At 62.4% G+C, this 230686-nt stretch carries 190 protein-coding genes and 16 tRNA genes (2 of these 206 cut by a window edge); 131 read left to right on the top strand and 75 right to left on the bottom strand.

Annotated elements, in window-relative coordinates; translation table 11 throughout:
• A protein-coding gene (locus C8C89_RS22805) for a membrane-bound PQQ-dependent dehydrogenase, glucose/quinate/shikimate family (RefSeq protein ID WP_166674832.1) crosses the window boundary here: on the bottom strand, positions 1-530 show its start. It extends 1897 nt beyond the left edge of the window; the window shows 530 of its 2427 coding nt (coding positions 1-530); its start codon is at positions 528-530; its stop codon lies off the left edge, out of view.
• Positions 531-1200: 670 nt separating this feature from the next.
• Here C8C89_RS22805 and ppa point away from each other — a divergent pair.
• On the top strand, positions 1201-1743 hold the full coding sequence (gene ppa / locus C8C89_RS22800; protein ID WP_101480430.1) for an inorganic diphosphatase: 543 nt from the start codon (positions 1201-1203) through the stop codon (positions 1741-1743).
• Positions 1744-1794: 51 nt separating this feature from the next.
• Here ppa and C8C89_RS22795 read toward each other — a convergent pair whose 3' ends face one another.
• Positions 1795-2928 (bottom strand): GNAT family N-acetyltransferase, encoded by a 1134-nt coding sequence (locus C8C89_RS22795; protein ID WP_133993624.1) that lies wholly within the window; start codon positions 2926-2928, stop codon positions 1795-1797.
• Positions 2929-3030: 102 nt separating this feature from the next.
• On the opposite strand from C8C89_RS22795, the gene C8C89_RS22790 reads away from it, so the two are divergent.
• Together C8C89_RS22790 and C8C89_RS22785 are read left to right on the top strand one after the other, a co-directional pair.
• Positions 3031-4647: an NAD+ synthase gene (locus tag C8C89_RS22790; RefSeq protein WP_133992714.1), complete on the top strand. Its 1617-nt coding sequence runs from the start codon at positions 3031-3033 to the stop codon at positions 4645-4647.
• A 41-nt stretch (positions 4648-4688) separates the two neighbouring features.
• Positions 4689-5027: a P-II family nitrogen regulator gene (locus C8C89_RS22785; protein ID WP_034758685.1), complete on the top strand. Its 339-nt coding sequence runs from the start codon at positions 4689-4691 to the stop codon at positions 5025-5027.
• A gap of 166 nt (positions 5028-5193) precedes the next feature.
• Here C8C89_RS22785 and C8C89_RS22780 read toward each other — a convergent pair whose 3' ends face one another.
• The 3 genes from C8C89_RS22780 to trxB all read right to left on the bottom strand — a co-directional run bounded on the left by C8C89_RS22780 (position 5194) and on the right by trxB (position 7593).
• Positions 5194-5823 carry a trimeric intracellular cation channel family protein gene (locus C8C89_RS22780; protein WP_034786156.1) on the bottom strand — a complete coding sequence of 210 codons (630 nt, stop codon included), beginning with the start codon at positions 5821-5823 and terminating at the stop codon, positions 5194-5196.
• A gap of 134 nt (positions 5824-5957) precedes the next feature.
• Positions 5958-6632 (bottom strand): Smr/MutS family protein, encoded by a 675-nt coding sequence (locus C8C89_RS22775; protein WP_133992712.1) that lies wholly within the window; start codon positions 6630-6632, stop codon positions 5958-5960.
• 7 nt (positions 6633-6639) lie between these two features.
• The gene (gene trxB / locus C8C89_RS22770; RefSeq protein WP_133992711.1) at positions 6640-7593 is read right to left on the bottom strand and encodes a thioredoxin-disulfide reductase; all 954 of its coding nucleotides are present in this window, start codon (positions 7591-7593) and stop codon (positions 6640-6642) included.
• A 215-nt stretch (positions 7594-7808) separates the two neighbouring features.
• Between trxB and C8C89_RS22765 the strand changes: the two genes are divergently transcribed.
• The 5 genes from C8C89_RS22765 (at position 7809) to C8C89_RS22745 (ending at position 13947) form a co-directional block, all read left to right on the top strand.
• The gene (locus C8C89_RS22765) at positions 7809-10169 is read left to right on the top strand and encodes a DNA translocase FtsK (protein WP_101480434.1); all 2361 of its coding nucleotides are present in this window, start codon (positions 7809-7811) and stop codon (positions 10167-10169) included.
• A 5-nt stretch (positions 10170-10174) separates the two neighbouring features.
• Positions 10175-10831, top strand: a complete 657-nt coding sequence (gene lolA, locus C8C89_RS22760; RefSeq protein ID WP_133992709.1) for an outer membrane lipoprotein chaperone LolA — start codon at positions 10175-10177, stop codon at positions 10829-10831.
• A gap of 72 nt (positions 10832-10903) precedes the next feature.
• Positions 10904-12208 (top strand): replication-associated recombination protein A, encoded by a 1305-nt coding sequence (locus tag C8C89_RS22755; RefSeq protein ID WP_133992707.1) that lies wholly within the window; start codon positions 10904-10906, stop codon positions 12206-12208.
• Between the two features lie 212 nt (positions 12209-12420).
• On the top strand, positions 12421-13080 hold the full coding sequence (locus C8C89_RS22750) for a PIN domain-containing protein (RefSeq protein WP_101480436.1): 660 nt from the start codon (positions 12421-12423) through the stop codon (positions 13078-13080).
• A gap of 18 nt (positions 13081-13098) precedes the next feature.
• Complete coding sequence (locus C8C89_RS22745) at positions 13099-13947, top strand: abortive infection family protein (protein ID WP_133992705.1); 849 nt, start codon at positions 13099-13101, stop codon at positions 13945-13947.
• Positions 13948-14115: 168 nt separating this feature from the next.
• On the opposite strand, the gene C8C89_RS22740 is transcribed toward C8C89_RS22745, so the two are convergent.
• Positions 14116-14859, bottom strand: a complete 744-nt coding sequence (locus C8C89_RS22740; protein ID WP_133992703.1) for an NAD(P)-dependent oxidoreductase — start codon at positions 14857-14859, stop codon at positions 14116-14118.
• On the bottom strand, positions 14856-15146 hold the full coding sequence (locus C8C89_RS22735; protein ID WP_166674831.1) for a DUF2917 domain-containing protein: 291 nt from the start codon (positions 15144-15146) through the stop codon (positions 14856-14858). Before C8C89_RS22735 ends, C8C89_RS22740 begins: the two co-directional genes overlap by 4 nt.
• 180 nt (positions 15147-15326) lie before the next feature.
• Between C8C89_RS22735 and C8C89_RS22730 the strand changes: the two genes are divergently transcribed.
• From C8C89_RS22730 to C8C89_RS22665, 14 genes are all read left to right on the top strand, one after another.
• Complete coding sequence (locus tag C8C89_RS22730) at positions 15327-16748, top strand: PLP-dependent aminotransferase family protein (RefSeq protein WP_133992699.1); 1422 nt, start codon at positions 15327-15329, stop codon at positions 16746-16748.
• A gap of 149 nt (positions 16749-16897) precedes the next feature.
• Positions 16898-17101, top strand: a complete 204-nt coding sequence (locus tag C8C89_RS22725; RefSeq protein WP_133992697.1) for a hypothetical protein — start codon at positions 16898-16900, stop codon at positions 17099-17101.
• Between the two features lie 147 nt (positions 17102-17248).
• Positions 17249-18538: a serine--tRNA ligase gene (serS, locus tag C8C89_RS22720; protein ID WP_101480441.1), complete on the top strand. Its 1290-nt coding sequence runs from the start codon at positions 17249-17251 to the stop codon at positions 18536-18538.
• Between the two features lie 111 nt (positions 18539-18649).
• Positions 18650-18739: transfer RNA gene (locus tag C8C89_RS22715), tRNA-Ser, on the top strand.
• 347 nt (positions 18740-19086) lie between these two features.
• A tRNA-Ser gene (locus C8C89_RS22710) sits at positions 19087-19176 on the top strand.
• A 224-nt stretch (positions 19177-19400) separates the two neighbouring features.
• Positions 19401-20456, top strand: coding sequence for a histidinol-phosphate transaminase (hisC, locus tag C8C89_RS22705; protein WP_101480442.1), 1056 nt, complete (start codon positions 19401-19403; stop codon positions 20454-20456).
• Positions 20457-20512: 56 nt separating this feature from the next.
• Positions 20513-21382: an NAD(P)-dependent oxidoreductase gene (locus tag C8C89_RS22700; RefSeq protein WP_101480443.1), complete on the top strand. Its 870-nt coding sequence runs from the start codon at positions 20513-20515 to the stop codon at positions 21380-21382.
• 203 nt (positions 21383-21585) lie between these two features.
• Positions 21586-22650 (top strand): YeiH family protein, encoded by a 1065-nt coding sequence (locus C8C89_RS22695; RefSeq protein WP_101480444.1) that lies wholly within the window; start codon positions 21586-21588, stop codon positions 22648-22650.
• Between the two features lie 16 nt (positions 22651-22666).
• Positions 22667-23971: a D-amino acid dehydrogenase gene (locus C8C89_RS22690; protein WP_133992695.1), complete on the top strand. Its 1305-nt coding sequence runs from the start codon at positions 22667-22669 to the stop codon at positions 23969-23971.
• Positions 23968-24783, top strand: coding sequence for a thiazole synthase (locus tag C8C89_RS22685; protein ID WP_133992693.1), 816 nt, complete (start codon positions 23968-23970; stop codon positions 24781-24783). The genes C8C89_RS22690 and C8C89_RS22685 overlap by 4 nt, the downstream gene beginning before the upstream one ends.
• An 80-nt stretch (positions 24784-24863) precedes the next feature.
• Positions 24864-25874, top strand: a complete 1011-nt coding sequence (locus C8C89_RS22680; protein WP_133992691.1) for a porin — start codon at positions 24864-24866, stop codon at positions 25872-25874.
• A gap of 226 nt (positions 25875-26100) precedes the next feature.
• Complete coding sequence (xsc, locus tag C8C89_RS22675) at positions 26101-27927, top strand: sulfoacetaldehyde acetyltransferase (RefSeq protein WP_133992689.1); 1827 nt, start codon at positions 26101-26103, stop codon at positions 27925-27927.
• Positions 27928-28056: 129 nt separating this feature from the next.
• On the top strand, positions 28057-29058 hold the full coding sequence (gene pta, locus C8C89_RS22670) for a phosphate acetyltransferase (protein WP_133992687.1): 1002 nt from the start codon (positions 28057-28059) through the stop codon (positions 29056-29058).
• Position 29059: 1 nt separating this feature from the next.
• Positions 29060-29821, top strand: a complete 762-nt coding sequence (locus tag C8C89_RS22665) for a sulfite exporter TauE/SafE family protein (RefSeq protein WP_243858193.1) — start codon at positions 29060-29062, stop codon at positions 29819-29821.
• 9 nt (positions 29822-29830) lie between these two features.
• Here the strand turns inward: C8C89_RS22665 and C8C89_RS22660 are convergent, their stop codons facing one another.
• A complete protein-coding gene (locus C8C89_RS22660) occupies positions 29831-31237 on the bottom strand; it encodes an RtcB family protein (protein WP_243858192.1) in 1407 nt (468 codons plus the stop codon).
• A gap of 436 nt (positions 31238-31673) precedes the next feature.
• Here C8C89_RS22660 and C8C89_RS22655 point away from each other — a divergent pair, with 436 nt between their 5' ends.
• The 3 genes from C8C89_RS22655 (at position 31674) to C8C89_RS22645 (ending at position 34836) form a co-directional block, all read left to right on the top strand.
• Positions 31674-32561 (top strand): RNA ligase family protein, encoded by an 888-nt coding sequence (locus tag C8C89_RS22655; RefSeq protein ID WP_133992681.1) that lies wholly within the window; start codon positions 31674-31676, stop codon positions 32559-32561.
• Positions 32561-33700 carry an AAA family ATPase gene (locus C8C89_RS22650; protein ID WP_133993622.1) on the top strand — a complete coding sequence of 380 codons (1140 nt, stop codon included), beginning with the start codon at positions 32561-32563 and terminating at the stop codon, positions 33698-33700. The genes C8C89_RS22655 and C8C89_RS22650 overlap by 1 nt, the downstream gene beginning before the upstream one ends.
• A gap of 221 nt (positions 33701-33921) precedes the next feature.
• Entirely contained in the window at positions 33922-34836 is a 915-nt protein-coding gene (locus C8C89_RS22645) for an NAD(P)H-binding protein (RefSeq protein ID WP_166674830.1), read from the top strand.
• A 4-nt stretch (positions 34837-34840) separates the two neighbouring features.
• On the opposite strand, the gene C8C89_RS22640 is transcribed toward C8C89_RS22645, so the two are convergent.
• From C8C89_RS22640 to C8C89_RS22630, 3 genes are read right to left on the bottom strand one after another with little or no spacing between them, the layout of a single operon-like run.
• Entirely contained in the window at positions 34841-36571 is a 1731-nt protein-coding gene (locus C8C89_RS22640; RefSeq protein WP_133992677.1) for a cobalt chelatase, read from the bottom strand.
• The gene (locus tag C8C89_RS22635; RefSeq protein WP_243858190.1) at positions 36568-37542 is read right to left on the bottom strand and encodes an AAA family ATPase; all 975 of its coding nucleotides are present in this window, start codon (positions 37540-37542) and stop codon (positions 36568-36570) included. The genes C8C89_RS22640 and C8C89_RS22635 overlap by 4 nt, the downstream gene beginning before the upstream one ends.
• A 41-nt stretch (positions 37543-37583) precedes the next feature.
• Complete coding sequence (locus C8C89_RS22630) at positions 37584-38426, bottom strand: IclR family transcriptional regulator (protein ID WP_099664793.1); 843 nt, start codon at positions 38424-38426, stop codon at positions 37584-37586.
• Positions 38427-38611: 185 nt separating this feature from the next.
• Between C8C89_RS22630 and xsc (C8C89_RS22625) the strand changes: the two genes are divergently transcribed.
• The 11 genes from xsc (C8C89_RS22625) to C8C89_RS22575 all read left to right on the top strand — a co-directional run bounded on the left by xsc (C8C89_RS22625) (position 38612) and on the right by C8C89_RS22575 (position 53320).
• Positions 38612-40426: a sulfoacetaldehyde acetyltransferase gene (gene xsc / locus C8C89_RS22625; protein ID WP_243858188.1), complete on the top strand. Its 1815-nt coding sequence runs from the start codon at positions 38612-38614 to the stop codon at positions 40424-40426.
• A gap of 295 nt (positions 40427-40721) precedes the next feature.
• Positions 40722-41147: a nuclear transport factor 2 family protein gene (locus C8C89_RS22620; protein ID WP_133992673.1), complete on the top strand. Its 426-nt coding sequence runs from the start codon at positions 40722-40724 to the stop codon at positions 41145-41147.
• Between the two features lie 25 nt (positions 41148-41172).
• Positions 41173-42612 (top strand): FAD-dependent oxidoreductase, encoded by a 1440-nt coding sequence (locus tag C8C89_RS22615; RefSeq protein WP_101480457.1) that lies wholly within the window; start codon positions 41173-41175, stop codon positions 42610-42612.
• 162 nt (positions 42613-42774) lie between these two features.
• Positions 42775-43788 (top strand): taurine ABC transporter substrate-binding protein, encoded by a 1014-nt coding sequence (gene tauA / locus C8C89_RS22610; protein ID WP_101484444.1) that lies wholly within the window; start codon positions 42775-42777, stop codon positions 43786-43788.
• 80 nt (positions 43789-43868) lie between these two features.
• Positions 43869-44684, top strand: a complete 816-nt coding sequence (locus C8C89_RS22605) for a taurine ABC transporter ATP-binding protein (protein ID WP_070219220.1) — start codon at positions 43869-43871, stop codon at positions 44682-44684.
• Positions 44685-44763: 79 nt separating this feature from the next.
• Positions 44764-45558 (top strand): ABC transporter permease subunit, encoded by a 795-nt coding sequence (locus tag C8C89_RS22600; protein WP_243858333.1) that lies wholly within the window; start codon positions 44764-44766, stop codon positions 45556-45558.
• Positions 45559-45836: 278 nt separating this feature from the next.
• Entirely contained in the window at positions 45837-47270 is a 1434-nt protein-coding gene (locus C8C89_RS22595; RefSeq protein WP_101480459.1) for an amino acid permease, read from the top strand.
• On the top strand, positions 47263-48489 hold the full coding sequence (locus C8C89_RS22590; RefSeq protein WP_101480460.1) for a molybdopterin-dependent oxidoreductase: 1227 nt from the start codon (positions 47263-47265) through the stop codon (positions 48487-48489). The genes C8C89_RS22595 and C8C89_RS22590 overlap by 8 nt, the downstream gene beginning before the upstream one ends.
• 10 nt (positions 48490-48499) lie before the next feature.
• Entirely contained in the window at positions 48500-49120 is a 621-nt protein-coding gene (locus C8C89_RS22585) for a c-type cytochrome (RefSeq protein WP_133992671.1), read from the top strand.
• 302 nt (positions 49121-49422) lie between these two features.
• Positions 49423-50892: a glycoside hydrolase family 19 protein gene (locus tag C8C89_RS22580; RefSeq protein ID WP_243858185.1), complete on the top strand. Its 1470-nt coding sequence runs from the start codon at positions 49423-49425 to the stop codon at positions 50890-50892.
• Between the two features lie 103 nt (positions 50893-50995).
• The gene (locus C8C89_RS22575; RefSeq protein ID WP_133992669.1) at positions 50996-53320 is read left to right on the top strand and encodes a glycosyl hydrolase family 18 protein; all 2325 of its coding nucleotides are present in this window, start codon (positions 50996-50998) and stop codon (positions 53318-53320) included.
• A gap of 72 nt (positions 53321-53392) precedes the next feature.
• Here C8C89_RS22575 and C8C89_RS22570 read toward each other — a convergent pair whose 3' ends face one another.
• The gene (locus C8C89_RS22570) at positions 53393-54661 is read right to left on the bottom strand and encodes a carbohydrate porin (protein ID WP_133992667.1); all 1269 of its coding nucleotides are present in this window, start codon (positions 54659-54661) and stop codon (positions 53393-53395) included.
• Between the two features lie 310 nt (positions 54662-54971).
• Between C8C89_RS22570 and C8C89_RS22565 the strand changes: the two genes are divergently transcribed.
• The 8 genes from C8C89_RS22565 (at position 54972) to C8C89_RS22530 (ending at position 64707) form a co-directional block, all read left to right on the top strand.
• Positions 54972-56276 (top strand): sugar ABC transporter substrate-binding protein, encoded by a 1305-nt coding sequence (locus C8C89_RS22565; protein WP_133992665.1) that lies wholly within the window; start codon positions 54972-54974, stop codon positions 56274-56276.
• Between the two features lie 139 nt (positions 56277-56415).
• Positions 56416-57276: a sugar ABC transporter permease gene (locus tag C8C89_RS22560; protein ID WP_101480465.1), complete on the top strand. Its 861-nt coding sequence runs from the start codon at positions 56416-56418 to the stop codon at positions 57274-57276.
• Positions 57277-57286: 10 nt separating this feature from the next.
• On the top strand, positions 57287-58105 hold the full coding sequence (locus tag C8C89_RS22555; RefSeq protein WP_133992663.1) for a carbohydrate ABC transporter permease: 819 nt from the start codon (positions 57287-57289) through the stop codon (positions 58103-58105).
• Positions 58106-58136: 31 nt separating this feature from the next.
• Complete coding sequence (locus tag C8C89_RS22550; protein ID WP_101480467.1) at positions 58137-59186, top strand: ABC transporter ATP-binding protein; 1050 nt, start codon at positions 58137-58139, stop codon at positions 59184-59186.
• Positions 59186-60661, top strand: coding sequence for a mannitol dehydrogenase family protein (locus C8C89_RS22545; protein ID WP_180338402.1), 1476 nt, complete (start codon positions 59186-59188; stop codon positions 60659-60661). The genes C8C89_RS22550 and C8C89_RS22545 overlap by 1 nt, the downstream gene beginning before the upstream one ends.
• Before the next feature lie 14 nt (positions 60662-60675).
• The gene (locus C8C89_RS22540; RefSeq protein ID WP_101480468.1) at positions 60676-61593 is read left to right on the top strand and encodes an AraC family transcriptional regulator; all 918 of its coding nucleotides are present in this window, start codon (positions 60676-60678) and stop codon (positions 61591-61593) included.
• Positions 61594-61647: 54 nt separating this feature from the next.
• Entirely contained in the window at positions 61648-62574 is a 927-nt protein-coding gene (locus tag C8C89_RS22535; protein ID WP_101480469.1) for an AraC family transcriptional regulator, read from the top strand.
• A gap of 72 nt (positions 62575-62646) precedes the next feature.
• Positions 62647-64707, top strand: coding sequence for an esterase-like activity of phytase family protein (locus C8C89_RS22530; protein ID WP_133992661.1), 2061 nt, complete (start codon positions 62647-62649; stop codon positions 64705-64707).
• Between the two features lie 170 nt (positions 64708-64877).
• Here C8C89_RS22530 and C8C89_RS22525 read toward each other — a convergent pair whose 3' ends face one another.
• Positions 64878-66929 carry a S9 family peptidase gene (locus tag C8C89_RS22525; RefSeq protein WP_133993618.1) on the bottom strand — a complete coding sequence of 684 codons (2052 nt, stop codon included), beginning with the start codon at positions 66927-66929 and terminating at the stop codon, positions 64878-64880.
• Between the two features lie 280 nt (positions 66930-67209).
• On the opposite strand from C8C89_RS22525, the gene C8C89_RS22520 reads away from it, so the two are divergent.
• The 3 genes from C8C89_RS22520 to C8C89_RS22510 all read left to right on the top strand — a co-directional run bounded on the left by C8C89_RS22520 (position 67210) and on the right by C8C89_RS22510 (position 71199).
• Positions 67210-67806 (top strand): hypothetical protein, encoded by a 597-nt coding sequence (locus tag C8C89_RS22520; protein WP_133992659.1) that lies wholly within the window; start codon positions 67210-67212, stop codon positions 67804-67806.
• 359 nt (positions 67807-68165) lie between these two features.
• Complete coding sequence (locus C8C89_RS22515; protein WP_133992657.1) at positions 68166-69401, top strand: HD-GYP domain-containing protein; 1236 nt, start codon at positions 68166-68168, stop codon at positions 69399-69401.
• A gap of 145 nt (positions 69402-69546) precedes the next feature.
• The gene (locus C8C89_RS22510; protein ID WP_133992655.1) at positions 69547-71199 is read left to right on the top strand and encodes a PAS domain-containing methyl-accepting chemotaxis protein; all 1653 of its coding nucleotides are present in this window, start codon (positions 69547-69549) and stop codon (positions 71197-71199) included.
• Here the strand turns inward: C8C89_RS22510 and C8C89_RS22505 are convergent.
• The 3 genes from C8C89_RS22505 to C8C89_RS22495 form a co-directional block, all read right to left on the bottom strand.
• Positions 71171-72019, bottom strand: a complete 849-nt coding sequence (locus tag C8C89_RS22505; RefSeq protein ID WP_133992653.1) for a DUF2071 domain-containing protein — start codon at positions 72017-72019, stop codon at positions 71171-71173. The genes C8C89_RS22510 and C8C89_RS22505 overlap by 29 nt on opposite strands.
• Positions 72020-72082: 63 nt before the next feature.
• Complete coding sequence (locus C8C89_RS22500; RefSeq protein ID WP_101480476.1) at positions 72083-72865, bottom strand: 3-hydroxybutyrate dehydrogenase; 783 nt, start codon at positions 72863-72865, stop codon at positions 72083-72085.
• 91 nt (positions 72866-72956) lie between these two features.
• On the bottom strand, positions 72957-74033 hold the full coding sequence (locus C8C89_RS22495) for an AraC family transcriptional regulator (RefSeq protein WP_133992651.1): 1077 nt from the start codon (positions 74031-74033) through the stop codon (positions 72957-72959).
• 139 nt (positions 74034-74172) lie between these two features.
• On the opposite strand from C8C89_RS22495, the gene C8C89_RS22490 reads away from it, so the two are divergent.
• The 4 genes from C8C89_RS22490 (at position 74173) to C8C89_RS22475 (ending at position 79282) form a co-directional block, all read left to right on the top strand.
• Positions 74173-75783, top strand: coding sequence for an FAD-binding oxidoreductase (locus C8C89_RS22490; protein ID WP_133992649.1), 1611 nt, complete (start codon positions 74173-74175; stop codon positions 75781-75783).
• Positions 75780-77348: a glycerol-3-phosphate dehydrogenase/oxidase gene (locus C8C89_RS22485; protein ID WP_133992647.1), complete on the top strand. Its 1569-nt coding sequence runs from the start codon at positions 75780-75782 to the stop codon at positions 77346-77348. The genes C8C89_RS22490 and C8C89_RS22485 overlap by 4 nt, the downstream gene beginning before the upstream one ends.
• A gap of 123 nt (positions 77349-77471) precedes the next feature.
• Positions 77472-77699, top strand: a complete 228-nt coding sequence (locus C8C89_RS22480) for a hypothetical protein (protein WP_133992645.1) — start codon at positions 77472-77474, stop codon at positions 77697-77699.
• A gap of 2 nt (positions 77700-77701) precedes the next feature.
• Entirely contained in the window at positions 77702-79282 is a 1581-nt protein-coding gene (locus tag C8C89_RS22475) for an FGGY-family carbohydrate kinase (RefSeq protein WP_133992643.1), read from the top strand.
• Between the two features lie 30 nt (positions 79283-79312).
• Here the strand turns inward: C8C89_RS22475 and C8C89_RS22470 are convergent, their stop codons facing one another.
• The 3 genes from C8C89_RS22470 to C8C89_RS22460 all read right to left on the bottom strand — a co-directional run bounded on the left by C8C89_RS22470 (position 79313) and on the right by C8C89_RS22460 (position 83255).
• Positions 79313-80671, bottom strand: a complete 1359-nt coding sequence (locus tag C8C89_RS22470) for a diguanylate cyclase (RefSeq protein WP_133992641.1) — start codon at positions 80669-80671, stop codon at positions 79313-79315.
• A 302-nt stretch (positions 80672-80973) separates the two neighbouring features.
• On the bottom strand, positions 80974-82167 hold the full coding sequence (locus C8C89_RS22465; protein WP_101480482.1) for a PLP-dependent aminotransferase family protein: 1194 nt from the start codon (positions 82165-82167) through the stop codon (positions 80974-80976).
• A 176-nt stretch (positions 82168-82343) separates the two neighbouring features.
• Complete coding sequence (locus C8C89_RS22460; protein WP_133992639.1) at positions 82344-83255, bottom strand: DMT family transporter; 912 nt, start codon at positions 83253-83255, stop codon at positions 82344-82346.
• A 132-nt stretch (positions 83256-83387) separates the two neighbouring features.
• Between C8C89_RS22460 and C8C89_RS22455 the strand changes: the two genes are divergently transcribed.
• The 3 genes from C8C89_RS22455 (at position 83388) to C8C89_RS22445 (ending at position 87262) form a co-directional block, all read left to right on the top strand.
• Positions 83388-84806, top strand: coding sequence for a PLP-dependent aminotransferase family protein (locus C8C89_RS22455; protein WP_243858183.1), 1419 nt, complete (start codon positions 83388-83390; stop codon positions 84804-84806).
• A 98-nt stretch (positions 84807-84904) separates the two neighbouring features.
• The gene (htpG, locus tag C8C89_RS22450; RefSeq protein ID WP_101480485.1) at positions 84905-86824 is read left to right on the top strand and encodes a molecular chaperone HtpG; all 1920 of its coding nucleotides are present in this window, start codon (positions 84905-84907) and stop codon (positions 86822-86824) included.
• A gap of 72 nt (positions 86825-86896) precedes the next feature.
• A complete protein-coding gene (locus C8C89_RS22445) occupies positions 86897-87262 on the top strand; it encodes a hypothetical protein (RefSeq protein ID WP_133992637.1) in 366 nt (121 codons plus the stop codon).
• On the opposite strand, the gene C8C89_RS22440 is transcribed toward C8C89_RS22445, so the two are convergent.
• Complete coding sequence (locus C8C89_RS22440; protein ID WP_133992635.1) at positions 87233-87970, bottom strand: alpha/beta fold hydrolase; 738 nt, start codon at positions 87968-87970, stop codon at positions 87233-87235. The genes C8C89_RS22445 and C8C89_RS22440 overlap by 30 nt on opposite strands.
• Positions 87971-88104: 134 nt before the next feature.
• Here C8C89_RS22440 and C8C89_RS22435 point away from each other — a divergent pair, with 134 nt between their 5' ends.
• Complete coding sequence (locus C8C89_RS22435; RefSeq protein WP_101480488.1) at positions 88105-89142, top strand: hypothetical protein; 1038 nt, start codon at positions 88105-88107, stop codon at positions 89140-89142.
• Positions 89143-89144: 2 nt separating this feature from the next.
• Here C8C89_RS22435 and C8C89_RS22430 read toward each other — a convergent pair whose 3' ends face one another.
• From C8C89_RS22430 to kynU, 5 genes are all read right to left on the bottom strand, one after another.
• Entirely contained in the window at positions 89145-90170 is a 1026-nt protein-coding gene (locus C8C89_RS22430) for a hypothetical protein (protein ID WP_133992633.1), read from the bottom strand.
• A 2-nt stretch (positions 90171-90172) separates the two neighbouring features.
• Entirely contained in the window at positions 90173-92227 is a 2055-nt protein-coding gene (locus C8C89_RS22425; protein WP_133992631.1) for a hypothetical protein, read from the bottom strand.
• 96 nt (positions 92228-92323) lie between these two features.
• Entirely contained in the window at positions 92324-92869 is a 546-nt protein-coding gene (locus tag C8C89_RS22420) for an alpha/beta hydrolase (protein ID WP_133992629.1), read from the bottom strand.
• Positions 92870-92878: 9 nt separating this feature from the next.
• Positions 92879-93766 carry a tryptophan 2,3-dioxygenase gene (gene kynA / locus C8C89_RS22415; RefSeq protein WP_133992627.1) on the bottom strand — a complete coding sequence of 296 codons (888 nt, stop codon included), beginning with the start codon at positions 93764-93766 and terminating at the stop codon, positions 92879-92881.
• 8 nt (positions 93767-93774) lie between these two features.
• Positions 93775-95025, bottom strand: a complete 1251-nt coding sequence (gene kynU, locus C8C89_RS22410; RefSeq protein ID WP_133992625.1) for a kynureninase — start codon at positions 95023-95025, stop codon at positions 93775-93777.
• A 604-nt stretch (positions 95026-95629) separates the two neighbouring features.
• Between kynU and flhD the strand changes: the two genes are divergently transcribed.
• The 14 genes from flhD to cheY all read left to right on the top strand — a co-directional run bounded on the left by flhD (position 95630) and on the right by cheY (position 108609).
• Complete coding sequence (flhD, locus tag C8C89_RS22405) at positions 95630-95947, top strand: flagellar transcriptional regulator FlhD (protein WP_034758381.1); 318 nt, start codon at positions 95630-95632, stop codon at positions 95945-95947.
• Between the two features lie 39 nt (positions 95948-95986).
• Positions 95987-96541: a flagellar transcriptional regulator FlhC gene (gene flhC / locus C8C89_RS22400; protein WP_101480493.1), complete on the top strand. Its 555-nt coding sequence runs from the start codon at positions 95987-95989 to the stop codon at positions 96539-96541.
• A gap of 65 nt (positions 96542-96606) precedes the next feature.
• Positions 96607-97413 (top strand): class I SAM-dependent methyltransferase, encoded by an 807-nt coding sequence (locus tag C8C89_RS22395; RefSeq protein WP_243858180.1) that lies wholly within the window; start codon positions 96607-96609, stop codon positions 97411-97413.
• Positions 97414-97633: 220 nt separating this feature from the next.
• Positions 97634-98494: a flagellar motor stator protein MotA gene (gene motA, locus C8C89_RS22390; protein ID WP_077401985.1), complete on the top strand. Its 861-nt coding sequence runs from the start codon at positions 97634-97636 to the stop codon at positions 98492-98494.
• Positions 98495-98552: 58 nt separating this feature from the next.
• Complete coding sequence (motB, locus tag C8C89_RS22385; RefSeq protein WP_133992623.1) at positions 98553-99530, top strand: flagellar motor protein MotB; 978 nt, start codon at positions 98553-98555, stop codon at positions 99528-99530.
• A 46-nt stretch (positions 99531-99576) separates the two neighbouring features.
• Complete coding sequence (locus tag C8C89_RS22380) at positions 99577-100125, top strand: chemotaxis protein (protein ID WP_101480496.1); 549 nt, start codon at positions 99577-99579, stop codon at positions 100123-100125.
• An 83-nt stretch (positions 100126-100208) separates the two neighbouring features.
• Positions 100209-100574: a response regulator gene (locus tag C8C89_RS22375; protein ID WP_034758362.1), complete on the top strand. Its 366-nt coding sequence runs from the start codon at positions 100209-100211 to the stop codon at positions 100572-100574.
• A gap of 43 nt (positions 100575-100617) precedes the next feature.
• On the top strand, positions 100618-102819 hold the full coding sequence (gene cheA / locus C8C89_RS22370; protein WP_133992621.1) for a chemotaxis protein CheA: 2202 nt from the start codon (positions 100618-100620) through the stop codon (positions 102817-102819).
• 31 nt (positions 102820-102850) lie between these two features.
• Complete coding sequence (locus tag C8C89_RS22365; RefSeq protein WP_071078260.1) at positions 102851-103357, top strand: chemotaxis protein CheW; 507 nt, start codon at positions 102851-102853, stop codon at positions 103355-103357.
• A gap of 195 nt (positions 103358-103552) precedes the next feature.
• Positions 103553-105265, top strand: coding sequence for a methyl-accepting chemotaxis protein (locus C8C89_RS22360; protein ID WP_133992619.1), 1713 nt, complete (start codon positions 103553-103555; stop codon positions 105263-105265).
• A 70-nt stretch (positions 105266-105335) separates the two neighbouring features.
• Positions 105336-106208, top strand: a complete 873-nt coding sequence (locus tag C8C89_RS22355) for a CheR family methyltransferase (protein ID WP_070278818.1) — start codon at positions 105336-105338, stop codon at positions 106206-106208.
• 9 nt (positions 106209-106217) lie between these two features.
• Entirely contained in the window at positions 106218-106826 is a 609-nt protein-coding gene (cheD, locus tag C8C89_RS22350; RefSeq protein WP_071078257.1) for a chemoreceptor glutamine deamidase CheD, read from the top strand.
• A 166-nt stretch (positions 106827-106992) separates the two neighbouring features.
• Entirely contained in the window at positions 106993-108063 is a 1071-nt protein-coding gene (locus C8C89_RS22345) for a chemotaxis response regulator protein-glutamate methylesterase (RefSeq protein WP_101480500.1), read from the top strand.
• A 147-nt stretch (positions 108064-108210) separates the two neighbouring features.
• Positions 108211-108609: a chemotaxis response regulator CheY gene (gene cheY, locus C8C89_RS22340; protein WP_010396677.1), complete on the top strand. Its 399-nt coding sequence runs from the start codon at positions 108211-108213 to the stop codon at positions 108607-108609.
• Positions 108610-108686: 77 nt separating this feature from the next.
• On the opposite strand, the gene C8C89_RS22335 is transcribed toward cheY, so the two are convergent.
• Positions 108687-109439: an SDR family oxidoreductase gene (locus C8C89_RS22335; protein ID WP_133992617.1), complete on the bottom strand. Its 753-nt coding sequence runs from the start codon at positions 109437-109439 to the stop codon at positions 108687-108689.
• 293 nt (positions 109440-109732) lie between these two features.
• On the opposite strand from C8C89_RS22335, the gene C8C89_RS22330 reads away from it, so the two are divergent.
• Entirely contained in the window at positions 109733-110197 is a 465-nt protein-coding gene (locus tag C8C89_RS22330) for a hypothetical protein (RefSeq protein WP_133992616.1), read from the top strand.
• A gap of 40 nt (positions 110198-110237) precedes the next feature.
• Here C8C89_RS22330 and panC read toward each other — a convergent pair whose 3' ends face one another.
• From panC to metG, 5 genes are all read right to left on the bottom strand, one after another.
• Positions 110238-111077, bottom strand: coding sequence for a pantoate--beta-alanine ligase (panC, locus tag C8C89_RS22325; RefSeq protein WP_101480503.1), 840 nt, complete (start codon positions 111075-111077; stop codon positions 110238-110240).
• A gap of 54 nt (positions 111078-111131) precedes the next feature.
• The gene (locus C8C89_RS22320; RefSeq protein ID WP_166674828.1) at positions 111132-112064 is read right to left on the bottom strand and encodes a ScpA family protein; all 933 of its coding nucleotides are present in this window, start codon (positions 112062-112064) and stop codon (positions 111132-111134) included.
• 17 nt (positions 112065-112081) lie between these two features.
• Positions 112082-112291 carry a DUF3460 family protein gene (locus C8C89_RS22315; protein ID WP_034778041.1) on the bottom strand — a complete coding sequence of 70 codons (210 nt, stop codon included), beginning with the start codon at positions 112289-112291 and terminating at the stop codon, positions 112082-112084.
• 108 nt (positions 112292-112399) lie between these two features.
• Positions 112400-112879: a GNAT family N-acetyltransferase gene (locus tag C8C89_RS22310; RefSeq protein ID WP_101484448.1), complete on the bottom strand. Its 480-nt coding sequence runs from the start codon at positions 112877-112879 to the stop codon at positions 112400-112402.
• Positions 112880-112888: 9 nt separating this feature from the next.
• The gene (metG, locus tag C8C89_RS22305; RefSeq protein ID WP_101480505.1) at positions 112889-115051 is read right to left on the bottom strand and encodes a methionine--tRNA ligase; all 2163 of its coding nucleotides are present in this window, start codon (positions 115049-115051) and stop codon (positions 112889-112891) included.
• A 160-nt stretch (positions 115052-115211) separates the two neighbouring features.
• Here metG and apbC point away from each other — a divergent pair, with 160 nt between their 5' ends.
• The 3 genes from apbC to C8C89_RS22290 all read left to right on the top strand — a co-directional run bounded on the left by apbC (position 115212) and on the right by C8C89_RS22290 (position 118619).
• Positions 115212-116300 (top strand): iron-sulfur cluster carrier protein ApbC, encoded by a 1089-nt coding sequence (gene apbC / locus C8C89_RS22300; protein ID WP_101480506.1) that lies wholly within the window; start codon positions 115212-115214, stop codon positions 116298-116300.
• An 86-nt stretch (positions 116301-116386) separates the two neighbouring features.
• A complete protein-coding gene (locus C8C89_RS22295) occupies positions 116387-116794 on the top strand; it encodes a DUF4399 domain-containing protein (protein WP_101480507.1) in 408 nt (135 codons plus the stop codon).
• Between the two features lie 139 nt (positions 116795-116933).
• A complete protein-coding gene (locus C8C89_RS22290) occupies positions 116934-118619 on the top strand; it encodes an alkaline phosphatase family protein (RefSeq protein ID WP_243858178.1) in 1686 nt (561 codons plus the stop codon).
• 131 nt (positions 118620-118750) lie between these two features.
• Here the strand turns inward: C8C89_RS22290 and C8C89_RS22285 are convergent, their stop codons facing one another.
• Both C8C89_RS22285 and lysA read right to left on the bottom strand, forming a co-directional pair.
• Positions 118751-120316 (bottom strand): phospholipase D family protein, encoded by a 1566-nt coding sequence (locus tag C8C89_RS22285; RefSeq protein ID WP_133992614.1) that lies wholly within the window; start codon positions 120314-120316, stop codon positions 118751-118753.
• A 72-nt stretch (positions 120317-120388) separates the two neighbouring features.
• The gene (lysA, locus tag C8C89_RS22280; protein WP_133992612.1) at positions 120389-121633 is read right to left on the bottom strand and encodes a diaminopimelate decarboxylase; all 1245 of its coding nucleotides are present in this window, start codon (positions 121631-121633) and stop codon (positions 120389-120391) included.
• Positions 121634-121735: 102 nt separating this feature from the next.
• On the opposite strand from lysA, the gene C8C89_RS22275 reads away from it, so the two are divergent.
• From C8C89_RS22275 to aqpZ, 18 genes are all read left to right on the top strand, one after another.
• The gene (locus C8C89_RS22275; RefSeq protein WP_133992610.1) at positions 121736-122647 is read left to right on the top strand and encodes a LysR family transcriptional regulator; all 912 of its coding nucleotides are present in this window, start codon (positions 121736-121738) and stop codon (positions 122645-122647) included.
• A 68-nt stretch (positions 122648-122715) separates the two neighbouring features.
• The gene (gene gltX / locus C8C89_RS22270; RefSeq protein ID WP_133992608.1) at positions 122716-124122 is read left to right on the top strand and encodes a glutamate--tRNA ligase; all 1407 of its coding nucleotides are present in this window, start codon (positions 122716-122718) and stop codon (positions 124120-124122) included.
• Between the two features lie 124 nt (positions 124123-124246).
• Positions 124247-124322, top strand: a tRNA-Ala gene (locus C8C89_RS22265).
• Positions 124323-124389: 67 nt separating this feature from the next.
• Positions 124390-124465: transfer RNA gene (locus C8C89_RS22260), tRNA-Glu, on the top strand.
• 134 nt (positions 124466-124599) lie between these two features.
• Positions 124600-124675 (top strand) — tRNA-Ala (locus tag C8C89_RS22255).
• A 36-nt stretch (positions 124676-124711) separates the two neighbouring features.
• Positions 124712-124787, top strand: a tRNA-Glu gene (locus tag C8C89_RS22250).
• Between the two features lie 50 nt (positions 124788-124837).
• A tRNA-Ala gene (locus C8C89_RS22245) sits at positions 124838-124913 on the top strand.
• Between the two features lie 737 nt (positions 124914-125650).
• A complete protein-coding gene (locus C8C89_RS22240; protein ID WP_133992606.1) occupies positions 125651-126745 on the top strand; it encodes a DUF5694 domain-containing protein in 1095 nt (364 codons plus the stop codon).
• Positions 126746-126930: 185 nt separating this feature from the next.
• Positions 126931-127006: transfer RNA gene (locus C8C89_RS22235), tRNA-Glu, on the top strand.
• Between the two features lie 124 nt (positions 127007-127130).
• A tRNA-Glu gene (locus C8C89_RS22230) sits at positions 127131-127206 on the top strand.
• Positions 127207-127263: 57 nt separating this feature from the next.
• Positions 127264-127339: transfer RNA gene (locus C8C89_RS22225), tRNA-Glu, on the top strand.
• A 98-nt stretch (positions 127340-127437) separates the two neighbouring features.
• Complete coding sequence (gene earP / locus C8C89_RS22220; RefSeq protein WP_133992604.1) at positions 127438-128604, top strand: elongation factor P maturation arginine rhamnosyltransferase EarP; 1167 nt, start codon at positions 127438-127440, stop codon at positions 128602-128604.
• Between the two features lie 135 nt (positions 128605-128739).
• Entirely contained in the window at positions 128740-129315 is a 576-nt protein-coding gene (locus C8C89_RS22215) for an elongation factor P (RefSeq protein ID WP_100876390.1), read from the top strand.
• Positions 129316-129522: 207 nt separating this feature from the next.
• A complete protein-coding gene (locus C8C89_RS22210) occupies positions 129523-130698 on the top strand; it encodes an amidase family protein (protein WP_133992602.1) in 1176 nt (391 codons plus the stop codon).
• Between the two features lie 35 nt (positions 130699-130733).
• On the top strand, positions 130734-131144 hold the full coding sequence (locus C8C89_RS22205) for a hypothetical protein (RefSeq protein WP_101480517.1): 411 nt from the start codon (positions 130734-130736) through the stop codon (positions 131142-131144).
• A gap of 65 nt (positions 131145-131209) precedes the next feature.
• Positions 131210-131668: an Ivy family c-type lysozyme inhibitor gene (locus tag C8C89_RS22200; protein WP_166674827.1), complete on the top strand. Its 459-nt coding sequence runs from the start codon at positions 131210-131212 to the stop codon at positions 131666-131668.
• Positions 131668-132078 (top strand): GNAT family N-acetyltransferase, encoded by a 411-nt coding sequence (locus C8C89_RS22195; protein ID WP_133992597.1) that lies wholly within the window; start codon positions 131668-131670, stop codon positions 132076-132078. Before C8C89_RS22200 ends, C8C89_RS22195 begins: the two co-directional genes overlap by 1 nt.
• A gap of 220 nt (positions 132079-132298) precedes the next feature.
• Positions 132299-132988: an aquaporin Z gene (gene aqpZ, locus C8C89_RS22190; protein ID WP_101480520.1), complete on the top strand. Its 690-nt coding sequence runs from the start codon at positions 132299-132301 to the stop codon at positions 132986-132988.
• A gap of 30 nt (positions 132989-133018) precedes the next feature.
• Here aqpZ and C8C89_RS22185 read toward each other — a convergent pair whose 3' ends face one another.
• On the bottom strand, positions 133019-133846 hold the full coding sequence (locus C8C89_RS22185) for a helix-turn-helix transcriptional regulator (RefSeq protein WP_133992595.1): 828 nt from the start codon (positions 133844-133846) through the stop codon (positions 133019-133021).
• 228 nt (positions 133847-134074) lie between these two features.
• Between C8C89_RS22185 and C8C89_RS22180 the strand changes: the two genes are divergently transcribed.
• The 4 genes from C8C89_RS22180 (at position 134075) to C8C89_RS22165 (ending at position 138011) form a co-directional block, all read left to right on the top strand.
• Positions 134075-135226, top strand: a complete 1152-nt coding sequence (locus tag C8C89_RS22180; RefSeq protein WP_208327809.1) for an MFS transporter — start codon at positions 134075-134077, stop codon at positions 135224-135226.
• 238 nt (positions 135227-135464) lie between these two features.
• On the top strand, positions 135465-136841 hold the full coding sequence (gene cysS, locus C8C89_RS22175; RefSeq protein ID WP_133992593.1) for a cysteine--tRNA ligase: 1377 nt from the start codon (positions 135465-135467) through the stop codon (positions 136839-136841).
• Positions 136842-136897: 56 nt separating this feature from the next.
• Positions 136898-137467, top strand: a complete 570-nt coding sequence (locus C8C89_RS22170) for a hypothetical protein (RefSeq protein WP_133992591.1) — start codon at positions 136898-136900, stop codon at positions 137465-137467.
• Positions 137460-138011, top strand: a complete 552-nt coding sequence (locus C8C89_RS22165) for a hypothetical protein (protein ID WP_133992589.1) — start codon at positions 137460-137462, stop codon at positions 138009-138011. The genes C8C89_RS22170 and C8C89_RS22165 overlap by 8 nt, the downstream gene beginning before the upstream one ends.
• On the opposite strand, the gene dbpA is transcribed toward C8C89_RS22165, so the two are convergent.
• The 6 genes from dbpA to C8C89_RS22135 form a co-directional block, all read right to left on the bottom strand.
• Positions 137998-139425 (bottom strand): ATP-dependent RNA helicase DbpA, encoded by a 1428-nt coding sequence (gene dbpA / locus C8C89_RS22160; protein ID WP_133992586.1) that lies wholly within the window; start codon positions 139423-139425, stop codon positions 137998-138000. The genes C8C89_RS22165 and dbpA overlap by 14 nt on opposite strands.
• Positions 139426-139529: 104 nt before the next feature.
• Positions 139530-139766: a hypothetical protein gene (locus C8C89_RS22155; protein WP_101480526.1), complete on the bottom strand. Its 237-nt coding sequence runs from the start codon at positions 139764-139766 to the stop codon at positions 139530-139532.
• A 233-nt stretch (positions 139767-139999) separates the two neighbouring features.
• Positions 140000-141664 (bottom strand): acid phosphatase, encoded by a 1665-nt coding sequence (locus tag C8C89_RS22150; protein ID WP_133992584.1) that lies wholly within the window; start codon positions 141662-141664, stop codon positions 140000-140002.
• Positions 141665-141780: 116 nt separating this feature from the next.
• On the bottom strand, positions 141781-144237 hold the full coding sequence (locus C8C89_RS22145; protein ID WP_243858176.1) for a TonB-dependent receptor: 2457 nt from the start codon (positions 144235-144237) through the stop codon (positions 141781-141783).
• A gap of 141 nt (positions 144238-144378) precedes the next feature.
• On the bottom strand, positions 144379-145395 hold the full coding sequence (locus C8C89_RS22140) for a FecR family protein (RefSeq protein WP_133992580.1): 1017 nt from the start codon (positions 145393-145395) through the stop codon (positions 144379-144381).
• 1 nt (position 145396) lies between these two features.
• On the bottom strand, positions 145397-145915 hold the full coding sequence (locus C8C89_RS22135; protein WP_101480530.1) for a sigma-70 family RNA polymerase sigma factor: 519 nt from the start codon (positions 145913-145915) through the stop codon (positions 145397-145399).
• 319 nt (positions 145916-146234) lie between these two features.
• On the opposite strand from C8C89_RS22135, the gene C8C89_RS22130 reads away from it, so the two are divergent.
• Positions 146235-146795: a hypothetical protein gene (locus C8C89_RS22130; RefSeq protein ID WP_133992578.1), complete on the top strand. Its 561-nt coding sequence runs from the start codon at positions 146235-146237 to the stop codon at positions 146793-146795.
• Between the two features lie 66 nt (positions 146796-146861).
• On the opposite strand, the gene C8C89_RS22125 is transcribed toward C8C89_RS22130, so the two are convergent.
• Positions 146862-146938, bottom strand: a tRNA-Met gene (locus C8C89_RS22125).
• Between the two features lie 111 nt (positions 146939-147049).
• Positions 147050-147901, bottom strand: coding sequence for a LysR family transcriptional regulator (locus C8C89_RS22120; RefSeq protein WP_101480532.1), 852 nt, complete (start codon positions 147899-147901; stop codon positions 147050-147052).
• A 110-nt stretch (positions 147902-148011) separates the two neighbouring features.
• Between C8C89_RS22120 and C8C89_RS22115 the strand changes: the two genes are divergently transcribed.
• Positions 148012-148404, top strand: a complete 393-nt coding sequence (locus C8C89_RS22115; RefSeq protein ID WP_133992576.1) for a tautomerase family protein — start codon at positions 148012-148014, stop codon at positions 148402-148404.
• Positions 148405-148464: 60 nt separating this feature from the next.
• On the opposite strand, the gene C8C89_RS22110 is transcribed toward C8C89_RS22115, so the two are convergent.
• The 4 genes from C8C89_RS22110 to C8C89_RS22095 all read right to left on the bottom strand — a co-directional run bounded on the left by C8C89_RS22110 (position 148465) and on the right by C8C89_RS22095 (position 150959).
• Positions 148465-148541: transfer RNA gene (locus C8C89_RS22110), tRNA-Met, on the bottom strand.
• A gap of 56 nt (positions 148542-148597) precedes the next feature.
• Positions 148598-149776 (bottom strand): methyltransferase, encoded by a 1179-nt coding sequence (locus C8C89_RS22105; RefSeq protein WP_166674826.1) that lies wholly within the window; start codon positions 149774-149776, stop codon positions 148598-148600.
• 58 nt (positions 149777-149834) lie between these two features.
• Positions 149835-150689: a hypothetical protein gene (locus tag C8C89_RS22100; RefSeq protein WP_133992572.1), complete on the bottom strand. Its 855-nt coding sequence runs from the start codon at positions 150687-150689 to the stop codon at positions 149835-149837.
• Between the two features lie 60 nt (positions 150690-150749).
• The gene (locus tag C8C89_RS22095) at positions 150750-150959 is read right to left on the bottom strand and encodes a hypothetical protein (protein WP_034755039.1); all 210 of its coding nucleotides are present in this window, start codon (positions 150957-150959) and stop codon (positions 150750-150752) included.
• A gap of 178 nt (positions 150960-151137) precedes the next feature.
• Here C8C89_RS22095 and C8C89_RS27085 point away from each other — a divergent pair, with 178 nt between their 5' ends.
• Complete coding sequence (locus C8C89_RS27085) at positions 151138-151305, top strand: hypothetical protein (protein ID WP_166674825.1); 168 nt, start codon at positions 151138-151140, stop codon at positions 151303-151305.
• 16 nt (positions 151306-151321) lie between these two features.
• Here the strand turns inward: C8C89_RS27085 and C8C89_RS22090 are convergent, their stop codons facing one another.
• From C8C89_RS22090 to C8C89_RS22080, 3 genes are all read right to left on the bottom strand, one after another.
• Positions 151322-155089 (bottom strand): AAA family ATPase, encoded by a 3768-nt coding sequence (locus C8C89_RS22090; protein ID WP_133992570.1) that lies wholly within the window; start codon positions 155087-155089, stop codon positions 151322-151324.
• Between the two features lie 15 nt (positions 155090-155104).
• Positions 155105-156331 (bottom strand): exonuclease SbcCD subunit D C-terminal domain-containing protein, encoded by a 1227-nt coding sequence (locus C8C89_RS22085; RefSeq protein ID WP_101480537.1) that lies wholly within the window; start codon positions 156329-156331, stop codon positions 155105-155107.
• Between the two features lie 67 nt (positions 156332-156398).
• Entirely contained in the window at positions 156399-159419 is a 3021-nt protein-coding gene (locus C8C89_RS22080; RefSeq protein ID WP_243858174.1) for a PAS domain S-box protein, read from the bottom strand.
• Positions 159420-159700: 281 nt separating this feature from the next.
• On the opposite strand from C8C89_RS22080, the gene C8C89_RS22075 reads away from it, so the two are divergent.
• On the top strand, positions 159701-160072 hold the full coding sequence (locus C8C89_RS22075; protein WP_133992568.1) for a YajD family HNH nuclease: 372 nt from the start codon (positions 159701-159703) through the stop codon (positions 160070-160072).
• 23 nt (positions 160073-160095) lie between these two features.
• Entirely contained in the window at positions 160096-160764 is a 669-nt protein-coding gene (locus C8C89_RS22070; RefSeq protein ID WP_133992566.1) for a response regulator, read from the top strand.
• A gap of 35 nt (positions 160765-160799) precedes the next feature.
• On the opposite strand, the gene C8C89_RS22065 is transcribed toward C8C89_RS22070, so the two are convergent.
• Entirely contained in the window at positions 160800-162944 is a 2145-nt protein-coding gene (locus C8C89_RS22065) for a TonB-dependent receptor (protein ID WP_133992564.1), read from the bottom strand.
• 289 nt (positions 162945-163233) lie between these two features.
• On the opposite strand from C8C89_RS22065, the gene C8C89_RS22060 reads away from it, so the two are divergent.
• The 8 genes from C8C89_RS22060 to C8C89_RS22025 all read left to right on the top strand — a co-directional run bounded on the left by C8C89_RS22060 (position 163234) and on the right by C8C89_RS22025 (position 176368).
• On the top strand, positions 163234-164517 hold the full coding sequence (locus C8C89_RS22060) for a crosslink repair DNA glycosylase YcaQ family protein (RefSeq protein WP_133992562.1): 1284 nt from the start codon (positions 163234-163236) through the stop codon (positions 164515-164517).
• Positions 164514-165506 carry a DUF2804 domain-containing protein gene (locus C8C89_RS22055; RefSeq protein WP_133992560.1) on the top strand — a complete coding sequence of 331 codons (993 nt, stop codon included), beginning with the start codon at positions 164514-164516 and terminating at the stop codon, positions 165504-165506. The genes C8C89_RS22060 and C8C89_RS22055 overlap by 4 nt, the downstream gene beginning before the upstream one ends.
• Positions 165507-165610: 104 nt before the next feature.
• Complete coding sequence (locus C8C89_RS22050; RefSeq protein ID WP_166674824.1) at positions 165611-168307, top strand: bifunctional acetate--CoA ligase family protein/GNAT family N-acetyltransferase; 2697 nt, start codon at positions 165611-165613, stop codon at positions 168305-168307.
• Between the two features lie 105 nt (positions 168308-168412).
• Positions 168413-169087, top strand: a complete 675-nt coding sequence (locus tag C8C89_RS22045) for a hypothetical protein (protein ID WP_133992558.1) — start codon at positions 168413-168415, stop codon at positions 169085-169087.
• A gap of 178 nt (positions 169088-169265) precedes the next feature.
• Entirely contained in the window at positions 169266-171845 is a 2580-nt protein-coding gene (locus C8C89_RS22040) for a DUF349 domain-containing protein (RefSeq protein WP_133992556.1), read from the top strand.
• A complete protein-coding gene (gene moaE / locus C8C89_RS22035) occupies positions 171842-172315 on the top strand; it encodes a molybdopterin synthase catalytic subunit MoaE (protein ID WP_101480544.1) in 474 nt (157 codons plus the stop codon). Before C8C89_RS22040 ends, moaE begins: the two co-directional genes overlap by 4 nt.
• A gap of 121 nt (positions 172316-172436) precedes the next feature.
• Entirely contained in the window at positions 172437-175043 is a 2607-nt protein-coding gene (gene clpB / locus C8C89_RS22030) for an ATP-dependent chaperone ClpB (protein WP_101480545.1), read from the top strand.
• Between the two features lie 203 nt (positions 175044-175246).
• A complete protein-coding gene (locus C8C89_RS22025; protein WP_133992554.1) occupies positions 175247-176368 on the top strand; it encodes a polyamine ABC transporter substrate-binding protein in 1122 nt (373 codons plus the stop codon).
• Positions 176369-176438: 70 nt separating this feature from the next.
• Here C8C89_RS22025 and C8C89_RS27555 read toward each other — a convergent pair whose 3' ends face one another.
• The 3 genes from C8C89_RS27555 to ppk1 form a co-directional block, all read right to left on the bottom strand.
• Positions 176439-176564 carry a hypothetical protein gene (locus C8C89_RS27555; protein WP_254926692.1) on the bottom strand — a complete coding sequence of 42 codons (126 nt, stop codon included), beginning with the start codon at positions 176562-176564 and terminating at the stop codon, positions 176439-176441.
• A 187-nt stretch (positions 176565-176751) separates the two neighbouring features.
• Positions 176752-177210, bottom strand: a complete 459-nt coding sequence (gene sixA / locus C8C89_RS22020; RefSeq protein WP_101480547.1) for a phosphohistidine phosphatase SixA — start codon at positions 177208-177210, stop codon at positions 176752-176754.
• A 25-nt stretch (positions 177211-177235) separates the two neighbouring features.
• Positions 177236-179329, bottom strand: a complete 2094-nt coding sequence (gene ppk1 / locus C8C89_RS22015; protein WP_101480548.1) for a polyphosphate kinase 1 — start codon at positions 179327-179329, stop codon at positions 177236-177238.
• A 271-nt stretch (positions 179330-179600) separates the two neighbouring features.
• Here ppk1 and pstS point away from each other — a divergent pair, with 271 nt between their 5' ends.
• The 14 genes from pstS to C8C89_RS21945 all read left to right on the top strand — a co-directional run bounded on the left by pstS (position 179601) and on the right by C8C89_RS21945 (position 193987).
• On the top strand, positions 179601-180650 hold the full coding sequence (gene pstS, locus C8C89_RS22010; protein ID WP_101480549.1) for a phosphate ABC transporter substrate-binding protein PstS: 1050 nt from the start codon (positions 179601-179603) through the stop codon (positions 180648-180650).
• Between the two features lie 215 nt (positions 180651-180865).
• Positions 180866-181837 (top strand): phosphate ABC transporter permease subunit PstC, encoded by a 972-nt coding sequence (gene pstC, locus C8C89_RS22005; protein ID WP_243858172.1) that lies wholly within the window; start codon positions 180866-180868, stop codon positions 181835-181837.
• Positions 181834-182721, top strand: coding sequence for a phosphate ABC transporter permease PstA (pstA, locus tag C8C89_RS22000; protein ID WP_101480551.1), 888 nt, complete (start codon positions 181834-181836; stop codon positions 182719-182721). Before pstC ends, pstA begins: the two co-directional genes overlap by 4 nt.
• A gap of 26 nt (positions 182722-182747) precedes the next feature.
• Entirely contained in the window at positions 182748-183542 is a 795-nt protein-coding gene (pstB, locus tag C8C89_RS21995) for a phosphate ABC transporter ATP-binding protein PstB (protein ID WP_071078203.1), read from the top strand.
• Positions 183543-183590: 48 nt separating this feature from the next.
• Complete coding sequence (gene phoU / locus C8C89_RS21990) at positions 183591-184301, top strand: phosphate signaling complex protein PhoU (protein WP_071078202.1); 711 nt, start codon at positions 183591-183593, stop codon at positions 184299-184301.
• Between the two features lie 5 nt (positions 184302-184306).
• Positions 184307-184996 (top strand): response regulator, encoded by a 690-nt coding sequence (locus tag C8C89_RS21985; RefSeq protein ID WP_034755074.1) that lies wholly within the window; start codon positions 184307-184309, stop codon positions 184994-184996.
• 12 nt (positions 184997-185008) lie between these two features.
• Positions 185009-186325, top strand: coding sequence for a phosphate regulon sensor histidine kinase PhoR (phoR, locus tag C8C89_RS21980; protein WP_101480552.1), 1317 nt, complete (start codon positions 185009-185011; stop codon positions 186323-186325).
• 77 nt (positions 186326-186402) lie between these two features.
• Complete coding sequence (senA, locus tag C8C89_RS21975) at positions 186403-187599, top strand: selenoneine synthase SenA (RefSeq protein ID WP_243858170.1); 1197 nt, start codon at positions 186403-186405, stop codon at positions 187597-187599.
• A gap of 45 nt (positions 187600-187644) precedes the next feature.
• The gene (locus tag C8C89_RS21970; RefSeq protein ID WP_133992550.1) at positions 187645-189591 is read left to right on the top strand and encodes an ATP-dependent helicase; all 1947 of its coding nucleotides are present in this window, start codon (positions 187645-187647) and stop codon (positions 189589-189591) included.
• Positions 189592-189685: 94 nt separating this feature from the next.
• Positions 189686-190600, top strand: coding sequence for an NAD-dependent epimerase/dehydratase family protein (locus tag C8C89_RS21965; RefSeq protein WP_133993606.1), 915 nt, complete (start codon positions 189686-189688; stop codon positions 190598-190600).
• Positions 190601-190981: 381 nt separating this feature from the next.
• Positions 190982-191365, top strand: coding sequence for a DUF5668 domain-containing protein (locus tag C8C89_RS21960; RefSeq protein WP_243858168.1), 384 nt, complete (start codon positions 190982-190984; stop codon positions 191363-191365).
• A complete protein-coding gene (locus tag C8C89_RS21955) occupies positions 191355-192164 on the top strand; it encodes a DUF5668 domain-containing protein (protein WP_133992548.1) in 810 nt (269 codons plus the stop codon). Before C8C89_RS21960 ends, C8C89_RS21955 begins: the two co-directional genes overlap by 11 nt.
• Positions 192165-192170: 6 nt before the next feature.
• Positions 192171-193247: a histidine kinase gene (locus C8C89_RS21950; protein ID WP_133992546.1), complete on the top strand. Its 1077-nt coding sequence runs from the start codon at positions 192171-192173 to the stop codon at positions 193245-193247.
• A gap of 11 nt (positions 193248-193258) precedes the next feature.
• Positions 193259-193987 (top strand): LytTR family DNA-binding domain-containing protein, encoded by a 729-nt coding sequence (locus tag C8C89_RS21945; RefSeq protein WP_101480557.1) that lies wholly within the window; start codon positions 193259-193261, stop codon positions 193985-193987.
• Here C8C89_RS21945 and C8C89_RS21940 read toward each other — a convergent pair.
• The 3 genes from C8C89_RS21940 to C8C89_RS21930 form a co-directional block, all read right to left on the bottom strand.
• Positions 193973-196249 (bottom strand): ATP-dependent DNA helicase, encoded by a 2277-nt coding sequence (locus tag C8C89_RS21940; protein WP_133992544.1) that lies wholly within the window; start codon positions 196247-196249, stop codon positions 193973-193975. The two genes, C8C89_RS21945 and C8C89_RS21940, sit on opposite strands and share 15 nt — an antisense overlap.
• Positions 196246-197898, bottom strand: coding sequence for a VRR-NUC domain-containing protein (locus tag C8C89_RS21935; protein WP_133992541.1), 1653 nt, complete (start codon positions 197896-197898; stop codon positions 196246-196248). Before C8C89_RS21935 ends, C8C89_RS21940 begins: the two co-directional genes overlap by 4 nt.
• A 94-nt stretch (positions 197899-197992) precedes the next feature.
• Positions 197993-198697 (bottom strand): SMI1/KNR4 family protein, encoded by a 705-nt coding sequence (locus C8C89_RS21930; protein WP_133992539.1) that lies wholly within the window; start codon positions 198695-198697, stop codon positions 197993-197995.
• A 168-nt stretch (positions 198698-198865) separates the two neighbouring features.
• Between C8C89_RS21930 and C8C89_RS21925 the strand changes: the two genes are divergently transcribed.
• Together C8C89_RS21925 and C8C89_RS21920 are read left to right on the top strand one after the other, a co-directional pair.
• On the top strand, positions 198866-200083 hold the full coding sequence (locus tag C8C89_RS21925; RefSeq protein WP_133992537.1) for an MFS transporter: 1218 nt from the start codon (positions 198866-198868) through the stop codon (positions 200081-200083).
• Complete coding sequence (locus tag C8C89_RS21920) at positions 200080-200709, top strand: metalloregulator ArsR/SmtB family transcription factor (protein WP_133992535.1); 630 nt, start codon at positions 200080-200082, stop codon at positions 200707-200709. The genes C8C89_RS21925 and C8C89_RS21920 overlap by 4 nt, the downstream gene beginning before the upstream one ends.
• A 63-nt stretch (positions 200710-200772) precedes the next feature.
• On the opposite strand, the gene phaP is transcribed toward C8C89_RS21920, so the two are convergent.
• The 4 genes from phaP to C8C89_RS21900 all read right to left on the bottom strand — a co-directional run bounded on the left by phaP (position 200773) and on the right by C8C89_RS21900 (position 204515).
• Positions 200773-201384, bottom strand: a complete 612-nt coding sequence (gene phaP / locus C8C89_RS21915) for a TIGR01841 family phasin (RefSeq protein ID WP_101480563.1) — start codon at positions 201382-201384, stop codon at positions 200773-200775.
• A gap of 107 nt (positions 201385-201491) precedes the next feature.
• Positions 201492-201686: a hypothetical protein gene (locus tag C8C89_RS21910; RefSeq protein ID WP_071078190.1), complete on the bottom strand. Its 195-nt coding sequence runs from the start codon at positions 201684-201686 to the stop codon at positions 201492-201494.
• A gap of 47 nt (positions 201687-201733) precedes the next feature.
• Positions 201734-203986, bottom strand: a complete 2253-nt coding sequence (locus C8C89_RS21905; RefSeq protein WP_133992533.1) for an ATP-binding protein — start codon at positions 203984-203986, stop codon at positions 201734-201736.
• 103 nt (positions 203987-204089) lie between these two features.
• A complete protein-coding gene (locus tag C8C89_RS21900) occupies positions 204090-204515 on the bottom strand; it encodes a helix-turn-helix domain-containing protein (protein WP_101480565.1) in 426 nt (141 codons plus the stop codon).
• Between the two features lie 115 nt (positions 204516-204630).
• Between C8C89_RS21900 and C8C89_RS21895 the strand changes: the two genes are divergently transcribed.
• The gene (locus C8C89_RS21895) at positions 204631-205482 is read left to right on the top strand and encodes an SDR family oxidoreductase (protein WP_133992531.1); all 852 of its coding nucleotides are present in this window, start codon (positions 204631-204633) and stop codon (positions 205480-205482) included.
• Between the two features lie 97 nt (positions 205483-205579).
• Here C8C89_RS21895 and C8C89_RS21890 read toward each other — a convergent pair.
• From C8C89_RS21890 to C8C89_RS21875, 4 genes are all read right to left on the bottom strand, one after another.
• Positions 205580-205664, bottom strand: a tRNA-Leu gene (locus tag C8C89_RS21890).
• Between the two features lie 75 nt (positions 205665-205739).
• A tRNA-Leu gene (locus C8C89_RS21885) sits at positions 205740-205824 on the bottom strand.
• A gap of 68 nt (positions 205825-205892) precedes the next feature.
• A tRNA-Leu gene (locus C8C89_RS21880) sits at positions 205893-205977 on the bottom strand.
• A 316-nt stretch (positions 205978-206293) separates the two neighbouring features.
• Positions 206294-206378: transfer RNA gene (locus tag C8C89_RS21875), tRNA-Leu, on the bottom strand.
• Between the two features lie 410 nt (positions 206379-206788).
• On the opposite strand from C8C89_RS21875, the gene rnr reads away from it, so the two are divergent.
• From rnr to udk, 6 genes are all read left to right on the top strand, one after another.
• Entirely contained in the window at positions 206789-209341 is a 2553-nt protein-coding gene (rnr, locus tag C8C89_RS21870; protein ID WP_133992529.1) for a ribonuclease R, read from the top strand.
• 15 nt (positions 209342-209356) lie between these two features.
• Positions 209357-210100, top strand: coding sequence for a 23S rRNA (guanosine(2251)-2'-O)-methyltransferase RlmB (gene rlmB, locus C8C89_RS21865; RefSeq protein ID WP_133992527.1), 744 nt, complete (start codon positions 209357-209359; stop codon positions 210098-210100).
• Between the two features lie 143 nt (positions 210101-210243).
• Positions 210244-210993 (top strand): serine O-acetyltransferase, encoded by a 750-nt coding sequence (gene cysE, locus C8C89_RS21860; protein WP_101480568.1) that lies wholly within the window; start codon positions 210244-210246, stop codon positions 210991-210993.
• Between the two features lie 10 nt (positions 210994-211003).
• The gene (locus C8C89_RS21855; RefSeq protein WP_133992525.1) at positions 211004-211702 is read left to right on the top strand and encodes a YceH family protein; all 699 of its coding nucleotides are present in this window, start codon (positions 211004-211006) and stop codon (positions 211700-211702) included.
• A 13-nt stretch (positions 211703-211715) separates the two neighbouring features.
• Positions 211716-212219, top strand: coding sequence for a DUF2199 domain-containing protein (locus tag C8C89_RS21850; protein WP_133992523.1), 504 nt, complete (start codon positions 211716-211718; stop codon positions 212217-212219).
• Positions 212220-212278: 59 nt separating this feature from the next.
• On the top strand, positions 212279-212923 hold the full coding sequence (udk, locus tag C8C89_RS21845; protein ID WP_133992521.1) for a uridine kinase: 645 nt from the start codon (positions 212279-212281) through the stop codon (positions 212921-212923).
• Between the two features lie 12 nt (positions 212924-212935).
• On the opposite strand, the gene C8C89_RS21840 is transcribed toward udk, so the two are convergent.
• From C8C89_RS21840 to C8C89_RS21795, 11 genes are all read right to left on the bottom strand, one after another.
• Positions 212936-214105, bottom strand: coding sequence for an HlyD family type I secretion periplasmic adaptor subunit (locus C8C89_RS21840; RefSeq protein WP_133992519.1), 1170 nt, complete (start codon positions 214103-214105; stop codon positions 212936-212938).
• Positions 214102-216240 (bottom strand): ATP-binding cassette domain-containing protein, encoded by a 2139-nt coding sequence (locus tag C8C89_RS21835; protein WP_208327749.1) that lies wholly within the window; start codon positions 216238-216240, stop codon positions 214102-214104. The genes C8C89_RS21840 and C8C89_RS21835 overlap by 4 nt, the downstream gene beginning before the upstream one ends.
• A 39-nt stretch (positions 216241-216279) precedes the next feature.
• On the bottom strand, positions 216280-217539 hold the full coding sequence (locus C8C89_RS21830; protein WP_166674823.1) for a TolC family protein: 1260 nt from the start codon (positions 217537-217539) through the stop codon (positions 216280-216282).
• A gap of 143 nt (positions 217540-217682) precedes the next feature.
• Complete coding sequence (locus tag C8C89_RS27080) at positions 217683-224912, bottom strand: hypothetical protein (protein WP_166674822.1); 7230 nt, start codon at positions 224910-224912, stop codon at positions 217683-217685.
• Positions 224913-225663: 751 nt separating this feature from the next.
• On the bottom strand, positions 225664-226665 hold the full coding sequence (locus C8C89_RS21825) for a hypothetical protein (protein WP_133992515.1): 1002 nt from the start codon (positions 226663-226665) through the stop codon (positions 225664-225666).
• Positions 226662-227534 (bottom strand): ABC transporter ATP-binding protein, encoded by an 873-nt coding sequence (locus C8C89_RS21820; RefSeq protein ID WP_133992513.1) that lies wholly within the window; start codon positions 227532-227534, stop codon positions 226662-226664. Before C8C89_RS21820 ends, C8C89_RS21825 begins: the two co-directional genes overlap by 4 nt.
• A complete protein-coding gene (locus C8C89_RS21815) occupies positions 227531-227911 on the bottom strand; it encodes a GntR family transcriptional regulator (RefSeq protein ID WP_101480577.1) in 381 nt (126 codons plus the stop codon). Before C8C89_RS21815 ends, C8C89_RS21820 begins: the two co-directional genes overlap by 4 nt.
• A 132-nt stretch (positions 227912-228043) precedes the next feature.
• Positions 228044-228772, bottom strand: coding sequence for a DUF72 domain-containing protein (locus C8C89_RS21810; RefSeq protein ID WP_133992512.1), 729 nt, complete (start codon positions 228770-228772; stop codon positions 228044-228046).
• A 69-nt stretch (positions 228773-228841) separates the two neighbouring features.
• Positions 228842-229597, bottom strand: coding sequence for a UDP-2,3-diacylglucosamine diphosphatase (locus tag C8C89_RS21805; protein ID WP_133993599.1), 756 nt, complete (start codon positions 229595-229597; stop codon positions 228842-228844).
• A gap of 86 nt (positions 229598-229683) precedes the next feature.
• Positions 229684-230175, bottom strand: coding sequence for a peptidylprolyl isomerase (locus C8C89_RS21800; protein ID WP_071326571.1), 492 nt, complete (start codon positions 230173-230175; stop codon positions 229684-229686).
• Between the two features lie 71 nt (positions 230176-230246).
• On the bottom strand, positions 230247-230686 hold the 3' portion of the coding sequence (locus C8C89_RS21795; RefSeq protein WP_101480580.1) for a peptidylprolyl isomerase. 199 nt of this gene lie beyond the right edge of the window; 440 of the gene's 639 nt are visible here — the last part of the coding sequence; its start codon lies off the right edge, out of view; its stop codon occupies positions 230247-230249.

Here is a 230686-nt window from a genome sequence, read left to right as displayed (position 1 = left end):
GACCAGTCATTGTGCTCGACGCCGGGTGCCAGATCGCCAGTGGCGGTGGCCGCCATGTTGTCGGCAGGCACGTCGCCATGCAAGTCATGGTAGTCCTGGAACAGGGCGATGACGCCGGCGATGACGGTCAGGGCCACGGCGGCGCTGAGGGCCGTCCTTCCCACTTGCGGCTGTTTCGCTGCGGCGGGTGGCGCCAGGCGGCGGCTGACGAAGGGCAGCAGCAGCCAGACGGCGGCGGCAAACCAGATGTCGAGGCGCGGCAGTAATTGCCACCAGTCGAATTTCACTTCAATGACGGACCAGATGAGGGTGGCGATCAGCAGCAGCGCCATGAACGGTTGCGCACTGCGCTTGCCCTGGAACACCAGCACGCCAGCAACGAGCATGCCTATGCCTGCCAGCAAGTAGTACCAGGAGCCGCCGAGACTGGCCAGCCAGATGCCGCCGCCCAGCAGGGCGAGGCCAAACAGAATGAAAATAACACCGGTGACCTTTAATAAAGGACCGGGTCGGAAAGAGGGAATCATCATATTCCTTTTTGCAAGGATTTATCGGTGGCGCGTTGAGAACGCCATATTGAATTCAGGGAAGGCGTCGATTGCAGAATATACAAAGTTTGGAATCACCAGAATGTTATAGTTTATCAGAATTGATGATTGTCTTCTGGTTGCGCCATTTTTTGGCGGGGTCGCCATTTGAATCAATTGAACGCTTCAAATAAGAACAATTATTATGCTCGATGGTGGGTTTGCCGGGCTGGAAGGTTCCCTGCCGGGCGATGATCGACGGGCCTTGACATGGCGGCGCATTAACAAGGATTTATTGGGTATCGATTAATCGGCAAAACCGTTGCCATAAGTGGCTGTAAAAATTGCAATTCAAAATATAATAACCATATTATCGGTATGGTGATATTGAAGTGAAAATAGGCAGATGCTTCCTGTATTAATTCAGGGTTCCCGTAGTATTACTTAAGTGTTTTCACTTATTATGTTCGGCGGCCGCTTTATTCCCTCGTTGGCCGGCTGCGGCGGACAGTAAAGCCGGGCGGGCGGCAGGCTGCGCGGGCCAGGGGGCCGTGCATGCCACTGTTGTTGGCGTGATGCGCAATACGCCGGCGGGCCGCTGCTGCATCGCACAAGCCGCCTGTACTTCGCTATAATTGCGCGGTTAAAACACAATCCGCTAATGAGGAACCCCATGAGTTTGAATAACGTCTCTTCCGGCCGCGACCTGCCGAACGATTTCAACGTCGTCATCGAAATCCCGATGAATGCCGATCCGATCAAGTACGAAGTTGACAAGGAAAGCGGCGCGATCTTCGTCGATCGCTTCATGGGTACCGCCATGCATTACCCGTGCAACTATGGCTATGTGCCGAACACCCTGTCGCCGGATGGCGACCCGGTTGACGTGCTGGTCATCACCCCATTCCCGCTGATCCCGGGCGTGGTCGTGCGCTGCCGTCCTATTGGCGTGCTGAAAATGACCGACGAGTCGGGCGAAGATGCGAAAGTGCTGGCCGTGCCAGTCGACAAGGTCCTGTCGATCTACAGCCACTGGCAAAAGCCGGAAGACTTGAACGAACTGCGCCTGCGCCAGATCCAGCATTTCTTCGAGCACTACAAAGACCTGGAAAAAGGCAAATGGGTCAAGATCGACGGCTGGTATGGTCCAGACGTGGCCAAGGAAGAAATCCTGAACGGCGTCGCCGCCTTCAAGAAAGATGCTGAAAAGGCATAACATCAGCCAGTTAAAAAACGCTCCCCGCCAGTCATGGCCGGGAGCGTTTTTTTATGCGCGAAACGGGCTGTGGTCGTTCAATTCGTCGAGGTAGGCATCGATGCCACCCCGTTCGCGCTCGAGGAAGCGCTGCACTGCGTCGGCGAAGGCCGGATGCGCCAGCCAGTGGGCGGACCAGGTCTTTTGCGGCAGGAAGCCCCGCGCCATCTTGTGCTCCCCCTGGGCGCCTCCTTCGAAGGTGGTGATGCCGTTGGCGATGCAAAACTCCAGCGGCTGGTAATACGCCGTCTCGAAATGCAAGCAGGGCACGTGCTCGAGCGCGCCCCAGTAGCGGCCATACAGGGTGTCGGTTGTGTGGATCACCAGCGAGGCGGCAATGGCCCGGCCTTCGCGCTCGGCGATCACCAATAAAATGTTCTGCGGCATGCTGGCACCGATGCGCAGGAAGAAGTCCAACGACAAATACGGCGAGGAGCGGTGTTCCGCATAGGTATTGCTGTAGCAGCGATGGAACAGTGTCCAGTCGGCGTCAAGGGCGTCCACCCCGCGCACCTGGCGCATGGTCACACCCGCTTCCTGTACCTTGCGCCGCTCGGCGCGGATATTCTTGCGCTTCTTGTTTTCCAGAGTGGAGAGGAATTGCTCGAAATCCGAGTAGCCGGGATTGATCCAGTGAAATTGCACGCCACTACGCATCAGGTAGCCGGCTTGCGCCAGCTGGCGTGCTTCGCTTTCCGGCGGGAACAGGATGTGGCAGGACGAGACGGCGCTGGCTTGCTGCTGGGCCTGCAGGAAGGCCAGCAGGGCGGCGCGTGCCTGGCCATCGCGGGCCAGCAAGCGCGCGCCGCTGACGGGCGTGAAGGGTATCGCGGACAACAGTTTCGGGTAATATTCAAGGCCATGCTGCTGATACGCGTCGGCCCAGGCCCAGTCGAACACATATTCGCCATACGAGTGCATCTTCAGGTACAGGGGCAGGGCGGCAGCCAGGGTCTCGCCTTGCCATAACGCCAGGTAATTCGGCTGCCAGCCCGTCTCTGCGCTGGCGCAGCCGGACTCATGCAGCGCGTGCAGAAAGGCGTAGGAGAGGAAGGGAGTGGCGTCCGCCTGGCTGGCCAGCAGTTCAGTCCAGGCCGCTTCGCCAATTTCAGCCAGAGTGGAGACGATAGCCGTGCGATAATTCATTGTTGTAGTGTGCATTCTTCACTCTCGGGGCGCCACCATCGGCCTGCGCGCCCCTGTCTTGTTCTTGTTTAATAAAATTAATAAAACGAAATTTCCACCATCATGACAGTCAAAGTCGCAATTGCTCAAATGAATAGTACGGTCGGCGATCTGGCCGGCAACCGTGCCAAGATCTTCGACCTTTCCCGCCGCGCCTTTGAGGCGGGCGCCGATATCGTGCTCACGCCGGAACTGTCGCTGGTCGGCTATCCACCCGAGGACCTGTTGCTGCGCAATGCATTCTACGCAAAAACGCAGGAAGCGTTTGCGGGGCTGGCCTTGGAGCTGGCCCAGTTCAAGGATTTGCACGTGGTGGTGGGCTTGCCTCTGCAAGACGAGAAGGGCGTGCGCCACAATGCCGCCTCCGTGCTGCTGAACGGCGAAGTGCTGGGCACCTACCGCAAGCACGACTTGCCGAACACGACCGTTTTCGATGAAAAGCGTTACTTTACGTCGTCGGATCAGGCCTTCGTGTTTGGCGTGAAAGGCGTGCGTTTCGGCATCAATATCTGCGAAGACACGTGGTTCCAGCACGCGCCCATGCGTGCCCGCGCGGCTGGCGCGCAAGTGCTGCTGGTGCCGAACGGCTCGCCGTATCACATGAACAAGCAGCATCTGCGCTATGAAACCATGCGCAAGAACGTCAGCGCGCAAGGCATGGCCCTGGTCTACGCCAACCTGGTCGGTGGCCAGGATGAGCTGATTTTCGATGGCGACTCGTTTGTCATGGATGCGGCCGGCACGATTTGCGCCCAGCTGCGCCATTTTGAGGAAGATTTGCAGCTGGTCGAGTTCGACGGCGCCACGCCCGTGCCGCAGGCCCTGGCCGCCCCGTTGACGACCGAGGCGCAGGTGTACCAGGCGCTGGTGCTGGGCGTACGCGACTATATCGGCAAGAATGGCTTCCCTGGCGTGCTGATCGGCATGTCGGGCGGCGTCGATTCCGCCCTGACCCTGGCCATCGCCGTCGATGCACTGGGCGCCGACAAGGTGCGCGCCGTGATGATGCCATCGCAGTTTACGGCCGATATCTCGTGGATCGATTCGCGCGACATGGTAAATCGCCTCAATGTGCGCTACGATGAAATTCCGATCAAGCAAACCTTCGATGCCTTCCGCGCCACCCTGGCAGGGGAATTCGCGGGACTGGCGGAAGACGCGACGGAAGAGAACATCCAGGCGCGCATCCGCGGCACCTTGCTGATGGCCCTGTCGAACAAGCATGGCAGCATCGTGCTGACGACGGGCAACAAGAGCGAGATGGCGGTCGGTTATTGCACCCTGTACGGCGACATGGCGGGCGGCTTTGCCGTCATCAAGGATATCGCCAAGACGCTGGTGTACCGCCTGTGTGCGTGGCGTAACAGCGTGTCGGACGTGATACCCGAGCGTATCCTGACGCGCGGACCGTCGGCCGAGCTGCGCGCCGACCAGCTGGACCAGGATTCCTTGCCGCCGTATGAGGTACTCGACGGCATCATGCAGCTGTACATGGAAGAAAACCGTCCGATCGCCGAGATTATCGAGGCTGGCTACCCGCCGGCCGATGTGGCCCGGGTCACGCGCCTGATCAAGATCAACGAATACAAGCGGCGCCAGTCGCCGGTGGGCATCCGCGTCACGCACCGTGGCTTCGGCCGCGACTGGCGCTATCCGATTACCTCCAAGTTCTACGAGTAAGCAGCCATCTGTCCACAATCCAACAATATTAAGGAGTAGCCATGAAACAGATTACCGCCATCATCAAACCATTCAAGCTCGACGAAGTACGCGAGGCCCTGGCCGATGTGAACGTGACGGGCTTGACCGTGACGGAAGTGAAGGGCTTTGGCCGCCAGAAGGGGCATACCGAGCTGTACCGTGGCGCCGAGTACGTGGTCGACTTCTTGCCGAAAGTTAAAGTCGAAGTGGTGGTGGACGACAGCGTGTCCGAACTGGTGGTCGACGCCATCATCAAGGCTGCTCGCACGGGCAAGATCGGCGATGGCAAGATCTTCGTGCGCGACGTGGAGCAAGTGATCCGCATCCGCACGGGTGAAACGGGTCCGGACGCCGTCTAAGTTTTTGCTGGTGGCTGCGCCAGCGATGTTGTCGGATTGCGGCTCTTCGAGCCTCATCCGACCTACGTATAGCAATGTGTGTCATGCCGCAGGTCGGGTTAGCGCGCCAGCGCGTAAGCCGACGCTGCTGAGCCACCAAAGCTGCCCGATTGCGCAGCAGCGCGCTTCACCGCCCCAGCCGCATGTCGAATTTCCAGCATATCAGGCGCAAGATTGTGATGCCGCTGGCGCTGGTCCACAGCGCGAAGTCGTGCTCGGCGCCGAAGTGCATCTGCAGCAGGTAGGCCCAGCAGCCGAAAAACGCGCAAATGGCGTACGGTTTGCCGTCGCGAAATACCATCGGTACTTCATTGCAGACGATGTCGCGCATCACGCCGCCAAAAATCCCCGTAATTACCCCCATCATTGAGGCGATGAAGATCGGCATGCCGGCGCGCATGGCTTCGGCCACGCCCGCGATGGCGAACATGCCCAGGCCGATGGCGTCGGCAATGACGATCAGACGTTCCGAGACGATCTGGCGCAAATGCTGGATCAATGGCGCGGCCGTCAGGGCCAGCACGAAGATGAGAATGGCGTATTCCTGGTGCGAGACCCAGAACAAGGGCCGCTTGTCGAGCAGGATATCGCGCAAGGTGCCGCCGCCAAACGCCGTAATGAATGCCACGACGAACACGCCGACCAGGTCCATGCGCTTGCGGCGCGCTTCGATGAAGCCGGAAAACGCGCCCACCAGGATGGCGATGACCTCAATGATCTTGATCAGCGAGCCAGGCGGCAATTGGGGTGGCATCATGGGTGGAGCGCTTGAGCAGGAAATAATTGTCACAGGTTAACATGACACGGCCCCGAATGGTGACAAACGGGGCCGTGTGCATGGGACTTAATTGGGCTAACTTGTTACTGAATTGTGTTTTCTTGCTGGCAAGCTCAGCGAATGGGCTGAAGAGCGGAAGAAAGCAATACCACCAGCGCGCCATCGCCCCCTTCGGAGCGGCGTGCCTGGCAAAAGGCGATGACTTCATCCTTTTGCACGAGCCAGCTGTGCACCATCGATTTCAAGACCGGTTCCTGGCCTTTCGAGCCAAAACCCTTGCCGTGGATCACGCGCACGCAGCGCAGCTTGCGCCGCGTCGCCTGGTTCAAAAAGGCGCCGATGCCGTCGCGCGCTTCGTCGCGGCGCAAACCGTGCAAGTCCAGCTCATCCTGGATTGGCCAGTGGCCCTTGCGCATCTTCTTCACCACGTCCGGTCCCACGCCGGGGCGGGCGTAATTCAGGGCCGGATCGTTTTCCAGGTAATGGTCGACCTCGAACAAGTCCGACAGCGACTCGCGCAACACGGCCGCATGATCCTCTTCCGGCGTCAGCTTGCGCGCCGGCTGCTGGGCCGCCATGGCGCCCGCCTTGGGCAGGCTGGGCGCGTAGCGATCCGACTCGGGCAGGCGCTTGACGCCGCCGATGCTGGCCTTGAACAGATTGCTCTCCACGGCCTGCACCTTGACCTGCTGGGCGCGTTCAGCCGCGGCTTGCGCGCGCGCGTCTGCCTGCTCCTTGAGTTGCTTGCTGACCGCTTTCAGGTCGGCGAAGTCTTTCATCGACGCCATGCGACGCTTACTCCTGGCCTTCCAGGTAGCGCTGGGCGTCCAGTGCTGCCATGCAACCCGTGCCGGCACTGGTGATGGCCTGGCGGTAGATATGGTCTTGCACGTCGCCGGCGGCAAACACGCCCGGCGCGCTGGTGGCCGTGGCCATGCCTTCCAGGCCCGTCTTGGTCTTGATGTAGCCGTTGTGCATGTCCAGCTGGCCTTCGAAGATGCCCGTGTTTGGCTTGTGGCCGATGGCGATGAATACGCCGTGCACGCTCAACGCTTCGACCTTGCCATCGATGGTCGATTTGATGTTCAGGCCCGTTACGCCGCCTTCGTTGCCCGTCACTTCGTCCAGAGTGTGGTTATATTTCAACACGATTTTGCCTTCGGCAACCTTGGCGTTCAGGCGGTCGATCAAAATCGCTTCGGCGCGGAACTTGTCGCGGCGGTGGATCAAGGTGACTTTATTGGCGATGTTCGACAGGTACAGCGCTTCTTCGACGGCGGTATTGCCGCCGCCGACGACGGCCACTTCCTGGTTGCGGTAGAAGAAGCCATCGCAGGTGGCGCAGGCGGACACGCCCTTGCCCATGAATTGCGCTTCCGATGGCAGGCCCAGGTATTGCGCGGATGCGCCCGTGGCGATGATCAGGGTGTCGCACGTGTATTCGTGGCTGTCGCCCTTCAGGCGGATCGGCTTTTCGTTGAGGAAGGTGGTGTGGATGTGGTCAAACACGATTTCCGTATTGAAACGCTCGGCATGCTGCAGCAGGCGCTGCATCAGGTCCGGGCCTTGCACGCCCATCGGGTCGCCTGGCCAGTTTTCCACGTCCGTGGTGGTCATCAACTGGCCGCCCTGTTCCACACCGGTGACCAGCATTGGGTTCAGGTTGGCGCGGGCGGCGTAGACGGCGGCGCTGTAGCCGGCTGGGCCGGAGCCGAGGATCAAAACGCGGGCGTGTTTGGTAGTGGTCATGGGAAGCTTCTCTATGAGTGGGGTCTATCCGAATTGGGGGCATACGCGCGAAGAACAAGGGCGTATTGCGCTTGCGCAAGCAATCCACGATTATAGACCAAGCCGCCTGTAGCGACGAATCGTGGGGCCGTCCGGGGCATATATGGCTTAGAATACTTCCTTATTATGGGAAATTCCCTTTCAGAAACATTTATCACCTTGCAGCGCTTCCCAGAATGACTAAACCAGCCCAGGCCAATCAAAATAGCTACACCCGTAAACCGGTCGAACGCCGGCCTCTGCCGAACCGGCTGGTACGGCTGCTGTCCGAGGCGCGCTGGTTCGCGCTGGCCGCGTTTGCCCTGTACTTTGTGCTGATACTGGCCAGCTTCCACAAGCTTGACCCGGGCTGGTCGCATGCGACCTCCGTCGACAAGGTGGCCAACCTGGGCGGCAAGCTGGGTGCGACCTTCTCCGATCTGTTGCTGTATATCTTCGGCTTTTCCGCCTGGTGGTGGTGCGTGTGGCTGCTGCGCACGGTGTGGAATGGCTATCGCCGCCTGAGCAAGCGCTTCCTGCTGGAAGAGGAAGAGGTGGAGCGCGAGCACCATGTCGAGATGCTGATCCGCATCGTCGGCTTCTCCATCATGCTGATCGGCAGCATGGGCCTGGAATACCTGCGCATGGCGAAGAGCCTGCACGTGCAGCTGCCGCGCGAGCCGGGCGGCGTGCTGGGCCAGCTGGTGGGCCACTCGGCCCACGTGGCGTTTGGTTTCACGGGCGCCACCTTGTTGTTGCTGCTGCTGTTTGGCCTGGGGTTCAGCCTGTTCTTCCATGTGTCCTGGTTACAAGTAGCCGAGCGCATCGGCGGCACCATCGAAGACGCCTTCAACTGGTTCGTGCTGCGCTACCAGGACCGCGAAGACCGCCGCCAGGGCGAAGTGGCTGCCGTGCGCCGCGACGAAGTGGTGGTCATCGAGCGGGCCAAGCACGTGGAAAAGCACGTGGCCGCGCCGCCCGTGAAGATCGAGCCGCAAGTCGTTACCGTGGTGAAATCGGAGCGCGTGGAAAAAGAGCGCCAGGCGCATCTGTTTGAAACCCCCGGCGATGGCAAGCTGCCGCCGCTGTCCCTGCTTGACGAGGCGCCGCCCGTGGTGGAAACGGTATCCGTGGAAACGCTGGAATTCACGAGCCGCCTGATTGAAAAGAAATTGTCGGACTTTGGCGTGGACGCCAAGGTAGTGGCCGCTTACCCCGGCCCTGTGGTCACGCGCTATGAAATCGAGCCGGCCACGGGCGTGAAGGGTAGCCAGATCGTGGGCCTGGCGCGCGACCTCGCCCGTTCGCTGTCGCTGACCTCGATCCGCGTTGTGGAAACCATTCCCGGCAAGAATTACATGGCGTTGGAATTGCCGAACAGCAAGCGCCAGATCGTGCGCCTGACGGAAATCCTCGGCTCCAAGGTCTACAACGATGGCGTGTCCAGCCTGACGATTGCGCTGGGCAAGGATATCGCCGGCAAGCCCGTCGTGGCGGACCTGGCCAAGATGCCCCACTTGCTGGTGGCCGGCACGACCGGTTCCGGTAAATCCGTGGGCATCAATGCGACGATCCTGTCGCTGCTGTATAAATCCGACCCGCTCGACGTGCGCCTGATCCTGATCGATCCGAAGATGCTGGAAATGTCCGTCTACGAAGGCATCCCGCATTTGCTGGCGCCCGTGGTCACCGACATGCGCCAGGCCGGCCACGCGCTGAACTGGGCCGTGAACGAGATGGAACGCCGCTACAAGCTGATGAGCAAGATGGGCGTGCGTAACCTGGCCGGCTACAACGCGAAGATTGCCGATGCGAAAAAGCGCGAAGAACATATCCCCAATCCGTTCAGCCTGACGCCGGATTCGCCGGAACCGCTGGATAAACTGCCAACCATCGTCATCATCATCGACGAGCTGGCCGATTTGATGATGGTGGTGGGCAAAAAAGTCGAGGAATTGATCGCGCGTATCGCGCAAAAGGCGCGTGCCGCCGGCTTGCACTTGATTCTGGCCACGCAGCGCCCATCTGTAGACGTGATCACGGGCTTGATCAAGGCCAACATTCCTACGCGTATCGCCTTCCAGGTATCGTCGAAGATCGACTCGCGCACCATTCTCGACCAGATGGGCGCGGAAACCCTGCTGGGCATGGGCGACATGCTGTACATGCCGCCCGGCACCGGTTTGCCGATGCGCGTGCACGGTGCGTTTGTGTCTGATGAAGAAGTGCACAGGGTCGTCAGCCATTTGAAGCTGCAGGGCGAACCGAATTACATCGAGGGCATCCTCGAAGGCGGCACCCTGGAAGGCGATGGCGCCGAAGGCGGCGCGCCGGGCGAGGGCGGCGGCGAGGCCGATGCCCTGTACGACCAGGCGGTGGCGGTGGTGCTGAAAAACCGCCGCGCGTCGATTTCGCTGGTGCAGCGTCATTTGCGCATCGGCTACAACCGCGCCGCCCGTCTGCTCGAGCAGATGGAGCAGAGCGGGGTAGTATCAACCATGCAATCCAATGGCAACCGGGAAATCCTGGTGCCGGCGGCAAGTAGCGAACAAGGGTAAATAGAATGAAAAGCAATACTTTCGCAACAAAAATGATGATAGGTGCGGCCAGCGTTGCCTGCAGCCTGCTGTTCGCGGCCAGCGCCTCGGCCAGCGCGCTGGAACAATTCAAAAGCTTTGCCGCCGGCACCAAGTCGGCCAAGGGCGAGTTCGTGCAGCGCCAGGTCAAGAAGGCGGACGCCAGCGGCAAGGCGAAAGTGTCGACGCCGGCCAGCGGCACGTTCGAGTTTGCCCGTCCAGGCAAGTTCATCTGGACCTATCTGAAACCGTACGAGCAGCTGCTGCAAGCCGATGGCGACAAGTTGTATATCTACGACAAGGACTTGAGCCAGGTGACGGTCAAGAAACTGGGCGACGCGCTCGGTTCCTCGCCAGCCGCCATCCTGTTTGGCAGCAACGACCTGGAAAAGAATTTCACCCTGGCCGAAGCGGGTACGCGCGATGGCCTGGAATGGCTGAAAGCGACGCCGAAGGCCAAGGATACGACGTTTGATGAAATCACCATCGGCCTGCGCAATGGCGTGCCCGAAGCGATGGAATTGCGTGACTCGTTCGGCCAGACCTCGGTGCTGGCGTTCAAGAATTTCCAGAAAAACCCGGCCTTATCTGCCAATCACTTTAAATTTGTCATGCCCAAGGGCGCGGATGTGATAAATAATTAACGTCATTCGTGCTTCATTATCGACCGGCCTCGCAGCGATGCGGGGCTTTTGCTTTTCTTACTGGACATTGTCATGGCGGATCTGTTTTCGCAAAAGCCCGTGGCGCCGCTCGCTGAAGCGTTGCGCCCCAAGACCCTCGATGAGGTTGTTGGCCAGTCACATTTGCTGGGGGAAGGCAAGCCTTTAAGGCTGGCTTTCCAGTCGGGCCAGCCGCACTCCATGATTTTTTGGGGACCTCCGGGTGTTGGTAAAACCACTCTGGCGCGCCTGACTGCGTCGGCCTTCAAGTGCGAGTTCATTGCCCTCTCTGCCGTCTTCTCCGGCGTAAAGGATATTCGTGCCTCAATGGAGCAGGCTGAGCAGAATTTGGCTCTGGGTAAGCACACGATCTTGTTTGTGGACGAAATTCACAGGTTCAACAAGTCTCAACAGGATGCTCTTCTACCCTATGCGGAAAGCGGCTTGGTGACCTTCATTGGAGCTACAACCGAGAACCCTTCTTTTGAGGTGAATTCCGCCTTGTTGTCACGTGCTCAGGTCTATGTCCTGAAATCGCTGACAGAGGAAGAACTCAAGCTGTTATTGACACGTGTTCAAGAGGAAGGCGTTCTTGGCGCTCTCACGTTTGAAGACCAGGCTGTCGATACTATTATTGGCTATGCAGACGGTGACGCCCGGCGATTCTTGAATCTTCTGGAGCAGGCCAATACAGCGGCCAAGACCTCTGGCATCACGCTTATCACCGCTGACTTTCTTCAAAACGCGCTGACCTTGAATAGTCGGCGGTTTGACAAAGGCGGGGATAATTTCTATGACCAGATTTCGGCCCTGCACAAATCTGTTCGCGGCTCCAATCCTGATGCGGCCCTTTACTGGCTAACGAGAATGTTGGACGGTGGTGCTGATCCTCGTTATTTGTCCCGGCGCATTGTTCGCATGGCATGGGAAGATATTGGTCTTGCCGATCCAAGGGCCATGCAGATTGCCAACGATGCAGCGTTGACGTATGAGCGCCTTGGCAGTCCGGAGGGTGAATTGGCCTTAGGCCAAGCGGTAATCTATCTGGCTGTTGCTGCTAAAAGCAATGCGGGCTACAACGCATATAACCAGGCCAAGGCATTTGTGAAGAAAGACAAAAGCCGTGAAGTGCCCGTTCATTTGCGTAATGCTCCGACCAAGCTCATGAAAGAACTTGGCTATGGGCATGAATACCGATATGCTCATGATGAACCCAATGCTTATGCTGCTGGTGAAACCTATCTTCCTGACGGTATTGGTGATCCAGGGTGGTACCAACCCGTACCAAGGGGGTTAGAGATCAAAATTGGTGAAAAGCTTGCTGTGCTCAGGAAGTGGGATAAAGAAGCGAGCAAGTAGGGATTTTCCAAGCACGAAACTGGTCATTGTTACCATTACATGATAGCGTTTGATAACAATGAAGTAGATGGTGCATATACGAGGAGTGAGTTGCTGAGGCTAATCAAAAAACTTTAATTTCCATGCTGTTAATTAGATAATTGTAAAATTACATATCGGGGAAAAGTTACTTTTGGCAATATTATCATTAACTCCCTTTTAGCTAATTGAACATGAAAAAGCTCTTACTTGTTGATCTGGAAAACAAGCACAAGGTTGATTTGTCTACCCTCGATGAGAGCTTCCGAGCCATCATCTTCGTCGGCGCCAATCAGAACCCTCCAAAAGCTGCCAGGAAGCCAGCAACGGCTCACAGGTTCAGCCGTGTGGACTTCCTGAAAATATCAGGTAGCGGCAAGAATGCCTTGGACTTCCATATAGCTTTTGAATTAGGTAGGACGTTTGAAACAGCTCCTGATACCCAATGCTTCGTACTCAGTGGCGATAAGGGTTTTGATCCGCTTCTGAACCACTTGAACATCAACGGCATGAGTTGCAAACGGGTGGAGAGCATTGCAGAGCTCGTGAGCACCAACATGGCGCCGGCCACGGTGCATGACCAAGTTGTCTGTCCTCATTGCAAGAAGGCCAGTACGATTGAGCACCACGGTGGTCATTGGTGTAGCAACTGCGGCAGGTTTGCTACACCACCCGATCCGAAGCTGTTGCCGTCTCATCAGGCGGGCTACACAGAGCCGAAACGATTTAAGTATGAAGATACCCATGCTTCCCATGAGTGTGGCTGGTGCAACCAGCATACCGATATGACTGGAGGGATTTATGACGATGGCGAATGGATGTGTGGGAACTGTATAGCTCGTTATGCGACATAAATTACAGTTTGGTGATAAATGAAATTGTCGGATTTTTCAGCCCAAAGGATTGCTGAGTTCATTGCCGGTGATCTCAGCGGCTGGCCCTACAGAAGTGGGCCGAAGCTCGTTGCCTTTTTCAATAAAATGGGCTTCAGAGATGTCTATCAGCAAGGGTTTCCTAGTAGATCTGCTTTTTCCAAAGAAAAAGTAGCTGAACTTAATGGGAAACCTAAACTGAAGGACGTCATAAGAGAGATGCTTGATCCGAGACTGTGGATTGAGCTTGCTGCGAACGGACATGTTGTTGAAGCATGTGCGATCCAGCTAAACGAGATATTACGCTATGACGGCTATGAAGCTATCCGTGATGGAAATTTCTATAAGGTTCGTGAATTAGCTGGTGGGATCATTGAAGTAGAAAATCGCTTTGAAGAGTCGCAAGAACTCGGTGAGCTCCTAATTGAAGAGCAGATTCAAAAGTGTCGAGAAAAAATTGATGTGGGTGATTATTCAGGTGCAATCACCAATGCTAGAAGCTTGATAGAGGCAGTATGCGTCAAAATTGAGGCTGAGCTCGATCCCTCACAATCGGTAGGAAACGACGGTGATTTAGTGAAAATGTTCAACCGAACTCGTAAGCTACTTCAGTTAGATCCCAGTAGGCAAGACATTTCCGACTCACTCAAGCAGGTTTTAACTGGGCTAAGTAATATCATCAATGGTTTGGCGGCAATGCGAAATAAAATGTCCGATGCTCATGGCGTTACCTATAAGCCTAGTCGACATCATGCCAAACTTGCGGTTAATTCGGCCAAAACATTAGCTGATTTCCTCTTCGATTCTATGAGCTATCAAATCGGAAAAGGAAGCCTAACAAAGAAATAAAGAGCACCTTCGGGTGCTTTTTTGTACCCGGCACTTCAGCACCGCAAGTGCTTTTCCTATATGGATAAAAATTTTGAGGAAGTACATGAAGCTCAACATCGATCTTAGCACATGCCTTTATGAATCATAAAACATCAGCAATTGCTTTTGGCGGGGCAAGGGCTGAGGCTACAAACCCAGCAATATAAAACCGTCATCCTGCGGCGCGTAGCCCACCAGCTGGCGCGTCGCCGTAATCGACAACCGTTTATAGCGGTTCTCCGATACCCCATGCACGACGTGGTAGCCGGCCGGCACCTGTGCACTCACGCAGCGGGCCAGCAGCTGTACTACGTCGCGTTCGCTGATAAAGGCGGCGATGTCGCGCGCGCTGTGCTGTTGACCTGGCGCAAAGTGGGCCACGTTGGCGATGCGCACGGCTATCGTCGTCATGCCATGCTGTTGCGCGAACGCGCAAGCCACGCCTTCGCCGAAGGCCTTGCTGGCGCCATACATATTGGCTGGCCGGGCCGGCATGCTTTCCTGCACCTGCATATCCAGCGGATAGCCTTCCACGGCTTGCGCGCTGCTGGCAAACACCACTCTTCTCACTCCCTGCGCCTGTGCCGCGCGGAAGATGTTGTGCGTGCCGATGATGTTCGGCTGCAGCAATTGCGCATCGAAGTCGGCGCTGGCGTGCGGCACGCCGGCCAGGTGCAGTACCACGTCGACGTCCGCGCAAGCGGCCAGGCAGGCAGCGTAGTCGGCCACATCGAGCCGGGTGGAGGGGCAGGGCGCTTCAGCCAATCCCTCAGTGTGCAGGTCGGCCAGGCGTAGGGAGAATTCCCCGTGCCGGCGCTTCCAGAAAGCGGTGCCGATGATGCCGGCCGCGCCCGTGACGAGGACGCGTAATGGGGTGGCTGCTAGAGTCATGTATTCCTTGTATTCAGTGGGTGAGGCAGTGCCAGGTTCAGCCAGCGCAGCAGGGCGGGACGGGGTGCGGCTGTCCCATGCACGCGGATGTGGCCGCTACCCACGGCTTCGACCAGCACCAGGCCGTCATTCGGTATCGTGTAGCGTTCGCCGCTGCGCAGCACGCAATCCTCGAACTGGGCATAGGCCGTAATCCAGGCCGTGCCGGACAGGCATTCGATAACCTTGGTGCGCGCTTTTTCCAGGCGTAAAGGTCGTTCGCTGCGTAATTCGTGGTCGGTATGCATGGCATCGCTCCTGTTGTGCTGACAGGAACAGCTTAGGCGCTTGCCTTGAACCATGACAGATGCAGGAAAACGAAATTGTAATGATCACAGTGACCTTTGCCGTACACTGTGCTTGTCAAAAAATTGGGCAACTGTATCTGTGCGGGCCGCGCGCGGCAGCCGCATACTGAAGGGATGAACATGAGCGCGCATTTGAATCTGTACGAGCACCTGGCCAACGAGCTGGGCGCCCTGATCGACTCGCGCGTGTTCGCGCCCGGCGACCGGCTGCCGTCGATCCGCCACCTGGCGCAGCAAAAGCGCATCTCCGTGAGCACGGTGATGCAAGCCTTGCGCCTGATGGAAGACCGGGGGCAAGTCGATGCGCGGCCCCAGTCCGGCTATTTCGTGCGCCACCGCGCGCCGCGCCGGCCCTGCAGCGCGGACGCCCAGCACTTGAAGGAACCGGCCTTTGTCGGCATCAATAATCTCTTGATGCGCGTGCTGAAGGACAACGAAACGGCGAATATCGTGCAACTGGGCACGGCCTGGCCGCCCGACGAAATCCTGCCCGTCAAGCGCATGCAGCGCACCATCAGCGCGGTAGCTCGGCGCGAACCCGCTTTATTGAGCAAGGTCAGTTGCTACGACGTCAGCGAAGGCAATTTCTTGCGCCAGGTCACGCGCCGGGCGCTGGACTGGGGCAAGCTGGACCCGCACGAGATCGTCGTGACGAATTCCTGCACGGAAGCGATCAGCCTGTGCCTGCGCGCCGTGGCCAAACCGGGCGACACCATCGCCATCGAGTCTGCCACGTATTTCGTGCTGCTGCAGATGATAGAAAGCCTGGGCATGAAGGCGCTGGAAATTCCCACCGACCCGAAGACGGGACCGTCGCTCGACGCGCTGGAGCTGGCCTTGCGCGCCGGCCTCGTGCAAGCCTGCCTGTTCGTGCCGAATGCGAATAACCCCCTCGGTTGCGTCATGCCGGAAGCAAACAAGAAGCGCCTGGCCAGTCTGCTGTCGGAGTTCAATATTCCGCTGGTGGAAGACGATGTGTATGGCGACCTGTGCTTTGCGCCGCAGCGTCCGTGGCCCGTGAAAGCCTATGATACGAGCGGCAACGTCTTATTGTGCTCCTCGTTTTCCAAGGCCATCACGCCCGCCTCGCGCGTGGGCTACGTGCTGGCAGGGCGCTTCGCGCAGGAAGTGGCCCTGCTGAAAACCGTGTCGAGCGGCGCCACCAGCCATTTCTTCCAGGCCGTGCTGGCCGATTTCTTGGAGGGCAGCAGCTACGACCAGCAGCTGCGCAAGATGCGGCGCACCCTGGTGCAGCGCATCGCCTGCATGTCCGACGCCGTGGCGGCCCACTTTCCGGCGGACTGCATGCTGTCCGAGCCGCAGGGCGGTTTCGTGCTGTGGGTGCAGATGCCGCCGCAAGTCGATGCGCTGGCCCTGCACGGTCAGGCCATCGCGGACGGCGTGGCGTATATGCCGGGCCAGCTGTTCTCGGCTTCGGGCAAGTTCAGTAATTACCTGCGCCTCAATTGCGGCAATGCCTGGACGCCGCGCATCGAGCAGGCGATCAGCCGTTTGGGGCGCCTCGTCAAGGATTCCTTGTAACTATTCTTTGCGCTTCAATCCCCGTTTTTCACCGTTCGCTCCCTGTTTTTTGCTGCTGGTCGCAAGCCGGTGGCGTTGTTTGTCGCCGTTGGCTAAAGTACCACCATACCAGCAGCAGTCAACGACGCAAACCAACCAGGAGTCACATCATGCACGCACTGAAAAACATGGAAATCACCTTTGTCGCCGCCGCCATCATCGCCATCGGCGCCAGCTTCGCCACCGCCGGTGCGAATACCGTGGAAGTGAGCGCCAATAACACCGTGATCGCCCAGGCTGCCGACAGCACGATACCCGTCGTCACCGTCAGCGCCCGCCGCCTCACCGCTGCCGAAAAAGCCGCCTTTATTTGAGCCGCAACCTGAGCACCAGCCGTAAAGCGGGCGCGAGTGCCCAGCCATGCCGCCATGACGATGGTTGGCCATGTGCAAAACTCATAAAGAACTGATCGGGTCTTGGTACAATGAGTGCTTTCGATACATCGGCACCGCCATCCAACCATGATAGATATCCAACTTCTCCGTAAAGACATCGCCACCGTCGCAGAACGCCTGGCGACGCGCAAATTCCAGCTCGACGTGGCAGGTTTCAATGCCCTCGAAGCCGAACGCAAGGCGATCCAGACGCGTACCGAAGAGCTGCAGGGCAAGCGCAACGCGCTGTCCAAGCAAATCGGCATGTTGAAAGGCAAGGGGGAAGACACCTCGGCCGTGATGGCGCAAGTGGCCGGCCTGGGCGATGAGCTGAAAGCCGATGAAGCGGCCCTGACCCTGGTGCAAGCCAAGCTGAGCGATTTCATCATGGCCGTGCCGAATTTGCCGCACGAGTCGTCGCCCGTGGGTACGGACGAGTCGGGCAACGTGGAAGTGCGCAAGGTCGGCACGCCACGCGCCTTCGATTTTGAAGTCAAGGATCACGTCGACGTGGGTGCCCCACTGGGTCTGGATTTCGAAGTGGCGACCAAGCTGACCGGTTCGCGTTTCTCCGTCATGAAGGGCGGCATCGCCCGTTTGCACCGCGCGCTGGCGCAATTCATGCTCAACACGCACGTGGACGAGCATGGCTACACGGAATGCTATACGCCGTACATGGTCAACGCCGATTCGCTGCGCGGCACGGGCCAGCTGCCGAAATTCGAAGCCGATCTGTTCTCGGTGAAAAAAGGCGGCGCGGAAGGCGAGGGCGAGACCTTCTACCTGATCCCCACGTCGGAAGTGTCGCTGACCAACATCGCGCGCGATGAAATCCTGGCGCTCGATCAATTGCCCCTGAAAATGACGGCCCACACGCCATGCTTCCGTTCGGAAGCGGGCAGCTATGGCCGCGACACGCGCGGCATGATCCGCCAGCATCAGTTCGACAAGGTGGAAATGGTGCAAGTGGTGCACCCGGACACGTCGTACCAGGTGCTCGATGAAATGGTCGGCCATGCGGAAGCGATTTTGCAACGCCTGGGCCTGCCATACCGCGTGATGTCGCTATGCACGGGCGACATGGGCTTTGGCGCCACCAAGACCTTCGACCTGGAAGTGTGGCTGCCGGCGCAAAACACCTACCGCGAGATTTCGTCCCTGTCGAACTGCGAAGCCTTCCAGGCCCGCCGCATGCAGGCGCGTTTCCGCAACGCTGCCGGCAAGCCGGAACTGGCGCACACCCTGAACGGCTCCGGCCTGGCAGTGGGCCGCACCCTGGTCGCCGTGCTGGAAAATTACCAGCAGGCGGACGGCAGTGTCGAGATCCCAGCAGTGCTGCGCCCGTACATGGGCGGCCTGACGCATCTGAAGGCGTAAAAGGTTCGCGCAGACTGTGCAATGGAAGGCTGAAAATAGTCCTTCCATTTTTTCAAGCGGCTGCTATAATCTTGCCTTCCCGCAGCAATGCGGGAAAAGACCGCAGTAAATGGAGAGGTGGCAGAGTGGTCGAATGTACTTGACTCGAAATCAAGCGTACGTTAAATCGTACCGTGGGTTCGAATCCCACCCTCTCCGCCAGAACAAATAAAAAGAGCTCCCGCAAGGGAGCTTTTTTTATTTGTTCTGGCGGAGAGGAGTACGCCCCCTGCGGGGCGTACGCGTGGGATTCGAAGCTCCGCGCATATTTGCGCGGAGCTCTCCGAATCGTCCAATTGGTTTTGACGCGTGCGCCAAGGCGGCAGGTTCGAAGACGCGCGCGTGCTCGCGCGAGTCTCACCGAATCGCCCATATGGGTTTTGGTTTTAATTACCAGCCCTCAGTTGCAATTCACCAATAAAACCCCTACCCAAGCCAACAATGCCCATGCTAAAATAGCGCCTCGTTCAAACCGGCACGCCAGTTTGAATGAATAGACCGCAGTAAACGGAGAGGTGGCAGAGTGGTCGAATGTACTTGACTCGAAATCAAGCGTACGTTAAATCGTACCGTGGGTTCGAATCCCACCCTCTCCGCCAGAATACATAAGAGAAGCTCCCGCAAGGGAGCTTTTTTTATGCCCGCCACAGATGCCAACCGACCTGCGAGGTATCAATGCAGGTAGAAAAACCGCCCAAAGCGCGCAGCGCAAGGCGTTTTTTCCTCCATTCAAGCTCTAATGGCCAGCGCCCCGCCACCTTGATCTATCCCAGCCATGGTAATCTACCCGATCACCATCCTGCCCCCATACCAAAGCAAAGCAATGAGCCGATTCTGGAGCAACATCGTCAGCGAGCTGACCCCCTACATCCCCGGTGAGCAACCCAAACTGCCCGACCTGGTCAAACTCAACACCAACGAAAACCCCTATGGTCCGTCGCCGCAGGTGCTGGCCGCGCTGCGCGAAGCAGCCAACGACAGCCTGCGCCTGTACCCGGACCCGTCCGCCAGCGAATTGAAGCAAACCCTGGCCGCCTACCACGGCTTGACCAGCGCGCAAGTGTTCGTCGGCAACGGTTCCGACGAAGTGCTGGCACTGGCCTTCATGGCCTTGCTCAAGCACGATGCGCCGTTGTTGTTCCCCGACATCAGCTATAGCTTCTATCCCGTGTACTGCAAGCTGTATGGCATCGATTACCGCACCGTGCCCCTCGACGACGCCATGCGCATACGCCCGGAAGACTATCAGGGCCCATGCGGCGCCATCATCTTCCCCAATCCCAACGCGCCCACGGGCGTGGACTTGCCTTTGGCCGGCGTGGAAACCTTGCTGCGCGAGCATCCCGATGCCGTGGTGGTGGTCGATGAAGCGTATGTGGATTTCGGCGGCGAGAGCGCCGTGGCTTTGGTCGACCGTTATCCGAACTTGCTGGTGGTGCAGACGTTCTCGAAATCGCGCTCGCTGGCCGGCTTGCGCGTGGGCTGTGCCTTCGGGCATGCGGACCTGATCGAGGCGCTGGAACGGGTCAAGAACAGTTTCAACTCGTATCCGCTGGACCGGCTGGCGCTGGCCGGCGCCGTCGCTTCGCTGCACGACGAAGCGTATTTCCAGCAGACGCGCCAGGCCGTCATCGCCAGCCGCGAACAGCTGACGGCGGACTTGGCGGCGCTGGGCTTCGAGGTGCTGCCTTCGGTGGCCAATTTTGTCTTTGCCCGCCACCCGCAGCATGACGCGGCGCAGCTGGCGGCCGGCTTGCGCGCCCGCTCCGTCATCGTGCGCCATTTCAATGCACCGCGCATCAGCCAGTATTTGCGCATCAGCATCGGTAACCCGGCCGAGTGTGCAGCCTTGATGATCGCATTTCGCGAAGTGCTTTGATCTTGTGCAAGGTAATGCAACAATAATCGGATTCATTCATCGACAGGACGGACAATATGGCAAAAGTGGCATTCATCGGTTTGGGCGTCATGGGTTTCCCCATGGCAGGTCACCTGGCGGCGGGCGGACATGACGTCACCGTGTACAACCGCAACCCGGCCCGCGCGGCCGCCTGGCTGGAGCAGCACAAGGGCAGCAGCGCCGCCACGCCGGCCGCGGCCGCTGCGGGCGCCGAGTTTGTCTTCACCTGCATCGGCAACGATAACGATCTGTATCAAGTCATCCTGGAAGAGGGCGGCCTGCTGTCGGCCATGGCGCCGGGCAGCATACTGATCGACCACACGACGGCCTCGGCCGAAGCGGCGCGCACCATCCACGCGGCGGCGAAAGAGAAGGGCGTGTTCTTCCTTGACGCGCCCGTGTCCGGCGGCCAGGCGGGCGCGGAAAACGGCAAGCTGACGGTGATGGTGGGCGGCGACGCGCAAGCCTATGCGCGCGCCGAACCCGTCATCGCCTTGTTCTCGCGCGCGGTCACCTACATGGGCGCGTCCGGTTCCGGCCAGTTGACGAAGATGGTCAACCAGATCTGCATCGCCGGCCTGGTGCAGGCGCTGAGCGAAGGCATCGCCTTTGCGGAAAACGCGGGCTTGGACGCGGCGCTGGTGGTGGACGTCATTTCCAAGGGCGCGGCGCAGTCGTGGCAGCTGGAAAACCGGGGCAAGACCATGATCGAACGCAAGTTCGACTTCGGTTTTGCCGTCGACCTGATGCGCAAGGACCTGGGCATCTGCCTCGCCGAAGCCAGGCGCAACGGCAGCGACTTGCCCGTGACGACCTTGACGGACCAGTTCTATGGCGAAGTGCAGCAGGCGGGCGGCAACCGCTATGACACGTCCAGCCTGATCACCCGCCTCAGCAAGAAATAGATCGTCACAACGTCAATGAGCGGCGCGTCCCTGCAAAGGGCCGCGCCGCTTGTCGTTTACGCCAGTATCAACATCAAAACGTCAGTTTCCGGAACATCCGGTTTCGATTTTCATGGAAAAGCATGGACTTCGCTAGCTCATCGTGTATTATTAAAAAACGAGATGAAATGTCCCAATTTTTAAAACATTATGAGCGGACCCGCATGAAAACCAACTCCTCAGCGATAACACGCGTTGTCGACAAAAACATTCCCTACCTGTCTTCCGCCGTTGCCATCTGGCGCCCACGCGCTGTGCTGCGCAGCTGGCCCGGCGTCGCCATCGCGCTGGTGATCGCCCTGTCGGCCACCTTTATTTCCAGCAATTACGGCGGCCCCCAACTGCTGTATGCGCTGTTTTTCGGCCTGGCCTTCCACTTCCTCGCCTCCGATCCCACCTGCAAGCCCGGCATCGAGTTTTGCAGCAAGGTGCTGCTGCGCACGGGCGTGGCCCTGCTGGGCGCGCGCATCACCTTCAATCAGATCGCTTCTGTGGGCGTGACGCCCCTGCTGATCGTCGTCGGCGGCCTGATTGCCACCCTGGGTTTCGGTTATTTGCTGGCCAAGTGGCTGAAACGCCCCATCACGGAAGGTATTTTGTCGGGCGGTTCCGTGGCCATCTGCGGCGCCTCGGCCGCGCTGGCCATCTCGGCCGTGCTGCCGCAAACCAAGGAAAATGAAAAATTCACCCTGCTGACGGTGGTGGGCGTGACGTCGCTGTCGACCCTGGCCATGATCGTCTACCCGCTGCTGGTCAAACTGCTGGGCTTTGACCCCACGGAAGCGGGCGTGTTCATCGGCGGCACCATCCATGACGTGGCGCAAGTGGTGGGCGCCGGCTATCTGGTGAGCAACCATACGGGCGACGTGGCCACCTTCGTCAAATTGACGCGCGTGGCTTGCCTCGTGCCCGTCGTGCTGGGCCTGTCGATCATGTTCAAGCGCAAGGATGGCAAGAGCGAAGTCGATGCGCCGCCGCTGGTGCCTTTCTTCCTGATCGGCTTTGTCTGGCTGGTGATTACCAACAGCCTGGGCCTGATCCCGCAGGAAGTGAATGGCTGGATCAACAATGCCTCGCGCGCCTGCCTCGTCATCGCCATCGCCGCGCTGGGCGTGAAAACGTCGTTCCAGTCGCTGGCCTCGCTGGGCTGGCGTCCCGTGATCATGCTGGTAATGGAAACGGTGTGGATCGCCGCCTTCGTCGCCATCGCCGTGCTGCTGACGCGCTAAGCGAGTCGAGCCCGCCATGAAGATCCTTGTCCTCGGCGCCGGCGTGGTCGGCACGGCATCGGCCTGGTATTTGCGCCAGGCGGGCCACGATGTGCGCGTGCTTGAGCGCCAGGCGGGCGCCGCGCAGGAAACCAGTTTTGGCAATGGCGGGCAGATTTCCGTCTCGCACGCGGAACCGTGGGCCAACCCCGCCACCTTGCGCAAGGTGCTCACGTGGCTGGGCAAGGATGATGCGCCGCTGCTGTTTCGTCCACGCCTTGATGTGCTGCAATGGCAGTGGGTGCTGCATTACCTGCGCGAATGCCTGCCGTCGCGCGTGTCGCGCAATATGCGCCAGATCGTCGCCCTGGCCGAGTACAGCCGCCAGAGCCTGCAAGCGTTGCGCCGCGAGACGGGCATAGCCTATGACCACCTGGAGCGGGGCATCTTGCATTTCTATACGGACCAGCAGGAATTTGACAAATCGCAAGCAGGTGCCGCGCTCTTGCGCGCACTGGGCTGCCCGCGCAACACCGTCAGCGCCAATGAAGTGATACGGCTGGAACCTGCCCTGCGCCACGTGCGCAGCCGCATCGTCGGCGGCGACTTTACTGCCAGCGACGAGTCGGGCGACGTGCATTTGTTTACCACGGCCCTGGCCGCGCGCGCCGTTACGGCGGGCGTGGATTTCCGGTACGGCACGACGGTGACGCGCTTGCTGGCAGATGGCGAGCGCATCATTGGAGTGGAATGCATCGATGTGCAAGGGCGTCATCGCCTCGAGCATGCGGATGCCGTGGTGGTGGCCATGGGCAGCTTTTCCGCGCCCCTGCTGCAGCCGCTGGGCATCCGCTTGATGCTGTATCCGGGCAAGGGATACTCTGCCACCTATCCGATTGTCGACCCCGTCAGCGCACCTTCCGTCTCGCTGACGGACGACGGCCACAAACTGGTGTTTTCGCGCCTGGGCGAGCGCCTGCGCGTGGCGGGAACGTGCGAGTTGAACGGCTACACGCGCGAACTTAATTCCGTGCGCTGTGCCGCCATCACGCGCCGCGTGCAAGCGCTGTTTCCCCACGCCTGCGATTACAGCGACCCCGTCTACTGGGCCGGCCTGCGTCCCCTGACGCCCTCGAACGTGCCGTACATCGGCGCCACGCGCTACCGCCAGCTCTTCCTCAACACGGGCCACGGCACCCTGGGCTGGACCATGGGCTGCGGCGCGGGCAGGGCGATTGCCGATCTCGTGTCAGGACGGCGGCCCGAAGTCGATTTTGCGTTTTGCGGGGAGCCACCCCGGCAAGAGGCCGCTTTGGTTCAACTTAGGAGAGCACCACGATGAGAGACGACGCCACCCCCAGCCAAGCACCTACCGGCCTGACCCTGGCCGGCACCACCTACCAGTCGCGCCTGCTGGTGGGTACAGGAAAATACAAGGATTTCGAGGAAACGCGCCTCGCCATCGAAGAGAGCGGCGCCGAGATCGTCACCGTCACGATTCGCAGGGTCAACATTGGCCAGGAAAAGGGCGAGCCGAATTTGCTGGACTTCATTCCGCCGTCGAAATATACGATCTTGCCCAACACGGGCGGCTGCTACAACGCGCGCGACGCCGTCTACACGTTGCAACTGGCACGCGAACTGCTGGGCGGCCACCCGCTGTGCAAGCTGGAAGTGCTCGGTGATGAAAAGACCCTGTTTCCGAACATGCCGGAAACGTTAAAAGCGGCCGGGGAACTAGTGCGCGACGGCTTCCAGGTGATGGTGTATTGCAGCGACGATCCCATCCAGGCGCGCATGCTGGAAGACCTTGGCTGCATCGCCGTCATGCCGCTGGCGTCACTGATCGGCTCGGGCATGGGCATTTTGAATCCGTGGAATCTGTCGCTGATCATCGAGCAAGCCACGGTACCCGTGCTGGTCGATGCCGGCGTTGGCACGGCGTCGGACGCGGCCATCGCCATGGAGCTCGGTTGCGACGGCATCCTGATGAATACCGCCATCGCGGCGGCGCGCGAACCGATACGCATGGCGCGCGCCATGAAACTGGCAGTGCAGGGTGGACGCGAGGCTTATCTGGCCGGACGCATGCCTCGGAGAGCGGGCGCCATGAGCGCCTCGCCCTCGTCGCCGATGGCCGGGCTGATCGCCTGAGCCGTCGCATTACCGCATTTGCAGCACCGTTGTTGATTCCTGTTTGAAGCACGATAAAAACCACAATACCTGGAGATGACATGAAACACACACTCGTAGCGGCGGCCGTCATGGCCACACTCTTCGCCGGCAGCGCCAGCGCCCAATCGTCCGTCACCGTGTACGGCTTGCTCGACGCGGGCCTGACGTCCGAACACGGCGGCGCGGACGGTTCCGTCACCAAGCTGGCCACCGGCGTGCAGTCGGGTAGCCGCATCGGCTTCAAGGGTACGGAAGACCTGGGCAACAAGCTGAAAGCCAATTTCTTGCTGGAAAATGGCCTCGACCTCGATACGGGCGCTTACCGCCAGGGCGCCTTGTTCGGGCGCAAGGCTTACGTGGGCCTGTCGGGCGACTTCGGCGCCGTGAATATCGGCTTGCAGCACAATCCGCTGTTCACCGCGCTGGACAATATCGACCCCTTCGAGACGGGCCTGACGGGCGCCTCGATCAACCTGATGAGCGTGGCCAGCCTGCGCACGAAAAACTCCATCATGTACGAAACGCCGAAGGTGAACGGCTTGTCGGCCGCCATCATGCTTGGCCTCGGCGAAAAGCCGGACAGCAACACCCTGGGCCGCACTATCGACTTTTCCATCGATTACGCCAACGGCCCGCTGGTGCTGACCCTGGCGCACGACAACCGCAAGGACACGCCGCTGAACACGGCGAAAGTCACCTTGCTGGGCGGTACCTACGACTTCGGCCCCGCCAAGCTGCACGCCGCGTATGAAACGGACAAGGATGATGCGGGCACGGATTTCCGCGATGTCATGCTGGGCGTGTCGGCCCCCGTGGGCGTGGCTGGCAGCGTGATGGCGTCTTACATCAAGAAGGATGACCGCACGAATGCGCGTCGCGGCGGGCGCCAGCTGGCCATCGGCTATACCTATGCCTTGTCTAAGCGCACCAATCTGTACACCTCGTATGGACGTATCAGCAACGATGGCGCGGGCACCAACTTCGTTGGCGACGCATCGAGCGGCGGCAGCGTGCCCTTGCCGGGCCATAACTCGAGCGCCTTCACGGCCGGCATGCGCCTGAAGTTCTAGGACGCAGCGCACGAGGTATCGATGGCGGGCTGTCTTTTGCGGATAGCCCGCCATTGTTGTTTCAGGAGTGGGTCAAAGCCAGGGATTCCGGATTCAGGAATGAAACAGTCCGATTTTTCATGAATTTTCATTGACAGCGCATTTCGCAACCGTTAAATTGAACACGTATTTCAAATATCGGAACAAAATATACCGATTTTTTATAAAACCGTAAGGAGACTGTGCCATGACCGATTTGTCCGACCAAAAAGCCGCCGCCGCTGCCACTACCGCAGCAACCCCGGTGGGCCCGCAAAAGATGACGCCTTCCGAAGCGTTCGTGGAAACCCTGGCCGCCAATGGCGTGACCGACATGTTCGGCATCATGGGCTCGGCCTTCATGGACCCGATGGATATCTTTGCTCCCGCCGGCATCCGATTGATTCCCGTCGTGCACGAGCAGGGCGCCGGCCACATGGCCGACGGTTACGCCCGCGTCTCGGGCCGCCATGGCGTGGTCATCGGCCAGAACGGCCCCGGCATCAGCAATTGCGTGACCGCCATCGCCGCCGCCTACTGGGCGCACACCCCGGTCGTCATCATTACCCCTGAGACGGGCACCATGAGCATGGGCCTGGGCGGCTTCCAGGAAGCGAACCAGCTGCCGATGTTCGAGGAATTCACGAAATATCAAGGCCACGTGACCAATCCTGCCCGCATGGCCGAATTCACGGGCCGCTGCTTTGACCGCGCCATGTCGGAAATGGGCCCGACCCAGCTGAACATCCCGCGCGACTATTTCTATGGCGAAATCAAGGCCGAGATTCCAAAACCGAACCGCCTGGACCGTGGCGCCGGCGGCGAGCAAAGCCTCAACGATGCGGCCGAACTGCTGGCGAAAGCCAAGTTCCCCGTGATCATCTCGGGCGGCGGCGTCGTCATGGGCGAAGCGATCGAAGAATGCAAGGCATTGGCCGAACGCCTCGGTGCCCCCGTCGTCAACAGCTATCTGCACAACGACTCGTTTCCCGCCAGCCACCCGCTGTGGTGCGGCCCGCTCGGTTATCAAGGGTCCAAGGCGGCCATGAAACTGATCGCCAAGGCCGACGTCGTCGTCGCCCTCGGTTCGCGCCTGGGTCCGTTCGGCACCTTGCCGCAGCACGGCATGGATTACTGGCCGAAAAACGCCAAGATCATCCAGATCGACGCCGACAACAAGATGCTGGGCCTGGTCAAGAAAATCTCGGTGGGCATCTGCGGCGACGCCAAGGCGGCCGCGAAAGCCATCCTGTCCCGCCTGGATGGCAAGAGCCTCGATTGTGACGCGACGCGCGACGAGCGCTATGCCACCGTGCAAGCGGAAAAGGCCGCGTGGGAAGAGGAATTGACGAACTGGACGCATGAAAAAGATGCGTACAGCCTGGACATGATCGAAGAGCAAAAGAAGGAGCCGGGCAATTACCTGCACCCGCGCCAGGTCTTGCGCGAGCTGGAAAAAGCCATGCCGGAAGACGTGATGGTGTCGACCGACATCGGCAACATCAACTCGGTGGCGAACAGTTATTTGCGCTTCGAAAAGCCGCGCAGCTTCTTTGCAGCGATGAGCTTTGGCAACTGCGGCTATGCGTTTCCGACCATCATCGGCGCGAAAGTGGCCGCACCGCACCGTCCGGCCGTGTCGTATGCGGGCGACGGCGCCTGGGGCATGAGCTTGATGGAAACGATGACCTGCGTGCGCCACAACATTCCCGTGACGGCCGTGGTGTTCCACAACCGCCAGTGGGGCGCGGAAAAGAAAAATCAGGTCGATTTCTACAATCGCCGCTTCGTCGCCGGTGAGCTCGACAACCAGAGCTTCGCGGAAATCGCGCGCGCCATGGGCGCCGAAGGCATCACGGTCGACAAGCTGGAAGACGTGGGTCCGGCCTTGAAAAAGGCCATCGACATGCAGATGAATGAAGGCAAGACCACCATCATTGAAATCATGTGCACGCGCGAGCTGGGCGATCCGTTCCGCCGCGATGCGCTGAGCAGACCTGTGCGTCACCTGGACAAGTACAAAGACTACGTGTAATCAGTCAGCAGTCTGCCCGATCCTTGTATGACCCCGGCTTGCCGGGTTTTATGTGCCGGAACCATGGTTCATTCTTCATGCTTCATGCTTCCATGGTTCCGGCACTTTTTTTACCGAATTGGAGTACCCATGAAAGCCCTGCACCGCATCATCGCCCAAGCCCGCGCCGTGCCGAAAAACATCGTGTTGTGCGAGGGCGACGATGCGCGCGTGCTGCAGGCGGCCGCGCGCGCAGCAAGTGTAGGCCTGGCGCATATCACCATTGTGGGCAAGCCGGCCGCCATCCTGGCCCTGGCGCATGAACATGCGCTGAACCTGGACGCCGTGCGCCTGGTGGACCCTGCCACTTCCGAGGAGTCGGAACACTATGCCCAGCAATTGTTTGTGCTGCGCCAGGCCAAGGGCATGACGGTGGAGCAGGCCAGGCTCGCCGTGCAAGACCCGCTGTGCTACGCCAACCTGATGGTGCGCCTGGGCGACGCCGACGGCTGCGTGGCGGGGGCCGTGCATACGACGGCCGACGTGGTGCGCAGCGCTATCCAGATTATCGGCGTCGACCCAGCCTTCAAGCTGGTGTCCAGCTTTTTCCTGATGATGCTGTGCGAACCATTCCACAGCCTGAAGGGCGGTTTCATTTTTTCCGACTGCGCCCTGGTAGTCGACCCGAAGGCGGAAGAGCTGGCCGACATCGCCATGGCCGCCGCCGACAGCGCGCAAGCCTTGCTGATGGAAGAGCCACGGGTCGCCATGCTGTCGTTTTCCACCAGCGGCAGCGCCCATCACGCGGCCGTCGACAAGGTGCATGCGGCCACGGACCGGGTCAAGGCCCAGCGTCCGCTGCTGGCCATCGATGGCGACGTGCAGCTCGACGCGGCCATCGTGGCCGAGATTTCCCAGCGCAAGGTCAAGGATTCCGTCGTCAACGGACGCGCGAACGTGCTGGTATTCCCGAACCTCGATGCAGGCAATATCGGCTACAAGCTGGCCGAGCGCATGGGCGGCGCCGTCGCCATCGGCCCCTTGCTGCAAGGCTTGAACAAGCCGGCCAATGATTTGTCGCGCGGTTGCAGCGCCGACGATGTGTATAACGTCATTGCCGTGACGTCCGTGCAGGCCCAGGGTGGGCGCTGAGTTGTTCAGCCTGTCCGTGCTGGCGCTGCTGGGCGTGGTGGCGGTGGGCACATATTTCCAGACCGTCACGGGCTTTGGCCTGGGCATGATCGTCATGGGCATGGCCAGCGGACTGGGCCTGGCGCCCGTGCCCGCGCTGGCGGCCCTCGTCAGTTTGTTGTCGTTGGCTAACTGCCTGGTGGCATTGCCGGGTGCCTTGCACCACCTGGACTGGCGCGCCATCCGCGCGGCCAGCATCGGCTTGCTGCCGGCCATGGCGGCCGGCGTGTTGTTATTGGGATATCTGGACCAGGCATATGCGCCCTTGCTGAAGCTGCTGCTGGGCGCGGCCATCGTGTATGGCGGCGTCAGCATCCTGCTGCAGGCGCCGCCTGGACCGGGCGCGGCCGATAAACGCAGCTTTTTCATCAGCGGCGTGTGCGGCGGCCTGTTCTCGGGCCTGTTTTCGCTGGCCGGGCCACCGCTCGTGTACCAGTTTTACCGCCAGGAAATGAGCTTGACCACCATCCGCTACAGCCTGATCTTCCTGTTCGCCATCAGCGCGGGTGGACGCTCGCTGATGGCGGGCAGCCAGGGCCAGCTGGACGCGAAAGTCCTGCTGCTGTGCGCGCTGGCCTTGCCCGTGGGCGTGCTGGCCACGATGGCCGGCAAGCGCTACCCGCCACCGATCGCCCAACGTGGCATGCGCCGCATCGCGTTTGCCGTGCTGACCGCCATCGGTATCTCATTGATGGCGGCCGCCGTGCCGCAATTGCTGCATTAGACCTTGCCCCTAGGCCTTGAACGTCAATAAAGGTTTCAGTCGCGCGACCGATTGCAGCAAGCCCGCTTCCTCCTGCGCGGCGATGACGGGACCGATCTTCTTGTATGCCATCGGCGCTTCCTCGACGCGGCGTTCTTCGCGCAGGGTCACGCACTGGAAGGCCATTTCGTCGCTACCCACCGTGGGCCTGATCGCGCGCATGGCCTGGCGGCGGATGCTGCGCCCCGCGCCATGCGAACACGACCACAGCCAGTCTGGATTGCCCATCCCCGTTGCTACATAGGAATAGTCGCCCATGGAGCCGGGGATCAGCGCCAGGTCGCCTTCGCGCGCCGGCGTGGCGCCCTTGCGGTGGATGTTCATGCCGTGCTCGCGCAAGATGACGTTGTGCGGCACGTCCACCACCAGGCGCGAGCTATCGTGCGCATACACCTGCGACAGGCTGTCACGCACCAGCTCGGCCAGCACCATGCGGTTGAGCCAGGCGTAGCGCGACGCCACGCCCATGGCGTCCATGTAGTCGCCGGCCAGTTCGCCCGTCAAGCCGTACAGGCCCGATTGCGGGTGGCGCATGCCTGTCGGCCAGGCTTCTTTGGCGCGGTCCATCCAGCGGCTGCCGACGAAAAAGCCCACGTCGCGGCTGCCGCTGTGGATCATGACGACTACTTCGCCGGGCACCAGTCCGTGCCGGTACGCGGCGTGGCGGCCCATGACAGTATCGACCAGCTGGATTTCCACGAAATGGTTGCCCGATCCCGTGGTGCCCAGGCTGGGGTCGCGTATCACTTCGCGCGTGCCCACCAGCGCTTCGGGCGCATGGCGCAAGCCGCCGCCCAGTTCGCGCAGGGCAATGCAATCGTCGAGTTCGCGCAGCAGCCGCGCCTTGTCGACCCGGGGCCACAAGCCGCACATGCCATCCTTGTGCAAGCTGTCGATGAACGCTTCCGGCCCCACGTCGAACAGGGCGGCAAACGCTTTCGAACGCAGCGGCACGTTGCGGCCGTCTTCCAGCAGCACATGCTTGAGCTTGCTCAACAGCTGCGGCTTGCGCGCTTCGAACTGCGCCAGGGTCAAGCCTGTTGTGATCAGGCGCATGCCGCAGGCGATGTCCGTGCCGGGGATGGCGGGGATCACCATGTCGGCACTGGTGGCGACGATGCTGCCCACGGGCGCGATGCTGCCAGGGTGAAAGTCGGGCGTGGCGCAGGCCTTGCACACATGGCCATCCTGGCCGGGCACGGCGACGGCGGCAAACTCCATCAGTTGACGCACGGCTTTTTCCTCGAGGGGAAAGTTGTGGGGCAGCAGCACGGACGCCTGGGCGTGCGGATTGCTGAGTGTATAAATGCCGTCGGCATAGGCGACAGCGATGCCCTGGCGGCGCAGGGCTTTTTGTAATCTGGATAGGGGAAACACGATTCTGCTCCGGAAATAACGAATGCACGGCCTTTTTGCAAGGGCCATGTTTGTTTTCCACGCAGCAGCGACAGGAAGTGCCGCCAGCTTAGCAAATTTCGTGGTGATTGCAAAGCGAGGGTCAGCACTGGAGTGCGCACGATACGCGGAGCCACTTGCAAAATAATCAAACAGCCTTTATATTCCACGTTCTTTCTCGAACCTCTTCCTTATTGGAGCCAAAAGTGCCTCGCTACTTCGCCATCACCTGCTAACGCTGACGAAATGCTCTCTGCAGCATCGTTCGGCGCGTTGACGCCCCCGATTGCTGCGGCACTGTTTTTGCTCCATCCGCACACGTATCCGTGACGCTAGTCTCGATCGTCCACGCCCGAACACGTCGTCAGCACCCCTGACCCTGTATGGACACGCCCCGGTGAACGCGGCGTGGGACGCTATGTTTTTACAATCTTTACCCTTATTCAAATACCCGCGCACGCCGCACCTGGAAGGCTCGCGCCTGCAGGACGGCGACGACGGTTCCGACCAGATGCCCCTGAAAAAGCTGGCCGGCCAGTACGTCGTCATCGAGGAAAAAATCGATGGCGCCAACTCTGCCGTGTCGTTCAGCGATGCGGGCGAGGTGCTGCTGCAGTCGCGCGGTCACTACCTGGCAGGCGGCGGCAGCGAACGCCAGTTCAACCTGTTGAAACCGTGGGCGCATGCGCATGAACACGCCTTGCTGCATTTGCTGGAAGATCAATTTGTGCTGTTTGGCGAATGGTCTTACAGCAAGCATTCCGTGTTTTACGACCGCCTGCCCCATTATTTCAACGAGTTCGACGTGTATTGCCGGCGTACGCAAATGTTCCTGTCGACGGCGCGCCGCCACGCCATGCTGGCAGGCTCGCCCGTGCTATCGGTTCCCGTGCTGTATGCGGGCAAGATGCCTACGTCGCCCAGGCAGCTGTGGCAGCTGCTGCGCCATTCGCTGGCCAAGTCCCTGCTGTGGCGCGATGCTTTTGAACACGCGGTGGCGCGCGAGCGCCTGCCGCTGGACCTGTGCTGGAAACAGACGGACAAGTCGGACCACGCGGAAGGGCTGTACCTGAAAGTGGAAGACGACGAGCAAGTGCTGGCCCGCTACAAGCTGGTGCGGCATGACTTTACGCAAACCATCCTCGACAGCGGCTCGCACCACAGCACGCGGCCATTGATCCCCAACCAGCTGGCCGAGGGCGTGGACCTGTACGCGCCGCAGCCGCTGGTCACGTGGGAGAGCCTGGGCTTGCACACCTGCCAGTCGCTGGACGAACTGGCTGCCTTCTCAAGGAGTACAAAATGATGCACTGGAAAACCCTGCAACAACTGGTGCCGCCAGCGGGGCGCTCACCCGACTTTAGCGCCTGCCTGGCTGCCTTTCCGCAACTGGAACTGGCGAAGACGACGCCGCAAAATCCCGTCTACCACGCGGAAGGCGATGTGTGGACGCATACCATGATGGTGGTGGAATCCCTGCTGGCCATGCCCGACTACCAGGCTGCCACGCGCGCCGAACAGGAAATCGTGTTCCTGGCCGCCTTGCTGCATGACGTGGCCAAGTGCAGCACCACGGTGATCGACCCGGCGACGGGTGCCATCGGCCAGCCCGGCCATTCGCGCAAGGGCGCGCTCGATGCGCGCATCGCGCTGTGGGACTGCGACGTGCCATTTGCCGTGCGCGAGGATATCTGCCGCCTGATCAATGTGCACCAGGTGCCCTTCTTTGCGCTGGAAACCTCGCGGCGCGGCGTGACGCCGGAATTTACCGTGCGCGAACTGTCGTGGCAGGTCGATATCCGCTTGCTGGCCATGCTGGCCGAGGCGGATATTCGCGGACGCATCTGCCCCGATCCGCAGCGCATACTTGACGCCATCGAGCTGTTCAGAGAGCTGGCGCGCGAGGAGGGTTGCTATGGACAGCGGAGGGTTTTTGTTGACGACCACACGCGCGTGAAATACTTTCGCGGCGCCGAGGCGCATCCCGATTATCCCCTGTTCCAGGAGCCGGGTTCGCACGTGATCGTCATGTCGGGCTTGCCCGCGTCCGGCAAGAATACGTGGGTGGACAAACACCATCCGCGCCTGCCCGTCGTGTCCTTCGACGATGCGCGCACGGCCTTGGGCTTGAAGCACGGCAAGAACGAGGGGCAGGTGGGTGATTATGCGGAAGAACGGGCGCGCGAACTGTTGCGCAAGGGCGAACCGTTCGTGTGGAACGCCACGCATCTGTCGAAACTGATGCGCGAAAAGACGCTCAATCTGCTGTACAAATACCACGCGCAGGTGGAGCTCGTGTACCTGGAACAGCCACGCAAGGAATTACTGCGGCGCAACGGTCAGCGCGACACCTCGCTGAGCAACAAGAAGCTGCAATCGATGCTGTGGAACTGGGAAATCCCGCTGCCGATGGAAGCGCATGCCGTGCGCTATTGCGTCAGTTAGCCCAGCAGCGGTCAAGCGCAGTTGAAAGCGCTTGACCGGCCCCGCGCCACGCGCCATGATGGGCGCATGACCCTTGTTTTCCCTTCTTTCCTGTAAGCCTGCCGCAGATCCGCCCCGCAGGGGGCGGGCCGCTGCATGGCTGCCTTTGATTCCCTTACATCATCGTCGTGCGTTGCCGCCCCCGCATGGGGTACGCCTGCGCGCGCCACAAGGAAAAGAACATGAAAACAATGCATCTCGCCGTCGCCGGCGCCTCCGGCCAACTGGGCACCCTGGTCGTCAATGAACTCATCCGGCAGCGCGCCATCCATCCGGGCATGGCGCTCACGGCTATCACCCGCACACCCGGGCACCACGCGGCGTGGCAGGAGCAGGGCATTGATGTGCGCTTCGGCGACTACGACCAGCCGCAGGGCCTGGCCGCCGCCTTCCACGGCGTCGAGCGCCTGCTGTTGATCAGTACAAATGCCATCGATGGCACGGGGCGGCGCCTGGAGCAGCACCGCCATGCCATTGCGGCGGCGCGGCTGGCGGGCGTGGACCATATCGTCTACACCTCGTTCCTGCAGCCGGAAGAGGGAAAAACGTCGTTGCTGAACGACGACCACCTTGCCACGGAAGCGCTGCTGCAAGAGAGCGGTATCGGCCACACGATTTTGCGCAATGCGTTTTACCAGGACTTGCTGCTGGTGGTATTGGGCACTGCCGCCATGGATGGCCAGTTGCGCACGGCCATGGGGCAAGGCCATGTGTCCTGCGTGGCGCGCGAGGATTGCGCGCATGCGGCCGCCGCGGCCCTGGCGGCTGACTACCGTGGCAACCGCATCCTGGATATCACGGGTCCCGCCGCCCTCGATGCACGGGCGCTGGCCGCCATCGCCGCCCAGGTATTCGGCAAGTCCATCGAGGTCGTGGCCCTTGATGCGGATTCGCGCGCGCGCCATTTCATCGCTGCCGGCATGCCCGCGTCGATGGCAACGATGCTGGCCGGTATCGAGCGCTGGCTGGCCACCGATGCCATGCACCTGGTCAGCGATGACTTTACCCGCTTGACGGGCAGGCAGGCGTCGCCGGTGCAAGCGTTTTTGCAGGCGCATCGCCGGCAGTTGCTGGCGCCGACGCTGCCGCCGGCATAGGGCGCTATTTTTTTCGCCCGGCGAGCAGATGCGCGATTTCGCTGAACAGCTCATTGTTCAGCGAGGCGGGCAGGGTGGTGGCCAGGCTGCGGCTGTAGTAGGCGCCCAGGTCCAGGCCCAGTCCCAGGCCGCGGATTTCCACGGCGCCCTGCGCTTCGCGGCGCGCCACCACTTGTTTTAAATGCTGCGCCAGGTAAAACTCGTCGTTGGCCAGATTCGTGGCCGTGTCCATCGGGCAACCGTCGGAGACGACGAGCAGGATGCGCCGCCGCTCCGGGCGCGCCAGCATGCGCTTGCACGCCCAGTCCACGGCTTCGCCATCGACGCCTTCGCGGTACAGATCTGCCTTTAACAGGGCCGCGATGTCGGGACGCGCGCGGCGCCAGTTCGTGTCGCCATCCTTGAAGACCATGTGCACGCGTTCGTTCAAGCGGCCCGGGTTGACGGGTGAGCGGGCGCGCATCCAGTCGCGTTTGACCCGTCCCCCGTTCCATGCGCCCGTCGTAAAGCCCAGCAACTCTGTCTTGATGCCAGCCTGGTCCAGCGCGCGCAGCAGGATGTCCAGCAACACGGCCACGGATTCCGCATGCGTCTTCATGGAACCGGAGCAATCGACGAGGAAGGTGACCAGGCAATCGGCCTGGGGCAGGAATTGTTCTTTGCGAAACAGCCGGCGCTCGGACGGCGAGCTGATCAGCTGCGCCAGGCGGCGACCGTCGATAGTCCCTTCTTCCTCGCCGAACGACCAGCCGTCGCGTTGGGGCACGGCCAGCAGTTGCGTAAAACGCCGTGCCAGGCGCGCCGTGTTGATGCCCAGGCTGGCGATGCGACCATCCATGCGCTCGCGGTATTCGAGCAGCAGGGCGCGGCGCACCAGTTCGCCCGCTTTTTCTTCCCGGTCGTATGCCGTGGAGTAAGCCCTGTAGGCGCCATCGCCGTCGCCGAAGGCACGGCTGTCGCCCAGCGGGGCGCTATCGGGAAAATTGTCGTTATCGCTGTCGAAATCGAGCAGCAGCTTGAAGGCCGCCTGCGCTTTCGCGTCCTGGGCCGCGTTTTGCTGCTCATCCTGCGCCGCTTGCGCCTCTTTCAGCATGGCGTCGACGGCATGGGCAATGGCCAGCGCGTGGCGGGCAAAGGCAGCCTGGGCCAATCGGTGGCGGCGCAATCCCGCCAGGTCGCCACTTAGTTGCGAAGAAACGGACCAGCGCGTCGCCTCGATGAAATCTTCCGTCTTTTCCAGCACGGGCCGGGCCGTCAGGCGCGACCAGCACATCTGGAACACTGTATACAAGAGCAAGCCGGAAGCGCCTTCGGCCAGGCCGGAATCGTAAAACGCATGCGACCAGGCCGTGAAGCGGTGGCGCAGGTTGTTGATCACTCCGGCATGTTGATCTGGCGCAAGCGTTTCCACTCTTAACTGCTCCAGCAGTTCGAACACCAGACGCGCCACGGGTTCTGGCGGACACAGCGTTTTGTGCAGGGCAGCGTCCGTATGCAGCAAACGCAGGGCCACGCTGTCGGCCGCGCCGCGCAGCGAGGGCAAATCCTGCAGCGCCGCATCGGGCTGCAGATGGGCCGCATGGATGGGCAGGGGGCGGTGGCCGTCGTGCAGGCGCCGGCCCCGGTAGCGGATGGCGGCAACGCCGCTCAGCGCCCGGATCGCGCCCGCACACAGTTCATCCGTTTCCTGCTGTTCGCGCGTGTAGGGGGCAGGCGCGGTCGCTTCGGCGCTCATGGCGCCGTCGCCAGCAATTCCTCGTTAAAACAGCGCTGGTAATACTCGGCCACCATGGGCCGTTCGGCCTCGTCGCATTTGTTGAGGAAGGACAGGCGGAAGGCCAGCGCCGGATCGCGGAAGATTTGGCAATTCTCGGCCCAGGTAATCACCGTGCGCGGCGACATCAAACAGGCCAGGTCGCCCGCCGCATAGCCGTGGCGCGTGAGGCCGGCCACGGCCACCATGCTGCTTGCCAGCTGGCGGCCCGCCTCGTCATTCATGGCGGGGACACGCGCCAGCACGATCTCCGTTTCTTCCGCCTGCGACAGATAGTTCAAGGTGGCAACGATGTTCCAGCGGTCGATCTGCGCGTGATTGAGCACCTGCGTGCCGTGGTACATGCCGTTCAAGTTGCCGAGGCCCACGGTGTTCGAGGTGGCAAACAGGCGGAAATGGGGATGCGGTGTGATGACCCGGTTCTGGTCCAGCAGGGTGAATTTCCCGTCGCGCTCCAAAATGCGCTGGATGACGAACATTACGTCTGGGCGGCCCGCGTCGTACTCGTCGAAGATCAGGGCCACGGGGCGCTGCAATGACCAGGGCACGATGCCCTCCTGGAACTCCGTCACCTGCTGCTGCTCGCGCAGCACGATGGCGTCCTTGCCGACAAGATCGAGGCGGCTGATGTGGCCGTCGAGGTTGACGCGCACGCAGGGCCAGTTCAGGCGCGCCGCCACCTGCTCGATATGCGTGGACTTGCCCGTGCCATGCAAGCCTTGCACCATCACGCGGCGGTTGTGGCTGAAGCCGGCCAAAATCGCCAGGGTCACGTCCTTGTTGAAGCGGTAGGCGGGATCGATGTCTGGCACATGCGGGTCGCGCTCCGTAAAGACGGGCACGAGCAGGTCGCTGTCGATATTGAACAGGCTGCGCACGGACTGCAAGGTTTGCGCCGCTGCGGCGGGGGGATGTTGGCGTGAATCTGGCACCTTGTTCTCCTGGTCTAGCCGCAGCATGGGTGCCGCAGCGGTTATGAATTACCTGCCTGCAATGCGTCGTCGTCCCCGCCCGTCGTCGGCATGGTTTCCGATTCGATGGCGGCCAGGGCTTGCGCGGCGCGTTGCAATGCTGGTAAGAAATGTAAAGCCTTGTCGTGCGTCAAACGGATGATGGGTGCCTGGATCGCCACGGCCAGGTTCGAGCGGCCGTTCGGATTCGGCACCAGCACGGCCACGCACAGCAGGCCGGGCAGGAATTCCTCGTCGTCCAGCGCGTAGCCGTTGCGGCGCACCAGTTCCAGTTCGCGTTCCAGCTTGACGGGGTCCGTTTCCGTCTTGTCCGTAAAGCGCGTCAATTCCATATGGCCCAGCAGGCGGCGCCGTTGCACGGGCGTCATTTGCGCCAGGAACAGCTTGCCGCTCGACGAGCAGTGGGCCGGCACCCTCGAACCGGGATGCAGGTAGAAGCGCAGCGGGGCCGCCGTTTCCACCCTGTCCAGGTACACCACTTCGCTGCCGCTGAAGGCCGTCAGGTTGCAGCTTTCGCCCACTTCCTCGACCAGCTGGCGCAAGACCATGCGGCGGGCGCCATGGAAAGTGTTGTTAATCAGCAGGTTCGATGCCAGCCGGCGCAGGCGCACGCCCGTGCTGTAGTGGCGGCCATCGCTTTCGCGTTGCAGCACGCCCACGCTTTCCAGCTGTTGCAGCATGCGGTGCAAGGTGGGTTTTGGCAGCCCCGTTTCTTCCACCAGCGCTTGCAGCGACAGCAACTGGTCCTTCTCGGCAATCACTTCCAGCAAGGCAAACAAACGCATTGTGGGCGTGTCGCCTTCCAGCTTTTCTGGCTCAAGTTTTGGGGATGAAATCATGTCCATGGTGGCCTCGGTGTGTTATTTCATTTTCGAACTCAAATTGTACCGTTTCCTTGAAAATCTGTTTGACTTTTGATTCCCGAACGCTTAAATTGAATTGTATATCAAATTTCGGAACAAAATATACCGATTTTTAATAAATGAGTTGATCATTTCAACAGCCTCACACCACAGACCAGGAGACACCCATGAATGACATGACTGAGCAAAAAGCCGCCGCAGCCGCGATACCTGTAGGCCCGCAAAAGATGACGCCTTCCGAAGCGTTCGTGGAAACCCTGGCCGCCAATGGCGTGACCGACATGTTCGGCATCATGGGCTCGGCCTTCATGGACCCGATGGATATCTTTGCTCCCGCCGGCATCCGATTGATTCCCGTCGTGCACGAGCAGGGCGCCGGCCACATGGCCGACGGTTACGCCCGCGTCTCTGGCCGCCATGGCGTGGTCATCGGCCAGAACGGCCCCGGCATCAGCAATTGCGTCACCGCCATCGCCGCCGCCTACTGGGCGCACACCCCGGTCGTCATCATTACCCCTGAGACGGGCACCATGAGCATGGGCCTGGGCGGCTTCCAGGAAGCGAACCAGCTGCCGATGTTCGAGGAATTCACGAAATATCAAGGCCACGTGACCAATCCTGCCCGCATGGCCGAATTCACGGGCCGCTGCTTTGACCGCGCCATGTCGGAAATGGGCCCGACCCAGCTGAACATCCCGCGCGACTATTTCTATGGCGAAATCAAGGCCGAGATTCCAAAACCGAACCGCCTGGACCGTGGCGCCGGCGGCGAGCAAAGCCTCAACGATGCGGCCGAACTGCTGGCGAAAGCCAAGTTCCCCGTGATCATCTCGGGCGGCGGCGTCGTCATGGGCGAAGCGATCGAAGAATGCAAGGCATTGGCCGAACGCCTCGGTGCCCCCGTCGTCAACAGCTATCTGCACAACGACTCGTTTCCCGCCAGCCACCCGCTGTGGTGCGGCCCGCTCGGTTATCAAGGGTCCAAGGCGGCCATGAAACTGATCGCCAAGGCCGACGTCGTCGTCGCCCTCGGTTCGCGCCTGGGCCCGTTCGGCACCTTGCCGCAGCACGGCATGGATTACTGGCCGAAGAACGCCAAGATCATCCAGATCGATGCGGACAACAAGATGCTGGGCCTGGTGAAAAAGATTTCGGTGGGCATCTGCGGCGACGCCAAGGCGGCCGCGAAAGCCATCCTGGCCCGCCTGGACGGCAAGAGCCTCGATTGCGACGCGACGCGCGACGAGCGCTATGCCACCGTGCAAGCGGAAAAGGCCGCGTGGGAAGAGGAATTGACGAACTGGACGCATGAAAAAGATGCGTACAGCCTGGACATGATCGAAGAGCAAAAGAAGGAGCCGGGCAATTACCTGCACCCGCGCCAAGTCTTGCGCGAGCTGGAAAAAGCCATGCCGGAAGACGTGATGGTGTCGACCGACATCGGCAACATCAACTCGGTGGCGAACAGTTATTTGCGCTTCGAAAAGCCGCGCAGCTTCTTTGCAGCGATGAGCTTTGGCAACTGCGGCTATGCGTTTCCGACCATCATCGGCGCGAAAGTGGCCGCACCGCACCGTCCGGCCGTGTCGTATGCGGGCGACGGCGCCTGGGGCATGAGCTTGATGGAAACGATGACCTGCGTGCGCCACAACATTCCCGTGACGGCCGTGGTGTTCCACAACCGCCAGTGGGGCGCGGAAAAGAAAAATCAGGTCGATTTCTACAATCGCCGCTTCGTGGCTGGTGAGCTCGACAACCAGAGCTTCGCGGAAATCGCGCGCGCCATGGGCGCCGAAGGCATCACGGTCGACAAGCTGGAAGACGTGGGTCCGGCCTTGAAAAAGGCCATCGACATGCAGATGAATGAAGGCAAGACCACCATCATCGAAATCATGTGCACGCGCGAACTGGGCGACCCGTTCCGCCGCGATGCGCTGAGCAAACCTGTGCGTCACCTGGATAAATATAAAGACTACGTCTGATTTGCTGGTGTTGTTGGATTACGCCCTCTGGGCCTCGGCGGCCCCGCTAATCCGACCTACCCAACCTGCGCGACTGTGTAGGTCGGATTAGCCGGGCCTCTGCCCGGCGTAATCCGACACAGCGTTGTGACCAAATTCTCACAGATTGTCACTGAAGTATCATAATTTCATTAAAGAATACAAGGCGTCCCGTTTTTTGAATTATTTGATTTGACAAGGCCATACTTAAGGCTTAAATTCAATAAAAGACAAAAAACGGAACGTATCGTATCAAAAACGATTTACGGAGACAAAAATGAATACACGAGTACCTACCGACGCCGTCACCACCGCCGTGACTACTGATTTCCTTCAAGCGTTCGGCGATGCCTGGAACCGCCACGATATCGACGCCCTGATGGCCGCCATGGCCGATGACTGCGAATTTCACGCCGTGGCCGGTCCTGACTTGCTGGGCAAGAGCTTCATCGGCCGCGACGCCGTGCGCGCCGGCTTCGAGCTGGCCTGGCAAACCTTCCCCGATGCCGCCTGGCTCAACCCCGTGCACTTCGTCAGCGGCCAGCACGGCGTGACGGAGTCGACCTTTGCCGGCACCAAGGCGGACGGCACGCGCATCGAAGCGCGCATGGTCGACATCTTCACCTTCCGTGACGGCAAGATCGCCGTGAAGAATGCCTTCCGCAAGGATCGCCCACCGGTCGTCACGGCTGCCAAAGCCTGAGCCAGCACGTTCACCAGGAATGATCATGAACAAACCTGTCGACACCCCGCCTGGCGTACTGGGCAACAGCACCGCCGCCCGCACGCCCTACGATCCCGCCTTTGATCCGCTGGTGGCCCAGCGTCCCGGCCACGGCAATGCCTACGCGCCCACCTACTGGATCGGCACGGCCGGCGAGCCGCCTGCCGACGATGGCCCCATCACGCATGACATCGACGTCGACGTGGCCATCATCGGCTCGGGTTTTACCGGTCTCTCCTGCGCCATCTTCCTGGCCCAGGAACACGGCATCAAGGCGACGGTGCTGGAAGCGAACCGCGTCAGCTGGGGCTGCAGCACGCGCAATGGCGGCCAGGCCCAATGCACGACGGGCCGCCTGAAGCGCTCGCAGTGGATAGACCGCTACGGCATGGATACGGCCCTGAAACTGCACACGGAAGTGTGTGACGCGATGGAAACGTTCAAGAAGATCACGGCCGACATCGATTGCGACCCGCAACCGGGCGGCCACCTGTACATCGCCCACAAGGCGAAAGCCATGCCCGCGCTGGAAAAAGAAGCCAAGGTCATGCGCGAGATCTTCAAATACGACGCGCGCATACTCGACGCCGACACCGTCAAGCGCGAATTCGTCGACGACAAGGAAGCGGCCGGCGCGCTGCACGAGCCGGAAGGCATCGGCATCCACGCGGGCAAGCTGGCTTTCGGCTACCTGCGCAAGGCGCGCGCGCTGGGCGCCAAGGTGCATCCGTCCAGCCCCGTGATGGGCTGGGAAACGCGCAACGGCGTGCATTATCTGCAAACGCCGGGTGGCGTGGTGCGTGCACGCTCCGTGGCCGTGGCCACGGGCGGCTACACCTCGCCCCATCTGCATCCGCAAGTGAAAAACCGCTTGCTGCCGATTTTGTCGAACTCGCTCGTCACGCGTCCGCTGACCCCCGCGGAAATCGAGGCGTGCAACTTCCGCACCCACCAGGTGATCACGGATACGCGCATCCTGCGCCACTACTACCGCTTGATGCCGGACAATCGCGTGCAGATCGGCAGCCGTAGCGCCATCACGGGCGCCGACGCGCCGGACGACAAGTACAAACAGTTTTTGATCAACGATCTGCACCGCAAGTTCCCCGCGCTGACGGGCATCGCCATCGATTATTCGTGGTGGGGCTGGGTCGACGTCAGTCACGACATGATGCCGCGCATCGTGCAACCGGACCCCAGGCAATCGATTTTCTATTCGCTCGGTTACGGCGGCAACGGCGTCATGTACTCGGCGCAGGCTGGGCGGCGCATGGCCGAGCGCATCGCGGGCAAGGCCAGCGACACGGGCTTGCCGATCTTCAATTCGAAACTGCCGTATCCCAACATGATGGAACTGGTCGAGTCGCAAGCCTTCGCCCCGTTCCGCCGCCTGGGCCAGCGCTTCCTGTACCGCTGGTATCACTTGAAGGATGAAGTGTTTTAAATAGTAATAGCAGTAGCCGTACTAAGCCGCCGCATGCGTTGACATAGATCGACCAGCGGCGCCTCCCGCGAGGGATGAGATTGCCCGCACGTTCACACATAACAATAAATCTTGGAGTGAGACATGAACACAAATACGAGCAAAAACACGGTTTTTTCAACGATGCGCCGCGCCGTCCTCGGCACCCTGGTGCTGGGCGTTACCCTTGCCTCCAGCGGTACGGCCTTTGCGCAAAGCAAGGAAGTGACGATTGCCTATCAGGAAATCAACGGTCCCTTCCTGGTGGCCATCGCCAGCGGTGAAGTGGAAAAAACCACCGGCTATAAAATCAACTGGCGCAAGTTTGATTCGGGTGCCAAGGTGGCCACCGGCATGGCTTCCGGCGACGTGCAGATCGGCGTCATCGGTTCCAGCCCCCTGACGGCGGCTGTCAGCCGCGGCGTCGATCTGCAACTGTTCTGGATCATCGACGACATCAATGAAGCCGAAGCGATGGTGGCCCGCAATGGGGCCGGCATCAGCAAGCCCACCGATTTGCGCGGCAAGAAGATTGCCGTGCCATTCGTTTCCACCACGCACTTCCACACCATGTTCGCGCTGGAAACCTGGGGCATCAAGCCCACGGAAGTGAAGTTGCTCAACATGCAGCCGAATCAGATCGCCGCCGCCTGGGAACGGGGCGACATCGATGCCGCCTTCGTGTGGGATCCGGCCTTGAGCAAACTCAAGCAAAACGGCAAGGTGCTGGTGACCTCCGGTGAACTGAGCAAGAAGGGCAAGGCCACGTTTGACGGCATGGCCGTCGAGCGCGCCTGGGGCGAAGCGAATGCGGATTTCATGGCCAAGTTCGTCAAGGTGATGGCCGCGGCCGACGCCGACTACCGCGCCAATCCGAAGGCGTGGACCATCGATTCGCCGCAAGTGAAAGCCAACGTCAAGCATTCGGGCGCTGCCGCCAAGGACGTGGCCGCTTCCGTGGCCCTCTACGCCTACCCATCGCTGCAGGAGCAGGCTTCACCGGCCTGGCTCGGTGGCGGCGCGAAGGGCGGCGTGGCGCAAGCCTTGCTGGCCACGGCGCAATTCCTCAAGGGCGAAGGCAAGATCGACACCCTGGCAACAGATTACGCCAAATATGTGACACCCAAGTATGCACAGGCCGCCGGCCTGCTGAAGTAAACGTTGTGCGATGGCGCGCCTGCGGGCGCGCTGACTGAACAGAATGCGTTGAACTGAAGTACTACCTATGCGGGGACATCATGGAAAATCTGTACGTCAAGGATGTCAGCGTGATTTATCCGGGCAAGACGGCCGGTGAACGCGTACATGCCTTAAATAACATCAATCTGACCATCAATAGCGGCGACTTCGTCGTTGCGCTGGGTGCATCAGGTTGCGGCAAGACAACCTTGCTGAGCCTGATGGCGGGCTTTATCGCCCCGTCCAAGGGCGAAATCATGCTGGGCGACAATAAAGTGGAAGGGCCGGGCGCCGACCGTGGCGTGGTGTTCCAGAAACATGCTTTGCTGCCATGGCTGAACGTGATGGAAAACGTGGAATTCGGCTTGAAGCTGCAAGGCGTGCCGAAAGCCGTGCGGCGCGAACAGGCGGCCAAGAACCTGGCGTTGGTGGGCTTGAAGGACTTTCACGACAATATGATTTATCAATTGTCGGGCGGCATGCAGCAAAGGGTAGGCATCGCCCGCGCCCTGACCAGCAATCCCGCCATGCTGCTGATGGATGAACCGATGGCGGCGCTCGATGCGCTGACGCGCGAAACCATCCAGGAATTGCTGCTCGATATCTGGGCCAAGTCCAGCACCATGTTCTTCTTCATTACCCACAGCGTCGACGAGGCGCTGTTCCTGGCGAACCGGCTGATCGTCATGTCGCCCCGTCCGGGCCGCATCACGCACACGTATGAACTCGATTTCAACAAGCGCTTCCTCGAATGCCGCGATGCGCGCGCCGTGAAATCGAGCCCGGACTTCATCAAGATGCGCGAAACGGTGCTCAACATCATTTATGGCGACGAGCGCGCAGTCAACAAAGAGCTGGAGGTGTCCCATGCATAGCCCATCCGTCGTGGGATTTCCTCCCACCACCGCCAAGCGCGCCGGCTTTTTTGCGCGCCTGTTCGCTCCCCGCTGCGCCATGCCGGGCGAAGCGTTCGGCGCGCCGGGGCAGGGCAATTCCAGCCGCATCGCCACCGTTACCGTCATCGCCGTGCTGCTGCTGTGGTTAGCCGTGACGGCCAGCGGCATGGTCAAGCCGCTGTTCCTGCCGTCGCCGCAAGCCGTGTACGAGAAATTCATCATGGCGGCCACGACCGGTTTCGGCGGCGCCACTTTGTGGGAACACACGGTGGCCAGCCTGGTCCGGGTGTTCGGCGCCTTCGGTCTGGCTTGCCTGTTTGCCATCCCCGTCGGCGTGATGATGGGCGTCAATCGCGTGGCACGCGGCATCTTCGATCCCTTGATCGAGTTCTACCGTCCGCTGCCGCCGCTTGCTTACTTGCCACTGGTCATCATCTGGTTCGGTATCGGCGAATTCTCGAAGGTCTACCTGATCTTCCTGGCCATCTTCGCCCCGATGGCGATTGCGGCCCGGGCCGGCGTCAGCTCCGTATCGCTGGAGCAAATCCACGCGGCCTACTCGATGGGTGCTACCCGCTTCCAGGTCATCGTGCATGTGATTCTGCGTGCCGCCATCCCGGAAATTCTCACCGGCATGCGCATCGGCATCGGCGTGGGCTGGACCACCCTGGTGGCGGGCGAGATGGTGGCGGCCACGCGCGGCCTAGGCTACATGGTGCTCAGCGCCTCCGAGTTCCTGGCCAGCGATGTGGTGATCATGGGCATTATCGTGATCGGCTTCTTTGCTTTCCTGTTTGATTTGATGATGCGTTACCTCGAACGTACCCTCGTGCCATGGAAGGGCAAGGTGTAAGACGTTCCCTGGAGTGGCGCGCACGCCACAAGTGTTGCCGCCGCTCCCTTTTTTCAACCGCCATACCCCGTAGGTATCCTCCTGTGCGCTTGTCCCTTGGGCGCCGCGCCGGGCCGCTGCATTTCCAGATTGACTTCTGGCATGCAGCCAACCAGACTGATTTGATGATGTATCGATGCTGCTTGACGGTGTTGCCCAAATAAAACAAAGCCGCGCGGCACTTCCCCGCCGCAGCAGGCCAGGGTGCACCGAGCTTCAGATATTACTAGGAGACAAAAATGATTAGCGACAACCACAACAACACGGGCTTGCAGCACTCGCTGAAGCAACGCCACATGAGCATGATCGCCATCGGCGGCGTGATCGGCGCCGGCCTCTTTGTCGGCAGCGGCGTCATCGCCAAGGCCGCCGGACCGGCAGCCATCCTTTCTTTCTTGCTCACGGGCGGCCTGGTCGTCCTGATCATGCGCATGCTGGGCGAGCTGGCCTCGTCCCTGCCCGTGGTCGGCTCCTTTTACGAATATGCGCGCCTGGCCTTCGATGACAAGCCGAAAGTGTCGAAATTCCTCGGCTTCATGAGCGGCTGGATGTACTGGTATTTCTGGGTCGTCGTCGTGGCGCTGGAAGCCATTGCCGGCGCCAAGCTGGTCAACTTCTGGCTGCCCGACGTGCCATCGTGGTCCATCAGCCTGGTGCTACTCGTGTCGATGACCATCCTGAACCTGTTTTCCGTGAAGGCCTTCGGTGAATTCGAGTTCTGGTTCGCCTCGATCAAGGTGGTTGCCATCGTCGTCTTCCTCTTTGTCGGTGCTCTGTTCATTACAGGCAGCTTGCCCAACAGCATCCCTAGCCTGGGTTTCCTGACCAGCAACGGCGGCTTCATGCCTCATGGCTGGGGGCCTGTATTGAGTGGCGCCGTCGCCGCCACGGCCTTTTACTCTGGCGCCGAGATCGTCACCATTGCCGCCGCCGAAACGTCGGACCCGGCCAAGGCCATCGCCCGCGCCACCAATTCCGTCATCACGCGCGTGCTGATGTTTTATGTGGGGTCCATGTTTGTCGTCGTCTGCATCGTGCCCTGGGATTCGCCGGCCATCGCCACGCCCTTCGTCAGCGCCCTGACCGTCATGAACATTCCGTACGCGGCCCACATCATGAACGCCATCATTTTGACGGCCGTGCTGTCGGCCTTGAATTCCAGCCTGTACGCTTCGTCGCGCATGATCTTTGCGCTGACGCGCCGCGGCGACGCGCCCACGGGCCTGGTCAAACTGAGCAAGAACGGCGTGCCCATTCGCGCCATACTGTTCAGCACCCTGTTTGCCTATTTCGCCATTGCCGTCTCGTATGTGTCAGCCGACCTGGTGTTTCCCTTCATCGTCAATTCCTACGGCATCCTGATCCTGTTTGTCTACCTGCTCATTGCGATATCTCAATTGCGTCTGCGCCGTCGCCTGGAGCGTGAATGCCCGGAACGCATCAAGGTGCGCATGTGGCTGTTCCCCTACCTGACGTATTTCACCATCATCGCCATGCTGGTGATCCTGGGCGCCATGAGCGTGTCCTCCGATACGGAGCAGCGCGTGTCGTTCTGGTTCGGCCTGTTGAGCGTGGTCATCATGAGTGTCATGTATTACATCAAGAAGCTGGTCAACGACGACCGCAACGGCGGTGAAGCGGCCGACACCAAAGTGGAGCTCAAACATGTCTGATGCGACCTTGTTGCCTGCAAGCAGGCGCCGCTTTCTGCGCACCACGACCGCTCTGGGCGCCGCTGCAGTGGCGGGGCCTGGGTCAGCCTTGGCTGCTTCCGTCACCTTGCCGTTTGAAAATGGCGAGCGCGAACTGGTGGCCTTCCCGCAAAAGCGCCCGCTGATCCTGCTGACCAGCCGTCCGCCCCAGCTGGAAACGCCGTTCAGCGTCTTCAATGAAGGCGCGATTACTCCCAACGACGCGTTTTTCGTGCGCTATCACTGGAGCGGCTTGCCTACCAGCATCGATGGCGGCAGCTACCGCCTGCGCATTGCCGGCCTGGTCAAGACACCTTTGGAGCTGTCGCTGGCGGAACTGAAACAGCTGGCCGAACCCGTCGACGTGGTGGCCGTGACGCAATGCTCGGGCAATAGCCGCGGCTTCTTTGCCCCGCGCGCCAACGGCGGGCAGCTGGGCAATGGCGCCATGGGGAATGCCCGCTGGACGGGCATTCCCCTGAAAACCGTGCTGGAAAAGGCCGGCATCGGGGCCGGCGCCGTGCAGGTGGCCTTCAATGGACTGGAAACGCCGCCCGTGGGCGACGGCCCCGATTTTCAGAAAGCCTTGTCCGTCGAGCACATCATGGCCGGTGACGTACTGCTGGCCTGGGCCATGAATGGCGAAGACATTCCCTTCCTTAACGGCTATCCGCTGCGCCTGATCGTGCCCGGCTATTACGGCACTTACTGGGTCAAGCACCTGAGCGACATCACCGTGCTCGACAAACCCTTCGACGGCTTCTGGATGAGCACGGGCTACCGCATCCCCGACAATGGCTCCGGTTTCATCGAGCCGGGTGCGCCCGTAGGCAAGACGACGCCCATCAGCCGCCTCAACGTGCGCTCCTTCATTACCAGCGTGCAAGATGGCGCGCAAGTCAAGGCCGGGCGCGACCTGGCCTTGCGCGGCATCGCTTTTGATGGCGGGCAGGGCATCAGCGAAGTGGCGATTTCAGCCGATGGCGGCCAGAGCTGGCAGGAAGCAAAGCTGGGCAAGGACCTGGGGCGCTTTTCGTTCCGCGAATGGACGCTGGTCCTGAAGGCGCCGCGCAAGGGAAAACACGTGCTGATGGTGCGCGCCGTCAACCGCGTTGGCCAGAGCCAACCGATGAAAGCCCTGTGGAATCCCATGGGTTATATGCGCAATGTGGTGGAAACCACGCGCATCCAGGCAGTGTGAGGAGAGTGCCATGCTGATAAGAACACTTGCCACCGCCGTGGCCCTGATGCTAACGGGCAGCGCGGGCGCGCTGGAAATCCATTTGCCGCCGGAAACGGCAACTTACAAACCCAGCGAATTACCCGGCTACCAGTTGGTGCAGCGTAATTGCATGACGTGCCATGCGGCCCAGTATGCATCGAGCCAGCCGCCTGCCTCGCCGCGCGCCTACTGGGAAGCGACTGTCAAGAAGATGAAAAAGCCGTTTAGCGCCCAGTTTGACGACGCGGACATGCCGGCCATGGTCGATTACCTGGTGAAAACCTATGGAGCGGAGCGGGGCGCCGCCGTCCCTGCAGCGGAAGTGGGCAGGCCAGCCGCAGCGGCTGTCCAGGCCGCCAGCGGCAAGGATGTCAAAACCTTGCTGGCTGCGAATGGCTGCATGGCATGCCACGCCCTGGACCAGAAAGTGGTCGGTCCCGGCTTTGCCGAGGTGGCAGCCAGATACAAGGGCAAGGACAGTACCGCTGTCGTGGCGGCGAACATCCGCAGTGGCGGCGCCGGCAAATGGGGCCCCGTGCCCATGCCGCCATTCAGCCAGCTTAGCGTAGCCGATGCGGCGACCCTGGCGAAATACGTGCTGAACAGATAAGTTCGTCCTTGTTGCGCGGCAACCCTTAATACCACTTGCCGCCACGCCTCCTGCGCGGTATTGCCCGCTGCCATCATGCAGCGGGCTTTTTATTACTTTCGCCATTCACCGACGCATCGCATGCCAGCGCAGTGATTGCTACCACTGGTATTGTAAAAAACACCGTTATATAAAACCACTTGACTACCAATTTTCGGCGTCGCATTCTCTGTGCAGAAAGCCGATGCTTCGCTGCGCTTTCTTTACGTACAACATAAAAAGCTACTTCGATAGTTTTCTTATAACGTTCAGGAGACAATGTGATGACACGGCAATCAAGCCGGCTGGCTACGCCATTCATGGCTGGCCTGCTGGGCAGCGCGCTGCTCGCTTGCGGCGGCAATTCCACCACCGAACCCCCGGCGACCCTGCTGGCCGCCACCACCACCGCCAGCGACAGTTGCGCGGCCTGGAGCGCCAGCGCTGTCTACACGACGGGGCAGTGCGCCGTGTACGACGGCAAGGTGTATCGGGCCAAATGGTGGGTGCAGGGCACGGCACCGAGCAACGACCAATGGGGACCGTGGAGCCTCGACATCACCACCCCGACACCGACGCCTACCCCGACACCCACCCCGACACCGACACCCACTCCGACACCGACTCCGACACCCACCCCGACACCGACACCCACGCCAGGCGTGCCCACCAAAGCCCAGGCCGAGGCGAACGAGGCGGCGCTGACGAACAACGATTTCTTCCGCAAGGTAAAAGCGTCGATCCGCACCCTGGGCAATATGGCCGTCGAAGCCGTGCAGCCTGGCCTGGCCAGCAATCCGCTCAACGTCAAGCGCGTCGAACGCCTGCTGCCGGCGGCTAAGTGGGAATACTATTTTGCTGCGCGCGACGCCAGCTATACCTACCAGCGCTTCCTGCAAGCCGTCGCCAAGTTCCCCTCCGTGTGCGACGACTACAGCGACGGGCGCAATGCGGATGCCATTTGCCGCCATAGCCTGGCCACCATGTTTGCCCACTTCGGGCAAGAAACGGGTGACCATAATGCCAGCAGCCCCTTGCCGCAATGGCGCCAGGGATTGAAGTATCTGCGCGAGCTGGGCTGCGATGAAACGGGCGCGGGCTGCGGCTACAACATCGAATGCGCGGACCCCGTCTTCAACAAGGTGTGGACCTGTGGCAAGAATGCCGATGGCAGCTTCAAGAAATACTTTGGCCGCGGCGCCAAGCAGCTGTCCTACAACTACAACTATGGGCCGTTTTCGCAAGCGATGCATGACGGCGATCAATCCGTCCTGCTGAAAAATCCGGACCTGGTGGCATCGACCTGGCTGAACCTGGCATCGGCCACGTTCTTCTTTGTCTATCCGCAACCACCAAAACCATCGATGCTGCATGTGCTCGACGGCACGTGGGTGCCGAACGCGGCCGATACGACGGCCGGCGCGGGCAATAATTTCGCCACCACCATCATGATCATCAATGCGGAATGCGGGCAGGGCACGGAAAAACAGGCCGCGCAAAACCGCATCGATTACTACAAGCAGTTTGCCGCCGACATGGGCTGGGATTATTCCGGCGAACAATTGTCTTGCGTCAACATGCAACGCTTCACTCCGGCCAGTTCCGCTTCCTACAACATTTACTGGGAAAAGAACTGGAGCGCCGGTGGCGACAACCAATGCCAGCTGGTCAGCTATCAAACCCCGTACAGCGCCTTGCTGGCCGGGAACTACGTGAAATGTGTGGAAGCCAACTGGAATGTGAAGTTGCAGTAGCAGCAAAGGCAGGACCAGCCGGCCAGGGATAACAGTTGACAAGAGCCCCTCGAGGGGCCTGCAACAGCTCTCGATGTAAAACCATAACGGAGACCAATACAACATGAAATCGAATGCATTATTGATGGCCCTGCTCAGCGGCGTGCTCGTCGCTTGCGGCGGGGGCCAGGAAGGCGCGACAGCCACGCCAAACACCTTGCTTGCCACCGTGGAAGCGTGCGCCGTCTGGGATGCCGCCACCGTCTATACGGGCGGCCAGTGCGTGCTTTACCAGGGCGTCACTTACAAGGCCAAGTGGTGGACGCAGGGCAATGTCCCCAGCGCCACCGACCAGTGGGGACCGTGGGCCGTGACGGATACCCCAACACCAACACCAACACCAACACCAACACCAACACCAACACCAACACCAACACCGACACCAACACCAACACCAACACCAACACCGACACCCACGGCTTGCCGTCCGGACGGCTTGATCTCGGCCGTGCCGAACGTGCCGTATTGCAAGGTATATGACGCGAATGGCCGCGAAGTGCTGGGCAATGGCTTGAACCGGCGCATCGTCGGCTATTTCGCCAGCTGGCGCACGGGCGTCGATGGCAGCCCGGCGTATCTGGTGAATAACTTGCCGTGGGACAAGATCACCCACCTGAACTATGCGTTCGCCTCCGTTGACCCGGCGACGTCAAAGATCGCCATCGGCAGCGGCGCGGTCAATCCCGATACGGGCTTGACATGGCCCAACGTGCCGGCGGCAGCCATGGACCCATCCTTGCCGTACAAGGGCCACTTCAACTTGCTGGCGCAATACAAGAAGAAATATCCGGGCGTCAAATTGATGATTTCCGTGGGCGGCTGGGCCGGCAGCGGCGGCTTTTACACGGCCACGACGAACGCGGACGGCAGCATCAACACGGCAGGCATCAATACCCTGGCCGATTCCATGGTGGCCTTCGTGCGCCAGTACAACTTCTTCGATGGCGTCGATGTCGATTACGAACACCCGACCACCAACAATGAGGCGGGCAATCCGAACGACTTCGCCGCATCGAAACCGCGCCTGGCGGGGTTGATGACGAGCTACAACGTGCTGCTGAAAGTGCTGCGCCAGAAGCTTGACGAAGCGGCCGTGCAGGACAACAAGTATTACCTGCTCACCATCGCCGGTTCCGCTTCGGGCTGGGTGTTACGGGGCGAGGAAAACATGTCGGGATTGAAATATCTCGATTACGCCAGCCTGATGACCTATGACTTGCACGGCGCGTGGAACCAGTACGTGGGACCGAACGCGGCGCTGTTTGACGATGGCAACGATGGCGAGTTGCGCGCCGGCAATGCCTACCAGTATCAGAACATCGGCTACCTGAATACGGACTGGGCTTACCGCTACTACCGTGGCGCCATGCAGGCGGGACGCATCAATATCGGCGTGCCGTTCTACACGCGGGGCTGGAAGGATGTGACGGGCGGCACCAACGGCTTGTGGGGCACGACGGCGCTGACCAATTCCACCGTCACGTGCGCCGGGGTGAAAACATGCGGCACGGGCGCCACCGGCATCGATAACGTGTGGTACGACCTCGATTCGCAGGGCAGGCCGACACCGGGCGGCGGCAACCCCATCTGGCATGCGCTGAACTTGCAAAACGGCATCGTTCCAAGCTACCTCGACGCCTATAAAGTCACGGACAAGGCGCTGGTGGGCACCTATGTGCCGTACTACAGCAGTACCATGGTGGCGCCGTGGCTGTGGAATGCGAGCAAAAAAGTGTTCCTTTCCACGGAAACAACACAGTCGATCGCGGCCAAGGCCCAGTACATCGTCAACAACAATATCGGCGGCGTGATGATCTGGGAAATGGCGGGCGACTATGCCTGGGATGCCACGCGCAATGGCGGCAAGGGTGAGTATTTCATGGGCACCACCCTGACGGACGTGCTGTATCAGGCCTTCCGCACGGCTGGCGTGTATGGCAACAAGCGCGCCGAAATCGCCATGCCGGGCACGGCGGCCAACGTCAGCATCACTTTGGGCGGCTGGAAGCTGGGCGATAACAACTTTCCCATCAATCCGGTAATGACGGTGAAGAACAACACGACGTCGACCTTGCCTGGTGGTACCGTGGTGGAGTTCGACTACCCCGTCTCGGCGCCATCGGACATGAGCGACCAGTCGGGCTTCGGCTTGACAGTGATCAATGCCGGTTACACGGGGCCGAACAATATCGGCGGCTTCACGAAGAACTACAACCGGGCCCGCTTTGCGATTCCCGCCTGGCAATCGCTGGCGCCGGGCGGCTCCGTGGCGCTGACCCTGAACTATCGCCTGCCGATTTCGGGACCGGCCAACTATACGGTCACCGTGGGCGGCACCAAGTATGCGCTGACGCAGGAGTATCCGGAATTGCCGGTGGCCTTGCCGTAAGTTGGTGATGCCGTAAAGTAAAAGGGCGGAACCGAGGTTCCGCCCTTTTTTAATTGCGACCGTTAAGCTGGCTTAAAACCACGTTTCTACCTGGAAGCCATACGACGTGCCGCTGGTATTGTTGTTATAGATCGGGCCGCCGTTGTTCGACGCATTGACCGACGCGGTGGCCGCATCGTTCCATTTGCCATAGGTGACGAAAGCGCGCAGTTCAGGACGCGACCACAGGCCAGGGCCGGCGGAGATCGTCGGTGCGATGGTCAGCTTGGTCAAACGCTTGGCTGGCAGGCCGCCCGCTTGCGTTACGCGGTCCGTGCCCAGTTCGCCCACCAGCTTGAAGTTGTCGGTGAACGCGTACACGGGACGCACGCCAACCGAGGTCCAGGTCGAGGAACCGGTGGCATTCGACTCGTCTTTTTGCCACAGGGCGACGAATTCCATGCCGAAGTTGGCCATCGGCTGGATCGCCATGTCATTGAAGATGCGCGTGCGTTTCACGTCCGAACCAAAATTGGTGTCGCCCGAAGCGCCGAACTGCGCGCCCTTGCCGGTGCCAGGACCGACGCCGTATTGCACGCCGAAGGTATTGCCGCCGCCAAATACTTTACCTTGACGGTGGAATGCCGACAACTGCCAGCCATTGTGTTTCTGGCCAAAAGCGTCGTTGTCCTTGCCTTCACCGATGATGTAGGTCGCAGCCAGGTCCAGCGTGCCGTTTTCATTGACGGGAATTTCGCCGTAAATGAAGTTCTGGCGCACGGCAGACTTGGTGCTTACGACGCCGGTCGGCGACACGGTATTGATATCGTTGTCCTTGAAGAAGGCATACGAGAATTTACCCGGGCCTGCAGGAATGCGGTCCAGGCCGGCGCCCGTGCCGTTCATGTTGATGTATTGCAAGTCGAGCATGTGGATATCAGGACGGTAGTAGAAGCGCTTACCGATCCAGGCCGTGCCGCCGTTCAGGAAATCGAGTCCCTGCGCTTCGACATAGGCCTTGACGATGCCCAGCTTGTTGTCGCCGAAATCGGAATTTGGCGCGTAGGCATTGACCCAGATGGTGGCCAGGTAGTTCACGCCGCCGGACTTGGCGACGGACTTGGTGTAGCCGAATTCCGTGTAGGCGTCGCACTCATTGCCCAGACGGTATTTCATGGTATTGCCAGCCAGGCCGAAGCAGCCTTGCGAACCGCCGTCGCCCGATGTATTGCTGCCGGCGCCAGCGCGCAGGTAGCCATGGAAGCCTTCGGAATCACTTGGGTACATGGGGTCGGCCAGGGCGGAAGCGCTGGCGATGGCCAGGAGCAAGGCAGGTAAGGTTTTCAATGCAGTGCGATTCATGCAGTCTCCAGAATAATGTAGGTGGTAGCGCTGGCGCCCCCGAGGACGGCCACCGCATACGGTCTAATGCCGAAAACCAAGTCTAGCAGCGCTTTTTTAACCACCCTGATACAAAACGAACAAGTGACGATACTTTCTTTCAGAGTGTTGTTTTTGCTGCATATCGATACTCTCGCGCATAGTGGGCTTGCAAAAGAGTATCGAATTGCGGTTTTGGAGTATCAGAAAGTATCAAAGGCCGGTGCTACATTGTGGTCGTGGTGCTAAGTATCTGAGCATTGCCAACGACAAAAAACACTGGAGACACACAATGAAACGTTCCGCCATCGCCGCGCTATGCGCCGCCTGCCTCAGCTCGTCCGCCTTTGCCGCCACCGACCTGGTCATCGCCACCGTCAACAACGGCCACATGATCGAAATGCAAAAGCTCGGCAAGTTCTTCGAGCAAGCCAATCCCGACATCAAGCTCAAATGGGTGACCCTGGAAGAGGGCGTCTTGCGCCAGCGCATGACCACCGATATCGCCACCAAGGGCGGCCAGTTCGACGTGATGACCATCGGCTTGTATGAAACGCCCATCTGGGGCAAGAAAAACTGGCTGATCCCCATCAAGCCTGACGCCAAATACGATATCGACGACTTGCTGCCGGCCATACGCGAAGGACTCTCCGGCGACGGCAAGCTGTACGCGTCGCCGTTCTATGGCGAAAGCTCGATGATCATGTACCGTAGCGACCTGGTCAAAAAAGCGGGCATGACGATCGAAGACCGCCCCACCTGGAACCAGTTGCGCGACGTTGCTGCCAAGCTGCACGATCCGGCCAACGGCGTGTACGGCATCTGCCTGCGCGGCAAGCCGGGCTGGGGCGACAACATGGCCCTGATCACCACCATGGCCAATTCCTACGGCGGCCAGCTGTTCGATATGCAATGGAAGCCGCAATTTACCAGCAAGCCGTGGAAGGATGCGGTCACCATGTATGTCGACCTGATGAAGAAATACGGCCCGCCGGGCGCAGCCGCCAACAGTTTCAATGAAAACCTGGCGCTGTTTAACCAGGGCAAGTGCGGCATCTGGATCGACGCGACGATCGCCGCCTCCTTCATTACCGACCCCAAACAAAGCAAGGTAGCCGACAAGGTGGCGTTCGCCCAGTCGCCCGTGGGCGTGACGGAGCGGGGCGCCAACTGGCTGTGGATCTGGTCGCTGGCCATCCCGTCGAGCTCCAAGCACCCGAATGAAGCGCAACGCTTCATCAACTGGGCAACTTCGCCCGACTACGTGAAACTGGTGGCCAAGGAAACGAGCTGGGCCAACGTGCCGACGGGTACGCGCAAATCGACGTATGCCAGCCCCGAGTTCCAGAAAGTGGCGAAATTTGCCGCCGCCGAAGGCAAGGCTCTGGCCACCACGCGCGCCGTGCAAAGCACCATGCTGCCATCGCCTTACGTGGGCGTGCAATTTGCGTCCATCCCCGAATTCCAGGTGATCGGCGTGGCTGCCGGCCAGCAGATGGCGGCAGCGCTGCTGGGCAAGGTAACGGTGGACCAGGCGCTGGAATTGTCGCAGCAGACGGCGGAGCGCGAGATGCGTAAAGGTGGCTACTACAAATAAGGCAGTGTCTTTGTCGAGTAGCTTGCTTACCCCAATGGCGTAAAGCAGGGGTCAGTCCTTCGGATCGGAATGCGTCCCATTGGGCCGCATTCCCCCGCCGGGTCTGACCCCAGACTTCCCCTTGTCCCAAGAGAACATTATGAAACGCATTATCCCCCGGACTTTGCTGACGCCGGCCGTGGTCGCCGTCTCCGTCATTTCCGTCATTCCGCTGCTGATTACCCTGTTTTACTCGTTCGTGCGCTATTCCATGCTCGATCCGAGCGGCCATCCTTTCCATGGCCTGGCCAATTTCCACTTTTTCTTTACCGATGCCTCGTTCCTGCCGGCATTGCAGAACACCTTTACCCTGCTGTTTTCCGTCATGCTGATCACGGTGGTGCTGGGTACGGCGCTGGGGCTGCTGATCAATGAAGCCTTCCCCGGGCGCGCCATCGTGCGCGTGCTGTTGATCTCGCCGTTTCTTGTCATGCCGGCCGTGAATGCCCTGATGTGGAAAAACATGCTGCTCAACCCGATCTACGGCCTGTTTGCGCAAATCAGCATCTTCTTTGGCGCCACGCCCGTCGACTGGCTGTCGGCCCACCCCCTGTTTTCCATCATCATGATGGTGTCTTGGCAATGGCTGCCGTTTGCCTGCCTGATCTTCATGACTGCCCTGCAATCGATGGACCGCGAGCAGCTGGAAGCGGCGCGCATGGATGGCGCCACCTACCTGCAGCAGTTGCGCTACCTCTACATTCCCCACCTGGGCCGCGCCGTTTCGGTGGTGCTGATGATCGAGATGATCTTCCTGTTGTCGATATTTGCGGAAATATTCACCACCACGGGCGGCGGTCCCGGCTTCGATACGACCACCATCACCTTCATGATTTATCAGCAGGCATTGCTGTCGTATGACGTGGGAGCGGCCTCGGCCGGTGCCCTGTTCGCCGTGCTCATCGCCAACATCGCCGCCTTCTTCCTGATGCGCGTCATCGGCAAGAATTTGTCGAAATAAGGAGACCTTGATGCCTAGCAAATTCAATCTGGTTGGCCGCACGGCCGCCGCCTGGCTGTGCGCGCTGCTGCTGTTCTTTCCCATTTTCTGGCTGGGCCTGATGGCTTTCAAGACGGAAGGGCAAGCCATTTCCACGCCGCCCCTGCTGGTTTTCACGCCGACCCTCGACAGCTTCCGCGAAGTGCTGGCGCGCGACAATTACTTCGGCTACGCGTGGAACTCGCTATTTACCAGCGTGGTGTCGACCGCCATCGGCCTGTTGATCGCCATTCCCGCCGCGTATTCGATGGCCTTCTTCCCTACGGGCGGCACCATCGGTTTGCTGAAATTCATGCTCAGCTCGCGCTACATGCCCGGCGTGGGCGCCCTGATGCCCATCTATATCTGCTACCAGTACTTCGGCCTGCTCGACACGCGCATTGGCCTGACCATCATGTTCATGCTGATGAATTTGCCCATCATGATCTGGCTGTTGTACACGAGCATGAAGGAGTTGCCGCGCGAAATCCTGGAAGCGTCGCGCATGGATGGCGCCACCGTGTGGGATGAATTCCGCCACGTCGTACTGCCACTGTCCGTGGGCGGCATCGCTTCCACGGCCCTCGTGTGCATGGTCTGGTCGTGGAATGAATCGTTCTGGTCGCTGAACCTGGGCGCGTCCAATGCGGGCACCCTGGCCTGGCTCATCGCCTCGTATTCCAGCCCGGAAGGCTTGTTCTGGGCCAAATTGTCGGCCGCTTCCCTGATGGCGATCGCCCCCATCATGGCGCTGGGCTGGTTCTGCCAAAAACAATTGGTCCAGGGTATGACCTTTGGCGCAGTCAAGTAGCATCGAAAAACAAATCAGAATTGAGACAATCATGGCTTACCTTCAACTGAGCAATATCGAAAAATTCTTTGGCGAGCACCGCGCCATCAAGGGCATCGACCTGGACATCCAACAGGGCGAGTTCGTCGTCTTCGTGGGACCGTCAGGTTGCGGAAAATCAACCCTGCTGCGCCTGATCGCGGGGCTGGAGCCGATCGACGGCGGCAAGCTGTCGCTCGACGGGCGCGACATCACGAACGTGCCGTCGTCCAAGCGCGACCTGGCGATGGTGTTCCAGTCGTATGCGCTGTACCCGCACATGACGGTGTTCCAGAACATGTCGTTCGCCTTGAAACTGGCCGGCGTCGATCCGGCCATCATCCGCGAGAAAGTCGACAAGGCGGCCGCCATCCTTGACCTGGGGAAGTACCTGGAACGCACGCCGAAGGAGCTGTCGGGCGGCCAGCGGCAGAGGGTGGCCATCGGCCGCGCCATCGTGCGCGACCCGAAAGTGTTTTTGTTCGATGAACCGCTGTCGAACCTCGATGCGGCCCTGCGCGTGCAGACGCGCATCGAGATCGCCAAGCTGCACCGCGAGCTGGGCGCCACCACCATCTATGTCACGCACGACCAGGTCGAGGCGATGACCCTGGCCGACAGGGTGGTGGTGCTGCGCGACGGCCAGATCGAGCAGCATGGCGCGCCACTGGAACTGTATGACCATCCCGCCAACCGTTTTGTCGCGCAATTCATCGGCACGCCCAGCATGAACGTGGTACCCGCCGACGCTGCACCGCAGCTGCTGGCGCAGGCGGGCAGCGCGGCGCAGGCCGATGGTTTTGTCGGCATCCGCCCCGAACACGTGCACCTGGGCGCGGCGCAGCCGGGCAGCGTGCCCGTCACCGTCGACCTGGTAGAGTCCCTGGGCGTGGAAACGCTCACTTATGTGCGCTTGCCGAACAATGTGCAGCTGGTCTCGCGCGGAGCCGAACGCAGCAGCCTGCAGCCGGGCCAGCAGACGCATTTGACGTTCGAACCGGGCTTCGTGCATTATTTTGACCGCGCCGGCAAGACTTACGCGGCGGCGAAAGGAGCGCTGTAATGGACGCGATCGCATTGAAGCAGGCGAACCTGGAGCGACTGCCCGCCAACGTTGCCGTGCCCGCGTATGTGCGCGGCGCGCTCGTGGACAGCATCGTGCATATCGGCGTGGGCGGCTTTTTCCGCGCCCACCAGGCCGTGTACCTTGACGATTTGCTGGCCTTGCCCGGAAATGAGCAATGGGGCTATTGCGGCGTGGGCTTGCTGCCGCATGACGCGGCCATGCGCGACGCCATGCGGATGCAGGACGGCTTGTACACGGTGGTCGAGCGCAGTGCAGCCGGCGATACCGCGCGCATCATCGGCTGCATAGGCGAATACCTGTATGCGCCCGACGAGCCGCAGGCCGTGCTGGAAAAACTGGCCGATCCTGGCACGCGCATCGTCGCGCTGACCATCACCGAGGGCGGCTACTATGTGAACCAGGGCACGGGCGAATTCGACGCGCAACACCCCGACATCGTGCATGAACTGGCGCACCCGCAGGCGCCGCGCTGCTCGTTCGGCTACCTGGCCGCCGCCCTGGCCTTGCGCCACCGGCGCGGCCTGGCGCCCTTTACCATCATGTCCTGCGACAACCTGCAAAACAATGGCGATGTGACGCGCAAGATGCTGCTGGCCTTTGTCGCCCTGCGCGACGGGGAACTGGCGCGCTGGCTGGCCACGCATGGCAGCTTCCCCAACAGCATGGTCGACCGCATCACGCCGGCCACCACGGATGAACACCGGGCGCTGGTGCGTGACAGCTTCGGCATCGTCGATGCCTGGCCCGTTGTGTGCGAGCCGTTCCGCCAGTGGGTTATCGAAGACGAATTCCCGCAGGGCCGGCCGGCCTGGGAAAAGGTGGGCGCGCAGATGACGCACGACGTGCTGCCATATGAAAAAATGAAGCTACGCTTGCTCAATGCCAGCCACCAGGCCCTGTGCTACATCGGCATGCAGCTCGGCTACACGTTTGCGCATGAAGCGATGCTTGACCCTGGCATCCGCGCGCTCGTGCGGCGCATGATGGATGACGAGGTCACGCCCCTGCTCGGCGCAGTGGAAGGCATCAACCTGGCCAGCTACAAGGATACCTTGATCGAGCGCTTTTCGAATCCGGCGGTGCGCGACCAGTTGGCGCGCATCGGTACGGAAGGCTCCGCGCGCATCCCGAAATTCGTGCTGCCCTCCGTGCGCGAAGCGCTGGCGCAAGATGGCGCCATCAAGCTGCTGGCTTTCACGGTGGCGTGCTGGTTCCGCTACCTGGAAGGCCACGACGAGCAGGGGCGCGAGATGCCCCTGAACGACCCGTATGCGGTGCGCCTGCGCGCGCTGGCGCTGCAGGGCGGGGCGGATACCTCGCCGTTGCTGTCCTTGCGCGAGCTGTTTGGCGACCTTTCCGACACGCCCGCGTTTACGCAGGCGGTGGGGCAGGCGCTGGCCAGCCTGTACGGGCTGGGCGCGCGCGCGGCGCTGGAACGGGTACTGGCCTGACGGGGAGGCGCGCCATGCCACGCAAAGCCGATGCCGCATTGCCGCAGATGGAGCTGGAACAGCAGCGCGACGCCACGCCCGGCTTCGAGCCGAAAGGCAGTTTCGGCTTCATCCGCTACCTGGAGCACGGCTTTCCGAATGCGCTGGTGCGCTGGCATTACCACGACGAGTACGAGCTGCACCTGATCGTCAAGACGAGCGGCAAGGTCTTCGTGGGGGACTACATCGGCCAGTTTGCACCCGGCCACCTGGTGCTGACGGGGCCGCGCGTGCCGCACAACTGGGTCTCGCTCGACACGCCTCCCGAAGGCGTGGCCCTGCGCGACATGGTGATCCAGTTTTCGCATGCGCCGCTCGCTTCGATGGCGGCCGCCATCCCGGAACTGAAAGGAATTTTTCCGCTGCTGCAGCGCGCCCTGCACGGCGTGGAGTTTTTCGGGGCCAGCGAGCAGTCGCTGCGGCGCTTCCGGCGCATCCGCGACAGCAGCGGTTTGCCGCGCTTCATCGAGTTTCTGACCTTGCTGGGCGAACTGGCGCAGACGAGCGACTACCAGCTGCTGTCGACGGTGCCCATGCAGTCGAGCGACGACGACGTGGCTTTGGCGCGCATCAGTTCAGCCATCAACTTCATCGTGCACAATTACAGCAGCCAGTTTTCGCTGAAACAGCTGGCTGAGCAGGTGGACATGCCAGAGCGGACGTTTTCGCGCTTCTTTCGCAGCGCCACGGGCAACAGCTTCACGGACTTCGTCAACCGCCTGCGCATCAACAAGGCGTGCCAGCTGCTGATGGAGACGGAGCGCTATGTCAGCAACATCTGCTACGAAGCGGGATTCAATAATGTGGCCAACTTCAACCGGCGCTTCCTGGAATTGAAGGGCATGACGCCGAAGGAGTTTCGCCAGCAGGCGCTGGGCCGCTTTGGGGAATGACGGTAATTGGAGTACATTGGATGGCACAGGCGGGACAGCCTGGGAGGGACAAGCATGGAACACCTGTGGCAAAAGGACAGCGATCGCAAGGCGCCCGAACTGGAGCGCGAAAGCTACGACGGCATCATCAATTACCTGGAACATGGCTATCCCAGTTCGCGCGTGCGCTGGCACTGCCATGAAGAGTATGAACTGCACCTGATCGTCGCCACCAGCGGACGATTGTTCGTGGGCGACTATATCGGCGAGTTCTCGCCCGGCCACCTGGTGCTGACGGGGCCGCGCCTGCCGCACAACTGGATTTCCAACGTGGTGCCGGAAGGGGGCGTGGCCTTGCGCGACATGATCGTGCAATTCGCCCACGCGCCGCTGGCCGGCGCCGCGCGTGTCATCCCCGAATTGCGCGAACTGCTGCCGCTGCTGGAGCGCTCCAGCTATGGCGTGGAGTTTTTTGACATGGGCCACGAGGCCGAGCAGCACCTGGCGCGCATCCGCGTCACGCATGGCGCCGAGCGCTTCGCCGAATTCGTGCAATTAATGAGCAAGCTGGCGCGCACCGCCAATTACCGTTTGCTGTCGAGCGCCTCCCTGCGTTCGTACGACGATGACGCCACCCTGGCCAAGGTCAATGCCGTCCTCAACTACATCACGGACAATTACCGCGAGCCGATTTCGGCGGAAATGCTGGCCGAGCAGGTCGGCATGTCCCTGAGCAAATTCTCGCGCTTCTTCCGCAAGGCGACAGGCAACAGCTTCACGGATTTCATCAGCCGCCTGCGCATCAACAAGGCCTGCCAGCTGCTGATGGATACCGATCATTATGTGTCGAACGTCTGCTACGACGTGGGTTTTCAGAACGTGGCCAACTTCAACCGCCGCTTCCTGCAGGTGAAGGGCGTCACGCCCAAGGAATTCCGGCGCCAGGCCGACGGCCGCTTTGGCGGCATCGGCGGGCCTGTTGCGGATACGCCACTGGCCTAGCCGCTGTCATTACCTTGTCATTATGCCCAGCTAATCTCCTCGGTTTCACTCTCAACCTGAACCGAGGAATGCATGAACGTCGCAGCGACCCTGATACCGACCCCGAAACTGACCCTGCTGGCCATCGCCGCCGGCTTGTGCCTGTCCGCTTGCGGCGGCAGCGATAATACGCCGGCGGAACCGGCCAAGCCCGTGGCGCAGACGGGCGTCTTCCTCGACGGCGCGGTGGAGGGCCTCGATTACGTGGCCGGTAGTGCGGCCAAGGCCAGCACCAATGCCAAGGGCGAATTCATTTGCAACCCTGGCGAGACGGTGGCTTTCAGTGTGGGCGGCCTGGCCCTGGGTTCGGCGCCATGCGGCGCCGTCGTCACGCCGCTGGCGCTGGCCGGCAGCACGAATGTGGCGGACGACAAGGTCGTCAACCGCCTGCTGGCGCTGCAACTGCTCGATGACGACAGCGATCCGTCGAACGGCATCAAGCTCACGGCCGAAGTGAAGACGGCGCTGGCCGGCAAGACACTGGACTTTGCCAGCGCCCCCGCCGTATTCAATACGGCCCTGGCCGCACACTTGAGCAGCGCGGGCGGAAAATTCGCCAGCCGCACGGTCGACGGGGAGCGCCGCGCCCTCGTGCGCGAGCATTTCGAAGACACCCTCGCTTCCAAGGTGGGTGCGCCCTTCAATGAAGCGCTGACGCAGGCTAATTCGGTCGGCGAAGTGAAAGTCACGGTGACGCGCTACCAGATCCAGGCGGCGGACAAATACTATGTACCGTACGAAGGCGCGAATGCCAAGATCAAGGGCGAGTTCCCGAACGGCTTTTTGCCGTCGTACGGCTCCGGCCTGGCCTACAAGGGCAAGAATGCGGCGGGCGACCTGGAGTTCTATGGCTTGACGGACCGCGGCCCGAACGGCGACGGTCCGCTGGTGCCCGATCCATCGGGCAAGGGCACCATCGGCAGCAAGATCTTCCCGTCGCCCAGCTTTACTCCCTCTTTTGGCGTGCTCACGGTGGGCAAGAACGGCGCCATCTTGACTTCGTCGACGCCGATCAAGGTGTCCGCCACGGTGAACACCTCGGGCTTGCCCGTGCCGGTGGGCGCGGTGGGCAATTCGGCCGAGATTCCCGTCATGGATGTGATGAAGTTCGACCCGGCCGGCAAGGCCGTCTTCAACGCGGGCGGCCTCGATTCGGAAGCCATCGTCGTCGATGCGAAGCGCAACGCGCTGTGGGTGTCCGACGAATACGGCCCCTTCATCATCAGGATCGATGCGGCCACGGGTATCATCCAGGCCAAGTACGAGCCGGGCAAGGGCTTGCCGGCGCTGTTCGCCAAGCGCCGCGCGAACCGGGGCATGGAAGGCATGACCCTCGACACGAGCAACGACAAGCTGTACGCCTTCCTGCAAAGCCCCCTGTCCGATGGCACGGCACCGTACTCGGTGACGAAGAAAAATGAACAGGTGGAGCGTTTCGCCCGCTTTACGCGCTGGATCGAATTCGATCCGACGACGGGCACCAGCGGCAAGATGTATGCGTATCCCCTGAATGCGGCCGATTACCAGGATGGCCGCACGGGCAATGCCAAGCTGGGCGACATGGTGGCGCTGGGCGGCGGCAAGTTCCTCGTCATCGAGCAGGGTGCCGCGCCATCGGGCAAGGTCTTCAATAAACTGATGCTGGTCGAATTGAAGGGCGCCACCGATATCGCGGCCGCCGCCTTCAACGCGACGACCTCCGACCTGGAAAAGAGCAGCATGGGCGGCGCGGCCGTCAATGGCGCCGACTGGGCCGCTGTCATGCCGCTCAAGAAAACCCTGCTGCTGGACTTGAACGCCATCGGCTGGGCGGCGGAAAAGGCGGAAGGACTGACCCTGATCGACGACTCCACCATCGCGCTGGCCAACGACAATGACTTCGGCCTGAAAACCAAGATCTTTGACGCGAATGGCGTGGAAGTGGCGGACGCCGACGTGACCAAGTGCACGGTCGACGCGAACGGCGCCATCGTCACCAGCGCTGCCGTCGGCTGCACTGCGGGCAATACCATCCGCGTGGCGCGCGGCGACGACCGTGAACGTCCAAGCCGTTTGTGGATCGTGAAGTTCGCCAAGGCGCTCAATACGTATTGATATGATGTGCAGTGTCGGATTACGCGGCGCGCGCGCCGCTAATCCGACCTACAAAACAAAAAGCCGCGCGGTGCTGGATGCACCGCGCGGCTTTTTATTGTGGAAATCGAGGGTAGTTCGGATTAGGCGGGGCCGCCGAGGCCAAAGGCCGTAATCCGACATTCACCCGCTTACTTCTTGGTGTAGGTATTCAACCAATCCAAAACCGTGTGATGCCACAGCAGCGAGTTGGCCGGTTTCAGCACCCAGTGGTTTTCGTCAGGGAAGACCAGCAGCTTGCTCGGGATACCCTGGCGCTGCAGCGCCGTGAAGGTGCCCAGGCCTTGCGCGGTGGGGATGCGGAAGTCCAGGTCGCCCTGGACCACCAGCATCGGCGTCTTCCAGTTTTTCACGAAGTTCACGGGATTGAACTGTTCGTGCTTGGCTGGCGCATCGTAGTACGGGCCGCCGTTTTCCCATTCGGTGAACCAGAGTTCTTCCGTCGCGTAAGCCATGCCGCGATTGTCGAACACGCCATCGTGGTTGACCAGGCATTTGAAGCCGTCCGGCCAGTTCCCGGCGATCCAGTTCATCATGTAGCCGCCGTACGACGCGCCCAGCGCGCAGCTGCGCTCGCGGTCCAGCCATGGAAACTTCTTGGTGGCCGCTTCCAGGCCCTTTTGCAGGTCGACCAGCGGCTTGCCGCCCCAGTCGCCGCTGATGGAGTCCGTGAACTTCTGGCCATAGCCGGTGGAGCCGTGGAAGTCGATGAAGACGGTGGCGTAGCCGGCGCCTGCATACACTTGCGGATTCCAGCGGTAGCTCCAGCTATTGCCGAAGCTGCCTTGCGGGCCGCCGTGCACGAGGAATGCGACAGGATACTTTTCACCCGCCTTGGCGTTCCATGGCTTCATCACGTGGCCGTAGACGGTTTCGCCATTCGCGCCCGCGAACGAGAATTGTTCATATTCGCCGAAACGCACATCGGCCAGCGCTTGCGCATTCTGTTTCGTCAGCTGGACCATCGGCGCGTTTTCCGACTTCGCGTCGAGCTTGCGCGTGTACAGCTGCGCGCCCGAGGCCAGGTTGGCTTGCGCCAGCACGATGGTGTTGCCGCGCACGTCGAAGTCGCCCACGGCGCCCTTGCCAGTCAGCGCATTGACCTTGCCGCTGGCCGCGTCGATGTGGAACAGACGGTGCTGGCCTACGTCATCGGCGGCGACGAGGAAGGCCTTGCCATCCGGCGTCCAGCGGAAGTCGGCCACGGAACGGTCCCAGTCGTCGGCCACGGTGCGCTTCTTGCCTGTGGCGACATCCATCAAGACCAGGTGGAAGCGGTCCGCCTCGAAGCCCGGCTTGGTCATGGCCACATAGGCCAGGGTGCGGCCATCGGGCGAGTAGGTGGCCTTGGCATCCCAGGCGGGATTGTCGGCGGTGAGGTTGCGCGGCGCCTGGCCACCAGTTGCTGGAATAGTGTAGACGTCGAAGTTGGTCGACCACGATTCCGTGCGACCGGCCACCCGCACGGAGAAGGCTACCGTCTTGCCGTCCGGGCTGAAGTGGTATTCGCCATTGTCGCCGAAGGGCTTCGATGGCGCGTCGCCATCGAGGGTGCCGCTCAGGCTAACGGGCGTGGCGCTGACCTTGCCGGTGGCGTCGATGGGCGCCGAGTACAGCGCGTTGCGTCGGCCGTCGGCCCAAGTATCCCAGTGGCGCACGAACATCTGGTCGTAGACCATGCCGCTCGCCTTGTTCTTGGCTTTTTCATCCAGGCGCTTCTTGGTGCAGGCGATATCCGCGCAATCGAGGAAGACGCCCATGCTGAAGGCCAGGCGATCGCCCTGCGGCGACAGCCGGTAGGTGTCGACTTCCAGCGCCAGGTCGGTGACCTTGGCCGCTTCGCCGCCGTTGAGGGGAAGCTGCCACACTTGTGAGGAGCCGGAACGGCCCGAGAGGAAGTAGATGGCGTCGCCGTTTGGCGACCATTGCGGGTCGCTGGCGCTGGCATCGCCGCGCGTGAGCTGGCGTGGCGCCGCGTTCGGCGCGCGCAGGTCGATCATCCACAGCTGCGTGTTGCCGCGGTTTTTGTCCAGGTTGGTGGTACGCACCGTGTAGACGACGCGCGTGGCGTCCGGCGACAGCACGGGGCTACCCACGCGTTCCATGGCGACCATGTCTTCGACGGTGAAACCACGTGGCGCGGCCAGCGCCGGTTCTGCAGCAACGGCGGCGGTGGTGGCCATGGCGGCACTGAATGCTCCCAAGAGCAGCAGACGTAAACTCATTCAAACTCCCGATTCTTATGACGACGTTATTGATATGGTATTGACGTGGCCGGCTGTACCGCCGGCAGCCCGACATCATAGCAATAAAGACGTGCTTGTTGCGGGAGTTGACAGTCGGTTAGCCGGTCGGCGGTGTCAGTTGGTCGAGTGGTCGGGCGCGCAGATGTTTTCTTACAGAAACAGCTGTTTTTATGCAAAGTGCTAGACTGCCGGCCTTTGACGACTACTCTCGATACCCATGCGCCTGACTACTCTCACCCTGACCGCCGCCGCCCTGTTCGCCGCCTTGCCGGTCCATGCCGCCACCATGCCCACGCTGGAGCAAATCCAGGCTGCCGTGCAGGAGGGCGTGGCCAAGACCCAAGCCAAGATGCAATCGGCTATGCCGGTACCGATCGCCGTCAAGGTCAAGAGCCTGCAGGGTTGCCAGGATTCGCTGGAAGTGCCGGGCGAAGTGGTGTGCCTGGTTGGCATGAGCGCCGGCATGCGCGACGGTTTTAATGTATTGCCGCTGCGCAATGAAGGCGACACCTGGGTCGGCGTCGAGCGCAAGAACGCCAAGTTCGCGGGACCCTCGCCGGCCGAGGCGCAAGCGATGATACGCGCCTGGGCCAAGGAAGAAGTGGCGCGCAATCCGGAAGCGGCCAAGGATGTGCAGATGCAGGAAGCGCAGAGCACCATGCAGGTCAAGGTCGTCAACGAGTGCGATGTCCAGCGCAAGACTGGCTACCTGGTATGCGATACGGAATTGAGCCTGCCGAGCCGCCCGCAAGGCTTCAATACGGAACTGACCGTCATGCTGGAACGCGGCAACTGGCGCTACGTGCCGCGTTAAGCTGCCGGACGTCACACCGCTCACGTATCAAAGTGCGGCGCGCCAGCGGCCGCATTCCCACACCTCATCCCCACACTCCTGCCCGGGCATTGCTGCGCGTCCATCAGACATGCGCCCGGCGGCAGGCAGACATTCCTTCCCCTATAGCGCCAGCATCTCTTTCAATTAATATGGATTAATTGATAAATTTATCAATTAATTACTTGTTTTCAATGAAAGTGATAGAATTGGTGATTATTGCTGAATTTGTTGTGATTTCACCATATAAACTAATTTATTTGTTTTAATCATTATTTTTTGGCGTATGATATTGATAATGCGAAAGTAAATGCCGCAATGTGCATGTCTGGAGAGTCGCCTTGCTGAAAAAAATAACGAGTAATGAACTGGTACTGGGAATGTATGTCGAGCGCCTCGGCCGCTCCTGGCTCGATACCCCTTTCTGGACGCGTTCCTTCCTGCTCGAGTCGCCGGCTGACCTGGAGCGTATCCGCGCGGCACGCCTCTGCGAGGTGTGGATCGACACGGCGCGCGGGCTGGCGCTGGCGGAACCGGCATCGGCATGCGCATCGTTCGCTGCTGTGGAACCGCCAGTCGCAAATGCAGCGCCCGCGCCCGCAGCCCATGCTGGCCCGGCCCGCTCGCGCGAAGAGGAAATGGCGCACGCCCGGCGCCTGCTGGAGCGCTCGCGCCAGGCCGTGCAGACGATGTTCGACGAGGCGCGCATGGGCAAGGCCCTGTCGGCGGCGCAGGCCTACGAGCTGGTCGATGATATCGCCGCCTCGGTGCTGCGCGGTGGCGACGTGCTGCTGGGGTTGGCACGCCTGAAGACCGCCGACAATTACACGTATATGCATTCGGTGGCCGTGTGCGCGCTGATGACGGCGCTGGCCAGGGAACTGGGTCTGGCGCCCGAGCAGGTGCGCTCGGCCGGCCTGGCGGGTTTGCTGCACGATATCGGCAAGATGGCCGTACCGTCCGCCATCCTCAACAAGCCGGGCAGCCTGAGCGAAGTGGAATTTTCCTCCGTGCGCGCCCATGCGGCGGCCGGCCATCGCATGCTGATCGAGGTGGGCGATATCGATCCGGTGGCGCTGGACGTGTGTCTGCACCACCATGAAAAACTCGATGGCAGCGGTTATCCCAAGGGTTTGTGTGGCGAGGAAATCAGCCTGTATGCGCGCATGGGCGCCATCTGCGACGTGTACGACGCGATCACCTCGAACCGGCCGTACAAGAAGGGCTGGTGCCCGGCCGAGTCGCTGCGCCGCATGGCGGCCTGGCGCGGCGGGCATCTGGACGCGAGACTGTTTGCCGCCTTCGTCAAATGCCTGGGCATTTATCCGCTGGGCACCCTGGTGCGCCTGCAATCGGAGCGCCTGGCCGTGGTGGTGGGGCAGGCGGCGGGCAAGACGCTGACTTCGCCCACGGTACGCGTGTTTTTTTCCATCCGCGCCGGCACCTGTATCGCACCCTGCGTCATTGACTTGGCGGCGCCAGGTTGCCAAGAGCGCGTTGTTTCCACGGAAAGCGCGGAGCGGTGGGGCTTGCTGGACGTCGACCGTTACTGGGCCGGCGAACCAGCCGTGGCATAGCGCAAGCCACGGCTGGAATTAAGTATATTTTGTTAATAACAAAATATTAAAATAAGGGTGCCAGTGCCGCGTCCGTTTTCCTTTCTGGCGACTGTGCCTTGTCCGCTTACCCGTCACCGTACGGGCTACCTCTGAGGATGTGACCATGCGACTCAATCTTCCCGTCAGCGATACCGAGATCAATCTGAGCGATACCGAGACCATCGTCTCGACTACCGACTTGCAAGGCAATATCACGTATGCGAACCCGTACTTCATCGCCGTCAGCGGTTACAGTGGGGAAGAGTTGATAGGCGCGCCGCAAAACATTCTGCGCCATCCGGACATGCCGGTCGAAGCGTTTGCCGATTTCTGGGCCACCATCCGCTCAGGGCGTTCGTGGAGCGGCATGGTCAAGAATCGCTGCAAGAATGGCGATTACTACTGGGTGCTGGCGAACGTGACGCCGGTGGTCGAGGATGGCGTGGCTGTCGGCTACATGTCCGTGCGCACCAAACCGACGCGCCAGCAGGTGGCGCAGGCATCCGCCCTGTACGCGCGCATCAAGGCGGGGCAGGCCGATGGCATCGTCATCAGCCAGGGCGCGGCGGTGCGCACGGGCTGGCTGGCCAAGGTGCTCAGCTTGCGCGACCTGGCGCTGGGCAAGCGCATTGGCTGGAACCTGGGTTTGCTGAGTTTGGTATTGCTGCTGCAGCTGGCGTGGACTGCGGGCGTGCTGCCGGCAAGCGCGGGCGGCTGGCTGACGGGCCTGTCCGCGGTGGCCCTGTGCGCGACCCTGTATTTCTGGCATAGCTTGTACCGCGCCGTGCTGCAGCCCTTGCAGCAGGCGCGCCAGGCCTGCGACGTGATGGCAGGCGGCGACCTGACAGGCGAGTTCGACACCACGCGGCGCGACGAGATGGGGCAGCTGCTGCGCTCCTTGCGCCAGTTGCGCGTGAACTTGCACTCCATCGTCGGCGATGTGCGTGGCAATTTCCTGCGCATCAGCATGGCCAGCCAGGAAATTGCCGCCGGCAATATGGACTTGTCGGGCCGCACCGAAGCGCAGGCATCGGCCCTGGAGCAGACGGCATCGAGCATGGAGCAGCTGGCGGCCACGGTGCAGCAAAACAGCGGCAACGCCGTGCAAGCCAGCGACATGGCGGGCAAGGTGCATGGCCTGGCGGGGCGCGGCGGCGAGATCGTCGGCCAGGTGGTGAGCATGATGGCGGAAATTAACGCATCGTCGAAGAAAATCGGCGACATTACGGGCATTATCGAAGGCATTGCCTTCCAGACCAATATCCTCGCCCTGAACGCGGCCGTGGAAGCGGCGCGCGCGGGCGACCAGGGACGTGGTTTTGCCGTCGTGGCGGGGGAGGTGCGCAGCCTGGCCCAGCGCAGTGCGTCGGCGGCCACGGAAATCAAGCAATTGATCACGGCATCGCTGGCCCAGGTGCAGGCGGGCGCGAAGCTGGCGCAACAGGCGGGCGCCAGCAGCGCCGAGATGCTGGGCGCCGTGCAGGGCGTGCATGGCATCATGGAGGAGATCGCCTCGGCCTCGCGAGAGCAGAGCCATGGCATCGGCCAGGTCAACATGGCCGTCACGCAGATGGACGAGGTGACGCAGCAGAACGCGGCGCTGGTGGAGGAATCGGCGGCCGCCTCTGCGTCGCTGCAAGACCAGGCCTTGCAACTGGAGCAAGCCATGGCCTTGTTCAAGCTGGAACGGCGGAGCCGGGGGCAGGCGGGCCCTGCCAAGCCCCTGCGCGCACCGGAGCGCCGCCGCGCTACAGCAGGCGCTCTGACAGCGCCTTGAAGTCCACTTGCGGTACGAGAAAGGCAAACGGCTTCGATAGGGGCGGCAGTTGCCCCAGCATGCCGCAGTCGGCGCGCAAGGCCGTCAGCGCTTGCACTTGATCCACATCAACGGGCAGGTCGATTTCGCCGAAAACCAGCTTGCCGTTGCGCGGCACGTGCGCGATGGCCGCATCCTGGCAAGCCAGGAAGGCGACGGCATCGTGCCAGTTACCGAACAGCGCTTGCCAGTCGGCATCAAGATCATGCTTCGCGGTGATGTCTGCCTGCACATCCAGCGCAGGGGCGCTGCCGGTGCCGCCTGCAATGCTGCAGTGCGCCTGCGTGGCGCTGACTTCCAGTGTCATGTTGTCGGCCAGGTGCGTCGGTAATATATCGCTGAACAGCCGCGTGCCCAGCGCATGTGGCAAGCCATCCATGATGTTTTTCAAAAAAAACACGCAGGGCACGTCGGGCGCTCCCCGTGGCGTATGGTCCAGATATAAACGCCAGTTGCTTTGCAGGGGCGATGGCAGCAGCCGGCGCAAGGGGCCTGGCAGGGCAGGGCCGAAATGTCCGTGGCGGTAGCTCAGCACGGTAAACGGCGTCTTGCCGTCGCGCTGCCACAAGGTCACGCCGGCGGGCAACAGCCGCTGCGCTGCCCGGGCGTCCACCAGCCAGCTCACGTAGACGACGTCGCGCACGTCGCTGTGCAGGGTAAGGAAAGGCAGGCGGGACATGACAGCCTGGCGCACGTTGGCAAAGTGCGTGCAGTTGGCGAGCGCGGCAAACAGGCGTCCTGGCCAGCCCGCGCGCGGGTGACGGTAAGTATTGTCTTGCAATGGGGAAGTCCTTCGGTTGCGGTGATGCAGGCGGACGGCGCCGCCTGCCGTAAACGCCAGGTGTTACTGCATGTGCCAGCCGTGGCTCACTACGATAGACTGGCCGCTCAGCGCCGTCGACGGGAAGGCTGCCAGGAAGACGGCCGTTTGCGCCACGTCCTGCGTGGTGGTGAATTCGCCGTCAATCGTGTCTTTCAGCATCACTTTCTTGATCACATCTTCTTCGCTGATGTTCAGCTGGGCCGCCTGTTCGGGGATTTGCTTGTCGACCAGCGGCGTGCGCACGAAGCCGGGGCAGATGACGTTGGCGCGGATGTGATCTTTTGCGCCTTCCTTGGCCACGACCTTGGCGAGGCCAAGCAAGCCGTGCTTGGCGGCAACGTAGGCGCTCTTGAAGGGAGACCCTTCGTGCGAATGCACGGAACCCATGTAGATGATGGCGCCGCCGCGGCCCGCCTTGATCATTTCGCGCATGCAGGCGCGCGTGGTAAGGAAAGCGCCGTCCAGGTGGATGGCCAGCATCTTTTTCCACTGATCGAACGGGTAGTCGACGACGGGGCTGATGATCTGGATGCCTGCGTTGCTGATCAGGACATCGATGCCGCCAAAGTGGGCCACGGCATCCGCCACGCCCTTGTCGACCTGCGCTTCGCTGGAGACATCCATGGCGACGGCAAACGCCTGGCCGCCCGACTGCCTGATTTCTTCGGCCGTCTTGCTGGCCGCTTCCAGGGCAAGGTCGGCGATGACCACCTTGGCGCCTTGTTTCGCGTATTCAATGGCCATTTCCTTGCCGATACCACTGGCGGCGCCGGTAATCAGTGCGACTTTGTCTTTGAGTTGCATATTAATCCTTTGCATTGCGGGTTGGAGTGATCGTGGAATTCAGACTATGCCAGTATAGCCAGAAAACGCGCCAGGCATGGCCCGTGCACGCCTACAAACCGACTTGCCTTGCCTGCATTTCTTGCAAGCGCCAGGCGCCGGGATTGGTGCCCGACCAGGTGCGAAACGCGTGATTGAAGGCGCTTTGTTCCTGGTAGCCCAGCAGGAAGGCGATGTCGACCAGCGACAAATCCGGTGCGCGCAAATAATCGCGCGCCAGGCCGTAGCGGGCCTGGTCCAGCAGGGCCTGGAAGCTGGTGCCCGCGTCGGCCAGCTTACGCTGCAGGGTGCGCGGCGTGACGGCCAGCGTGGCGGCAACGCTGGCCAGCCGCGCCGAACCCTGGCGCAAGCCGGCCACGATGGCCGCGTGTACCTGCGCCTCGATGGCGCCGCCGTTCTCTGCTGCGGCATGGCGCTGCGCCAGCAGTTGTTCCGCATGCTGGCACAGTACGGGGTACAGGCTGACGTCGGCGTTCGGCACGGGCCAGTCCAGCAATTGCGCGTCAAAGGTGGCCGTGTTGGCGCTGGCGCCAAAGGCGGGCAGGCTGCCCAGCACGCGCACGTATTCGTCGCGGTGCGCGGCGTGGCGCAGCAAGTCGCCGCCGCCATCATGGGTAAACGCCAGTTGCGCCGGCGGCAACGGCATGCCCGCCAGCCAGTCGCCGCACACGCGGATGCCGGCAAAGACGCTGTCGACCAGGTGCCGGCTGGCGCCCGGATAGTGGCTGGTCCAGCGGTAATGCGCGAGAGCTCCATCGCGCTGCAGGGTCGAGCGGCCCAGGTCGTGCGCCAGCCGTTCATAGCGCGCCGTCTGTTCCAGCGCCTGGCCCACGTTGCTGCAACTGAGTAAAATCAGGCCATACGCGCTGTAAGTGCCCATGCGCACCCGCTGGCCCACGTGCAGGCCGAAATGCGCGTCGCCCGCCAACTGCGCGCCCGCATCGAGCAGGCGCACGTAGTCGTGCGCGGCCAGACTGGCCGCTGTCGCTTCCAGGCTGTGCGGCGCCACGCCGGCCGCGCTTGCCAATATGGTGGCAGTGATGCCGTGCGCGCCGGCCGCTTCGAGCAGCGGCTGCAGATAGGCGCCGGCGACCCGGCCTTCCGCGTCGCGGCTGTCAATGCCTGGCATGATGGAACAATGCAATTGTCATGAAAAACCAATACCCTTCGTCTTAGGCGGCATATGCTATTGATCTAGCAAGAAAATCAGGCAAGGACAGTATAGCAAGCCGCCGTGGCGCGCAACTGGCCAAACACAGGGGATGTCGATGCAACGCTGGAATGGGTGGGGGGACGAGAGCGTCACGTATGCGCTGAGCGCGGAGGCACTGGCTTTTTTGGGCGAGCGCCTTGGGCCGGGCAGCGGCATGCAGGACGCCACATTGGACGACGTTTGCGCGCAAGTGCCCGCGTCGCGCCTGGCGCCGCATCCGCTGATCGATACCACGCCCGCCACGCGCGTGCGTCATGCGCTGGGCCAAAGCCTGCCCGACTGGTTTAAATTGCGCCACGGTCGCATCGGCGCCGTGCCCGATGGCGTGGCCTTTCCCGACAGCGCGCTGCAAGTGCGCCAGCTGCTCGAGTATGCGCGCCAGGCGTGCGTGGCCGTGATACCCCACGGTGGCGGCACCAGCGTGGCAGGGCACCTGACGGTGGCGGCGGGGCCGCGCCCCGTGCTGGCGCTGAGCCTCCGGCGTTTGTCTGCGCTGGGCCACCTGGACCGCGAAGCGCAGCTGGCCACGTTTGGCGCGGGCGTGTATGGCCCCGACCTGGAAGCGCAGCTGCGCGCGCACGGCTATACCCTGGGCCACTATCCGCAGTCGTTCGAATACTCCACCCTGGGCGGTTGGATCGCCACGCGCTCGTCGGGCCAGCAATCGCTGCGCTATGGCCGCATCGAGCAGCTGTTCGCGGGCGGTGAGGTGGAAACGCCGTCCGGCACCATGAACATCCCCACGTTTCCCGCCTCGGCGGCCGGCATCGACCTGCGCGAAATGGTGCTTGGTTCCGAGGGGCGGCTGGGCATCCTGACGCAGGCCACCGTGCGCGTCTCGCCGCTGCCGCCCTACGAAGCATTCCATGCCGTGTTTTTCGCCGACTGGGGCAAGGCTCAGGCGGCCGTGCGGGCGCTGGCCCAGTCGCGCCTGCCCCTGTGCATGCTGCGCCTGTCGAACGCGCTCGAGACGAAAACCATGCTGACCCTGGCCGGGCATGAAAGACTGGTGGGACTGCTGGAGCGCTACCTGTCCCTGCGCGGCTGTGCGGAAGAAAAATGCATGCTGATGGTGGGCGTCAGCGGAGACGCGAAACCGGCGCGCGCGGCCCTGCGCGGCGCCCTGGCGCTGGCGCGGCGGCACAAGGGCGTGCACGTGGGACGCCACATGGGCGACAAGTGGAAGCAGGGGAGATTTCGCAACGTCTACCTGCGCAATGGCGCCTGGGAACACGGCTATGTCATCGATACGGTGGAAACGGCCGTTGACTGGCCCCGTGTTACGGCGATGATGGCGGCGCTGGAGCAGGCAGGTGCCAATGCGCTGGCGGCGCATGGCGAGCAGGTGCACGCATACACGCATCTGTCGCACGTGTACGCGCAGGGCGCCAGCGTCTACACCACGTATGTGTACCGGCTGGCGCATACGTATGAAGAAAACATGGCGCGCTGGCGTACCTTGAAAGACGCCGCCTGCGCCGCCATCGTGGCCAATGGCGGCACTATCAGCCACCAGCATGGCGTGGGCACGGACCACGCGCCGTGGCTGGCCGCCGAAAAGGGAGAATTGGGCATCGCGGCCATGCGCGCGCTGTTCCGTCAGGTCGACCCGCAGGGCATGATGAACCCCGGCAAACTGCTGCCTGACGTCGGAGGCCCATTGTGAGCAGGGCGGATCTGCCTGGCCTCCTGGCGCGCGACTGGGATGTGCTGATCGTCGGCGGCGGCATCACGGGCGCCGGCATCCTGCTGGAAGCATCGCGGCGCGGCCTGAAGGCGCTGCTGGTGGAGCAGCGCGATTTCGCCTGGGGTACGTCGAGTCGCTCCTCGAAGCTGGTGCACGGCGGCTTGCGTTATCTGAAGCAGGGACAGTTCGCGCTGACGCGCGAATCGGTGCATGAGCGGCAAGCCTTGCTGACGGATGCGGCGGGCCTGGTCGAGCCGCAGGGCTTTGCCTTTGGCGACTACGCCGGCAGAAAACCGGGGCGGCGCCAATTCATGCTGGGCCTGGCCATTTATGACGTGATGGCGGGCCGGCGCGCGCGCCGCTATGTTAATGCCGTCGATTTTTCCATGCTGGCGCCGCACGTCCAGCGCGAAGGGCTGAGGGGCGGCATGCTGTATCAGGATGCCAAGACAGACGACGCGCGCCTGGTGCTGCGCGTGCTGCAGGAAGCGCGGCGCCATGGCGGCGTGGCCTTCAATTACCTGGGCGTGGAATCACTGCTGCGCGAGGGCGACAAGGTCGTCGGCGCCAGTTTGCACGATGCGCTCGACGGCGCGGTAGACAGCGTGCGCGCGCGCCTGGTGATCAGCGCCACGGGTGCCTGGGCCGACGGCCTGCGCGGCCAGGTGGGAGAAAAGCCGAAGCTGCGGCCCCTGCGCGGCAGCCATCTGCTGCTGCCTGCCTGGCGCCTGCCGCTGGCGCAAGCCGTCAGCCTGATGCACCCGCAGGATGGCCGTCCCGTGTTTGCGTATCCATGGGAGGGCGTGACCCTGGTGGGCACCACCGATGTCGATCACGGCGCCAGCCTGGACCTGGAGCCTGCCATCACGCGCGGCGAACTCGATTATCTGATGACAGCGCTGCGCTGGCAGTTCCCGCAGCTGGCGCTGGGCGAAGACGATGTGCTGGCCACGTTTGCCGGTGTGCGGCCCGTCATCGACAGCGGCCAGCTTGACCCGTCGAAGGAAGCGCGCGAACATGCGCTATGGCTGGAAAACGGCTTGCTGACGGTGGCCGGCGGCAAGCTGACGACGTTTCGCGTGATCGCCCTTGACGCGCTGCGCTGCGCCGCGCCGCTGCTGCCGGGCTGGCAGGCGGATTTGACGCCCTTGCCTATTTTTGACGCCACGCCGCCCCTGTCGGGCAAGGCCTTGCTGCTCGATGTCGAACAGCGCGCGCGCCTGCTGGGCCGTCATGGCGCGGCCGCGCAAGCCCTGTGCGATGCGGCGCACGACGGCGAACTGGAGCAGATTCCCGGCACGCAAACCCTGTGGGCGCAGCTGCGCTGGGGCGCGCGCAACGAGGATGTGCAGCACCTGGACGACCTGTTGTTGCGGCGCACGCGCCTCGGTTTGCAGCTGGCAGGCGGCGCGCTTGCTATCATGCCGCGCCTGCGTGCCATCTGCCAGCGTGAACTGGGCTGGGACGATGCGTGCTGGGAGGCGGAACAGGCGCGCTACCTGGCCCTGTGGCGCAGTCATTACAGCGTGCCGCAAGGCAACTGAAGCAAAGATAAAAATATAAAAGAGGAGAGCATCATCGAGACCATCCTGTTTGGCCAGCCCCTGGCGCTGGGCGAGGCCCGCATCACCTATGACAGCCTGTCGCCGCTGGACCTGCGCCAGCCCGTGGATGTCCTCGTCGACGATCTGGGGGAAGACCTGCTGCAAATCACGTGCGCGAATGGCGACATCGTCGACGTCGGCTGGTATCCGGCCTGGAGCGAACAGGGACGCTTGCGCGTGGTGGCCGTGCGCGGGCAGGACTGGGAAGCGCCCGTGTTCAGCGCGCAGCCGGAAAAAGATCCGCAGGCGCTGCTGCAGGCGCTGCGCTCCGCACTGGCCAGCGTGGCATAACCATGGACTCCGTAGCGGGCAATGGCCCATATATACTCTCCATCGACAATGGCACGCAAAGCGTGCGCGCGCTGCTGTTCGACAGGGATGGCAAGCTGGCGTCCAAGGCGCAAGTGTTCCTCGATCCGTATTTCTCCGAGCATCCCGGCTGGGCCGAGCATGATGCCGACGGTTACTGGCAAGCTGTGTGCGAAGCGTGCCAGCAGCTGTGGCGCAGCACTGTCATTGAAAAATCGTCGGTCGTAGGCGTGGCCGTGACCACGCAGCGCGGCACGGTGGTCAACGTGGATGAACATGGCGTACCCCTGCGTCCCGCCATCACCTGGCTGGACCAGCGCAGCACGCGCCAGATTCCCCGGCTGGCGCCTTGGTGGCGCGCCGCTTTCCGCGTCACGCGCCTCGAGGGCACGATCGCGTACTTCCGCCGCGAGGCCGAGATCAACTGGATCGCGGCACACCAGCCCGATATCTGGCGCCGCACGCACAAATTCCTGCTGCTGTCGGGTTTTCTGAATCACCGCCTCTGCGGAAAGTATATCGATTCGACGGGTTCGCAGGTGGCCTACATCCCGTTCGACTACAAGCGCCACGCCTGGGCCGGGCGCTTCGACTGGAAGTGGCAGGCACTGGCGATTCAACGTTCCATGCTGCCGGAGCTGGTGACGCCGGGCACGCGCATGGGTGCCATCACCAGGGCTGCCGCCGCGGTGACGGGCATCCCCGAGGGTACGCCCTTGCTGGCGGCCGCCGCCGACAAGGCGTGTGAAGTGCTGGGCGCCGGCTGCGTCGAACCGCATGTGGCGTGCCTCAGTTACGGCACCACGGCCACCATCAACACGACCAACCGCAACTACGTGGAAGTGACGCGCTTTATTCCGCCGTATCCAGCCGCCATGCCGGGCGCCTACAGTACGGAAGTGCAGATTTTTCGCGGCTATTGGATGGTCAACTGGTTCAAGGAGCAGTTCGGCGACCGCGAACGGGCGGCGGCCGCCGAAGATGGCACGGGCTTGTCCGCCGAGGCGCTGTTCGACCGTCTGGTCGAGGCCGTGCCGCCCGGGTCCATGGGATTGATGCTGCAGCCGTACTGGAGCCCTGGCATCAAGGTGCCTGGCCCGGAAGCGAAAGGCGCCATGATCGGCTTTGGCGACGTGCACACGCGCGCGCACATCTACCGCGCCATTCTCGAAGGCCTCGCGTATGCGCTGCGCGAAGGCAAGGAGCGCATCGAGCGGCGCAGCGGTATTGCCATTACGGAGCTGCGCATCGCGGGCGGTGGCTCGCAAAGCGACGCGGCCATGCAGCTGACGGCCGACATCTTCGGCTTGCCCGCCGCGCGCGCCCACGTGTATGAAAGTTCGGGCCTGGGCGCGGCCATCGCCGCTGCCGTGGGGCTGGGCTGGCATGCGGATTTTCCCGCCGCCGTGCAAGCCATGACGCGCAAGGGCAAGGTATTCCAGCCGAACTCCGGACACAGCAAGGTCTATGAGCAACTGTATCGGCGCGTGTACCAGAAGATGTACGCGCGGCTGCAGCCCCTGTACCGCGAGATAGCCGACATTACCGGCTATCCTGAAAAGTGAAGGTGAAGGTGAAGGTGAAGGTGAAGGTGGCTAGGGCTGGACGAGCGCCTTGACCATTTCCCGGGCCATGCTGCCCGAATGCGTGGCGCGCACCTGGTTGCGCCCCCCTTCCTTGGCCACGTACAGGGCGCGGTCGGCGGCGACGAACAGCGCTTCGCGGTCGTCCAGCTGGTGCGGGAAGATGGTTGCCACGCCGATGCTGACGGTGATCCACGGCGAGGTGGCGGAGCGGGGGTGCGGCAGTTGCAGTGCTTCGATGTGCATGCGGATGGCTTCTGCCAGATGCAGGGCGCCGTCGGCGTCGGTGTCGGCGAACAGCATGACGAATTCCTCGCCGCCGTAGCGGGCTGCCAGGTCGCCCGGGCGGGCGGCATGCGAGGCGATGGCTTGCGCCACCTGCTGCAGGCAGCTGTCGCCGGCCGGATGGCCCAGGCTGTCGTTGTATAGCTTGAAGTGGTCGACGTCGAGCACCACCAGCGACAGGGCGGTGGCGCCGCGCACGGCGCGCTGCCACTCTTTTTCCAGGAAACTGTCGAAATGCCGGCGGTTGGCGATCTTTGTCAGTGGGTCGAGGTAGGCGGCGCGCTGCAAGGCGTTCTCGGACTGCTTGTGGTGCGTGATGTCATGCAGCAGGCCGATGTACAGGGGCTGGCGCAGATACATGGGCGTGAGCGTCAGGTCCATGCTCAGCGTCGCGCCGTTGCGGTGGCGGATCGCCACTTCGCGCGTGCCGTGGTTGTGCGCCGTCTCCGGATTGGCAGCGTACATGGTGAAGTAATCGAGGTATTCCTGCGTCACCAAGGGGCTGAGCAGTTCAGCGATCGAGCGTCCGGCCAGTTCGTTTTCGCGGTAGCCCAGGTACTGGTCGCAGGCGGGGTTGGTGTACTGGATGCGCCCGTCCGCCTCGATGATCAGCAGGCCCTCGGCCATGTTGTTGACGATGGTGCGCAGGCGCTCGGCCTGTTCCTGCTGGGTTTCATTGCTGCTGCGGATGTGCAGCTGGGCGCGCACGCGCGCACACACTTCGGCCATGCGCAGCGGTTTGCTGATGTAGTCGACGGCGCCGCAGTCGAAACCGGCCACCACATCTTCCGTTTCTGTCCTGGCGCTCATGAAGATGACGGGAATGCCCTGCGTCAGCGGATGCTGCTTGAGGCGGCGGCACGTTTCGATGCCATCCATGTCCGGCATCAGCACGTCGAGCAGGATCAGGTCGGGATGGGCGCGCTGGGCGATCTCCAGCGCCCGTTCGCCGGACGTGGCGACATAGGTTTGATAACCCTGTTCGCTCATCAGCTTGCGCAGCAGCTCAAGGTTGGCCGGCGCATCATCGACAATCAAAATGGCGGCGTCGTGCCGCTGGGAATGCCCCACACTGCCTGGACTCATTGCTTCCGGCCTTCTCGGATGTACTCTGCGATGCCAGCGTTTGCTGCACCTTCGGTGATGCTGACTGGGTTCAAATCGGATACAGCGGTTAAATCATACCGCCTTGCCAATTTCTTGGGTGGAAAAATCGATGCTGAAAGAGGCGGTAAAATATTATTTTTATATTGTTTTTATGATATTTTTAAGAATATATACACGCAGTAGTTATCGTGATGGCGGTTTTTAGGCGGAAAAGACGCGTGCCCCTTGGTGCTGGGGCAGCAGTGACACGCCCCGCGTCAGGCGGGGCGTGAGGAGTGGAATTACATTTTTGCGGCGATCAGTTTGCCCAGAATGGCGATACCCTCGCGGATGCGTTCCGGCGGCACCGTAACGAAGGACAGGCGCAGGGTGTGCGTTTCCGGCGTGTTTGCATAGAACGGCGCGCCTGGTACGAAGGCGACCTTGTTGGCGATGGCTTCATCGAGCAGTTTCATGGCGTCGATGTGTTTCGGCAGGGTGACCCAGATGAACATGCCGCCTTCAGGCTTCGTCCAGGTGACGCCGGCCGGGAAGTGCTCGTCCAGCGCCGACAGCATGGCCTGGCACTGGTTGCCGTACAAGCTGCGAATGCTGGGGATATGCCGGTCCAGGAAGCCATCCTTGATGACTTCATGCACGACCATCTGCGTCAGCTGGGACGTGTGCAGGTCGGCCGCCTGCTTGGCCAGTTCCAGGCGGCGCACCAGCGGCATCGGCGCCACGACGTAGCCGAGGCGGATGCCGGGCGTGAGCACCTTGGAGAACGAGCCCATGTAGATGACGCCGTCCGGATTCATGTTGATCATCTTCGGATACGGCTCGCCGCTGTAGCTCAGGGCGCCGTATGGATCATCCTCGATCAGCGGCAGGCCGTGGCGGGCGCAGGTTTCCACCAGTTCCACGCGGCGCGCCACGGACAGGCTGCGGCCCGTCGGGTTCTGGAAGTTCGGCAGCGCGTACAGCAGGCGCGCGCCATCGGCGACGGGGTCGATCGACGACGGCACCAGGCCCTCGTCATCGGTGTCGACGGAAACGAATTCGGGGCGATAGACGGAAAACGCCTGCAGCGCGCCCAGGTAGCTGGGAGTTTCCACCAGTACGCGGCTGCCTTCATCGATCAGCACCTTGCCCAGCAAGTCCAGCGCCTGCTGCGAGCCGGACGTCATCAGCACTTGTTCCGGAAGGATGGTGCTGCCATTGCTGGACAAGGAGTCGGCGATCCACTGGCGCAGCGGCAGGTAGCCGTCGGTGGGGCCGTATTGCAGGGCCACCTTGCCATTATTGGACAGGACCTTGTCGAAGGCGGTCTTCATTTCTTCCACGGGGAAGGTGGCGGGCGAGGGCAGGCCGCCGGCAAACGAGATGATCTCTGGGCGCTGCGTGATCTTCAGGATTTCGCGGATGAACGAGCTTTGCAGCTGTTCCGCGCGTTCGGCAAAGCGCCATTGGATCGGATTCGGATTTTCAATTTTCATACGAGTCTCACAGAAGATGCCGAGCTGCGCCGGCTGGATTTGTTGGCCCGCTTGTGGCGGTGCGTGCGCAAGCGGCGCCGGATAGGCGTCGCCATGGTGCTGCAGTATTGTACGGCTTGCACGCCGCTCTGCCCATCTGCACGCGCAAGGGCGTTGCAAACGGGCGTCAGGCCAGCCTATTTCAGCTTGCGTCCGATGGCCACCACGGCGATCACGGCACCGGCAAACAGCAGGCTTTCGCCCGTCAATGGCTCGTTCAGCAGCACGGCCGCGCCCACCAGCGTGAGGAAGGGCTGTAGCAGCTGCGTCTGTCCCACGCGGGCCACGCCGCCCAGCGCCATGCCCCGGTACCAGAAAAAGAAGCCGATAAACATGGAAAATACGGAGATATAGGCAAAGCCCAGCCAGGCCGCGCCGCTGGCCTGCGCCATCAGCGCGCGCTGCGGCCAGGCGTTCCACAGCACCACGGGCAAGACAAAAGGCACGGCCAGCAGCAGCGCCCAGGAAATTACATGCTGGCCCGGCATGGCTTGCGCCAGGCGCCCCCCTTCGGCATAGCCGAGTGCAGCCAGCAGCACGGCGGCAAAGATCAGGCAGTCGGCCAGGTGGAAGCTGCCGCCACCCTGGCGCAGTGCGAACGCCACCACCAGCGCCGTGCCGAGCAGGGCCATTAGCCAGAAGCCCGGGGAAGGGCGTTCCTTGCCGCGCAGCACGGCAAACACGGCGGTGGCCAGCGGCAAAATGCCCACCAGCACGGCACCGTGCGAGGCGGGCAGGCTGCGCATGGCGATCGACGTCAGCCAGGGGAAGCCCAGCACGCAGCCCAGCGACACGAGCGCCAGCGGCATCCATTGTTCGCGGCGGGGCAAGGGTGCGCGTTGCTGCCATAGCCACAGGCCGGCCAGGCAGGCAGCCACCAGGGCGCGCCCCAGGGCGACAAAGGTGGGGTCGAGTTCGGCCACCGCCATGCGCGTAAAGGGCAGGGTCAGGCTGAAGAGGATGACGGCGATGAGGCCCAGCAACAGGCCTTTGCGGTCGGCGTCGAGGCGCAGGGGGTGGCTTGGGGAGGTGGTGGCGTGCGATGGCATGGCTGTCCTGGTACGGTGGCATGGGTCTATGGGCAGGGTGGATAAATCCGCCCCGTACTGTTATCCTAGGGCTCAATTGCAATACAGTGCAAATACACTTCCACGCATAATTTCACATACTGTAATGGTCAAATGAGTCATACACTTCCTTTGCTGTCGCGCGCCTCGGGCGAAACGCTGATCGACCAGATCGTGCGTTCACTGGCGGCACGCATCGACGACAAGCTGCTGCGCGGCGGCGCGCGCATGCCATCGATCCGCCAGTGCGCCGCCAAGCTGAACGTGTCGTGCGCCACGGTGGTGGCCAGCTACGACAAGCTGGTGGCGCGCGGCTACCTCGAATCACGGCGCGGCGCCGGCTTTTTCGTGCGCGAGCGCTCGCCATTGAACGCGCCGGCGCCACAGGCTGGCGCGCAGGATGCGGCCGCGCAGACTATGGACGTGGTCTGGCTGATCCGAAACATGTTCCGCCAGACGCCGGTCATCCCCGCGCCCGGCTCCGGCATGCTGCCCGCCGAGTGGCTGGACGGCGACCTGGTGGCGCGCGCCTTGCGCGACGTTAGCCGCCAGCCCGGCAACTTGCTGCTGGGGTATGGCGCGCCGCAGGGTTTTCTGCCGCTGCGCCAGCAGTTGCAACTGAAACTGGCGGGGCTGGAAATCGCCTGTCCGCCCGAGCAGATCGTCACCACGGTGGGCGTGATGCAGGCGCTGGACCTGGTGGCGCGCGAGTTTGTCCGTCCTGGCGAAACCATTTTCGTCGACGATCCTGCGTATTGGCTGATGTTCGGCGCCTTTGCCGCCATGGGCATGAACGTCATCGGTATTCCTCGCCTGAGTGACGGGCCCGATATCGCCGTGCTGGCCGAACTGGCGGCCTTGCATCGCCCCAAGCTGTATGTGATCAATTCGGTGCTGCACAACCCCAGCTCGACGTCGCTGTCGGCAGCCAAGGCTTTCCAGGTGCTGCGCCTGGCCGAACAGCACGATTTCCTGCTCGTCGAGGATGATATCTATTGCGACATGCACCCGGGCGGCGCGGTACAGCCGGCCACGCGCCTGGCTGCACTGGACCAGCTGCGCCGCGTGATCTATCTGGGCGGCTTCTCCAAGAGCCTGGCGGCGAACCTGCGGGTAGGCTTCATCGCCACGTCGCCGGAGCGGGCGCAGCGCCTGGCCGACCGCAAGATGCTGGCTACCCTGACCACCAGCGACATCGGCGAACGCGTGGTGTATAAAATCCTCTCGCAGGGCCTGTACCGCAAGCATGCGGAGCGTCTGCGCGCGCGGCTCGACAATGTGCGCGAGAGAACTTACCGCAAGGTCGAGCAGGCGGGCTTGCGTTTCGAGCCGGCGCCGGCTGGCATGTTCGTGTGGGCGGACGCGGGCTGCGACACGAATGTGCTGGCTGAAAAGGCGCTGGCCGAGGGGCTGGTACTGGCGCCGGGCAGCCTGTTTTCGCCGCGCCAGCTGCCGTCCACCCGCATGCGCCTGAACCTGGCCACGGTGCAGGACGAGCGCATATGGGCATTTTTCGCCCGCGCACTGGGATAAACAGGACATTGCAGGACATTCGGCCGGGGCTCTTGAAATCGCTTGTACCATCCCCAACTCCGTAGAATCCGTCCCATCCACAAGACTATGAGGTAAAAATGGCTGTCTCCGAAAAGCAAACCCTGGGTTTTCAGACCGAAGTGAAGCAAATGCTGCACCTGATGATCCATTCCCTGTACTCGAACAAGGAAATCTTCCTGCGCGAATTGATTTCGAACGCTTCCGACGCGGCCGACAAATTGCGCTTCGAAGCGATCGATAACGATGCCCTGTATGGCAACGATCACGAATTGAAGATCAAGGTCAGCTTCGACAAGGATGCGCGCACCATCACCATTTCCGATAATGGCATTGGCATGACCCGTGACGAGGCGATCTCGCACCTGGGCACCATCGCCAAGTCGGGCACCAAGGAATTCTTCGGCAAGTTGTCGGGCGACCAGCAGCAGGACGCGGCCCTGATCGGCCAGTTCGGTGTGGGCTTCTATTCGGGCTTCATCGTGGCCGACAAGATCACCGTCGAAACGCGCCGCGCCGGCGCACAAGCTGCTGAAGGCGTGCGCTGGGAGTCGGCTGGCGAAGGCGACTACAGCATCGAGAACATCGACAAGCCGTCGCGCGGCACGGACATCATCCTGCACCTGCGCGAAGGCGAGGACGAATTGCTGTCGAGCTGGAAGATCAAGTCCATCATCCGCAAATACTCGGACCATATCTCGCTGCCGATCGTGATGCAGAAGGAAGAGTGGGACGAGGAGAAAAAAGAAACCGTCCTGAAGGACGAATTCGAAACCGTCAACCAGGCCAGCGCCCTGTGGGCCCGCAACAAGGCCGACATCACGCCGGAACAGTACGACGAATTTTACAAGCACGTGTCGCACGACTTCCAGTCGCCGCTGACGCACACGCATAACCGCGTGGAAGGCCGTAGCGAATACACGCAGCTGCTGTACATCCCGGCCAAGGCGCCGTTCGACATGTGGGACCGCAACAAGCGCGGCGGCATCAAGCTGTACGTCAAGCGCGTCTTCATCATGGACGATGCCGAGCAGCTGATGCCGACCTATTTGCGCTTCGTGCGCGGGGTGATCGATTCGGCCGACCTGCCGCTGAACGTGTCGCGTGAAATCTTGCAGGAATCGCGCGATGTGAAAGTCATCCGCGAAGGCTCGACCAAGCGCGTGCTGGGCATGCTGGAAGAATTGGCGAACGCGGACGAGCAGGACAAGAAGGACAAGTACGCCGCTTTCTGGAAGGAATTCGGCCAGGTGCTGAAAGAAGGCATCGGCGAAGACGCGGCCAATAAGGAACGCCTGGCCAAGCTGCTGCGCTTTGCCTCGACCGCCAATGACAGCGACGCGCAAATCACCGCGTTTGCCGACTACGTGGCGCGCATGAAGGAAGGCCAGGACAAGATTTATTACGTCACGGCTGACAATTACGCCGCCGCCAAGAACAGCCCGCACCTGGAAATCTTCCGCAAGAAAGGCGTCGAAGTGCTGCTGCTGACGGATCGCGTCGATGAATGGATGCTGTCCTTCCTGCAGGATTTCGAAGGCAAGGAACTGGTCTCCGTCGCAAAAGGTGGCCTGGACCTGGGCGCGCTGGAAGACGAAGCGGAAAAGAAAGAGCACGAAGAAACGGAAACCTCGTACGCCGACCTGGTGGGCAAAATGAAGACCGTGCTGGCCGACAAGGCCAAGGACGTGCGCGTGACGTTCCGCCTGACCGATTCGCCAGCCTGCCTGGTGGCCGATGAAAACGAATTGTCGGGCAACCTGCTGCGCATGCTGAAGGCGGCGGGCCAGAGCGCGCCGGAATCGAAGCCGATTCTGGAGATCAACCCGAACCACCCGCTGGTAACGCGTCTGAAGTACGAAGACGCGCAAGGCGGCAAATTCGGCGACTGGGCCAACATCCTGTTCGACCAGGCCATGCTGGCAGAAGGCGGCTCGCTGGCCGATCCTGCCAGTTTCGTCAAGCGCCTGAACGAATTGCTGCTCAATACGGCGAAGTAATCGCTTTGCTGTCGACGTAATCAAGCCGGCCCTTTCTTCGTGAAAGGGCCGGCTTTTTCTTTTGGGAGCCTCATGAAAATCCGCTTGATGGCGGGCCTGGGCGCGCACGCGCTGGGCTGCCTGCTGTTTATTGTATTGAGCTGGCTGGGATTTTACCTGTACACGCAGCTGTTCGGCAGCCTCGGTTCGCGCGGCGTGTCCGGTGGCCTGGCCTTGCTGCTGGTGTTCTATGTGTATGCGGCGACGAATCTGCTGCTGGCGCTGCTGCCGCCCGGCAGGGTGAAACCGCTGCTGTGCGGCTTGCTGGGTGCGGCGGTGTTCGGGTATCTGCTGCCCCAGCATCCGTTGCGCGCCATCTATTTCAGCGTGCTGTCGGGCGCCTTGAGCTGGCTGGCCGTGCTGGCCAGTTCACGTTTGGTTGGGCGCCTGCGGGGCTGACAGACCCGTGAGAAAGGCGGCGACCGCGCCGGCGGCCGCTTCCGGCGCCGCTTGCAGCAGCATGTGCGGCGCGGCGATATCGACCAGCTGCGCGCCCGCTGCCTGCCGCAGTATCTGCAGGGCGTTTGCCGGCGGCACCAGGCGGTCATGGCGGGCGCGCAGATACAGCACGGGCAGGCTGCCGCGCGCGAAGCTGGGAGAGGCATCTGTTTCCAGCACGGCGCGCAGGCGCTGGCGCAGCACGCTGGGCGGCACCTGCGCCAGCGCCGCTGCCAGTTCCTCCTGCAGTGGCGGCGTGGCGTAGGGCGCCAGCAGCGCCTGGCGCAGGGCGAAGCCGGGCAGGGCGCCAAAGGGGACGAGGTCCAGCAGGTGGCGCAGTGGCGCCAGCATCGGGCGCGGATTGCGCACGAAGGAACAGCACAGGATCAGGGCGCGCATGCCGGGCGGCGGATCGGCGCGCAAAGCTGCCCCCAGCGGTCCCGAAAACGATTCGGCCAGCAGTACGAAAGGGCGGTCGCACGGCAAGCGTTCGCGCACGAACGCTTCCAGTGCCGCATAGTCCAGCGGTGCTGCCGGATAAGCGATGGCCAGGGTGTCGATGGCGGCGAGCGCGCGCAAGGCAGCATCAAAATGGTGAAAAAGTCGGGCCGTACCATCCATGCCGGGCAGGAGGACAAGCAGTGTCGAGGCGGGGGGAGAGATCGTCATTGCGGCCATCATAACAGCCGCACCGGCACACCCGCCGTCCGCCAGCCGCACCGCATGGGGGCTGGCGCCATGCTAGAATCAGCGGCGCGTCATGCGTGGCCGTCACAGCGGCCAAATTCCCGACAGACAGAATCATGCATATCATCTTTTCGAATTACCGCACCCTGGGCTGCGCCTTGCTGGCAGCGGCCTGCGTCCTTTCCCAGCCCGCCCGCGCCACGGCGGCACCCTCGGCGCCTGCCGGGAAAAGCCTGTCTTCCCTGGCGGCCGGCGGTCCCTTGCCGCGCCTGAGCGACGATGCGCAGGTGCGTGCGGCCCTGTTCGATTTCTTCGGCTATGCGCGCGGCAGCTACACGGAAGACGATGAACTGCTGCTGGCGCAGGCGCTTGAAGCGATCAGCGAAAAGCGCGACGCCACGCGCACCGTGCTGGCCGATGGCCGCCAGTTGCTGGCGTCGATGAATGACCGCAAGCAGGGCCGCGAACGGGGCGCCATGCTGCTCGACAAGCGTGGCGCCATCATCGCCTTTGGCCTGGTCAACGGGCATTGCCGCCTTGAGGGCCAGCCGCTGGCGAAAGTCTGCAATCCCGACCCGAATGCAGTGCTGACGGTGTTCCACCGCAAGGGCATGCTGGTCGGCGAAGCGGCGCCCTTGCTGGCCTGGTCCCGGCAATTGCCGCCCATGCTGGCGCTGATCGCGGGCGACAAGGAAGCGGGCGCCGATGGGCAGAAGATCTCCAGCGTCGAATATGTGCTGGCGCAGCCGGCCTTGCCGGGCTGGAACCGCGCCCAGCTGCCGCCCGCGTATCCGCCGGCGCTCTTGCCGCTGCTGCTTGATAAATCCACAGTGCTGACCTCGGCCGGCGCGGGCATATTTGCCTATCCGCTCACGCTCAAGGGCAAGAAACAGGACAATGTGCTGGATCATGCCGAAGGCCGCCCGCCGCGCGACCTGGAAGTGGCGCTGCGCAGCTACGCCAGTTTCGATGCGGTGGTGGAACGCTACCGCCAGCTGGCCAAGGGCGCCCGGCTCCAGCGCAACGAACGCACTGCTTACCTCGATGGCGACATGGGGCAGGGCAGCTACCGCGTCTACATTCGCAACACGGGTGCGGACGGCGTGATGATCGACGTGGCGCTGTGGCAGCGCAAGCTGGCGGCCAGCCGCTAGCATCAATAGAAGCGCGCCTTGTCGTAGCCCAGTTGTGCCAGTTGCGCGGCGATGGCGTCATCGCGTGTTTTCCTGCCGGTGCGCAGATGCGCATGCGTCAGGGACGCGGGCAAGCCATGCGCCAGCAGCGCGTCGATGTCGAGCATGGTCTCGGATGCCGACAGCTGGCGCAAGGTGGGCAGGGTGGCGAGGCCGGGCAGGCTGTCGAGCGTCTTGCAGGTGTGCAGGTCCAGGCGTTCGAGCATGGGATTGGGGCCCAGTACGATCTGCCGCAGCTTGATCTGGTCTTCTACCCATAGCGCCTGCAGCAGGGGAAAACGGCCGATATCGCCCAGCGTTTCCAGGCCGCGCACACGTATCACTTCCAGTGTCTTCAACAGCGGCGCATCGATGTGCGCGAGCGATTCGCGGCCACCCAGCTGCAACAGCAGCCTGTCCAGGCGGGCCATCTCCGAGATGAAATCCAGCGGCACCTTGTTCTTGATGCGGTACAGCGACAGCTCATGCAGCGCCGGCAGGCCGGCGAGGGTGTCGATATGCTGGTGGTGGCCCTCGATGACCAGGCTGGCCAGATGCGCATAGTGGCGCAGGGGGGCCAGATCGATATTGTTCCTGGCCGCCTCGCCCAGGTTCAGGTATTCGAGGCCGCGTAAATTTTCCAGCTGCAGTATGTCGGCTTGCGCCAGCTCGTACACGCCCAGGCTCAGGCGCTTCAGGTGGCGCAGCTCGCCCAACGCTTCCAGATGGATGGCTTGCCGGTGGCAATCGATGGACAGGCTGGCCACATGCGGCAGCGCGCGCAGGATGCGGGCATCGAACACCCTCGGGTCGTAACCGTAGATACGGATGGTCAGCGCCGTGCCGCAAGTAGCGGCCAGGGCGTCGAGGTCGGCCAGCAGCGGCTCCGGCTCGCCCAGGGCATTGAACTGCACCAGCACGTTCTGGTCGTTCGCGATGGCGGCGCGGATCGCCCCGGCGTCGATGCGCTCGGGGTTCTGGATGCACTGCGGCTGTCTTGCTTGCGTCATTGTCACAGTCCGATGGGGTAGTCCACCTGCCTGGCGGGCGGGCAGCCTTCCGGCCCCGGGAACGTCTGCTTGCCCGTGTCATCGAAGCGCTTGCCGCAATCGACGAGCACGCGTTTGCGGAAAGTGAAAATACTGGCCACCTTGCCGTTCGGGTGGTAGCAGATATTGTCGCCATCGCGGTCGGCCGAGCCGTAGCTGATCATGCTCTGGCCATTCACCGTGCGTGTGCTGTGGCCGCTGCGCGGTTCCGTGCATTTGAGCTGGCCGCTTTCGTAATACGCGTTGACGACGGAAGTGTCGGCGGCGCGGTCGACCAGCAGTTCGTCCTTGCGCTTGCCGTTCGGGTAGTTCGAATAGCCTTCCTGGCGCTGGCCGTACTGGAAGGCGTAGTAATACTGCGGCTTGCCGTCCGGGTAGTACATGTGATGGTATTCGCATACGTCGTCGCGCGTGCTGCCGTACTCTTTGAAAGTGCAGCGGTGGATGTCGTTGAGCAGCTGGCCGTCTTCGTAGTATTCGCGCAGGTGCGTGAGGAGTCTGCCCTGGTCGATGACGGCCAGGCGCTCCGGCTTGCCGTTCGGGTAGTAGCGCGCGTCCAGGCCCTGCTTCTTGCCGTTGTCCCACAGCGTATCGAGGCGCAGGATCTTGCCGCTGTCGTCGAACGCCTGTTCGCGGCCATCGAGCTGGCCATTGCGGTAGGTGGCCGTGTAGATCACGTATTCCTTGCCGGCAGGACCCAGATAGCGCGTGCGCGCGCCTTCCAGCACCCCCGCCTGGTAATGGTCGCGCTGACGCAGCGCGCCTTGCGCATCCGTGTCGACTGCCTCGCCCTGTTTTTTGCCTTTCACGAAAGTGACGCTTTGCGTGACCTTGTCCTTGAGCTTGAGTTTCCACGGCCCGTCGCGCAAGCCTTCGATAAAGCTGCCGTCGCCGTCTTCCGTGATCCACGCTCCATGGCGCGTGCCGTTGACGTAGTTGCCGCGCGTTTGCAGCTTGCCTCCCATGCTGCGCTCGTGCGGCCCATTCAGCTGGCCGCCCGCGTAGGTGTCGAAGCCCGTCACTTCCTCTTCAGCGGCATAGTTGACGATCGTCCAGCGGCCTTCGCGCTTGCCGGCCCGGTACATGCCGCTCTCGCTCTGTTTGGGATAATTGAAGTGCCACAGGCCTTCCTGCAGGCCGTTGACGAAATGTCCCTTTTCGCTTCCTTCGTGCATGCCTTCGCGTACCCACAGGCCCTGGCGCTTGCCTTTCACGTATTGACCCCGTTCGACCACCGAGCCATCGTCCCAGGCCAGGCTGTAAATGACGGACGGGCCGTCTGCGCTGCCAGTGAATTGCTTTGGCATCGTCTCCCACGTCACTTGCCACAGGCGGTAGTTGGGCAGGATGCCCGCGCCCGCGTCGCTGTACAGGGTGTAGCTGGCGGTGAGATAGCGGTCGCCTTTTTTCTGGAAGGTTTTCTTGTAGGTGATGGCGTCCTTGCCACCGCTCGCCACGGGCTTGCCGTCATCGCTGTAGTAGCCGACGATAGTGCCTTGCGTATGGTCGATGGCGTCGAAGTCCGCATTGCCGCTCTTGCCGCGCGGGACGCTGTAGTCCATCGGCGCCAGTTTCGCCAGTGCGGCCTTGACCTGTCCCGCGTTGGGAGCGCTGCTTTGCGCCACGATACGGTTCAGTGCCGGCTGCAAGCCGTCCAGGCGCCGGTATTTGCCGGAGCTGCGATGGTAGCGGTAGGCGCGTAAGCCATTTTTGTCGCCCTGGCGGAACAGCACCAGCATGGTTTGCACGCTGTCGTCCGTTTCCTTGTCCAGTGAGGCGTAGAAGACGGAACGGATGACGGCATTGCCGAACTGGTCGAGCAAAATGGGTTTCGCGCTGCTGCTCTTGCACTCGCAGTAATAGCCGTTGACGCTTTCTTTTTCCTTGAGAAAGGCGACATCCAGGCCGCTGTCTTGCGAAGCGCTGATGGCGGGATGGGCGAGGCTCTTGCCTTCGTAGAAGGGCGCGCCGTGGGCGAGGGCGGAGCAAAGCAGCAAGGGCAGAAGCAGACGTTTCATCGTGAGGCTGGCGCCAGAGCGCCGCAATGGAAAGGCCACGATTCTGCCTGTGTTCTTACTTGCGGGCAAATACTGGTCTATCGTGCGCGCCCCGATTCAGGGCTGGTGCGCGGCGCAAAAATCCAGCAGCATATGCTCGCCTTCCGGCCACGGGCCGTAGCCTGCATCGCCATTGACATGGCCGGCGTCGCCGATCATGGTGAGATCGCTGCCCCAGGCGGCGGCAAACGCGCGTGCCCGCGCAAAGCTGACATAGGGATCATCACCGCTGGCCACCACCAGGCTGGGAAACGGCAAGGCTTGCAGCGGCATGGGCGCAAAGCCCGTCGTGCCGGCGGGATAGGATGGCGCCTCTACATCGCTGGGGGCGACGAGGAAGGCGCCGGCGATCCTGTGCGGCGAGCCGCTGGCCGCCCAATGGGCCACCAGCGCGCAGGCCAGGCTGTGCGCGGCCAGCACGGGCGGGCGCTCGCAGGCGGCGATGGCGCTGTCGAGCTCCGCCACCCATTCGTCCTTGTCCGGCGTCTGCCATTCCCGGTGCGGCACGCGCGACCATTGCGGGTGGCGCGCTTCCCAATGGGTTTGCCAGTGCTGCGGCCCGGAATTCCACAGGCCGGCCAGGGTCAGGACGAGAGGCGACATCGATGCTCCTTAAAGTTCGGTGCGTAGGGCGAAAAGCTCCGGGAACAATACCACGTCGAGCATCTTGCGCAAATAGCTCACGCCCGCCGTGCCGCCGGTACCTGTCTTGAAGCCGATGATGCGTTCCACCGTCGTCACATGGCGGAAGCGCCAGAAGCGGAAGGCCGTTTCCAGATCCACCAGCTTTTCTGCTAGCTCGTACAGGGCCCAGTGTTTCGACGGGTCGCGGTAGACTTCCAGCCAGGCCGCTTTTACCGAGGCGTCGGTGGTGGTTGGCAGGGTCCAGTCGGCGTTCAGGCGCTCGGGCGCGATGGGCAGGCCGCTGCGCGCCAGCAGCTTGATGGCTTCATCGTAGACGGATGGCGAGCGCAGGGCGGCATCGAGCACTTTGTAGGTGTCGGGTGCCGTCGTATGTACATTCAGCAGGGCGGCGTTCTTGTTCCCCAGGATGAATTCGATTTCGCGGTACTGGAAGGACTGGAAGCCGGACGAGGCGCCCAGGTAGGGACGGATGGCTGTGTATTCGGGTGGCGTCATGGTGGCCAGTACGTCCCAGGCATGCACCAGCTGGTCCATGATGCGCGCCACGCGGGCCAGCATTTTAAAAGCGGGCGCCAGGTCGCCGCTTTGCAGGTTGGCGCGCACGGCGTGCATTTCGTGCAGCATCAGCTTCATCCACAGTTCGCTCGTCTGGTGCTGCACGATGAACAGCATTTCGTTGTGGTTCGGCGACAGCGGATGCTGGGCCGTCAGGATGCGGTCCAGTGCCAGGTAGTTACCGTAGCTCATCGATTCGCTGAAATCCATCTGCGCGCCATGCCACTGCGCATCCTGGGCGCCCGCATGCATGGGGCAGCCGCTGGTGTTTTCCTTGTTCATATTCTTGTCGTCGCTCATGGGATGCTTCAGGTGACGGCATCGCGCTTGGCGGCGATGTCATAGGCTTGGGTGTCGAGGATGTCGCGCAGGATTTCCACGGCATCCCACACGTCGGCAAAGCTCGTGTACAGGGGTGTGAAACCGAAGCGCATGATGGCCGGCTCGCGGTAGTCGCCGATCACGCCGCGCGCGATCAGCGCCTGCATCACGGCATAGCCGTGCGGATGCGTGAAGCTGACCTGGCTGCCGCGCCGCGCATGCTCGCGCGGCGTGACGAGGCCCAGCGGATGGCTGGCGCAGCGCTGTTCCACCAGGGCGATGAACAGGTCCGTCAGAGCCAGCGACTTGCGCCGGATGGCTTCCATGCTCGTCTGCGCAAAGATCTCCAGGCCGCATTCGACCAGGGCCAGCGAGACGATGGGCTGCGTGCCGCACAGGGCGCGGGCGATGCCGTCGGCGGGCGCAAAGCCCGGATCCATGGCGAACGGCGTAGCGTGGCCCCACCAGCCGGACAGCGGCTGGCGGAAGCGCGCCTGGTGTTTTTCGGGTACCCAGATGAAGGCGGGCGAGCCTGGGCCGCCGTTCAGGTATTTATAGGTGCAGCCAACGGCCAGGTCGGCGCCGGCGCCGTTCAGGTCCAGCGGCACGGCGCCGGCCGAATGGGCCAGGTCCCACAGCGCCAGCGCGCCTTGCGCGTGGCAATGGCTGCTGATGGCTGCCATGTCGTGCTGGTAGCCGGTACGGTAGTTGACGTGCGTGAGCATGGCGACGGCACAATCGGCGGCTATGGCCTGCGCCAGCTCCTCGGGGCTGTCGACCAGGCGCAGCTGGTAGCCGCGATCGAGCCAGTCGGCAAGACCTTGCGCCATGTACAGGTCGGTGGGGAAGTTGCTGCGTTCGCTGACGATGATTCTGCGCGCGGCATGCGCGGGATCGCTGGCCTGCATCTGCAGGGCGGCGGCCAGGGCCTTGAACAGGTTGACGGAGGTGGTGTCGGTGATCGCCACTTCACCCGTGCCGGCGCCCAGCAGGGGGGCCAGGCGGTCGCCCAGGCGCTTGGGCAAATCGAACCAACCGGCGGTATTCCAGCTGCGGATCAGGTCGGTGCCCCATTCGGCCGTGATGACGTGCTGGGCGCGGGCAAGGGCCGCTTTCGGCCGCGCACCCAGGGAATTGCCATCGAGGTAAATCACGCCTTGCGGCAAGTCGAATTGCTGGCGCAGGGGCGCCAGGGGATCGTCGAGATCGCGCGCGCTGCAGTCGTGTCGAGAAATCATGGTGGCTTTCATGTTGATACTTGTCTCAATGACATGATATTGCTTGAGGCTTAAAGTATTGTGCGGAAGCAGGCAGTGTAGCAAATCCCCGCCAAAATGCGGAATTTTCGCCCCGGATGGGGTGCGGAAATTATCTCTTTGCCGGGCGTCAACGAAATAAATCACCTTTTTTTTAAAATATTTTCAAATCACCCTAAAGTTTAGCCAGACGCCGCCGTCAACGATTACATGAACGGCGTCAAGCCGCCAAAAAGAATGCGGGTTTTTAAATATTTTTCAAAAAAACCCTAAAGTTCCTGTCAAGGCAGCCGTTATCTAGGTAAGCAGACTTGACTTTGGTCAAGTTGTTGTAAAAAAGTGATATTTTTTACAGGCCTGAAACTGGGTAAATCCCACACAGCGGCCACCTCCCACATCCGCGCCGTTACGGGCGTGCGACCATGATCGAGTAGTGTTTGTCAGACAAACACCTACGGTCCTGCCCGTCATTTCCCGACCAAAAATACAGTGCTTCGCCTCTGTTGCATTTGATGTTGCTCCTGCAGAATGTATCTCACTGGCAACATACAACGCCAGCTGAATTCAACGGATTGAGGAGATGGAAATGACTGCTAACGACATGATGGCTGAGATTCGCGACGCTAACCTGAGCTACCTGATGCTGGCCCAGCAAATGATTCGTGCGGACAAGGTAACGGCCATCTTCCGTTTGGGCATCGCCGCTGAAATCGCCGAATTGATCGAAGGCATGAGCAACGCGCAGATCCTGAAGCTCGCTGGCGGCAACATGATGCTGGCCCGCTTCCGCTTCGACGACAGCGCCATCCTGGGTATGTTGACGAACTACAATAAAGACCGCTCGCTGGCCCAGTCGCATGCCGCTATCCTGATGGCCGGCCAGGGCGTCGAAGAAATCGCCTAAGTTTTTAAATTAGTACTCGTCAGTCCCGGAGCAGTCAGCATGGCCAAGAAAAGTGTCGTATCGGAAGCGCAAGAAATCCAGCTGGCCATCGAGTTAATACAGCTGGGCGCACGCCTGCAACTGCTGGAGACGGAAGTCTCGCTGTCGCGCGAACGCCTGCTGAACCTGTACAAGGAATTGAAAGGCGTCTCGCCGCCCAAGGGTATGCTGCCCTTTTCCACCGACTGGTTCCTCACCTGGCAGCCGAATATCCATTCCTCGCTGTTCATTAATATCCATAAATTCCTTGTCGACCACGCTGGCGCCACCGGTATCGAAGCCGTGATGAAGGCGTATAAACTGTATCTGGAGCAGATGCCGCCCGAAGCCGGTGAAGAGCCGCTGCTCTCGCTGACGCGGGCCTGGACACTGGTGCGCTTTTTCAGCAGCAAAATGCTGGACATGGCACCCTGCGGCAAGTGTGGCGGCAAGTTTGTCGTCAACTGCCTCGACCTGAATTCCGATTATGTCTGCGGCCTGTGCCACATGCCTTCGCGTGCCGGCAAGACCAAGAAGGCGCGCGATGAAGCGGCCGCTGTTGCCCACCGAGCATAAGCACCTGAGATTGCTCCGCATCGTACCAGCCGGAGCCGGTCGCCAGACCGGACTCCGGCTTTTTCATGCTGCTTTCGCTTACACTGGCGTTTTCCTCCGACGACTGTCCCATGCTGCAACAAATCCTGCGTGCGCCCGCGCTCAAGGCCATCCTGATCCAGGTGCTGGCTTTTCCTTTGATGTTGCTATTGGTCTATTGCTTGGCGCGCGCAGGGGTGGTCATGTCATTGCCAGTCGTGGCCTTGCTGCAAGGTGTGCTGGCGGCCCTCATTACCTGGCGCGCTGGCCTGGCGCGCTGGTGGTGTGCCATCGGCCTGCTGTTTGCGCCCGCGCTGCTGGCGGCCAGCCTGCTTCACTGGCCCCCGGCCGTGTTCCTGGCGGCCTTTGTTTTCCTGTTGAGCCTGTATTGGTCCACGTTTCGTACCCAAGTGCCGTTCTATCCGTCAGGGCCGCGCGTGTGGCATGCGGTCGCCGAGTTGATCGCGGACCGTCCCGGCGTGCGTCTGGTTGATATAGGTAGCGGCCTGGGCGGCCTGGTGCTGGACCTCGCGCGACGCCGTCCCGATGGGCAGTTTTCCGGCATCGAGCTGGCGCCGCTGCCGTGGCTGGCAAGCCGCCTGCGCGCGCGGCTGTCGGGGAGTCGCGCGCGCTTCCTGCGCGGCGACTACGAAGCGCTCGATTTCAGCCGCTACGATGCGGTCTTTGCCTACTTGTCGCCGGCGGCGATGGCGGCCCTGTGGGGCAAGGCGGAAAGGGAAATGTTGCCCGGTAGCATGCTTCTTAGTTACGAATTTCAGATTGCGGCACGCGAACCCGATAAGACCATCGCCGCCACAGAGGGTGGCCCTTTGCTTTACATATGGTGCTTTTAAGCAATTGTCTGCGTTATTTGCTTGCCCGGAGGGCAATCTCACGTTATTGTAGTTCCACACGGCATTTTCTCGGAATTGCGTTGAAAAGCAGGGCATTTCAATTAACTTCCGGTTACTTTTTTTTGCCGCTGTCTTCGTCGGCGGCGCAGCCGCCAGAGGGCAGGAACAGGTTTGAACATGCCGGGCACACAGCCCCGGCCATTATTGGGAGTCAGGGCACTTGTTAGTCATAATCGGATACATCATCGTCTGCGCCTCGGTCTTTGGCGGCTTTGCGCTGGCTGGCGGCCATCTGGCGGCGCTGTTCCAGCCGCTGGAGTTGCTGATGATCGGCGGCGCCGCCCTGGGCGCCTTCCTTGTTGGTAACAATAACAAGGCGATCAAGGCGACGATCGCCGCCTTGCCCAGCCTGTTCAAAGGCTCGCGCTATACCAAAGAGCTGTACATGGAACTGATGTCGCTGCTGTTCGAAGTGCTCAGCAAGGTGCGCAAGGAAGGCTTGATGTCGATCGAAGGCGATATCGACAAGCCCGAAGAAAGTCCTTTGTTTTCCAAGTATCCGGCCGTGCTGGCCGATCACCACATCGTCGAATTCATGACCGATTACCTGCGCCTGATGGTATCGGGCAATATGGATGCCTTCCAGATCGAAAACTTGATGGACAACGAAATCGAGACGCACCATCACGAAGGCGCTGTGCCAGCCCACGTGATTGCCAAGGTGGGCGATGGCTTGCCCGCTTTCGGTATCGTCGCCGCCGTCATGGGCGTGGTGCACACGATGGAATCGGTGGGCATACCCCCAGCCGAGCTTGGCATGCTGATCGCGCACGCGCTGGTCGGCACCTTCCTCGGCATCTTGCTGGCCTATGGTTTCGTGGGCCCACTGGCCAGCCTGCTGGAGCAGAAGCTGGAAGAGTCGAGCAAGATGTTTCAGTGCGTGAAAGTAACCCTGCTGGCCAGCCTGAACGGTTATGCGCCGGCGCTGGCCGTGGAGTTCGGCCGCAAGGTCCTGTTCTCGACCGAGCGCCCGACGTTCAACGAGCTGGAAGACCACATCAAGAAATCGAAAACGAAGTAAGCAGTGAACATACGCCTGAACACCATGAGTCATTTGCAGCACACGGAAGGGGGACGCCATGGCCGATGAAGGCATGCGCCCGATTATTGTCAAGCGCATCAAGAAAACGGCCGGTGGGCACCATGGCGGGGCGTGGAAAATCGCCTACGCCGACTTCGTCACGGCCATGATGGCCTTCTTCCTGCTGATGTGGCTGTTGGGCTCCACGTCGAAGGGCGACTTGAACGGCATATCGGAATTTTTCAAGACACCCCTGAAAGTGGCGATGGCGGGCGGCTCCGGCAGCGGCGAGAGCAATTCCGTGATCCAGGGCGGCGGCCAGGACCTGTCGCGCCAGGATGGTGAAGTGCGCAAGGCACAGGAAACTCAGCAGCGCAAGTCGTTTGACCTCAATTCCGCCAAGGCCGCGCTTGAGCGTGAGGAAGGCAAGCGCCTGCAGGCGCTCAAGGCGCGCATTGAGGCGACCATCGATGCCAATCCACTGCTGAAAAAATACAAGAACCAGTTGCTGCTCGATATCACCAGCGAAGGCTTGCGCATCCAGATCGTCGACGAGCAGAATCGTCCGATGTTTGCGCTCGCCAATGCGAATCTGCAACCATATACCAAGGAAATCCTGCATGCCATCGGTTCGGTGCTCAATGAAGTGCCGAACCGCATCGGCCTGTCCGGGCACACGGACTCGACGCCCTACATGAGCGATGCCGGCTACAGCAACTGGGAATTGTCGGCTGACCGCGCGAATGCGTCGCGGCGCGAACTGGTGATCGGCGGCATGAAGGAAGAAAAAGTATTGCGCGTGGTGGGACTGGGCTCGGCCGCTCACCTGGACAAGCTCGACCCCTTCAATCCGATCAACCGGCGCATCAGCATCATCGTCATGAACAAACGCACGGAAGAAAATGTCCTGCGCGATGGATCGGCGATAGAGCTGCCGGTGACCGATGCCGCTTCCGCTGCTGTCGCTTCGGGGCTGGCGGCCGGTGCGCCGCCTGCGGCGGCACCCGCTCCGGGCCCGGCAGCGGCGAAAAAATAACACGCATGGATGTCAACGCGTGGTGTATTGAAACAATGAGACCTTTATGACAAGAAAGAAAATACTTGGCTCGCATGTAAAGCGCCTGCTGTCTGGCGTATCGGACCATGGCCGCAAGCACTTGACGGAGGTGGAAACCGACCTGGTGCAGACCGGCATCTTGCTGGAAGAGGCGATCGAGAAGCTGTCCTTCAATTTCATGGCGATACACGCAGCCGTCGCTGCGCAGCAAGATACCATCGCCATGCTGCTCGAAGGCGGTATTCCGGCCGAGCAGCAGCGGGAAAAACTGCTGGCATTGCAGGACGAAGTTGGGGGGTACGTGAATGCCGCCATCACCAGCCTGCAGTTCCAGGACATGACCAGTCAGCTGATCGAGCGCACCTTGAAGCGCGTGACGGGCTTGCGCGAGTTCCTCGGTACCTTGGGCTCGCATGGCGCGGAGATGTTGCCGGAAAGCGACAATGAAGAAATTGTCGCTTTGCTGGGGCGGGTCAGCATGGCGCTGGCGATTCAAAGCCTGGAGTTGCGCAGCGTGCTGCGCAAGGCTGTCAGTCAGCAGCATTTGGAAAGTGGCGACATCGAGCTGTTCTAGCATGCCAGTGCGGAACACTTGCGGTTGCATGGATTGATTAATCAAATACTCGGGCAGGATGTCCGGAATAAGTGGGAGCAAAGATGGCCAAAACGATACTTGCAGTGGACGATTCCAGCTCATTGCGCCAGATGGTGGCGTTCAGTCTGAAAGCCGCCGGTTACCAGGTGGTGGAGGCCGTCGACGGCCAGGACGGACTGGAAAAAGCCAAGCTGCAAACCGTGGACCTGGTATTGACGGACCAGAACATGCCGCGCATGGATGGCCTGGAGCTGATCAAGTTGCTGCGCGAACTGCCGACGTACCAGAAGGTGCCCATTCTGATGCTGACGACGGAGTCGTCGGACGAAATGAAGTCGAAAGGACGTGCTGCCGGCGCCAATGGCTGGCTGGTCAAGCCCTTCGATCCGCAACGCCTGATCGAAGTGGTCAAGAAGGTAATCGGCTGATGCCAGCCGCGCAGCGCAACGATGCAAATGACGGAGTCACCCTATGACCATCGATATTAGCCAGTTTTTTCAGGTCTTTTTCGATGAGGCCGAAGAACTGCTGGCTGAAAAAGAACGGCTGTTGCTGGCCGTCGATATTGCGGCGCCCGACGCCGAAGACCTGAATGCCATTTTCCGCACCGCCCATTCGATCAAGGGCGGCGCATCGACGTTCGGCCTGAGCGACATGAGCGAGGTGACGCACATCCTCGAGTCGCTGCTCGACCGCATCCGCCAGGGCCAGATGGCCCTGACGGCGGAACACGTCGACGCCTTTCTGGCCGCCAAGGACATCCTCAAGATGCAGCTCGACGGCCATCGTCTTGGCAGCGCCGTCGACCAGGATGCCGTGGCCAATGTGCGCATGATGCTGCAGTCGTTCTCGCAGGACGTGCCCGTGGCCGCGCTCACGCCCGTCGCGCCAGCCTTCCATACGGCGGAAAAAGCAGCCGTCAGCCACGCCGGTGGCCAGCGCTACCGCCTGGAGCTGCCGAAGATGGAGGAGCGCGAAGTCGAGGCACTGGCGGCCGAGCTGGGCTTGCTGGGCGACGTCGCCATGTCCACCCTGGCCGACGCACGCAAGGTGCTGGAAGTGACGACGCATGAAAGCCTGGACGATATCCTGGCCATCTGCTCGTTCGTGCTCAATCCCGACGACATGGTGATCACGCAGGCACCGCCATTGGCGCCAGGCGAAGCCGAAGCGGCCCGCGCGGCGCAGGAAAAGGCCCAGGGTTATGGTTTCTTCGACCCGCTGCCAGGGGCGCCTGCCGCTCAGGGCGCGGCGGATCCCGGCTATGGCTTCTTCCAGCCGCTCGAGGATATCCGCGCCGCCGCCGGTGTGCAGAGCGAGGCCGAACAGGGCTACGGTTTTTTCCAGCCTTTGGCCCAGATCCGTGCCGATGCCGCCAAGGCGGGCAATGGCGGCGCTGCCGCCGTACCGGCCGTGGCGAGCGCCGCGACCGAGGTAGAGCAGGAAAAGAAACCGGCCAAGAAAGAGGGCGACAAGGCTGGTGCCGAATCGTCGTCGATCCGCGTCTCGATCGAAAAAGTCGACCAGCTGATCAACCTGGTGGGCGAACTGGTGATCACGCAGGCGATGATCGAGCAGCGCGCCAGCGCGCTCGACCCGATGCTGCATGAAAAACTGCTCGACAGCGTCAGCCACCTGACGCGCAATACGCGCGACTTGCAGGAAGCGGTGATGTCTATCCGCATGATGCCGATGGATTTCGTCTTTTCGCGCTTCCCGCGCATGGTGCGCGACCTGGCGACCAAGTTGGGCAAGAAGGTCGACTTCATCACCAATGGCGCCGCCACGGAACTGGACAAGGGTCTCATCGAACGCATCGTCGATCCGCTGACGCACCTGGTGCGCAACAGCATCGACCACGGTGTGGAAATGCCTGCCGCCCGCGTGGCCGCCGGCAAGACCGAGGCCGGCCGTTTGTTCCTCTCGGCCAGCCACCAGGGCGGCAACATCATCATCGAAGTATCCGATGATGGCGCGGGACTGAACCGCGAGCGCATCCTGGCCAAGGCGCAGCAGCAGGGACTGGACGTGTCCGAGACGATGAGCGACGCCGACGTGTGGCAGCTGATATTCGCGCCCGGCTTTTCCACTGCCGAAGCGGTCACCGACGTGTCGGGCCGCGGCGTGGGCATGGATGTCGTCAAGCGCAATATCAGCGCCATGGGCGGCGTGGTCGACATCCGTTCGGCGAAGGGTTTTGGCACGACGATTTCCATCTCGCTGCCGCTGACCCTTGCCATCCTGGACGGCATGTCGATCCGTGTCGGCGATGAAGTGTATATTTTACCGTTGGGCTTTGTCATCGAATCACTGCAGCCAGCCGTTGAGGATATCAAGGACATCAGTGGCAAGGGGCAAGTGGTGAAAGTGCGCGGCGAATACCTGCCGTTGATCCCCCTGTACCAGATGTTCGACATCGCACCGCGCTTTACCAGTCCATCGGAAGGCATCTGCGTGATTCTCGAGACGGAAGGGCGCAAGGCAGCCCTGTTTGTCGACGACCTGGTGGGACAGCAGCAGGTCGTGGTGAAAAACCTCGAATCGAATTACCGCAAGGTGGTCGGCATTTCCGGCGCCACCATCCTGGGCGATGGCGGCGTGTCGCTGATTCTTGATGTCGCCGCCCTGATCCGCTCCTCTCGCCAGCTAGCCGACGAGTCCATTTTTTCGTAATACCGATAGATAAAAGATAGGAAAACGCACCATGTCAGATACTCAACAAACATCCGGAAGCAATACGGGCGACGGCAAGGACATCGCCGGACGTGAATTCCTGGCCTTCACCCTGGGCTCCGAAGAGTACGGCATCGATATCCTGAAGGTCCAGGAAATCCGTGGTTACGAAGCGGTCACCCGCATCGCCAACGCGCCTGAATTCATCAAGGGCGTGATCAACCTGCGCGGCATCATCATTCCCGTGGTCGACATGCGCATCAAGTTCAACCTGGGCACGCCCGTATACGACCAGTTCACGGTGGTGATCATCCTGAACATCGGCGGACGCATCGTCGGCATGGTGGTCGACAGCGTTTCCGACGTGACCACCCTGACGCCGGAGCAAGTGAAACCGGCGCCGGAAATGGGCACCGCCTTCTCGACCGACTACATGATTGGCCTCGGTACCATCGACGAGCGCATGCTGATCCTGGTCGACATCGACAAGCTGATGTCGAGCAGCGAGATGGGCCTGATCGACAAGCTGGCGGCGTAAGCAGCCGCATGGCAGCAAGGCGGCGCCAGGTGCGCCGCCGTTTTGGCACGCAAAGAATCACTACAGATATGCATGTACCGGCGCGAGCAGCATCTAGAGGCGCGCCGGCAGGCTGCAAGGTCCGACAGAGACCAGGCCACAACACGGCGCCGTCCGGTTGAACGGGCGCCGTTCACATAAATATTGGAGACTGTAATGAGTTTGCGCGATTTCAAGATAGGCACCCGGCTGGGGATAGGTTTTGGCAGCATCCTCGCCATCCTGGTGGTGGTGATCGTTTCGGCGAATGCACTGAATTATCGTAACAAGGCCCAGTTGCTCACGGGCCTGGAGCTGGCAAGCGAAAAAAATACGCAGGCGTCGTTGATGAAAAGCGCGATGCTGGAAACCGGTATCGCCATGCGCAATATCGGCCTGCAGGGCGATGTTGGCCTGATGCAGGTGGAGGAGGGCAAGGTGCGCGAGCAGCGCAAGCTGTACGACGGCGCGCGCGGCAAGCTGTCCAGCCTGGGCCTGTCCGATGGTGAGAAGACGCTGCTGGCCAATATCGCCAAGGTCGACGGCGAAGTCGATGCCGCCTTCAAGGAGGCGATGGGGCAGGTGCTGGCGTTTAACAGCGAGGGCGCGGCCAAGGTGATTGCCACCCGCATCGACCCTTTGAACAAGACGACCCTGGCCGATATCAACAAGCTGCTCGCCTTGCAGCATGTGGCCCAGCAAAGCTTCATGGACGACTCGCTGGCGGCTGACGCGCGCCTGATGACGGTACTGTTCATCCTGGGTGGGGCGGCGGTGGCGATCGGCGCCTGGTGCGCCATCTTCATCACGCGCTCGATCACGGTGCCCTTGTCCGGTGCCCTGGCGGTGGCGCAGAAGGTGGCAGCGGGCGAGCTGACATCGCACGTGGTGGTCGAGGGCAAGGATGAAACGAGCGCGCTGCAGCAGGCGCTCAAGGACATGAACGAAAGCCTGGTACAGACGGTCAGCGACGTGCGCAATGGGACGGACACCATCACCGTGGCGTCGCGCGAGATCGCCAGCGGCAATGCGGACCTGTCGGCGCGCACGGAAACGCAGGCCAGTTCGCTCGAAGAAACGGCGTCGTCGATGGAAGAGCTGACGTCGACCGTGAAGCAGAACGCGGACAACGCGCGTCAGGCCAACCAGCTGGCCGTGTCGGCATCGTCGGTGGCGGAGCAGGGCGGCAAGGTGGTGGCGCAAGTGGTCGATACCATGGGTTCCATCAAGGACAGTTCGCGCAAGATTGTCGATATTATCGGCGTCATTGACGGCATTGCGTTCCAGACGAATATCCTGGCGCTGAATGCGGCCGTCGAGGCGGCGCGTGCAGGCGAGCAGGGACGTGGCTTTGCGGTGGTGGCGTCCGAAGTGCGCAATCTTGCCCAAAGATCCGCTGGCGCAGCCAAAGAGATCAAGGGACTGATCGGCGACTCGGTCGACAAGGTCGATGCCGGCAGCCGCCTGGTGGACGAGGCGGGGCAGACCATGGGTCTGATCGTCACGTCGATCCGGCAGGTGGCCGACATCATGGGCGAGATTACGGCGGCAACGCAGGAACAGAGCCATGGCATCGAGGAAGTGAACCAGGCCATCGCGCAGATGGACCAGATGACGCAGCAGAATGCGGCGCTGGTCGAGGAAGCGGCGGCCGCCGCCGAAAGCATGCAGGACCAGGCGCAGAAACTGGCCGACGCCGTCAGCATCTTCAAGCTGGGCGGCGAGAGCGCGGCGCAGGCGTCCATGCCGGCGCCCGTGAAGGCGGTGGCACGGACGGCACCGAGTGTGGCGGCAAATACACGGCGGGTGGCAAAGGCGGCGCAGGCCGGCACGCCACCGCCTGCGAAAAAGCTGGCGGCGGCCGGCGGCGACGATTGGGAAGAGTTCTGACGCCAACCCGGTCCCGCTAGTTATACTTGCAAAGGCATTGGTCAGAGTAGTCATAGAGAGGTAAAAACAAATGCCGCAAACTAAAACGGATTCGGTCAAGGAATTTGATTTCACTGGCAAGGACTTCGAGCGGGTCCGCGCCATGATTTACAAGCGGGCCGGCATCGCGCTGGCCGACAGCAAGCAGGAGATGGTCTACAGCCGTCTGGCCAGGCGCCTGCGGGCGACCGGCATCTCCTCGTTCGTCCGCTACCTGGACGACCTGGAAGCGGGCCGCATGGGCGACGAGTGGGAAGCGTTCACGAATGCGCTGACGACCAACCTGACGTCGTTTTTCCGCGAGGCGCATCACTTCCCGTTGCTGGCCGAGCATGTGAAAAAACTGAGCGGGCCGATCACCATCTGGTGTTCGGCCAGTTCCACCGGCGAGGAGCCATACTCGATCGCCATGACGGTGTGCGAGGCGTTCAATACGCTCACGCCGCCGGTCACCATCATCGCCACGGATATCGACACGAATGTGCTGGCTACGGCCGCCAATGGCGTCTACAACCTGGACCGGCTCGACAAGATGCCGGCCGACCGTGCGCGGCGCTTTTTCTTGCGCGGCAAGGGCGATCGCGAGGGGCAGGTGCGGGTGCGCCCGGAACTGCGCCAGATGATCACCTTCAAACCGCTCAACCTGCTGGCCGACAGCTGGCCCCTGACGGGACAGTTCGACGTCATCTTCTGCCGTAACGTGATGATTTATTTTGACAAGGCGACGCAGCGCAAGATTCTGTCGCGCTTTGTGCCGTTGATGAAGTCCGATGCCCTGCTGTTTGCGGGCCACTCGGAGAATTTTCTGTACGTGTCGGATTCATTGAAGCTGCGCGGTAAAACAGTCTATGAGCTCGACCAGCCGCGGGGCGCCGCACCCAAGGCATCGTCGCATCGTACATGAGAGTGAAATATGAGCCTGGAATCCAAAGAGCAATTTGCCACTAACGTCTATTACGACAGGACGTTCAATTGTGACGCCGCCAAGATCTTGCCTGGTGAGTATTACTTTACCAACAAGGACATGCTGATCGTCACCGTGCTCGGCTCCTGCGTCTCGGCCTGCATCCGTGATCGTGTCACCGGTCTGGGCGGCATGAACCATTTCATGCTGCCCGACGGCGGCAGCGATCCGAATAGCCCGATTTCAGCGTCGATGCGCTATGGCACCTACGCCATGGAGATATTGATCAACGATCTGCTGAAGGCCGGTGCGCGGCGCGAGAACATGGAAGCGAAAGTATTTGGCGGCGGCGCCGTGCTGCGCGGCTTCACGGCGATTAACGTCGGCGAACGCAATGCGGCCTTCGTCATCAATTACCTGAAGGCGGAAAAGATGCGCGTGGTGGCCGAGGACTTGAATGATATCCACCCGCGCAAGGTGTATTTTTTCCCTCGCAGCGGCAAGGTGCTGGTGAAAAAACTGATGCAGACGCATAACGATACCTTGGTGCGCCGCGAACTCGATTACGCAAGCCGTCTCAAGGTTGCGCCCGTGGGTGGCGAGATCGAGCTGTTCTAGTAACACCAGGCCCGACCTGCTGCGCGTCGTGCTTTGCGGCCTGCGATGCTCACCGTGCTTCAGCACGGTTGCGCTTCTTGGCCACAAATCACTGCCGCTTGCTACGGTTTTGTCTGGCGTTTTTACCGATTAAGAATAAGGGCCGCAAGGTCTGGAAGGGTATTGTATGAAGATCAAAGTATTGATCGTGGATGATTCGGCGCTGATCCGCAGCGTCATGACGGAAATCGTGAATAGCCAGCCCGACATGGAAGTGGTGGGGGCGGCGCCCGATCCGCTGGTGGCGCGCGAGATGATCAAGCAGACCAACCCCGATGTGCTGACCCTGGACGTCGAGATGCCGAAGATGGATGGCCTCGATTTCCTGGAAAAACTCATGCGTTTGCGTCCGATGCCGGTGCTGATGGTGTCATCGCTGACCGAGCGCGGTTCGGAAATCACCATGCGCGCGCTGGAGCTGGGCGCTGTCGATTTTGTCACCAAGCCAAAGATTTCCATCCAGAGCGGCATGCGCGAGTACACCGACATGATTGCCGACAAGATCCGTGCCGCCGCGAAGGCGCGCATCCGCGCGCGCACTCTGCCGTCGGCCGGCGACAGGGTCGCCGCACCGTTGCCTGCGCTGCGCAGCCCCTTGACGTCGAGCGAAAAGCTGATCATCGTGGGTGCCTCCACGGGCGGCACGGAAGCGATCCGCGAATTCCTCATGCAGATGCCGTCCGATTGCCCCGGCATCCTGATCACGCAGCACATGCCGGAAGGCTTTACGCGTTCGTTTGCGCGCCGCCTCGATTCGCTGTGCAAGATCTCGGTGCAGGAAGCTGCAGGCGGCGAACGCGTGCTACCCGGCCACGCCTACATCGCGCCCGGTCATTCGCACCTGACCTTGACGCGTAGTGGCGCCAATTACATGACCAAGATCGACCAGGGTGAACCGGTCAACCGTCACCGCCCCTCGGTCGATGTGCTGTTCCGTTCGGCCGCGCAATCGGCCGGCAAAAATGCCGTCGGCGTGATCCTGACCGGCATGGGCAAGGATGGCGCACAAGGCATGTTGGAGATGAAGGCCGCAGGAGCGTATAATTTTGCGCAGGATGAAGCCAGTTGCGTGGTGTTCGGCATGCCGCGCGAGGCGATCGCCATCGGTGCTACGCATGAGGTCGGCGCTCTGACGGCGCTGCCCGGCATGGTGCTGGGACACCTGGCTGCGCATGGCATGCGTGCTTTGCGCGTGTAAGCCACGTTTTATATGATCTGGGGCAAGTTTGTTCGCCTAAAAGCAACGAAAATGCTATCCTACAGCTTGCTGCCGTAGTGTCGACCATAATGTCGGCATTCATGTCGATATTATTAACAAACCGCTACAGAAACAACGGAGTTATTCATGGCTGATCCAAAGATGAAATTTTTAGTCGTTGACGATTTTTCGACGATGCGCCGCATTGTCCGGAATCTGTTGAAGGAACTGGGTTATGCCAACGTCGATGAGGCGGAAGACGGCGTGATGGGCCTGGCCAAGCTGCGCGCGGAATCCTACGATTTCGTCGTCTCGGACTGGAACATGCCTAACATGGACGGCCTGACGATGCTGCAGCATATCCGCGCCGATCCCGCACTGGCCAAGTTGCCCGTGCTGATGGTGACCGCCGAGGCGAAAAAAGAGAACATCATCGCCGCCGCGCAAGCTGGCGCCAGCGGTTATGTTGTCAAGCCGTTCACGGCCGCAACCCTCGATGAAAAGCTGAACAAGATTTTCGAGAAGCTGGAAAAAGCCGGCGCCTGATCACGGTTTGAACCGCTTCAAAAAAAACGCTGCCAGTGCGAACTGGCAGCGTTTTTTTTCGTGGGCCTGCACCTTGCTTACACCAGGCCGCCGTTGGCGCGCAGGGTCTGGCCATTGACCCAGCGGCCGTCGGGGCCAGCCAGGAAGGCGACGGCGGCGGCGATGTCGTCCGGCGTGCCCAGGCGTTCCAGGGGGGCCATCTTGCTCATGCGCTGTATCGCTTCTGTCGTCTTGCCGTTCAAGAACAGGGCCGTGGCCGTGGGGCCGGGGGCGATGGCATTGACGGTGATGTTCTTGCCGCGCAATTCCTTGGCGAAGATGGCCGTCATCGTCTCGATGGCGGCCTTGCTGGCGCCGTAGATAGCATAGCCGGGCAGGGCCAGGCCAATCACGCTGCTCGAGAAGTTGATGACGCTGCCGCCCTGGCGCAAGTACGTCGCCGCCCGGCGCATGGTGTTGAAGCTGCCCTTGACGTTGATGGCGAACAGGGTGTCGAAGGTGGCGTCATCCGTGTCTGCCAGGGCAGGCAGCGCGGGTGGCATGATGCCGGCGTTGTTGACCAGCACGTCGACACCGTCGAAGGCCGCTTCAGCCGCAGCGAACAGCGCCTGCACCTCGTCCGCATTGGCCACGTTGGCCTTGACCGCGATGGCGCTGCCGCCGTCGGCGAGAATGGTTGCCACCAGCTCGTCTGCCGCCTCCTTGCCGCTCGCGTAATTGACGACGACCTGCATGCCGTCGCGCGCCAGGCGGCGGGCGATGGCCGCGCCGATGCCGCGCGAGGCGCCCGTGATGATGGCGACCTTGGCCGGGGTGGATGCTGTATTCATGGTGTTTCTCCTGTCGTGGTGGCAAGCCTGTGGAATGTCGTTGCGAGCCCGTATGGCGATTGTGATCTTTATTGTTGTGTGGATAAAGATGACTGGAATAGTTTAAGTGTGCAATCCAGATTAACAATCCTGTTCAATCCGCTGCGCTGCCGGTCTGGCAAATGCGGTCACGCAGCCAGTTGCGGTATGGAATGAAATATTTCCGAAAGTTAACTTTACACGTCAACTAAAGTGGCTCATGATCGCAGCACTATTCCACCTTTGTCCCCGCCCCCGACAAGAAGGAGCGCAACATGCGCCGAGCACCCGTATTATTCTTTGCCCTGAGCACGGCCTTGCTGGCTGCTTGCGGCGTGAGCCTTGAACAAACCAGCGTCGCACCGGCCATCGTCGAGGCGCAGCCTGGCGATGTCCGGGAGCCGGCCACGCACTTGCCTGCCGAAGGCGATGGCCGGCATGCCTATCTGCACCGCCTGGGCGGCCACGATTACGTCAGCCTGAGCCAGTATGGCCCGCAGGGCGGCTTGCCGATCCTCACGGGGGCGCAGCGCGGTGCGCACGCCATCCGCCTGCTGGCGGCCGATCCGGCCCAGGCCAGGGCCATCCTGCGCAGCCTGAGGTTGCCTGCGAACCAGCGCAAGCTATGGTCGGGAGAGGAAATCGTGCTCGATGCGGCCAGTTATGACATGCTGCAGGCGGCACGCGGCCACAACAAGCCGCTGTTTGCCGAGCTCAAGCTGGTAGGGATGGAGAAGTAAGAAAAAGAAACGGGGCCGAACGGCCCCGCTGTGACTGCGCTTAAATTTCCAGGTTGTCGATCAGGCGCGTCTGCCCAAGCTTGGCGGCAGCCAGCACCACCAGCGGTTCACCGGCGGCCAGTTCGGCGGCGCTCGGCGCCTGCAGGTTGGCGCGCTTGCGCACGGCGATATAGTCCGACTTCCAGCCACGGCTGTTCAGTAGCTGCATGCTGGCCTGTTCCAGTTCAGCGACAGCCAGATTGCCCTTGCGCACTTCCTCGGCCACAAAATTGAGTCCCTTGAACAGTTCCGGGGCCTCGGCGCGTTCGCTTTCCGACAGATACATATTGCGCGACGACAAAGCCAGGCCATCGTCGGCCCGGTACGTTTCGGCGGCAATGATTTCCGTCGGCAGCGCGAACTGGCGCGCCATGTTGCGGATGATCATCAACTGCTGGTAATCCTTCTTGCCGAACACGGCCACTCTCGGACCCACGCAGGAAAACAGCTTGGTGACGACCGTGCACACGCCTTCGAAGAAGCCGGGGCGGAATTCCCCTTCCAGGGTATTGCCCAGGTCATCAGGCGGGCGCACGCGGTATTCCTGCGGTTCTGGGTACAGTTCCTTTTCCGTCGGGGCGAACAGCACGTACACGCCTTCCTTTTCCAGCTTGGCGATATCGGCCGCCATGGTGCGCGGGTATTTTTCGAAGTCTTCGTTCGGGCCGAATTGCAGGCGGTTCACGAAGATCGAGGCGACGACGGGGTCGCCATGCTTGCGCGCCAGGCGCATCAGCGACAGATGGCCCTCATGCAGGTTGCCCATGGTGGGGACGAACGCCGTGCGCAGCTGTCCGCTGAGCTGGTCGCGCAATTCTTCGATGTCGGAAATAATTTTCATGGATTGCTTTCGCTAAAACCCCGTTGTACGGTGGTCAGTGACAAAGGGAAGGGATCAGGCGGGCGAATACGCCAGCCGGACGTAGATGGGGGCAAACGGTTCTGCCTGCGTGATTTCGATCAGGGTTTCCTTGGCCAGTTCCAGCAGGGCCACGAAGTTGACCACCACCACGGGCACGCCGCCGGCAATGTCGAACAGCTCGCTGAACTCGACGAAGCGCGACGATTGCAAATGGCGCAGGATGCTCGACATGTGCTCGCGCACGGACAGTTCCTGGCGGCTGATGCGGTGGTGCTGGGTCAGCTTGGCGCGTTTCAGCACATCGAGCCACGCCTGCTGCAAGTCCACCGGTTCCACGTCGGGCCAGGTGGGCGTCAGGCTTTGCTCGATGAAAATCTGCGTGCGCACGAAATCGCGCTCGAACTGGGGAATGGCGTTCAGGTCGTAGGCGGCCAGCTTGATCTGCTCGTACTCGAGCAGGCGGCGCACCAGTTCAGCCCGTGGGTCGCCGCCATCTTCCTCGACGTCGCTCTTGCGCGATGGCAAGAGCATGCGCGACTTGATCTCGATCAACATGGCGGCCATCAGCAGGTATTCGGCGGCCAGTTCCAGGTTGCGCACGCGGATCTGGTCCACATATTTCAGATATTGCAGGGTCACCTGCGCCATCGGAATATCGAGAATGTTGAAGTTTTGCTTGCGGATCAGGTAGAGCAGCAAGTCGAGCGGGCCTTCGAAGGCTTCGAGGAAGATTTCCAGCGCGTCCGGCGGAATGTACAAATCCGTCGGCATGCGCAGCATGGGCTCGCCATACAGGCGGGCGATGCCCAGGGGATCGGCGGCGGGCGCCGCATCCGTCACCGCTGTTGCAGAAGTTGCAGGGTCACCGCCGCCATCGCCGCCAGCGACGGTTTCGGGCAACTCGATGACTGCGCCGGCACCGGAGGCGTCGGCTTCCGGCGTGACTGCAGACTCTTCAGGCAACATCGTGCCGGATCCAGGTCTTAGTTCTTGTTCTGGTAAACGTAAGCCTGTTGCTTGACGGCCGATGCCAGCTGGCGTTCCTGCTCATCGATGCTGACGGCCGGCTTGTCCCACAGCAGGGCGCGGCCCGCTTGCTGGCCCGCTTCCATGCCAGGATTCTTGGCCTTCAGTTCGGCGATGAACAAGGTGTGGTCGGATACGTAGTTGTTGTGTTTTGCAGGCAGTTTCATATTCTCTTCTGAGTGTCTTATAAGTAAGGTCAGCCGGCCGTATTTTACCGCGCCATGTCGCTTGGCGGGTTGTTGTATCGGCAAGTCCGGGGGCGAAATTGCTAAAAATCAATAACGCAACAAACGCCGCATCACCATCGGCGCCGGTTCGGCGGGGTTGGCGTGCGAATATTCCAGTTCTTCGGCCAGTTCGAATTCAAAGGCCGCATAAAAATCGATCAGTTTGCGCTGGTCGCGCCGCACGGCGAGGCGCAATTCCTCGGCCTGGCACGACAGGCCGTGATGAATGATGGCTTCCAGCAAGTGCTGCGAGACATGGCTGCCCCGGTAAGCGGGCAGCACGCCCATGCGTGAAATCTTCCAGATGGCGGGGTCGCTGTCGAGCGGCATCCAGCGCAGCGAGCCGGCTGGAATGTCGTCGATCAGCAACACAAAGCCGCCGCCGTGGCGCAGTTGCTCTTCCACCTGCCGTGCCGTCTCGTGGTGTCCACTGGACGAGGCCGCCACCTTGCCGGCCCACGCAGCGCGGGTCAGCTCGGCCATCAGTTGTGCATCGGCATTTGTTGCTTCGCGCACCACGATATTCATCATTGGTCCTTAGCGGATGCGCATGCCAGGTTCGGCGCCCGGCCACGGGTTCAGGATGTAGATGCCCGGATTCGCCTTTTCATCGGCGGCGGACGCTGCCATGACCATGCCTTCGGAAATGCCGAACTTCATCTTGCGCGGCGCCAGATTGGCTACCAGCACCGTCAGCTTGCCGATCAGTTCTTCCGGCTGGTAAGCCGAGCGGATGCCGGAGAACACATTGCGCAAACGGCCTTCGCCCGCGTCCAGGGTCAGGCGCAGCAGCTTGTCCGAGCCGTCCACCAGTTCGCAGTTGACGATTTTGGCGATGCGCAGGTCGACCTTGAGGAAGTCGTCGATCTTGATCTCGGGCGCCAGTTCCTCGATGGCGGCTGCTGCTGTGGTAGCGGCTGGCGCGGCGGCGTCATTGGCGGCGTCGCCGGCGGGCGCTGCAATAGCGGCGGCCGCTTGCGGCGCGTCGAACAGCGCTTCGATCATCTTTGCATCCATGCGCGTCATCAAGTGGCTGTAGGCGCCGATGGTGCGGCCCAGCATGCTGTTCGACACGGCGTCGCCAAACACTTGCGTGTCGGCCCAGGTAAATTGTTCGTCGTTGAGGAAGGACGCCACGTTCTTCGCCACGCCCGGCAGGACCGGCGACAGCAAGATCGTCAGCTGGCGGAACAGGATCAGGGCCGTGGTGCACACGTCGTGCAGCTCGGCCGTTTTTTCGACGTCCTTGGCCAGGATCCACGGTTTGTTTTCATCGACATACTGGTTGGTGATGTCGGCGATTTCCATGATTTCGCGCAAGGCCTTGCCGAATTCGCGGTTCTCGAAGTGCGCGGCGATGCTGGCCTGGCGCTCGACGATGACGCCGTTTACGTCCACCGTCAGTGCGCGGTTGATCCAGCTTTGCGCGCCTTCCGACAGCATTGATGCCAGCTTGCCGTCGAAACGCTTGGCGATGAAGCCGGCGCAGCGGCTGGCGATGTTCACGTACTTGCCGATCAGGTCGCTGTTCACGCGGGCCACAAAGTCTTCACCGTTGAAGTCCAGGTCTTCCACTTTGGAGTTCAGCTTGAAGGCGATGTAGTAGCGCAGCCATTCCGGGTTCATGCCCAGGTCCAGGTAGCGCAGCGGCGAAATACCCGTGCCACGCGACTTCGACATTTTTTCGTTGTTGACCGTCAGGAAGCCGTGGACGTTGACTTTCAGTTTGTCGATCACCGGGTGATTGGCAAATTTCAGCATGGCAGGCCAGAACAGCAGGTGGAAGGAAACGATGTCCTTGCCAATGAAGTGGATCTGTTCGGTTGTCGGGTCATTCAAAAAGGCGTCGAAATCGATGCCTTTCTTGTCGCAATAGTTTTTCAGGCTGGCCAGGTAGCCGACGGGCGCGTCCATCCATACGTAGAAGAACTTGCCCGGCGCATCGGGAATCGGGATGCCGAAGTAGGGCGCATCGCGCGAGATATCCCAGTCGGCCAGCTTTTCGCCCGCTTCGCCCAGCCATTCGCTGACCTTGTTGACCATTTCCGGCTGCAAGCGGCCTGGCGTATTGAGCCATTCCTTGAGGAATTCGAAGCAGCGCGGGTCGGACAGTTTGAAGAAATACTGTTCCGACGGCTTCATCACGGGCGTCGCGTTGGTAAACACGGAGAACGGGTTGACCAGGTCGGTCGGCTGGTAGGCGGCGCCGCACACTTCGCAATTGTCGCCGTACTGGTTCTTGGCGCCGCATTTCGGGCATTCGCCCTTGATGTTGCGGTCGGCCAGGAACATGCCTTTTACCGGGTCGAAGAAGCGGTCGACGGTTTTCGTGACGATCAGGCCCGTATCGCGCAGCTTGCGGTAGATCGATTGCGACAGGTCGACGTTTTCCGGCGAATCGGTCGAATACCAGTTATCGAAGGCGATATGGAAGCCATCGAGGTACTGGGCGCGACCGGCGGCGATGTTGGCGACGAATTGCTGCGGCGTGATGCCTTCCTTTTCGGCGGCGATCATGATGGGCGTGCCATGCGTATCGTCGGCGCCCACAAAGTGCACTTCACGGCCGGCTGCGCCATCGCGTTGCATTCGCTGGAACCGGACCCAGATATCAGCCTGGATGTATTCCATGATGTGGCCAATGTGAAAAGCGGCGTTTGCGTAAGGCAGGGCAGTGGTGACGAACAGCTTGCGAGTCATGATTGATGCACTTTTGGGATGGATAATAGGTCATTTTAACAGCGGAAAGGCAATAAGAGCAGATGCAGCGCCGGCAAGTGATGCTTTTGCCGCCATCGCGCCATGCAAATTTGCGCTAGACTGCGCGTATTGCACATATGTAGTACACACGGAGATTTACATGAGCATCACAGTAGAAGACGTCAAGGCCGCGCTGGCCCAGGTTATTGATCCAAATACACATAAAGATTTCGTTTCCAGCAAAACCGTCAAGAATCTGAAAGTCGATGGCAATGATATTTCGCTCGACATCGAACTGGGCTACCCCGCCAAAAGCCAGATCGATCTGATCCGCAAATCCGTGCTGGCCGCCCTGCGCGTGCTGCCGGGCGTGGGCAACGTCAGCGTGGGCGTGTCGTCGAAAATCATTTCGCACACGGTGCAGCGCGGCTTGAAGCCGATGAGCAACGTGAAAAACATCATTGCGGTGGCTTCCGGCAAGGGCGGCGTTGGTAAATCGACCACGGCCGTCAACCTGGCCCTGGCCCTGGCCGCCGAAGGCGCCACCGTCGGCATGCTGGACGCCGATATCTATGGCCCGTCGCAGCCGATGATGCTGGGCATCAGTGGCCAGCCGAAGACCCTCGATGGCAAGAGCATGGAGCCAATGGAAAACCATGGCCTGCAAGTGTCGTCGATCGGCTTCATGATCGATCCGGACGAGCCCATGGTGTGGCGCGGCCCCATGGTCACGCAAGCCTTGCAGCAACTGCTGGATCAGACGAACTGGCGCGATCTCGACTACCTGATCGTCGACATGCCGCCAGGCACGGGCGACATTCAATTGACGCTGTCGCAGAAAGTGCCGGTCACGGGTGCCGTCATCGTCACGACGCCGCAGGACATCGCGCTGCTGGACGCGCGCAAAGGCTTGAAAATGTTCGAGAAAGTCGGCATCCCGATCCTCGGCGTGGTGGAAAACATGAGCACGCATATCTGCTCGAACTGCGGCCATGCGGAAGAAATCTTTGGCGCCGGCGGCGGTGCGAAGATGTGCGCTGACTTTGGTGTGGAATTCCTCGGCGCCTTGCCACTGACCATGGCGATCCGCCAGCAGACGGATTCGGGCACGCCCACCGTCGTGGCTGAGCCGGATGGCCCCGTCGCCGTGATCTACAAGCAGATCGCCCGCACCATCGCCATCAAGGTGGCGGAAAAGGCGAAGGATATGACGAGCAAGTTCCCTAGCATCGTGATCAAGAACGATTAAACGTTGGGCTTGGCGCTCCCATGCGCCAGTGTCAGCGGGGGATGGTTTCATGCAGTCCGTGTTGTTATTAAACAAGAGGAGACATCATGCAATTGACCACCGTATTCCTGCGCCAGGCTGCAGTCCTGATTGCTGGCAGCCTGTTGGCCGCCAGCGCGTTTGCCCAGTCCGTTTCATTTGTCGAGCCGGTTGATGGTGCGACAGTGACCAGTCCGTTCAAGGTCAAGTTTGCCGTCAGCGGCATGGACGTCAAGCCGGCCGGCGACATGACGGCCAAGACGGGCCATCATCATTTGCTCATCAATGTGGGGTCGATGAAGGCGGGCGAGATGATACCCATGGATGACAAACATTTGCATTTCGGCAAAGGGCAAACGGAAACGGACGTCACCTTGCCGCCGGGCCAGTACACCTTGACGATGCAGTTCGCCAATGGCGCGCACCAGTCGTATGGGCCGGAGTTGAGCAAAAGCATCAAGGTGACGGTCAAGTAAGTCAGACCTATTCATCTGTTTCGGCAAAGGCCGGGTTCCAGCGATGGAGCCTGGCCTTTTTTATATTGTTGCCCCTTGTCATTATTGTGTCATATAGTCGGCGTATGCTGGCCGGTGGCCTAACTTTGGATGAGTGCATATGAGCAAGAATTTCTCCCTTTCCCGACAACTGGCGCAGGCCTTGCTGCTGGTGGCCAGCGTGGCGGAGTGCCAGGCGCATGCGGCCAAGGCCGTTCCTGCTGCTGCCACGGCGGCGCAGCCGAAGCTGGTGGTGGTGCTGGTGGTGGACGGCTTGCCGCAGGAGCAGGTGACGCGCTACCGCGACCAGTTCGGCCAGGGTGGCTTCCGCCGCCTGCTGGAGCAGGGCGCGTGGTTCAGCGATGCGCACCAGGCGCATGGCATCACGGTGACCGCCATCGGCCACTCGGCCGTGCTGTCGGGCGCCTACCCGTACCAGCATGGCGTGATCGGCAATAACTGGATCGATCCCGTCACGAAAAAATCCGTATATTGCACCGAGGATGGCAATTTCCATTACATCGGCGAAGAGACGAAGCCCGACGATGGAACGGCGCCGACCAAGCTGCGCGTGAGCACCCTGGGCGACGAGCTGCGCTATTCCACGGGCGACAAGGCCAAGGTCGTCACCGTCTCGGGCAAGGACCGTGGCGCCATCCTGCTGGCGGGGAAAACGGGCACGGCCTACATGTACATGGAAAAGACGGGTAACTTCGCCAGCAGCACCTATTACATGCAGCAGCATCCGCAATGGGTGCAGCGCTACCAGGCGGCCAGGCCGCAGGACCGTTATTACGGCAAGAGCTGGACACCGCTGCTGGCCGATTCGGCCTATGCGCGGGACGCCCGTGATGATCTGGTGCCGGCCAAGCCGGGCACGCGCAACACCTTCCCGTTCGCCTACTACAGCGACAGCGGCAAGCTCGATGGCGAGTACTACAGCCGGCTGAAGTCCGGTCCCTTCCTCGACGAGCTGACCCTGGAATTTGCCCGCGCCGCCGTCGATGGCGAGAACCTGGGCCGCAACCCGGCCGGCGTGCCCGATATCCTGGGCGTGAGCCTGTCCGCGCACGATTATGTGAACCACGCCTACGGTCCGGAAAGCAAGATGTCGCATGACCACCTGCAGCGCCTGGACCGCATGCTGGCCGGTTTCTTTGCCGACCTCGATAAAAAAGTCGGCATGGACAACGTGCTGGTGGTGCTGACGGCCGACCATGGTTTTGCCAACGTGCCTGAATTTACGGAAGCGCGCGGTGGCTTTTCCGCCAAGCGCATCGACGGCGACAAGCTGGTGGCGGCATTAAACCAGCACCTGGCCACGACCTTGGGCACGGACAAGCTGGTGACGTCGTCGTCGCTGCCGAATATCTACCTCGATTACGCGCTGGCGGAAAAGAGCGGCGTCAATCGCGCTGCCCTGGAAGACGCGGCAGCCCGCTTCCTGCTGCAGCAGGACGGCCTGGCGCAAGTCTACACGCGCACGCAGATGGAATCGGGGGCGGTGGCCACGCGCATGGATACTCTGATGCGCCGTGCCTGGAACCGCCAGCTGTCGGGCGACCTGATGCTGGTGACGAAACCGGCCTGGTACTTCGGCAAGGGCGTTAGAGGCACCTCGCACGGCACGCCGTACACATATGACACCAATGTGCCGCTGATGGTATTCGGTCCCCGCTGGATCAAGCCGGGCGCCTATGGCAAGTACGCGGAAGTGGTCGACATCGCCCCGACCCTGGCCCATTTGCTGCGCATACGCCAGCCGTCCGCGTCGGAAGGGCGGGTGTTGACGGAAGCGGTGCGGTAAAAGAGGGGGCTACGTGCTTGTCGGGTTACGCGCTTTGCGCTAACCCGACCTACGATGACCTTGCGAAGAGCGTAGGTCGGATTAGCGGGGCAAAGCCCCGCGTAATCCGACAACAGTGTTGGCAAAACAGCTTACAGCAGCCAATCGATCGGTAGCACCGACAGAATCGCCACCCCCATGCGCTTCCACACGCTGGTGCCCGGCTCCGTGTCGTAGCGCGTGACACCGCCGTTGGCGTCGCGGGCGAGCCAGTACAGCGCGCCATCGTCGCCAAGCAGCACCTGGTAGGCGCGCTGCGGGATGGTGGTGCGCATGGCTTTCCCCAACTGGCTGGCCAGCGCGGGACTGTCGATGACGAGGCCCATTTCCGTGTTCAATGCGATCGAGCGCGGATCGAAGTTGAACGAGCCCACGAAGATGCGCTGGTCGTCGACGGCAAAGGTTTTTGCGTGCAGGCTCGATGCGGAGCTGCCCAGGTGACCCGGCTGCGCGCGCGCATCGCCTGCTTCCCACGAACGGCGCGATTCATATAGCAGCACGCCCGCTTCCAGCAGCGGTTTCCTCCACTTCGCATAGCCCGCATGCACGGCCGCCACGTCGGTTGCTTCCAGCGCATTCGTCAGGATGCGCACGCCCACGCCCTGTTTTGCCAGATCGGCAAAGGCCTGGGTGCCGGATTTGCCGGGAACGAAATACGGCGACACCAGGTCCACTTCCTTTTCCGGCACGCCCAGCAGGGTTCGCAGGTTTTCCGCCACGCCCGTGCCTGGCCGGGCCTTGTCCAGCACTTTCGCCGGGTCGTCGCTGACCATGCGCGTGCGCGCCCATTCGAAGGGCAGGGTGCGTTCCATCATCTGCTTGACGAAGGGCGAGGTGCGCAGCGCCTGCACGTATTCCCCGGCTGCCCTGGTGTCGTCGATGTGGTCCGCTTCGGCGGCGATGGTGGCAGCGTCGCCATCGACGGGGCTGGTCAGCAGCAGACTGGCCGGGTAGGCCGAGGCGCTGTTCCAGTAGCGGTCGAATTCCTGCGAGACCTCGTTGACGACGGGGCCGACGGCCAGTACGTCAAGGTCGGCAAACAGGACATCGCCGGCCGCGCCAAAATATTCATCGCCCACATTGCGCCCGCCCACGATGGTGGCCTGGTTATCGGCCGTGAACGATTTATTGTGCATGCGCCGGTTGAGGCGTGAAAAATCGGCGACAAAGGCCAGCGCGCGCGGCGCACGGGGCACGAAGGGATTGAACAGGCGAATTTCCAGATTCTGCTGCTTGCCCAGCATGGTCAGGGTCTGGTCCAGGCCCGCCGTGTTGTTATCGTCGAGCAGCAGGCGCACGCGCACGCCCCGTTCGGCCGCCTGGCGCAGGGCGTCGAACAGCAGGGTGCCGGTGATGTCCTTGTGCCAGATGTAGTACTGCACGTCCAGGCTGCGCTGGGCGGCGGCGGCCAGCAGGGCGCGCGCGGCAAAGGCGTCGCGGCCATCGACCAGCGGGTAAATGCCGGACACGCCGGGATGCTGCGCCACCATGGGCGCTATGGCCGTGGCCAGCTGGGTGTGCGCCGTATCGGTGATGACGGTGGAGGCGCTGCGTCCGTCCAGCGAGGGCAGCGCGGCGCAGCCGGCAAGGACGGCGGACAGCAGCAGGGGCAGCAGCAGCCGGGTGATGCTGCGGAAGGGAAGTGCAAGGGCGGGCATGGCGGGCTTTCATCGAGTTGCCCCGATGTTAGCAGATGCGCATGCCCGCACGGGGCGGGTATCGGAAACCGCTTAGAACTGTTCCAGCGCGATCAGTTCTGCCACTGTCTGGCGGCGGCGGATCAGCCGCGAAGCCTCGCCATCGACCAGGTATTCGGCCGCATGCGGGCGGCTGTTGTAGTTCGACGACATCGACGCGCCATACGCGCCTGCGCCTTCGAAGACGACGTAGTCGCCCACCTGCGCTGCGGGCAACAAGCGGGTTTCCACCACGCCGCCATCGCGCTGGGTAAAGACGTCGCCCGATTCGCACAGGGGGCCGCCGACCACGGTGGGGCATGCCGGGTTGGCATCGAGAGCGCGGCCGTCATGCGCAATCACCGACATTTCATGGTAGCTGCCGTACATGGCGGGGCGCATCAGTTCATTGAAGCCCGTATCCAGCAAGGTGAAGTGGTTGCCGCCCATTTGCTTGGTGGCGCGCACTTCGGCCACCAGCAGGCCCGCGTCGGCCACCAGGAAGCGGCCCGGTTCGATTTCCAGGTGCACGGCGTGGCCCAGGTGCGCCTCGATCTGCTTGCGCGCCGCATCCCACAGCTGAAAGTAGTGGTTAGTGTCGACGGGCTGTTCGCCTTCCCGGTAGGGCACGGACAGGCCGCCGCCCGTGGAAATGGCTTCCAGGTCATGACCCATGTTTTTGACCAGGTCGACCATGGTGCCGCAGACGGTTTCCAGGTGGCTGTAGTCAACGCCGGAGCCGATGTGCATGTGCAGGCCCACCAGGTGCAGTCCATGTGCGCGGATGACGGCCAGCGCCTCTGGCAGCTCTTCATGCCAGATGCCGTGCTTGCTGTTTTCGCCGCCGGTATTGGTCTTGTTGCTGTGGCCATGGCCATAGCCGGGATTGATGCGCAGCCAGACGCGGTGGCCGGGAGACACTGGGCCCAGCTGGCGTAGCATGTCGACGGAGCCGCAATTGACTTCGATCTTCGCCGCCGCCACGCGCGCCAGTGTGGCGCGGTCGAACAGGTCGCAGGTAAATACCACGCCGGCGGCGCCGTTGGTCTGCGCCGGAGTAAAGCCTGCCTGCAGCGCGCGTTCGATTTCGCCCAGCGACACGGCGTCCACGTGCACGCCCGCTTCGCGCATCAGGGTGAGCAGATGGATGTTCGAATTGGCCTTTTGCGCGAAGCGCACGGTATCGAACTGCGCCAGCTGCGCCACGCGGGCGCGGATGGTGGCCGCGTCATACACCCATAGTGGCGTGCCGTGTTCCTGGGCGAGTTGGGCGAGGGTCTGGTCGTTGACGGGCTTCATCGGGTGCTTTCGGGGGAATGGGGAGATGACTGCATGATGGCCGATTGCGCTTCGACTATAAAATATCCATTTGGGCCTACCTTATTCATTTATGATATGACCATGACTATCTCCTTGCGCCATATCGAGGTCTTCCGCGCCATCATGACGACGGGCAGCGTGACGGCCGCCGCCGCCATGCTGCACACCTCGCAGCCCACCGTCAGCCGCGAGCTGGCGCGCCTCGAACACTTGACGGGCCTGACCCTGTTCGAGCGCGAGCGGGGGCGGCTGCGCCCCACGGCCCAGGCGCTGCAGTTGTTCGAGGAAGTGCAGCGCGCGTATTTCGGCCTGGAGCGCATCGTCAGCACGGCGGCGGCCTTGCGCCAGTTCGACCAGGGGCAGTTGTCGATCGCCTGCCTGCCCGTGTTTTCCCAGTCGCTGCTGCCGCAGGCGTGCAAGCGCTTCGTGGCTGATTTTTCGAAGGTGAGCATCAGCATCACGCCGCAGGAGTCGCCGCTGCTGGAAGAGTGGCTGTCGGCGCAGCGCCACGATATCGGCCTGACGGAAGTGGGCAATGCGCCTCCGGGTACCGTACTCGATACCCTGATGTCCGTCGATGAAGTGTGCGTGCTGCCCGACGGCCATCCTTTGGCCGGCAAGATGACCTTGGCTCCGGAAGACTTTGCTGGCCAGCCTTTCATTAGCCTGGCCGCCGTCGACCCTTACCGCCAGCAGATCGACGCCATTTTCGCGCAGGCTGGCGTGGAGCGGCGCATGGCGCTTGATACGCATAGCGCCGCCTCCGTCTGCGCCATGGTGCGCGAGGGCGTGGGGCTGGCCATCGTCAATCCGCTCACGGCCCTCGATTACGCGGGGCAGGGCTTGCAAGTCCGCCGCTTCGCCGTGTCCTTGCCGTTCACCGTGAATCTGGTCAAGCCCTTGCATCGGCCCTTGTCGCAATTGGTCGCCTTGTTCGAGCTGGCGCTGCATGCCCAGGCGAACGAGGTGAAAAGTCGGCTGATGCAGCTGTGATGTCGCTTATGGAGCGGCGGCGGTCAACAGAGTAAAATGGTGTTTTTCTTCAAAGCCTGATTACTTCGATGACCACAACCGCTACTCCCGTTCGTACCCGTTTCGCTCCCAGCCCGACCGGCTATCTGCACCTGGGCGGCGCCCGCACCGCCTTGTACAGTTGGGCGTATGCCCGTCACTTCGGCGGCACTTTCGTGCTGCGCATCGAAGACACGGACGTGGAGCGCTCCACGCCGGAAGCCGTGCAAGCCATCATCGAAGGCATGAAGTGGCTGGGCCTGGACCACGACGAAGGCCCGTTCTACCAGATGCAGCGCATGGACCGCTACCGCGAAGTGGTGGCGCAGATGCTGGCCGAAGGCACTGCATATCACTGCTATTCGTCGCCGGAAGAAGTCGAAGCGATGCGCGAGCGCATGCGCGCCGCTGGCGAAAAGCCACGCTACGACGGCACCTGGCGCCCGGAGCCGGGCAAGACCCTGCCGGCCGTCCCCTTTGATCGCAAGCCCGTCGTGCGCTTCAAGAACCCGCTCGATGGCGACGTGACGTGGGACGACGTGGTCAAGGGCACGATCACGATTTCCAACCGCGAGCTGGACGACCTGGTGATCGCGCGCCCGGACGGCACGCCGACATATAATTTCTGCGTGGCAGTCGATGACTGGGACATGCAGATCACCCACGTGATCCGCGGCGACGACCATGTCAACAACACCCCGCGCCAGATCAATATCCTGCGCGCCATCGGTGCACCGCTGCCCCTGTATGGTCACCTGCCGATGATTTTGGGTGCGGACGGCGAAAAGCTGTCGAAGCGTCACGGCGCCGTCAGCGTGATGGATTACCCGGCGCAAGGCTTCCTGCCGGAAGCGATGTTGAACTACCTGGCGCGCCTGGGCTGGAGCCATGGCGATGATGAGGTGTTCTCGACCGAGCAGTTCTGCGAGTGGTTCAACCTGAATCACCTGTCGAAATCGGCGGCCCAGTTCAACAATGAAAAACTGGCCTGGCTGAACAACCACTATATCAAGCAGGCCGACAACATCCGTCTGGCCGACCTGGCCCGCCCGCAAATGCTGGCCGCCGGCGCCGTCTTCGAAGGCGCGCCTGATCTGGCGCAAGTGCTGGGCATGATGAAAGAGCGCGCCAATACGGTCAATGAACTGGCTGCCGCCTCGATGCTGTTCTTCCGCGAGCCGCAGCCGGAAGCGGAACTGGTGGCGCAGCACATCACGGATGCCATCAAGCCCGTGCTGGTGCAGTTTGCCGAGCGCATCGCCGCGGTGGAGTGGAGCAAGGAAGCCGTGGCCGCCATGATCAAGGAAGTGCTGGCTGCCAACACCATCAAGATGCCGCTGCTGGCCATGCCCTTGCGCCTGATTTTGACGGGCCAGCTGCAGACGCCGGCCATCGATCAGGTGGTGGTGATATTCGGTCGCGAGACCGTGCTGGCGCGCCTGGCAAAGTGGCTGTAAGCATCGCGACGAAAGAACCGTAAAAACAGGGCGCGGAAACCTCCCCTATGAAAAGTTGCTCATAGGCGTAAAAGGGTATTTGCAGAGTGAAACTTCTTTGCTATACTCTTGTTTCTGCACCAACGGGGGTATAGCTCAGCTGGGAGAGCGCTTGCATGGCATGCAAGAGGTCAGCGGTTCGATCCCGCTTACCTCCACCAGCAGCAAAATCGCAGTCAGGTTTTGTTAGTCGTTGAAGTGGTGCAGATGTTGTTTGGAAGTTCCGCGGTCCCCATCGTCTAGAGGCCTAGGACATCACCCTTTCACGGTGAGTACAGGGGTTCGAATCCCCTTGGGGACGCCAAGTAGTTGTGGTATAGTAGTGGCAGTTGTTTGTACTGATTGTTGTAAGTTCAGGCCGGTAAAAAACGGGTTCTGGATGGAAAGCAAGTAGTGGAACAAAGTCGCCAAGTGCGGCTTTTATTATTTCTGCGCCCGGGGGGTATAGCTCAGCTGGGAGAGCGCTTGCATGGCATGCAAGAGGTCAGCGGTTCGATCCCGCTTACCTCCACCAACAGCGCAGAAGTAAGGTAGCAAACGTCGTTCCGTGGTCCCCATCGTCTAGAGGCCTAGGACATCACCCTTTCACGGTGAGTACAGGGGTTCGAATCCCCTTGGGGACGCCAGTTCAGTCTGGTGTTTTGGTAGTGAAGAAGTAATAGTGTTTCTGCGCCCGGGGGGTATAGCTCAGCTGGGAGAGCGCTTGCATGGCATGCAAGAGGTCAGCGGTTCGATCCCGCTTACCTCCACCAACAGCGCAGAAGTCACATGATAATCAAAGTCGCCTTGAGCGGCTTTTTTTATTTGCGCGACACTTTCCGCCACACCCCTCCGGGGAATGTGGCTAAGCTGTCAGCGCACTTGCATGGCATGCAAGAGGTCAGTGCTTAGCTCCCGCTTACCTCCACCAACAGCGCAGAAACAGCTAGTGAATAAATCAAAGTCGCCTCGAGCGGCTTTTTTTATTTGCGCCAGTGATTTCTTCGCTCGAGGGGAATATGGCTAAGCTGTTAGCGCGCTTGCATGGCATGCAAGAGGTCAGTGCTTAGCTCCCGCTTACCTCCACCAACAGCGCAGAAGTCATCGATAATCAAAGTCGCCTTGAGCGGCTTTTTTTATTTGCGTCAGCGATTTCTTCGCTCGGGGGAATATGGCTAAGCTGTTAGCGCACTTGCATGGCATGCAAGCGGTCAGTGCTTAGCTCCCGCTTACCTCCACCAACAGCGCAGAAACAGCTAGTGAATAAATCAAAGTCGCCTTGAGCGGCTTTTTTCGCCTTTACTTTCTGCTTTCCTTGTTGCTCGCGCGCGGCATATCCGCATCATTTGCGTTTCGGAATGCCATTTTTACCATTCATCGCTTTGGGGTGGAGATTGTAGTGTCGGGTGTTTAAGATTTCTGGCGTTGAAGCTGCCGATAGTCAGGTTTGCGCATGCGGCGGTTTTTGCGCCTGTCAGTATTCATGGAATTACTTAACTCCGGAGGTGGAATGTCCCGTTTGCTTGTCAGCATTTTGTTTGCCGCTTTCTTTTCCGCTCCGGCTTTCGTTGCCGCGGCACCTGCTGCTCCCTTCGATCCCGCTGCCTACAAGTTGCAATCGGGGCGTATCAATGAGGTGATGGTGCTGGGCACGCCGCACCTGTCGCAGTTGCCGAAGTCGTTTGATCCCGCGCATCTGAGCACCTTGAACGCGCGCTTGCTGGGCTGGAAGCCGCAAGCCATTGCCATCGAGGCCTTGTCCGGTCTGCAGTGTGCGTACCTGCGCAGCTACCCGCAACGCTATGCGGACACGATCAAGTCCTATTGTTGGGATCCTGCCGCCGCGCATGCGGCGACCGGCCTGGATGTGGTGGCGGCCACCGTGCAGGCGCAGCGGTTGCTGGCCGCATGGCCGGCGGCACCATCCGCCGCGCAGCGGCGCACCCTGGCGTCGCTGTTCCTGGCTGGCGGCGAGCGGGCATCCGCGCTGGTGCAATGGTTGCGTCTGCCGGAGGCGGAGCGACGGGCGGGCGACGGGCTTGATGCCAGGCTGGTGAGCATGCTCAATGACCGGCTGCAGCGGGGCGGCGAGGATGTGCTGATCGCAGCCGTGGTGGCGGCGAAGAGCGGTCATGAACAGGTGTATGCCATGGACGACCATACGTCGGACGCGCCCGCCGACAATGCGCGGGAGGAAAAGGCTTCCGGCGAGGCGATCATGAAGGCGTGGGACAATCCGCATACGGCGCAGCGCAAGCGTAGCAGTGCAGCGCTGGAAGCGGCATTGGCGACGCCGGCAGGCGTGCTGGCCATGTACCGTGCCTATAACGAGCCTGGCCAGGCCGAGCTGATCTTCCGCAGCGATTTCGGTGCGGCGCTGGAAGAGCCGTCGCCACAGCATTTCGGCCGCAATTACGTGGCCTACTGGGAGACGCGCAATTTGCGCATGGCATCGAATATCCGCGAAGTCATGATGGCGCGGCCTGGCATGCGCGTCCTGGTGGTGGTGGGGGCGTCGCACAAGGCTTACCTGGAAGCCTATTTGAGCCAGATGCATGACGTGCGCATCGCTGGCACGGATGCTGTCCTGCGCCAGGCAGACTGATCGCCCGTTTGCTTGCCTTCCTGCCATCATCGCGTTTCCATGGGGGCGGGAAGTGCAATAAGATGGAAAATAAGAGGCCAGCAGTTGATTTCGTGAATCGCTTCGTGTTAAACTTCGCGCACGCTTTTTTGAGGGGCTAAGCAAAGCCTTCAACGAAGAGTCCGCTGAGAGTAAAGCCAGCACAGGTCCCCATCGTCTAGAGGCCTAGGACATCACCCTTTCACGGTGAGTACAGGGGTTCGAATCCCCTTGGGGACGCCAGGATTTAGTTGTAAGGTAATAGCGCAGTGCTGAACGGGCCTGACAAGTCAGGCTTTTTTTGTTTCTGCAACATTGCTGCAGTACCGGGTCAGGATGCGGAGTACTGCATTCAGGACAGATTTCTGTCCCCATCGTCTAGAGGCCTAGGACATCACCCTTTCACGGTGAGTACAGGGGTTCGAATCCCCTTGGGGACGCCAGATTCGCAAGTAGCAAGAGGCCGGGATGCAGGGTAGCGCATCCAGGACAGATTTTCTGTCCCCATCGTCTAGAGGCCTAGGACATCACCCTTTCACGGTGAGTACAGGGGTTCGAATCCCCTTGGGGACGCCAGACCGGCTGAATCAGCCAACAAAAAAGCCGCCTGGTAACAGCGCGGCTTTTTTGTTGTTTGCCGGCATGCCAACGTTTTCCCATCATTTTGCCTGCTCATGTCACTACCTAGCGATCGCGCACCATCCTTGGCCATCTTCTGCAAAGTCGTCGACAACTACGGCGATATTGGCATTTGCTGGCGCCTGGCGCGGCAGTTGAGCGGGGAGCATGGCGTTGCCGTCACCTTGTGGGTTGACGATCTTGTAAGCTTCCAGCGCATCTGCCCCGGCATCGACGTGGCGGCGGAAATACAGCAGGCCAGCGGCGTGACGGTGCGCCACTGGCGCGATCAGGATGGCGTGTTTGCGCCTGCCGATGTTGCCGACATCGTCATCGAGTTTTTTGCCTGCGACATTCCGCCCGGCTACATCGCGGCCATGGCGCAATGCGCGCCGCAGCCGGTGTGGCTGAACCTGGAAGGCTTGACAGCGGAAGAGTGGGTCGAGGGCTGCCATGCGCTGACGTCGCCGCGCCATGGCATGATCAAGCATTTCTTCTTTCCCGGTTTTACGAATAAAACGGGCGGCCTGCTGCGCGAAGCGGCGCTCGACGAAAAAAGGCTGGCATTCCAGGCTGATGCCGGCGCAATGGCGGCATTCCTGGGGCAATTCGGTGTGAGCCAGGCGGAAATGTCTGCTTTGAAAGTGTCGCTGTTTTGCTATCCGTCCGCCCCGGTCGCCGAGCTGTTTGGCGTTTGGCAGGCGGGCAGCGAACCCGTGACGTGCCTGGTGCCGGAAGGCGTCGCATTCGATGCTGTTCAAGCGTTTATCGGCGACGATGCCACCGCCGGTGCGGCCCGCACGCGCGGTGCGCTCACCGTGCGCGTGCTGCCGTTCGTGTCGCAAGACGATTACGACCGCCTGCTGTGGACTTGCGACGTCAATCTCGTGCGCGGCGAGGATTCCTTTGTGCGCGCCCAGTGGGCCGGCCAGCCTTTTCTCTGGCATATCTACCTGCAGGATGAAAACTTGCACCACGTGAAATTGCGCGCCTTCCTGCAGCGCCATGCGGTGGATGCGGAGGGTGCCATCGACAGCCTGGTGCAGGCGGCGCTGGCCTGGAATGGCGCCAGCGCGGATGCCTTGCCGTGGACGCTGCTGTGGCCTGCCTTGCAGGCCGACCTGGCGCGCATCCGGGCGCGCGCGCAGGCCTGGCAGCTGCAGATGCAGTCCAATGGCGATCTGGCAAGTAACTTGCTGGCGTTCGCCGGCGCGACGAGATAGGCGCTTGCCAAAAATTAAGGTAAAATGCCCGGTTATTTCTAACGTATTTTTAACCGATCAAACGCAAGCTTGCGGCGCTGATGGCGCACAGGCGGCAGATGATCTTCATGCAACCCACTTTTTACGTACATTCCTATGAAACCCGCAAAAGAAATTCGTGTTGGCAATATCATCATGGTCGACAGCAAGCCAATGATCGTGTTGCGTTCTGATGTCAACGGTTCGAGCCGCACGGGCTTCACCTACAAATGGAAGATGAAAAATCTTCTGACGAACACCCCGATGGAAAACGTGTTCCGCGGCGACGACAAGTTTGACGTTGTTGTTCTGGATAAAAAACCAGTGACGTATTCGTACTTCGCCGACCCGCTGTTCGTCTTCATGGACACCGAGTACAACCAGTACGAAATCGAAGAAGAAAACCTGGGCGATGCACTGCATTACCTGAAGGACGGCATGGAATGCGAAGCCATTTTCTACGACGGCAAGGCTATCTCCGTTGAACTGCCTACGACCATCGCCCGTCAAGTGGTGTACTCGGAGCCTGCAGTCAAGGGCAACACTTCGGGCAACGTCCTGAAAGAAGCCAAGATCGAAAACGCCATCGACGCACATCGCCACATCGTGCAAGTACCGCTGTTCGTGGCACAGGACGACGTCATCGAAATCGACACCCGTACCAACGAATACAAGCGTGTCGTACGCAACTGATAGCTCGTCACGCTGCGCTGCTCGCAGGGCCGGGCAAACGCCAGCCTGGCTTGCTCCAGTGTTCGACCATCAAGAAACGCTGCCTTCGGGCGGCGTTTTTTTTTGCTTAAAAATTAATGCCCGTCGACAACAATTGAGTTGCAAGGGCTGCTATGCTATGGATAGTGCATTATTGCGTTAGAAACACTTAAGTTTCCTGGAGATACCATGCAGCGTAGTCATATGGTGCGCAACGGCGCATATCGGGACGCGAAGCCTGTCGCGGCGGCCGTGCCAGCGCGCGTGTCGCGCCCCGTGCTGCCCCGTGCCACAGCGCCCGCCAGCCCCATGGCCCATCTGCTCGATGCGGGCGTGTTGCCGCAACAGCAGATGATGCAGGCAGGCAAGCTCAGTTCCCATGCGCTGACGTCGCAGTACCTGGCCCGTATCCGCTCCCTGTGCAGCATCGGCGCGCGTGCCTATCCCGGCATTGAAATCAATCCCGATGCGCTGAAAATTGCCCTGGAAATGGACCGTGAGCGGCAGGGGCACAAGGTGCGCGGCCCCTTGCATGGCATCCCCATCGTTTTGCGCGACAATATCGCCACGGGCGACCGCATGAAGACGCGTACGCAGGCGCCGCTGGCCACGCATGCCAGCTGTGACTCCTTTGTCGCGGCGCGCTTGCGCGCGGCCGGTGCCGTCATCATCGGCAAAAGCAATTTGCGCCAGTGGGCCGCCGTCAGCGTGCCGCATGCCAGTGCCAGCTGGGCCGGCCTGACCATCCTGGCCGTGGACAGCGCGGCGGACGGTTCCATCGTCGCGCCCGCATCGACGTGCGGCCTGGTTGCCATCAAGCCCACGGGCAGGCCTGCCAGCGGGCAGGGCGGTGAGCCAGCCACGGCGGGGCCGATGGCACCCAGCGTGCGCGAGGCGGCCTGGCTGCTCGCTGCTCTGAATGGCGAGCGCCTGGCCGATGGCATGGTGCTCGATGTCGCCGGCTTGCATGGGCGCCGAATCGGCGTGGCGCGCCACCTGTTCGGCAAGTGTGCCGGGACCGATGCCGTGATCGAGCAGGCACTGCTGGTGCTGCGCGAACAGGGTGCGGAGCTGATCGAGCCGCCGCCCGCGTCCGAGCCCGGCGGCATCGCAGCGTTGCTGTGCTCGCATGGGCTCGATGCGCTGGTGGGACCCACGTGTCATGGGGTATCGCAGGCGCAGTCTGCCTTGCCGCACATTACGGTGCCTGCCGGCCTGGCAGGGGGCTTGCCCATCGGTTTGTCCTTCATCGGCCCTGCCCATGGCGAAATGCCGCTCATTGCGATGGCATATGCCTACGAGCAGGCGACCTTGCACCGGCGCACACCCGCATTGCCGTCCAGCATCATGCAGGCGCTGCGTTGACCATGATGATACTTTTCGCTTTCTATCGCTAAACTATGCTTGCAACCTTGCTGCTGAGTGTGGCCGTGGCCGCCACCCCGACTCCTTTTGATGCCGCGCAACTGTCTGGTAGCTGGTCCGACAGCGTGAATACCAATAGTGTTTGCGAAGAAGCGCGACACTTTACGCGCATGCAGCTGTCTGACGACCATCAGCGGCTGGCGATCTTCAACGACCGCACCTGGAAGAGCAAGCTCGGTGAAACCAATCGCTTTGCCGCGACCGTGGTGGCAGAAACGGAGCGCAGCCTGACTTTGCGCTATGACAATGAAACCCGCCTCAATGCCGCTGGCAAGCTGGTGGAATGGCAGTTGATCATCGTCGCACCCGGCGTGTACCGCTGGCGCGAGACGGGCTGGCCCGAAGGCAAGGTTAACGGGGTCGTCGGCATCCGCTGCTCTCCTTGATGCCGTTGTGCAAGCATGGCATTCTGCTATGCTGCCCGCATTACACTATGCTTTTAGGAGATGTCATGTCCGCACGTATGCTGTTCCCCTTGTTTCTGGGCGCCGCCGTAGCGCTGGCCGCCATGCCGGCACAAGCGCGAACGCCCAAGCTGTCGCTCGTTGAGCAAGCGCAAAGCTGCGACGGTGGCCACACCTGTCCGTATTTCCCCGACGTCTACAAGGCGGACTACGCCTTTCGCAAGGCCTTCAATGTGGGCTTGAAAAAAGCCGGCCTGAAGCGACAGCGCTGGGTGCCGGACGGCGTGGCTAGTCCGCTCAAGCCTGTCGAGATTGATGGCAAGGCACGCCTGCTGAGCAGTGTTTGCGAACCGCACAATTGCGGCCACCACTACACCATCCTGTACGATCCCGTCGAGCGCAGCATGACTGGCGTGTATATGGGCAGCGATGCCAAGGGCGGCTTGCGCACCGTGTACTTCGGCGAGCCCAGCATCGCCGAAGCTGACTTGTTGTTCAAGAACTGATGCACGCGCCACTGCGCATTTCCAGCGAGCGCGACGAACTTGACATCCCCATGATCCACCGCTACCTGAGCGAACAGTCGTATTGGAAGCGCGGCGTGGCGATTGAAACGGTGGGCAAGGGGATCGCCAACGCCCTGTGTTTTGGCGGCTATGTCGATGGCCAGCAAGTGGCTTTCGCCAGGGTAATCACCGATTACACGGATTTTGCCTACCTGCGCGATGTGTTTGTGCTGCCCGCTTTTCAGGGGCGCGGATATGGGAAGCAGGTGGTGGCTGCCGTGCTCGGCGATGCACGCTTGCGCGATGTCGCCTGGATGCTGGGGACCGATGATGCGCATGCTCTGTATGCGGGCTTTGGTTTTGCGCCACTGGAGGCACCGCAACAATACATGCGCCGCCCCGCGCCGTAGGAATTATCAAAAAAACCTTTGATTGGCAAGAAAACTATTGGCATTATTGTACTGAATAATGTTGCATTGATAATGACGTCATGTCATTATTCGCGCTCTGCAGCGTGCAGTGCGTTGCTGGTGCTGTGCTTTGTCGTCGCCTTCGGGCGCGGGCAATGTTGGTGAGCGGTCCGATTGGTCGTCCCTGGCACGTTTTCTCGTTACTTTAAAGGAATACATCATGAAACAATATGGAGCCGAGTTCCTCGGCACGTTCTGGCTGGTGCTGGGCGGTTGCGGCAGCGCCGTACTTGCCGCTGGCTTTCCCGGTCTGGGCATCGGTTTTGCCGGCGTGGCGCTGGCGTTTGGTCTGACGGTGCTGACCATGGCCTACGCCATCGGCCACATCTCGGGTTGCCATTTGAATCCAGCCGTGTCGATCGGCCTGTGGGCCGGTGGCCGCTTTCCCGCCAATCAATTATTGCCATACATTATCGCCCAAGTGCTGGGCGCCATCGTGGCCGGCGGCGTGCTGTACGTGATCGCCAGCGGGCAGGCCGGCTTCGATGTCAGCAAGGGCTTTGCCTCGAATGGTTATGGGGCCCATTCGCCGGGCGGCTATTCGATGCTGTCGGCGCTGGTGATTGAAATCGTGCTGACGATGTTCTTCCTGATCGTCATCCTGGGTGCCACCGACAAGCGGGCGCCGGCCGGCTTTGCCCCACTGCCGATCGGCTTGGCGCTGACCCTGATTCACCTGATCAGCATCCCCGTGACGAATACCTCCGTCAACCCGGCCCGCAGCACGGGCGTGGCCTTGTACGTGGGCGACTGGGCCACCAGCCAGCTGTGGCTGTTCTGGCTCGCTCCCATCATCGGTGCCTTGCTGGGCGCGCTGGCTTACCGCTTGATCGCCGGCGAGAAGAAGTAGCCGACAATGCCGACAGCGTAGCTTGTCGACTTACGCGGCGCGCCACTCGCTGAGGTAGTGCTGCGGAGTGCGGCCCAGGATGCGGCGGAACATGGCGCTGAAGGCGCTGGGGCTGGCATAGCCCAGCGCATAGGCGATGGCCGCCACGCCTTCGCCCCGGTCCAGGCGGCAAAATGCCTCGGCCAGATGGACTTGCTGCAGCCATTGGCGGTAGTGCAAGCCCGTTTCCTTGGGGAATAGACGGATCAGGGTGCGCGCACTGGCGCCCGCATCCTGCGCCCAGTCTTCGATGCTGCGCCGGCTGCCCGGCGCGCTCATGATGGCCGAGCAGACGGCCACCAGGCGGCGGTCGCGGGGCCACGGTATGGCGATGGGCACGGTATCGGCCGCCGTCAGTTCCGACAGGATCAGGTGCGCGAGCCAGTCGCCGCGCCCCGCCAGCGCATATTCTATCGGTTCGGCCAGCAAGGCCAGGATCAGCTCGCGCAGCAGCCGGCTTACTTCCAGCACCTTGCAATCGGCGCCGTACGGGGCCGCCACCTGCGCATCGATGTACACGGTGCGCATGCTCAGTTCACTCAAGATATGGACTTCATGCACGACGCCCACGGGAATCAGCAGGGCGCGCCGGGGCGGCAGGATCCATACGCCGTGCTCGGTAGAGACGCGCATCACGCCTTCCGTTGCATACAGCAGTTGCGCCCGCACATGGCTGTGCGGCGCCGTATAGTCGCCCACTGCATATTGCCTGGACATGGCCGTCACGGGCCGCGGTACGTGCTGGTAATCGTGCGAGCTGGTGCTGCGGCTGAAGGGCACGCCGTCGGGGTGGGTCTGGGCGGGTTGCTGGCTGTACATGTGGGCCGTTGGATTCTCACTTAATTGTCACTCACTTGTCACTTAAGCGACGATTATTGGAAGTTATCAGTTCGATGACCATACTATACTGGCTTCTTTGCCGGGCCGCCCGTCGTGCCCGATCATTGCGGAAGACACATGCACACAACACCACCTGCCCCAGCATTGGCCAAGTCCATGCCGGCGGCCCCCTCGCTTCATCGTTCCGAACAACAATCCGGTCTGGCCATGCACATCCTGGGCGCCGTTGCCTTCGTGCATTTGCTCAATGACTTGATCCAGGCCTTGTTGCCGTCGATTTACCCGATGCTGAAAGCCGAGTTTTCACTCAGTTTTACCCAGGTCGGCCTTATAACCCTGACGTTCCAGTGCACGGCATCGTTGCTGCAGCCCTGGATCGGCTTGTACACGGACCGCCGTCCGCTGCCATTCCTGTTGCCCATCGGCATGTGCTTTACCTTGGCCGGCGTGCTGATGCTGTCCATTGTCTCGACTTTCCCGACCCTGTTGCTCGCCTCGGGCCTGATCGGTGTCGGCTCGTCGACCTTCCACCCGGAAGCGTCGCGCGTGGCGCGCATGGCCTCGGGCGGGCGCTACGGCTTTGCGCAATCGCTGTTCCAGGTAGGCGGCAATGTGGGCTCCGCCCTGGGGCCGCTGCTGGCGGCGGCCGTCATCGTGAACCGTGGCCACGGCAATATCGCCTGGTTCGGCCTGCTGGCCGTGCTGGCCATCGGCGTGCTGTACAAGGTCAGCCATTGGTATAGCGGCCACCTGGCCAGCTTTAAGCCGAAGGCGGGCGGGCATGGGCCGAACTTGTCGCGCAACAAGGTGATGGGCGCGCTGGGCGTGCTGGCCCTGCTGGTGTTCTCGAAGTACATCTATATGGCCAGCCTGTCGAGCTATTACACCTTCTACCTGATCGACAAATTCCACCTGTCGCTCGGCGATGCCCAGCTATACCTGTTCCTCTTCCTCGCGGCCGTGGCGGCCGGCACCTTCATGGGCGGTCCCATCGGCGACCGGATCGGCCGCAAGCGCGTGATCTGGATTTCCATCCTGGGCGCGGCGCCGTTTACCCTGCTGCTGCCGTATGTCGACCTGTTCTGGACGGCCGTATTGACGGTCATCATCGGTTTCGTGATTTCGTCCGCGTTTTCCGCCATCGTTGTTTTCGCACAAGAATTGGTGCCGGGCAAGGTGGGCATGATCGCGGGGATTTTCTTTGGCCTGATGTTCGGCGTCTCCGGCATCGCCGCCGCCGCCATGGGCCACCTGGCAGACGTGTCGGGCATCGCCTATGTGTATAAAATCTGTTCCTACCTGCCGCTGCTGGGCATATTGACGGTGCTGCTGCCGCATATCGAGCAGGCGAAAAAATAGGCCAATGTCGGGGGCGGGCTTGACGGCCCGCCCGCGCGCATGCGATATTTGTTCTATGATCACATTCATCCTCCCTCCAGTTCTTGCATACCGCGCCGCTGCTGCGCTGTGTCCGTGTACCTGGCTTCGTGAGGATGCGGCCCGGCGCCGTTAAACTTTTTACTCCTCATTCCGATGGCCACAGTGTTGAAAAACCTGTGGCCATTTTCTTTTTCCGCAGCGCTAATGAAAGTCCCGCATGACACTCCATTTGTACGATACGTATAGCCGCAGCCTGCGCCCGTTTGAACCCATCGCTCCGGGCCAGGCGGGCCTGTACGCCTGCGGCCCCACCGTCTACGATTACGCGCACATCGGCAACCTGCGCACTTATCTGTTCGTCGACGGCTTGCGCCGCGCGCTCGCGTTCAACGGCTTGCAGGTGCGCCACGTGATGAATATCACGGACGTGGGCCATTTGACGTCGGATGCGGATAGTGGAGACGACAAGGTCGAGGCACGCAGCGCCCGCAGCGGCAAGTCCGCCTGGGACATCGCCTCTGAATTTACCCGCGCATTCGAGGGCGATCTGCGCCAGTTGAATATCCTGCCGCCTACCGTCTGGTGCCGCGCCACGGACCACATCGCGGAACAGATCGCGTTCATCGCCGACCTGGAAGCGAAGGGCTATACCTACCGCACCGCCGACGGCATTTACTTCGACACGACGCGCCAGGACGATTATGGCAAGCTGGCGCGCCTGAAGCGCGATGGCTTGCAAGCGGGCAAGCGGGTGGAGCTGGGAGAGAAGCGCGATATCTGCGACTTCGCGCTGTGGAAGTTCAGTGGCGTGCCGGGACAGCGCCAGATGGAGTGGGACAGCCCCTGGGGCCTGGGTTTCCCGGGCTGGCACATCGAATGCTCGGCCATGGCCGAAAAGCACCTGGGCGCGTATTTCGACATCCATTGCGGCGGCGAAGACCATGTGGCCGTCCACCACAGCAACGAAATCGCGCAGACGCAGGCGCGCCACGGCACGCGCCTGGCCAACTACTGGCTGCACGGCGCTTTCCTCAAGACGCAGGAGGCGAAGATGTCGAAATCGTCGGGTGACTTCCTGCGCCTGCAAAGCCTGGTGGAGCAGGGAGTCGATCCGCTCGCCTACCGCTACCTGTGCCTGGGCGCCCATTACCGCAGCAGCCTCAATTTCACGGACGACGCCCTGCGTGCTGCCGCCAGCGGCCTGGCGCGCCTGCGCGTGGCCGTGCATGGCCTGGGTGATGCGGGCGGTGAAGCCGACCCCGCGTGGCTGGCGCGTTTTACGATCTGCATCAACGATGACTTGAATTATCCGCGCGCGCTGGCCGTGGCCTGGGAACTGCTGAAAAGTGATGTACCCGATAGCGCCAAAAAAGCGACCTTGCTGCGCTTCGACGAGGCGTTGGGTCTGGACTTGCTGCGCTGGCAGCCGGCGCAGGTGGACGTGCCGCAGCAGGTGCAGGCGTGGATGGCAGAAAGGGCGCTCGCCCGCGCGCAGCGCCTGTGGGCCGAGGCTGACCGCTTGCGCGCACTGGCGCGTGCGGCTGGCTACGACATCGAAGATACGCCGCAGGGCCAGCAGGCGCGCGCCTTGTGAGTGCCTTATGCGTGCCGGCGGGGCATAATGTCCGCCTGATGAACGCGGGAGATGCCGTGAAGCGTAGTGTGCTGCTATTGAGTTCTTGTCTTGCCTTCTCGTCCGCCCAGGCGGCCAGTGAATGTCCCGGCTTTCCCGCCCTGGCTACGTCGGGCGAGGCGCTGCTGGCGCAAGTGCGCGCGCTGCCGCCCGTCGGCATTGACCGTGAGCTGCAGGCGTGCGCGCCGGCGACCGTCATCGATTTCGCCTACAGCGGGGGCACCTTGTGCCGCTTTGGCGGCGAGGTCGATGCCGCGACAGCCGCCGTCACGCGCCTGGCGGAGGGCGATGAACTGGTCGAGTACTTGTATCTGTTCCCGTATGCGCCCGCCTCGCACGCGCGCTTGCTGGCGCTGCTGGCCGCGCATTTCAGCCAGGTCGACAAGGCGGCTTATCCACCCTTCCTGCAGGCCGCCAGGGCGGGCAAGGAAACCACGGCCCTGTTTGCGCATGGCGGCTACTATATCTCGCTGGCCAAGCCCACCGATGGCGATTCCGCCGCATGGTATTCGAATGTGATCTTTGAAAAAATGGACAAGCCCGCGCTGGGCGTGCGCAAAGTCTGCCAGGATGCTGCCGATGACTGAAGCCGACGCCTTTCCGGCGGCATTGTCCGGCACCTTGGCGCGGCTGTTGCCCGCGCTGTCCACAGGCCAGCTTCACGCGCCGTCGGCACCGTTTGACGTGCATCAGGATGGCAGACTGCTGCGCATTCCCGTGCGCACCTATTACCAGCGCGAGCAGCTGCTGGCCTGTACGCAGCTGGCAGGCGACGCGGGCGTGCTCGCCCTGTGCCTGGGCACGCGCCACCATGACGGCCATTTGCGGGAAGCCTGTTTACGACGGTTGCTGCTGCAGGAGCGGGCGTGGACGGCGCCGTTCGTCGTGCACCTGTGCGGCGAATATGTGCTGGAGATTGTCGAGGCAATTGAGGTGGCGCTGCCAGCCTGGAATGCGGAAGCGCTGGCGCGCTATCTGCGGGAGAATCCCGCGTATGTGGCGACGCTGGAGAGGCGCGCCGTCAGCTACTGGAACTGCTACTATCGTTGGCAATATCCCGTGTGGAAAGCGTATCCGGGAAGCAGGGCCATGGCGGCCCTGCGTGCCTTGCAGGCGCTTACGCCTCGATAAAGCGCATCTTGAAGCTGCGGCCCTTGATGTTGCCAAAGTCGCGGCCCAGCGTATTGCCCGCGTTCAGGCGCTTGAAGGCCGCTTCGGCCACTTTGCGGTCCAGCGCCACGTAGGTCATGAACTCGAATACGTTGATCTTGCCCACTTGCTCCTTGGTCAGGCCAGCGTCGCCCGTCAGTGCGCCCAGCAAGTCGCCCGGGCGCAGCTTGTCCTTCTTGCCGCCCATGATGCACAGGGTGACCATGGGCGCCGGCAGCGCCTCGATCCCGTCATCTTCAGCCAGTTCCTTCAGGTCGTGCCATTCGGCGGCGCTGTTCTGGTACTGCTCGATCAGCTTGACCCATTTTTTCTCGTTTGGCGCGCACAGTGACAGGGCCAGGCCCTTCTTGCTGCCGCGGCCCGTGCGGCCGATGCGGTGGATGTGCACTTCCGTGTCTTTCGATACGTCGACGTTGATCACGGCGCCCAGGTCGGATATATCGAGGCCGCGCGCGGCAACGTCGGTGGCCACCAGCACGGAGCAACTGCGGTTGGCGAACAGCACCAGGATTTCATCGCGCTCGCGCTGTTCCAGCTCGCCGTACAGGGCCAGCGCGGAAAAGCCTTGCTGGCGCAGTTCTTCGGCCAGTTCGCGGCAATGCACCTTGGTGTTGCAGAAGGCCAGGGTCGATTCCGGCTTGAAGTGTTTCAACAGCTTGCCGACGGCGCTATTGCGTTCGTCGAAGCCGATTTCATAGAAGCGCTGCTCGATCTTGTCGTTGTCATGCTGCGCCTCGACCGTCACTTCCAGCGGATTGACGAGGAACGATGCCGTGGCGCGGCGAATGTCTTCCGGATACGTGGCCGAGAACAGCAGGGTCTGGCGGCGTGCCGGGCAGGCGCTGACGATGCCGGCGATTTCCTCGTAAAAGCCCATGTCCGTCATGCGGTCCGCTTCATCGAGCACCAGGGTCTGTACGTGGTTCAGGTTGATGGTGCCGCGGCCCAGGTGGTCGCGCATGCGGCCCGGCGTGCCGACGACGATGTGGGCGCCATGTTCCAGCGAGGCGATTTGCGGGCGCATCGGTGCGCCGCCCGTCAGGGTCAGGATCTTGATGTTGCCGGCCGCGCGGGCCAGGCGGCGCAGCTCATTGGCCACCTGGTCTGCCAGTTCGCGCGTGGGGCACAGCACCAGGCCCTGCACGGCAAACCAGGCCGGATTGAGTTTGTGCAGGATGCCGATACCGAAGGCAGCGGTCTTGCCGCTGCCCGTTTTCGCCTGGGCGATCAAGTCGCGGCCATCGAGCACCGCCGGCAGGCTTTGCGCCTGGATGGTGGTCATCTCGTGGTAGCCGAGCGAGTCCAGATTGGCCAAAAAGGCGGGCGTCAGCGGCAGGCTGGAAAAAGAATTGGTGTTGGCGGTGGTCGTGTTCATAGGGGCGGAGCCGGTAAAAAGCGGGTGGATGGGCACAGTCTACAGGCTTACGCCCTTGTGCGGTGGTGTGGAAGCCGGCGGCAAACGGCCGCCCGCATGGGGTGTTAATTATCGGGTGCCCAGATGGGCAAACCGGTCAGATCGAGTCCGGCGTCGCGTGTCCACACGGGCAAGCCAGTGGCGTCCGTCGGCTCCAGCAATTCGAGCTGTACCTGCTTCAGCGCCACCTTGCGCACGCGCGTGCGGCGCTGCGGTTCCGGCGCCGGCTCTGGCGCCTCGTGCGCTGGCAGCGGGCCGAAGCCGGGCAGGTCGATGGTGGCGTTGTCTTTTTTATCTCTCATTTCTGAACCTCTGGTCCCTGGCCGCGAAAAATGGCGCCGGGGAGCGGGCAAAAAGCTGTCCGCTGTGTGAATACTCTGTGCGTCTCGTCCACAAAACAAAAGCCCGGCTACTGGAGTCGGGCTCATTGTTGGAACAACCGTCAGGAATACCTGCCCTGCGGATTTAAGTGCGGCACGCAGTGTATCACAGGCGTGCCGCACTGTGGGAGGCGCCGCGATGTACCGATGCTTTATCAGCGGAAGCTCAGGGCGCCCGTCAAGTCACCCGGCGGCAGCGCGCCACGGGCCGCGAAGGCATCGTTGCGCACTTTCAGGCCTTCGAGCAGCGGCAAATCATGCAGGCGCGTGATCAGTCGCAGGATCGAGGTCGTGTCATAGAAACTGTGGTCGACGGCGCCTTTCTTCGCGTAGGGCGAGACGACGATGGCGGGAATGCGCGTGCCCGGACCCCAGCGGTCGCCCTTCGGCGGCGCCACGTGATCCCACCAGCCGCCGTTTTCATCGAACGTGATCACCACGATCATGTCTTTCCACTGCGGCGATTCCTTCAGATGCTGGATGACGTTGGCCACGTGCTGGTCGCCCGATTCGATATCTGAATAACCGGCGTGCAGGTTCAGATTGCCCTGCGGCTTGTAGAAGGTCACGGCGGGCAGCTTGCCTGCCACGGCGGCGGCCAGGAATTTGTTCGAGATCGGGCTGTCGCCAGTGCCGCCGTCGCGCAGGTGCTCGGCGCGCGCCGCCGTGCCAGGCGCGAACTGCTTGAAGTAGTTCAGCGGCTGGTGGTGGAACTGGAAATTCGGCTTGCTGCCGCCGCCCTTCTGGTCGAGCGCTGCTTGCCAGCCGCCGCCATACCATGCCCAGCTGACGCCCTTGCGCGACAGCAGGTCGCCGATGGTGTCATAGGTTTGCGGCGGCAAGGTGTTCGCGTCAGCCGGGTCGGCATGCAGCGGATCGCCGTCAAAGGCGGGGCGGACGTAACTCGGTTGATATGGCGGCGCCATGGTGTTGACGGCATAGCCGTCCGGCGTGAGGGCGCCGTCGTTCACGTACTTCGGCTTGCCATCGAGCGCCGAGGCGGGGCACTCGGGGGAGATCGCCAGGCGCACGCCTTGCGGGCCGTCGGACAGCACGGCGATTTTTTTCTTCGCTGCCGTCTCGGCAGCATTGAAATATTCGTTGGCGCGGCCCGTCACCAGGAACTGGTGGTTCATGTAAGAGCCGCCGAAGGCCGCCATGAAGAAGTTGTCGCACAGCGTGTACTGCTCGGCGATCTGCCACAGGTTCAGGTTTTTCGACGTTTCGCCGTAATGGCCCATCACCAGGCCGCCGCTGTCGGCCCACGCGGCAAAGCCGTCGTTCTTGCCGCCGTTGATCTGCATCTGGTTGTTATAGAAGCGGTGCACCAGGTCGCGCGTGATGATGCTCTCGGGCAGGGGCTTGCCGGCCGCGTCGCTCAATTTGTAGGGAGCGTTGGGCAGGCCGGAAATCTGGTCTTCCTTGATCAGGTAATCGATGCCGCCGATATTTTGCTGGTTCGGCACCAGGCCGCCCCAGATTTTCGGCAGGGTGGCCAGCGGCTTGCCGTCGCGGTCCAGCTGCCGCGCCTGTTCGGCCGTGACGGCGGACAAGGGCGCGCTGGTGCCGGGGAAGTTGGCGAACAGGTTGTTGAAACTGCGGTTTTCCAGGTAGATCACGACCACGTTCTTGACGTGGGCCTTGAGTTTCGCGTCGAGCGAACCCTTGGCGATGGTCTTTTTGGCTGGCGCGGCGTCGGCCAGCGCCGGCAGGCTGGCGGCCAGGCCGACTGCGGAAGCGGCCTGAAAAATGCGCCGGCGCGAGGGATTGGCGGGTTGGTCGGCCGGATCGGCTGGCAGGGCGGGGGCGAGGTCCTTCACACATTCTCCTTGGGTGTCTCTGTGGGCACGAGTACCGGTGGCGCGGGCCATCGACACTCGTGAAGCGGGAAAATTGTATCACCGGCCCTGCGCCGGCGTGAACTATTCAGCCAGCCCTAGAACTGATAACGCACCTTCAGTGCCACCTTGCGCGCCGGACCATACATGCCCGAGTACCACCAGTCCGACACGGAAGCCGTGTACTGCTTGTCGAACAGGTTGGCCACGTTGACGGTGGCCGACAGCTTGTCGTTGACGTCGTAGCGCGCCATCAGGCTGGCCACCGAATACGCCTTTTGCTCCCAGTGCAGGGTGCGGTCGATCTGCCAAGCGTCGACCTCCGAATACACGCGGCTTTGCCAGTTCATGCCGCCGCCAAGCGTCAGGCGATTCAGCTCGCCAGGCAGCCGATAAGTGGTCCACAGCTTCACCAGGTGGCGCGGGAAGGTGGTCAGGATCGCTTTGCCGGCATTGTTTTCCGTCTGGCTGTAAGACCACGAGGCCGAGATGTTCCAGCTTGGGGTGAGGGCGCCCGTCGCTTCCAGGTCCACGCCCTGGGTCTTGGCGCCCTTGATGGTGCGGTTGGCGGGATTGTTTGTACCAGGCACGGTGTAGCCCGGGTCCGATTCGGCCAGATTGCTCTGGCGGATCTGGTACAGCGCGGCAGCCGTGTTCAGGCGGCCATCGAGCCAGCCGCTCTTGACGCCCGCTTCAAAGGTCTTGCCTTCGCGTGGGGCCAGCAGCTTGCCGTAGCGGTCTTGCTGGGCTTGCGGCTGGTAGATGGTGGAATAACTGGCGTAGGCGCTGTGCGTGCCGTCGATGTCGAATACCAGGCCGCCATACGGCGTGACGACGCGGCTCTCCGAGGCTGGGGACGCACTGTAGAAGGGCACGGAAGGCGCATCCGAGATGTAATTCTCGCTGTAGCGCAGCACCTTGGCGCCGGCGATCAGTTTCAGGCGCTCGGAGAGATTGAGGCGCGTGGCGGCATACGCGCTGGCCTGGCGGCGCGTGCTGTCGTAGGTGACAAAGGTGTCGCCAAACACGGGCGTTGCCGTGCGATTCCAGCGGTACAGGTTGGCGGGCGTGGTCTGGATACGCTTGTCGAAGCGGCCATCCGTCGTGCTTTGAAATTCGCTGTAGTCCATGCCCAGCACCAGTTCGTGCTGGCGACCGAACGCGCTGAAGGGGCCGCGCACATTGATGTCCACGCTGTTGACCTGGAGCTGGTAATCGCGGTAATCGGCGCTCAAGCGCAGGCCATCGCCCGTGGCCTGATCTGGGAAGCCATCGCTCACGTTCAGGTAGACGGCGCGCTCTTCCTGCGACGACTGCACGCGGTTGGCCGAGATTTTCAGCTTCCAGTCGCTGGCCAGTGCGTGTTCCACTGTGGCGAAGAGGTCGGTCGAATTGGTGCCGAAGCGATTCGACGTGGCCGCCGGACTGAAGGAGCGGGGCAGGTCCGTCATGGCGCCATTGCTGTAGAACAGGGGAAAGCCCAGGTAGGACAGGGATCCATTCGAGCGCTTGCGCTGGTGCGTGACGCCGGCTGTCAGTTTCGTGTCGGCTGACAGGTCCGCCTCGACCACGCCGTAGACCACTTTCTTGTCGCGGCTGTAGCCGTCGATGATGCTGTCGCCTTCCTCGTACACCGTCACCAGGCGGCCGCGCACCGTGCGCGCTTCGTTGAGCGGGCCGGCAATGTCGGCCAGGACGCGCCGCTCATTGTAGGAAGCCAGCTCGCCCTCGACGGAGGCCTGAAACTGTGGCGTCGGCTTTTTGCGCACCATGTTGATGGCACCCGAGGCATCGCCCGCGCCCGTCATCAGGCCCGAGGCGCCGCGCAGCACTTCGATGCGGTCATATAGCGCCATGTCGGCCAGGCTTTGCGACGGTATCGCGTTGAGGCCCAGGTTTTCCGAATGCGTGCTGACGCCATCGAGCTGGTAATTGGTGATCGAATAGCCGCGCGAAGTAAAGCCCGTGCGCTCGCTGCCCAGCGAGAAGAGGGTGATGCCCGGCGTTTGCGCCATTACTTGCGCGATGGTGCTCAAGCCCTGGTCCTGCATGCGCTGCTGCGTGATGACGCTGACCGACTGCGGCGTTTCCCGGATCGACAGGCCCAGCGGCGTGGCCGTGGCGATGGGCAGGGTGGAAACATACGCGCCCGACCCTTCCGTCGCATCCTGCTGCGCTTTCACCGACACTTCCGGCATCATGGACAGCGCCTCGCCGCCCGCCGCGATATCGGCCGGGCGCAGTACATAGCTGCCGTTGGCGCTGCGCTCGGCCTTCAGGCCCGTGCCGCGCAGCACGCCGTTCAGGGCGGCCAGCACCTCGTGGCGGCCCGTGAGGCCAGAAGACGTCTTGCCGCGCGTCTGTTCCGGCGTGAAGCTGAGGATGACCCTGGACTGGCTGGCAACCTGGCGCAGCGCCGCTGCGAGGTCGCCGGCAGGCACCTGGAAGTCCTGGCTGGCCGCTGGCGCTGCCGCGCTTTCCTGCGCCAGGGCTGGCGCCAGGGCGTTCAGCAGCAGGGCCGAACCGATGAAGACGAGTTGGATGGCATGCGCCATGCGTTTGATGTGCGGCCGTGACCGGGACCTGGAAGACATAACTGGAGACATGGTTACCTTGTGGTGTAGTCGTCAAAAAGAACGTTGCCTACACAGGTCACGCGAGAATCGCAAACGGGTAAGGTTTTTTTTGCGGTGGACTCAAAATAAATGCTTGGCTTGCCGGCGCGCTTCCACCTGCACCCAGTAGCGCGTACGCAGGCGCACGTCGACGGGCAGGGACTCGGGCAGCGACAGCAGCACGGCGTCCAGGTCGGCCAGCGGGAAGACCCCGGAAATGCGCAGCGCGGCGACGTCATCGTCACAGCCCAGCAAGCCGTGGCGGTAGCGGCTCAGTTCATTGAGGAAGTCGCGCAGCGGCATGGCGTCGGCCAGCAGCAAGCCCTGGCGCCAGGCCCAAATGTCGGGCGAGACGGCATGCGTGGGCAAGATCTGTTGCGCCGTCATGCCGCCGCCCTGGCCCGCCTGGATCACCAGCTTGGCGTCGCCATGGCGCGGCGTCAGCCGCACGGCGCCTTCCTCGACGGCGACCAGGGTGTTGCCGTCCGCCTGGCGTACCGAGTAGCGCGTGCCCAGCGCCTGCGCCTGGCCTTGCGCGGTGTCGACGATGAAGGGGCGGTAGGGCAGGCCCGTGTCGCGGGCGGTGGCGATGAACACCTCGCCCCGCACCAGTTGCAGCAGCCGTTGCGTGCCGCTGAAGCGGATGTTCACGGCACTGCCGCCATTCAGGTGCAAACGGCTGCCGTCGGGCAGGGTCAGCTCGCGGCGCTCGTTGATGCCCGTGGCAATGTCGGCCAGTGCGGCACGGGCCATGTCGGGTGCATAGGGCGAGCGCGCGCCGAACCAGCCCGTGATGCCGATGGTCGATATCCACGCCAGCAGTTGCAGGCTGTTGCGGCGCGAGACGGGTGCCGGAGGACGCCGTGCCAGGGCCGTGCGGCACGCTTGCGCATCGAGTTCCCGCAAGCCGCCGCTGGCGCTTTCGATGTGTTTCCACGCCCGCTCATGGTCGGGGTGCGCCTGGCGCCACTGGTGCCAGGCCGTTTTTTCCGCCGGCGTGGTGGCGCCACTCATCAGGGTGGCCAGCCATTCGGCTGCCTGCATGGCGATGGCCAGGTCGATGGGTTGGCCCTGTGCGTAGACGGTGGCGCCGCGCATGTCAGTGGCTGGCAAAATCGGGTACGGCAAAAAAGCACAGCAAATTGGCCTTGCTCAGGTATTTTTTGACGGAGTGCGTGGTGGTGCCCAGTTCGGCGGCGATCTCGGCGTAGCTCATGCCGTCCAGGTGGGCCAGCAGGAAGGCAGCCTTGGCCTTGGCGGAGAGCTGATCCAGCGCGCGGTCGATCAGTTGCAGTGATTCGAGCAGGAGGGACATCGCTTCCGGTGAGGGTGCGCAGGCTTGCGGCTGCTGCTGCAGCGCGTCGAGGTAGGCCCGTTCGAGTTCTTCGCGCCGGCAGTGATTGGCCAGCAGGCGCTTGGCGATGGTGGCTAGGAAAGGCCGCGGCTGCACGATGCCGGCACTGCTGCGCGCAACGAAGATTTTGACGAAGGTATCTTGCGCCAGATCGCCGGCCAGCCCCGCATCGTGCAGGCGGCGCTTCAGCCAGTGCAGCAGCCAGGAGTGGTGCTCGGCATACAGGGCCTGGAAATCGGGCGGAGGTGAAGGGGTGGACAGCATGCGTACAGGACGCCTTAATCTAAATGAGAATTGTTCTCATAATAACCTGGCAGTGCGCGCCAGGCAATCAGGAAAACGCGGCGTTGCTGAAATGCGACTGCGCCCCGGGCCGCGCACGGTGGTGGATTTGCGCTGCTGCACGGTAGATGTAAAAGTTTCCTTGACGCAAGCTTTCATGTGAGAAAATGCGGGCTGTCGATGTGGTACGGAGCGAAAAATGATGTGGATGGTTGGCGGTGCCCTGATTCTTTTGGTCGCCAGATTTTTATGGTTGGCCTTTTTTCATCGGGTCAACGCGATGTCACGCCAGGCGGAGCTGATGAACTGGCTCGACATCGGCCGGGTGTCGAATGCTGATGGCGGCAAGGATATTTTGTTGGCGAGAAATGAGCGCGGCGCCAGGATCGACTGGCGCACGGGCGAGGTCTGGTTGATGAATCCCAAGGTGGAGGAGCCGTTTGCCGATTTTCTCGCCGTCGAGCGCTGGCTTACCATGCGCGACATGCCGAAGGCGGACAGGCCTGCGCCAGCAGCCCCAGCGGAGCCGGAACCGGAGCCGGCGCCTGAACCCGGACCCGCGCGCGATACCTTGCCGGTCTTCCAGCAAAAGGTCGACGAATGCCTGGCTAAGGCGGAAGGCGGCCAGGAATTGCTGGAAACGAAGCAGGCGTTCGAGGCGGGCAGCGAGCCTTATCTCGAGGCGTCGACGGAATTGAGCAAGACCGCGCTTGAGCTCGACGTGTCGCCAGCGATGGTGGCCACGTTTCATATCAGCGCCTTTGCCGCGCTGGCTGAAACGGCGGGCGCCGACAAGCTGGAACGGGTGGCGGCCAGCCTGCATGCTGCAGCCAGGCAGATCAGGGCCAGCGTCGCAGCCTGAGCACGGGCCAGGCCTGGAATGAAAAAGCCGCTGATACCCTTGCGGGTATCAGCGGCTTTCATGTATTGGTTGCGGGGACAGGATTTGAACCTGTGACCTTCGGGTTATGAGCCCGACGAGCTGCCAGACTGCTCCACCCCGCAGGCGAATTATAGCGGGGTTTGCTGCAATGCGCAATGGCCAGGGTAATTGCGCAGGATAGGGCGCAAGGCGGCGGCACGGCAACGCCATTGTGGCGCAGGCATCATCGTGATTTATGCCGCCGTCGAGCGGATGGCGGCGGCCAGGCGGCGCAGTGAGTCCCGCGTCTGTGGATCGGCGGCATTGGAATACAGCAGCACGTCCAGCGTGGGCAGGGCCGGTAGTCCGAACGTTGGCCCCGCGTCCATCGTTCCTGCGGGCGCCACCCGGCACCCCAGCGCCGCAATGGCGAAACCTGCCGTAATGGCGGCGCCGATGGTGGTGATGCCGCCGCCGACGAAAACCTCGGTCCAAGCGATGCCGTGCTCCTTGAGCGCGGCGAGTGCAATGCTTCTTACCCGGCAAGACTCGGATTGCGCCGCGAGACGCAAGGGCTCGTCCGGGTGGTATGCGAAGCCGGGGGCGGCCATCCAGCCGAAGCGTTCTTCGAGTATCACGTCGCCACCTTTGCGCAGATGGTCATGCCCCAGCACGATGGCGGCATCAAGCGTGCCGCGATCAAAGCAGCCGAGCACTTCGTGCGATGAGGCGATGCGTACTTCCAGCACCAGATCCGGCTCGGCGTCGTGCATGTGTTTCAGCAAGAGTGGCAGTTCCGCGCCGACGATGTGGTGGCTGATGCCGATCACCAGTCGCCGCTTGCTGGCGCTGAACGCGGCAAGTGCGCCTTGATGGGCCGCTACCAGCTTGCGCGCTGCGACCATGAACTGGTGTCCATCCGCAGACAGGCCCACCAGGCGCGGCGTACGGTCCAGCAAATGCCGGCCGAGCATCTTTTCCAGTCGCTTGATCTTCAGGCTGACGGCCGACTGGGTGGTGTCGAGCGCCTCGGCCGCGCGCGTGAAGCTTTTCAGTTCCGCTGCCAGAACGAAGGCTTGCACGGCCTCGATATCGAGCGTCTTCATGGGCAATCATTTAAAAAGCGAATCATTGAAATATGGTGCCATGTGTTTTCATTATGGTCAATAGCGCCTATCGTTAGCTATCTCAATCAACCATCAGGAAGGAGTCACTCATGCCGATGACACGCGTATCTCTGCGGCGGGGCAAGCCCGCCACCTATCGCCAGGCCATACTGGATGGCTTGTATCTGGCCATGCGCGAAACGTTTGACGTGCCGGACGATGACCGCTTCATGACGATCAGCGAACACGACGAAGACGATTTCAACTACGGCAAGTCGTATCTTGGCATCGCGCGCAGCGACGATCTCGTCATGATCCAGATCACGATCAGCAAGACCCGGACGATAGCGCAGAAAAAGGCGCTCTATGGCCGGATCGCCGAGCGCCTGTCCAGCAGTCCCGGTCTGCGTCCCGAAGACATTTTTATCAACCTCGTCGAAGTAGCGCCCGAAAACTGGTCGTTCGGCCATGGCGTCGCTCATTACGCGCCGCGCGACGCCTAAGCATTACAGGCATGAAAAAGCCGCTGATCCCTTTGCAAGAATCAGCGGCTTTCATGTATCTGGTTGCGGGGACAGGATTTGAACCTGTGACCTTCGGGTTATGAGCCCGACGAGCTGCCAGACTGCTCCACCCCGCAGGCGAATTATAGCGGGGTTTGCTGCAATGCGCAATGGCCTTGCAGCAGATCTGTTATCAGGCAGCTGCCAGGCGCCACAGCGACGTGATTTCCTTCGAGCGGGCCGCGTGCAGGCTGTCCGTGGCGTCCTGCGCGCGCGGGTGCGTGGGTTTCACGTCCAGGCGGTCGAGCACTTTCAAACCCGCTTGCGCTATCCACTCGAGCAATTGTGCGCGGGGGCGCAGGCCCAGGTGCTCGGCCAGGTCCGATAAGATCAGCCAGCCTTCGCCAGCCGGCTCCAGATGATCGGCCAGGCCGGCGAGGAAACCGCGCAGCATGCGGCTGTCCGGATCGTAGACGGCGTATTCGATGGGCGAGCTTGGACGGGCCGGCAGCCATGGCGGATTGCACACGACCAGCGGCGCGCGTCCAGCAGGGAACAGGTCGGCCTGTACCACGTCGACCTTGCCTTGCAAATCGAGGCGGGCCAGGTTTTCGCGCGCGCAGGACAGGGCGCGCGGGTCCTGGTCGGTGGCGACGATGTGGTCGATGCCGCGCTGCGCCAGCACGGCGGCCAGCACGCCCGTGCCCGTGCCGATGTCGAAGGCCAGTCTGGCGCGCGGGGGCAGGGGCGCGTCGGCCACCAGACCCACGTATTCGCCGCGGATGGGCGCGAACACGCCGTAATGGGGGTGGATGCGCTGGCCCAGGGCCGGCAGTTCCACGCCCGTGCGGCGCCATTCGTGCGCGCCGATCAGGCCCAGCAGCTCGCGCAGCGAGGCGACGAAGGTCTCGTCGCCGCGGCCATATGCCTCATTGCATGCCAGTTTCACGTCCGGCGCGCGGCGCAGCGGAATCGTGTAGTCGGCGTCAAAAGGCAGCAGCAGCATGGCCAGGGTGCGGGCGCGTTGCGATTGGGCCTGGCGGTGCAGATGGAAGGCTTCCGTGGCGGACGGTTCCGGTTTTGCCAGCTTGGCGGCCTTGGCCTTCTTGCTGGGTTTGTCGTTTTTGTGGTCGGCGCGCCGCGCCAGCGCCTGCAGCAGCTGGCGCGCGTTCTGGAAGTCGCCGCGCCACAGCATGGCCGTGCCTTCGCAGGCCAGACGGTAGGCCTGGTCGGCCGTCGTGCGGTCATCCGCGATGACGACGCGCTTGGGTGGCGGCATGCCGCTTTCCGAGCGCCAGCGGGCCGAATGCTCGGCGCCGTTTTCGCTCCAGTGGATCTGCGGATGAACGGTAGGTGAAGAGGTGTCGGACATGGGATTCAATCGATAGAAGGGGGCGCGCGGCATGGTCGCCTGCGCAGGCCGTCTTCCATTATACGTCGCTGGACGTACTGTCAGCGGTGTCCGTGCCATAGGCGAGTGCCAGCGCACGGGCGCGCGCCTGGTCTTCGGGCGCCGTTGCCACGGCTTTTTTTGCGGTCTCGGCGGCATTGTCTGGCTGCACCAGCTTGAGCAAGCGCAAGCTCAGGCTGCCCGCCAGGTCGCCATCCTTGCCGCTGGCGCTGGCGCCGTCGGACGCGCTCTGATGGAGATTGCTTTGCAATTGTTGGCCCAGCAGCTTGAACAGATCGTGCAGATTGCCGGCGAAGGTCGTTGCGGGCAAATCTTTGGCGGGCAGGGCGGCGTCATCGGATGGCGGAACTTCCTGTGCATCATCTTGCGTTTGCGCAAATGCACCTGCGCTGATGTTCGATTGATACTGCACTTCCAGTTCGAAGTCGAACGTCTGGCCATCGGCCGTGGTGATCTTGCCCTTGCCGATAAAATGGGCATTTTCATCGAGGCTGAAGGCGGCGGCGCGACTGCTGCTGCCGGCGCCCGAGACGCTGGCATTGCCGCTGCTGAAGCTGGAACCGGCTTGCAGGTCGACTGAATCGAAGGCGATCGTGGCGCCGTCGCCGAACAGCTGGCGTGTCATGTTGGTCAGAAAATCCTGCGCCACGTCGACGGTGGCGTTGCCCAGCGCATCGGTCCGTTGCGAGAGTCCCCTGGCCGACAGGTCCAGGCCATTCTTCGACAGGGCCACCACGTCTTGCGCCGTGCGCTGCATCAGGGGTGAAGCGCCCAGGCTAGCCACACCGGTGCCCGCCTTTTGCGGCGCTTGCCCGGCCAGGGTATTGGCAGCAGGCTGGCGCGAGCCGGAAACGAGGGCGGGAAGCTGGGACATGGTCGGTTCAAATGGGGAGGATATGCGAATTAACGGCAGTATCTCCCCATTCTTTAACCATTAGTGGTGGTGCGACCAGCTACCGTCTGCCGACTCCAGGTAAGACTTGACGGCATCGGCCTGGCCCGTGGCGTGGCGCTTGAGTTCGCCGCATGCGCAAATGCCCTGATACGGCTGGATATGCGAGCAGGCAGAGACTTTTTGCAGGTAGACCTGCATGGATTTGTGACATTTTACGCACTTGAAGGTGAGGCTGCGGGCGGCTTTCATGGGTTTCCTTGAACTGTTGCGGGGCGTAGGGGGTGCCGGCGCGAAGGCGGCGATTTTAACGCACTCCGGCCACCGTTACACGTTGTTGCATCTGCGCCACGCGCACGTCAACTGAATCCGCGCCATGACGTTGAACGTATACAGGAGGTCACCTGACCGCCATTGAAGAGGTAGCACCATGGAAAAGCATGACAAGGAAAAGCCAGTACAGCCCGCCAAGGAGCTGGTCAGGAAGTGGTTGAAAGCGGAGCTGGAACAGCGCCGGCCCCCGCCCGACCCCGAGCAAATCCGCCGCGAACTGGGCTGGGATTTGCTCAGGCTGGAACGGGAACCCCTGCTTCGCTGACGTCCTTGCCACTCCGCTAGCGCACCGTCACCACGCTCTTGCCGCCGGACCCCGGCTGCACAAGGATGCGGGTGGCGATGCGCTCCGTCATTTCCTGCACGTGCGAGATGACCCCTACCTTGCGCCCCATCGCCTGCAAGCCGTCGAGCGCATCCATGGCCACGCGCAGGGTTTCCGTATCGAGGCTGCCAAAGCCCTCGTCGATGAACAGCGATTCAACGCGCACGCGGTTCGAGGATAGCGAAGCCAGGCCCAGCGCCAGGGCCAGCGAGACGAGGAACGATTCGCCGCCCGACAGCGAGTGCACGGAGCGCAGTTCGCCGCCCATGTCCTGGTCGCGCACCATCAGGCCCAGCGACGGATTGTTCGGATTGTCGATGCGTTCCAGCTGATAGCGACGCGCCAGGTGATTCAGGTGTGCGTTGGCATAGCCGAGCAGCACTTCCAGTGTGAATTGCTGCGCATAGTTGCGAAATTTCTTGCCGTCTGCCGAGCCGATCAACTCATTCAGGCTGGCCCAGCGCCGCTCGATGGCCGCCTGCGCCTCGATCTGCGCCAGCATCGATTGCGCGCTGTGGCGCCGCGCATCGTCCTGCGCGATGGCCAGGCGCAGGCGCGTCGCTTCCTGATTGGCTGCCTGGCGTTCCGCGCCAAGCGCGTCGAGCGCGGCCTGCAGCGCCGCCACGTCCGTTTCCAGTGCTTCCGGTGGCCGCTCCAGGTGGGCCGCCAGTTGCTGCCGGCGTTCGGCCAGCACGGAGAGCGCCGCCGTGTGGCGGTCGGCGATCACTTGCAGGGCGTCCCGTTCCGCGCGCATGGCTTCCGGCGCGATGGCCAGATGCGCACGCAAGGCTGCCATGTCGGCTGGCGCATGGGCCGGATGGGTAAGCTGGAACCGGTGCAGCCAGTCCTCCAGCGCTGCCGCAGCAGCGCTGTCTTGCTGGCGCAAGGTATCGAGGCGCAGTGCCGCTTGCGTGCATGCTTCGTCCAGCCGCGCGCGCGCCTGGCTGGCCGCTTGCGCCGCCGCTTGCTGCTGCGCCAGATGGTCTTTTGCGCGCCCGACGGCGCCTGCCAGCGCACCTTCCACCTCGGCCACGGCCTGGCCATTCCACAGCGCCGCGCGCTGCGCTTGCAGCGCTTTCAGCTGCGCGTCCAGGGCGGCGTATGCTGCATGCGCCTCCAGTGCCAGCTGCTGCGTCGTGCGCGCGGCAGCATTGGCCGCGTCCAGCTGCGCGGCCAGGGTCGCCAGCGCGTGGAGGCGGCTATCCTGGTCCGCCTGCTGCTTCAGCCATTGCCGGCTTTCCGTGTCGCGCGCCGCGCGGAAGGCGGCGGGGCCGGCGCGCCAGCCATCTTTCCAGCCTTCGGCGCCTTCCACGTCGTCAAACGCGGCATCGAGCTGCGCCAACAAGCCGTCAAGCATGCTGCGCGACGTCTCGGCCTTGTCATGGCTGGCCGCCAGCTGCGCCTGCAACTGCGCCAGCCGTGTTTGCGTTTCGGCGACGGCGGCCGTCAGGCGCCCGTGTTCGGCGCCTGCCAGTTCGTGCGCCGCCTGCGCTTGCTCACGCCGCGCGCTGGCCTGGCGCAGCGCCGTCTCCTGCTGCGCCAGCGCCTGCAAGCCGGCCGCATTGGCCGCCAGTTGCTGCGTGAACCAGTCCGCGCGCTGGTCTTCGGGCGGCAATTGCAGGGTAGCGGCATGCGGCAGCCACTGCGCCTCCAGGGCGGCGATGGCGGACGGCAGGGCCGCCAGTTCGGGCGCTATTTGCGCCTGTTCGCGCGCATAGCCGGCCAGCGCTGCCTTGTGCGTGGCCAACTGCTCCAGATTGCCGCGCGCCTGCGCGCGGCAGGCCAGCACGTCATCCTGCAAGCTGGACAGCATTGCCTTCAAGGCGTGGTTGCTATGGTCGGCGTGAGTGTACGGGTGCTCCAGCGCGCCGCAGACGGGGCAGGGCTGTTCATCCTGCAAGGTCGCACGCAGCTGTTCGACGCTGGCCGCGCATGCCGCTTCCGCGCCTTTCAAGGACTTTTCCGCCTGCGCCAGGCGCGCTTCCAGCAATGCCGTTTGTGCCGCTGCCGCCGCCAGCGCCGTGTGTTCCGTTTGCGTGGCTTGCGCCAGTTGTGCGGCCCTCGCTTGCCCGTGCGCCAGCGCCTGCTGCTGGCGCGCCAGCTCCATCCACGTCTTTTCCGCCGCATTCAACTGGTGCGCATGGTCTTCCAGCTGGCCGCGCTGTTCCTGCAGCAGCTGCCCGTCGATGGCCTGCACGGCGGACAGCGCCTCGCGCCGCTGCGCGTCGTGCGCGGCGAGCGTGGCGGCGGCGGCCGTCAACGCCGCTTGTGCTTCGTGGCCCGCGTTGCCTGCCGCGCGCACCAGCTGCGCCGCTTCGGCCACCTTGGCATCGGCCGCATCGGCTTGCGCGGCGGCCTGGCCGGCCTGGGCGAACAGCTGGTCCGACAATTGCCATGACGTGGCCAGCGCTTGCCACTGCTGGTGCGACGCCAGCCACAGGCGGCCCGTTTCCTGCTCCGCCTGCATGGCGTGCTGGCGCTGCTGCAGATCGTGCAGCGCGCTGCGCGCCCTCTCGTTGGCCTGGTCGGCGGCCAGGGCGCCATCTTGCGCCTGGCGGTGCGCCGGCAAGTGGGCTGCAATGCCGGCATCAAGCGCCTTGGCGGCATCGAGCAGGGGCGCCGCATCGCGTTGCGCCCCTTCCCTGGCAAGCAAGGCCGCTGCAGCCAGCTGCAAGGCCTGCGCCAGTTGCGCTTCGCTGGCCACGGCGTGCGCCGCCTGTACGCGCGACGCTTCCAGTACCGCGCCGGTGCTGGCGATCTCGCTGGCCAGGCGCGCCACGTCGTCGATGAGGGGCCGCGCCGGCTGCAGCAATTCCCACTGCGCCAGCGCTCTGCGGCGCTCTTCTGCGGCGGCCCGTTCGGCATCGGCGCTGCCCAGCGCTTCTTGCGCGGCGCTTACCTGGGCGTGCAGCTTGTGCGTCTCCTGGTGCCAGCGCTGCTGCAGTTCCAGCACCGCCTTGCGCAGGTCGAGGTGTTGCAGGGTGCTTTCGGCCGCGCCGCACAGCGCCTCGGCGTCGGTGCGCTCTTGCGGCGACAAGGGCCGCTGGTCGGCCAGTTTTTCGCCCAGGCGTTCGAGGACCTGCTTTTCCTTCTTCGCCCGCTCGAAGGCGCGCACGGAAATATCGGTATAGATGCTGCTGCCCGTCAGGGTTTCCAGCAATTCTCCCCGTTCATTGTCTTCTGTCTTGAGGAAGGTGGAAAACTCGTTCTGCGCCAGCAGCACGGCGCGGGTGAACTGGTCGAACGACAGACCGATGCGTTTCTCGATCTCGTCCTTCACTTCCGTCTTGGTGCCGCCGATGGGCTGCAGCGCTGGCAGCTGGTGCAAGCTCATGGCGGTCGCCTGCAGCGCCCCTTCGGCCCGGGTGCGCGAGCGGCGCACGCTCCAGCGCGCGCGGTAGTGAGCGCCGTCGTTGCCGACGAAATCGACTTGCGCGTAACCGTCCGGCGTACCGCGGCGCAGCAGGGTGCGCGTATCCTGGGCGTTGACGGTTTCCTTGCCCACGTCAGGCAGGGCGCTGCCCCTGCCCAGTACCTTCAACAGGCGCGGCGTAGCGTCGTACAGCGCCAGGCATAGCGCGTCGAGCAGGGTGCTCTTGCCCGCGCCCGTGGGGCCGCTGATGGCAAACAGGCCGGCGGACGCCAGCGGCTCCTGCTGGAAGTCGACTTCAAATTCGCCGGCCAGCGAAGCCAGGTTCTTACCGCTGATTTTCAGGATTTTCATGGTTCTCAGGTGCGCTCAGGCGCCGGGCAGCAGCAGTTCGGCCAGGGCCGAGAGGAGTTCGGGTGGTGCTTCCTTGGCGTATTTTTGCAGGTACAAGCGGCGGAAGATGTCGTCCGGCTGCAGCTGGCCCAATTGGTCGAGCGTCATGTTCTCGGGTGCGCTGCTGCGCGCGGCGCTCGACGTCTCGATCTTTGCCAGGCGCACGCTCTTGCCGTCGAGCGCCGTCTCGATGCGCGTGCGCAGGCCCGGCTCGGGCGCGTCCAGTCGCACGCGCACTTCCAGGAAGGGCTGCGCTTCCGGTGGCGCAGCGGGTACGTCGAGGGCTGCCAGCTGCGCCAGCACTTCGGCTATGGGCGCAGGCGTGCTTGGCACGCGCAGCAGGGGCACGGCGCGCGGCACCTCGATGACGCGTACCTCGCGTAATTGCTCGCCTTCGATATCGAGGCACAGCACCTGGTGGCGGTAGTTCACTTCCGCGAAGGACAGGGGAATCGGGCTGCCGCAATAGCGGATGTGTTCTTGCCCGCCGACGGCCTGCGCCTTGTGCAGGTGGCCCAGCGCCGCGTAGGCGATGGCGGCATCGAAGATTCCCGACGGCAGCATCTCGGTGCCGCCGATGACGATGCGCCGTTCGGAATCGTTCGACATTTCGCCGCCCACCATGTGGCAGTGGCCCATGGCAAGGATGGCTTGCCCGGGCTGGCGGCGCGCCAGCGCCAGGTCCGCCAGTTGGCGGTACAGCAGGGCGATGCCGCCCAGGTAGGCATCCTGGGTGTCGCCGGCGGGCAGCTTCGGCACGTCTCCGGGGCGCAAGAAGGGCACGGCCAGGCACCATGCCTGCACCTGCCCATCGGCGCCCGACAAGGGCAGCAGCAGGCGTTCCAGGTCGATATCGCCATCTTCGCCGCGCAGCACATGGCCGATCACGTGGGTGCCGTGCGCGGCCAGCAGAGGGCCGGGCGCTTCCAGCCGACCGGCCGAATCGTGGTTGCCGGCGACGACCACCAGCTGTAGCGCGGGCAGGCGCGCGCGCGCCTGCTGCAGGAACACGTACAGCTGCTTTTGCGAGGCGGCCGACGGGTTGGCGTTGTCGAACACGTCGCCGGCCACCAGCAGCACGTCGACGCGTTCGGCCACGACTGTGTCAAGCAGCCAGTCGAGGAAGCGCTGATGTTCGTAGCCCCGTTCGTAGTTGTGCAGGGTCTGGCCCAGATGCCAGTCGGAAGTGTGCAGCAGGCGCATGGTGGGGCAAGGGTAGGGAAGACAGGCGCCAATATAGCAGGAATGGCGCCAGGCGCCATTGGCTGGATCAAACTACTGCAGCACCCGCGCGATACGTGTTCCTGCCATCCTGCTTGGCCTGGTACAGCAGCACGTCGGCCCGCTGCAGCAGTACGGCAGGGGGGATGTCTTCGTCGCGGTAGAAGGCCAGGCCGATGCTGGCGGAAATGCGCACGATGATGCCATCGAGTTCGAACGGCTGCTGCATGGCGGCGACGATCTTTTCCGCCAGGACGGCCGCGTCGTCGGGCCGGGTGATCTGTTCCATGATGATGGTGAATTCGTCGCCTCCCAGGCGGGCGATGATGTCGGTGGCGCGCATGGTCTGCGTCAGGCGCTGTGCAAAGGCGCGCAGCAGGGCGTCGCCGGTGCCGTGGCCGTGCGTGTCGTTGACGGGCTTGAAGCGGTCGATATCCATGTACATGACGGCCATCAGGTGCCGCTGCCGGCGGCTGGCGTGCATGGCGTCGCTGAGTTTTTGCTGGAAGCCGGCGCGGTTCGACAAGCCGGTCAGGGCATCGACCTGGGCCAGCTTCAGCAAGCGCTGTTTTTCGCGCTTTTGCACGGTGATATCCTGGCGCATCACGTGAAAGCCCGCCACCTGCAGCCTGTCTTCGCCGATCTGCGGGATGTAGATCACTTCCATGCAGCGTTCGATGCCTTCTTTTTCGTCTTCTTCCTCGAAGCTCAGGGTTTCACCGGCAAGCACTCTTTCGATATATGGCGCCATCGTGCGGTAGCGCGCCTCGCCGACGGTCTCGCGCACGCTCTTGCCCAGCGCCTGCCGGCCCGTCAAGCCGAATTCGCGCTCATAGGCGATGTTCAGGAAGCGGTAGACCTGGTCGGCGTCGATATACGCGATCATGGCCGGCAGGGAGTCGGCGATGGTGCGCAGGCGCGCTTCGCTTTCCCGTAGCGCCACTTCCGATTCGCGCAGGGTGGTGATGTCGTCCAGGCTGCCCACATAGCCTTCGATCTTGCCGTCGATGAGGATGGGGGCGATCTTCACGGAGACCCAGACCAGCCTGCCGTCGCGCTGCAGGCAGCGCAGGGTGGACTGGAACGGCGCATGGCTGCGCGTGAGCTGCTCCAGCGCCACGTGCATCAGCGGATAGTCGTCCGGGTGCAGGGCGCTGGTCCAGCCGGCGCCCAGGGCGGCGGCGCGCGGCAGGCCCGTGATCGATTCGAAGGTGCGGTTGACGTAAGTGCAGCGGCGCTGGCGGTCCAGGCGCACCAGCCCGAGCGGCGAGGCGTCGTTGACGGCGGCCAGTTCGGCCTGTTTCTGGCGCAGTTCCAGTTCCTGCTGGCGACGCTGTGAGATATCTTCGGCGATGCACAGGATATGTTCGATCTGCTGGCGCTCATCGAACACGGGCACGGAGACGGCGCGCAGGTAGCGCAGGCTGCCATCATGCAGGCGCAGCGGTTTTTCCGTATGGTCGATGACGCCACGTTCTGCCAGGATGGCGCGGTCGTCCGCGGCGTCGTGCAGGCCGAAGTCAGGCGGGAATGCCTGGCAATCTGTCTTGCCGATGACGTCGGCGGCCAGGTGGCCGGTGATATCCTCGGCCGCCTTGTTCCACACTTCCATCTGGCCGAAATTTTCCGGGCGCGCGCTTTTCACGTAGACCAGCACCGGCAAATGGTCGATCAATGACTGCAGGAAGCTGCGGTTGTCCTGCAGCGCCAGTTCGTCGTGCTTGCGCGCGCTGATGTCGCGCGAAGTGACGGCCACGCCGTCGGTGATCGGCACCACCTGGTGGCGCAGCCAGCGTGTGCCGCCCGAGGCCAGCGGCAGCTCGAATTCATCTTCCAGCGGCCGGCCCGTTTCCATCACCAGCACGAAGCGCTTGAAAAAGCGCTCGTCGCGCAGCAGCGGCACTCGCGGCAGCACGCGCTGGCCCAGCAGTTCGGAGCGTGGCTTGCCCAGCATGTCGGCGGCCCGCTCGTTGACGTCGGCGAAGATGAAGTCTTCCACCGGCTTGCCCGGCGCTGGGCGCCAGGCCTTCAGCAGCAGCACGGCATCGAGGCTGCCCTGGTGCGCCGCGCGCAGCAGCGCTTGCGTTTCCTTTGCCTGGCGGATGCTGCGGCGCAGGCGCGCGCTCTGGCGCATCAGCAGGGCCGTAAAGCCGGCAATGAGCACGCTGGCGGCGAGCAGCGCGCCGACATACGCCAGGCGGCGGTGTTCGAAGCGCGTCAGGGCGGTGGCGCGGCTCACTCCCACCACGGCCAGCAGCGGGTAGCGCGGCAGTTCGCGGTAGCTGTAGATGCGCGCCGTCTTGTCGACGGGCGGCTCGATCAGCAATTCTTCGGCGGCATGCTGGGGCGGCCCAGGCATGCGGAAGTCGATGCGGTCGCTGAGAATCAATTGCTCGCCGATGCGTCCCACCGTCAGGCCGCTGTCGCGTGCCACCAGCATCAGCGCTCCCTGTTCATCGAGGTTCAGGCGATCGTAATCGTCGACAAAATAGGTGGGGTCGACGTGGATGATGATGGCGCCGGCAAAGCGGCCCTGACCATCGTTCAGGCGGCGTGCCAGGCGGATGGTCCAGTGCTTGCTGCCCGCGTCGAGCATCGGCGTGTCGACCAGGGCCGTGTCGGAAGCATTGGCGGCCAGCGCCCTGAAAAATGCCTGCTTGGCCAGGTTTTCCGGCAAATAGGCGTTAGTGCTGTCGAGCACATTGCCCCGCGCGTCGACCAGCGCGATCGGCAGTGCCAGTTTCGATGGCAGCACGCTGTCGAGCAGGCCCTGGCGGCGCGTGAATTCATTCAGGCGCAGGCCGCCGTCCGTTTCCTCGTATTTTAGCTTGAACAATTGCGTGGCGTGATCGGTCTGACGCAGAGTGAAACTGGTATGGTCGGCCAGAGTACGCGCCAGTGACTGGCTGACGGCCACGGCGTCGCGCACGGCGCTGGCTCGCTCCTGTCCCACCTGATAAAAGACGGCCGCCCACAGCGCCAGCAGCAAGATGAGCGCGAACAGGGGCACCAGGCTGAAACGGTACAGGCGGCGGGCAAGGCGTTGCAGGGGTCTTGTTATCGCTATCACGGGCGCTTGCAGGCTATATTCATGGAAAAGGGGAGGGGCGGCGTGGCGCGCATGATAGCCGATCCGGCTGCCTTGCGCGTAACCCTGTTGCCGCCGCTCCCATCGTCTGTTCGCGGTCTGTCGCTAGGCTTATTTTGCGTTAAATCAAATATTCGTGGTGCCGCGCACGCTAAAAAAAGCACGCCGGCGGCGATACGGGCTGGCGGCGTGGCAGAAAAAGTACAATTGCGCCTCCATCCTCATTAAAATGAGTGCTTCTCCCTCCCATATCGAAAGTTGTCATGCAGAGTAAAAAGCCCGACGCGGCAAGACTGGACAAGATCGTGGCCGAAGCGCGCCGCGCCGCCGACCAGCGCGAGAGCGGCTACCGCGAGCGCTCGCTGAAGATGTATCCGTGGGTATGCGGCCGCTGCATGCGCGAATTTACGCGCGCCAACGTGCAGCAACTGACGGTGCACCACCGCGACCATAACCACGACAACAATCCGCCCGATGGCAGCAACTGGGAACTGCTGTGCCTGTATTGCCACGACAATGAGCACTCGCGTTATCTGGAAGCGGACCGTGGCGCCGGCCTGCAATCGGCCGAGGTGGCGCCCGCCACGCACAATCCCTTCGCCGCACTCGCTGGCCTGATCAAGAAAAAGGACTGAGCGGGCCATCAGGCCTTGATCCCATGCGCATCTTGCTGACCGAAGACGACCCGCAGCTGGGCCGCGCCACGCAGATCGGTCTGGAACAGGGCGGCTATGCCGTCGACTGGGTCACGAGCGCCGAACACGCGCACACGGCCGTGCGCCTGCACGACTATGGCTGCATCCTGCTCGACCTGGGCTTGCCGGGGCAGGACGGCATGCAGGCGCTGGGCGTGCTGCGCGACAACGGCTATAGCGGCGCCGTGCTGGTCGTCACGGCGCGCGACCAGGTGGACGAGCGCATAGCCGGACTCGATGCGGGCGCCGATGACTTTATCGTGAAACCGTTCGACCTCGACGAGCTGGCCGCGCGCATCCGCAGCGCTTGCCGCCGCGCCGCCGGCCGCCTGCGCGAAAACCTCGTGCACGGCGACCTGGTGCTCGATATCGCGGACCGGCAGGTGACGCAAGGGGGAATGCCCGTGATGTTGACGGTGAAGGAATTTCGCATCCTGCAACTGCTGCTGGAACACGGCGGCCGGGTGCTGAGCCGGGAACAGCTGGAGAAAAACCTGTACAGCTGGGGCGATGAAGTGGAAAGCAATGCCGTACAAGTGCATATCCACCACCTGCGCAAGAAGCTGGGGCGGGATTTGATACGCACCGTGCATGCGATCGGTTACTGCATCGACAAGCCTAAAGCGGCTTGACGAAAAAACGGGCGGCCCGCAGGCCGCCCGCTTGATCAGAAATCGACGGTCGCTGACAGCCACAGACGGCGTCCGTCCAGGCTGTTGACGTAGCGGTTGGCGTAGGTCAACGTCGGAGCGCGGTAAGGCTGGTAGTCGACGAAGTCCTTGTTGAGCAGGTTGTACACGGCCGCGTTGAGGGTGACGCGCTGGTTCAGCTGGTAGCTGCTGCCCAGGTGCAACATGGTGTAACCCTGGTAGTCGCCCAGCGCGGCCTTGGCGGCGCGCGTGGAAGCCGAGGTGCCCGGATCGCGGAAGCGTTCGCTGCGGTATTCGGCGCGCAGCCAGCCGTTCCATGCGCGCGAGATATCCCACGTCAGGCGCGCATTGACGGCGTGCTTGGGCGTGTCGCTCAGGGGCTTGCCGGCGTTGCTGCCGCTTTTCTGTTCGCTTTCCGTGTAGGTGTAGTTGGCGCTGGCCGACAAGGTCTTGCCCAGCGGGAAGCGCGTGTTCAGCTCGACGCCGCGCGTGACGGCCTCATCCACGTTGACCGACTGGCCAAACGCATCGACGTTGGGCCAGTTGCCGAAGCTGACGCAGCCGGGACGGTTCGGCGCGGGACGGTAATCGCAGTTGACGAGGCCTGTGCCCGTGGTGATCTTGTCCTTGAATGCGTTGTTGAACAGGGAGCCGCTGGCGGTCCAGCCCGCCAGGTTGTCGAAATACGCGCCGATTTCCGTCGTCGTGCTCGTTTCCGGCTTCAGGTTCGGGCTGCCGACGAGAGGAATCGTGCCCTGGCCGCCGAAACCGTTGATGCCAGGTGACAATTGCTCCACGCGCGGCGTCTTGTAACCCTTGCTGACGCCGCCCTTGATGGTCCAGTTCGGCGTCGCATTCCACACGGCGTAGGCACGCGGGCTGGTCTGGCCGCCAAAGATGCTGTGATTGTCATGGCGGGCGCCGAAGGTCAGCGCGACATGCTCCAGCACCTGCCATTCGTCTTCCACGTACAGGGCTTTTTGCGTGAATTCGAATTTCTTTGGCGCCACGCCGTCCGTCATGTCCGCTTTCCACCATTGCGCGCCGACGGTAGCCATGTGTTTGCCCAAAGGCATGACCAATTTGGTGTCAAACACCTGGCTTTCCACTTCCAGCGTGCGCGCGCTGCCGGCGACGGCGCCCGGCGTGCCTGGCGGAATCGTGCGGCCCAGCGTTTCCGTCTTGTTCACCATGTAGCTACTGTCGAGCGTGCCGAAGCCGAAGCGGCCCGTGTGCGACAGGGTCCACTGGTCGCGCTTGTATTTCTGCTCGGGACCGTAGCCGCCCTGCAAGCCCAAGGTGCCCAGCTGCTGTTTCGAATTGTCGTAGGTCTGGCGGCCCGCGTCGGCGTCGAGGATGACGGTGTGGTAGCGGTTTGGCGTAAAGGCCAGGCGCGCGCCAACGTTTTCAATGTCCGCGCGCACGGGGTTGGCGCCCATGTTCGGCGCGGTTCCCGGACCGGCCGCGCCGTTGTAGCGGATATCGGCCGCATCGCGGCGCTGCTTGCTGCCGCGCAGGGACAGGCCCAGCAGGTCGGCGGCGATGGGGCCGCTCAGGTAGTAGCGGCCGTTTTTCACGTCGCCAAAGTCCGATTCCTGCTGCAAGGTGTAGTCGGCGGAGATAGAACCCATCCATTGCTTGGCCACCTTGCGCGTGATGATGTTGATCACGCCGCCCATGGCGTCCGAGCCGTACAGGGTCGACATGGGGCCGCGGATGATCTCGATGCGCTCGATGGCGGCCAGCGGCGGCATGAAGCTCGTTTGCGTGCCGCCGAAGCCGTTCGGCGTGATATTGCCGGCCGCGTTCTGGCGGCGCCCGTCGATCAGCACCAGCGTGTAGTCGCTGGGCATGCCGCGGATGCTGATGTTCATGCCACCCGTCTTGTCGCCCGCCGCACCGACGTCGATGCCTTCCACGCTTTCCAGCGCCTGCGTCAGGTTGCCGAAGCGCTCTTTCGACAGCTCCTCGCGCGTCAGCACGGTGATCGAGGCGGGCGCCTGTTTGATATCCTGCTCAAAACCTGAGGCGGAAACCACCACTTCGGGCATGCTGGCAGGCGTGCCCGTCTGGCCGTGAGCGGGCAGGCAGGACAGGGCGGCCAAGGCCAGGGCCAGGGTGGTAGGACGCGGCAGGCGCGCGCGGCGGGTGCTGTTGGACATGCAAACTCCTGGAGGGTTGATTCGTAATTGGTCTGTATTTTCTAGGTAATGGGAATCATGAAAGCAATAAGAATCATTCACAATTACTGACCTGGCTTCCCAAAAAATATTTGGCTCCGGATCATGCGCAGAAGTTCTTAAGAGATTCTTAACAAGCTGGCCGGGAATGCACGGCGCTGTGTTCTCGTCGGCGGCTGCGGCGTCGTGCGCCTGGGCTTCCTGCCGTTGCCGGGCAAGCCGATAGCGATAAAACGTGCAAGTGTCACGCGGAATGCGGTATCTTTCAGCTATGCACAGCCCAGACAAGCACATTTCTCCCGACCTCCCCCCTTTATCGCTGGCTGCCGCGCGCGCCTTGCACCTGGCCGCGCAGGGATTGCTGCAAGCGCGCCGCAAGAAGGCCGTGAAGGCCGACGTTCTGGCCGCCATCCGCCAGATGGGCGTGCTGCAGATCGACACCATCCATGTGGTGGCGCGCAGCCCGTACCTGGTGCTGTGGAGCCGGCTGGGCGATTATCCGCAGCCGTGGCTGGAGCAGCTGCTGGCCGAGGGCGCGCTGTTCGAATACTGGGCGCATGAAGCCTGCTTCGTGCCCATCGAAGACTATGGCTTGTATCGCCACCGCATGCTCGACCCGGCCGCCATGGGCTGGAAATACTCGGTAAAGTGGATGGCCGAGCAGGGCGATGCCGTGGCCGCCGTGCTGGAGCACATCCGTGCCAACGGCCCCGCGCGCTCGGCTGACTTTGAACGCACGGATGGCCAGGCGGGCGGCTGGTGGAGCTGGAAGCCGGAGAAACGCTCGCTGGAAGTGCTGTTTACGTCGGGCGTGCTGATGATCGCGAAACGCCATCATTTCCAGCGCTATTACGACCTGGCCGAAAGAGTGCTGCCCGGCTGGCACGATGGCTTGCTGCCGCCTGAAGAGCAGGTGCGCCGCCACCTGCTGCTGGCCAGCGTGAAGGCGCTGGGCCTGGCGCGGGCCAGCTGGATCAGCGACTATTTCCGCACGAAGCAGTCGCGCGCCAGTCTGGCGCAGGATTTGCAGGCGCTGGTGGACGAGGGAGTGCTGCTGCGCTGCGCAGTAGCCGGCTGGGATGATGCCGTCTACGTGCATGCCGAGCATGGCGAATGGATGCGCGCGGCGGCGGCCGGCAAGCTCTCGCCCACCCTGACGACGATATTGTCGCCGTTCGACCCCGTCGTCTGGGACCGTCGCCGCGCGCTGGAATTGTTCGGCTTTGACTACCGGCTTGAATGCTATACGCCGGCAGAGAAGCGCCGCCACGGCTACTTCACTTTACCTATCCTGCGCCGCGGTGCGCTGGTGGGGCGACTGGACGCCAAGGCGCACCGCGCGCAGGGGCGCTTCGAGATCAAGTCGCTGGCGCTGGAAGACGGCGTACGCCTCAGTGCCCGCCTGGTGCAGGACGTGGCCGGCGCCGTGCAGCGTCTGGCGCTCTGGCATGCCTGCCCCGCGATTGATATGGCGCGAGCGCAGCCGGCAGCCTTTGGCGCGCAGCTGGCTGCCGCCCTGCAGAATGGCAGCGAAGCGGCAAGGCGGGCCGCATGATGCTGCCACCAGCCCCGCCCGAACTGCTGGACGCCGACGGCCAGCCCCGTTTCGGCCGCTACACGGGGCAGTTGAATGCCTTCGACTGGGCCGCGTTGTCGCCGCCGCATGCGCGCGGCGCCTTCTGGCGTTTGTTCCACCACAAGCGCTGGCATTACGTGGCCCTGTCCACGCCCACCCTGTTTTGCGGCTTGGCCATCGTCGACCTGGGCTGGACCAGCACGGCGTTCGCGTATGCCTTCGACCGTCACAAGGGCAAGATCGTGGCCAGCTTTTCGCAGGATGGCATTCCTGGCCTGTCCGCTGCCGTGGCGCCGCACGCCGCTGCCAGCAGCCGTTTCCGCTTCCTGTCGCACACCATCGTCATCGAGTCCCAGCCGCAGCAGCGCTACCGTTTGCAGCTCGATTGCGGCCATTTCGGCATCGATGCGGAATTCGGCCCGCCCGTGGCGCCGACCCTGCTGGCTATCGGGCCGGTGGCCGAAGGCGGCAGTGTGCATGCGACGCAAAAATCGGGCGGCCTGCCTTTGTGGGGCACGGTGCGCTGCGGCGCCATGGGCTACAGCCTCGATGACGGCGTGGCCAGTTTCGACTATTCGAACGGCTTGCTGGCGCGCGAGACGGAATGGCGCTGGGCTTCGGCGCACAGCCTGGACCTGGGTTTCAATCTGCAGGCCGGCTATTTCGGCGCGCATGAAAATGCGCTGTGGCTCGATGGCCAGCTGTATGCGCTGGGCCGCGCGCATTTTGACTTCAATCCCGACAACCCGCTGGCGCCCTGGCACGTGTGGACGGACGACGATTTACTGGACCTGCACTTCAAGCCTGAAGGCGCGCGGCGCGAGGACAAGAACCTGTGGATCGCCGCCAGCCGCTACATCCAGCCCATCGGTACTTTCAGCGGCTGGGTACGCACCAGCGCGCAATCTCCCAAGCGCATCGTGGCGCATCTGGCGGGCGTGACGGAAAGCCACCGCTCGCGCTGGTAGGCACGCGCGGTTTTTTTGCGAAACGCGCTACAAGGTCAAGTTTTTTTGGCAGCGCATCCTATACACTGGCGCGTAGCCGCTCCGGCAATCCATGAGGCCAGAACATGAGTATCCGTAATCTCGACAAGCTGTTCAAGCCGGCCTCAGTGGCCCTGATCGGCGCCACGGCGCGCGAACACAAGCTGGGCGCCATCGCCCTGGCCAACCTGCTGGGAGGGGAGGGGCAGGGTGCGCAGGACAAAGGGGCGCAGTACAGAGGTGATATCTGGCCCGTCAATCCCAAGTATGACGAGTTGATGGGCCTGAAATGCTACCGCAAGCTGTCCCAGTTGCCCAAGGCGCCGGACCTGGCCATCATCTGCACGCCGCCCGCCACGATTACCGGCCTGATCCGTGACCTGGGTGCGCTGGGCACGCGCGCAGCCATCGTCATGACTTCCGGCCTCGATCCGGTGCGCGAGCAGTCCCTGCGCCTGGCCATGCTGAAAGCGGCCAAGCCGCATCTGCTGCGCATCCTCGGCCCCAACAGCATGGGGCTGCTCGTGCCGAAGCTGGGCTTGAATGCCAGCTTCGCCCACCTGGGTGCGACCAGCGGCAAGATCGCCTTCGTGTCGCAGTCGGGCGCGCTGGTGTCGGGCGTGCTCGATTGGGCCAACGCGCACGGCGTGGGCTTTTCCAAGTTCATTTCGCTCGGTGGCAGCTATGACATCGATTTCGGCGATCTGCTCGACTACCTCGCCGGCGACATCGACACGGCTGCCATCCTGTTGTACATGGAAGATATCCAGGCGGCGCGCAAATTCATGTCGGCGGCGCGGGCGGCCGCGCGCAGCAAACCCGTCATCGTCCTGAAAGCGGGACGCGAGGCGGAAGGCGCCGCCGTGGCGGCCTGGCATACGGGCGCGCTGGCCGGTTCCGACGCCGTGTACGACGCGGCCATCCGCCGCGCCGGCATGCTGCGCGTGTACTCGGCCGAGGAACTGTTCGATGCCGTGGAAACGCTTACGCATATCCGCGCCCAGCGCGGCGAGCGCCTGGCGATTTTATGCAACGGCGGCGGTCTGGGCGTGATGGCCACCGATGCGCTGGTGGGCAGCGGCGGCAAGCTGGCCGATTTGTCGCCCGATACCGTGATCGCGCTGGAAAAGGCCCTGCCACGTGGCTGGTCGCACGACAACCCCGTGGGCTTGCCCGGCGACGCGCCCGTGCAGCGCTATGTCGATGCCATCAAGCCGCTGCTCGACGAGCCGCAGGCGGATGCCTTGCTGCTGCTGCACGCGCCCACGGCCATGGTCTCGTCGATCGACATCGCCGAAGCCGTCACGCCGCTGATCAAGGCCACCTCGCGCACGGTGCTGTCGTGCCTGCTGGGCGGCACCACGGTGGCGCCTGCGCGCCAGGTCTTCAACCGGGCCGGCATTCCCACCTACGACACGCCGGAAAAGGCCGTGCATGGTTTCATGCAGATCGTGCAGTACCGGCGCAACCAGGAAACCCTGATGCAGGTGCCGGCGCAGCTGCCCATGTCGGCCACGCCGCGCCGCGCGCGCGTGCGCGAAATCGTCGCCGCCGCGCTGGCCGCCGGCCAGACGGTGCTGGGCGAATGCCGCTCGAAGGAAATCCTGGCTGCCTACGGCATTCCGGTGGCGATGACGCGCATGGCGGCCGACGTGGAAGAGGCGCTGGCCGTGGCCGCGGACATCGGCTACCCGGTGGCGCTGAAAATTCATTCGCCCGACATCGCCCACAAATCCGACGTGGGCGGCGTGGCGCTTGACCTCGACACGCCCGACATCCTGCGCACGGCCGCCGCCGCCATGCTCAAGCGCGTGCGCCGCATGCGCCCCGATGCGCTGATCGACGGCTTTACGGTGCAGCAGATGGCGCGCCGGCCGCAATCGCATGAACTGATCGTCGGCGTCACCACGGACGCCGCCTTCGGCCCCGTCATCCTGGTGGGGCAGGGCGGCATCGCCGTGGAAGTGACGGCCGACCATTCCATCGGTCTGCCGCCGCTGAACATGGTGCTGGCGCGCGACATGCTGGCCCGCACGCGCGTGTCGAAACTGCTGGCTGGCTACCGCAACCAGCCGCCGGCCGACATCGATGCCATCTGCTACACCCTGATCCAGGTGGCCGAACTGGTGGCCGATATCGGCGAGCTGGCCGAACTCGACATCAACCCGCTGGTGGCCGACGCCGACGGCGTGATCGCCCTCGACGCGCGCATCCGTCTGGAACCGGGCCAGAAGAGCGACCGCTTGGCCATCCGCCCGTATCCGCAGGAGCTGGAAGAGCAGGTGACGTGGATGGGGCAATCCATTTTGCTGCGCCCTATCCGCCCCGAGGACGCGCCGCAGCACCTGGACCTGTTCAATGCGCTGGACCCGGACGACGTGCGCCTGCGCTTCTTTACCTCCATGCGCGAGCTGCCCGTGTCGCAGCTGGCGCGCCTGACGCAGATCGATTACGACCGCGCCATGGCCTTCATCGCCACGCACACGGGCCCGGACGGCAAGCCGGAAACCCTGGGCGTGGTGCGCGCCGTGGCCGACCCGGACAATATCCACGCCGATTTCGCCATCGCCGTGCGCTCGGCCCTGAAGGCCAAGGGCCTGGGCCACATCCTGTTTGAAAAGCTGGTCGACTACTTCCGCAGCCGCGGCACGGAAGCGCTGGTGGGCGAGGCGATGGCGCGCAACAAGGGCATGCAGCGGCTGGTGAAAAGTTTTGGCGGCGAAGTCACGCCATCGGAAGAGCCGGGCGTGGTCAACCTGCATATCGGCTTGCGCGCGCCCTGAAAAAAGCCGGTGCGGGTTTGTGCAGGATCAAACCCGCCCCTGTCGGTAGTCTTTACACTTTCACTTCCAGGATGAGACATCCAGCGCATTTTCGGGAGTGAGTGCATGCTTACGGCAACATATATATTGGTTTCCCTGTCGGTGGAACAGGCCAGTATCCGCATGAGTTTGCTGGCATTTCAAAAATACATGCAGGTGCAACTGCGCCAGCAGAGCCGGCTGAGTCTGGCGCAACTGCAGTACACGGGCGACTGGCTCAACCGGCTGTATCAGGGCGGCTACTGGCGCAAGGTGGAGATGTATCTGATCCCCGCCATGCGCCAGGCCACACCGCATGCGGATGGCTTGCTCAATGGTCTGCTCGATGAACTCAACGGCCTGAACCACGCGGCGCTGGAGAGCATCAACGTCGTGCAGCAGCGCGCAGGAGCCACCCTCGACTGCTCCGAGCAGCAAACCGAGCAGCTGTGTGCGGCCATCGATGCCTTTTGCACGGCCTTGTTGCAGCGCCTGGAAAAAGAAGAGCGCGAACTGTTCGCGCTGGCGCGCAAGGTCATCGTGGGCGAAGCGTGGTTTGCCATCGCCTACCAGTTCCTTGCCCACGATGCGCAGGTGCGGGAAGCACGTCGTGGCAGGGCGCAAGTGCTGCCCTTTATTTTGCCCGTGCCTGTGCCGGCATCGGGGACGCCCGGCGGTGCCATTGCAACCACGGGTAGCGCCCGCACCTCGGCGGAGGATGCCTTGCCTGGCATGCCACCGTCCCTGCTTGCGCAGGCTTGAACGGGTAGCGAGCGCCCACCCCGTCCGCCCGTTTGCGCCAGCTCCGCGCCCCTGATTTTGCGCTGGCGCCAGCTGGGGAGAAATGTTGTGTTACTCATTTGGTAACTTGTACAGACCTGTCCGATGCAATACCCCGGGCTTTGTTATGATGATGGTTTTGATTCACGCGAAACCCGTCATGTTCGAATTTCTTTTCAAGCGTTCTGCCAGCAAGTCTTCCGCACCAGACCCTGTCGTGGCAGAGCAGGCCGCCGCTACGGCGCAGAGCGCATCGCGCCGCGCCGAACAGGTTGCGCGTGCCCACGCCGTGGCGGGCGACGAAGTCGCTGCCGCCGATTTTATTGTTTCCAGCGAATTTGCCGATGCCCGCCTGATCGCGGCTGAACACGTCCATACCTTGCCTCTGCTGGAAAAAGTCCACCAGGCCATGCGTAACACGGACCGCCGCGTCGCCAAGCTGATGCAGGGCCGCATCGACCTGATCCGCCATCAGGCGGCGGAAACCCAGCGCGCCCAAGCCAGCATAGCTACGGCCCAGCGCCTGTTGAACGATGACAAGCTCAGTCCCAATCAGGTAGCCGAGCTGGACCGCCAATGGCAAGTCATCAAGGCCACGCCCGAACTGGCGGCGGCCTTTGCCGCCGCGCGTGCCGCGCTGGCCGCCCGCCTGGAAGCGCAAGTGGTATTGCAACGCGCCGTGATCGACGCCGTCGCCGCCGCGCGCGCACTGGCCAGCAATGGTCAGTCCGCCGACGAACTGGCGCAGGCGCTGGCCCGCCTGGATGCGGAACATGCGCAGCATGCGCAATCGCCCGAATGCGGTTCGCTGCCGAAACACCTGGAAAGCGATTTTATCCAGGCGCGCGAACAGGCGCAGTCCGCTTTGCAAGCCCTGCAGCAGCACCAGGCCGTGTTCGACGCGCGCCAGGCCGCGCTGGCCGAATGGCAGGCGCAGGACGCCGCCACCCTCGATGTGGATACCCTGAAACGCGCCTGGCAAGCCTTGCCGCGCCTGCCTGAGTCGCCGCTGTCCGACAGCCTGCAGCAGCAATTTGCAGCCGTGCTGGCCAGCGCCCCTGCGCCTGCCGTCACTGCCGCAGTCGTAGCCACGCCAGTGCATGCCGAAGCGGCGCCGCGCAAGCCGCGCCAGGAGCTCGCTGCCGTGTCGAAAGAAGCGACGGAGCAGTTCTTCAAGACGCTCGACGCCATGGAAGCGGCGCTGCAGGATGGCTTGTTGCACGTGGCTTCCGAGCATGACAAAACTTTGCGCGATAGCAAGCACGGGCGCCTGACGCCTGCGCAAGCGGATCGCCTGGCCCATGTGCGCGGGGAGTTCAAGCGCCTGGCCGACTGGGCACGCTGGGGCGGCAACGTGTCGCGCGAGGAACTGGTCAAGGCGGGCGAGGAATTGCCGGCACAAGAATTGCCGATGGCCGAGCTGGCCAAGAAAGTGGGCAGCCTGCGCGAGCGCTGGAAGTCGCTCGACACCTTGTCCGGCCCCGCGCCAAAATCCCTGTGGGAGCGTTTCGATGCCGCCTGCAGCCTGGCGTACGCGCCGGCGGCCCAGCATTTCAAGCAACTGGCCGAAGAGCGCCACGGCAATGCGGCCAAGGCCCAGGAATTGATCGCGGAAACGGCGGCCCTGGCAGCCGAAGAAAGTACCGACTGGAAACACGTCGCCTCCGCCTCGCAGCGCTTGCGTCAGGCGTGGACGCGCCTGGGCACCATCGACCGCAAGGAAAAGAAACGCCTGGATACGGAATTTGGCGCCGCACTGGACGCCTTGTCGAAGCCGCTGGACACGCAGCGCCAGATCGAGACGGCGCGCCGCGAACAATTGATCGTCGAAGTGGGCTTGCTCAAACCATCCGAGCGCAACACGGTCGACATGTTGAAAGCCTTGCAGGATAAATGGCAGGAACTGGCGAAAGCCCTGCCGCTGGAGCGCCGCGCGGAACAGGCGCTGTGGCAGCGCTTCCGCGCCGCCTGCGATGATATCTTTGCCAAGCGCAAGGAAACGGCGCACGCGGCCGACCATGAACGCCGCGAACACCTGCATGCGCGCGTAGCCCTGTGCGCCAGCCTGGAAACGGCCGTCGTGCCCGAGGGTGACGACAAGGCCCGCAGCGCCTTCATCCATCACTTGCTGCGCGAGACGCGTGCCGCCTGGAACGCCACCGGCCCCGTGCCGCGCGCCAGCGAAGCGAAGATCGAACAGCGCTACCAGGCGGCTGTTGCCGGCGTGCAAGCGCAAGCGGATGCCATCGCCGAGCGCGCCGGTGCGGCCCAGGCCAACGCCTTGCGCGACAAGCTGCGCCTGACGCAGGCATTGGAAACGGCCTTGGCCGAAGGTGATGCCGGCGCGGATGCGGCGCCTTGGGTTCAGCGCTGGAGCGCCTTGCCGCCACTCGACGCCCAGTACGAACGCAGCCTGCAACAGCGCTTTGCCGCTGCCCAGGCCGCGCTGGGCGAGGGCGCTGCCGCCTACGTGCAGCAATTGCAGGCTAACCAGGATCGCCTGCGTGATGAAGTGCTGCGCCTGGAAATCGTCGCCGGCGTCGACAGCGGCGCCGAATTTGCCCGCGACCGCCTGAAAATGCAGGTGGAAGTGCTGCAATCGTCGCTCAAGTCAGGCCAGAAGCCGCTCACGCAAGTATCGCAGCTGATGCAGCTGTGCGCGATTGCCGCTGCCACCGATGCGCGCACGGCCAGCCGCATCGAAACCTTGCTGCGCCGCATCGGAGGCCACGCCAAATGAGCACTTCCGTCCGCGTCCAGCAAGCTGATTTTGACCTCAGTCAAGAAATTGCACAATTGCGTGCAGGCAACCCCAAGGTAGGCGCCGTCGTCGGCTTCGTCGGCACGGTGCGCGACATGAACGAGGGGCTGGACGTGGCCGCCATGGAGCTCGAGCACTATCCTGGCATGACGGAAAAGTCGATCGAGGCCATCGTCGAGCAGGCACGGGGTCGCTGGCCCCTGTCCGGCGCGCTGGTGATCCACCGTGTAGGGCCCCTGCAGCCGCAGGAACAGATCGTGCTGGTGGCCGTCTCGTCCGCCCACCGGGGCGAGGCCTTCGCCGCATGCGAGTTCATCATCGATTACCTGAAGACGGAAGCGCCGTTCTGGAAGAAGGAAGACACGCCCGAAGGGGCGCGCTGGGTCGATGCGCGTGACAGTGACGAGACGGCGCTGGACAAATGGACGGCAAAAGCAAGCGCCATTTGAGGCGTATCCGCCGCGCACGTTAGCATTTGCAAGAATGCATCAGTTTTCTGCTTTGTGTATGCTTGAAAAGCACTGCCTCACCCCAATTTGGTTAACAACTAATTAACCGGGAGCGCTTTTCATGCGACAAGACAAACTCACTACCAAATTACAGGAAGCCCTGGCCGATGCGCAAAGCTTGGCCGTGGGCAACGACAACCCCTATATCGAACCAGTCCATCTGCTGACGGCCCTGTTGAACCAGGACGACGGCGGTGCCCGCTCGCTCTTGCAGCGAGCCGGCGTCAACGTAGGCGGCTTGTCCAAGGCCCTGGGCGCCTCGATCGAACGCCTGCCGAAAGTCTCTGGCACGGGAGGCGACGTGCAGGTCAGCCGCGAATTCGTGGCCCTGTTGAACCTGGCCGACAAGGAATCGCAAAAGGCGGGCGACCAGTTTGTGTCCAGCGAAATGGTCTTGCTGGCCATGACGGACGACAAGTCCGACTGCGGCAAGCTGGCGCGCGAAAACGGCCTGACCCGCAAGGCCTTGGCATCGGCCATCGAGGCCGTGCGCGGCGGCAATAAGGTGGACTCGCAAGAGGCCGAAGGCCAGCGCGAAGCCTTGAAAAAATACACCCTGGACCTGACGGAGCGGGCGCGCAAAGGCAAGCTCGACCCTGTAATCGGCCGTGACGATGAAATCCGCCGCACCATCCAGATCCTGCAGCGCCGCAGCAAGAACAATCCCGTGCTGATCGGCGAACCGGGCGTGGGCAAGACGGCCATCGTCGAAGGCCTGGCGCAGCGTATCGTCAATGGCGAAGTGCCGGAATCGCTGAAGGGCAAGCGCGTACTCTCGCTGGACATGGCCGCCCTGCTTGCCGGCGCGAAATTCCGCGGCGAATTCGAGGAACGCCTGAAATCCGTGCTGAAGGAACTGGCCATGGATGAAGGGCAAACCATCGTCTTCATCGACGAGATGCACACCATGGTGGGTGCGGGCAAGGCCGAAGGTGCGATGGATGCCGGCAATATGCTGAAACCGGCGCTGGCGCGCGGGGAGCTCCATTGCGTGGGCGCGACCACCCTCGACGAGTACCGCAAGTACATCGAGAAGGATGCCGCGCTGGAACGCCGCTTCCAGAAAGTGCTGGTCGACGAGCCGACCGTGGAAGCGACCATCGCCATCCTGCGCGGCTTGCAGGATAAATACGCGCTGCACCACAAGGTGGAAATCACGGACGCGGCCATCATCGCCGCCGCCGAGTTGTCGCACCGCTACATCACGGACCGTTTCCTGCCCGACAAGGCGATCGACCTGATCGATGAAGCGGCGGCGAAGATCAAGATCGAGATCGACTCGAAGCCGGAAGTGATGGACAAGCTGGAACGCCGCCTGATCCAGCTCAAGATCGAGCGCGAAGCCGTCAAGAAGGAAAAGGACGAGGCATCGTTGCGCCGCCTGGCCTTGATCGAGGAAGAGATCGTCAAGCTGCAGCGCGAATACAACGACTTCGAGGAAATCCTGAAGGCGGAAAAAGCCGTGGTGCAAGGCAGCACGCACATCAAGGAAGAGATCGAGAACGTCAAGCTGCAGATGGAGCAGGCCACGCGTGAAAGCAACTGGCAGAAAGTATCGGAATTGCAATACGGCAAGTTGCCGCAACTGGAGGCCCAGCTCAAGCAGGCTGACAGCGGCATCCCGAAACGCGATCCCGACCAGCCAAAATTGCTGCGCACCGAAGTGGGCGCCGAGGAAATCGCCGAAGTAGTGTCGCGTGCGACGGGTATTCCCGTATCGCGCATGATGCAGGGCGAGCGCGACAAGCTGCTGCATATCGAAGAAAAGCTGCATGAGCGTGTCGTGGGCCAGGATGAAGCGATCACGGCCGTGGCTGATGCTATCCGCCGCTCGCGCGCGGGCTTGAGCGATCCGAACCGTCCCTATGGTTCCTTCATGTTCCTGGGGCCGACGGGCGTGGGCAAGACCGAGCTGAGCAAGGCGTTGGCGACCTTCCTGTTCGATACGGAAGAATCGATGATACGCATCGACATGAGCGAGTTCATGGAGAAGCATTCCGTGGCCCGTTTGATCGGCGCACCGCCCGGCTATGTGGGCTACGACGAGGGCGGCTACCTGACGGAAGCCGTGCGCCGCAAGCCGTATAGCGTGATTTTGCTCGACGAAGTGGAAAAGGCGCATGCCGACGTCTTCAACGTGTTGCTGCAAGTGCTCGACGATGGGCGCATGACGGACGGCCAGGGCCGCACGGTGGACTTCAAGAATACCGTCATCATCATGACCTCGAACCTGGGCTCGCACAAGATACAGGCCATGGAAAGCGATGATCCCGGTGTCGTGAAGCTGGCCGTGATGGCCGAGGTACGCTCGCACTTCCGTCCCGAATTCGTCAACCGTATCGACGAAATCGTGGTGTTCCATGGCCTCGACGAGAAAAACATCGGCGCGATCGCAAAGATCCAGCTGAAGATCCTCGAAGAACGCCTGGCGCGCATGGACATGCAACTGAGCTTGACGGACGCGGCACTGCAGCAAATCGCTGAAGCGGGCTACGATCCGGTGTATGGAGCGCGTCCTTTGAAGCGGGCGATCCAGCAGCAGATCGAAAATCCGCTGTCGAAGCTGATCCTGGAAGGCAAGTTTGGCCCGAAAGACGAAATCCGCATCGATGCCCAGAACGGCAACCTGGTGTTTTCGGGTGCGCAAGTGGGGCTGGACAAGGTGTAATCTGGCCGGTCAGTCCCTGCGGGATTGGAATTTGCCCCATTGGGGCAAATTCCCCCGTCGGGTCTGACCCCAGTTTTGCGCTGTGGGGTGTTGGCGCGAGCTAACATCGGCATAATCTAAAGCAGGGCGCGATCAGGGTAGACCTGATCGCGCCCTTCTTGCTATCATCGTCACTATTTTCTGATACTTCTGGAGGCGACACGATGGCAAACACATGGCAAGCAGGACGGCGCATTGGAGCGGGATTGACCTTGGCGGCAGCCGTGCTGGCTTTGCCTGCCCAAGCTCAGGCCCAGGAAGAGAAAGTGCTGAACATCTATAACTGGTCGGACTATATTGGCGACGATACGATCAAGAATTTTGAAAAGGAAACGGGCATCAAGGTACGCTACGACGTTTTCGATAACAACGAAATCCTCAACGCGAAACTGGTGGCGGGCAAGTCCGGCTACGACATCGTCGTACCCACGGCCCAGTGGGCGCGCCTGCAGATCGACGCGGGCCTGCTGCGTAAGCTCGACAAGAGCAAGCTGACGAACCTGGGCAACCTGGACCAGAACTTGCAGGCGAAGCTGGCGAAGATCGACCCGAACAACGATTACCTGGTCGACTGGCTTTGGGGCTATACGACGGTGGGCATCAACGTCAACAAGGTCAAGGCCGCGCTGGGCGCCATGCCCATGCCCGACAATGCCTGGGACCTGGTTTTCGACCCGAAATACGCGTCGAAGCTGAAATCGTGCGGCGTCTCCTTCCTCGACTCGCCATCGGAAGTGCTGCCGGCTGCCCTGCAATACCTGGGCAAGCCCGCCTACTCGAAAACGGCTGGCGACTACCAGGAAGCGGGCAAGGTGCTGCAAGCGATCCGCCCCTACGTGACCCTGTTCAGCTCGTCTGGCTACATCAATGACATGGCCAACGGCTCCGTCTGCGTCGCGCTGGGCTGGTCGGGCGATATCAATATCGCGCGCCAGCGTGCCATCGATGCGAAAAACGGCAATGTGATCCAGGTACTGGTGCCGAAGACGGCCGCCCTGATGTTCGACACCATGGCCATCCCCGCCGACGCGCCCCATCCGAACAATGCGCACCTGTTCATCAACTACATCCTGCGCCCGCAAGTGCATGCCAGCCTGAGCAACAAGGTGTTTTACGCGAATCCGAATCCGGCCAGCATCAAGTATGTACGCAAGGACATCGGCGAGAACAAGGCCATCTTCCTGTCGGACACCGACAAGCAGCGCATGGCCGCACCGGAAGCGACCACGGCCGATATCCGCCGATTGATGACGCGCATCTATACGAAGTTCAAAACGGGAGTGTAAATACAAGGATGGCGCGAGGGACGGGCCTGTAGGCCGTCACTGGCGCCATGCGATATTGCCGAGGTGAACACTACTCGTGGTAGCGGTCCATCAGCTTGTGGTGGCTGCCGCGCATTTCTTCGATCAGTTCAAAGGCGACGAAGCCGATGATGGCGGCGAAGATGGCGATGAAGAGAAAAACGAGGAAGGTTAACATGGTCTTTCAGCCGCCGTTGGACGGCTGTCCGCTGGGTTGCTCAAGGTGCCAGAGCATTGCTCCAACACGTCGTTGATGCAATTAAACTCTAGCAGATCGGCAGCGCTTTGCAAGGCTGCCGAGTTGCAATTCCTACTAGTATTTGTCCCAGCGCACTTTTTGTGCATTAAGCTGTTTCACCGCCCCCTTATTTCACCACCAGGTCATGCGCCATCACAGCTTTCAAGTAGACGCTGATCGGGTCGCCCAATTCTCGCTGCGAGAACCACCAGGCGCTGGCCTTGCGCATCTCCCATTCCTGCTCCTCGCCCGTCAGCAGCAGGGCGGCGGCCTGGCCCAGGGTGGGCTGGTGGCCGACGATGAGCACGGTTTCCTTGCCGCCGGGCCAGTTGGCAGCCTTCAGAATGTCTTCCGCCTCGGCACCTGGCGCCAGTTCCGGCATCAGCTTGAACTTGCGCCCCAGCGCTTCCGCCGTTTGCAAGGTGCGCAGGGCGGGGCTGACGAGGATGCGGCAATTTTCCGGTAGTTGCGAGGCCAGCCATTCGCCCATGCGGCGCGCCTGTTTCTGACCTTTGACGGTCAGGGCGCGTTCGAGGTCGGGCAGGCCCGGCTCGGCTTCTGCGTGTCGCCACAAGATGAGATCCATGCTGTGCTCCTCTGTGTAGAAATGCCTATTCGCCGACCTCCGCGCCCGGCGTGCCCAGTGTATGCATCAGATACTGCTGGGCGCTGAATGGCGTTTGCTTGCCGCGTGGCTTGCGGCGCGCATAGTGGCCTGTCGGCTCCAGTTCCCATGCATTCGTATTATCCTTCAAATACGGATTCAGGCCCTCGGCGATCACACGCCGCTTCAGCGCCCGGTCCAGCACGGGGAAGGCCACTTCCACGCGGCGGAACAGGTTGCGGCTCATCCAGTCGGCGCTTGCCAGGTAGACATCGTGCGCCAGGTCGTTGCGGAAGTAATAAATGCGGCTGTGTTCGAGGAAGCGGCCGATCACGGAGCGCACCTTGATGTTTTCCGACAGGCCAGGCACGCCCGGTTTCAGGGTGCAGGCGCCGCGCACGATCAGGTCGATCTTCACGCCATCGGTCGACGCCGCATACAGGGCGCGGATCACGGATTCATCGACCAGCGCGTTGACTTTCACGATGATGCGCCCGCGCCGGCCGGAGCGGGCGATCTTCGCCTCGTTGCGGATGGCCTTGATGATTTCGCTCTGGAGGCCGAACGGCGCCAGCCACAAATGGTTCAGGTTGTGCGGCTTGGTCAGGCTGGTCAGGTGGATGAAGACTTCGTTCACTTCCACGGCCAGGTCCTGGTTGGCCGTCAGCAAGCCAAAATCCGTATACAACTTGGTGGTGGTGGGGTGATAGTTGCCGGTGCCCAAGTGAGCGTAGAAGCGCAGCGCGCCTTCTTCGCGGCGGATGACGAGCGCCACCTTGGCGTGGGTTTTCAGGCCCACCACGCCGTACACGACTTGCGCGCCCGCCTGTTCCAGCTTGTCGGCCCAGTTGATATTGGCTTCTTCGTCGAAACGCGCCATCAATTCCACGATGACTGTCACTTCCTTGCCCATCTTCGCGGCCGCAATGAGTGACTCCATCAAGTCCGAATTCATGCCCGTGCGGTAGATCGTCTGCTTGATGGCCACAACGGACGGATCGTAGGCGGCGCTGCGGATGAAATCGATGACTGTCTGGAACGACTGGTAGGGATGGTGCAGCAGGATGTCATGCTTGTTGAGCGCGGCAAAGATGTCGCTGCCGATGGCTTTATGCGCCAGGCCCGGGAAGAAGGGCGGGAAGCGCAGCTCGGCTTGCTTGACGTGGTCGATCATCTCCGACAGGCGCACCAGGTTCACGGGGCCATTGACGCGGTATAGACGGCTTTGATCAAGGCTGAACTGGTCGAGCAGGAATTGTGACAACTCCGGTGGACAATTGCGCGCCACTTCCAGGCGCACGGAGGTGCCGAACTGGCGTCCCACCAGTTCGCCCTTCAGGGCCTGGCGCAGATTCTTGACTTCGTCTTCGTCCACCCACAGGTCGCTGTCGCGCGTGACCCGGAATTGCGAATAGGCAATCACTTCGCGTCCGGCGAACAGGTCCGAGATGTGTGCATGGATGACGGAGGACAATAAACAGAAGGACACGCCATCACCGGATATCTCGTCCGGCAGCTTGATGACGCGCGGCAAGACACGGGGCGCCTTGACGATGGCGATCGCCGTGCCGCGCCCGAAGGCATCCTTGCCGCTCAGCGAAACGATGAAATTGAGGCTTTTATTCACCACTTGCGGGAAAGGGTGGGCCGGGTCCAGGCCGATAGGTGTGAGCAGGGGGCGCACTTCGCGGTCAAAATACTGCTTCACCCACGCGCGCTGCGCCTCGTTGCGGTCGCTGTCGCGCAGCAAATGCACGCCCGCTTCGCGCAGGGCTGGCAAGACGTCGCTATTTAATATCTCGTACTGGCGTTCCACCAGCGCATGGCATTCCTTGCCGATGCGTTCCAGATTGGCCGCCAGGACAGGGTGGCCCGCCAGTGAACCGCCGATGCTGCCGGCCGCCAGCAAGCTGGCCACGCGCACCTCGAAGAACTCATCCATGTTACTGCTGACGATGCACAGGTAGCGCAGGCGCTCGAGCAGTGGAATGTTCGGGTCTTCCGCCTGGGCCATCACGCGCCGGTTGAAAGTCAGTTGCGACAGTTCGCGGTCAAGCAAGATGCCCGATTTGGTCACTTCCGTGTGCAGTTCAGGTTTCATATTCTTTTGTCTTTGCAGATAGTTAATTCTAGCCGTATTTCATCATGTATGACGCGCTGTGAGTGTAATCATGAAATATGACGTAAGCGTGACATAAGCTGTCATAAAGCGTCGCCCATTCTGTCATTTTTCGTGCCGGAAATGGCGTTCCCCGGGGCGTAGGCAAATATTTCATGAAATTTTGCGCATGTCATAAAGCTGTCATATTCGCTTGCTAGACTGCGCAGCATTCAACCGGGACTTTGAGCCCTAACAACCCTGAGGACTTGATATGCAAATGAAGCAAATGTTCAAATTTATCGTCGTGGGTGCTTCGGCAGCGATGGCATTTTCTTCCGCTTCCGTCATGGCGGCAGATATGACAGGTGCTGGTGCTACCTTCCCATACCCTATCTACGCCAAATGGGCTGAGACTTACAAAGCCAACACCGGCAACGGCCTGAACTACCAGTCCGTAGGTTCCGGCGCTGGCATCAAGCAAATCAAGGCCAAGACTGTTGAATTCGGCGCCTCGGACATGCCTTTGAAGGCAGAAGAGCTGGAAGAAGCAGGCCTGATGCAGTTCCCTGCCATCATGGGCGGCGTGGTCACCATCGTCAACCTGGACGGCGTGAAGCCAGGCCAGCTGAAAATGACGGGCAAGGTCGTTGCCGACATTTACCTGGGCAAGATCACCAAGTGGAGTGCTCCTGAGATCGCCGCACTGAACACGGGCGTCAAGCTGCCAGACACGGAAATCACCGTGGTGCACCGCGCCGACGGTTCGGGTACCTCTTTCCTGTTCACCGACTTCCTGTCGAAAACCAACCCGGAATTCAAATCGAAAATCGGCGCTGGCTCGGCTGTGAAATGGGCCGTGGGCGTGGGCGGCAAGGGTAACGAAGGCGTTGCCGCTAACGTACAGCGTATCAAGGGTTCGATCGGTTACGTCGAGTGGGCTTACGCCAAGAAAAACAATATGTCGCACACCCAGCTGCAAAACAAGGACGGCAACTTCCTGCAGCCTGACGACGACAACTTCAAGGCGGCAGCCGCTTCGGCACCTTGGACGCAAACCCCAGGCTTCGGCGTGGTCCTGACCGACCAGGCTGGCAAGAACAGCTGGCCTATCACGGGCGTGTCGTTCATCCTGATGCACAAAGTCCAGCCTGACGCAGCCAAGGCAAAAGAAGTCCTGAAATTCTTCGACTGGGCCTACAAGAACGGCGGCGCAGCTGCTGTTGAACTGGACTACGTGCCTATGCCAGCATCGGTCGTGAAACTGGTGCAGGAATCGTGGAAAGCCAATCTGAAAGATGCATCGGGCAAAGCGATCTATTAATTCGATAGCTTGACCAAATAAGTACCGATCCTTGTCCCCGCCAGCAGCACGGCGGGGCAGGGAGTTAGCCAGGACCGCCCGCAAGCCCTTGCAGGCGATCCTGGCTAAAAATAAAACATGAGTTCAAAACAAGCAATACCGGCAGTACCACCCACATCTGGCACAATATGAGCGCACAATCAACCTCCTCCACGATCCCCATGCCAGGCGGCACCATGACCGACTCCATCAGTCACGCGCAAATGCTTTCCACCATGCGCAAGCAGCGCATCCAGGATTTCCTGTTCCACAAGGTGACGATGCTGTTCGCCCTGTCGGTGCTGATCGTCCTGGTCGGCATCATCATTTCGCTGATCATGGAATCGATACCGGCCTTCAAGACCTTCGGCCTGCATTTCATCGTGTCGGCAGAATGGGACCCCGTCAATGACCAGTACGGCGCCCTGATCCCCATCATCGGCACCCTGGTGACGTCCGTCATCGCCCTGCTGATCGCTTTTCCCGTCAGCTTCGGCATCGCGCTGTTCCTCACGGAAATCTGCCCGGCCTGGCTGCGTCGCCCGCTGGGCACTGCTGTCGAGCTGCTGGCCGGCGTGCCATCGATCATCTACGGCATCTGGGGTCTGTTTGTCTTCGCGCCCCTGTTTGCCGACCACGTCCAGCCTATACTGAAGGCCACGCTGGGCAACGTGCCCATCATCGGCCAGCTGTTCAGCGGCCCCATGATGGGCATCGGCTTGCTGACGGCAGGTCTGGTGCTGGCCATCATGATCATCCCTTTCATCGCCTCGGTGATGCGCGACGTGTTTGAAATCGTCCCTGCCGTGCTGAAGGAGTCCGCATACGGCCTGGGCTGCACACGCTGGGAAGTGGTGCGCAAGATCGTCTTGCCTTACACCAAGACCGGCGTCGTCGGCGGCGTCATGCTGGGCCTGGGCCGCGCACTCGGTGAAACCATGGCGGTGACCTTCGTCATCGGCAACGCCAACAAGCTGTCGTGGTCGCTGTTTGCCGCCGGTAACAGCATCACCTCCTTGCTGGCCAATGAATTTGGCGAAGCGCAATCGGCGCTGCACGTGTCCTCGCTGTTCTCGCTGGCCCTGATCCTGTTTGTCATCACCTTTATCGTCTTATCCGCCGCCAAGCTGATGCTGGCTGGCATGTCCCGCAAGGAAGGCACGAAATGAGCCAAGTGAGCACCCTCGACGTTCCGGCCAAGCCGGCCATGAATCCCGTCTACCGCAAGCGCCTGCTGATGCACCGCATCGGCATCGCCCTGTCAGTGGCGGCCATGGCCCTGGGCCTGGCCGTGCTGGTATGGATTTTGTTCACGCTGGTGATCAAGGGTTTCGGTGCCTTGTCGATCGACCTGTTCACGCAAACGACGCCGGCCCCCGGCAGCGAAGGCGGCGGCCTGATCAATGCCATCGTCGGCAGCGCCCTGATGGTGGGCCTGGCTACCGTCGTCAGCACCCCGATCGGCATCCTGGCCGGCATCTACCTGGCCGAATACGGCGAAGAAAACAGGCTGGCGCAAGTGACGCGTTTTGTGACGGACATCATGCTGTCGGCGCCATCGATCGTCATCGGCCTGTTCGTGTATGCGCTGTACGTGGCGCATGTCAAGCACTTCTCCGGTTACGCGGGCGCCATCGCGCTGTCGCTGATCGCCGTGCCGGTGGTGGTGCGCACGACGGACAATATGTTGCGCCTGGTGCCGAACAGCCTGCTGGAAGCCGCGTTTGCCCTCGGTGCGCCGCGCTGGAAGGTCGCCACCCTGGTGCGCTTGCGCGCCGTCAAGGCTGGCGTGATCACCGGCGTACTGCTGGCATTGGCCCGCATCGCCGGCGAAACGGCGCCGCTGCTGTTCACGGCCCTGAATAACCAGTTCCAAAGCTTTAACATGAATGCGCCGATGGCCAACTTGCCGTCCGTCATCGCATCGTTTGCGATGAGCCCGTACGACAACTGGCGCTCGCTGGCCTGGGGTGGCGCACTGCTGATCACCTTCAGCGTGCTGGCCTTGAATATCCTGTCGCGCACCGTGTTCAGCCAAAAAGTCCCTAATTAAACAGATATCGAGCGAAGCGAACCCACATGAATACGCAAATGAATCCAGCACAAGACCTGGCACCAAAGAAAAAAACCATCGAAATTTCGGGCCTGAACTTCTTTTACGGCAAAACGCAAAGCTTGCATAACGTCAACCTGGACATTCACGAGAAGAAGGTTACCGCTTTCATCGGCCCGTCCGGTTGCGGCAAATCGACCCTGCTGCGCACCCTGAACCGCATGTACGACCTGTACCCGGGCCAGCGCGCGGAAGGTTCCATCCTGTACCGCGGCCGCAACGTGCTCGACGCCGACCAGGACGTCAACATGCTGCGCGCCAAGGTCGGCATGGTGTTCCAGAAGCCCACGCCGTTCCCCATGTCCGTGTATGACAACATTGCCTTCGGCGTGCGCCTGTATGAAGACCTGTCGAAGGGCGAGATGGACGAGCGCGTCGAGTGGGCCCTGAAAAAAGCGGCGCTGTGGGGCGAGGTCAAGGATAAGCTGAACAAGAGCGGCCTGTCGCTGTCTGGCGGCCAGCAGCAGCGTTTGTGCATCGCGCGCGGCGTGGCCGTGAAGCCGGACGTGTTGCTGCTCGATGAGCCGACCTCGGCGCTGGACCCGATTTCGACGTCGAAGGTGGAAGAGCTGATCAGCGAACTGAAACAGGATTACACGATCGCCATCGTGACGCACAATATGCAGCAGGCGGCGCGCTGCTCCGATTACACGGCCTATATGTATCTGGGCGAACTGGTGGAATTCGGCGAAACGGACCAGATTTTCATGAATCCGGCCCGCAAGGAAACGCAGGATTACATCACGGGCCGCTTCGGCTGATCTGCCCAGAATAACGACATACAAGACAACTGAATACGGAGAGACAGCATGTTAGGCGAACATTCATCCAAGCAATACGACAACGAACTCGAAGCGATCCGCTCGAAAGTGCTCCTGATGGGCGGCATCGTTGAAACCCAGTTCCTCGACGCGATGACGTGCTTTCGCATCGGCAATCCGGAACGCGCCGACCGCGTGATGCGGGAGGACGACGTCGTCAACCAGCTGGAAGTCTCGCTGGACGACGCTTGCAGCCATTTGATCGTGCGCCGCCAGCCGGCCGCCAACGATTTGCGCACCATCATGGCCACCATCAAGGTGATTACCGACCTCGAGCGCGTAGGCGACGAGGCGACCAAAATCGCCCGCGTGGCGAAGAATCTGCACAAGCGCGGCAACGGCGTCGTCAACCATTACGAGATGGTGCGCGGCATTGCCAACACGGCCACCGACATGCTGCACGACGCGCTCGATGCATTCGCACGCAACGATGGCAAGCAGGCCTTACAATTAATTGCACAAGATGCCATCATTGACCATGAGTTTCGGTCTATCATGCGCAACTTGATTACCTTTATGATGGAAGACCCGCGCACGATTTCGGCGGCGCTCGATACCCTGTGGGTGGCCAAGGCCATCGAACGCATCGGCGACCATGCGAAAAACATCGCCGAATACGTGATTTACGTGGTTGAAGGCAAGGACATCCGCCACACCAAGGTGGCTGCTCCCGCCATTTCCGAGGAGCTCCCTGAGTAAGCTTTATGGCATCTGATAAAACCACGGTATTGATTGTTGAAGATGAGCCGGCCATCGTTGAATTGGTGACTTATTCGCTGCGCGAATCCGGCTGGAATTGCTGTTCCGTACAAAACGTTGCCGATGCCTGGGAATTCATCCAGCACCGCACGCCGCACCTGATCTTGCTGGACTGGATGCTGCCGGACCAGACGGGCTTGCGCCTGCTGTCGCGCATCCGCGCCGACCGCAATTTCGCCGCCATCCCCGTCATCATGCTCACCGCCAAGAGCATGGAAGAAGACAAGCTGGCCGGCCTGAACAGCGGGGCCGACGATTACGTCACCAAGCCGTTCTCGCCGCGCGAACTGCTGGCGCGCGCCAAGGCTTTGCTGCGACGCAAGAGTCCGGAACACGCGCAGGCGCCCATGCGCGCCGGCAACGTGGCCTTGGACCCTGTCAGCTGCACCGTGATGATGGATGAACAGAAGATCGATATCGGCCATGCCGAATACAAACTGCTGAAATTCCTGCTGGCCCATCCGGAGCGCGTGTTTTCGCGCAGCCAGTTGCTCGACAAGGTGTGGGGCGACCATGTGGTGATCGAGGAACGCACGGTTGATGTCCACGTATTGCGCTTGCGCAAAGCCTTGAAAGAGGCGGAAAGCCTGATCAAGACCGTGCGCAGCGTCGGCTACATGTTGTCTGAAAAGTAAAGCCTGTCTCTTATGAATCCGAAATTGCTGTTCTGGGTACCGGCCGCCTTGCGCATGGTGCTGGCGCTGCTGGGCGTGACCGTCGTCTGGTATCTGTTTGGCGCCACGTATGCGCTGGGCATCGCCTTCGTGCTGATGGCCATGATGGTGTTCGTGCAGCTGTCGTATCTGTTCCAGCTGAGTAACTGGCTGGACAATCCGCAAAGCGCCAAGTTGCCCGACGGCTGGGGCGCCTGGACCAGCATCTTCGCGCGCCTGTACCGCATGCGCCGCGACGACGAGAAAAACCAGGCCGAGCTGACGGAATGGCTGGCGCGCTTCCGGCAGGCCATGCACCTGTTGCCCGATGGCGTCGTCATCATGGACGACGTGCTGTTCCTCGAATGGTGCAATCCCGCCGCAGAGAAGCATCTGGGCCTGACGCACGAGCGCGACAAGGGCATGCGCGTCACCAACCTGATCCGCAGCCCCGAGTTCATGGATTACATCATCCTGGGCCGCTACGACCAGCCGCTGACGATCACCTTCCGCAACCGCAAGCTGATCGTGCAGATCATTCCGTTTGAAAACCGCCGCCAGATCCTCGTCACCCACGATGTGACGGAGACGGAGCGCATCGAAATGATGCGCCGCGACTTCATCGCCAACGCCTCGCACGAACTGCGCACGCCGCTGACGGTCATCGTGGGTTTCCTGGAAATCGCTTCCGCCGAGCTGGACCTCGATGCCACCACGCGCGCCGCCCACCTCAAGCTGATGACGGAGCAGGGCCACCGCATGCAGCATTTGATCGAGGACATGCTGACCCTGTCGCGCCTGGAATCGGTCGACTATCCGCTGCGTCCCGAGCCCGTGGATGTCAAGAAACTCATGCAGCAAGTCTTGCGCGACGCCAAGGGCTTGTCGGCCGGCAAGCATGAAGTGACGATGGAATGCAATGGCCCCGATGTGCTGGGCAGCTACGACGAGCTGTATAGCGCCTTCGGCAACCTGGCCTCGAACGCCGTGCGCTATACGCCGGCAGGCGGCAGCATCATGCTTCGCTGGCAAGATGGCACGGCAGGACCGCAATTCATCGCGCAAGACACGGGCATCGGCATCAGCCAGGAACATATTTCGCGCCTGACGGAACGTTTCTACCGCGTCGACAAGAGCCGCTCGCGCGAAACCCAAGGCACGGGCCTGGGTCTGGCCATCGTCAAGCATGTGCTGCTGCGCCACGGGGGGACTTTGGCCATCCAGTCCGTGGTTGACAAGGGCAGCAGCTTCATCGTCAGCATGCCCAAGTCCGTCGTCACGCCGCTGCAGGGCGAATTGCTGGTCAAGTAGTTCGCAGGGGGCGACAGTCGCCCCTGTTTCCCCCTGGCTGCTGGTGCATTGTTGGCATAAGTCGTTACAATCAGGTCATGACTTTAATCAACACCTCTTTTCGCCACGCCGGCGCGCAGCAACTGGCCCAGTCGCTGCAGGCTGCGCGCCAGGACACTCTTTCCCTGTTCGACTGTTATGTCAATGCCGGGCTGGACGTGGTGGCGGGCCTGCCCCGCCATCCGCGCCTCAATCCGCCCTTGTGGCAACTCGCGCATATCGCCTGGTTCGCCGAGTGGTTCATCTTGCGCGAAGCCGCTTCCAGCCATCCGGCCGACGCCATCTACAATTCCCTGCTGACGCGCGGCGACGATTTGTTCGACGCCAATATGGTGGAGCACCGTGCGCGCTGGAAGCTGGAACTGCCCAGCCCGGGCGCCGTGAAAACGTATTGCCACGAAGTGCTCGACAGGGTGTTGGACAAGCTGTCGCGTGAACCCAACGTCGACAGTGCCCTGGCGCCGTACCGGCTGGCGCTGGCGCAAGAAGACTTGTGCGGCGAGGAAATGCTGGCCGGCTTGCAATGGCTGGGCCTGGAAGCACCGGAACCCCTGTCTGCCAGCCCGGCCTTGCCGCCCGGGGCGGGGGAGATTGCGTTTCCTGGCGGAAGCATTGAAATGGGCTCGCCGCGCGATGCCGGTTTTGCCTTCGACAATGAATCACCGCCCTATCGCTGCTATGTGCCGCCGTTTTCCATCGATGCTTGCGCCGTATCAAACGCCCAGTTTTCCGATTTCGTCGCCGATGGCGGCTACCAGAACCGCCAGTTCTGGAGCGCGGCCGGCAGCGCCTGGCTGATGCAGCAGGAGCGCTCGTCGCCCCTGTACTGGCTGCGCGAAGCGACGCAGTGGCGCACCATGCGTTTCGGCCGGCGCACGACCTTGCCGCCGAATGAAGCCGTACGCCACATCAATCTGTATGAAGCGCAAGCGTACTGCGCCTGGGCAGGCCGCCGCCTGGCGACCGAGGCGGAATGGGAGTATGCTGCGCTGTCCGGCCATCCGCGCTTTCATTGGGGTCAGGTGTGGGAGTGGACGGCGACGCCGTTCGAACCGTATCCGGGCTTTGCGGCTGATGCCTGGCGCGAATACTCAGCGCCGTATTTCATGCAGCACCAGGTGCTGCGCGGCGCCGCCTTCGCCACGCCGCCACGCCTGCATTCGGCCCGCATGCGCGCCTTCCACGCGCCCGAGCGCGGCGACATCTTTGCCGGCCTGCGCACCTGCGCCTTGTAAGTCCGAGACAGCCAGTTGCAGTTGCTACCCTTTTCAGGAATACTTTTGAGTACAGATAACGCCCCGCAGTTCATTCCCAAACGCATCACGCCCACGCCGGAGCAGGTCGCCGTCCAGACAGCGCAAAAGAAAGTGGTCTTGATCGACGCCAATGCCGGCGCGGCCAAGACGACGACTCTGGCCCTGCGCCTGGCCGAGGCCTTGCACCGGGGGCGCGCGCCCGAACGCATGCTGGCCCTGGTCTTCACCGAGGCGGCGCGCGTGGCCCTGCGCCAGCGCCTGCTGGAAGTGGGCGTGCCGCTGGGCGTCGTCAAGCGCCTGAGCATCGACACCTTCGACGCTTTTGCCGCCAAGGTGTTGCTGCAGCTGGAAAACATGCAGGTGGCGTTCATGCGCAGCGATGAAGAGCTGCGTCCCGTGGCCTGGGAAGCACTGGAAGTCGTGTCGGAAAAGTACGCCCACCGTTATCCGCTGGAAATCAATACGACCAATGGGGCGATTGCCGAGTTTTTGAAACTGCAATTGCGCACCAAGGCCCGCCTGGATTTTCAAAATCCTGACTTCGAGAGCAATTCCCTGGATGACAATCTGGAGCTGCTGGGCATGTCGCGCACGCATTATCTGTGGCTGCGCGAATACGAAGGCTTGCGCGGCGCCGACACGGGTGATATCCAGTTCCGCGCACCGTTCGACGCCACCTACGATCTGGTGCGCATGCTCGACGGCGACGAGCCGCTGCGCCAGCAATTGCCGGCCTTCCAGATCATCGTGGCCGATGAATTGCACGATCTGAACGAAGCGTCGTTCCGCCTGCTGACCATGCTGATACGCCGCGGCAACGCCTTTTTCTGCGGCGCCGGTGACAAGGATCAAGTGATTTACACCTGGTCGGGCGCCGACCACCGCTTCCTGCGCCAGCGCTTCGAGCAGGAGTTTCCTGCCTTGCAGCGCCTGCCGCTGACGGCATCCTACCGCTATGGCACGCAGCTGGCGCAGGCCGTGGGCGTGCTGAAGAACAAGGCCAGCGTGTCGGCCCTTTCGCGCGCCACCCACATCGACGTGCTCGAGTACGATCATGCGCAGCCGCAAGCGTGCAGCGCCCAGCTGATCGCCGCGCTCGAACACGCGCATGCGGGCACGACGGCCATTTTGCTGCGTGACCGCGACCAGGCTATCCGCGTGGAAACGGCGCTGTTCCAGAGCGGCATTGCGTATGGCCTGGTGGACATGAACAGCTATCTGCTGAGCCTGGAAGTGCTGATGCTGCGCGGCATGGTCGCCATCGCCCGCAAGGACTTGCACGCGATCAAGAGCGGCCCGCGCCGCGGCGAAATTCTCGAAGCCCTGGTGGCCTTTGCGGAAATCCCGTTTACCCGCACGGAGTTACAGCAAGCCAAGGCCGACGTGGCCAATTACCCGGACTTGCTGGAAGGCTTCCTGACGAACCAGCTGGCCAAGTCGCACAACCAGGACAAGGCGGCCCTGACCCTGGCCGCCGTCGATTACCTGCGCGCGCTGCCACCCGACGCTTTGGCGGGCGACGCCCTGCAGCACATCTTTGGCCTGATGCAGCTGGAACAGACGGCGCGCCGCATCTATGTCGATCCGGCGCAGGCGCGGGTCGTCGCCCGTTCCCTGCATGGCTTCATTGCCGTGTGCAGCGAAGCGGGCGTGTCGCTGGGCGGCTTTGCCGGCTGGCTGGGCGAGATGGAGGAGGCCGTTGCCGTGACCAGCGGCAAGGCCAGGCTGGTGATCGCCTGCATCGACCAGATCAAGGGCCTCGAATACAACCACGTCATCTTGCCTTACCTTGCCGTCGATGAATTCCCGCGCAGCAAGACTGACCCGCTGGAAGAGGAAAACCGTTTTTATGTGGCCGCCACGCGCGCGCGCGACAGGCTCACCTTAATCACGCCGCAAGACCCCGGCTACCGGAGCCGTTACATTGCCGCCCTGCAGCTCAAACAGAAGATTGTTGCGTCCAAGTCATAGATCTTTTGCTGGACAGCTGCTTTTTGCGAAAGGGGAAACGGCGCATACTTTGTTGGTGTGATTGATTGCAATCTAAACCAACAAAGGAGTAATGATGCGAGTATTTTTGACGGGCGCAGCTGGCTTCATCGGCAGTTCCATCGCGGCGGGCCTCGTGCGCGCCGGCCATCAGGTCACGGGCCTCGTGCGCAAACCGGAACAGCTGGCCGAGTTGGCCACCCTGGGCGTGCACGGCGTCGTCGGCACACTGAACGACCGCGAATTGCTCATCGAGCAGGCGAAGGCGGCGGATGCCGTCATCAATGCGGCCAGCAGCGACCACCGGGGCGCCGTCGAAGCCATCCTCGACGCACTGGCCGGCACGAACAAAGTGTTCCTGCACACGAGCGGCTCGTCCATCGTCGGCGACGCTTCGGGCGGCGAGGGTACCAAGCAGATTTATGATGAAGACAAGCTGCCCGCGCCTGCGGCCGACAAGGCGGCCCGGGTCGCCATCGACGACCTGGTATTGGCCAGCGCCAGTCAGGGTATCCGTGCCAGCGTGCTGTGCAATACCCTGATCTACGGCCATGGCGCCTTGCCGCGCGACAGCGTGCAGTTGCCCCGTTTGCTCAAGCAGGCGCGCAAGGGCGGCATCGTGCGCCACGTGGGGCCGGGCCGCAACATCTGGTCCAACGTGCATATCGACGACGTCGTCAGCCTGTATCTGCTGGCGCTGGAAAAGTCGCCCGCCGGTACGTTTTACTTTGTCGAGTCGGGCGAAGCGGCCTTCCGCGACATGACGGCCGCCATCGCCAAGGCACTGGACCTGGGGCCTGCGCAGGATTGGCCACTGCCCGAGGCGATTGCCGAATGGGGCTACGAGATGGCTTCCTACGGCCTTGGTTCCAACAGCCGCGTGCGCGGTGCACGGGCACGCACCGTGCTGGGCTGGCAGCCGCAGGGACCGACCGTACTGGAGTGGATCGAGAACGACATGCTGCAGCCGCCGCATGCCATCGCCGCTTGATGCAGCTCAGCAAAACGCCATCTGTGTGCGCTAGCGAACGGTGCTTTGTGGCGATCAGGAGTATGATGGCTTTGCTTGGTTGAGACGCACTGCCGTGAAGTTGGCGGCATGTTCGATCTTCCAGCAGGTCAGCCGGTCGCCTCAAGGATCGGCACCAGATTTCCGCTGTTGGCGCGTTGGCGCCACGCGGCTGTTCACTGTAACTCCAGGTCGCGGTGTGTACTGCGAACCCCTTCAAGGCCGGCGCCAGCCGGTCTTTTTTTGCCTCTCGTTCCTGCCGCTGCGCCATTCACCGCCATCTGTCCGCCATTCGCCGAAGCGGTGTTTTCGCGCGCCCGAAATCCGCGTATCTTTACGATCAACCAACTACCAGGGGTGACCGTGAAATCTGAACCAGCTTATTGCCGCCGTACCCAGCTGCTGTGGGGCGTGCTGCTGATCGCCATCGGCGCCATCATCCTGCTGGACCGGCTCGATGTGATCTATCTCCACGATTACTATGCACTATGGCATTATTGGCCGCTGATACTGGTCGTCTTCGGCCTGAACAAACTGCTCACGCCCGTGTCCGCGAAGCAGGTACTGAGTGGCCTGTGGCTGATCTTTTTCGCTGCCTGGTGGTATGTGTCGTACGAAGAACTGTGGAATTTGAATTTCTACAATAGCTGGCCAGCCTTGCTGATCGCCTGGGGTGTGGGCCTCGTGCTGGAACCGCTGTTGAACAAACATTTTATTGCCTACCGGGAGTCCGAGCATGAAAAATAAACCGCCGCTGCACTCGCCATCGCAGATCGTGCTGGGCGTCATTGTCATCGGCCTGGGCTTGTTGTTCCTGCTCGATAACCTCGGCTTCATCAATGTGCGCTACACCTTCCGCTTCTGGCCCACGGTGCTGATCGTGTTTGGCTTGCTGAAACTGTCGCAAAGCCGCAGTGCGAACGGCTATTTGCTGGGCGGCATGCTGGTGCTGCTGGGTGTGGTATGGACCCTCAAGCACATGGGCATTTTCTACATGAACTGGGACTTGTTGTGGCCCTTGCTCATCATCGGCCTGGGGGTGGCCGTCGTGTCGAAGTCCTTGCCCGGCGCGCAACAGCGCCAGCGGCGCCGGCGCTTTGCCGCGCAGCAGGACAGCACGGCAGCGCCTGACTCTTTCGGCCAGGCCCGCAATGGCGCCGTGTCGCTGGACAAGGACGCCGCAGCGGCAGCGCCCGGCGCCAGCGGGCAGGCGGACGATGACAGCATCATCGAAGTGACGGCCATCCTGGGCGGCTATGTGCGGCGCGTGTCGTCCCGGCGCTTCAGGGGCGGCGATATCAATGTCATCATGGCCGGCTGCGAAATCGACTTGCGCCAGGCCTCGATCGAAGGCGAAGCCGTGCTCAACGTGTTCGCCCTGTGCGGCGGCGTCACCATCAAGATTCCGCCTGACTGGAGCGTGGTGCTGCAGGGCACGCCCATCCTCGGCGGTTTCGAAGAAAAGACCATCGTGCCGCCGAACCAGAACAAGCGTTTGTACGTGACGGGCTACGCCATCATGGGCGGCCTGGAAATTCGCAACTAGGCGCGCATGTCCGGGACCTTGTCGAAGCGGCGCGGCGCCGTGGCCGTGGTGGTGGTTTGCCTGGCGCTGGGCCTGGCCTTGGCGTTCGTGCTGGCCAGGGTGGCCCATGCGCCCAGGCTCAACGCCGTCCTGCTGGTGGTGCCCGCCACGCTCGTGTATGCGATAGGATCCGGTTTTTCCGCGTTTTACCTGTGCCGCGCCTACCCCTTGCACGCGGGCCATCCGCTCGCCATTGCCGGCGTGATGGGCGTAGCGGCCCTGTTCGCCGGCTTGTTGTGGGCCACCTTGCTGCAATTTCTGAACAGCGTCAGCCTGTTGCTGGAACTGCGCTGGCTGGGCGTGAACCTGACGCAATCGCTGCTGGCCCTGTTTTTCGGCCTGGGCTTGCTGCTGTATTGCCTCGCTGTCGCCGTGCATTATCTGCTGCTGGAATTCGTACGCGCCAGGATGGCCGAGCAGCGGGGCCTGGAAGCGCAGCTGATGGCGCAGGAAGCGCAATTGCGCATGCTGCGCACGCAGATCGACCCGCATTTCCTGTTCAACAGCTTGAACTCCATCAGCGCCTTGACGTCTATCAATGCGGCGGGAGCGCGCCAGATGACGGTGCAGCTGGCCAGTTTCTTTCGCCAGAGCCTGAGCTTGGAGGCGCACAAGCACATTACCTTGGAGCAGGAACTGGTACTGATCCGCCATTTCCTTGCCATCGAACAGGTGCGTTTTGGCGAACGCTTGCAAGTGTCGGAAAGCGTCGACACCGCCGCGCTGGCGTGCTTGCTGCCGCCCATGCTGATACAGCCACTGGTGGAAAATGCCGTCAAGCATGGTATCTGTGGCTTGACGGAGGGCGGATTGATCGAGATCGAGGTACGTCGCGCGGGCAGCCTGCTGCAGATTGCCGTGCGCAATGCTGTTGATGCGGATCAAGGACCTGCCCGCGGCAAGGGCATGGGGCTGGAGAATGTGCGCCAGCGCCTGGCCAGCGCCTATGGGCATGAGGCGGGCGTGCACTGGGCGCGGCGCGGTGCGACGTTTGAAGTGACGCTATCGATGCCGGCGCAGACCGGCGACACGGAGGAAGCATAATGCAGGAAAGAATGCGGGTGGCCATCGTCGATGATGAATTGCTGGCGCGCAGCGTGCTGCGCGAATACCTGGCGCGCCATGACGATATCGACATCGTGGCCGAGTGCAGCAATGGCTTCGAGGCCGTCAAGGCCATCGCGGAACTGGAACCGGAACTGGTGTTTCTCGACATCCAGATGCCGCGCCTGGACGGTTTTGAGGTGGCGGAACTGACCGGCGCGAAGACAAAGCTGATCTTTGTCACGGCCTACGACCAGTACGCCTTGAAAGCGTTCGAATGCCATGCCCTGGACTATCTGCTGAAGCCGTTCAGCGAACAGCGCTTCGAGCAGGCGCTGGCCCATGCGCGCGCCAAGCGCAGCACGCCCGCGACTGTGCTGACGGTGGCGCGCGAGGCGGCCACGCGCGCAGCGCCCCTGGACCGCGTGCTGATACGTGACGGCGCCAAGGTCCACGTCATCGCCAGCGCGCGCATCGACTATGTCGAAGCGCAAGACGATTACATCAGCATCCGTTCCGAGGGCAAGTCCTACCTGAAAAGCCAGACCTTGGCGGAGCTGGAAGCCCAGCTCGACCCTGCCAAGTTCCTGCGCGTGCACAGGTCGTATCTGCTCAATATCGACGGTATCCGCCGCATCGAGGCGGCCACCAAGGACAGCCACGTGGCCATCCTGCGCGACGACACGAGGATACCCGTGAGCAAGGCGGGCTACCAGAAGCTCAGATTACTGGTCGGCTAGCTGCACGTCCCACCAGGACGGCAGCAACTGGCGGATTTCCGGCCGGGAAAAGCGGTCGTCGATCAAATACACGACGCCCTTGTCCGACTGCGTGCGGATGACCCTGCCGGCCGCCTGCACCACCTTTTGCATGCCCGGATACAGATACGTGTAGTCGTAGCCGGCGCCGAAGATGTGGCCCATGCGCTGGCGGATCTGTTCGTTGACGGGATTGATCTGCGGCAAACCCAGGGTGGCGATGAAGGCGCCGATCAGGCGCGCGCCGGGCAAGTCGATGCCTTCGCCGAAGGCGCCGCCCAGTACGGCAAAGCCGATGCCGCGCGTATCCAGACCGAAGCGGCCCAGGAATTGTGTGCGGGCACTATCGTCCATGCGGCGCGGCTGCTGCCAGATGGGCACGTCGGGATAATGCTGGGCAAACAGGGTGGCCGTCTTTTCCATGTAATCAAAACTGCTGAAAAAGGCCAGGTAGTTGCCCGGCGTTTCTGCGTATTGCTTCGCCATCAATTGCGCGATGGGCAGCAGCGAGGCGGCGCGGTGCTGGTAGCGCGTGGAAATGCTGTCGGCCACGCGCACGGACAATTGCTCCGCCTGGAATGGCGATTCCACGTCGACCCAGGCCGTGTCGGCTGGCATGCCCAGGGTGTCGCTATAGTAATTCCACGGGCTCAGGGTGGCGGAAAACAGGGCCGTGCTGTGGCTGGCCGCGAAACGTTCCTTGAGGAAGGGCGCCGGCACGATGTTGCGGATGCAGACGGTGGAGCCAGCAGTAGATCCCGTATTTGTCTTGCTGACATCGAACAGCGAATGCTCGCCGAAACTCTCCGCCAGGCGGTTGATCAGCAGCACGTCGAAATAAAAGCGCTGCAAGTCTTCATCGAGCGCCGCCGCATGTTCGGCCAGGTAATCCCCGATGGCCGTCGCCACCCCTTGCAGGGCGCCAAAGAATTTCTCCGGCAAGGCTGGATGCACGTGGTAGTCGCCATCCTGCTCCTTGAGCATGGCCGTCCATTGGCGCGAAAGGCGGTCCAGCGGCTTTTTCAGCCCCTCGGGCGCAAACTTGCGCAGCATTTTCAGGTTGATTTGCGCCAGCTCCGCCGAATACATGCTGCGCGCGCGCGACACCATATTGTGCGCCTCGTCGACCAGCACATTGACCTTCCAGTCGTGGGCCAGGGTCATGCCGTACAGCATGGCGCTGAGGTCGAAGTAATAATTGTAGTCGCCGATGACGACATCGCTCCAGCGCGCCAATTCCATGCCCAGGTAGTAAGGGCAAATACCTTGCTGCAAGGCGATGGCGCGCACGGCTTCCTTGTCCAAAATCAGGCCACTGGCCAGCGCCACTTCGCGCGCCAGCGGCAAGCGGTCGTAAAAACCCTTGGCCAGCGGGCACGATTCGCCATGACAGGCTTTGTCAGGATGCTCGCAGGCGCTGGTCTTGGCGCTCAGCTCCAGCACGCGCAGGGGCAGCAGGGGTGCGCTGTCCTTCAGGATGGCACAGGCGTCGAGCGCCATTTGCCGCCCGGGCACCTTGGCGGCCAGGAAAAACAGCTTGTCGAGGCCATGCGCTGCCGTGGCTTTTAACATGGGAAACAGGCTGCCCACGGTCTTGCCGATGCCTGTTGGAGCCTGGGCCAGCAAGCCGCAGCCGCGGCTGCTGCCCTTGTACATGGCTTCCGCCAGCTGGCGCTGGCCCGGACGGAAACCGGCATGGGGGAAGGCCATGCTGGTCAGCTGCGCATCGCGGCTGGCCCTGTGCGCCAGCTCCTGCTCGGCCCAGTCGAGGAACAGTGCGCAATGCTGCTCAAAGAAAATGCGCAGCGCCTCGGCCGTGCATTCCTCGTGCATCACGGTTTCCTTCTGGCTGGCGATGTCGAAATACACGAGCGCCACCCGCAGCATGGGCAAATTCAGCTGCTGGCACTGCAAATGGCCGTAGATGCGCGCCTGCGCCCAGTGCAGCTGGCGATGGTTGGCCGGCATGGCATCGAGCTCGCCCCGGTAAGTCTTGATCTCTTCCAGCTGCCGCCGGGCCGGGTCGTAGCCATCCGCGCGGCCCCGCACGTGCAGGGGGCCGAAGTCGCCGGACAGGCTGATTTCGCGCTGGTAATCGTCGTCGCGCCGGCCCGTGACGGTGGCGTGGCCGGCCATGCCTTCCTGCGCCGTGGGCGATGGCGTAAAACGCAAGTCCAGGTCGCCCACCTTGGCAGTGAATTCGCACAGGGCGCGCACGGCGATCGTGTACCTGCTGGCGCTCATGTGGACACCTCCCACTGCAGGTAGCACACGCTGACGGGCATGGCGTGTTCGGCGCAATACGCAATCCAGCGCAGCTGATTGTCTTGCAGGCGGTCGCCCGGACCCTTGACTTCGATCATGCGGTAGCGCTGTTCTGCCGGCCAGAACTGGATTAAATCAGGCAAGCCGCTGCGGTTGCTTTTGATATCGAGCAAGATGCGCTCGAACGCTTTCTTCAGGTGGGTGGACGGGATGCAGGCCAGCGCCAGGTCCAGCAAGCCGCCGTCCAGCACTTCCCAGCTGACAAAGGGCGAGACGATGCCGTGCTTGGCGGCATGTGCGGCGCGTATCGTCGCCTGATATGTGCCGTCGTCCAGTTGCGCCAGGCAGGCGGCAAAGTCCAGGCTGCGGCGCTGGTAAAAATCGGCGCTGTGCAAGTCGGCCGGGCCACGGTGGAACGGGTGGAAGAAGGCGCCTGGCATGGGCTTGAAGATGGCGGGCCAGCACAGCAGGCCGAACAGCGAGTTGATCAGGGTGTTTTCCACGTAGTACACGGGCGCGTCGTCCTGCATCAGGTGCTGCTGTACCACGCCCTCCACGTAGCACGCTACGCCTGGATAGGGCAGCAGCAGGTCGATGCGCTCGACGGCGGTGGGGGCGTTGGCCGCCTGCTTCGCATGACCCAGCTTGCGCCGCAAACGGGGCGCCATGCGCAGTAACAATTGCAGTTCCGCCTCGCTTTCGGGCGCTGCCAGCGCGATTGTCAAGCGCTCGTAGGCCGCTTGCGGCTGTTCATCTTTTTCCAGCACGCGGATGGCGCGGCCCCGCGCGCCCGGATAGCGGCAATCGGCGTAGGCGCGGTAGGCGGCAGGCCAGTCCTGGCATTTCTCCAGATGCTGGGCGATCTGGAAACGCAGCTTGTCGCGCCGGCTGGCCAGCCAGGTATTGTCCTGCGACAAGGGTAACGCCGCCAGTTCCTGCAGCACTTCGTTCGCCGGCGCACTGTCGTTGTAGTGTTCGCGGCACTGGTGCAGCACTTCGTAGTACTCGATATCCTGGCGCGTGCGAAAGCCGCGCGATTGCGGCGAGAATTCCACTTTTTCGTACTGGTACACACCGAGGTCGGACAGCACGAATTCCGACCAGTCCTGGCGATAGTTGCCAAAGTAAATCAGGCGCAGGCGGTCGCATAGCGCTTGCAGGCCGATGCGGTACAGCACGTCGTTGCAGGCCGGATGCCAGGTGGAAAACGGTTTATTTTCCGCATGCTGCTCGCGCAAGGCGTCGAGCTGCTCGGCCTTGCGTGCCGCTTTCAGGGGCGCGCCGAGGTGAAAGGCCTGGGCGATCTCAGCTTTTAGTAGCAAGTCGAACAGCTCATCGAGCGAGATGAGGGGATCGGCTTCCACCCATGCCAAGGCCAGCAAGGGCAGGGCGGCCGCGCGCGTGTCGCCGATTTCCGGATAATTGAGCTTGCTGGCGCGAAACAGGCAGCCCTTGCGCATGACGAGGCGCACGAACAGGGCGCGCGACGGCTGCGGCAGTGCGCCGAATGCGGCGATGAACTGCATTTCTTCAGCACTCAGCAGATCGGCGTAACGCGCGCTGATCCAGCTCAGCACATCCTGGAAATTATCCAGATAGTACAGGGGATTTTCCAGGACTCTCAGCATGGGGGTGGCAATAGGGCAAGTTGCAAGGTGAAGGGTTTTACTGTGTTTATATACAGTTTAAACCTTCAGCCGCCGCTTGCCCAGTGAATTATGTTCAGCCAGCCGTGCTGTAGGCAAAACAGTTGTCGAACTTTGCGTAGGGAATCATTCCCTCGCGCAGGCTGGTCAGTTCGGTATCGGTCAGCAAGCCCCGATGGGCTTCCTTGCGTCCTTTCGGCAGCACCACCTCGTAATCGATGATGTCCCTGGCCAGCAGCGTTTGCAGGACCTGCGCCTGTTCCGGCGTCAGGTAGCGTGCATGCGTGCCCAGGGTCTTTGCCAGTTGCTCCCTGAATTCCTCGTCACCGACCTCGTTGTACGTATCCTGGTCCGCCATGCTGATCAACAACATGTGAAATACGAAGTCCTGCAGGTTTTTCGCCAGGTACTGGGCTTCGTTCTGGTCATGCCACAGCAGCACAATGGGCAGCTCGCCCTCGTGCAGGCTGGATGCGAAAAAGCAGTAGTGATCGCCCGCGCCCGTTTGCGCGAACGGGATGAAGCGGAAGGCGGGGTCGATCTGCCGGTAATCGTCCGCGTCGCGCAAGGTGTCCGCTGCTTCGGCAACAGCCTCGATATTGAGCAATTCGAAATCGTCTGCGTGCAGCAGCAGGGTGGGTTTATCTTTTAATGTGGGATAGACCAGCTTGTACCAGTCGGGGCCATATTCACCCACGGCCAGCATGCCGTCGCGCTCCAGCTGGCGGTACAGTGCAGGATAGCTGAAGCCGTGTTTGTGTTCAATTTCTGACAGTGTCATGTTTGCCCTGTTAAACGTGATTCATGGGCGCATGATAGCCGAGGCGATGGTGCGCACGGTGCGCACGGTGCGCATCATGGCGGCAACGCCTGGATAATTAATAAACATTTTGGTTTACTTATGTGGCATGCTCACGTAGTCTTGCCAGAAAATATACTTCGAGCCTGCATGAAAAACATTATCCTGATTTCCGCCGCCTGTTTGCTGGCGCTGCTGTCGACCATCGGCGCCTCCCTGCCATATCCTATCCTGCCGCCTTTGTTTGCCGCCGAGGCGCCGAACGCCTTCAACAATTTCCTGGGCTTGCCGTCGAAACTGCTGTTCGGCCTGGCGCTGACCATCAATCCGCTGGGTTTGCTGATCGGCTCGGCTTTGCTGGGACCCTTGTCGGACCGCTACGGCCGCCGTCCCTTGCTGATGCGCACGGCCGTGGGCGCCGCCATCGGCCACGCCATCACGGCCTGGGCGCTGGTGATACAGTCCTACCCGCTGTTCATTGTGGCCCGTTTCATCACGGGTTTGCTGGAGGGAAACGGCGCCGTGGCGCGCGCCATGCTGGCCGACCAGCTGACAGGGCCGCTACGCCTGCGCGCCATGTCCTGGCTGAATGGCGCCTTTTACCTGGGCTGGCTGGTGGGACCCATCCTGGCGGGCGCGACTCTGCATTGGGGCGTGACGGTGCCGTTCTGGATTGCCGCCGCCGCCCTGATGCTCGTCGCCGTACTGGTGGCCGCCGGCTTGCCGTGCGAAACGCCGTCCTTGCTGACGACGTCGTGGTGGCAGGTGGCGCGCGACCGCCATTCTCTGAACCTGTTGCGCCATGCGGAGCTGCGCACCCTGTTCATCGTGCAACTGGCACTCACCTGCGGCGTGGCAAGCTTTTATGAGTTTTATCCGCTGTGGCTGGTCGAGACGGCCAGTTACCATGCGCAGGAAATTGCCTGGGTGAATGTGGGCCTGTGCGGCACGATGACCATCACTTCGCTGCTGGCGGGCGGTCCCAGCCGCCATGCGCCGCTGCTGCGGGCCAGCTGGTATGCCTGCGGCGTGGCGCTGGCCGTAGGGATCTTGGCGCTAGGCAATATCTGGGTGGGCATCTCTGCCATCGTGCTGTTCGGCATTCCGAATGCGCTGTACAACACGGTGATCCAGGGCTGGTGCGCCGAGCGCTTCAGCGCGCACGGGCAGGGCGCCGTGATGGGCTTGCTGGCCACCACTTTTTGCATCGCCAACATCGTCGTGGCCCTCAGCGGTTCCGTGCTGACCTTGATCGACACGCGGCTGATCCTTGTCGCGGGCGCCTTGTCCGCCGCCTGGGCCGCCTGGCGCATGGCGGCCTGGCGCCGGCAGCTGGACGGCGCCGTGGACGCCAAGGCGGTGGCATGAGCGCGAGTACGTCCGAGCAGACCTTGTTCCTGCTGAAGATGCGCGGGCCGCAAACGGCGCAGCAATTGGCGGCCTTGCTCGATATCACGTCCATGGGCGCGCGACGCCAGCTGGAAGCGGCGCAGGGCAGGGGCCTGGTGGCCTTCGAGGACCTGGCCGACAAGGTGGGGCGCCCGTCGCGGCGCTGGGCGCTGACGGGGGAGGGCCACGCGCGCTATCCTGACCGCCATGCCGACCTGACCCTGGAATTGATTGCGCAAGTCAAAACCCTGTTCGGCGACGAGGGGCTGGATAAGTTGATCGTTGCGCGCGAGCGCAGCAGCGAAGCCGCCTACGCCAGGCTGGTCGACTTGCGGCTTGAATTGGCGCAACGAGTCGATAGCCTGGCGCGGGCGCGCGATGGCGAGGGTTACATGGCCCATGCCGAGCCGCAGGACGATGGCAGTGTCTTACTGGTGGAAAACCATTGCCCGATCTGCGCGGCGGCCACGGCATGCCAGAATTTCTGCCGCTCGGAGCTGGCCATCTTTCAGCGGGTGTTAGGGGACGATTGCAAAGTGGAGCGCAGTGAATATCTGCTGGACGGGGGGAGGCGCTGCGTGTATCGGATCATGCCGGTGAGGTGAACCCTGCAAAAAGCTGAAAGGCTGGGGTCAGACCCGGCGGGTCTGACCCCACATTGAGTCAACTTACTTCTTGGCAGCTTTCGGCTTGGCGGCAGGCGCCGCCTTGTCAGCCGCGGCTTGTGCGCCCGCCGTGGCTTTTTCCGTGGCCTGCGCCACCTGCGCGCTGGCCTTGGCAATTTGATCTTCCACGGTCTTCACAGCTTGCTTGGTGGCCTTGGTCACTTGCTCGTAGCCGAGGAAGGCATTGTCGATGGCGGCCTTGACGATGGCCACGGCGTTTTCCGAGCCCGGCGGCACGTTTTTCGTGACGTCGTAGATCAGGGCGCTCAGATTGCTTTTCGCTTCGGCCACATGGGCTTCTGCGGCCGTGGTGAATTCCGTGTGGATTTCCTTGATGATGTCGTCGAGTTGTTGTTTATAGGCTTTTGCACCGGCCACACCTGGTTGCAGCTGGGCGGCGGCGGCGGCCATGGCGGCCTTCGGATCCTTGGCCTGGCTGATTTCCTTGCTGGCGGCAAGGCCATCTTCGATGCCGGACTTGGCGGTGGCCATGTTCAGCGCCAGTACCTGTTCCACGCCTTGCACGGCTTTGGAGGTGAGCGTGTTGAAGGTCATCAGCTGGAATTCAAACAGGGCCTTGGTGGCCGATGCGAATTGTTCGGGATTCGTAAACATGTGGTCTCCTCGGTTTGAATAGATACGTTCTTATCGTTCCATACTCTTTCGACGCCGCATTGCCATCGCTTGCTCTCAAGCCGGTGCCCCGTGTGGTCATGGCCCCATTATTTAACAAGCGCAGGTTTTTCGCAACGGCTATCTTTGTAAGGTCCTGAAGCCAGTTCCCAGCCAAATCCCAGGGTGGACTGGGCGCACGACAGGGTGCCGTCGACCTTGCTGCGCCACTGGTACCAGGGGGCCGGTCCGGCCATTGCGCAGGCGCACGCTGCCAGCAGGGCCGTGGCGATCAGGTATTTCATAAGTGCTCCGAAATTAATGCCTATGGGCATTGTAGCGCGCTTGCCATTCAGGGGGCGTGCGATTGCGGCGCGGCGGCGGGCAGCTGCAGGGTGAAGGTGGTTCCACTGCCGGCCCCCGTGCTGCTGATGGCGTCGATATGGCCGCCCAGCACGCCGGTGACGATGTTGTGCGCCACATGCAGGCCCAGGCCCGAGCCACCGGAACCGAGCTTGGTCGTGAAGAAGGGGTCGTAGACATGCGCCAGGTCGTCGGCGGCGATGCCCACGCCCGTGTCGGCGATGGACAGGGTGATCGTCTGCCCGTCGTCGCTGCCGCGCGCGGTGATGGCGATACTGCCGCCGCTGCGGCCCTCGAAGGCATGGCGCAGGCAGTTCTCCAGCAGGTTGCTGAGCACCTGGCCCAGCGGACCTGGGTAGCTGTCCATGGCCAGGCCGTCCGGCACGTCTTGCGTCAGGCTCAGGCCGGCGGCCTTGAGGGGCGTGGACATGGGCAGCATCAGTTCGGCGACGAACTGGCGCAGCAGGAAGTGCCGGCGCTGCGAACTGGCGCGGTCAACGGCGATCTGCTTGAAGCTGGAGACCAGGTCGGCGGCGCGCTGCAGGTTGCGCAACATAATGGCATCGGCCTCGCTGGCCTGCGTCAGGTAGGCGCCCAGTTCGGAGCGGCGCAGGCCGCCCTGGAAGCTGGCCTGAATTTCTCGCGTGCGCTCGGCCATGGTGGTGGCGACCACCAGGCCGTTGCCGATCGGCGTATTGAGTTCATGCGCGATGCCGGCCACCAGCGCACCGAGCGCGGCCAGCTTGTCGCGGCGCACCAGTTCTTCCTGCGTGATGGACAGGTTTTCCAGCGCTGCGGCCAGTTCGCGGTTCGCCTGTTCGGAGTGTTCCTTGGCCTGCGTCAGGGCAGCCGTGCGTTCGTCCACGAGCTCTTCCAGGTGGGTGCGGTGACGCTGCAGCTCGCGTTCATGGCGCATGCGGCCGATGGCGATGCCGGCCAGGTCGGTGGCCGTGTCGATCAGCTCGAGGTCGCGCGCATCGGGCTTGCGCACTTCGCGGTAATACATGGCGAACGAGCCGAGCACGGCGCCATCCTGGCCGAAGATGGGGCGTGACCAGCAGGCACGCAAGCCGAACGGCGCCGCCAGCTCGCGGTAGGGTGCCCACAGGGGATCGCGCATGATGTCGCTGACCACCACCGCTTCGCGCAGGAACATGGCCGTGCCGCAGGAGCCCACGTCGGGGCCGATGGCCACGCCTTCGAGCAGGGCCATGTACTCGGGCGGCAGGCTGGGGCCGGCGGCGCTGTGCATGTGAATGCCGTCATCGTCGAGCAGCATGATGGAACAGAGTACGCCGCGCGACTGGCCTTCGATCAGGAGCAGCAGCTGGTTCAGGGTGGGGCTCAGGGGCGCACCCTTGGCGACCATTTCCAGCAAGGCGCTCTGACCCGCGCGCATCGCTTCGGCGAGGTTGCGTTCGGTCAAGTCGATGATGCGCGCATGCACGAGCTGGCGGCCCGGCACGGACAATCGCATCAAACGGATTTCGCAGGCGATCGGGTGGCTGTCGCGGTGACAGCAGCTGGCGCGAAAGACGACGATCTTGCCTTGCAAGGTATCGCGGATCTTTTCTTCCAGTAAATGCTGCGAGGCGCGGCCATCGTCCTGCTGCCTGGGGAACAGCGGTTCCATGCCGCCTTGCAGCAACTCGGCCAGCGGCATGCCGAACAATTCTTCGGCCAGGTGGTTGGCATCGATCAGCAGGCGGTTGTCGATATCGAACAGCAGCACGGCGTCGGGCGAGCCGGCCAGAATGGAATGGTAATTGACTTCCAGTGTTTGCGGATGCAGGGGCCGCAGTGGCGCGGCAGGGGTGGCGGCGGGGCGGGCAGCGGGCGTTACCGCCTTGTGCAGCGCCAGTTCCATGAGGATTTTTTCCGCCACGTCGCGCGCATTGAAGGGCATCTTGATGTAGTCGCTGGCGCCGGCGCCCACGCTACGGCCCTGTTCCTCGGCGCTGGGGCTGGCTGACATCAGCAGCAGCGGCACGCCATGGCTTCCTCCCGCATTGCGCAGCCGCATGCAGGTGGCGCCGATATTCGTGCCTGCCAGGGCCGCGTCGAGCAGGATCAGGTCTGTGCCGCCGGCCGCCAGTTCCACGCCTTCGTCGATATCGCCCGCCAGTCCCGTCCCCAGGTTATGCCGATCCAGTACATACAGCAGTTCGCGCACATCGTTAGGTGAATTGCTCACCAGTAGCACTTTGGCCCGGTCGGCGATGGTAGAAATCAACTGATTCATGGTGTCGCGTCCTTACGCGTTTTGTGAGGCTAGTATTACATCAAGGCAAGTAGGAGTAAACGATAATTCTTGGTGACCAAAAGCAATGCGTTTGCGTGCTGTTTTACGCTGCGGTTTGCGTAGTCCGTGGCGCCAGTTCGGCGCGCGCCAGTTCGATGCGCGGGTAATTATCCTCGATCCAGTCGACCAGCACGGCCAGGCGTTCGGCCGCTTCGCGTCCCAGCGGCGTGAGGCTGTATTCCACCTTGGGTGGTATCACCAGGTACGCCTGGCGCAGGACGAAACCGTCGCCCGCCAGCGCCTCCAGGGTTTGTGCCAGCATTTTTTCGCTGACCCCGCCTACTTCGCGGCGCAGTTCACTGAAGCGCCGTGTGCCGCTCAGCAGTAGTACCAGCACCAGCACGGCCCAGCGGCTGGTCAGGTGGCTGAGCACGGCGCGTGACGGACAGGCGGCCGCCAGCAGGTGCGCTCCCTGGTTTTGCCGGGCGAGGGCGGTGCGCAGGCTGGCGCCGGGAGTGTCTGTGGACATGATAGTTGGCCTTCAATTTGAGTGTTGATTCATACTTACCAAAAGGTACGTACTTACAATAAGTAAGTAATAGTCCTATTATAGGGTTTTACCCACCACCCTCCAAGGAAAAATCATGATCGTCATCACCGGCGCCACAGGTAATCTGGGCCAGCACGTCATCGCCAGCCTGCTCGAATCCGTCCCCGCAGCCACCATCATCGCTGCCGTGCGCAATCCGGCCAAGGCGGCCAAGCTGGCCGCACTGGGCGTGCAAGTGCGCCAGGCCGACTACAACGATGGCGCCAGCCTCGACGTGGCCTTCAAGGGGGCAACAAAGATTTTGCTGATTTCGTCGAGCGAAGTGGGCCAGCGCGCGCAGCAGCACCAGAACGTCATCAATGCGGCCAGGCGCGCCGGCGTGGCCCTGCTGGCCTACACCAGTGTCTTGCGCGCCGACACGTCGCCGCTGGGCCTGGCCGCCGAACATGTCATCACGGAAGCGGCTATTCGCGCCTCCGGCCTGCCATACGCCTTCCTGCGCAACGGCTGGTATCTGGAAAACCATACGGAACACCTGGCGCCCGTGCTCGAGCATGGCATGGTGCTGGGCGCGGCGCAAAACGGCCGTTTCTCGTCCGCCGCGCGACTTGACTACGCAGCCGCCGCCGCCGCCGTGCTGACGTCGGCCCAGCCGCACGCCGTGTATGAACTGGCTGGAGACCAGGGCTTTACCCTGGCCGAGTACGCGGCTGAAGTGGCGCGCCAGTCGGGCGAGGCGATTGTGTACAAAGACTTGCCGCAGGCGGACTTCAAGGCGGCGCTGGTGAGCGTGGGTGTGCCGGAAGGCTTTGCCGACTTGTTGGCCGATTCCGATGCGGGCGCGGCCAAGGGTGGCCTGGAAGACAATGGCAAGCAATTGAGCGCGCTGATTGGCCGTCCGACGACGAGCCTGTTTGACGCCGTCAAGGCGGCGCTGGCCAAATAAGAGGAGGGGGCCGCGGGTCGGGAAGACTGCGCGGTATTCTAGAATGAAAAAAGCCGCAAACTCGTGAAAGTTTGCGGCTTTTTTGCGAATTAGGTAATGGTGCCCACGAAGGGACTCGAACCCCTACACCCGAAGGCACATGGACCTGAACCATGCGCGTCTACCAATTCCGCCACGTGGGCACTGATACTGCTTGCTGCTGATACTGCTATCTCACTACTTTACTGCGGACTACAACGAAAACGACTCGTTGCTGGTGGTGCCCACGAAGGGACTCGAACCCCTACACCCGAAGGCACATGGACCTGAACCATGCGCGTCTACCAATTCCGCCACGTGGGCATTGTGCTGCTTGTTACTACTGGCTACTACTTTACTGCGGATCACAACAATCAACAACTTGTTGCTGGTGGTGCCCACGAAGGGACTCGAACCCCTACACCCGAAGGCACATGGACCTGAACCATGCGCGTCTACCAATTCCGCCACGTGGGCATTGTTACTGCTTGCTGCTTGTCGCTGCGTGTTCTGCAGCGAGGACAAAATCATAAGGGCTGGCGGGCATTCGGTCAATCAACATTTTGCACTTTTCTTCAAGAAACATGTTTTTTCGCCAGAAAAGGGCTTTTCCCTATGAAAAAAGCCCAAATCTGCCTCTTTTTTCAGCGACTTCCCGCCTGTTTCTGTCCTTGGGTGTGCCGCGCTGCCAGGCCGCCGCAGTGCGGCCGGCTGGCGGGGGAGGGTTTTCGTCCCGGAAATGAAAAAAGCCGCAAACTCGTGAAAGTTTGCGGCTTTTTTGCGAATTAGGTAATGGTGCCCACGAAGGGACTCGAACCCCTACACCCGAAGGCACATGGACCTGAACCATGCGCGTCTACCAATTCCGCCACGTGGGCACTGATGCTGCTGTGACTTACTACTTTTTACTGCTCGAGTACTTGTTGTAAAATAACTTTACAGCAATTCTGCTATTATAGCGACTTGAAGAGTTTTGCGCCAGATGAGCTTTCGCTCCATACTGCACATCAACCCTGTACCGCTTTCCTGCAACTGCATTCCCGTGAAGGTTTGTTGCTGCAAGAGACCAAGATTATAGAGCAATATTTGCCGAAGTCAAATGCATTGCGCAGCTTTTCTCCTTTTTTTCATCGGCGGGGCACTTGTTCGGTTTCCGCTACGCTGTCCGTTAGGCAAACCAAGGCGTCCTCCGGTACACTACCGGACATCACCGTGTCAATATTGACGGTGATGTCATCGGTCTTTGTCTTCCGTTTGATCACTGTCAATAACAACTATAGAAATACTTTTGAGCCAAAATACCCACACCATCCCCAGCCGGGAGGACATTCTCGGCATATTCCGCAGCGTCAACGCGCCTCTCGACCCGCAGTCTCTCGGGAAATCGCTGCAAGTGCATGCCGATTCCATGGATGTCCTGGTCCGTCGCCTGAAGGCGATGGAGCGCGACGGCCAGCTCAAGTCTGATGCCAGCGGTGTTTTCAGCCTGGCCGACCAGAGCGCGCTTGTCGCCGGTCGCGTCACCAGCCACCGCGATGGCTTCGGTTTTGTCATCCCCGACGACGCCAGCGCCGACCTGTTCCTGCCTGAGAAAGAAATGCAGAAAGTACTGCATGGCGACAAGGTCATGGCCCGCATCGTCGGCACGGACCGCCGCGGCCGCCCTGAAGGCACGATCGTCGAAGTCACCTACCGCGCCAATACCCACGTCATCGGCCGCCTGATCCAGGAAAACGGCAACTGGGTGGTGGCGCCGGAAGACCAGCGCATCGGCCAGGACATCCTGGTCACCGGTTCGGTGGGCAAGGCGAAAGCCGGCCAGATCGTCAGCGTCGAGCTGACCGAGCAACCGATGCGCTTCAAGCAGCCGGTCGGCAAGATCGTCGAAGTGCTCGGTGCGCTCGATGATCCTGGCATGGAAATTGAAATTGCCGTACGTAAATTCAACGTGCCGCACATCTTTTCCGCTGCCGCCCTGAAACAGGCGGAAAAACTGCCGTTCGACGTGCGCGACGCCGACCTGAAAGACCGTGTCGACCTGCGCGACGTGCCATTGGTGACTATCGATGGCGAAGATGCGCGCGATTTCGACGATGCCGTATATTGCGAGCCCGTCAAGATTGGCCGCGCCAACTGCTTCCGCCTGATCGTGGCGATTGCCGACGTCAGCCATTACGTGAAGCCGAACGACGCGCTCGATATCGATGCGCTCGAACGCAGCACATCCGTGTACTTCCCGCGCCGCGTGATCCCGATGCTGCCGGAAAAACTGTCGAATGGCCTGTGTTCGCTGAACCCGGCCGTCGATCGTCTGACCCTCGTCTGCGACGCCGTCGTCAGCGACAAGGGCGAACTCAAGGCCTACCAGTTCTACCCGGCCGTGATCCATTCGGCCGCGCGCCTCACGTATGACGAAGTCGCTGCCGTGCTGGGCAACACCAAGGGACCTGAAGCGGCACGCCGCGCGGACATCCTGCCGCACCTGCAAAACCTGGAAGCCGTCTACCGCGCCTTGCTGAAAGCGCGCACGGAGCGGGGGGCCATCGATTTCGAGACGACGGAAACGTATATCGTTTGCAATAGCGCGGGCAAGATCGAAAAGATCATCCCCCGCACGCGCAATGAAGCGCACAAGATCATCGAAGAGTGCATGCTGGCGGCCAACGTCTGCGCGGCCGATTTGTTGCTGCGCAACAAGCATCCAGGCACCTACCGCATCCACGCCAGCCCGACCAAGGAAAAGCTCACGCAAGTGCGCACCTTCCTCAAGCAAGTCGGCCTGAATCTGACGGGCGGCGACACGCCATCGGCATCGGATTACCAGACTCTGATGCAGCAGATCAAGGCGCGTCCCGACGCGGCCCTGCTGCAAACGATGCTGCTGCGCTCGATGCAGCAAGCTGTCTACAGCCCGGACAATATCGGCCACTTCGGCCTGGCTTACGAGGCGTATGCCCACTTCACCAGCCCGATCCGCCGCTATCCCGACCTGCTGACGCACCGCGCCATCAAGGCCATTTTGCAAGGCAAGAAATACGAGCCTAAGCTGTCCGAAAAGACCGTGCTGAACACCAACGTGTCGAACGCCACGCGCAAGCAGCAGGCGAAGGACAAGGCCGACGGCAAGCCGAAGAAGACGGACCTGACGATCTGGGATGCGCTGGGCGTGCATTGCTCGGCCAACGAGCGCCGCGCCGACGAAGCGTCGCGCGACGTGGAAGCCTGGCTGAAGTGCTACTTCATGCAAGACAAACTGGGCGAGGAATTCACCGGCACCATTACGGGCGTGACCACGTTCGGCGTGTTCGTGCAGCTCGACACCCTGTTTGTCGAAGGCCTGGTGCACGTCACCGAGCTGGGTACCGACTATTTCCAGTACGACGATGCGCGTCATGAATTGCGCGGCGAACGCACGGGCAAGCGCTACCAGCTGACGGACCGCCTGACGGTGCAAGTGGCAAGAGTCGACCTGGAAACACGCAAGATCGACCTGCGCCTGGTGACCGACGCGGAACTGGCGGGCGAAGAAGCGCCGGCCAAGCCCAATGGCGGCGGCAAGCGCAAGGGCGAGAAGAAATCCATGGTCAAGCCTGGTCCAGCGACCGAGCAGCGCCACGAAATCAAGACCAGCGCCAAGGCCGGCAATGGTTCCGGTGGCCGTTCCAATGGCGCCAAGGCGCAAGCCAAGCCTGCAGCCAAGGCAGCCCTGAAGGAAGCCCCTAAGGCGGCAGCCCCCAAGGCCGCCGCGCCCAAGCGCAGCAAGAAAGCTGCCGCGGCACCAGCTGCGGCGGCACCACGTGCAGCAAAAACTGTATCAAAAACAAGCAAAAGCAAGCGATAAAAGAAGCGATAACACATGAAGAATAAAATGATTTTCGGCTTCCACGCCGTCACCTCGCGCCTGCGTCACGAAGCGTCGTCCGTGGAAGAAATTTTCGTCGATGCCAGCCGCGTTGACGGCCGCATGAAGGACATGATCGCCGCCGCCAAGGCTGCCAACGTGCGCGTCATGCCCGTCGACTCGTCGCGTCTGGACAAGATCGTCGGCACGCGCCGCCACCAGGGCGTGATCGCCTTCGCGTCGCAGCTGTCGCTGGCGCGCAATCTCGATGAGCTGCTGGACGCCATCGACGGCCCGCCGCTGCTGCTGATTCTCGACGGCATCACCGACCCGCACAACCTGGGCGCCTGCCTGCGTGTGGCCGACGGCGTCGGCGCACATGCCGTGATCGTGCCGAAGGACCGCGCCGTGGGCTTGAACGCCACCGCCGCCAAGGTCGCCAGCGGCGCCGCCGAAACCGTGCCGTACATCACCGTGACGAATCTGGCGCGCACCATGCGTGAACTGAAAGAGCGCGGCATCTGGCTGATCGGTACTTCGGATGACGGCGAAAAAGGCTTGTACGAGGCCGATTTCACGGGCCCGACGGCCCTCGTCATGGGTTCCGAAGGCGAAGGCATGCGCCGTTTGACGCGCGATACCTGCGACATCCTTGTCAGCATCCCGATGTTCGGCTCCGTCGAGAGTCTGAACGTGTCAGTCGCTTCCGGCGTGTGTCTGTACGAAGCCCGCCGCCAGCGGATTGCTTTAGAAGTATAAGTTAGCGTCATTTGGGGTCAGACCCGTCGGGTCTGACCCCAGCTTGCCGTTGAGGAGCCTCTCAACGCCAGCCCCTCCAGCATTCCCCCGCCGAATACGCTACCATTTGCGTCTTGTCTCTTACCTATTCAGAAATCCGCCTTATGTTCCACCACCTGCGCGAAGATATCAACAGCATCATTGAACGTGACCCCGCCGCCCGCAATGGCTGGGAGGTGCTGACCTGTTATCCTGGCTTGCACGCCATCGTCATGCATGGCTGGGCGCACTGGTGCTGGATGCGGCACATGAAGTGGGTGGGGCGCTTCATTTCGTATATCGCCCGCATCATCACGGGCATTGAAATCCATCCGGGCGCGGTCATCGGCAGGCGCGTCTTCATCGATCACGGCTTCGGCGTGGTGATCGGCGAGACGGCCATCGTCGGCGACGACTGCACCATCTACCAGGGCGTGACCCTGGGCGGCACCTCGCTGCACAGCGGCGCCAAGCGCCATCCGACCCTGGAGCGGGGTGTCATTGTCGGCGCCGGCGCCCAGGTGCTGGGCAGTTTTACGGTGGGCGAGTACGCCAAGGTGGGCTCGAACGCCGTGCTGTTGAAGCCCGTGCCGTCCGGCGCCACGGCTGTCGGCAACCCGGCGCACATCGTGCAAAAGGATGTCAGCGCCTTGCGCGAGGGCAGTACGGCGCATTTGTTTGCCGCGTATGGCGTGACGCCCAACGGCGACGATCCGCTGTCGAAAGCCCTGCAGGGACTGATCACGCATGCGGTGGCACAGGAAGAGCGCATCGAAACCATCCTCGCCACCCTGAAGGCGGCGGGTATATGCTGCCAGGCCGTGCCCGAGTGTGATAAATTTGATTCCGAGCAAATGAACAAGCTGGTCGATTAAGGATACAGGCATGACTACAGACGTAAACGCAGCAGAAATGAACACCGACAATCCGAATTTGCTCGACCCCTTCGAGATCCGCGTGCTGGCCGTGCTGGCCGAAAAGGAAGCGCTGACGCCGGACAGCTATCCGCTGTCGCTCAACGCGCTGACGAACGGCTGCAACCAATTGTCCAGCCGCGACCCCGTCATGGCCCTGTCCGAGGAAACCGTCTACGACGTGCTGCAGCGCCTGATGCAGCGCAAATTCGTCAACGGTATCACGCAGGCCGGCGCGCGCGTTGCCAAGTACGAGCACCGCATGCGTATCAAGTGGTCGCTGGAACAGGACAAACTGGCCATCCTGACGATATTGATGCTGCGCGGCCTGCAGACGGCTGGCGAGATCCGCAGCCGCAGTGGCCGCGTGCATGAATTCAAGTCGGTGGCGGAAGTGGAGTCCGGCCTGCAATTCCTGATCGACAAATACCCGCCGCTGGTGGCCAAGCTGGCCGTCGCTCCCGGCGCCAAGGAGCCGCGCTACGGCCACTTGCTGGGCGGCGAAGAAGCACTGTCGCAGATCGAGACGGCGGCCGGTTTTGCCGGCGCCGTCAGCGCGCCGCAGCAGGGCAGCCGTGTCGCCCAGCTGGAACAGGAAGTGCTGCAATTGCGCAGCGACTTCGATGGCCTGGCGGCGCAGTTCGAGGCATTCCGCAAGCAGTTCGAATAACGTCACTGCACGCATGACTTTTTCCTTCCTGTGCCGCTCCTGCGGCGAGACCCATACGGGCATGCCCAGTTTCGGCGCCGATGCGCCGTGGCTGTATGAGCAGATGGCACCCGCCGAGCGCGAAGCGCGCTGCCAGCTCGACAGCGACGCCTGCATCGTCGATGAAGCGCACTGCTTCGTGCGCGCCACCATCGACATCCCCGTGCATGGCTCGGATGAGCCGTTCAGCTGGGGCGTGTGGGTGTCGCTGAGCGGCGAGAGCTTCGACGCCTGGGACGCCTGCTTCCACGATGCCAAACGGGCGCATATCGGTCCCTTCTTCGGCTGGCTCAGCACGCAGCTGCCCTGGTATCCGGCTACCATGAACTTGAAAACCCGCGTGCACCTGCGCGACGATGGCCTGCGTCCATTCCTCGAGCTGGAACCGACGCAGCACCCGCTGGCGGTGGAACAGCGCGACGGCATCACTGCCGAGCGCGTGGCCGAGCTGTATGCGCTGCTGGTGCATGGCGCGTGACAGGCCCGGCTTCTTAGCCGCTCCCTGTCAGTTCGGCCCCGTTTCCGGTATCATTCGGCATGAATAATATTTCCTTCCAACCGTTTGTTATTGGTGTCGCTGGCGGAAGCGGCAGTGGCAAGTCCACCGTATCCCAGCAAGTGCTGGCGTCGTTTGGTGCCGACATGGTCTCCGTCGTGATGCAGGACGATTACTACTGCGACCAGACGCACCTGTCCCCTGAAGTCCGCCGCCAGCAGAATTACGACCATCCGCAGGCGTTCGAATGGCCATTGCTGGTCCAGCACATCCAGGCATTGCGCAACGGCAAAGCCATCGAGATGCCGGAGTACGACTTCACGCTGCACAATCGCTCCAGCAGGACCATTCCGGTCAAGCCGGCCCCGGTGATCGTGATCGAGGGCCTGTTTGCCTTGTATGACGCGGACTTGCGCGACATGATGTCGCTGAAGATCTTTGTCGACACCGCCTCCGACGTGCGCTTCATTCGGCGCATGCAAAGGGATATTACTGAACGCGGGCGCTCGGTGGAGAGCGTCATCGAGCAGTATCTGGAAACCGTACGCCCGATGCACAAGCAATTCATCGAGCCCACCAAGCGCAATGCCGATGTCATTTTGCCGCATGGTGCCAATGGCCCCGCGGTCGACATGATTACCGCCAAGGTGGCCAGCGTCATTGGTCAATTGAAACCGGCCGGCTAAAAGCACGCTGCGTCAGCGCTCCCCCATCGACTCTGAAAACGTTTTGGTGATCGGTTTCGTCAGGTAGCGCAAGACCGTCTTGCGCCCCGTGTTAATTTCCACGGTGGCCGTCATGCCGGGCTGGATCAGGATCGGCTCGCCATTCTTGCCCATCAGCTTGCGCCCGCTGGTCTTGATCTGCACGCGGTAGTAGGGCTGTTCGTTGCCCTTGTTGTCCTCGCTCAAGGTATCGGCGCTGATGTAGCTGACGGTGCCGCGCAGGCGACCGTAGATGCCGTAGTCGTAGGCGTCGAGCTTGACGGCCGTGGGCAGGCCGGGCTTGATGAAGGCGATGTCGGCCGGTTTTACTTTTGCCTCGATGATCAGGTCGTCGTCTGTGGGCACGATCTGCAGGATTTCCTCGCCCGGCTTGGCCACGCCGCCCAGGGTGGTGAGGCGCACATTGCGCACGATGCCGTCGGTGGGCGCGTAAATGTCCGTTGAGCCCAGCTGCTCCTTGCGCTGCGTCACCGTCTGCAGCACGCCGGCCAGGTCTTCCTGGGCTTTCACCAGGTCCGTCTGGCTGTCCTGCAGGTATTTGTTGCGCCGGTTGGTGATCTGCGCCTGGATGTCGACCACCTGCCGCCGCAGTTTCAGTACTTCGGCGCGGCTGACGTCCCCCGTTTCCAGCAGCGGCAGATTCATTTCCAGCTCCTCCCTGATCAGCTTCATGGCGCTGTCCAGCGCGCCCACTTCGGCCTGCACGGCGCCCTGGCGCTTGCTGAACAGGGCCAACTGGTTGGTGCGGAAATCGGGATAAGCCTGCAGTTCTGGCGGGAACCTGGGCGCGCCGCCAAACACTTCCGCCTGCAGGCGCGCCACGGTCGCCTTCAGTCCTGCCGCCTTGGCCGTGCTTTCCAGGTAGCTCGTCTCGGCCCGCGTGCGGTCGAAGCGCGCCAGTAGTTCTCCCTTTTTCACCACGCTGCCTTCATGCACGCGCAGTTCTGCCAGCACGCCGCCATCGGCCACCTGGATGATCTGGTTGCGCGAACTGGCGATCACCTGGCCGTTGGCGCGCGTGACCTGGTCCAGCTCCGCCCACGAAGCCCAGGCGATGACACAAGCCAGCGCCGCCGTGCAGCTCCAGATCAGCACCCGGCCCCGTTTGGCTTCTTCCCGCGTTTCCACTTTGGCGAGTTTCATGCCACGGCCCCTTGCGTCATTGGCGCAGTGGCGGCTACCGGCGTGGGCACCGCCTGCGGCTTGCCCGACAGCTTGGCCAGCACGGCATCGCGCGGCCCGTCGAGCAGCACTCGGCCCGCCTGCAGTACCACCAGGCGGTCGAGCAGGGGCAAGAGGGCGTTCTTGTGCGTGGTGGCGACCATGGTCACGCCTTCGGCTGCCAGTTCACCGAGCAGCCCGACGATGCGCGATTCCGTCTTCGCATCCATGGCGCCAGTGGGTTCGTCGAGCAGCCAGATGCGCGGCTTGGCCAGCAGCAGGCGCGTGACGGCGATCAGCTGGCGCTGGCCGCCCGAGACGCCCCGTCCGCCTTCGGTAATGGCCAGTGCCAGTCCCCGCGGCTGGCCCAGTATCAGTTCGATCAGGCCCGTGCGTTTTGCCGCAGCCAGGATCGCTTCTTCGCCCGGGTCGGCCAGTCCCAGCAGCAGGTTGTCGCGCAGGCTGCCGCTGAACAGCCGCGTTTCCTGCGGCAGGTAGCCGATCATTTCGCGCACCACGGCTGGCGCCAGCAGGGCCATGTCGACGTCGCCCAGGTAGGCTTTACCTTCGGCCGGCTGGTACAGGCCCGAGGCCAGTTTCAGCAGGGTGCTCTTGCCCGAGCCGATGGCGCCCACCAGGCCGACGCGCTCGCCGGGGCGGATAGCCAGGCTTTCCACTTCCAGCGCCACCTTTTGCGCGCCGCCATACGTAAAGCGGAGGCGTTCGAAGCGCAAGCCCGTATCGAGGCTGCGCGGCGTCAGCGCGAATTGCGCATTGTCGGCTTCGTTGGGCAGGCTGATGACCTGCTCCAGGCCGTCGATCGAGGCGCGCGCGTGCGCCCACTGCACCATCACGGCTGGCAGTTGCACGATGGGCATCAGGGCGCGGTTGCTGATGATGGTGCACGCCATCAGGGCGCCCATGGTCATCTGGTTTTCCGCCACGAACCACGCACCCATGGAGATCAGCGCCACGTTGGTCAGTTGCTGGAAGGCGGCCGTGATGTTTTGCGACAGGGCCGCATAGTCGCGGATATTCTGTTCCGCGTGGCTGCTCTCGGCCACCAGTTCGGCCCAGCGCGCCTGCATCATCCATTCGGCGCTGCTGCCCTTGAGCGTTTCCACGCCATCGACGGCTTCCACCAGCAAGCCCGCCTTGCGGTTGCTGGCATTGAGGTTCTTGCGCGTGTGGGCCTGGATGGCGCGCTGGAACATCAGTCCGCACACGAGGGCCAGCGGCAGGGCCACCAGCGGCACCACCACCAGCGAGCCGCCGATGATGGTGATCATGGCCAGGAAAATCAGCGCGAAGGGCACGTCCGTCAGCACGAACAGGGACGTCGAGGTGAGCACGCCGCGCACCATCTCGAAGCCTTTCACTTGCGCCGCCAGGGTGCCGACGGAAGCGGGACGCGCCTCCATGCGGATGCCCAGCATGCGCTGGAAAAACCACTCGGACAGTTCATGGTCGACATCGTTGCACGAATGGTCGACGATGCGGCTGCGCACCTGCTTGAGGATGAATTCCAGGCCAATCGACAGGGCTACGCCCACCACCAGCACCCACAGGGTGCTGAAGCTCTGGTTCGGGATGACGCGGTCGTACACCTGCATGGAGAACAGCGAGGTGGCCATGGTCAACAGGGTCACCAGCGCCGTGGCCAGCACGGCGTCGACAAATACGCTCTTTTTCAGCCACAGGGCATTGCGCACCAGGCCGAGTGCGCCGGGGCGGGCGCCGTTTTTCTCGCTGCGGCGGGGCAGGCCCACGCAGGCCAGGCCGGCCAGCGAGGCCAATTGCAAGGCGCGGCCATCGACGCCTTCGCCGCGCCAGGCGCCGTCGGCACCGCGCGACTGCAGCAAGCCCCAGCCCGTGCTGGCACTGTAGACGGCGAACGGCAGCTCGCCCGGCGTCGGTTCGTGCAGCAGGCGCGCCACGCCTTCCAGCCCCCCCGCCTGCCACGCGGTGGTGAGCACTACGCCAGGGGCGCCATTGCCATCGATGTCATCGAGCTGGCGCTGCAGGTCGGCCAGGCGGGCGGCAGGCAGGTGCTGGCCCGTCAGGCGTGCGGCGCGTTCGATGAGTGTCAGCAAGCCATGTTTGATGGAGGTATCCACGCTGTCTCCTGTTGGCATCATGTCGGTGTCAATTCGGTGTCAATTCGGGCGTGCCAGGCCTGCCGGCGCCGTGCGCCCGGCCAGCGTGCCCGTTTGCGCGGCCAGGCGCAGGCTGGCGGCAATCGCCTGCGCGCGCGTGTCTTCCAGTGAAAACTGCGCCTGGGTCGCTTCGCGCACTGCGTTGAGCACATCGTTCCAGGTCTTGCGCCCGATCACGTACTGGCGCGCATACGATTCGAACACCTGCGTCGATGTGGTGCTGGCCTCGCCCGCATTGCCCAGGCGCTGGCGGCTGGCCTCGGCCTCGTTCCAGTCCAGCGTAAAGCGCTCGCGCACGTCGCGTTCGGCCGCATCGTGCGCGGCGCGCGCGCCTTCGCGTTTGGCGACGGCTGCGTCCACGCCAGCCTTGGCCGACAGGCCGGCGCCCGGCTGCGCCTGCAGCACCAGCATGGCGCGCGTGCGATTGTCGGCATTGATGCCACCCGTGGGCTTTTCCATGCGCAGCACGACTTTCGGCATGTAGGCCGAGCGCTGCAGGGTGATGTCGGAATCGGCTGCCTGCGCCTCGAAATCGAGGCGTTGCAGGGTAGGGGAGTAGGCTATGGCCTGGCGCATGACCCGTTCCAGGCTGGCGTCGGGCCGCGGTTCGCCCACGCCGATGCCGGTGCTGCTGACGAGGCGCACGGGCTTGCCGGCCAGTTGCGACAGCTGCGCCAGGGCGTTTTCCAGCGCCTGGCGTGCATTCGACACGTCGTTGGCCGCCTGGTAGCTGCGCGATTCGGCCAGGCGCTGGTCCGTTTGCGAACTGACCGACTGCACCACGCGGCGTTTGATCATGTCCAGCAGGCGCTGGTGCTCCGCCAAGCCTTCTTCGGCCGAGCGTACGCGCGCCGTCTGGCGCAGCGCTTCCGTGTAGGCGGCGATTACGCGCAGGGACAGGGTCAGGCGTTCTTCCTCGATGGCCGCGCCAGCTGCGTCAACCCGGCTGCCGGCGGCATCGATGCCGGCGTCGATGCGGCCACCGCTCCACAGGGGCTGCTCGATGCGCACCACGCCGCCTGTTTCCTGCGAACCGGTGGGCACTTCGGCCGACAGGCTGGGAAAGCGCTGCCATTGCGCGCCATCGAGCTCGGCCCGTGCAGCCGCCTGTGCGGAGCGCTTGCCCTGGACGGCCGGATGGCTTTGCAACGCTTGCTGCAAGATCTGGTCGAAGGTCCAGGCGGTGGCACCCTGGGCGCTGGCGAAAGAGGATACCGATGCCATGGCCACGGCCGCCAGCAAGGCCGCGATGCCTGGCATTGAGGATATTGCTGGGAAACCGCGTAATCTCATCCCGTATTTTTCCGGCACTAGGCCTGACGCATTTCAAGGTGTGGCGGGAGCGCGCTGTTTTGCGCTCCCGCTGCCGTGCCAGGCGCGACGCCTGGCGTGGGTGCCCTGCCTCAGACGACGAAGTTGGCCGCCGTCAGTTGCGTGATGTTCACCCCGCTCAGCAGTACCAGCGCCGTGTCGATGGCGTTGGCGTTGCTCAGGTCGCTCGAGTGATACACCGTCACGGCGCCGCTGTTTTGCGCATCGGCGATGACGATGTAGCCCTGGCCCGACAAGACGCTGCTGTCGGCCGCGATGGCGCTGGCCGCCGCGCCGATCGACACGGAGGTGCCGTCGAAGATGAACAGGTTGTCGTTGCCAAAGTCCGTGCTCAGATTGACGCCTACGGCCACCGCTGCCGTCAGGTCGGCGATGGCCGACATGTCGATCACGTCGCCGCCGGCGGCCGGCAGGCCGGTGCTGAAGTCGGCTACCGTCAGCGGGTTGTGCAGGGCATTCTGGCTCAGTACGAACAGCTGGTTGGCGTCCGTCAGATCGGCCTGCGCCTGGGATGCCGCCGCTGCGGCGGCATCGGCATTCGCCGCTACCGTCAGCGCACTGGCGTCCGTCAGGTTCGCCTGCGCTTGCGCCGATGCGGCGGCGGCCGCCGCCGCATCGGCGGCCAGGTGCAGGGCGTTGGCGTCGGTCTGGGCGGCCGTCTGCGCCGCTGCCAGCGCCGCTGCCGCTGCCGCATCGGCGGCCTGGGTGAGGGCCACGGCATCGGTCTGGTCGGCGATGGCTTGCACGGCGGCGGCGTGGGCCGCGTCCGCATTCGATATAAGCGCCAGGGCGCTGGCGTCGGTTTGCGCGGCGAGTGCGTTTGCCTGCGCCAGGGCGATGTCGGCCGCCTGCGCATTGGCATTGGCCTGGGCCGCCGCCGCGTCGTCCGCCTGCGCTGCGTTGGCATTGGCATGCGCCTGCGCAGCTGCTGCCGCTGCGCTGGCGGCGGCGGCGTCATCGGCTTGGGCTGCTTGCAGGGCCAGCAGGGAAGCGGCTGCCTGGGCCTGCGCCAGCGGTGCGGCCGCATCGGCGGCATGGGCGGCCAGCGCGGCCGCCGCCGCGTTGTTGGCGTTGAGGGTGGCTGCCGCTGCAGCCGTATCGTCCGCCTGAGCCGCCTGCGTGAGTGCCAGCGAGATGGCGGCAGTGGCCGCCGCAGCTGCGGCGGCATCGTCGTCGTTCTGTGCAGCGGTGGCCGCTGCCAGGGCGCTGGCAGCCGTTGCCGCCGTGCTGACGGCCAGGGCGTCGGCGGCGATGGCGGCCGTGTGCGCGGCGGTGGCGGCGGCGGCATTGGCCGCTGCCTGGTTGGCGGCCGTGTCGTCGGCCTGCGCCGCCTGGGCGGCCAGCAGTGACGCTGCCGCTGCGGCGGCGCTGGCTGTGGCGGCGGCATCGGCGGCTGCCGCTGCCGTGGCAGCCGTTTGCGCCAGCGCTGCGGTGGCGGCCGCATCCGCTGCGGCCTGGTCGTCGGCGACGGCTGCGTCGTGCGCAGCCTGAGCGTTGGCGGCGTTGGCCGCTGCCAGCGCGGCTGCCGCGTCATCGGCCTGCGCCGCTTGCGTGGCTGCCAGGGTAATTGCTGCCGCGACGGCCGCTGCCGCTGCCGCTGCATCGGCGTCATGCGCGTTTTGCGCCGCCAGTTGGGCGGCGGCTGCCGCAGCGGCGGTGGCGGCGACGTTGGCGTCGGCTGCCAGGGCTGCGTCCAGCGCCAGTTGCGCATTTGCCGCAGCCGTGGCGGCCGCGGCCGCCGTGGCATCGTCTGCCTGGGCATTGAGCGTGGCGGCCAGCGAAGTTGCCGCTTGCGCCGCTGCCGCTGCCGCTGCTGCATCGGCATTTTGCGCCGCGACCGCCGCAGTATGTGCTGCGATCGCGTTCGCGGCAGCGGTGGCCGCCGCCGCATCGTCTGCCTGGGCTGCAGCCAGCGCCGCATGGGCGGCCGCCGCATTGGCATTGGCCTGGGCAGCGTCATCGGCCGATCCCTGGGCGGCGAGGAGGAGATTCAGTTTCAGCGTTTTGTCATTGTCGGCATCCGTGGCGTTGGTATCGGCCGTCACGGCGGCGTTCAGGTTGGCGATGGCCGCGTTCAGCGCGGCATGGGCATTGAGGGCAGCCGTGTCGGCCAGTTGTGCCGCCAGCGTCGCGGCCGCCGAGAGCGCGGCCGTGTGCGCGGCATTGGCGGCGGCATCGTCGGCGGCCAGCGCCGCGCTGGCTGCTGCCAGTGCATTGTTGGCTGCCGTCGCGAGCGCGGCCAGCCCTGCATCGGCCGCCAGCGCGGCATCGGCAAGGACTTGTGCGGCGGCTGCAGCGGCCGCCGTGCTGGCCGCCGTGGCGTCGGCACCCAGGGCGGCATTGGTGGCGGCGAGCGAGGCGCTGGCAGTCAAGATTGCCGCATTGAGTGTTGCCGTGGCGGCATTCAGGGCCGCTTGCGCGTTGCTGGCCGCCGTGCTGGCTGCCGCGGCAGCGCTGTCGTCGGCCAGGGCCTGGTTCAGCGCCGCCAGCGCGCTCGCCGCCGCTGCCGCGGTCGTGCCGACGGCGAGATCGGCGGCCTGGGCGGCCTGGGTGGCTGCCAGCGAGATGGATGCCGTCAGGGCGGCGGCGGCAGCGGCGATATCATCCGCTTGCGCGTGCTGCGTGGCGGCGGCCGAAATGGCGGCCACGGCGGCGGCTGCCGCGGCGGCGGTGTCGGCGGCGGTAGCGGCGACGGCGGCCGCCGTTGCATTGGTGGAGTTCAGTACAGCCGCAGCGGCCGCCGCATCGTCGGCCAGGGCCGCATTCAGGGAGGTTAGCGCGTTGGCGGCGATGGTGGCGGCGCTGGCGGCGGCACTGTCGGCCAGTTGCGCCGCTTGAGCGGCCGCGTGCGAGACGTTGGCGACGGTGGCGGCCGTCGCAGCCGCCAGATCGTCGGCGACGGCGGCGGCAGAGGCTGCGCTCGCCGTCACGGCGGCGGCGGCCGTGGCGGCCGCATTCGCGTCCGCCTGCAAGGCCGCATTCAGGGCTGCCAGGGCATTGGCCGCCGTCGCTGCCGTCGCGGCGGCGGCTGTATCGGCTGCCTGCGCCGCCTGGGCCGCTGCCAGCGAGGTGGCAGCCACGCCAGCGGCAGTTGCCGCGAGCGTGTCGTCCAGCTGCGCCGCCGTGGCTGCTGCCTGGGACGTCAGGGCCAGGGTGGCGGCGGCGGTGGCGGCATTGTCGGCCGCGAGCGCATTGTTCAGGGCGGTCAGGGATGCAGCAGCCGTGGCGGCTGTCGAGGCGGCCGCCGCGTCGTCCGCTTGCGCCGCCAGGGCAGCGGTGTTCGACAAGCCGGCCGTGGTGGCGGCGACGGTAGCCGCCAGCGCCGCCACCAAGTCGAGCGGATGGGCCGTGGAATAGGCAGCCAGGGCGGCCGCATTGGCGGCGTCGTTGTTGGCGATGGTGGTCAGGGCGGCGGCATCCGTCAAGGCGGCCTTGGTGGCTGCCACGGTGGCGGCCGTGACGTCGAGCGTGTGGGCGGTGCCCAGCAGGACGGCATCGGTGAGGCCTGCAACGGTGGCCGCCGCCGTGGCGGCGGTGGCATTCGCGGTCGCTGCCAGGCCCAGGGCGACGGCGTCCGTCAGGTTGGCCGTCGTCTGTGCGGCGGTGGCGGCAGCTGCATCGACGGTGGCCGTCAAGCCCAAGGCCACGGCGTCCGTCAGGGCGGCCGTGGCGGCGGCTGTGTTGGCGGCGGCCGTGGCGGCTGTCAAGACGGTGCCCAGGGCCACGGCATCCGTCAGGTTGGCGACGGCGGCAGCGGTGCTGGCGGCCGTGTTGGCCGCCGTCGACACGAGGCCCAGTGCCACGGCGTCGGTCAGGTTGGCCGTCGTTTGCAGGGCGGCAGCGGCTGTCGCGTCGGCCGTGGCAACCAGGCCCAATGCCGTCGCGTCTGTCAGCGCTGCCGTGGCGGCGGCCGTATTGGCAGCGGTGTTTGCGGCTGCCGAGAGCGTGCCCAGGGCCACCGCATCGGTCAGGTTGGCAACGTTCGTCGCTGTATTGGCGGCGGTGGCAGCGGCCGTGGCGAGCAGGCCCAGGGCGGCGGCATCCGTCAGGTTGGCCGTTGCCTGCAATACGTTTGCGGCGGTCGCGTCGGCCGTGGAAATGAGTCCCAGCGCTGTGGCATCCGTCAACGCCGCCAGGTTGGCGGCGGAGGTCGCGACCAGCGCATCGGCGTTCGAGATGAGGCTCAGCGCGATGGCGTCGGTCTGGCCAGCGTTCGTGACGGCCGCAGCCGCAGCCGCGTCGGCGGCCGACGACACCAGGCCCAGGGCCACGGCATCGGTCTGGTTGGCAACTAATTGTGCCGTCGTCAGCGCGTTTTGCGCCAGCGTATTGGCGGCCGTCAAGCTGGCGACAGCCGTCTGGGCGGCAATTTGAGCGGCGGCGTCGGCAGTGGAGATGATGCCCAGCGCACCGGCATCGGTCAGTGCGGCTGTGGCAGCGGCGGCAGTAGCTGCGGCCTGTGCCGCGGCTGCGGCGCTGACGGCCGAGATGTCGTTGCCGCCCAGCAGGGCGGCCGTTTCCGCCGCCGAGACGGCGGCAGCGGCGGCGGCGGCGAGCGCGACGGCATCAGTCGCACCGGCGATGGTTTGCAGGCCGGCTGCCGTCAATGCATCGGCGGTGGAGATACCGGCAAGGATGGTGGCATCGAACAGCGCGGCATCGGCATCGGCGCCATCGGCACCGAGCTGCAAGGCATTGACAGTAGCCGTCAGGTCGATGACGCTGGTCTGGCCGGCCGTGACGTTGGCGGCCAGGGCGGCGAGGTTGGCCAGATTGAAAGCATTCAGGGCAACATTAACGTCCAGCAGGCTGGCTTGTGTATTGGCGGCAGCCGCATCGGCATCCGCCTGGTCGGCTGCTTGCTGCAGGGCAACGACATCGGTCTGGTCGGCAACTATCTGGGCATTTGCGGCATCGCTGGCGGCGGCTGCGTCGGCAGCGGCCAAGGCGGCCGCATCCGTCTGGTTAGCCGTCGTTTGCGCTGCCAGCGCGGCGGCGGCATCGGCGTCGGAAATCAATTGCAGGGCGGCGGCGTCCGTCAATGCCGCTTGCGCGGCGGCGCTCACGGATGTGCTGGCAGCCGCATCGGCCGTGATTTGCAGGGCGGCAGCGTCGCTCAGGTTGGCGGTGACGACGGCATTCGCCGCCACGGTGGCGGCAAGGGCTGCTGCGGCGTCGAGCGCGGCGGCATCGCTACTGGCGGCCAAGGCGGCGGCTGCCGCAGCAGCAGCGTCGGCATCGGAAATCAGGGCCAGCGCAGCCGCATCGGTCAGGTTGGCCTGTGCCTGTGCCGCATCCGACGCCAGGGTGGCTGCGTCGGCGATCAGGCCCAGGGTGGGCGCGTCCGTCATGTTCGCCTGTGTCTGTGCATTAGCGGCGTTCGTCGCGGCCGCGTCGGCGGCAGCCTGCAGGGCGACGGCGTCGGTGGCGTTGGCGATGGCAGCGTCCCAGGCGGCGACGCCGGCAGCGGCGTCCGCTGCCATGGTCAAGGCGACGGCATCGGTCAGACCCGCTTGCGTACTGGCCGCGGCGGCGGCATTCGCTGCGGCGGTGGCGGCGATGCCCAGTGCCGCGGCGTCGCTGGCATTGGCGGCTGCCGCTGCATTCGCTGCCGCGGTAGCGGCCGCATTCGAGGCGGCGGTCAGGGCGGCGGCATCGGTGGTGGCGGCCACGCTGGCGGCTGCGGCGGCATTGGCGGCATCCGCATCGGAAATGATGGCCAGGGCGGCGGCATCGGTCAGGCCGGCCTGGATGCCGGCCGCGACGGCGGCGTTGGCGGCGGCCGTTGCCGCCAGGTCCAGCGCGGCGGCGTCCGTGGCATTGGCCAGCGCCGTGGCGGCGGCAGCGGCGGCGGCGTCATTGGCTGAGATGACAGCCAGGGCCGCCGCATCAGTCAGCGCTGCCTGGGTGTCGGCTGCGGTGGCGACCACGTCGGCTGCATCGGCGATGGCTTGCAATGCCGGAGCGTTGGTCTGGTCCGCTTGCGTTTGCGCCGCATCGGCAGCGGCGTGTGCGGCGGCGGCGGCGGCGGCGGCCGTGACGGCAGCCGCATCGTCGTTTTGCGCCGACGTGGTGGCGGCCTGGGAGATGGCGGCGGTAGCGGCAGCCGCAGCGGCCGCGCTGTCGTCATTCGTGGCGGCGGTAGCGGCCGCTTGCGCGCCGGGTACGGCGGCGGCCGTGCTGGCCGCCAGCGTATCGTCGTTGGTGGCGTTATTTGCAGCGAGCAAGGCTGCTGCCGCTGCTGCTGCGGCCTGTGCCGCCAGTTGGTCGGCCAGGAGGGCGGCATTCGCCGCTGCCAGAGAAGCTGCTGCCGTAGCCGCTGCCGCGGCGGCGCTGGCGTCATCGGCCAGGGCATTTGCCGTGGCTGCTGCGGCCGCCGCGGCGGCCAATATTGCCGCGTCGGTGACGATGATGGTGGTGGATTGGTTGCCCGTGCCACCGGTGCCACCCGTACCACCGGTGCCACCCGTGCCACCGGTGCCACCCGTGCCACCGGTGCCACCCGTACCACCGGTGCCACCCGTGCCACCGGTGCCGCCCGTGCCGCCTGTGCCATCGGTACCGCCCGTGCCACCGGTACCGCCCGTACCCTGGCCGCCGGTCGATCCACCCGTCCCCGTGCCGCCGGTGCCAGTGCCACCTGTGCCGGTGCCGCCCGTGCCCGTGCCGCCTGTGCCGCCTGTGCCAGTACCACCTGTGCCACCTGTGCCAGTGCCGCCCGTGCCTGTGCCGCCCGTGCCCGAACCGCCGGCCGCGGCGCCGCCTCCGCCGCCACCGCCTGCCGCAGCGCCAACCAGACCAAGGCCGCCGAGCGCACCCAGCACGCCAAGGCCGCCCAGGCCACCCGCAGCGCCGGCACCTGCTCCGGCACCCGCGCCAGCCGAGGCGCCGGCGACATCCACGACACTGCCGCTGGGAATCCCGGCGGCGCCTGCACCCGCGCCCGTGGCGCCTGCAGCGCCACCGTTGTTATCGCTTTGCTGCGTGCCGGGATCGGCGCTGGCGTTACCGGCCTGGCCTGCGGCCGCGCCACCGCTACCTGCGGCCAAGGCGGCTGCAGCCACCGCAGCTGCCGCGCCAAGGGCGCCGGCATTGCCGCTATCGGCGCTTCCCGTGACTTCGACGACATTTTCAGGCGGCATGGTCTGGCTGGCATCGGCTCCTTGTATGAGTTCGTCGTCGTCATACTGCTTGCGGTCGCCGTTTTTCGGATTGGCGGCTTTTTTTGCAGGCGTCGCGATCTTGGTGCCAGCGCCTTCGGCATTGACGGGAGCTGGAGCTGGATTTTGGGTGGTGGCCATTTTAATGTCTCCGGAAGTTGGCATATATTCGTTCAATTTTTTAAAATATTAAAAAATTAATAATGTAATTCGTTTCCTTACTTACTCCGGCATGGCTTGGGCCGTGGTTGAACTTTGGTGTCGCCGTTGTTGATAGTGGCAAGTAAAACATAACTGGAAAAAAATCGCTGGCGCTCTTCAGTAATATGAAAAATGTTATTTTTGCATTTGTTTTTTTGTGGCTACGTTTGCGCGTATTTTTTTCGCCTCGAATGGGTCCTTCGGGCGATATCTACTGTCAGGACGCGGTCTTTACATGAAGGTAAGACCTGCTGTCATTCTGAGGATAGTTTCAATTTTGAAACTATCGATTCTATTTTGATCACTCAATATGGCTTTATTCTGCCTAGCTTTGCAGGAGGGAATAGTCACGAATTGTCACGAAATGGCCTGTTCCGGCTGAATCTGCTGCCGTTTTCCAGTATTTCTGCGCCTTTCATCCAAAAAGCCGTCTCGCTATCGAATTGCTAGTTGTGGTTTTTTTGTTTTTTGTTGATGTAATGTGATGGCTAATACGATTCTATATAAATAATTTTTTGTAATTATTATATCTATTTGATGCTATCGATTGAGTAGCCTTTATTTGATGCTGAGATGGGCTGATAATAACTATCAGGAGAATAGTTATTATTTCAGGTGGCCGAATGGGGCACAAATGGAAAACGCCCCGACGGGCGGGGCGTTTTTTGATGAGGCAGGGATCGTGTGCTTGTCAGTCTTCTTCGCGCCAGCGGCGCAACCGGATGGCAGCGTATATCAGCGCCGCGCCTGCCGCTGCGCCCAGCCAGACGGCTGGCATGGCCAGGCTGGACCAGGAATTGCTGAACACATCGATGCGTGTCATGTGCGACCCCCCCTCTGCCAGGGCGTGCATGCGCGGCAGCAGTTCCGGTTCGAACAGATACCAGCTGCCGGGGAGAGTGCCCAGCAGCGCGCGTCCGATGACATTCATCTGTATCCAGTTGACGTCGCTTTCCGTCTGCGTCAGCTTGCCGGCCCAGACCGTCAGGATGAGCAGCAGCAAGGGCACGCCGACTGCCCACAGGAAGACTTTCGACTTGGCCCAGCTCGATACCATCAGCAGCCAGCCCACCGTCGGCAAGGCCCACAGGCAATACACGGGCAGCAAGCCGAACACGCGCAGCGGTCCCAGGTATAGCCCGGGAGAACCAAGCAAATCGACAAACACATGGATGCCGTTGGCCGCCAGCACGCCGCTCAGGATCAGGATCAGGGCCAGCGAAGTCAGGCTGGCGGCGGCGGCCACGATGAGCGGCGCGACCAGCAGGGCGATGGCCGCTTTCGACAGCACCGTTTGCGCATCCGAGACGGGCAGCGATTTCCAGAACAGCACGCTGCGGTCGCGGCGGTCGTCATGCAGGGCGCTCAGGCAATAGAAAAATACCAGGAAGCCCAGCGCCAGGAACAGCGGCGCGGCCGCATATGTATAGTTGTTGGCGACGGCATCGATGATTTCCGTACGGCGCGGGCCGAAGGTGCGGGTATTGAAGACGGTGCTCCAGGAAATTTCTTCGCCATTGACGATGAGCGCCGTGTGCATTTTGCTCTTTGCAACGGTCGCGGCCGCCATCAGGGCGCCCAGCAGCGTCATGACGATGCCGATCAGGGCCGGCGTCCACACCAGCATGCCCTTGTGTTCCCACAATTCACGCCGTAGCAGCCATTGCATCTTGTTTGCAGGGGAAATGCTCATTGGTACGATCCTTTCATGGTCGCGACAAACAGGTCAGCCAGGCTGGGCGTGCGTACTTCGCCCAGGGCAGCCAGCTGGGTGCGGGCGACGCCGTCGAACAGCATCACCGACTTGCCAAACACGCTGCGTTCGCTGATCGGCTGCAGGGCGCGCGCTGGATTGAGGTGTTGCGGGCCCACCATCACCTCGATGTAGCGCTCGCCCACCTCTTCCATGGTCGAAGCCAGCACAATCTTGCCGTCGCGAATGAACATCAGGTCGCTGAGGATGTGTTCCACTTCCTCGATCTGGTGCGTGGTGATGACGATGGTCTTGTTTTCGTCGAAATAGTCTTCCAGCAGGTTCTGGTAAAACTGCTTGCGGTACAGGATGTCGAGGCCCAGGGTGGGCTCGTCGAGCACCAGCAGTTTGGCGTCGATGGCCATCACCAGCGCCAGGTGCAGCTGCACCACCATGCCCTTCGACATGGCCTTGACCTTCATCTTCGGTGCCAGCTTGGTGTGGGCCAGGTAGCGTTTGGCCTTGCTGCGATCAAAACGTGGATGCACGCCGGCAACGAAATCGATGGCGTCGGCCACGCGCAGCCAGCCCGGCAGGATGGCCACGTCGGCGATGAAACACACATCGTCCATCAGCGCGTCGCGCTGCACGCGAGGATCGCGCCCCAGCACCGACAGCTCACCGTCGAAGCCCGTCAGGCCGAGGATGGCTTTCAGGGTGGTGGTCTTGCCGGAACCGTTAGGCCCGATCAAGCCGACGATGCGCCCCGGGGCGATGTCAAAGCTGATGCCATCGATGGCCACCTGTTTGCCATACTGCTTGCGCAGGCCCCGAGCGCTGATGACGCTATCGTTGTTCAATGCATTCATGCGCTCTCTCCGTGTGCGCCACTGTCGCGGCTCGCTTGCAGCAGTTGATCGAGGTCCAGTCCCAGTTGCGTGATGCGTTCCAGCATCGCCGGCCATTCTTCGCGCATGAAGCGTTCGCGTTCACTGGCCAGCAATTTGTCGCGGGCGCCTTCCAAGACATACATACCGAGTCCTCTGCGTTTTTCCACCAGGGCATCGTCGACCAGTTCCTGATAGGCGCGCGAGACCGTGATGGGATTCAATTGATAATCGGCCGCCACTTGGCGCACCGAAGGCAGGGCGTCGCCGGACTGCAGCACGCCATCGAGCATCATGCCCACCACCCTGGCCTTGAGCTGGCGGTAGATGGGGCTATTGTCATTCCATTCCGCGCTCACGGGATGCGCTCCGATAGAGACGGGGCGACGCGGCGCGAGAGTAGTGCTGAGGGCATAGTGACTCCTTGGTGTTTTGTTGATTCGGTGTTGTAGTTAACTATAACACTAAGAATCGGGAATGCAAGCATTATTTCAGGCAAGCCGCCGCCGCAGGTCCAGCGCATTGAACAGGGCGGCATCTGCTGCCGTATTGTCGAAGACGCACCAGCTACCGGCCTGTGCCTGTGTGCGCAAGGAGATGGCCAGGCTGGCCAGATACTCGGCGGTGTAGTCCGAGCAGTAGATTTTCGGGCTGCCGTGCAGACGCAGGTACGCCAGGTCCGTGGTCGGCACATGCGGGCCGGCCTGGCCGGCTGGCGGATCGGCGCGCACGCGCGTGATGCTTTGTTGTATCAGTAGTTCGGTGGCCTGCGCGTCGAACCAGCCGGCGTGGCGCGCTTCGCACGCGAGCATGCCGTCGAAGCGCTGGCGCAGCGCATGGAAAAATACGGCGGCCACGTCAGCCTCGAAATGCAGGCTGGGCGGCAACTGCACCAGCACGCAGCCCAGTTTTGTTTCCAGTTGCAAGGCTTCCCCCGCAAAGCGATCCAGCTCGGCCACGCCATCGCGCAAACGCCGTTCGTGCGTGATGCTGCGCGGCAATTTCACGCTGAAGCGGAAATGCTCAGGCACGCTGGCGGCCCAGCGCGCGTAAGTGGCGGGCTGGTGCGGGCGGTAGAAGGAACTATTGATTTCCACGCAGTCCAGCACCTGGGCGTAGCGCTGCAGATGACTGCCATCAAGGGGGAAGTGGCTGGCGGCGGCGCTGGAAATGCTCCAGCCGGCCGTGCCGATCAAGGGCGTGGGAAAGGGCGTGGTCATGCCACCATTACAGCAAAGCTTGGCGGGCGCAGCTGTCAGACAAACGCCCGTGGGGCGGTCGGCGCAGGGCTAGTCGATGATGTTGCCGCTGAGATCGTGGCGCGTGATGTTGCCGCGCGCATCGATGGCGATCCAGCCGCCGCGCGGCTGTTCCGGCGGCGTCACGTCGCATTCCCAGTCGGGCAGGACATAGCGCAAGGTCTGGCCGACTTTATGCACGGCAGGGCGGTGCGTATGGCCGTGGATCATCACGGCACTGGCATGTTCGGCAAATACTTGCGCCACCGCGTCGGGTGTGACATCCATGATGTCCATGGCTTTTTCGCCATTGTGCTCGCGGCTGCTTTTGCGCAAACCGGCTATGATGGCCTTGCGCTGCGCCAGCGGCATGGACAGGAACTGTCTTTGCCAGGCGGGCTGGCGCACCATGGCGCGAAACTCCATGTATTTGACATCGTTCGTGCATTCGGCGTCGCCATGCAGCAAGACGATGCGCTGGTCGGCAATCGCCGCCACGTGCGGTTCGCTGAGCAGGGTGGCGCCGGCGGCGGCGGCAAAGCCGGAGCCGACGAGAAAATCGCGGTTGCCGGCGATCCAGTAGACGTGCACGCCAGCATCGCTGACCGCGCGGATGGCAGCCGTCATGCGTGCATTGAACGGGTCTTCCAGGTCATCGTCGCCGGCCCAGTATTCGAACAGGTCGCCTAATAGATACAGCGCTTGCGCATATTGCGCATGGTGTTCCAGGAAAGAAAGAAACGCCGCGCTGGTGCGCGGGTGCGAGCTCTGCAGATGCAGGTCGGAAATAAAGAGTGCGGCAGGCATTGTCATCGTTCAACGCTCCCAAAAAGTGAAGTGCATGGAGAGGCGCAAACGCTGCAATGCCTGTTGTTCATGATGCCAGAGCCTGATTAAGCGGCTTCGACTTTTTCGATGATGACATCGGTCACTGGCACGTCGGCGAACATGCCGGCGCGCGAGGTTTTCACGGCGCGGATGGCGTCGACGACTTCTTTGCCATCGGTAACTTTACCGAACACGGCGTAGCCCCAGCCGTCCTGGCCTGGGTAGTCGAGGAAGCTGTTGTTCTTGATGTTGATAAAGAACTGTGCCGATGCCGAGTGCGGGTCCGACGTGCGGGCCATGGCCAGGGTGTAGGTATCGTTTTTCAAGCCGTTCTTGGCTTCGTTTTCCACGGTGGTATCGGCAGGCTTTTGTTTCATGCCTGGCTCGAAACCGCCGCCCTGAATCATGAAGCCGTCGATGACGCGGTGGAAAATCGTGTTGTCGTAGTGACCGGCTTTCATGTAGGCCAGGAAGTTGGCAACCGTTTTCGGCGCTTTTTCGGCGTCCAGTTCAGCGGTGATCTTGCCCAGATTGGTGGTGATGATGACGGAGGTCATGATGATCCTTAATAAATTAGATGAAGAATGATTCGACGGCCCCCGTGGTTCAGGGCCGCAAAAACGCTATTTTACAGTTTTGCGGGCGCTGATTTGAGTAAAGTCGCCGATTCGATCACCACGGGAGTGACCGGCACGTTCTGGTGCGGTCCCTTGTCGGCAACGGGCACGGCCTTGATCTTGTCGACCACGTCCATGCCGCTGACGACTTTGCCGAACACCGTGTAGCCGAAGCCGTCGCGGCCAGGGTAGTCGAGCGCGCCGTTATTGTTCACGTTGATGAAGAACTGCGACGTGGCCGAATGCGGGTCGCCCGTGCGCGCCATGGCGATGCTGTAGGTCACGTTCTGCAATCCGTTTTGCGCTTCATTCTTGATCGGCGCTTTTGTCGCTTTCTGCTTCATGTTCTTGTCGAAGCCGCCGCCTTGTATCATGAAGCCATCGATCACGCGGTGAAACACGGTGCCCTTGTAGTAACCGCTTTTGACATACCGCAAGAAATTGGCCACGC

This window comes from Janthinobacterium sp. 75 (genome assembly GCF_004365495.1).
Classification (GTDB): Bacteria; Pseudomonadota; Gammaproteobacteria; order Burkholderiales; family Burkholderiaceae_D; genus Janthinobacterium.
This window is presented reverse-complemented; position numbering and strand designations above follow the sequence as displayed.

What these genes read in the sequence shown, in the direction of transcription:
- serS (WP_101480441.1), top strand. Translation starts at nt 17,249, where the DNA reads ATGATAGATATCCAACTTCTCCGTAAAGACATCGCCACCGTCGCAGAA.
- C8C89_RS22380 (WP_101480496.1), top strand. Translation starts at nt 99,577, where the DNA reads ATGACAAGAAAGAAAATACTTGGCTCGCATGTAAAGCGCCTGCTGTCT.
- C8C89_RS22640 (WP_133992677.1), bottom strand. Translation starts at nt 36,571, where the DNA reads ATGAGCGCCGAAGCGACCGCGCCTGCCCCCTACACGCGCGAACAGCAG.
- C8C89_RS22140 (WP_133992580.1), bottom strand. Translation starts at nt 145,395, where the DNA reads ATGCGCGGCGCCACCGTCTACGCACAGGGCCAACCCATCGACCTGGCC.
- C8C89_RS22600 (WP_243858333.1), top strand. Translation starts at nt 44,764, where the DNA reads ATGCCGGGCGAAGCGTTCGGCGCGCCGGGGCAGGGCAATTCCAGCCGC.
- C8C89_RS21825 (WP_133992515.1), bottom strand. Translation starts at nt 226,665, where the DNA reads ATGAGCATTTCCCCTGCAAACAAGATGCAATGGCTGCTACGGCGTGAA.
- C8C89_RS22615 (WP_101480457.1), top strand. Translation starts at nt 41,173, where the DNA reads ATGAACAAACCTGTCGACACCCCGCCTGGCGTACTGGGCAACAGCACC.
- C8C89_RS22535 (WP_101480469.1), top strand. Translation starts at nt 61,648, where the DNA reads ATGGAACACCTGTGGCAAAAGGACAGCGATCGCAAGGCGCCCGAACTG.
- C8C89_RS22790 (WP_133992714.1), top strand. Translation starts at nt 3,031, where the DNA reads ATGACAGTCAAAGTCGCAATTGCTCAAATGAATAGTACGGTCGGCGAT.
- C8C89_RS22525 (WP_133993618.1), bottom strand. Translation starts at nt 66,929, where the DNA reads ATGGCCACCACCGCCGCCGTTGCTGCAGAACCGGCGCTGGCCGCGCCA.
- metG (WP_101480505.1), bottom strand. Translation starts at nt 115,051, where the DNA reads ATGACTCGCAAGCTGTTCGTCACCACTGCCCTGCCTTACGCAAACGCC.
- C8C89_RS22085 (WP_101480537.1), bottom strand. Translation starts at nt 156,331, where the DNA reads ATGCGCCTGCTGCACACTTCCGACTGGCATCTGGGCCAGACCCTGCAC.
- C8C89_RS22650 (WP_133993622.1), top strand. Translation starts at nt 32,561, where the DNA reads ATGCACTGGAAAACCCTGCAACAACTGGTGCCGCCAGCGGGGCGCTCA.
- C8C89_RS22545 (WP_180338402.1), top strand. Translation starts at nt 59,186, where the DNA reads ATGGACGCGATCGCATTGAAGCAGGCGAACCTGGAGCGACTGCCCGCC.
- C8C89_RS21810 (WP_133992512.1), bottom strand. Translation starts at nt 228,772, where the DNA reads ATGACCACGCCCTTTCCCACGCCCTTGATCGGCACGGCCGGCTGGAGC.
- C8C89_RS22335 (WP_133992617.1), bottom strand. Translation starts at nt 109,439, where the DNA reads ATGAATACAGCATCCACCCCGGCCAAGGTCGCCATCATCACGGGCGCC.
- C8C89_RS22275 (WP_133992610.1), top strand. Translation starts at nt 121,736, where the DNA reads ATGACTATCTCCTTGCGCCATATCGAGGTCTTCCGCGCCATCATGACG.
- C8C89_RS21855 (WP_133992525.1), top strand. Translation starts at nt 211,004, where the DNA reads ATGACTACAGACGTAAACGCAGCAGAAATGAACACCGACAATCCGAAT.
- C8C89_RS22145 (WP_243858176.1), bottom strand. Translation starts at nt 144,237, where the DNA reads ATGGCGCATGCCATCCAACTCGTCTTCATCGGTTCGGCCCTGCTGCTG.
- xsc (WP_133992689.1), top strand. Translation starts at nt 26,101, where the DNA reads ATGACCGATTTGTCCGACCAAAAAGCCGCCGCCGCTGCCACTACCGCA.
- C8C89_RS22745 (WP_133992705.1), top strand. Translation starts at nt 13,099, where the DNA reads ATGAAATTGTCGGATTTTTCAGCCCAAAGGATTGCTGAGTTCATTGCC.
- C8C89_RS22345 (WP_101480500.1), top strand. Translation starts at nt 106,993, where the DNA reads ATGAAGATCAAAGTATTGATCGTGGATGATTCGGCGCTGATCCGCAGC.
- lolA (WP_133992709.1), top strand. Translation starts at nt 10,175, where the DNA reads ATGAAAAGCAATACTTTCGCAACAAAAATGATGATAGGTGCGGCCAGC.
- C8C89_RS21800 (WP_071326571.1), bottom strand. Translation starts at nt 230,175, where the DNA reads ATGACCTCCGTCATCATCACCACCAATCTGGGCAAGATCACCGCTGAA.
- kynU (WP_133992625.1), bottom strand. Translation starts at nt 95,025, where the DNA reads ATGATTTCTCGACACGACTGCAGCGCGCGCGATCTCGACGATCCCCTG.
- C8C89_RS22725 (WP_133992697.1), top strand. Translation starts at nt 16,898, where the DNA reads ATGCACGCACTGAAAAACATGGAAATCACCTTTGTCGCCGCCGCCATC.
- xsc (WP_243858188.1), top strand. Translation starts at nt 38,612, where the DNA reads ATGAATGACATGACTGAGCAAAAAGCCGCCGCAGCCGCGATACCTGTA.
- C8C89_RS21940 (WP_133992544.1), bottom strand. Translation starts at nt 196,249, where the DNA reads ATGAGCGCCAGCAGGTACACGATCGCCGTGCGCGCCCTGTGCGAATTC.
- C8C89_RS22120 (WP_101480532.1), bottom strand. Translation starts at nt 147,901, where the DNA reads ATGAAGACGCTCGATATCGAGGCCGTGCAAGCCTTCGTTCTGGCAGCG.
- C8C89_RS22680 (WP_133992691.1), top strand. Translation starts at nt 24,864, where the DNA reads ATGAAACACACACTCGTAGCGGCGGCCGTCATGGCCACACTCTTCGCC.
- C8C89_RS21945 (WP_101480557.1), top strand. Translation starts at nt 193,259, where the DNA reads ATGCGGGTGGCCATCGTCGATGATGAATTGCTGGCGCGCAGCGTGCTG.
- C8C89_RS22100 (WP_133992572.1), bottom strand. Translation starts at nt 150,689, where the DNA reads ATGTCCCAGCTTCCCGCCCTCGTTTCCGGCTCGCGCCAGCCTGCTGCC.
- C8C89_RS21965 (WP_133993606.1), top strand. Translation starts at nt 189,686, where the DNA reads ATGCGAGTATTTTTGACGGGCGCAGCTGGCTTCATCGGCAGTTCCATC.
- C8C89_RS21820 (WP_133992513.1), bottom strand. Translation starts at nt 227,534, where the DNA reads ATGAATGCATTGAACAACGATAGCGTCATCAGCGCTCGGGGCCTGCGC.
- C8C89_RS22585 (WP_133992671.1), top strand. Translation starts at nt 48,500, where the DNA reads ATGCTGATAAGAACACTTGCCACCGCCGTGGCCCTGATGCTAACGGGC.
- C8C89_RS21930 (WP_133992539.1), bottom strand. Translation starts at nt 198,697, where the DNA reads ATGACACTGTCAGAAATTGAACACAAACACGGCTTCAGCTATCCTGCA.
- C8C89_RS22310 (WP_101484448.1), bottom strand. Translation starts at nt 112,879, where the DNA reads ATGAATATCGTGGTGCGCGAAGCAACAAATGCCGATGCACAACTGATG.
- C8C89_RS22070 (WP_133992566.1), top strand. Translation starts at nt 160,096, where the DNA reads ATGCGCATCTTGCTGACCGAAGACGACCCGCAGCTGGGCCGCGCCACG.
- C8C89_RS22185 (WP_133992595.1), bottom strand. Translation starts at nt 133,846, where the DNA reads ATGTACAGCCAGCAACCCGCCCAGACCCACCCCGACGGCGTGCCCTTC.
- C8C89_RS22740 (WP_133992703.1), bottom strand. Translation starts at nt 14,859, where the DNA reads ATGACTCTAGCAGCCACCCCATTACGCGTCCTCGTCACGGGCGCGGCC.
- lysA (WP_133992612.1), bottom strand. Translation starts at nt 121,633, where the DNA reads ATGAAGCCCGTCAACGACCAGACCCTCGCCCAACTCGCCCAGGAACAC.
- C8C89_RS22440 (WP_133992635.1), bottom strand. Translation starts at nt 87,970, where the DNA reads ATGACGATCTCTCCCCCCGCCTCGACACTGCTTGTCCTCCTGCCCGGC.
- C8C89_RS22065 (WP_133992564.1), bottom strand. Translation starts at nt 162,944, where the DNA reads ATGTCCAACAGCACCCGCCGCGCGCGCCTGCCGCGTCCTACCACCCTG.
- C8C89_RS22575 (WP_133992669.1), top strand. Translation starts at nt 50,996, where the DNA reads ATGAAATCGAATGCATTATTGATGGCCCTGCTCAGCGGCGTGCTCGTC.
- C8C89_RS22165 (WP_133992589.1), top strand. Translation starts at nt 137,460, where the DNA reads ATGACTGAAGCCGACGCCTTTCCGGCGGCATTGTCCGGCACCTTGGCG.
- C8C89_RS22510 (WP_133992655.1), top strand. Translation starts at nt 69,547, where the DNA reads ATGCGACTCAATCTTCCCGTCAGCGATACCGAGATCAATCTGAGCGAT.
- C8C89_RS21840 (WP_133992519.1), bottom strand. Translation starts at nt 214,105, where the DNA reads ATGAAACTCGCCAAAGTGGAAACGCGGGAAGAAGCCAAACGGGGCCGG.
- C8C89_RS22555 (WP_133992663.1), top strand. Translation starts at nt 57,287, where the DNA reads ATGCCTAGCAAATTCAATCTGGTTGGCCGCACGGCCGCCGCCTGGCTG.
- C8C89_RS22700 (WP_101480443.1), top strand. Translation starts at nt 20,513, where the DNA reads ATGGCAAAAGTGGCATTCATCGGTTTGGGCGTCATGGGTTTCCCCATG.
- C8C89_RS27085 (WP_166674825.1), top strand. Translation starts at nt 151,138, where the DNA reads ATGGAAAAGCATGACAAGGAAAAGCCAGTACAGCCCGCCAAGGAGCTG.
- C8C89_RS21910 (WP_071078190.1), bottom strand. Translation starts at nt 201,686, where the DNA reads ATGAAATACCTGATCGCCACGGCCCTGCTGGCAGCGTGCGCCTGCGCA.
- C8C89_RS22180 (WP_208327809.1), top strand. Translation starts at nt 134,075, where the DNA reads ATGCACATCCTGGGCGCCGTTGCCTTCGTGCATTTGCTCAATGACTTG.
- C8C89_RS21805 (WP_133993599.1), bottom strand. Translation starts at nt 229,597, where the DNA reads ATGCCTGCCGCACTCTTTATTTCCGACCTGCATCTGCAGAGCTCGCAC.
- C8C89_RS21900 (WP_101480565.1), bottom strand. Translation starts at nt 204,515, where the DNA reads ATGTCCACAGACACTCCCGGCGCCAGCCTGCGCACCGCCCTCGCCCGG.
- C8C89_RS22695 (WP_101480444.1), top strand. Translation starts at nt 21,586, where the DNA reads ATGAAAACCAACTCCTCAGCGATAACACGCGTTGTCGACAAAAACATT.
- C8C89_RS22420 (WP_133992629.1), bottom strand. Translation starts at nt 92,869, where the DNA reads ATGTCGCCTCTCGTCCTGACCCTGGCCGGCCTGTGGAATTCCGGGCCG.
- C8C89_RS22430 (WP_133992633.1), bottom strand. Translation starts at nt 90,170, where the DNA reads ATGACGCAAGCAAGACAGCCGCAGTGCATCCAGAACCCCGAGCGCATC.
- C8C89_RS22550 (WP_101480467.1), top strand. Translation starts at nt 58,137, where the DNA reads ATGGCTTACCTTCAACTGAGCAATATCGAAAAATTCTTTGGCGAGCAC.
- C8C89_RS22530 (WP_133992661.1), top strand. Translation starts at nt 62,647, where the DNA reads ATGAACGTCGCAGCGACCCTGATACCGACCCCGAAACTGACCCTGCTG.
- C8C89_RS22090 (WP_133992570.1), bottom strand. Translation starts at nt 155,089, where the DNA reads ATGAAAATCCTGAAAATCAGCGGTAAGAACCTGGCTTCGCTGGCCGGC.
- C8C89_RS22460 (WP_133992639.1), bottom strand. Translation starts at nt 83,255, where the DNA reads ATGCCATCGCACGCCACCACCTCCCCAAGCCACCCCCTGCGCCTCGAC.
- C8C89_RS22285 (WP_133992614.1), bottom strand. Translation starts at nt 120,316, where the DNA reads ATGCCCGCCCTTGCACTTCCCTTCCGCAGCATCACCCGGCTGCTGCTG.
- C8C89_RS22130 (WP_133992578.1), top strand. Translation starts at nt 146,235, where the DNA reads ATGAACTGGCTCGACATCGGCCGGGTGTCGAATGCTGATGGCGGCAAG.
- C8C89_RS22520 (WP_133992659.1), top strand. Translation starts at nt 67,210, where the DNA reads ATGCGCCTGACTACTCTCACCCTGACCGCCGCCGCCCTGTTCGCCGCC.
- C8C89_RS22315 (WP_034778041.1), bottom strand. Translation starts at nt 112,291, where the DNA reads ATGAAACTGCCTGCAAAACACAACAACTACGTATCCGACCACACCTTG.
- rlmB (WP_133992527.1), top strand. Translation starts at nt 209,357, where the DNA reads ATGAAGAATAAAATGATTTTCGGCTTCCACGCCGTCACCTCGCGCCTG.
- C8C89_RS22320 (WP_166674828.1), bottom strand. Translation starts at nt 112,064, where the DNA reads ATGTTGCCTGAAGAGTCTGCAGTCACGCCGGAAGCCGACGCCTCCGGT.
- kynA (WP_133992627.1), bottom strand. Translation starts at nt 93,766, where the DNA reads ATGAGCGACGACAAGAATATGAACAAGGAAAACACCAGCGGCTGCCCC.
- C8C89_RS22580 (WP_243858185.1), top strand. Translation starts at nt 49,423, where the DNA reads ATGACACGGCAATCAAGCCGGCTGGCTACGCCATTCATGGCTGGCCTG.
- phoU (WP_071078202.1), top strand. Translation starts at nt 183,591, where the DNA reads ATGTTAGGCGAACATTCATCCAAGCAATACGACAACGAACTCGAAGCG.
- C8C89_RS22360 (WP_133992619.1), top strand. Translation starts at nt 103,553, where the DNA reads ATGAGTTTGCGCGATTTCAAGATAGGCACCCGGCTGGGGATAGGTTTT.
- C8C89_RS22785 (WP_034758685.1), top strand. Translation starts at nt 4,689, where the DNA reads ATGAAACAGATTACCGCCATCATCAAACCATTCAAGCTCGACGAAGTA.
- senA (WP_243858170.1), top strand. Translation starts at nt 186,403, where the DNA reads ATGACTTTAATCAACACCTCTTTTCGCCACGCCGGCGCGCAGCAACTG.
- htpG (WP_101480485.1), top strand. Translation starts at nt 84,905, where the DNA reads ATGGCTGTCTCCGAAAAGCAAACCCTGGGTTTTCAGACCGAAGTGAAG.
- C8C89_RS22765 (WP_101480434.1), top strand. Translation starts at nt 7,809, where the DNA reads ATGACTAAACCAGCCCAGGCCAATCAAAATAGCTACACCCGTAAACCG.
- C8C89_RS22685 (WP_133992693.1), top strand. Translation starts at nt 23,968, where the DNA reads ATGAGAGACGACGCCACCCCCAGCCAAGCACCTACCGGCCTGACCCTG.
- C8C89_RS22445 (WP_133992637.1), top strand. Translation starts at nt 86,897, where the DNA reads ATGAAAATCCGCTTGATGGCGGGCCTGGGCGCGCACGCGCTGGGCTGC.
- C8C89_RS22425 (WP_133992631.1), bottom strand. Translation starts at nt 92,227, where the DNA reads ATGAAACGTCTGCTTCTGCCCTTGCTGCTTTGCTCCGCCCTCGCCCAC.
- C8C89_RS22290 (WP_243858178.1), top strand. Translation starts at nt 116,934, where the DNA reads ATGAGCAAGAATTTCTCCCTTTCCCGACAACTGGCGCAGGCCTTGCTG.
- cheY (WP_010396677.1), top strand. Translation starts at nt 108,211, where the DNA reads ATGGCTGATCCAAAGATGAAATTTTTAGTCGTTGACGATTTTTCGACG.
- trxB (WP_133992711.1), bottom strand. Translation starts at nt 7,593, where the DNA reads ATGACCACTACCAAACACGCCCGCGTTTTGATCCTCGGCTCCGGCCCA.
- C8C89_RS22040 (WP_133992556.1), top strand. Translation starts at nt 169,266, where the DNA reads ATGTTCGAATTTCTTTTCAAGCGTTCTGCCAGCAAGTCTTCCGCACCA.
- phaP (WP_101480563.1), bottom strand. Translation starts at nt 201,384, where the DNA reads ATGTTTACGAATCCCGAACAATTCGCATCGGCCACCAAGGCCCTGTTT.
- C8C89_RS21955 (WP_133992548.1), top strand. Translation starts at nt 191,355, where the DNA reads ATGAAAAATAAACCGCCGCTGCACTCGCCATCGCAGATCGTGCTGGGC.
- C8C89_RS22115 (WP_133992576.1), top strand. Translation starts at nt 148,012, where the DNA reads ATGCCGATGACACGCGTATCTCTGCGGCGGGGCAAGCCCGCCACCTAT.
- C8C89_RS22200 (WP_166674827.1), top strand. Translation starts at nt 131,210, where the DNA reads ATGTCCGCACGTATGCTGTTCCCCTTGTTTCTGGGCGCCGCCGTAGCG.
- C8C89_RS22645 (WP_166674830.1), top strand. Translation starts at nt 33,922, where the DNA reads ATGAAAACAATGCATCTCGCCGTCGCCGGCGCCTCCGGCCAACTGGGC.
- C8C89_RS22055 (WP_133992560.1), top strand. Translation starts at nt 164,514, where the DNA reads ATGATGCTGCCACCAGCCCCGCCCGAACTGCTGGACGCCGACGGCCAG.
- C8C89_RS22295 (WP_101480507.1), top strand. Translation starts at nt 116,387, where the DNA reads ATGCAATTGACCACCGTATTCCTGCGCCAGGCTGCAGTCCTGATTGCT.
- pstA (WP_101480551.1), top strand. Translation starts at nt 181,834, where the DNA reads ATGAGCCAAGTGAGCACCCTCGACGTTCCGGCCAAGCCGGCCATGAAT.
- C8C89_RS21985 (WP_034755074.1), top strand. Translation starts at nt 184,307, where the DNA reads ATGGCATCTGATAAAACCACGGTATTGATTGTTGAAGATGAGCCGGCC.
- C8C89_RS22690 (WP_133992695.1), top strand. Translation starts at nt 22,667, where the DNA reads ATGAAGATCCTTGTCCTCGGCGCCGGCGTGGTCGGCACGGCATCGGCC.
- cheA (WP_133992621.1), top strand. Translation starts at nt 100,618, where the DNA reads ATGACCATCGATATTAGCCAGTTTTTTCAGGTCTTTTTCGATGAGGCC.
- C8C89_RS22755 (WP_133992707.1), top strand. Translation starts at nt 10,904, where the DNA reads ATGGCGGATCTGTTTTCGCAAAAGCCCGTGGCGCCGCTCGCTGAAGCG.
- flhD (WP_034758381.1), top strand. Translation starts at nt 95,630, where the DNA reads ATGACTGCTAACGACATGATGGCTGAGATTCGCGACGCTAACCTGAGC.
- flhC (WP_101480493.1), top strand. Translation starts at nt 95,987, where the DNA reads ATGGCCAAGAAAAGTGTCGTATCGGAAGCGCAAGAAATCCAGCTGGCC.
- C8C89_RS22060 (WP_133992562.1), top strand. Translation starts at nt 163,234, where the DNA reads ATGCACAGCCCAGACAAGCACATTTCTCCCGACCTCCCCCCTTTATCG.
- C8C89_RS22730 (WP_133992699.1), top strand. Translation starts at nt 15,327, where the DNA reads ATGAGCGCGCATTTGAATCTGTACGAGCACCTGGCCAACGAGCTGGGC.
- dbpA (WP_133992586.1), bottom strand. Translation starts at nt 139,425, where the DNA reads ATGAACACGACCACCGCCAACACCAATTCTTTTTCCAGCCTGCCGCTG.
- C8C89_RS22375 (WP_034758362.1), top strand. Translation starts at nt 100,209, where the DNA reads ATGGCCAAAACGATACTTGCAGTGGACGATTCCAGCTCATTGCGCCAG.
- pta (WP_133992687.1), top strand. Translation starts at nt 28,057, where the DNA reads ATGAAAGCCCTGCACCGCATCATCGCCCAAGCCCGCGCCGTGCCGAAA.
- C8C89_RS21925 (WP_133992537.1), top strand. Translation starts at nt 198,866, where the DNA reads ATGAAAAACATTATCCTGATTTCCGCCGCCTGTTTGCTGGCGCTGCTG.
- C8C89_RS22465 (WP_101480482.1), bottom strand. Translation starts at nt 82,167, where the DNA reads ATGAAAATTGAAAATCCGAATCCGATCCAATGGCGCTTTGCCGAACGC.
- C8C89_RS22560 (WP_101480465.1), top strand. Translation starts at nt 56,416, where the DNA reads ATGAAACGCATTATCCCCCGGACTTTGCTGACGCCGGCCGTGGTCGCC.
- C8C89_RS22595 (WP_101480459.1), top strand. Translation starts at nt 45,837, where the DNA reads ATGATTAGCGACAACCACAACAACACGGGCTTGCAGCACTCGCTGAAG.
- C8C89_RS22195 (WP_133992597.1), top strand. Translation starts at nt 131,668, where the DNA reads ATGCACGCGCCACTGCGCATTTCCAGCGAGCGCGACGAACTTGACATC.
- C8C89_RS22045 (WP_133992558.1), top strand. Translation starts at nt 168,413, where the DNA reads ATGCTTACGGCAACATATATATTGGTTTCCCTGTCGGTGGAACAGGCC.
- C8C89_RS22215 (WP_100876390.1), top strand. Translation starts at nt 128,740, where the DNA reads ATGAAACCCGCAAAAGAAATTCGTGTTGGCAATATCATCATGGTCGAC.
- C8C89_RS22105 (WP_166674826.1), bottom strand. Translation starts at nt 149,776, where the DNA reads ATGTCCGACACCTCTTCACCTACCGTTCATCCGCAGATCCACTGGAGC.
- C8C89_RS22565 (WP_133992665.1), top strand. Translation starts at nt 54,972, where the DNA reads ATGAAACGTTCCGCCATCGCCGCGCTATGCGCCGCCTGCCTCAGCTCG.
- C8C89_RS22795 (WP_133993624.1), bottom strand. Translation starts at nt 2,928, where the DNA reads ATGAATTATCGCACGGCTATCGTCTCCACTCTGGCTGAAATTGGCGAA.
- pstC (WP_243858172.1), top strand. Translation starts at nt 180,866, where the DNA reads ATGACCGACTCCATCAGTCACGCGCAAATGCTTTCCACCATGCGCAAG.
- hisC (WP_101480442.1), top strand. Translation starts at nt 19,401, where the DNA reads ATGAGCCGATTCTGGAGCAACATCGTCAGCGAGCTGACCCCCTACATC.
- C8C89_RS22620 (WP_133992673.1), top strand. Translation starts at nt 40,722, where the DNA reads ATGAATACACGAGTACCTACCGACGCCGTCACCACCGCCGTGACTACT.
- C8C89_RS22590 (WP_101480460.1), top strand. Translation starts at nt 47,263, where the DNA reads ATGTCTGATGCGACCTTGTTGCCTGCAAGCAGGCGCCGCTTTCTGCGC.
- C8C89_RS22095 (WP_034755039.1), bottom strand. Translation starts at nt 150,959, where the DNA reads ATGAAAGCCGCCCGCAGCCTCACCTTCAAGTGCGTAAAATGTCACAAA.
- aqpZ (WP_101480520.1), top strand. Translation starts at nt 132,299, where the DNA reads ATGAAACAATATGGAGCCGAGTTCCTCGGCACGTTCTGGCTGGTGCTG.
- C8C89_RS22365 (WP_071078260.1), top strand. Translation starts at nt 102,851, where the DNA reads ATGTCAGATACTCAACAAACATCCGGAAGCAATACGGGCGACGGCAAG.
- tauA (WP_101484444.1), top strand. Translation starts at nt 42,775, where the DNA reads ATGCGCCGCGCCGTCCTCGGCACCCTGGTGCTGGGCGTTACCCTTGCC.
- C8C89_RS27080 (WP_166674822.1), bottom strand. Translation starts at nt 224,912, where the DNA reads ATGGCCACCACCCAAAATCCAGCTCCAGCTCCCGTCAATGCCGAAGGC.
- C8C89_RS22135 (WP_101480530.1), bottom strand. Translation starts at nt 145,915, where the DNA reads ATGCTGTCCACCCCTTCACCTCCGCCCGATTTCCAGGCCCTGTATGCC.
- C8C89_RS22470 (WP_133992641.1), bottom strand. Translation starts at nt 80,671, where the DNA reads ATGAGTCCAGGCAGTGTGGGGCATTCCCAGCGGCACGACGCCGCCATT.
- cysE (WP_101480568.1), top strand. Translation starts at nt 210,244, where the DNA reads ATGTTCCACCACCTGCGCGAAGATATCAACAGCATCATTGAACGTGAC.
- pstB (WP_071078203.1), top strand. Translation starts at nt 182,748, where the DNA reads ATGAATACGCAAATGAATCCAGCACAAGACCTGGCACCAAAGAAAAAA.
- C8C89_RS22355 (WP_070278818.1), top strand. Translation starts at nt 105,336, where the DNA reads ATGCCGCAAACTAAAACGGATTCGGTCAAGGAATTTGATTTCACTGGC.
- cysS (WP_133992593.1), top strand. Translation starts at nt 135,465, where the DNA reads ATGACACTCCATTTGTACGATACGTATAGCCGCAGCCTGCGCCCGTTT.
- ppk1 (WP_101480548.1), bottom strand. Translation starts at nt 179,329, where the DNA reads ATGAAACCTGAACTGCACACGGAAGTGACCAAATCGGGCATCTTGCTT.
- C8C89_RS21850 (WP_133992523.1), top strand. Translation starts at nt 211,716, where the DNA reads ATGACTTTTTCCTTCCTGTGCCGCTCCTGCGGCGAGACCCATACGGGC.
- C8C89_RS22540 (WP_101480468.1), top strand. Translation starts at nt 60,676, where the DNA reads ATGCCACGCAAAGCCGATGCCGCATTGCCGCAGATGGAGCTGGAACAG.
- C8C89_RS22205 (WP_101480517.1), top strand. Translation starts at nt 130,734, where the DNA reads ATGCTTGCAACCTTGCTGCTGAGTGTGGCCGTGGCCGCCACCCCGACT.
- C8C89_RS22630 (WP_099664793.1), bottom strand. Translation starts at nt 38,426, where the DNA reads ATGGACATGATTTCATCCCCAAAACTTGAGCCAGAAAAGCTGGAAGGC.
- C8C89_RS22500 (WP_101480476.1), bottom strand. Translation starts at nt 72,865, where the DNA reads ATGCAACTCAAAGACAAAGTCGCACTGATTACCGGCGCCGCCAGTGGT.
- C8C89_RS21905 (WP_133992533.1), bottom strand. Translation starts at nt 203,986, where the DNA reads ATGAATCAGTTGATTTCTACCATCGCCGACCGGGCCAAAGTGCTACTG.
- C8C89_RS21830 (WP_166674823.1), bottom strand. Translation starts at nt 217,539, where the DNA reads ATGCCAGGCATCGCGGCCTTGCTGGCGGCCGTGGCCATGGCATCGGTA.
- C8C89_RS22655 (WP_133992681.1), top strand. Translation starts at nt 31,674, where the DNA reads ATGTTTTTACAATCTTTACCCTTATTCAAATACCCGCGCACGCCGCAC.
- C8C89_RS22050 (WP_166674824.1), top strand. Translation starts at nt 165,611, where the DNA reads ATGAGTATCCGTAATCTCGACAAGCTGTTCAAGCCGGCCTCAGTGGCC.
- C8C89_RS22780 (WP_034786156.1), bottom strand. Translation starts at nt 5,823, where the DNA reads ATGATGCCACCCCAATTGCCGCCTGGCTCGCTGATCAAGATCATTGAG.
- pstS (WP_101480549.1), top strand. Translation starts at nt 179,601, where the DNA reads ATGCAAATGAAGCAAATGTTCAAATTTATCGTCGTGGGTGCTTCGGCA.
- phoR (WP_101480552.1), top strand. Translation starts at nt 185,009, where the DNA reads ATGAATCCGAAATTGCTGTTCTGGGTACCGGCCGCCTTGCGCATGGTG.
- motB (WP_133992623.1), top strand. Translation starts at nt 98,553, where the DNA reads ATGGCCGATGAAGGCATGCGCCCGATTATTGTCAAGCGCATCAAGAAA.
- C8C89_RS22775 (WP_133992712.1), bottom strand. Translation starts at nt 6,632, where the DNA reads ATGGCGTCGATGAAAGACTTCGCCGACCTGAAAGCGGTCAGCAAGCAA.
- ppa (WP_101480430.1), top strand. Translation starts at nt 1,201, where the DNA reads ATGAGTTTGAATAACGTCTCTTCCGGCCGCGACCTGCCGAACGATTTC.
- C8C89_RS22490 (WP_133992649.1), top strand. Translation starts at nt 74,173, where the DNA reads ATGCAACGCTGGAATGGGTGGGGGGACGAGAGCGTCACGTATGCGCTG.
- C8C89_RS22475 (WP_133992643.1), top strand. Translation starts at nt 77,702, where the DNA reads ATGGACTCCGTAGCGGGCAATGGCCCATATATACTCTCCATCGACAAT.
- C8C89_RS21950 (WP_133992546.1), top strand. Translation starts at nt 192,171, where the DNA reads ATGTCCGGGACCTTGTCGAAGCGGCGCGGCGCCGTGGCCGTGGTGGTG.
- C8C89_RS22395 (WP_243858180.1), top strand. Translation starts at nt 96,607, where the DNA reads ATGCTGCTTTCGCTTACACTGGCGTTTTCCTCCGACGACTGTCCCATG.
- C8C89_RS22570 (WP_133992667.1), bottom strand. Translation starts at nt 54,661, where the DNA reads ATGAATCGCACTGCATTGAAAACCTTACCTGCCTTGCTCCTGGCCATC.
- earP (WP_133992604.1), top strand. Translation starts at nt 127,438, where the DNA reads ATGTCACTACCTAGCGATCGCGCACCATCCTTGGCCATCTTCTGCAAA.
- C8C89_RS21895 (WP_133992531.1), top strand. Translation starts at nt 204,631, where the DNA reads ATGATCGTCATCACCGGCGCCACAGGTAATCTGGGCCAGCACGTCATC.
- moaE (WP_101480544.1), top strand. Translation starts at nt 171,842, where the DNA reads ATGAGCACTTCCGTCCGCGTCCAGCAAGCTGATTTTGACCTCAGTCAA.
- C8C89_RS22750 (WP_101480436.1), top strand. Translation starts at nt 12,421, where the DNA reads ATGAAAAAGCTCTTACTTGTTGATCTGGAAAACAAGCACAAGGTTGAT.
- C8C89_RS22605 (WP_070219220.1), top strand. Translation starts at nt 43,869, where the DNA reads ATGGAAAATCTGTACGTCAAGGATGTCAGCGTGATTTATCCGGGCAAG.
- C8C89_RS22075 (WP_133992568.1), top strand. Translation starts at nt 159,701, where the DNA reads ATGCAGAGTAAAAAGCCCGACGCGGCAAGACTGGACAAGATCGTGGCC.
- C8C89_RS21935 (WP_133992541.1), bottom strand. Translation starts at nt 197,898, where the DNA reads ATGCTGAGAGTCCTGGAAAATCCCCTGTACTATCTGGATAATTTCCAG.
- C8C89_RS22435 (WP_101480488.1), top strand. Translation starts at nt 88,105, where the DNA reads ATGCATATCATCTTTTCGAATTACCGCACCCTGGGCTGCGCCTTGCTG.
- C8C89_RS22495 (WP_133992651.1), bottom strand. Translation starts at nt 74,033, where the DNA reads ATGCCAGGCATTGACAGCCGCGACGCGGAAGGCCGGGTCGCCGGCGCC.
- panC (WP_101480503.1), bottom strand. Translation starts at nt 111,077, where the DNA reads ATGAAAATTATTTCCGACATCGAAGAATTGCGCGACCAGCTCAGCGGA.
- C8C89_RS22735 (WP_166674831.1), bottom strand. Translation starts at nt 15,146, where the DNA reads ATGCATACCGACCACGAATTACGCAGCGAACGACCTTTACGCCTGGAA.
- C8C89_RS22155 (WP_101480526.1), bottom strand. Translation starts at nt 139,766, where the DNA reads ATGAGAGATAAAAAAGACAACGCCACCATCGACCTGCCCGGCTTCGGC.
- C8C89_RS22330 (WP_133992616.1), top strand. Translation starts at nt 109,733, where the DNA reads ATGCGCCGAGCACCCGTATTATTCTTTGCCCTGAGCACGGCCTTGCTG.
- C8C89_RS27555 (WP_254926692.1), bottom strand. Translation starts at nt 176,564, where the DNA reads ATGTTAACCTTCCTCGTTTTTCTCTTCATCGCCATCTTCGCCGCCATC.
- sixA (WP_101480547.1), bottom strand. Translation starts at nt 177,210, where the DNA reads ATGGATCTCATCTTGTGGCGACACGCAGAAGCCGAGCCGGGCCTGCCC.
- C8C89_RS22210 (WP_133992602.1), top strand. Translation starts at nt 129,523, where the DNA reads ATGCAGCGTAGTCATATGGTGCGCAACGGCGCATATCGGGACGCGAAG.
- apbC (WP_101480506.1), top strand. Translation starts at nt 115,212, where the DNA reads ATGAGCATCACAGTAGAAGACGTCAAGGCCGCGCTGGCCCAGGTTATT.
- clpB (WP_101480545.1), top strand. Translation starts at nt 172,437, where the DNA reads ATGCGACAAGACAAACTCACTACCAAATTACAGGAAGCCCTGGCCGAT.
- C8C89_RS22240 (WP_133992606.1), top strand. Translation starts at nt 125,651, where the DNA reads ATGTCCCGTTTGCTTGTCAGCATTTTGTTTGCCGCTTTCTTTTCCGCT.
- C8C89_RS21920 (WP_133992535.1), top strand. Translation starts at nt 200,080, where the DNA reads ATGAGCGCGAGTACGTCCGAGCAGACCTTGTTCCTGCTGAAGATGCGC.
- cheD (WP_071078257.1), top strand. Translation starts at nt 106,218, where the DNA reads ATGAGCCTGGAATCCAAAGAGCAATTTGCCACTAACGTCTATTACGAC.
- C8C89_RS22025 (WP_133992554.1), top strand. Translation starts at nt 175,247, where the DNA reads ATGGCAAACACATGGCAAGCAGGACGGCGCATTGGAGCGGGATTGACC.
- C8C89_RS22455 (WP_243858183.1), top strand. Translation starts at nt 83,388, where the DNA reads ATGAGTCATACACTTCCTTTGCTGTCGCGCGCCTCGGGCGAAACGCTG.
- udk (WP_133992521.1), top strand. Translation starts at nt 212,279, where the DNA reads ATGAATAATATTTCCTTCCAACCGTTTGTTATTGGTGTCGCTGGCGGA.
- gltX (WP_133992608.1), top strand. Translation starts at nt 122,716, where the DNA reads ATGACCACAACCGCTACTCCCGTTCGTACCCGTTTCGCTCCCAGCCCG.